This window comes from Rhizobium sp. SL86 (genome assembly GCF_026672545.1).
Classification (GTDB): Bacteria; Pseudomonadota; Alphaproteobacteria; order Rhizobiales; family Rhizobiaceae; genus Neorhizobium.
Genome location: NZ_JAPPRJ010000001.1, coordinates 112,561 through 335,445, shown reverse-complemented (window position 1 = coordinate 335,445; position 222,885 = coordinate 112,561). Strand labels below are relative to the sequence as shown.

At 62.8% G+C, this 222,885-nt stretch carries 230 protein-coding genes, 1 tRNA gene and 3 pseudogenes (1 of these 234 only partly in view); 118 read left to right on the top strand and 116 right to left on the bottom strand.

The features are described from left to right. Positions 1-109: 109 nt before the first annotated feature. Positions 110-568 (bottom strand): DUF5330 domain-containing protein, encoded by a 459-nt coding sequence (locus tag OU993_RS01735; RefSeq protein ID WP_268154389.1) that lies wholly within the window; start codon positions 566-568, stop codon positions 110-112. Positions 569-1,017: 449 nt separating this feature from the next. Here OU993_RS01735 and OU993_RS01730 point away from each other — a divergent pair, with 449 nt between their 5' ends. The 3 genes from OU993_RS01730 (at position 1,018) to OU993_RS01720 (ending at position 3,937) form a co-directional block, all read left to right on the top strand. Beyond that, complete coding sequence (locus tag OU993_RS01730) at positions 1,018-2,553, top strand: sensor histidine kinase (protein WP_268154388.1); 1,536 nt, start codon at positions 1,018-1,020, stop codon at positions 2,551-2,553. Next, positions 2,525-3,484 carry a peptidoglycan-binding domain-containing protein gene (locus OU993_RS01725; protein WP_268154387.1) on the top strand — a complete coding sequence of 320 codons (960 nt, stop codon included), beginning with the start codon at positions 2,525-2,527 and terminating at the stop codon, positions 3,482-3,484. The genes OU993_RS01730 and OU993_RS01725 overlap by 29 nt, the downstream gene beginning before the upstream one ends. A 78-nt stretch (positions 3,485-3,562) precedes the next feature. After that, positions 3,563-3,937 carry a type II toxin-antitoxin system RelE/ParE family toxin gene (locus OU993_RS01720; protein ID WP_268154385.1) on the top strand — a complete coding sequence of 125 codons (375 nt, stop codon included), beginning with the start codon at positions 3,563-3,565 and terminating at the stop codon, positions 3,935-3,937. 16 nt (positions 3,938-3,953) lie between these two features. On the opposite strand, the gene OU993_RS01715 is transcribed toward OU993_RS01720, so the two are convergent. Together OU993_RS01715 and OU993_RS01710 are read right to left on the bottom strand one after the other, a co-directional pair. Beyond that, on the bottom strand, positions 3,954-4,277 hold the full coding sequence (locus tag OU993_RS01715; protein WP_268154383.1) for a helix-turn-helix domain-containing protein: 324 nt from the start codon (positions 4,275-4,277) through the stop codon (positions 3,954-3,956). A gap of 84 nt (positions 4,278-4,361) precedes the next feature. After that, positions 4,362-4,595 (bottom strand): hypothetical protein, encoded by a 234-nt coding sequence (locus tag OU993_RS01710; RefSeq protein ID WP_165214338.1) that lies wholly within the window; start codon positions 4,593-4,595, stop codon positions 4,362-4,364. A gap of 199 nt (positions 4,596-4,794) precedes the next feature. Here OU993_RS01710 and OU993_RS01705 point away from each other — a divergent pair, with 199 nt between their 5' ends. Next, entirely contained in the window at positions 4,795-5,136 is a 342-nt protein-coding gene (locus tag OU993_RS01705; RefSeq protein ID WP_268154381.1) for a DUF1491 family protein, read from the top strand. A gap of 18 nt (positions 5,137-5,154) precedes the next feature. On the opposite strand, the gene OU993_RS01700 is transcribed toward OU993_RS01705, so the two are convergent. Next, positions 5,155-6,120: a DUF2336 domain-containing protein gene (locus tag OU993_RS01700; protein ID WP_268154379.1), complete on the bottom strand. Its 966-nt coding sequence runs from the start codon at positions 6,118-6,120 to the stop codon at positions 5,155-5,157. Positions 6,121-6,857: 737 nt separating this feature from the next. On the opposite strand from OU993_RS01700, the gene OU993_RS01695 reads away from it, so the two are divergent. Then, positions 6,858-7,037 (top strand): hypothetical protein, encoded by a 180-nt coding sequence (locus OU993_RS01695; protein WP_268154377.1) that lies wholly within the window; start codon positions 6,858-6,860, stop codon positions 7,035-7,037. A 62-nt stretch (positions 7,038-7,099) separates the two neighbouring features. Here OU993_RS01695 and OU993_RS01690 read toward each other — a convergent pair whose 3' ends face one another. The 3 genes from OU993_RS01690 to OU993_RS01680 all read right to left on the bottom strand — a co-directional run bounded on the left by OU993_RS01690 (position 7,100) and on the right by OU993_RS01680 (position 10,569). Further along, positions 7,100-7,648, bottom strand: coding sequence for a DUF1254 domain-containing protein (locus OU993_RS01690; protein WP_268154375.1), 549 nt, complete (start codon positions 7,646-7,648; stop codon positions 7,100-7,102). Beyond that, positions 7,641-8,225, bottom strand: a complete 585-nt coding sequence (locus tag OU993_RS01685; RefSeq protein ID WP_268154374.1) for a DUF1214 domain-containing protein — start codon at positions 8,223-8,225, stop codon at positions 7,641-7,643. The genes OU993_RS01690 and OU993_RS01685 overlap by 8 nt, the downstream gene beginning before the upstream one ends. A gap of 145 nt (positions 8,226-8,370) precedes the next feature. Continuing rightward, positions 8,371-10,569, bottom strand: coding sequence for a transglycosylase domain-containing protein (locus OU993_RS01680; protein ID WP_268154373.1), 2,199 nt, complete (start codon positions 10,567-10,569; stop codon positions 8,371-8,373). 180 nt (positions 10,570-10,749) lie between these two features. Here OU993_RS01680 and OU993_RS01675 point away from each other — a divergent pair, with 180 nt between their 5' ends. From OU993_RS01675 to OU993_RS01610, 14 genes and pseudogenes are all read left to right on the top strand, one after another. After that, positions 10,750-11,208, top strand: a complete 459-nt coding sequence (locus tag OU993_RS01675; protein ID WP_268154372.1) for a YcgN family cysteine cluster protein — start codon at positions 10,750-10,752, stop codon at positions 11,206-11,208. A 110-nt stretch (positions 11,209-11,318) separates the two neighbouring features. Then, on the top strand, positions 11,319-11,474 hold the full coding sequence (locus OU993_RS01670; protein WP_268154370.1) for a hypothetical protein: 156 nt from the start codon (positions 11,319-11,321) through the stop codon (positions 11,472-11,474). An 18-nt stretch (positions 11,475-11,492) separates the two neighbouring features. After that, positions 11,493-11,663: pseudogene (locus OU993_RS01665) on the top strand (hypothetical protein); the annotation flags it as partial. Next, complete coding sequence (locus tag OU993_RS01660) at positions 11,606-11,896, top strand: PIN domain-containing protein (RefSeq protein WP_326493816.1); 291 nt, start codon at positions 11,606-11,608, stop codon at positions 11,894-11,896. The pseudogene OU993_RS01665 and the gene OU993_RS01660, both read left to right, overlap by 58 nt. Positions 11,897-12,170: 274 nt before the next feature. Next, positions 12,171-12,452 carry a YrhK family protein gene (locus tag OU993_RS01655; RefSeq protein ID WP_268154367.1) on the top strand — a complete coding sequence of 94 codons (282 nt, stop codon included), beginning with the start codon at positions 12,171-12,173 and terminating at the stop codon, positions 12,450-12,452. Positions 12,453-12,542: 90 nt separating this feature from the next. Further along, positions 12,543-13,436 carry an NAD-dependent epimerase/dehydratase family protein gene (locus OU993_RS01650; protein ID WP_268154366.1) on the top strand — a complete coding sequence of 298 codons (894 nt, stop codon included), beginning with the start codon at positions 12,543-12,545 and terminating at the stop codon, positions 13,434-13,436. 266 nt (positions 13,437-13,702) lie between these two features. Then, positions 13,703-15,895: a methyl-accepting chemotaxis protein gene (locus OU993_RS01645; RefSeq protein WP_268154364.1), complete on the top strand. Its 2,193-nt coding sequence runs from the start codon at positions 13,703-13,705 to the stop codon at positions 15,893-15,895. A gap of 103 nt (positions 15,896-15,998) precedes the next feature. Continuing rightward, positions 15,999-16,301 carry a type II toxin-antitoxin system RelB/DinJ family antitoxin gene (locus tag OU993_RS01640; protein ID WP_268154363.1) on the top strand — a complete coding sequence of 101 codons (303 nt, stop codon included), beginning with the start codon at positions 15,999-16,001 and terminating at the stop codon, positions 16,299-16,301. Further along, entirely contained in the window at positions 16,298-16,576 is a 279-nt protein-coding gene (locus tag OU993_RS01635) for a type II toxin-antitoxin system RelE/ParE family toxin (protein WP_268154361.1), read from the top strand. Before OU993_RS01640 ends, OU993_RS01635 begins: the two co-directional genes overlap by 4 nt. A 94-nt stretch (positions 16,577-16,670) precedes the next feature. Continuing rightward, complete coding sequence (locus OU993_RS01630) at positions 16,671-19,238, top strand: heavy metal translocating P-type ATPase (RefSeq protein WP_268154360.1); 2,568 nt, start codon at positions 16,671-16,673, stop codon at positions 19,236-19,238. After that, positions 19,235-19,669 carry a Cu(I)-responsive transcriptional regulator gene (gene cueR, locus OU993_RS01625; protein ID WP_268154358.1) on the top strand — a complete coding sequence of 145 codons (435 nt, stop codon included), beginning with the start codon at positions 19,235-19,237 and terminating at the stop codon, positions 19,667-19,669. The genes OU993_RS01630 and cueR overlap by 4 nt, the downstream gene beginning before the upstream one ends. A gap of 11 nt (positions 19,670-19,680) precedes the next feature. Continuing rightward, the gene (locus OU993_RS01620) at positions 19,681-19,884 is read left to right on the top strand and encodes a heavy-metal-associated domain-containing protein (RefSeq protein ID WP_268154357.1); all 204 of its coding nucleotides are present in this window, start codon (positions 19,681-19,683) and stop codon (positions 19,882-19,884) included. Between the two features lie 73 nt (positions 19,885-19,957). Next, entirely contained in the window at positions 19,958-20,281 is a 324-nt protein-coding gene (locus OU993_RS01615) for a DUF4258 domain-containing protein (RefSeq protein ID WP_268154356.1), read from the top strand. Between the two features lie 111 nt (positions 20,282-20,392). Beyond that, entirely contained in the window at positions 20,393-20,860 is a 468-nt protein-coding gene (locus OU993_RS01610; protein ID WP_268154354.1) for a helix-turn-helix domain-containing protein, read from the top strand. Positions 20,861-21,095: 235 nt separating this feature from the next. Here OU993_RS01610 and OU993_RS01605 read toward each other — a convergent pair whose 3' ends face one another. After that, positions 21,096-21,737 carry an outer membrane protein gene (locus OU993_RS01605; RefSeq protein ID WP_268154352.1) on the bottom strand — a complete coding sequence of 214 codons (642 nt, stop codon included), beginning with the start codon at positions 21,735-21,737 and terminating at the stop codon, positions 21,096-21,098. A 235-nt stretch (positions 21,738-21,972) separates the two neighbouring features. Here OU993_RS01605 and OU993_RS01600 point away from each other — a divergent pair, with 235 nt between their 5' ends. Next, the gene (locus OU993_RS01600; RefSeq protein WP_268154351.1) at positions 21,973-23,466 is read left to right on the top strand and encodes a protein adenylyltransferase SelO; all 1,494 of its coding nucleotides are present in this window, start codon (positions 21,973-21,975) and stop codon (positions 23,464-23,466) included. Positions 23,467-23,476: 10 nt separating this feature from the next. Here OU993_RS01600 and OU993_RS01595 read toward each other — a convergent pair whose 3' ends face one another. Beyond that, positions 23,477-23,869, bottom strand: coding sequence for a GFA family protein (locus tag OU993_RS01595; RefSeq protein ID WP_268154350.1), 393 nt, complete (start codon positions 23,867-23,869; stop codon positions 23,477-23,479). A 354-nt stretch (positions 23,870-24,223) separates the two neighbouring features. On the opposite strand from OU993_RS01595, the gene OU993_RS01590 reads away from it, so the two are divergent. Beyond that, positions 24,224-25,165, top strand: a complete 942-nt coding sequence (locus tag OU993_RS01590; protein ID WP_268154349.1) for a hypothetical protein — start codon at positions 24,224-24,226, stop codon at positions 25,163-25,165. A 316-nt stretch (positions 25,166-25,481) separates the two neighbouring features. Continuing rightward, the gene (locus tag OU993_RS01585) at positions 25,482-26,759 is read left to right on the top strand and encodes a DNA-packaging protein (protein WP_442792917.1); all 1,278 of its coding nucleotides are present in this window, start codon (positions 25,482-25,484) and stop codon (positions 26,757-26,759) included. A gap of 367 nt (positions 26,760-27,126) precedes the next feature. On the opposite strand, the gene OU993_RS01580 is transcribed toward OU993_RS01585, so the two are convergent. Then, positions 27,127-27,267: a hypothetical protein gene (locus tag OU993_RS01580; RefSeq protein ID WP_268154348.1), complete on the bottom strand. Its 141-nt coding sequence runs from the start codon at positions 27,265-27,267 to the stop codon at positions 27,127-27,129. A 256-nt stretch (positions 27,268-27,523) separates the two neighbouring features. Between OU993_RS01580 and OU993_RS01575 the strand changes: the two genes are divergently transcribed. Then, complete coding sequence (locus tag OU993_RS01575) at positions 27,524-28,180, top strand: hypothetical protein (RefSeq protein ID WP_268154346.1); 657 nt, start codon at positions 27,524-27,526, stop codon at positions 28,178-28,180. Positions 28,181-28,259: 79 nt separating this feature from the next. Beyond that, positions 28,260-29,363, top strand: coding sequence for a phage portal protein (locus tag OU993_RS01570; RefSeq protein ID WP_442792916.1), 1,104 nt, complete (start codon positions 28,260-28,262; stop codon positions 29,361-29,363). Here OU993_RS01570 and OU993_RS01565 read toward each other — a convergent pair whose 3' ends face one another. Further along, the gene (locus tag OU993_RS01565; protein WP_268154344.1) at positions 29,364-29,849 is read right to left on the bottom strand and encodes a hypothetical protein; all 486 of its coding nucleotides are present in this window, start codon (positions 29,847-29,849) and stop codon (positions 29,364-29,366) included. After that, a complete protein-coding gene (locus tag OU993_RS01560; protein WP_268154343.1) occupies positions 29,836-30,156 on the bottom strand; it encodes a nucleotidyltransferase domain-containing protein in 321 nt (106 codons plus the stop codon). Before OU993_RS01560 ends, OU993_RS01565 begins: the two co-directional genes overlap by 14 nt. Positions 30,157-30,317: 161 nt before the next feature. Between OU993_RS01560 and OU993_RS01555 the strand changes: the two genes are divergently transcribed. The 8 genes and pseudogenes from OU993_RS01555 to OU993_RS01520 all read left to right on the top strand — a co-directional run bounded on the left by OU993_RS01555 (position 30,318) and on the right by OU993_RS01520 (position 33,714). Then, positions 30,318-30,599: a CopG family ribbon-helix-helix protein gene (locus tag OU993_RS01555; protein ID WP_268154342.1), complete on the top strand. Its 282-nt coding sequence runs from the start codon at positions 30,318-30,320 to the stop codon at positions 30,597-30,599. After that, positions 30,599-30,901 carry a type II toxin-antitoxin system RelE/ParE family toxin gene (locus tag OU993_RS01550; protein WP_268154341.1) on the top strand — a complete coding sequence of 101 codons (303 nt, stop codon included), beginning with the start codon at positions 30,599-30,601 and terminating at the stop codon, positions 30,899-30,901. The genes OU993_RS01555 and OU993_RS01550 overlap by 1 nt, the downstream gene beginning before the upstream one ends. 208 nt (positions 30,902-31,109) lie before the next feature. Then, positions 31,110-31,433, top strand: a complete 324-nt coding sequence (locus tag OU993_RS01545) for a DUF6107 family protein (RefSeq protein ID WP_268154340.1) — start codon at positions 31,110-31,112, stop codon at positions 31,431-31,433. Between the two features lie 85 nt (positions 31,434-31,518). Then, the gene (locus tag OU993_RS01540; protein ID WP_268154338.1) at positions 31,519-31,773 is read left to right on the top strand and encodes a hypothetical protein; all 255 of its coding nucleotides are present in this window, start codon (positions 31,519-31,521) and stop codon (positions 31,771-31,773) included. Continuing rightward, positions 31,770-32,195 (top strand): type II toxin-antitoxin system PemK/MazF family toxin, encoded by a 426-nt coding sequence (locus OU993_RS01535; RefSeq protein WP_268154336.1) that lies wholly within the window; start codon positions 31,770-31,772, stop codon positions 32,193-32,195. The genes OU993_RS01540 and OU993_RS01535 overlap by 4 nt, the downstream gene beginning before the upstream one ends. A 216-nt stretch (positions 32,196-32,411) precedes the next feature. Further along, a pseudogene (locus OU993_RS01530) lies at positions 32,412-32,980 on the top strand (head-tail connector protein). Next, positions 32,981-33,319 (top strand): phage head closure protein, encoded by a 339-nt coding sequence (locus OU993_RS01525; protein ID WP_268154335.1) that lies wholly within the window; start codon positions 32,981-32,983, stop codon positions 33,317-33,319. Further along, positions 33,316-33,714 (top strand): DUF3168 domain-containing protein, encoded by a 399-nt coding sequence (locus OU993_RS01520; protein WP_268154333.1) that lies wholly within the window; start codon positions 33,316-33,318, stop codon positions 33,712-33,714. The genes OU993_RS01525 and OU993_RS01520 overlap by 4 nt, the downstream gene beginning before the upstream one ends. Here OU993_RS01520 and OU993_RS01515 read toward each other — a convergent pair. Continuing rightward, complete coding sequence (locus tag OU993_RS01515; protein WP_268154332.1) at positions 33,695-34,918, bottom strand: MFS transporter; 1,224 nt, start codon at positions 34,916-34,918, stop codon at positions 33,695-33,697. The two genes, OU993_RS01520 and OU993_RS01515, sit on opposite strands and share 20 nt — an antisense overlap. A gap of 100 nt (positions 34,919-35,018) precedes the next feature. On the opposite strand from OU993_RS01515, the pseudogene OU993_RS01510 reads away from it, so the two are divergent. From OU993_RS01510 to OU993_RS01410, 21 genes and pseudogenes are all read left to right on the top strand, one after another. Beyond that, positions 35,019-35,423, top strand: a pseudogene (locus OU993_RS01510) (phage major tail protein, TP901-1 family); the annotation flags it as partial. Positions 35,424-35,426: 3 nt separating this feature from the next. Then, positions 35,427-35,783 (top strand): gene transfer agent family protein, encoded by a 357-nt coding sequence (locus OU993_RS01505; RefSeq protein ID WP_268157453.1) that lies wholly within the window; start codon positions 35,427-35,429, stop codon positions 35,781-35,783. After that, the gene (locus tag OU993_RS01500) at positions 35,780-36,016 is read left to right on the top strand and encodes a rcc01693 family protein (RefSeq protein WP_268154331.1); all 237 of its coding nucleotides are present in this window, start codon (positions 35,780-35,782) and stop codon (positions 36,014-36,016) included. The genes OU993_RS01505 and OU993_RS01500 overlap by 4 nt, the downstream gene beginning before the upstream one ends. A gap of 48 nt (positions 36,017-36,064) precedes the next feature. After that, a complete protein-coding gene (locus OU993_RS01495; protein ID WP_268154329.1) occupies positions 36,065-36,622 on the top strand; it encodes a phage tail tape measure protein in 558 nt (185 codons plus the stop codon). Between the two features lie 12 nt (positions 36,623-36,634). Then, positions 36,635-37,270 carry a DUF2460 domain-containing protein gene (locus tag OU993_RS01490; protein WP_268154328.1) on the top strand — a complete coding sequence of 212 codons (636 nt, stop codon included), beginning with the start codon at positions 36,635-36,637 and terminating at the stop codon, positions 37,268-37,270. Further along, positions 37,267-38,139 carry a DUF2163 domain-containing protein gene (locus OU993_RS01485; protein ID WP_268154327.1) on the top strand — a complete coding sequence of 291 codons (873 nt, stop codon included), beginning with the start codon at positions 37,267-37,269 and terminating at the stop codon, positions 38,137-38,139. Before OU993_RS01490 ends, OU993_RS01485 begins: the two co-directional genes overlap by 4 nt. Continuing rightward, on the top strand, positions 38,136-38,591 hold the full coding sequence (locus OU993_RS01480; RefSeq protein ID WP_268154326.1) for an NlpC/P60 family protein: 456 nt from the start codon (positions 38,136-38,138) through the stop codon (positions 38,589-38,591). Before OU993_RS01485 ends, OU993_RS01480 begins: the two co-directional genes overlap by 4 nt. Positions 38,592-38,905: 314 nt before the next feature. Then, positions 38,906-42,718: a baseplate multidomain protein megatron gene (locus tag OU993_RS01475; RefSeq protein WP_268154325.1), complete on the top strand. Its 3,813-nt coding sequence runs from the start codon at positions 38,906-38,908 to the stop codon at positions 42,716-42,718. Continuing rightward, positions 42,718-42,930 carry a hypothetical protein gene (locus tag OU993_RS01470; RefSeq protein WP_268154323.1) on the top strand — a complete coding sequence of 71 codons (213 nt, stop codon included), beginning with the start codon at positions 42,718-42,720 and terminating at the stop codon, positions 42,928-42,930. The genes OU993_RS01475 and OU993_RS01470 overlap by 1 nt, the downstream gene beginning before the upstream one ends. Positions 42,931-43,079: 149 nt before the next feature. After that, a complete protein-coding gene (locus OU993_RS01465) occupies positions 43,080-43,334 on the top strand; it encodes a hypothetical protein (RefSeq protein WP_268154322.1) in 255 nt (84 codons plus the stop codon). 57 nt (positions 43,335-43,391) lie between these two features. Further along, positions 43,392-44,063 carry a response regulator transcription factor gene (locus OU993_RS01460; RefSeq protein ID WP_268154321.1) on the top strand — a complete coding sequence of 224 codons (672 nt, stop codon included), beginning with the start codon at positions 43,392-43,394 and terminating at the stop codon, positions 44,061-44,063. Further along, positions 44,053-45,450 carry an ATP-binding protein gene (locus tag OU993_RS01455; RefSeq protein WP_268154320.1) on the top strand — a complete coding sequence of 466 codons (1,398 nt, stop codon included), beginning with the start codon at positions 44,053-44,055 and terminating at the stop codon, positions 45,448-45,450. Before OU993_RS01460 ends, OU993_RS01455 begins: the two co-directional genes overlap by 11 nt. A 218-nt stretch (positions 45,451-45,668) precedes the next feature. Beyond that, positions 45,669-46,100: a hypothetical protein gene (locus OU993_RS01450; RefSeq protein WP_268154319.1), complete on the top strand. Its 432-nt coding sequence runs from the start codon at positions 45,669-45,671 to the stop codon at positions 46,098-46,100. A gap of 149 nt (positions 46,101-46,249) precedes the next feature. Further along, positions 46,250-47,398, top strand: a complete 1,149-nt coding sequence (gene ccmI, locus OU993_RS01445) for a c-type cytochrome biogenesis protein CcmI (RefSeq protein WP_268154317.1) — start codon at positions 46,250-46,252, stop codon at positions 47,396-47,398. Further along, the gene (ccmE, locus tag OU993_RS01440; RefSeq protein ID WP_268154315.1) at positions 47,395-47,844 is read left to right on the top strand and encodes a cytochrome c maturation protein CcmE; all 450 of its coding nucleotides are present in this window, start codon (positions 47,395-47,397) and stop codon (positions 47,842-47,844) included. Before ccmI ends, ccmE begins: the two co-directional genes overlap by 4 nt. Beyond that, positions 47,841-49,829: a heme lyase CcmF/NrfE family subunit gene (locus OU993_RS01435; protein WP_268154313.1), complete on the top strand. Its 1,989-nt coding sequence runs from the start codon at positions 47,841-47,843 to the stop codon at positions 49,827-49,829. Before ccmE ends, OU993_RS01435 begins: the two co-directional genes overlap by 4 nt. Positions 49,830-49,990: 161 nt before the next feature. Then, complete coding sequence (locus tag OU993_RS01430; protein WP_268157452.1) at positions 49,991-50,443, top strand: cytochrome c-type biogenesis protein; 453 nt, start codon at positions 49,991-49,993, stop codon at positions 50,441-50,443. A gap of 158 nt (positions 50,444-50,601) precedes the next feature. After that, complete coding sequence (locus OU993_RS01425) at positions 50,602-52,164, top strand: Do family serine endopeptidase (RefSeq protein WP_268154311.1); 1,563 nt, start codon at positions 50,602-50,604, stop codon at positions 52,162-52,164. 84 nt (positions 52,165-52,248) lie between these two features. Continuing rightward, positions 52,249-53,007: a response regulator transcription factor gene (locus OU993_RS01420; RefSeq protein WP_326493815.1), complete on the top strand. Its 759-nt coding sequence runs from the start codon at positions 52,249-52,251 to the stop codon at positions 53,005-53,007. A gap of 8 nt (positions 53,008-53,015) precedes the next feature. Further along, complete coding sequence (locus OU993_RS01415) at positions 53,016-54,425, top strand: sensor histidine kinase (protein WP_268154309.1); 1,410 nt, start codon at positions 53,016-53,018, stop codon at positions 54,423-54,425. A 34-nt stretch (positions 54,426-54,459) separates the two neighbouring features. Further along, positions 54,460-57,435: a bifunctional [glutamine synthetase] adenylyltransferase/[glutamine synthetase]-adenylyl-L-tyrosine phosphorylase gene (locus OU993_RS01410; protein ID WP_268154307.1), complete on the top strand. Its 2,976-nt coding sequence runs from the start codon at positions 54,460-54,462 to the stop codon at positions 57,433-57,435. Here OU993_RS01410 and OU993_RS01405 read toward each other — a convergent pair. Further along, a complete protein-coding gene (locus OU993_RS01405) occupies positions 57,410-59,725 on the bottom strand; it encodes a PAS domain-containing sensor histidine kinase (protein ID WP_268154305.1) in 2,316 nt (771 codons plus the stop codon). The two genes, OU993_RS01410 and OU993_RS01405, sit on opposite strands and share 26 nt — an antisense overlap. A gap of 191 nt (positions 59,726-59,916) precedes the next feature. After that, the gene (gene pepN, locus OU993_RS01400) at positions 59,917-62,565 is read right to left on the bottom strand and encodes an aminopeptidase N (RefSeq protein WP_268154303.1); all 2,649 of its coding nucleotides are present in this window, start codon (positions 62,563-62,565) and stop codon (positions 59,917-59,919) included. A gap of 281 nt (positions 62,566-62,846) precedes the next feature. On the opposite strand from pepN, the gene OU993_RS01395 reads away from it, so the two are divergent. Next, a complete protein-coding gene (locus OU993_RS01395) occupies positions 62,847-63,785 on the top strand; it encodes a DMT family transporter (RefSeq protein ID WP_268154301.1) in 939 nt (312 codons plus the stop codon). Between the two features lie 20 nt (positions 63,786-63,805). Here the strand turns inward: OU993_RS01395 and OU993_RS01390 are convergent, their stop codons facing one another. The 8 genes from OU993_RS01390 to OU993_RS01355 form a co-directional block, all read right to left on the bottom strand. After that, positions 63,806-63,943 (bottom strand): hypothetical protein, encoded by a 138-nt coding sequence (locus OU993_RS01390; RefSeq protein ID WP_268154299.1) that lies wholly within the window; start codon positions 63,941-63,943, stop codon positions 63,806-63,808. Positions 63,944-63,953: 10 nt separating this feature from the next. Continuing rightward, positions 63,954-64,145 carry a hypothetical protein gene (locus tag OU993_RS01385; RefSeq protein WP_268154297.1) on the bottom strand — a complete coding sequence of 64 codons (192 nt, stop codon included), beginning with the start codon at positions 64,143-64,145 and terminating at the stop codon, positions 63,954-63,956. 137 nt (positions 64,146-64,282) lie between these two features. Continuing rightward, the gene (locus tag OU993_RS01380; RefSeq protein WP_268154295.1) at positions 64,283-65,155 is read right to left on the bottom strand and encodes a uracil-DNA glycosylase; all 873 of its coding nucleotides are present in this window, start codon (positions 65,153-65,155) and stop codon (positions 64,283-64,285) included. 41 nt (positions 65,156-65,196) lie between these two features. Further along, entirely contained in the window at positions 65,197-66,492 is a 1,296-nt protein-coding gene (locus tag OU993_RS01375) for an Hsp70 family protein (RefSeq protein ID WP_268154293.1), read from the bottom strand. 184 nt (positions 66,493-66,676) lie between these two features. Beyond that, positions 66,677-69,808, bottom strand: coding sequence for an efflux RND transporter permease subunit (locus tag OU993_RS01370; protein ID WP_268154291.1), 3,132 nt, complete (start codon positions 69,806-69,808; stop codon positions 66,677-66,679). Next, on the bottom strand, positions 69,805-71,133 hold the full coding sequence (locus OU993_RS01365) for an efflux RND transporter periplasmic adaptor subunit (RefSeq protein WP_268154289.1): 1,329 nt from the start codon (positions 71,131-71,133) through the stop codon (positions 69,805-69,807). The genes OU993_RS01370 and OU993_RS01365 overlap by 4 nt, the downstream gene beginning before the upstream one ends. Positions 71,134-71,293: 160 nt before the next feature. Continuing rightward, complete coding sequence (locus OU993_RS01360) at positions 71,294-71,494, bottom strand: hypothetical protein (RefSeq protein WP_268154287.1); 201 nt, start codon at positions 71,492-71,494, stop codon at positions 71,294-71,296. A gap of 104 nt (positions 71,495-71,598) precedes the next feature. Then, complete coding sequence (locus OU993_RS01355) at positions 71,599-72,387, bottom strand: SDR family oxidoreductase (RefSeq protein WP_268154285.1); 789 nt, start codon at positions 72,385-72,387, stop codon at positions 71,599-71,601. 281 nt (positions 72,388-72,668) lie between these two features. Here OU993_RS01355 and OU993_RS01350 point away from each other — a divergent pair, with 281 nt between their 5' ends. The 3 genes from OU993_RS01350 to OU993_RS01340 are packed head-to-tail and all read left to right on the top strand — an operon-like array spanning position 72,669 to position 74,934. After that, on the top strand, positions 72,669-73,979 hold the full coding sequence (locus OU993_RS01350) for an NAD(P)/FAD-dependent oxidoreductase (protein ID WP_268157447.1): 1,311 nt from the start codon (positions 72,669-72,671) through the stop codon (positions 73,977-73,979). Positions 73,980-73,993: 14 nt separating this feature from the next. Continuing rightward, on the top strand, positions 73,994-74,347 hold the full coding sequence (locus OU993_RS01345) for a DUF5368 domain-containing protein (RefSeq protein ID WP_268154283.1): 354 nt from the start codon (positions 73,994-73,996) through the stop codon (positions 74,345-74,347). A gap of 59 nt (positions 74,348-74,406) precedes the next feature. Continuing rightward, on the top strand, positions 74,407-74,934 hold the full coding sequence (locus tag OU993_RS01340; RefSeq protein ID WP_268154281.1) for a GXWXG domain-containing protein: 528 nt from the start codon (positions 74,407-74,409) through the stop codon (positions 74,932-74,934). Positions 74,935-74,945: 11 nt separating this feature from the next. Here OU993_RS01340 and OU993_RS01335 read toward each other — a convergent pair whose 3' ends face one another. After that, positions 74,946-76,484, bottom strand: a complete 1,539-nt coding sequence (locus OU993_RS01335) for a putative bifunctional diguanylate cyclase/phosphodiesterase (protein ID WP_268154279.1) — start codon at positions 76,482-76,484, stop codon at positions 74,946-74,948. Positions 76,485-76,859: 375 nt separating this feature from the next. On the opposite strand from OU993_RS01335, the gene OU993_RS01330 reads away from it, so the two are divergent. The 3 genes from OU993_RS01330 (at position 76,860) to OU993_RS01320 (ending at position 80,127) form a co-directional block, all read left to right on the top strand. Beyond that, positions 76,860-78,521, top strand: a complete 1,662-nt coding sequence (locus OU993_RS01330) for an electron transfer flavoprotein-ubiquinone oxidoreductase (protein ID WP_268154277.1) — start codon at positions 76,860-76,862, stop codon at positions 78,519-78,521. Between the two features lie 226 nt (positions 78,522-78,747). Beyond that, the gene (locus tag OU993_RS01325; RefSeq protein WP_442792915.1) at positions 78,748-79,386 is read left to right on the top strand and encodes a pentapeptide repeat-containing protein; all 639 of its coding nucleotides are present in this window, start codon (positions 78,748-78,750) and stop codon (positions 79,384-79,386) included. Positions 79,387-79,497: 111 nt separating this feature from the next. Next, positions 79,498-80,127 (top strand): L,D-transpeptidase, encoded by a 630-nt coding sequence (locus OU993_RS01320; protein WP_268154273.1) that lies wholly within the window; start codon positions 79,498-79,500, stop codon positions 80,125-80,127. 32 nt (positions 80,128-80,159) lie between these two features. On the opposite strand, the gene OU993_RS01315 is transcribed toward OU993_RS01320, so the two are convergent. After that, positions 80,160-80,573 (bottom strand): DoxX family protein, encoded by a 414-nt coding sequence (locus OU993_RS01315; RefSeq protein ID WP_268154271.1) that lies wholly within the window; start codon positions 80,571-80,573, stop codon positions 80,160-80,162. Between the two features lie 74 nt (positions 80,574-80,647). Continuing rightward, the gene (locus tag OU993_RS01310) at positions 80,648-81,883 is read right to left on the bottom strand and encodes an MFS transporter (protein WP_268154269.1); all 1,236 of its coding nucleotides are present in this window, start codon (positions 81,881-81,883) and stop codon (positions 80,648-80,650) included. A gap of 263 nt (positions 81,884-82,146) precedes the next feature. Between OU993_RS01310 and OU993_RS01305 the strand changes: the two genes are divergently transcribed. Next, complete coding sequence (locus tag OU993_RS01305; protein WP_268154267.1) at positions 82,147-83,106, top strand: diacylglycerol/lipid kinase family protein; 960 nt, start codon at positions 82,147-82,149, stop codon at positions 83,104-83,106. A 19-nt stretch (positions 83,107-83,125) separates the two neighbouring features. Here OU993_RS01305 and OU993_RS01300 read toward each other — a convergent pair whose 3' ends face one another. Both OU993_RS01300 and OU993_RS01295 read right to left on the bottom strand, forming a co-directional pair. After that, on the bottom strand, positions 83,126-83,329 hold the full coding sequence (locus OU993_RS01300; protein ID WP_268154265.1) for a hypothetical protein: 204 nt from the start codon (positions 83,327-83,329) through the stop codon (positions 83,126-83,128). A gap of 34 nt (positions 83,330-83,363) precedes the next feature. Then, entirely contained in the window at positions 83,364-84,722 is a 1,359-nt protein-coding gene (locus tag OU993_RS01295; RefSeq protein WP_268154263.1) for a glutamine synthetase family protein, read from the bottom strand. Between the two features lie 150 nt (positions 84,723-84,872). On the opposite strand from OU993_RS01295, the gene OU993_RS01290 reads away from it, so the two are divergent. Next, the gene (locus OU993_RS01290; protein ID WP_268154261.1) at positions 84,873-86,243 is read left to right on the top strand and encodes an aspartate aminotransferase family protein; all 1,371 of its coding nucleotides are present in this window, start codon (positions 84,873-84,875) and stop codon (positions 86,241-86,243) included. Here OU993_RS01290 and OU993_RS01285 read toward each other — a convergent pair whose 3' ends face one another. Both OU993_RS01285 and OU993_RS01280 read right to left on the bottom strand, forming a co-directional pair. Continuing rightward, the gene (locus OU993_RS01285) at positions 86,244-87,755 is read right to left on the bottom strand and encodes a glycosyltransferase family 39 protein (protein ID WP_268154259.1); all 1,512 of its coding nucleotides are present in this window, start codon (positions 87,753-87,755) and stop codon (positions 86,244-86,246) included. Further along, positions 87,736-88,755, bottom strand: coding sequence for a glycosyltransferase family 2 protein (locus tag OU993_RS01280; protein ID WP_268154257.1), 1,020 nt, complete (start codon positions 88,753-88,755; stop codon positions 87,736-87,738). The genes OU993_RS01285 and OU993_RS01280 overlap by 20 nt, the downstream gene beginning before the upstream one ends. A 90-nt stretch (positions 88,756-88,845) precedes the next feature. On the opposite strand from OU993_RS01280, the gene OU993_RS01275 reads away from it, so the two are divergent. Then, the gene (locus OU993_RS01275) at positions 88,846-89,811 is read left to right on the top strand and encodes a lysylphosphatidylglycerol synthase domain-containing protein (RefSeq protein ID WP_268154255.1); all 966 of its coding nucleotides are present in this window, start codon (positions 88,846-88,848) and stop codon (positions 89,809-89,811) included. Between the two features lie 86 nt (positions 89,812-89,897). Here OU993_RS01275 and OU993_RS01270 read toward each other — a convergent pair whose 3' ends face one another. The 4 genes from OU993_RS01270 to OU993_RS01255 form a co-directional block, all read right to left on the bottom strand. Next, entirely contained in the window at positions 89,898-90,176 is a 279-nt protein-coding gene (locus OU993_RS01270) for a hypothetical protein (protein ID WP_268154253.1), read from the bottom strand. 44 nt (positions 90,177-90,220) lie between these two features. Then, positions 90,221-91,720 carry an AMP nucleosidase gene (gene amn, locus OU993_RS01265; RefSeq protein ID WP_268154251.1) on the bottom strand — a complete coding sequence of 500 codons (1,500 nt, stop codon included), beginning with the start codon at positions 91,718-91,720 and terminating at the stop codon, positions 90,221-90,223. 84 nt (positions 91,721-91,804) lie between these two features. Further along, positions 91,805-91,972 carry a hypothetical protein gene (locus OU993_RS01260; RefSeq protein WP_268154249.1) on the bottom strand — a complete coding sequence of 56 codons (168 nt, stop codon included), beginning with the start codon at positions 91,970-91,972 and terminating at the stop codon, positions 91,805-91,807. Positions 91,973-92,132: 160 nt separating this feature from the next. Next, entirely contained in the window at positions 92,133-92,474 is a 342-nt protein-coding gene (locus OU993_RS01255; protein ID WP_268154247.1) for a DUF2147 domain-containing protein, read from the bottom strand. Between the two features lie 501 nt (positions 92,475-92,975). On the opposite strand from OU993_RS01255, the gene OU993_RS01250 reads away from it, so the two are divergent. Beyond that, entirely contained in the window at positions 92,976-93,242 is a 267-nt protein-coding gene (locus OU993_RS01250) for a sel1 repeat family protein (RefSeq protein ID WP_268154245.1), read from the top strand. A 120-nt stretch (positions 93,243-93,362) separates the two neighbouring features. Here the strand turns inward: OU993_RS01250 and OU993_RS01245 are convergent, their stop codons facing one another. Beyond that, the gene (locus OU993_RS01245; protein WP_268154243.1) at positions 93,363-94,475 is read right to left on the bottom strand and encodes a pyridoxal phosphate-dependent aminotransferase; all 1,113 of its coding nucleotides are present in this window, start codon (positions 94,473-94,475) and stop codon (positions 93,363-93,365) included. Between the two features lie 144 nt (positions 94,476-94,619). Beyond that, positions 94,620-94,973, bottom strand: coding sequence for a hypothetical protein (locus tag OU993_RS01240; protein ID WP_268154241.1), 354 nt, complete (start codon positions 94,971-94,973; stop codon positions 94,620-94,622). Between the two features lie 207 nt (positions 94,974-95,180). Between OU993_RS01240 and OU993_RS01235 the strand changes: the two genes are divergently transcribed. The 4 genes from OU993_RS01235 (at position 95,181) to OU993_RS01220 (ending at position 99,839) form a co-directional block, all read left to right on the top strand. Then, positions 95,181-96,398 (top strand): NAD(P)/FAD-dependent oxidoreductase, encoded by a 1,218-nt coding sequence (locus OU993_RS01235; RefSeq protein WP_268154239.1) that lies wholly within the window; start codon positions 95,181-95,183, stop codon positions 96,396-96,398. A 124-nt stretch (positions 96,399-96,522) separates the two neighbouring features. Then, a tRNA-Ser gene (locus OU993_RS01230) sits at positions 96,523-96,613 on the top strand. A gap of 831 nt (positions 96,614-97,444) precedes the next feature. Then, positions 97,445-98,449: a porin gene (locus OU993_RS01225; RefSeq protein WP_268154237.1), complete on the top strand. Its 1,005-nt coding sequence runs from the start codon at positions 97,445-97,447 to the stop codon at positions 98,447-98,449. A 379-nt stretch (positions 98,450-98,828) separates the two neighbouring features. Then, positions 98,829-99,839, top strand: a complete 1,011-nt coding sequence (locus tag OU993_RS01220; protein ID WP_268154235.1) for a porin — start codon at positions 98,829-98,831, stop codon at positions 99,837-99,839. 75 nt (positions 99,840-99,914) lie between these two features. Here OU993_RS01220 and OU993_RS01215 read toward each other — a convergent pair whose 3' ends face one another. After that, a complete protein-coding gene (locus tag OU993_RS01215; RefSeq protein ID WP_268154231.1) occupies positions 99,915-100,790 on the bottom strand; it encodes an alpha/beta fold hydrolase in 876 nt (291 codons plus the stop codon). Positions 100,791-100,895: 105 nt separating this feature from the next. Beyond that, on the bottom strand, positions 100,896-102,959 hold the full coding sequence (locus OU993_RS01210; RefSeq protein WP_268154229.1) for a lytic transglycosylase domain-containing protein: 2,064 nt from the start codon (positions 102,957-102,959) through the stop codon (positions 100,896-100,898). A gap of 218 nt (positions 102,960-103,177) precedes the next feature. Here OU993_RS01210 and dapA point away from each other — a divergent pair, with 218 nt between their 5' ends. Then, on the top strand, positions 103,178-104,062 hold the full coding sequence (gene dapA / locus OU993_RS01205; protein WP_268154227.1) for a 4-hydroxy-tetrahydrodipicolinate synthase: 885 nt from the start codon (positions 103,178-103,180) through the stop codon (positions 104,060-104,062). 150 nt (positions 104,063-104,212) lie between these two features. Continuing rightward, a complete protein-coding gene (gene smpB, locus OU993_RS01200; protein WP_268154225.1) occupies positions 104,213-104,689 on the top strand; it encodes an SsrA-binding protein SmpB in 477 nt (158 codons plus the stop codon). A 62-nt stretch (positions 104,690-104,751) separates the two neighbouring features. Here the strand turns inward: smpB and OU993_RS01195 are convergent, their stop codons facing one another. The 3 genes from OU993_RS01195 to OU993_RS01185 all read right to left on the bottom strand — a co-directional run bounded on the left by OU993_RS01195 (position 104,752) and on the right by OU993_RS01185 (position 106,983). Continuing rightward, positions 104,752-105,039: a hypothetical protein gene (locus OU993_RS01195; RefSeq protein WP_268154222.1), complete on the bottom strand. Its 288-nt coding sequence runs from the start codon at positions 105,037-105,039 to the stop codon at positions 104,752-104,754. 171 nt (positions 105,040-105,210) lie between these two features. Then, complete coding sequence (locus OU993_RS01190) at positions 105,211-106,290, bottom strand: bifunctional transcriptional activator/DNA repair enzyme AdaA (RefSeq protein ID WP_268154220.1); 1,080 nt, start codon at positions 106,288-106,290, stop codon at positions 105,211-105,213. Positions 106,291-106,404: 114 nt separating this feature from the next. Next, positions 106,405-106,983: a LabA-like NYN domain-containing protein gene (locus OU993_RS01185; protein WP_268154218.1), complete on the bottom strand. Its 579-nt coding sequence runs from the start codon at positions 106,981-106,983 to the stop codon at positions 106,405-106,407. Positions 106,984-107,268: 285 nt separating this feature from the next. On the opposite strand from OU993_RS01185, the gene rpoZ reads away from it, so the two are divergent. The 7 genes from rpoZ to era all read left to right on the top strand — a co-directional run bounded on the left by rpoZ (position 107,269) and on the right by era (position 113,549). Beyond that, a complete protein-coding gene (gene rpoZ / locus OU993_RS01180; protein ID WP_268154216.1) occupies positions 107,269-107,682 on the top strand; it encodes a DNA-directed RNA polymerase subunit omega in 414 nt (137 codons plus the stop codon). Positions 107,683-107,799: 117 nt separating this feature from the next. Continuing rightward, positions 107,800-110,037, top strand: coding sequence for a RelA/SpoT family protein (locus tag OU993_RS01175; protein WP_268154214.1), 2,238 nt, complete (start codon positions 107,800-107,802; stop codon positions 110,035-110,037). Between the two features lie 137 nt (positions 110,038-110,174). Then, on the top strand, positions 110,175-110,327 hold the full coding sequence (locus tag OU993_RS01170) for a DUF3563 family protein (RefSeq protein WP_268154212.1): 153 nt from the start codon (positions 110,175-110,177) through the stop codon (positions 110,325-110,327). A 318-nt stretch (positions 110,328-110,645) separates the two neighbouring features. Continuing rightward, on the top strand, positions 110,646-111,068 hold the full coding sequence (gene acpS / locus OU993_RS01165; protein WP_268154210.1) for a holo-ACP synthase: 423 nt from the start codon (positions 110,646-110,648) through the stop codon (positions 111,066-111,068). A 71-nt stretch (positions 111,069-111,139) separates the two neighbouring features. Then, complete coding sequence (gene lepB / locus OU993_RS01160; RefSeq protein WP_268154208.1) at positions 111,140-111,886, top strand: signal peptidase I; 747 nt, start codon at positions 111,140-111,142, stop codon at positions 111,884-111,886. Then, the gene (gene rnc / locus OU993_RS01155; RefSeq protein ID WP_268157445.1) at positions 111,883-112,602 is read left to right on the top strand and encodes a ribonuclease III; all 720 of its coding nucleotides are present in this window, start codon (positions 111,883-111,885) and stop codon (positions 112,600-112,602) included. Before lepB ends, rnc begins: the two co-directional genes overlap by 4 nt. An 8-nt stretch (positions 112,603-112,610) precedes the next feature. After that, entirely contained in the window at positions 112,611-113,549 is a 939-nt protein-coding gene (gene era / locus OU993_RS01150; protein ID WP_268154206.1) for a GTPase Era, read from the top strand. Between the two features lie 6 nt (positions 113,550-113,555). Here the strand turns inward: era and OU993_RS01145 are convergent, their stop codons facing one another. Then, a complete protein-coding gene (locus tag OU993_RS01145) occupies positions 113,556-113,951 on the bottom strand; it encodes a hypothetical protein (RefSeq protein ID WP_268154204.1) in 396 nt (131 codons plus the stop codon). A gap of 160 nt (positions 113,952-114,111) precedes the next feature. Here OU993_RS01145 and recO point away from each other — a divergent pair, with 160 nt between their 5' ends. Then, the gene (gene recO / locus OU993_RS01140) at positions 114,112-114,876 is read left to right on the top strand and encodes a DNA repair protein RecO (RefSeq protein WP_268154202.1); all 765 of its coding nucleotides are present in this window, start codon (positions 114,112-114,114) and stop codon (positions 114,874-114,876) included. Positions 114,877-114,882: 6 nt separating this feature from the next. Here the strand turns inward: recO and OU993_RS01135 are convergent, their stop codons facing one another. The 6 genes from OU993_RS01135 to OU993_RS01110 form a co-directional block, all read right to left on the bottom strand. Continuing rightward, a complete protein-coding gene (locus tag OU993_RS01135) occupies positions 114,883-116,115 on the bottom strand; it encodes an MFS transporter (RefSeq protein ID WP_268154200.1) in 1,233 nt (410 codons plus the stop codon). 142 nt (positions 116,116-116,257) lie between these two features. After that, positions 116,258-117,229, bottom strand: a complete 972-nt coding sequence (locus OU993_RS01130; protein WP_268154198.1) for a flagellin N-terminal helical domain-containing protein — start codon at positions 117,227-117,229, stop codon at positions 116,258-116,260. Positions 117,230-117,410: 181 nt separating this feature from the next. Continuing rightward, positions 117,411-118,283: a DMT family transporter gene (locus OU993_RS01125; RefSeq protein ID WP_268154196.1), complete on the bottom strand. Its 873-nt coding sequence runs from the start codon at positions 118,281-118,283 to the stop codon at positions 117,411-117,413. A 93-nt stretch (positions 118,284-118,376) separates the two neighbouring features. Further along, positions 118,377-119,219, bottom strand: a complete 843-nt coding sequence (locus OU993_RS01120; RefSeq protein WP_268154195.1) for an MOSC domain-containing protein — start codon at positions 119,217-119,219, stop codon at positions 118,377-118,379. A 9-nt stretch (positions 119,220-119,228) separates the two neighbouring features. Continuing rightward, entirely contained in the window at positions 119,229-119,882 is a 654-nt protein-coding gene (locus tag OU993_RS01115; protein WP_268154193.1) for an HD domain-containing protein, read from the bottom strand. A gap of 2 nt (positions 119,883-119,884) precedes the next feature. Further along, on the bottom strand, positions 119,885-122,596 hold the full coding sequence (locus OU993_RS01110; RefSeq protein WP_268154191.1) for a DUF2339 domain-containing protein: 2,712 nt from the start codon (positions 122,594-122,596) through the stop codon (positions 119,885-119,887). A 250-nt stretch (positions 122,597-122,846) separates the two neighbouring features. Between OU993_RS01110 and OU993_RS01105 the strand changes: the two genes are divergently transcribed. The 3 genes from OU993_RS01105 to OU993_RS01095 all read left to right on the top strand — a co-directional run bounded on the left by OU993_RS01105 (position 122,847) and on the right by OU993_RS01095 (position 125,663). Beyond that, positions 122,847-123,878: an ABC transporter substrate-binding protein gene (locus tag OU993_RS01105; RefSeq protein WP_215564071.1), complete on the top strand. Its 1,032-nt coding sequence runs from the start codon at positions 122,847-122,849 to the stop codon at positions 123,876-123,878. Positions 123,879-124,056: 178 nt separating this feature from the next. Continuing rightward, the gene (locus OU993_RS01100) at positions 124,057-124,845 is read left to right on the top strand and encodes an ABC transporter ATP-binding protein (protein ID WP_215564069.1); all 789 of its coding nucleotides are present in this window, start codon (positions 124,057-124,059) and stop codon (positions 124,843-124,845) included. A 5-nt stretch (positions 124,846-124,850) separates the two neighbouring features. Then, on the top strand, positions 124,851-125,663 hold the full coding sequence (locus OU993_RS01095; RefSeq protein WP_442792914.1) for an ABC transporter permease: 813 nt from the start codon (positions 124,851-124,853) through the stop codon (positions 125,661-125,663). A gap of 19 nt (positions 125,664-125,682) precedes the next feature. Here the strand turns inward: OU993_RS01095 and OU993_RS01090 are convergent, their stop codons facing one another. Continuing rightward, the gene (locus OU993_RS01090; protein WP_268154184.1) at positions 125,683-126,561 is read right to left on the bottom strand and encodes a mechanosensitive ion channel family protein; all 879 of its coding nucleotides are present in this window, start codon (positions 126,559-126,561) and stop codon (positions 125,683-125,685) included. A gap of 60 nt (positions 126,562-126,621) precedes the next feature. Next, the gene (locus OU993_RS01085) at positions 126,622-126,933 is read right to left on the bottom strand and encodes a helix-turn-helix domain-containing protein (protein WP_268154182.1); all 312 of its coding nucleotides are present in this window, start codon (positions 126,931-126,933) and stop codon (positions 126,622-126,624) included. A 404-nt stretch (positions 126,934-127,337) separates the two neighbouring features. Here OU993_RS01085 and OU993_RS01080 point away from each other — a divergent pair, with 404 nt between their 5' ends. Beyond that, a complete protein-coding gene (locus OU993_RS01080) occupies positions 127,338-128,183 on the top strand; it encodes an EF-hand domain-containing protein (RefSeq protein WP_268154180.1) in 846 nt (281 codons plus the stop codon). An 85-nt stretch (positions 128,184-128,268) separates the two neighbouring features. Here the strand turns inward: OU993_RS01080 and OU993_RS01075 are convergent, their stop codons facing one another. From OU993_RS01075 to OU993_RS01045, 7 genes are all read right to left on the bottom strand, one after another. Next, complete coding sequence (locus tag OU993_RS01075; protein WP_268154178.1) at positions 128,269-128,787, bottom strand: tyrosine phosphatase family protein; 519 nt, start codon at positions 128,785-128,787, stop codon at positions 128,269-128,271. Then, on the bottom strand, positions 128,784-129,365 hold the full coding sequence (locus OU993_RS01070; RefSeq protein ID WP_268157443.1) for an HD family hydrolase: 582 nt from the start codon (positions 129,363-129,365) through the stop codon (positions 128,784-128,786). The genes OU993_RS01075 and OU993_RS01070 overlap by 4 nt, the downstream gene beginning before the upstream one ends. A 32-nt stretch (positions 129,366-129,397) precedes the next feature. Further along, positions 129,398-130,243: a CAF17-like 4Fe-4S cluster assembly/insertion protein YgfZ gene (ygfZ, locus tag OU993_RS01065; RefSeq protein WP_268154176.1), complete on the bottom strand. Its 846-nt coding sequence runs from the start codon at positions 130,241-130,243 to the stop codon at positions 129,398-129,400. Between the two features lie 90 nt (positions 130,244-130,333). Beyond that, complete coding sequence (locus tag OU993_RS01060; RefSeq protein ID WP_268154175.1) at positions 130,334-131,053, bottom strand: hypothetical protein; 720 nt, start codon at positions 131,051-131,053, stop codon at positions 130,334-130,336. Positions 131,054-131,073: 20 nt separating this feature from the next. After that, positions 131,074-131,331 carry a hypothetical protein gene (locus OU993_RS01055; RefSeq protein ID WP_165220835.1) on the bottom strand — a complete coding sequence of 86 codons (258 nt, stop codon included), beginning with the start codon at positions 131,329-131,331 and terminating at the stop codon, positions 131,074-131,076. A 106-nt stretch (positions 131,332-131,437) separates the two neighbouring features. After that, positions 131,438-131,875: a TIGR02301 family protein gene (locus OU993_RS01050; protein ID WP_268154172.1), complete on the bottom strand. Its 438-nt coding sequence runs from the start codon at positions 131,873-131,875 to the stop codon at positions 131,438-131,440. A gap of 21 nt (positions 131,876-131,896) precedes the next feature. Next, on the bottom strand, positions 131,897-132,343 hold the full coding sequence (locus OU993_RS01045; protein WP_268154170.1) for an NUDIX hydrolase: 447 nt from the start codon (positions 132,341-132,343) through the stop codon (positions 131,897-131,899). Between the two features lie 128 nt (positions 132,344-132,471). On the opposite strand from OU993_RS01045, the gene OU993_RS01040 reads away from it, so the two are divergent. Beyond that, positions 132,472-133,242, top strand: a complete 771-nt coding sequence (locus OU993_RS01040; RefSeq protein WP_268154167.1) for an SOS response-associated peptidase — start codon at positions 132,472-132,474, stop codon at positions 133,240-133,242. Between the two features lie 33 nt (positions 133,243-133,275). On the opposite strand, the gene OU993_RS01035 is transcribed toward OU993_RS01040, so the two are convergent. The 3 genes from OU993_RS01035 to OU993_RS01025 all read right to left on the bottom strand — a co-directional run bounded on the left by OU993_RS01035 (position 133,276) and on the right by OU993_RS01025 (position 135,177). Then, positions 133,276-133,404, bottom strand: a complete 129-nt coding sequence (locus tag OU993_RS01035) for a hypothetical protein (protein ID WP_268154165.1) — start codon at positions 133,402-133,404, stop codon at positions 133,276-133,278. A 209-nt stretch (positions 133,405-133,613) separates the two neighbouring features. Continuing rightward, a complete protein-coding gene (pssA, locus tag OU993_RS01030; RefSeq protein ID WP_268154163.1) occupies positions 133,614-134,429 on the bottom strand; it encodes a CDP-diacylglycerol--serine O-phosphatidyltransferase in 816 nt (271 codons plus the stop codon). Between the two features lie 46 nt (positions 134,430-134,475). Then, positions 134,476-135,177: a phosphatidylserine decarboxylase gene (locus OU993_RS01025; protein ID WP_268154161.1), complete on the bottom strand. Its 702-nt coding sequence runs from the start codon at positions 135,175-135,177 to the stop codon at positions 134,476-134,478. A 205-nt stretch (positions 135,178-135,382) separates the two neighbouring features. On the opposite strand from OU993_RS01025, the gene OU993_RS01020 reads away from it, so the two are divergent. Next, positions 135,383-135,913 carry an AAA family ATPase gene (locus tag OU993_RS01020; RefSeq protein ID WP_268154159.1) on the top strand — a complete coding sequence of 177 codons (531 nt, stop codon included), beginning with the start codon at positions 135,383-135,385 and terminating at the stop codon, positions 135,911-135,913. Between the two features lie 24 nt (positions 135,914-135,937). Here OU993_RS01020 and OU993_RS01015 read toward each other — a convergent pair whose 3' ends face one another. Together OU993_RS01015 and OU993_RS01010 are read right to left on the bottom strand one after the other, a co-directional pair. Continuing rightward, a complete protein-coding gene (locus OU993_RS01015; protein WP_268154157.1) occupies positions 135,938-137,824 on the bottom strand; it encodes an ABCB family ABC transporter ATP-binding protein/permease in 1,887 nt (628 codons plus the stop codon). 116 nt (positions 137,825-137,940) lie between these two features. Continuing rightward, on the bottom strand, positions 137,941-139,722 hold the full coding sequence (locus OU993_RS01010; protein WP_268154155.1) for a LysM peptidoglycan-binding domain-containing protein: 1,782 nt from the start codon (positions 139,720-139,722) through the stop codon (positions 137,941-137,943). 169 nt (positions 139,723-139,891) lie between these two features. Here OU993_RS01010 and OU993_RS01005 point away from each other — a divergent pair, with 169 nt between their 5' ends. After that, entirely contained in the window at positions 139,892-140,497 is a 606-nt protein-coding gene (locus OU993_RS01005) for a TIGR00730 family Rossman fold protein (RefSeq protein WP_268154153.1), read from the top strand. Here the strand turns inward: OU993_RS01005 and OU993_RS01000 are convergent. Together OU993_RS01000 and rarD are read right to left on the bottom strand one after the other, a co-directional pair. After that, entirely contained in the window at positions 140,494-140,823 is a 330-nt protein-coding gene (locus OU993_RS01000; protein ID WP_268154151.1) for a DHCW motif cupin fold protein, read from the bottom strand. The two genes, OU993_RS01005 and OU993_RS01000, sit on opposite strands and share 4 nt — an antisense overlap. A 23-nt stretch (positions 140,824-140,846) precedes the next feature. Next, positions 140,847-141,758, bottom strand: coding sequence for an EamA family transporter RarD (rarD, locus tag OU993_RS00995; RefSeq protein ID WP_268154149.1), 912 nt, complete (start codon positions 141,756-141,758; stop codon positions 140,847-140,849). A gap of 136 nt (positions 141,759-141,894) precedes the next feature. Between rarD and OU993_RS00990 the strand changes: the two genes are divergently transcribed. Then, the gene (locus tag OU993_RS00990) at positions 141,895-142,773 is read left to right on the top strand and encodes a protein-L-isoaspartate O-methyltransferase family protein (RefSeq protein ID WP_268154147.1); all 879 of its coding nucleotides are present in this window, start codon (positions 141,895-141,897) and stop codon (positions 142,771-142,773) included. Here OU993_RS00990 and cimA read toward each other — a convergent pair whose 3' ends face one another. From cimA to alr, 14 genes are all read right to left on the bottom strand, one after another. Further along, positions 142,774-144,390 (bottom strand): citramalate synthase, encoded by a 1,617-nt coding sequence (gene cimA / locus OU993_RS00985; protein WP_268154145.1) that lies wholly within the window; start codon positions 144,388-144,390, stop codon positions 142,774-142,776. Positions 144,391-144,606: 216 nt separating this feature from the next. Then, entirely contained in the window at positions 144,607-145,563 is a 957-nt protein-coding gene (pip, locus tag OU993_RS00980; RefSeq protein WP_268154143.1) for a prolyl aminopeptidase, read from the bottom strand. A gap of 1 nt (position 145,564) precedes the next feature. After that, positions 145,565-146,029: a GFA family protein gene (locus OU993_RS00975; protein WP_268154140.1), complete on the bottom strand. Its 465-nt coding sequence runs from the start codon at positions 146,027-146,029 to the stop codon at positions 145,565-145,567. A gap of 125 nt (positions 146,030-146,154) precedes the next feature. After that, positions 146,155-146,634 carry a GFA family protein gene (locus tag OU993_RS00970; RefSeq protein ID WP_268154138.1) on the bottom strand — a complete coding sequence of 160 codons (480 nt, stop codon included), beginning with the start codon at positions 146,632-146,634 and terminating at the stop codon, positions 146,155-146,157. A gap of 280 nt (positions 146,635-146,914) precedes the next feature. Further along, entirely contained in the window at positions 146,915-147,280 is a 366-nt protein-coding gene (locus tag OU993_RS00965; RefSeq protein ID WP_268154136.1) for an endonuclease domain-containing protein, read from the bottom strand. Positions 147,281-147,683: 403 nt separating this feature from the next. Then, the gene (cysS, locus tag OU993_RS00960) at positions 147,684-149,069 is read right to left on the bottom strand and encodes a cysteine--tRNA ligase (RefSeq protein WP_268154134.1); all 1,386 of its coding nucleotides are present in this window, start codon (positions 149,067-149,069) and stop codon (positions 147,684-147,686) included. Between the two features lie 257 nt (positions 149,070-149,326). Beyond that, the gene (locus tag OU993_RS00955) at positions 149,327-150,214 is read right to left on the bottom strand and encodes a DMT family transporter (RefSeq protein WP_268154132.1); all 888 of its coding nucleotides are present in this window, start codon (positions 150,212-150,214) and stop codon (positions 149,327-149,329) included. Positions 150,215-150,239: 25 nt separating this feature from the next. Next, on the bottom strand, positions 150,240-150,980 hold the full coding sequence (locus OU993_RS00950) for an SDR family NAD(P)-dependent oxidoreductase (protein WP_268154130.1): 741 nt from the start codon (positions 150,978-150,980) through the stop codon (positions 150,240-150,242). 219 nt (positions 150,981-151,199) lie between these two features. Further along, positions 151,200-152,690, bottom strand: coding sequence for an amidophosphoribosyltransferase (gene purF, locus OU993_RS00945; RefSeq protein ID WP_268157441.1), 1,491 nt, complete (start codon positions 152,688-152,690; stop codon positions 151,200-151,202). A 130-nt stretch (positions 152,691-152,820) separates the two neighbouring features. Continuing rightward, entirely contained in the window at positions 152,821-153,411 is a 591-nt protein-coding gene (locus OU993_RS00940; protein ID WP_268154128.1) for a CvpA family protein, read from the bottom strand. Between the two features lie 128 nt (positions 153,412-153,539). Next, the gene (radA, locus tag OU993_RS00935) at positions 153,540-154,943 is read right to left on the bottom strand and encodes a DNA repair protein RadA (RefSeq protein ID WP_268154126.1); all 1,404 of its coding nucleotides are present in this window, start codon (positions 154,941-154,943) and stop codon (positions 153,540-153,542) included. A 9-nt stretch (positions 154,944-154,952) separates the two neighbouring features. Next, positions 154,953-155,204, bottom strand: coding sequence for a type II toxin-antitoxin system RelE/ParE family toxin (locus OU993_RS00930; RefSeq protein WP_268157438.1), 252 nt, complete (start codon positions 155,202-155,204; stop codon positions 154,953-154,955). Positions 155,205-155,251: 47 nt separating this feature from the next. After that, positions 155,252-155,509, bottom strand: a complete 258-nt coding sequence (locus OU993_RS00925) for a type II toxin-antitoxin system ParD family antitoxin (RefSeq protein WP_268154124.1) — start codon at positions 155,507-155,509, stop codon at positions 155,252-155,254. Between the two features lie 66 nt (positions 155,510-155,575). Continuing rightward, positions 155,576-156,745 carry an alanine racemase gene (gene alr, locus OU993_RS00920; protein WP_268154122.1) on the bottom strand — a complete coding sequence of 390 codons (1,170 nt, stop codon included), beginning with the start codon at positions 156,743-156,745 and terminating at the stop codon, positions 155,576-155,578. Between the two features lie 228 nt (positions 156,746-156,973). Here alr and OU993_RS00915 point away from each other — a divergent pair, with 228 nt between their 5' ends. The 3 genes from OU993_RS00915 to OU993_RS00905 all read left to right on the top strand — a co-directional run bounded on the left by OU993_RS00915 (position 156,974) and on the right by OU993_RS00905 (position 158,895). Continuing rightward, entirely contained in the window at positions 156,974-157,831 is an 858-nt protein-coding gene (locus OU993_RS00915) for an AraC family transcriptional regulator (protein WP_268154120.1), read from the top strand. Positions 157,832-157,894: 63 nt separating this feature from the next. Continuing rightward, positions 157,895-158,596 (top strand): AzlC family ABC transporter permease, encoded by a 702-nt coding sequence (locus OU993_RS00910; RefSeq protein WP_268154118.1) that lies wholly within the window; start codon positions 157,895-157,897, stop codon positions 158,594-158,596. Continuing rightward, positions 158,593-158,895 carry an AzlD family protein gene (locus OU993_RS00905; RefSeq protein ID WP_268154116.1) on the top strand — a complete coding sequence of 101 codons (303 nt, stop codon included), beginning with the start codon at positions 158,593-158,595 and terminating at the stop codon, positions 158,893-158,895. The genes OU993_RS00910 and OU993_RS00905 overlap by 4 nt, the downstream gene beginning before the upstream one ends. Here OU993_RS00905 and ftrA read toward each other — a convergent pair. After that, positions 158,861-159,874 carry a transcriptional regulator FtrA gene (gene ftrA, locus OU993_RS00900; protein ID WP_268154114.1) on the bottom strand — a complete coding sequence of 338 codons (1,014 nt, stop codon included), beginning with the start codon at positions 159,872-159,874 and terminating at the stop codon, positions 158,861-158,863. The two genes, OU993_RS00905 and ftrA, sit on opposite strands and share 35 nt — an antisense overlap. A gap of 100 nt (positions 159,875-159,974) precedes the next feature. Between ftrA and OU993_RS00895 the strand changes: the two genes are divergently transcribed. Continuing rightward, positions 159,975-160,376, top strand: coding sequence for a rhodanese-like domain-containing protein (locus tag OU993_RS00895; RefSeq protein WP_268154112.1), 402 nt, complete (start codon positions 159,975-159,977; stop codon positions 160,374-160,376). A 42-nt stretch (positions 160,377-160,418) separates the two neighbouring features. On the opposite strand, the gene OU993_RS00890 is transcribed toward OU993_RS00895, so the two are convergent. Continuing rightward, entirely contained in the window at positions 160,419-161,915 is a 1,497-nt protein-coding gene (locus tag OU993_RS00890) for a replicative DNA helicase (RefSeq protein WP_268154110.1), read from the bottom strand. A gap of 341 nt (positions 161,916-162,256) precedes the next feature. Here OU993_RS00890 and OU993_RS00885 point away from each other — a divergent pair, with 341 nt between their 5' ends. Genes OU993_RS00885 through OU993_RS00875 form a run of 3 tightly spaced genes read left to right on the top strand, consistent with a single transcriptional unit; the run spans position 162,257 to position 165,439 of the window. Then, positions 162,257-162,709, top strand: a complete 453-nt coding sequence (locus OU993_RS00885) for a MarR family winged helix-turn-helix transcriptional regulator (RefSeq protein ID WP_268154108.1) — start codon at positions 162,257-162,259, stop codon at positions 162,707-162,709. Beyond that, positions 162,706-164,379 (top strand): MFS transporter, encoded by a 1,674-nt coding sequence (locus tag OU993_RS00880; protein ID WP_268154106.1) that lies wholly within the window; start codon positions 162,706-162,708, stop codon positions 164,377-164,379. Before OU993_RS00885 ends, OU993_RS00880 begins: the two co-directional genes overlap by 4 nt. 4 nt (positions 164,380-164,383) lie before the next feature. Further along, positions 164,384-165,439 carry an HlyD family secretion protein gene (locus OU993_RS00875; protein ID WP_268154104.1) on the top strand — a complete coding sequence of 352 codons (1,056 nt, stop codon included), beginning with the start codon at positions 164,384-164,386 and terminating at the stop codon, positions 165,437-165,439. An 86-nt stretch (positions 165,440-165,525) separates the two neighbouring features. On the opposite strand, the gene rplI is transcribed toward OU993_RS00875, so the two are convergent. The 4 genes from rplI to rpsF all read right to left on the bottom strand — a co-directional run bounded on the left by rplI (position 165,526) and on the right by rpsF (position 167,992). Next, a complete protein-coding gene (gene rplI / locus OU993_RS00870; RefSeq protein WP_268154102.1) occupies positions 165,526-166,098 on the bottom strand; it encodes a 50S ribosomal protein L9 in 573 nt (190 codons plus the stop codon). Positions 166,099-166,116: 18 nt separating this feature from the next. Continuing rightward, positions 166,117-167,079, bottom strand: a complete 963-nt coding sequence (locus OU993_RS00865; protein ID WP_442792913.1) for a DUF2232 domain-containing protein — start codon at positions 167,077-167,079, stop codon at positions 166,117-166,119. Between the two features lie 165 nt (positions 167,080-167,244). Continuing rightward, on the bottom strand, positions 167,245-167,493 hold the full coding sequence (gene rpsR / locus OU993_RS00860; RefSeq protein ID WP_143125589.1) for a 30S ribosomal protein S18: 249 nt from the start codon (positions 167,491-167,493) through the stop codon (positions 167,245-167,247). 25 nt (positions 167,494-167,518) lie between these two features. After that, positions 167,519-167,992, bottom strand: a complete 474-nt coding sequence (gene rpsF / locus OU993_RS00855; protein ID WP_268154094.1) for a 30S ribosomal protein S6 — start codon at positions 167,990-167,992, stop codon at positions 167,519-167,521. Between the two features lie 345 nt (positions 167,993-168,337). Between rpsF and OU993_RS00850 the strand changes: the two genes are divergently transcribed. Next, a complete protein-coding gene (locus OU993_RS00850; protein ID WP_268154091.1) occupies positions 168,338-168,694 on the top strand; it encodes a hypothetical protein in 357 nt (118 codons plus the stop codon). A gap of 52 nt (positions 168,695-168,746) precedes the next feature. Here OU993_RS00850 and OU993_RS00845 read toward each other — a convergent pair whose 3' ends face one another. The 3 genes from OU993_RS00845 to OU993_RS00835 form a co-directional block, all read right to left on the bottom strand. After that, positions 168,747-169,640 carry a calcium-binding protein gene (locus tag OU993_RS00845; RefSeq protein ID WP_268154089.1) on the bottom strand — a complete coding sequence of 298 codons (894 nt, stop codon included), beginning with the start codon at positions 169,638-169,640 and terminating at the stop codon, positions 168,747-168,749. Positions 169,641-169,822: 182 nt separating this feature from the next. Beyond that, positions 169,823-170,761, bottom strand: a complete 939-nt coding sequence (locus tag OU993_RS00840) for a calcium/sodium antiporter (RefSeq protein WP_268154087.1) — start codon at positions 170,759-170,761, stop codon at positions 169,823-169,825. Between the two features lie 188 nt (positions 170,762-170,949). After that, positions 170,950-171,993, bottom strand: a complete 1,044-nt coding sequence (locus tag OU993_RS00835) for an aldo/keto reductase (RefSeq protein ID WP_268154085.1) — start codon at positions 171,991-171,993, stop codon at positions 170,950-170,952. A 267-nt stretch (positions 171,994-172,260) separates the two neighbouring features. On the opposite strand from OU993_RS00835, the gene fabD reads away from it, so the two are divergent. From fabD to gmk, 7 genes are all read left to right on the top strand, one after another. Next, positions 172,261-173,205 (top strand): ACP S-malonyltransferase, encoded by a 945-nt coding sequence (fabD, locus tag OU993_RS00830; protein ID WP_268154083.1) that lies wholly within the window; start codon positions 172,261-172,263, stop codon positions 173,203-173,205. Between the two features lie 18 nt (positions 173,206-173,223). Further along, positions 173,224-173,961 carry a 3-oxoacyl-[acyl-carrier-protein] reductase gene (gene fabG / locus OU993_RS00825; RefSeq protein ID WP_268154081.1) on the top strand — a complete coding sequence of 246 codons (738 nt, stop codon included), beginning with the start codon at positions 173,224-173,226 and terminating at the stop codon, positions 173,959-173,961. Positions 173,962-174,252: 291 nt separating this feature from the next. Next, positions 174,253-174,489, top strand: a complete 237-nt coding sequence (locus OU993_RS00820) for an acyl carrier protein (protein WP_003502080.1) — start codon at positions 174,253-174,255, stop codon at positions 174,487-174,489. Between the two features lie 114 nt (positions 174,490-174,603). After that, a complete protein-coding gene (gene fabF / locus OU993_RS00815; RefSeq protein ID WP_268154078.1) occupies positions 174,604-175,866 on the top strand; it encodes a beta-ketoacyl-ACP synthase II in 1,263 nt (420 codons plus the stop codon). Positions 175,867-175,976: 110 nt separating this feature from the next. Then, positions 175,977-177,191 (top strand): endolytic transglycosylase MltG, encoded by a 1,215-nt coding sequence (mltG, locus tag OU993_RS00810; RefSeq protein ID WP_268154076.1) that lies wholly within the window; start codon positions 175,977-175,979, stop codon positions 177,189-177,191. A gap of 53 nt (positions 177,192-177,244) precedes the next feature. After that, positions 177,245-178,132, top strand: coding sequence for a YicC/YloC family endoribonuclease (locus OU993_RS00805; protein WP_268154073.1), 888 nt, complete (start codon positions 177,245-177,247; stop codon positions 178,130-178,132). Between the two features lie 5 nt (positions 178,133-178,137). Further along, the gene (gene gmk, locus OU993_RS00800) at positions 178,138-178,806 is read left to right on the top strand and encodes a guanylate kinase (protein ID WP_268154071.1); all 669 of its coding nucleotides are present in this window, start codon (positions 178,138-178,140) and stop codon (positions 178,804-178,806) included. 22 nt (positions 178,807-178,828) lie between these two features. Here the strand turns inward: gmk and rsmA are convergent, their stop codons facing one another. From rsmA to OU993_RS00765, 7 genes are all read right to left on the bottom strand, one after another. Further along, on the bottom strand, positions 178,829-179,656 hold the full coding sequence (gene rsmA, locus OU993_RS00795) for a 16S rRNA (adenine(1518)-N(6)/adenine(1519)-N(6))-dimethyltransferase RsmA (protein WP_268154069.1): 828 nt from the start codon (positions 179,654-179,656) through the stop codon (positions 178,829-178,831). Further along, positions 179,656-180,657: a 4-hydroxythreonine-4-phosphate dehydrogenase PdxA gene (gene pdxA, locus OU993_RS00790; RefSeq protein ID WP_268154067.1), complete on the bottom strand. Its 1,002-nt coding sequence runs from the start codon at positions 180,655-180,657 to the stop codon at positions 179,656-179,658. The genes rsmA and pdxA overlap by 1 nt, the downstream gene beginning before the upstream one ends. 26 nt (positions 180,658-180,683) lie before the next feature. After that, on the bottom strand, positions 180,684-181,598 hold the full coding sequence (locus OU993_RS00785) for a SurA N-terminal domain-containing protein (protein WP_268157436.1): 915 nt from the start codon (positions 181,596-181,598) through the stop codon (positions 180,684-180,686). Positions 181,599-181,733: 135 nt separating this feature from the next. Then, the gene (locus OU993_RS00780) at positions 181,734-184,067 is read right to left on the bottom strand and encodes an LPS-assembly protein LptD (RefSeq protein ID WP_268154065.1); all 2,334 of its coding nucleotides are present in this window, start codon (positions 184,065-184,067) and stop codon (positions 181,734-181,736) included. Further along, positions 184,067-185,155: an LPS export ABC transporter permease LptG gene (lptG, locus tag OU993_RS00775; RefSeq protein ID WP_268154062.1), complete on the bottom strand. Its 1,089-nt coding sequence runs from the start codon at positions 185,153-185,155 to the stop codon at positions 184,067-184,069. The genes OU993_RS00780 and lptG overlap by 1 nt, the downstream gene beginning before the upstream one ends. After that, positions 185,152-186,333 (bottom strand): LPS export ABC transporter permease LptF, encoded by a 1,182-nt coding sequence (gene lptF / locus OU993_RS00770; RefSeq protein WP_268154060.1) that lies wholly within the window; start codon positions 186,331-186,333, stop codon positions 185,152-185,154. The genes lptG and lptF overlap by 4 nt, the downstream gene beginning before the upstream one ends. Before the next feature lie 84 nt (positions 186,334-186,417). Beyond that, positions 186,418-187,212 carry a phosphatase PAP2 family protein gene (locus tag OU993_RS00765; protein WP_268154058.1) on the bottom strand — a complete coding sequence of 265 codons (795 nt, stop codon included), beginning with the start codon at positions 187,210-187,212 and terminating at the stop codon, positions 186,418-186,420. A gap of 171 nt (positions 187,213-187,383) precedes the next feature. On the opposite strand from OU993_RS00765, the gene OU993_RS00760 reads away from it, so the two are divergent. The 3 genes from OU993_RS00760 to OU993_RS00750 all read left to right on the top strand — a co-directional run bounded on the left by OU993_RS00760 (position 187,384) and on the right by OU993_RS00750 (position 190,044). Beyond that, complete coding sequence (locus OU993_RS00760; protein WP_268154056.1) at positions 187,384-188,874, top strand: leucyl aminopeptidase; 1,491 nt, start codon at positions 187,384-187,386, stop codon at positions 188,872-188,874. Positions 188,875-188,881: 7 nt separating this feature from the next. Continuing rightward, positions 188,882-189,331, top strand: coding sequence for a DNA polymerase III subunit chi (locus OU993_RS00755; protein ID WP_268154054.1), 450 nt, complete (start codon positions 188,882-188,884; stop codon positions 189,329-189,331). Between the two features lie 110 nt (positions 189,332-189,441). Continuing rightward, positions 189,442-190,044, top strand: a complete 603-nt coding sequence (locus OU993_RS00750) for a nitroreductase family protein (protein ID WP_268154052.1) — start codon at positions 189,442-189,444, stop codon at positions 190,042-190,044. Between the two features lie 65 nt (positions 190,045-190,109). Here the strand turns inward: OU993_RS00750 and OU993_RS00745 are convergent, their stop codons facing one another. The 5 genes from OU993_RS00745 to OU993_RS00725 form a co-directional block, all read right to left on the bottom strand. Then, positions 190,110-190,955, bottom strand: coding sequence for a polysaccharide deacetylase family protein (locus tag OU993_RS00745; protein ID WP_268154050.1), 846 nt, complete (start codon positions 190,953-190,955; stop codon positions 190,110-190,112). A 111-nt stretch (positions 190,956-191,066) separates the two neighbouring features. After that, positions 191,067-193,109, bottom strand: coding sequence for a prolyl oligopeptidase family serine peptidase (locus tag OU993_RS00740; protein ID WP_268154048.1), 2,043 nt, complete (start codon positions 193,107-193,109; stop codon positions 191,067-191,069). A gap of 120 nt (positions 193,110-193,229) precedes the next feature. Further along, the gene (locus OU993_RS00735) at positions 193,230-195,212 is read right to left on the bottom strand and encodes a HAMP domain-containing methyl-accepting chemotaxis protein (protein ID WP_268154046.1); all 1,983 of its coding nucleotides are present in this window, start codon (positions 195,210-195,212) and stop codon (positions 193,230-193,232) included. A 462-nt stretch (positions 195,213-195,674) separates the two neighbouring features. Then, a complete protein-coding gene (locus OU993_RS00730) occupies positions 195,675-197,561 on the bottom strand; it encodes an ABC-F family ATP-binding cassette domain-containing protein (protein ID WP_268154044.1) in 1,887 nt (628 codons plus the stop codon). Between the two features lie 59 nt (positions 197,562-197,620). Further along, on the bottom strand, positions 197,621-198,130 hold the full coding sequence (locus tag OU993_RS00725; protein WP_268154042.1) for a DinB family protein: 510 nt from the start codon (positions 198,128-198,130) through the stop codon (positions 197,621-197,623). A 149-nt stretch (positions 198,131-198,279) separates the two neighbouring features. On the opposite strand from OU993_RS00725, the gene OU993_RS00720 reads away from it, so the two are divergent. The 3 genes from OU993_RS00720 (at position 198,280) to OU993_RS00710 (ending at position 200,270) form a co-directional block, all read left to right on the top strand. Continuing rightward, positions 198,280-198,963 carry a glutathione S-transferase family protein gene (locus tag OU993_RS00720; protein WP_268154040.1) on the top strand — a complete coding sequence of 228 codons (684 nt, stop codon included), beginning with the start codon at positions 198,280-198,282 and terminating at the stop codon, positions 198,961-198,963. A 109-nt stretch (positions 198,964-199,072) separates the two neighbouring features. Further along, positions 199,073-199,495: a nucleoside-diphosphate kinase gene (ndk, locus tag OU993_RS00715; RefSeq protein WP_268154038.1), complete on the top strand. Its 423-nt coding sequence runs from the start codon at positions 199,073-199,075 to the stop codon at positions 199,493-199,495. Between the two features lie 100 nt (positions 199,496-199,595). Next, complete coding sequence (locus tag OU993_RS00710; RefSeq protein WP_268154036.1) at positions 199,596-200,270, top strand: spermidine synthase; 675 nt, start codon at positions 199,596-199,598, stop codon at positions 200,268-200,270. Positions 200,271-200,272: 2 nt separating this feature from the next. Here OU993_RS00710 and OU993_RS00705 read toward each other — a convergent pair whose 3' ends face one another. Continuing rightward, on the bottom strand, positions 200,273-200,653 hold the full coding sequence (locus OU993_RS00705; RefSeq protein ID WP_215563941.1) for a winged helix-turn-helix transcriptional regulator: 381 nt from the start codon (positions 200,651-200,653) through the stop codon (positions 200,273-200,275). 104 nt (positions 200,654-200,757) lie between these two features. Here OU993_RS00705 and OU993_RS00700 point away from each other — a divergent pair, with 104 nt between their 5' ends. Next, the gene (locus OU993_RS00700) at positions 200,758-201,771 is read left to right on the top strand and encodes a zinc-binding alcohol dehydrogenase family protein (protein ID WP_268154028.1); all 1,014 of its coding nucleotides are present in this window, start codon (positions 200,758-200,760) and stop codon (positions 201,769-201,771) included. 305 nt (positions 201,772-202,076) lie between these two features. Here OU993_RS00700 and OU993_RS00695 read toward each other — a convergent pair whose 3' ends face one another. The 3 genes from OU993_RS00695 to OU993_RS00685 all read right to left on the bottom strand — a co-directional run bounded on the left by OU993_RS00695 (position 202,077) and on the right by OU993_RS00685 (position 204,091). Further along, the gene (locus OU993_RS00695; RefSeq protein WP_268154026.1) at positions 202,077-202,979 is read right to left on the bottom strand and encodes a dihydrodipicolinate synthase family protein; all 903 of its coding nucleotides are present in this window, start codon (positions 202,977-202,979) and stop codon (positions 202,077-202,079) included. 66 nt (positions 202,980-203,045) lie between these two features. Then, a complete protein-coding gene (locus OU993_RS00690; RefSeq protein ID WP_268154024.1) occupies positions 203,046-203,546 on the bottom strand; it encodes a hypothetical protein in 501 nt (166 codons plus the stop codon). Further along, entirely contained in the window at positions 203,543-204,091 is a 549-nt protein-coding gene (locus OU993_RS00685) for a CGNR zinc finger domain-containing protein (RefSeq protein ID WP_268157434.1), read from the bottom strand. The genes OU993_RS00690 and OU993_RS00685 overlap by 4 nt, the downstream gene beginning before the upstream one ends. Positions 204,092-204,151: 60 nt before the next feature. On the opposite strand from OU993_RS00685, the gene OU993_RS00680 reads away from it, so the two are divergent. Both OU993_RS00680 and OU993_RS00675 read left to right on the top strand, forming a co-directional pair. Continuing rightward, on the top strand, positions 204,152-205,042 hold the full coding sequence (locus OU993_RS00680; protein WP_268154022.1) for a branched-chain amino acid ABC transporter permease: 891 nt from the start codon (positions 204,152-204,154) through the stop codon (positions 205,040-205,042). A 178-nt stretch (positions 205,043-205,220) separates the two neighbouring features. After that, the gene (locus OU993_RS00675) at positions 205,221-205,964 is read left to right on the top strand and encodes a hypothetical protein (protein WP_268154020.1); all 744 of its coding nucleotides are present in this window, start codon (positions 205,221-205,223) and stop codon (positions 205,962-205,964) included. Positions 205,965-206,361: 397 nt separating this feature from the next. Here OU993_RS00675 and OU993_RS00670 read toward each other — a convergent pair whose 3' ends face one another. From OU993_RS00670 to OU993_RS00645, 6 genes are all read right to left on the bottom strand, one after another. Next, the gene (locus OU993_RS00670; protein ID WP_268154018.1) at positions 206,362-207,573 is read right to left on the bottom strand and encodes a class I SAM-dependent methyltransferase; all 1,212 of its coding nucleotides are present in this window, start codon (positions 207,571-207,573) and stop codon (positions 206,362-206,364) included. Positions 207,574-207,867: 294 nt separating this feature from the next. Next, a complete protein-coding gene (locus OU993_RS00665) occupies positions 207,868-208,341 on the bottom strand; it encodes a molybdenum cofactor biosynthesis protein MoaE (protein WP_268154016.1) in 474 nt (157 codons plus the stop codon). 227 nt (positions 208,342-208,568) lie between these two features. Further along, a complete protein-coding gene (gene moaD / locus OU993_RS00660) occupies positions 208,569-208,826 on the bottom strand; it encodes a molybdopterin converting factor subunit 1 (RefSeq protein WP_268154014.1) in 258 nt (85 codons plus the stop codon). After that, positions 208,823-209,410 carry a CDP-diacylglycerol--glycerol-3-phosphate 3-phosphatidyltransferase gene (pgsA, locus tag OU993_RS00655; RefSeq protein ID WP_268154012.1) on the bottom strand — a complete coding sequence of 196 codons (588 nt, stop codon included), beginning with the start codon at positions 209,408-209,410 and terminating at the stop codon, positions 208,823-208,825. The genes moaD and pgsA overlap by 4 nt, the downstream gene beginning before the upstream one ends. 91 nt (positions 209,411-209,501) lie before the next feature. After that, a complete protein-coding gene (gene uvrC, locus OU993_RS00650) occupies positions 209,502-211,550 on the bottom strand; it encodes an excinuclease ABC subunit UvrC (protein WP_268154009.1) in 2,049 nt (682 codons plus the stop codon). Next, entirely contained in the window at positions 211,547-212,308 is a 762-nt protein-coding gene (locus OU993_RS00645; RefSeq protein WP_268154007.1) for an SDR family oxidoreductase, read from the bottom strand. The genes uvrC and OU993_RS00645 overlap by 4 nt, the downstream gene beginning before the upstream one ends. A 43-nt stretch (positions 212,309-212,351) precedes the next feature. Here OU993_RS00645 and OU993_RS00640 point away from each other — a divergent pair, with 43 nt between their 5' ends. Next, positions 212,352-212,672: a hypothetical protein gene (locus OU993_RS00640; RefSeq protein ID WP_268154005.1), complete on the top strand. Its 321-nt coding sequence runs from the start codon at positions 212,352-212,354 to the stop codon at positions 212,670-212,672. 2 nt (positions 212,673-212,674) lie between these two features. Then, on the top strand, positions 212,675-213,313 hold the full coding sequence (locus tag OU993_RS00635) for an outer membrane protein (RefSeq protein ID WP_268154003.1): 639 nt from the start codon (positions 212,675-212,677) through the stop codon (positions 213,311-213,313). Positions 213,314-213,385: 72 nt separating this feature from the next. Here the strand turns inward: OU993_RS00635 and OU993_RS00630 are convergent, their stop codons facing one another. The 5 genes from OU993_RS00630 to OU993_RS00610 all read right to left on the bottom strand — a co-directional run bounded on the left by OU993_RS00630 (position 213,386) and on the right by OU993_RS00610 (position 216,268). Continuing rightward, the gene (locus OU993_RS00630; protein WP_268154001.1) at positions 213,386-213,676 is read right to left on the bottom strand and encodes an addiction module antidote protein; all 291 of its coding nucleotides are present in this window, start codon (positions 213,674-213,676) and stop codon (positions 213,386-213,388) included. Continuing rightward, positions 213,657-213,935 carry a type II toxin-antitoxin system RelE/ParE family toxin gene (locus OU993_RS00625; protein WP_326493833.1) on the bottom strand — a complete coding sequence of 93 codons (279 nt, stop codon included), beginning with the start codon at positions 213,933-213,935 and terminating at the stop codon, positions 213,657-213,659. The genes OU993_RS00630 and OU993_RS00625 overlap by 20 nt, the downstream gene beginning before the upstream one ends. Before the next feature lie 86 nt (positions 213,936-214,021). Continuing rightward, positions 214,022-214,618, bottom strand: coding sequence for a glutathione S-transferase (locus tag OU993_RS00620; RefSeq protein WP_268153999.1), 597 nt, complete (start codon positions 214,616-214,618; stop codon positions 214,022-214,024). 27 nt (positions 214,619-214,645) lie between these two features. Next, positions 214,646-215,251: a ribonuclease T2 family protein gene (locus OU993_RS00615; RefSeq protein ID WP_268157430.1), complete on the bottom strand. Its 606-nt coding sequence runs from the start codon at positions 215,249-215,251 to the stop codon at positions 214,646-214,648. Between the two features lie 150 nt (positions 215,252-215,401). After that, complete coding sequence (locus OU993_RS00610; protein ID WP_268153995.1) at positions 215,402-216,268, bottom strand: 23S rRNA (adenine(2030)-N(6))-methyltransferase RlmJ; 867 nt, start codon at positions 216,266-216,268, stop codon at positions 215,402-215,404. A gap of 86 nt (positions 216,269-216,354) precedes the next feature. Between OU993_RS00610 and OU993_RS00605 the strand changes: the two genes are divergently transcribed. From OU993_RS00605 to OU993_RS00585, 5 genes are all read left to right on the top strand, one after another. Then, on the top strand, positions 216,355-218,490 hold the full coding sequence (locus OU993_RS00605) for a molybdopterin-containing oxidoreductase family protein (protein ID WP_268153993.1): 2,136 nt from the start codon (positions 216,355-216,357) through the stop codon (positions 218,488-218,490). Next, entirely contained in the window at positions 218,487-219,080 is a 594-nt protein-coding gene (locus tag OU993_RS00600; RefSeq protein WP_268153991.1) for an NUDIX domain-containing protein, read from the top strand. The genes OU993_RS00605 and OU993_RS00600 overlap by 4 nt, the downstream gene beginning before the upstream one ends. 137 nt (positions 219,081-219,217) lie before the next feature. Continuing rightward, the gene (bigR, locus tag OU993_RS00595) at positions 219,218-219,535 is read left to right on the top strand and encodes a sulfite-sensing transcriptional repressor BigR (RefSeq protein WP_442792856.1); all 318 of its coding nucleotides are present in this window, start codon (positions 219,218-219,220) and stop codon (positions 219,533-219,535) included. Further along, positions 219,532-219,939: a YeeE/YedE family protein gene (locus OU993_RS00590; protein WP_268153986.1), complete on the top strand. Its 408-nt coding sequence runs from the start codon at positions 219,532-219,534 to the stop codon at positions 219,937-219,939. The genes bigR and OU993_RS00590 overlap by 4 nt, the downstream gene beginning before the upstream one ends. Beyond that, positions 219,939-220,367, top strand: coding sequence for a YeeE/YedE family protein (locus OU993_RS00585; protein ID WP_268153984.1), 429 nt, complete (start codon positions 219,939-219,941; stop codon positions 220,365-220,367). Before OU993_RS00590 ends, OU993_RS00585 begins: the two co-directional genes overlap by 1 nt. Positions 220,368-220,391: 24 nt before the next feature. On the opposite strand, the gene purN is transcribed toward OU993_RS00585, so the two are convergent. Both purN and purM read right to left on the bottom strand, forming a co-directional pair. Continuing rightward, positions 220,392-221,048: a phosphoribosylglycinamide formyltransferase gene (purN, locus tag OU993_RS00580; protein WP_268153981.1), complete on the bottom strand. Its 657-nt coding sequence runs from the start codon at positions 221,046-221,048 to the stop codon at positions 220,392-220,394. Then, the gene (gene purM / locus OU993_RS00575) at positions 221,045-222,118 is read right to left on the bottom strand and encodes a phosphoribosylformylglycinamidine cyclo-ligase (protein ID WP_268153979.1); all 1,074 of its coding nucleotides are present in this window, start codon (positions 222,116-222,118) and stop codon (positions 221,045-221,047) included. Before purM ends, purN begins: the two co-directional genes overlap by 4 nt. 204 nt (positions 222,119-222,322) lie before the next feature. Here purM and OU993_RS00570 point away from each other — a divergent pair, with 204 nt between their 5' ends. Further along, positions 222,323-222,885: the 5' portion of an AI-2E family transporter gene (locus OU993_RS00570; RefSeq protein ID WP_268153977.1), read on the top strand. It continues 589 nt past the right edge of the window; only the first 563 of its 1,152 coding nucleotides appear in the window; it begins with the start codon at positions 222,323-222,325; its stop codon lies off the right edge, out of view.

Sequence of the window (222,885 nt, the reverse complement as noted above, 5' to 3'; positions counted from 1 at the left end):
AAAAAAACGCCGCAAGACCGAGGTCTTGCGGCGTCAGCAAAAGCTGAAACAGGTGGGCTTGACAGGCGCCGAGGGATCTCGACGCAAGAGGGTAGGAAAAAGGTGCGCCTCAGCGGTCCGGGCGGCGCTGGGGAAGGGGAACAGTGCCGGTCACGACCGCATCGGCAACCGAGGCGGTGGCAAGAGCCTCCGGTTTCGGCGGAAGCGGCTGGTGCGGAGCGGCCGGGATGGTGGCGGGTGTCAGACGCGACGGCTCGGCAGAGGCGAGCGCCGGTTTGTCGTCGCTGTCCGAAAGCTGGCTGTCGAGGAGTTCATAAGCGACCTTCGCGCCTTCGCGGGCCCGGAAGGCGATTGCGGTAAAGGTCTCGGCACCCTTTTCGCAGACATCCGGCTTTTCGGTGCACAGGCCCTGCAGATAGGTATAGGCGCCGGTTGCGGCGGCAAAGGCATCGGTCAGCTGCAGCTGGGAGACCGGCTGCTCTGTCGAGGGGGTCGGTTGGCTGCCGAAATAGGACAGCGCAACGAGGACCGCGGTAAACCCCATGCTTGTCTTGATCAGGAACCACATTTTGCCTTCACCTGCTGCTTTCCGCCGCTGCCGGATCGTCTCCGGTCTTGGATGGCGTAACCCTAGCCGCTATCGAAAAACGTCCCCTTGCGGTAAAAGCTGCGATTTGACGCGAATTTGTATCGAATTTTACCGATCGGTCGCCGCATGTCGGATTGTGGCGGGATCCGAGGCATTTTAACGGTGCGTGTTAAGCATAATTGCGGCCGGGCCCCTGAAAGCTGTGGACTTTGCAGCCCCGCTTTGCCCCATTCCTTAACGTAATGCGGAAAATTGTGGGAAATCCGTCGCTTACGCCCTGTTAACCACAAGCGCAGATGCTTCGTTCCGGCACAGCGAAAGCGTCGTTTCAGGCCCTTTCGGCCCCCCTTCGATCCCTTCCTTTTATAGTTTCCTTAAGCCAGCGGCGCCTATGGTCTGGGCATCAAGATTCGCGATTAGGTATCAGCGTGCGCGTATTCAACGACATCGGCAGAAGGCTGGCCATCAGGCTGGACCGCCTGTCCCTCGGCTGGCTGAGGCAGCTCGGCAAGACCGATCTGCCGTCGGCGTCCGACGTCGTGGTCCTGCGCCTTCTGATCGCCGCCTGCCTGGTCTGCCTTGCGCTTCTTCCGGTACTCTCCGGCATGCTGCTCGGCCCGGCGCTGGCGCTGCCGGTTGCTGCCGCCCTCATCATCGCGACGCTTCTGTTCTTTTCGGCCGCCATGTTATGGCTCCTGCGCCCGCGGGAGATCGAAGCCGTCGGTACCGATGCGACCGACCTCGTGTTCGAGGCCTGCCCCGGCCTCCTTCTTGTCTGCGATGGTCATGGCATGATCCTGAAGAGCGGCGGCCGCGACCGCACGCTGCTGCCGGCCTGCCGGCGTGACCCGCGCGGCCTGTCGATTGCCGAACTCGTACATGTGTCCGATCGCATCGCGGTCGCCCAGGCGCTTGATGCCTTGCGCCAGGGCAAGGCCAGCGCCCGGGTAGAGGCGCGTGTCGAACATGGGCTCGATCCGGAAGGCGGGCGCCAGTTCATTGCCGTGCGCCTGGAACTTTCGGCCGCCACCGGTGGCGACGAGGCGCTGCAGAACGTGCTGGTGCAGATCGTTGACGTCTCGGACGAAATGCAGCTGCGCGAGGATATCGTCGAGCGCACCGCAGAAGCTCTCTCGGCCCACGAGGCGAAGTCGCGTTTCCTGGCGGCCGTCAGCCACGAGTTGCGCACGCCGCTGAACGCCATCCTCGGTTTTTCCGACGTGCTGGCCGGCGAATATTTCGGTGCCCTGCAGAATGACCGCCAGAAGGAATATGTGGCGCTGATCCGCCAGTCCGGCGCGCATCTGCTCTCGGTCGTCAACACCATGCTCGACATGAGCCGCATCGAGGCCGGTCGTTACGAGCTGATCACTGAACCTTTCCGCATCGCCGATGCGATCGAGACCTGCCGCGCCATGCTCGACCTGCAGGCCCGCAGCAAGGGTGTGACCCTCACCACCCGCGTGGCCCGTGGCCTCGGTGAAATCGTCGCCGATCGGCGCGCCGTGCAGCAGATCCTCATCAACCTGACCGGCAATGCGGTCAAGTTCACCGAAAGCGGCGGCGTCGTGTCGATCGATGCGGAGCAGCGCGGCCGCAATCTCGTCATCTGCGTCAGCGATACCGGCATCGGCATCGCCGCCGACAAGATGGACATGCTGGGCCAGCCGTTTGTGCAGGTCCAGGGCGATTACAATCGCGGTTATGAGGGCACCGGTCTCGGCCTGTCGCTGGTAAAGGGGCTCGTCTGCCTGCACGGTGGACAATTCGCGATCGAAAGTCGCCTGGGAGAAGGAACCGTGGTAACCGTCACCCTGCCGATGGAGGGGCCGGGAGACAGCATTGCCGTTCTTGATGACGGGGATGCCGTGGAATTTCCGCCGCGTCTGCGACTGGAGCAGGGCACGGCGGCAACGCGAGAACAGGGATTTGCGCATGACCGCGCGAAAGCGAAAAGCGCCTGACCGGCGGAAAAAACCGGTCAAGGAGCCTGGCCTTCTGGTAAGCCTGCTCTCTGCAGCGGGCCGTCAGGCGGCGCGCAATCCGCGCGGCGTGGGAACCAGCCTCGCCATGGCGATCGCCTTCAGCTTCGTTGTTGCCAATGCCCTCTGGTACCAGCCGGGCGGCCATCCGCACCCCTTCCTGCGCACCCGTGATCCCGAAGATCCGAATGCGATTGCCGGTTACAGGCCGGCATTGCGCGAACCATCGCGCGACGTGACCACCTTCCACATCGAGCGCCAGAGCGAGACACCGCTGGTGCCGCCGGAGGCTGCGCGACGCCCGCAGGCGCCGATCGAACTGCCGGAAAGCACGGCCGCAACCTCGGGCGGCGCACCCGCCTATGCCGATCCGCTGCTGATCAAGACACCGCAGCCGGCGGAGCAGGCCGCCGCCGTCGAACAGGCCCTCCCGATCGCCCCCGTTGTTCCGACCCAACGCCCGGCCGGCAATCTCGCCGCGGAAGATCCGGTCGCTGCCGCGATCCGCGCCGCCGAACGCAAGCCGGTTGCCCCGCAATCCGCCAGTGCGGCCCCGAAGCCGGCGCCGAAGACGGGCGCTGGGCTGAAGCCGCCGGCAGAAATCCCGCACAATGAGGCCGAGAACGCCGAAGCACAGCCCGCCCATGCAAGCCGCGCCGACCAGGCCGCCGCCCGCCCGACCAACGCCGCCGTCCAGCCGAATGCGACGCCCGATCTTGCCGACGTCAACCTCGTCATGCAGATCCAGCGCGGCCTTGCCAACATCGCCTATACGGATGTGAAGGTCGACGGCGTCGCCGGCGCCCAGACACGCGCCGCCATCCGCCATTTCCAGAAACACTACCGCCTGGCCGAAAACGGCGAACCCTCCGAAGCGGTGCTGAAGAAGCTGAAATCGATCGGCGCGCTGTAAGTCACTTTCAGCACTGGCGCATTGATAAGAACCGCGCCTATTGTTGCCTGAGAGCTGTGGTTGATGCAGCGAGGGGCAATGGCAACGAAGTCAATCGTCTACGTGAACAGCGCAGCGAAAAGGGCCGTGCGCGACCTGCCGGCAGACATTGCCACGGATTTCCTGAACGATCTCACTTTTGTTGCAGCCGGGAAAAATCCGAGATCGGACTTCAAGCCTCTGCCATCCGTCGGACCGGGCGTGATTGAACTGATCGAGAACGGTTCGCCGGCCTTCAGGCTGATGTACTGCGCGAAATATCTCGACACCGTCTACATCCTCCACGCCTTCACCAAGACGACCAACGGCGTCGACCGGGCGGCGATGGCGACAGTGGAAAAGCGCTACAAGGAGATGATGGCCCTCGTTCGAGAGGCGGAAAAGGCGGCCAGGAAAGGCACCAAACGGCCCTAAACCGGATTGCGATGTGTCAGGCCACGTCCCGCTTGACTTCAACCGCGCAGATCACGGTCTTATCGCCGGTCATGGAGGGACGCAGGCGATAACCCAGCTTGGCCAGATAGCCAATCAACCTGTCGGAGGAGAAGAGGCTGATCTTGCCGCGCAACAATTCGCTGACCCGCGGCTGGGGGATGTCGAGCGCCTGGGCGATCTCCGCCTGTTTCCAGCCCTTCGTTTCGAGAATGTCGATCAGCGTCATCAGCAGGTCCGACCGGAACTGCAGATCGGCGGCGACAGTAGGGTCCTCTGTGATCGACTCGAATATGTTGGTGTATTCGAGCTTTTCGGACATCGTGTGGGCTCTCGCAATATACAGATATCGGTATAATTGACGATTGTCCCTCGAGATGTCAATGGCGGTAACCGGCCCTCGGTGTCACTTCGGATGTTCCTGGGCAAACACCAGCAATTGCCAGACCACGGGGCCGAGCACCGCATGCTCGTGATGGGCCGTCGGGATCTGCTGGCGCCGGCCGACGACGATCTCGTCACCGCAGGTACGACAGCGATAGATCCCGGCATTCAGCGTGATCTGGCCAGGCAGCCAGTCCTTGTCGAAGGCCGTCACATCGCTCTGGATCATGTGGTGCGGATATTTGTACTTCGCCATGGGGTCTCCTGCCGCTTCAAGCTCGATGGTTGTCCACACGCCTTGGGAACCATCGGCGCTCTGGTTGCATGACTCGGGGGTCTCGTGGGTTCTTTCGGTACCCGCGCAAGCTTGCGCCGGGCGGAGTAAATCTTCGGTTGCGAAGCCTCGGAAAAGGTGAGGGGTTTCCATCCGCCCGCTTCGGGTCTATGCGAAGTGCATGCGCCTCAGATCCGATATCTTCGTTTCCGCCCTGACCCGCCGTGTGTTTTCCATGGGCGGTTTTGCCGCCGTCGAACGGCGTGGTGCCGATCAGGCCGGCGCGATCTTCATCCGGCTTCGTCATCGTGATGGAACCGAGGATCTGTTTGGCCCGGCGCCGCAGATGCTGGCGGCGGAGGAGGGCGGTCGCCGTTTCGAACGCCGTCTTCGAGCCGCGCAAACCGAGGCGGTGGAGGCGTTGATGGCCCGCGAACTGCGCTTCGACAGCGACCTCTGGCTGATCGAGCTGGACATCGAGGCGATCGGCGACCTGTTCGAGGTCACCGCCGAAGAGGGATGATGGCCAGCCCCGTCTGGATCAACGGGCGCGGCGGAACGACACGCGTTCGGCCGGCGTGGTCCCTTGCGCCGACTTGGTTTCCGCTGTGGGCTTGAGCGTCTCGCGGTCGGCATAGGTATAACGATCCGCGCGGCGCCAGGCCTCGACACGCCGCCCGCACTCGTTGTCGTCGAGCTGCTCCCACAGGATGGTGCTGCGGGTCGTGCCGCCGATTTCTTCGCTCAGATGGTTGTAGAGCCGTTCCAGCACGAACAGTGCCTCGCGCTCAGGCATGCCGATGCCCTTCAGCGTCGTGCCGAGCTGATGACCGGAAATGTCGAGCATGATGCGCTCGGCCAGCCAGCGGCTGGCAGACAGCGTGTCGGCAAGGGTCGTGGCAAAGGCATCCGCCTCGCGCGCCCGCGCAAACCGCACCAGCAGCGCCTCCTGAACCGGGCTGATCGTGCGAAGGCCAAGCCGGTCGTCCAGCGAGGGCGATTGCTGGCGTGCCAGATGTTTGATCGTGCTGCGCAGCGCCTCCTCGCGGGCCAGCCGTTCATCCGCGGGTGCCGCGGCTGGCGCCGTTTCCGGTGCCGGTGCGTCTGTCTGGCTCTGAAGCTTGGTGGCAGGGTCGCCGATCGACTTTGTCGAGGCGCGGCTGTGGCGAAGGCCGACCAGCGCATCCACCACGGCCGGCGAAATGTTGTCGCGGCGCACGATCGCGCGGGCATGCTCGACGCCTTGCGTGCGGGCGATCGCAATCAGGGTCTCGTCGTCCAGGCAGGGCGAGGCGCTGAGGAAGGGTGCGGCGATGGCAATGGGCTGGCAGGCAATGAAGAAGGCGACGGCGGAGGGAACGTTCTGCGAGCGGGAGAGTGCCGCCACCGCCTGCCGGCGGGCCTCCTCGCTGGAGGCCTCGAAGAGCGGCGCAAAAAGTTCGGCGAACTGGCGCAGTTCCGATTTTCCCGGGTGGTCGAGTTCCTCGAAGCTCGTCACCGTGGCCATCAGAACCACATCCTTTCTGCGCATTGCCTGCGGCCTTTCAAGTTCACGGTACCGGTCCACGGTTAAATCCACCAACGCATGACTAATGATAGACAGTCGAACCTCGCCCGAGGCGTGTCATACGCCTGGGTCCTGCGAAACAGGATGCTGAGAAGCCGGCCGCCAACAGGACATCCGGCGCCAGTGCCGCCTGGCATGGTTAAACAATCTATGCACGGTGAGGTTAACCGCTGGTGAAGAGGCGCTGGCGCGTCCGGCTTTTGCACGTCTCTGTGTCAAAGCGTTGCATCTGCGTTGCACCCCTCACGGCCGTGCCGTCTTTTTGCGGGAAAACCGGTGCCCAGCCAGTGGATTGCCTGTGAACTGCCGGTGGATGACGTGTGGGTTGGCTGTGGACGGGTTCGTGGGCGTCAAGCCTGGCGCAAGCCTGGCCATGGAGGAAATCTGTTCATTAGCATTAACGAATTGTTAGGGAGGTTGCGGTTCAATTCGAGATCGACGCGTGACACGTCAGGTTAACCGCCGGTTCGAACCCGGCCGGTTTTTCCACAGGGTGGGGAGAACCACCGGGCGGTTTCATGCGTTGAGAGTATCGCTGGACCCGATGGTTCCGCCGGAGCCGGGTCTGCCGAGAAAGGCGCAGATGCCTTGCAAAAGGGTGCGCCAGCCCGCTGGACGCGGGCAGGGTGAGATCGGTCCGTCCTTCATCCGTCTCGAATGTTCCTTGGGAGACGCGCATGGCAGAGATTGTGGTACTGAAAACGTGGCGTGACAGGCATCCCGAACGGGCGCTCATGCGGTTCGAGCGGCGGGATGGTGCCGATGTGGTTCTTTTCACCGGTGTGCGTTACGAACGCATCGAGGAAATGACCCACCGGACGATGGACGAAATGTCCTTCCGCGCCGACAAGCATTAAGATCGGGACCCGCGACCGCACCAGCCGCACGCGATGTCGTGCGACGAGGGGTGTCGTGCGGACTACTGCCAGGCCATCTGCCCGCAATCGGCTTCGGCAAGAAACTGTGTGGCCATCGGGCGGAAACTGCGCTGCGGCGAGAGCACGCGCAGCACGGCGTAACCCTGCGGCTCTGCCGTCTCCACGATGATCGACTGCATGAGGCTGGATGGCATCGCCTTGCGAAGTGCCGTCGCCTGCACCGGCGTTGCGACGATCACGTCCAGCATGCCGCCGGCCGAGGTGCGGTCATTGATGCTGAAGGTCTCGTTGGAGGCCGCATCGAAGGTGGCGAGCGACCAGAAGGGCACGCCGCTGCCGGCCGACAGGCGCACCGGTGCCTCCGTCAGGTCGAAGGCACAGACGGCCACCTCCAGAAACGGATCCTCCTTGGCAAGACCTGTCGCATCCTTGCGGCCGCCGAGTGCATGGAAACGGAACGGCTGTCCTTCGCCCAAAACTTTCGAATAGGCGTCGCGCTCGCTGAAGGAGGGCAGTGCCAGGATGATGATGAGGTGCAGCAGTGCTGCGCCGACCAGTCCCGTCACGATGGCGAGCAGAACCTTAAGCATTGCCACACCCGGTCCGCTCGAGTTTCGGCATGGTGAGGTCGATCAGCCCGGAGCTGCCGGCGGTCGGCGTGTCGAGCAGGGTCAGCACGAGCCGGAACGGCCTGCCACCCTCGACCGCCAGCCAGTTGCCCGGTTCGGCCGTTGCGGAAACGGAGATGGCAAAGGTTCCGTCCGCCCGGCGCAGCACGCTGCGTGAATTGATCGCCATCGGCCGCGGGCTGTCGACGCGCGGCGGAAGCCCGTTGATTTCGGCAAACAGCGTCCACAGCCGTGTCGGCGGCGTCTGGCCGGACACCGTATAGGTGCAGTTGCCGCTCAGCGGCTGTCCTTCGTCGTCCACCTTGGCATAAAACCTCAGGCCCTCGGCACTGCCGAGCAGCAGCCGCCCGCCATTGGCGCGGTGCGCCTTGGCATAAGGATCGGCATCGGCCGTCTGTGCCTGCGGAAAGGCTTCCCAGGCGCCGAGCCGGATCGCGCCAAACCCGATCGTTGCTTCCAGCGCCACGAGCGTCGACCAGATGCCGAGGCCGAAGGCAATCGCAAGGCTGAGCGCAACGAGGAGGGGGAGGCGAAACAAACGGTGAAACCCTATCTGCTGTTTGGTCGCAGCGTTAGCATTGTTTGCCTTGCGGGAAAATGGCGGCTGTCCGATTTTGGGGCAGGCGAAGGTGCCGCAGGCGCAACGTGCGGGACCAGCCTTGTCGACGCAGTCTCCGCAAAGCTCAGGGTTTTGCCTTGTCCGGGTCCAGGCTGCCGCGCACGCCGGCATCCGCCACCTTCTGGGTGGGGTTCTGGATCAACGCTCTCGCCTTGGCAAGGTCGGCACCGATCCGCCGCAGGATACGCGAGCTTTCCGCCGAGAGCGAACGCGGGCGAACGAAGGCGGGCGGGGTTGCTTCGCCGCCCTTGGCGGCAACCGTCGGGCCGGGGCCGTGATTGCCGTGCGGCAGCGGATTGTCGATGCCGGGAATGGGTTTCAGCTCGATGCCCTGATGGGCATAGTCCATCAGTTTTTTGAAGGTCATGGCCGGCAGCGAGCCACCCGTCATGTTCTTCGTCGAGGTGAAGTCGTCGTTTCCGAACCAGACGGCGGTGGTGTAATTGCCCGTATAACCGATGAACCAGGCATCGCGGTAGCTCTGCGAGGTGCCGGTCTTGCCGCCGGTGACGATGCCGCCGTCGAGTGCTGCGCGCCGGGCGGTGCCGATCACCGGGATCTGCGTCAGCATGCGGTTCATCGAGGACGTCGCCTGTTCGGAGACGATGCGTTTGGCCGGCGGTTCGTCACGGCCGAAATCATACAGCACGTCGCCGTCGTAATCGATGATCTGGGCGATGCCGTGCCGGTGGGTCTCGTAACCGCCGGCCGGCATCACCGCATAGGCGGTCGCCTGGTCGAGCACGGTCACTTCCGAGGTGCCGAGCGGGATCGTCTTGTCGGAGCGCAGCGGCGTTTCCACGCCCATCTTCTTGGCCGTCTCGACGATCACGTCGAGGCCGAGCTCATCCTTGGCGAGCCGGACCGGAACCGTGTTCAGCGATTGCGCCAGCGCCGACATCAGCGTCACGCGGCCCTTGTAGGAGCGCCCGTAATTCTGCGGCGACCAGCCGCGCCAGGTGATCGGCGCGTCCGAGATCACCGATTCCGGGGTAAAACCCTTCTCCATGGCGGCGGTGTAGGTGTAGAGCTTGAAGGAGGAACCCGGCTGGCGCAGCGCCTTGGTGGCGCGGTTGAACTGGCTTTCGCCATAATCGCGCCCGCCGACCATGGCACGCACCGCGCCGCCGTTCTCGATCATCACCAGCGCGCCCTGTTTGACATTGTAGCTCTCGCCGAACTCGCGCAGCGAGGATTCCATCGCCTCTTCGGCGGCCTGCTGCAGGCCGGTATCGATCGTCGTGCGCACGATGACGGAGTGTTTTTTCAACTTGCCGTCGTTCGCCAGCCGCTGCACCTCCTCAAAAGCCCAGTCGAGGAAATAATCGGGTGCTGCGGCATTGGCCCGGTCAATCACGGTGGCCGGATTGCGCCTTGCCGCCACCACCTGGCCCTCGGTCATCATGCCGCTCTGCACGAGGTTGGTGAGCACCTCGTTGGCGCGGGCGCGTGCGGCCGGCAGGTTGACATGCGGGGCATATTTCGCCGGCGCCTTGAAAAGACCGGCCAGCATCGCCGCTTCCGCAAGGTTTACCTCGGTGATGTTCTTGCCGAAATAGAACTGCGCCGCCGCCGCCGCGCCGAATGTGCCGGCACCCATATAGGCCCGGTCGAGATAAAGCCGGAGGATCTCCTTCTTCGACAGGTTCGCCTCCAGCCAGAGCGACAGGAAGGCTTCCTTGATCTTGCGCTCGAGCGAGCGTTCATTGGTGAGGAACAGGTTTTTGGCCAGCTGCTGGGTGATGGTCGAGCCGCCCTGCACGACGCCGCCGGCGCGCGCATTTTCGCTCATGGCGCGCACGAGGCCGAAGAAATCGATGCCGAAATGGTCGAAGAAACGCCGGTCCTCGGTCGCCAGCACCGCCTTGACCAGATGGTCGGGCAGTTCGTCGATCGGCACGGAATCCTCGTGGATGATGCCGCGATGGCCGATCGTGGTGCCGAACCGGTCGAGGAAGGTGACGGCGAAATCGCCGCGCGAGCGCCAGTCGTCCTTGGTTTCCTCGAAGGCGGGGATGGCAAGTGCCAGAAGCAGGACGAAACCGGCCGTGCCGAAGGTCAGGCCCTCATCGGCAATCTCGACGACGACGCGCTTCCAGCCGCGCACGCGGAATTTCCGCGAGAAGATGGTGATCTCCTCCCAGATTTCCGCCAGCCGGAAGCCGAGATTCCAGACGGTGGAATCGATCCAGCTGTCGAGACGCAGAAGAAGGTGGCGCCGTTTCGCCGTCGACTTCTCGGTCTGGTGGGGATCGTCCTGCACGATGGCTGTTCCTCGCCTCAAGCGCTTAAGATCATATGCTTGACGCCCGCACCACGAAAGACGAAAAGCCTCAACGATCCCTTATCCGCGCAATGGCTGACAAATCGTTGATGCACCGGCATCTCGCCCGCCGTCTGTGCGCATTTGGGAATATGTTCAGTCGGTGCTAAAAAAGACAAGATGGAAAATCCCTTCTGGAAGACCAAAAGCCTTGAAGAGTTAACGCCGGCGGAGTGGGAAAGCCTCTGCGACGGCTGCGGGCTCTGTTGTCTCAACAAGCTGGAGGACTGGGACAGCGGCGAGGTCGCCTTCACCTCGGTCGCCTGCCGTCTGCTCGACGGAGAAAGCTGTCGTTGCTCCGACTACGAAAACCGGCAGAAAACCGTGCCGGACTGTATCCAGCTGACACCGCAGGCCGTGCACGAGATAACCTGGCTGCCGCCCACCTGCGGTTATCGCCTGGTGCGCGACGGCGAAGACCTCTACTGGTGGCACCCGCTGATCTCCGGCGACCCCGACACCGTCCACCAGGCCGGCATCTCCGCCAAGGGCCGCACGGTCTCGGAGACGGAGGTGGATGTCGACGATTTCGAAGACTATCTCGTCGACTGGCCGCTGACGGTGGGAGAGCGGCGGTAGGGGCGCGGGTGGGGGAATGACAAACCCCAAAGAGTTGCATCCGCCTTGAATTCAGCGTGATATTGGCTCATCTTCCGGTGATGGGAGAGCTCAAGCCGAAACCTACAGACATGACCGTTCGCAATTCGCGAACCGGGCAGTTTGTGACCGTCAGAGGGGCCGGCGCTTTGAAGGGGCAGGCGCTTTCCTTGAAGCCCGGACTTGATCTCACCATGCCGATTGCCGCGCAGGTGCTCAAGGACAGCGATAAGCCAAAATCCAAATAATGGCGCGTCGTTCTCGACACGCAGGCTCTCCTGTGGCTGGTGACGCAGCCCGAAGCGCTGAACGAAGATACCTTGATTGCGATCGCCGCGGCACAGGAAGGCGGTAAGCTTTACGTATCGCCGATCACGGCGTGGGAACTGGCCATTGCCGTCAACAAGAAGGCAAACGCCCGGATATCCGAAATCTGACCGGCAGGGACTGGCTCAAGGCGGCGGTCGCCGTGACGTCTTCTAAGATCGTGCCGATTGGTCCCGCGATTGCCCTTGAAGCGGCAAACGTCATTGCCGTCACAGGGCACGAAGATCCCGGAGATTGCTACATCATGGCGACGGCTCGACACAAAAAGGTGCCGGTTGTCAGCCGGGACGGCATCATGCGTCGGATCGCAGCCACAGGTTACGTTGACGTGGTCGGCTGTTGAAAAGCTCACCCACCCCCAGGGCTATTGCATTCGAAACAAGCCCACCTGAAGCCAGCCGCATCCTCTGCTGTATGATGCATGCGCCTGCCCGTCGCGGTCTCCCCCCTGTGATGGAGATGGCGGCAGGGCGGTGAGACAATCCCCGGCACGAGGCGAGCGGTTGTCCGGAAAACGCCGAACCGCGGCTCAAAGCCTCCGTCGCCCCACCTTGATCCGCCACGCCCGTGCCCCAGATGCGCCCCCTTGACGGCTCTAGGAAACGGAGGAGCGTATCATGGCATTGTTTTACCCGGGCAGGGCGCTCGACAATGAACGCACGCGGCGGATCTATGCTGTTTACGAACTGGTCTACACGGCGATCGATGTGGCGGCGGCGGTTCTGTTTATCGCTGGCTCGCTGCTGTTCTTCCGCGAGGAAACCCAGACGGCCGGCACCTGGTGTTTTCTCTTCGGCTCCTTCTGTTTTGCTGCAAAGCCGCTGCTGCGCATCGCGCGCGAGGTTTCGTATTGGCGCAGCGGCGATTTCGAGGATCTTGCCCGCCGCGCCGATGGCTGAGGCCCATTCCCATTTGCCCTTGCGCACCCTATCTGTGGCCGACCAGGACAGGCGCCAGATCGTGCGCCAGAACATGCGGAGGAGTTTTTGATGGGCAAGCGGATCATCTTTACCGGCGGCAGCGGCAAGGCCGGGCGGCATGTCATTCCCTATCTGATCGGCAAGGGACATTCGGTGCTGAACCTCGACCGCAACCCGTTTCCGGGCGGCGCGGTGCCGACGCTGATCACCGATCTCACCGACTCAGGTGAGGTGTTCAACGCGCTGTCCCAGCACTTTGGCTTTGCGGGGCTGGAGACCGGCGACGGTCCGGCCAAGGTGGATGCCGTCGTGCATTTTGCCGCCGTGCCGCGCATCCTCATCCGCCCGGACAATGTCACCTTCGCCGAAAACGTCACCTCCACCTACAACGTTATCGAGGCGGCGATGAAGCTCGGCATCCGCAAGGTGGTGATTGCGTCCAGCGAAACCACCTATGGCGTCTGTTTTGCCGAAGGCGACAAGGATTACCACGAATTCCCGCTGACCGAGGACTATGACGTCGACCCGATGGACAGTTACGGCCTCTCCAAGGTGGCGAACGAAAAGACCGCGCGCGCCTTCGCCATGCGGTTTCAGGCGGATGTTTATGCGCTCAGGATCGGCAATGTCGTTTCGCCGGAGGATTATGCCAATGTGCCGGCCTGGCTTGCCAATCCGAAAAGCCGCAAGCGCAATGCCTGGAGTTATATCGATGCGCGCGACCTCGGCCAGATCGTCGATCTGTGTATCGCGAGGGACGGCCTCGGTTTCCAGGTCTTCAACGCCGTCAACGACACCATCACCGCGGAAGAGCCGACCCGCGACTTCCTCGCCAAATGGGCGCCGAAGACGCCGGTGACCGGCGAGATCGCGGAATACGGCGCGCCGATCAGCAACAGGAAGATCCGCGATGTGCTGGGTTTCCGCGAGGAGCATGACTGGCGCAACTATGTGAAGCGGTGAAGATCGCGCCGTTCATGGTCCTCCTCTCCCGGAGGCCGGGGGAGGCGATAGGCATTCGGCAATAGGCACTGGGGGGATGGGCCGCGCCCGTTGCGGCTCTCCTCGCCCGCAAGGGGCGATCGACAGCTTGGATAAACCGCAAGCTGCACGTCTTTTTGCGGAGAAAATTCGCTAATACAATCAAGAGTATATTAGAATATCATGTAATATTGACGGAAAATTTACATCGCCCTGCAACTTTTGCGTTGTCATATGGGGATGTTGCAATGCGCTTTTCGAACCTGTCGATCGCCACGCGCCTGTGCATTTGCGCGTTTGTTCCGCTCGCCGCCGTCGCGGCACTCGCCATCCATCTGGTGATGGATGAATATGCCTCCTATTCCAGATCCCAACGGATTGCCGATGCCAGCCATGATATCGAGGATATCAGCCATCTGGTGCAGCGGCTGCAGGTCGAGCGTGGCCAGACCGCCGGTTTCCTGGGGTCCAAGGGCAAGTCCAATGGTGCGGAGGTGCAGGAGGCGCGCAAACAGGTGGATCAGGATCTCGCCGGCCTGCCCACCGTGTTCGACAATGCCGCGGGGCTGGGCATCGCGCCCGATGCGCTGGCAAAGGTCACCACCCGGCTTGGCGATCTGGCTAGCCTGCGCGCCGGCATCGATCAGCTGACGACCGCACCGCCGCAATCCTTCGGTTTTTACACCGGCCTGATCGGCGATCTCATGGAGGTCACCCGCCTGCTCGCCCAGTCCGGTGGCGAGGATACGATCGCCGCCCGGTTGCAGGCCTATCGCAGCCTCAGCCTTGCCAAGGAACTCGCCGGCCAGGAACGGGGGCTCGGCAACGGTTTTATCACCGCCGGACGCATTCCCCCGGAAGCCTTTATGGGCTTTGCCCGTTATCTTGGCGCCGGCGACGTGTTACTGCAGGAATTTTCGAGGCTCGATCCGTCACTCTCGTCCGCCATTGTGAAGCCGTTCAACGAGGGGCCCGTGTCCGCCGAAATCCAGGCCTTCCGGCAGAAGATGTTGCAGGCGGGTGGCGAGACACCGCTTGCCGGTCTCAATGCCCGCGACTGGTTTTCCAAGACGACGGCACGTATCCAGGTGATCCACGAGGCGGAACTGGCAGAAATCCGGGCGATCCGTGCAGCGGCGGAACAGCTTGCCGCCGCCGATGCGCAGGAACTGGTGGTTGCCGGCAGCATTGCGCTGGGCTCCGTCGCGCTTACACTGGCGCTCGGCGGCGTGACGCTGCTTGGCGTGGTGCGGCCCTTGCGTGGCATGGTCCAGGTCGTGGAGGCGCATGCCCGGTCCGAAAGCGCGACGCGGCTGGAGGCGACCGACCGGCGCGACGAGATCGGTCGGCTTGGCCGCGCCTTCATCACCTGCATGGACAACCATGCCCGCCAGGCCCGCGAGGATGCCGAGGAACGTCAGCGCCAGGCCGAAAGCCGGTGGCAGGAAGACCAGAAGCGCCATGCCGCAGATGCCGAACGCGCCCAGGCGGTTGACCGTGCGGTGCGCGAGATCGGTGAAGGCCTGATGCAGCTTGCGAGCGGCAACCTGACCTATCAGATCGAAACCCGCTTCAGCCCGGAGCTGGAACCGCTGCGCGAGGCCTATAACCGCTCCATCACCGAACTGAAGGCCATCATGGCGGATGTCGGCGAAACCACCGTGACGCTGTCGAACGGCGTGCACGAACTGCGCGCCGGAGCCGAAGAATTGGCCGAGCGCACGCAAAGGCAGGCCGCATCGCTCGAAGAGGCCTCGGCGGCACTCACCGAGGTGACCGCCACGGTGGAGGAAACCGCCACCCGCATGCGCTCCGTCACCGGCATGACGACCGGTGCCCGCAAGAGCGCGGAAGCCTCGCAGGCGATCGTTGAGGACACGGTCATCGCCATGCAGAACATCGAGGCCGCCTCCGGCCAGATCGTGCAGATCATCACGGTGATCGACAACATCGCCTTCCAGACCAATCTTCTGGCACTGAATGCCGGTGTCGAGGCGGCGCGTGCCGGCGAGGCGGGCAAGGGGTTTGCCGTGGTGGCGCAGGAGGTGCGTGAACTTGCCCAGCGTTCGGCCACCGCCGCACGCGAAATCCGGTCGCTGATCGAAAATTCGGCCAAGGCCATCGAAAGCGGTGTCGGTCTGGTGCAGAATTCCGGACGGTTCATGGCGGAAATCCGCGAGCATATCCTGGCGATCGACCAGGAGATCGGCACGATCACCGAAGGGGCGCGCCAGCAGACGAACGCCATGGCCGAAATTTCCGCCGCCGTGCACGACATGGACCAGCTGACCCAGCGCAATGCCGCCATGGTGGAGGAAAGCAATGCCGCGACCCACCAGATCGAACAGGAAAGCCAGAACCTGAGCGCGGCGATCCGCCAGTTCAAGGTGGACGGCAGCCTCGCCGGACGCGCAACGACCGCACGCCGCGCCGCCGCGTGAGGTGGTCGCGCAGTTCCGGGAGCGGGACCGACCGCGCCGCGTGTGATCCTTGCCGATGTCATGCAATTGAATTACATTCAGGACCATGAACGGAGAAAAGACCATGCCGGCCAATGCCCTGGTGCAAACGAGGATTGATGCGGATATTCGCGATCGGGCGTCTGCGGTGCTGGAAGCGATGGGATTGACGCTGTCGGACGCCGTGCGGATTCTCTTGACGCGAACGGCCAATGAAGGGGCCGTGCCGATGGAATTGCTGATGGATCCGAAGGCGCATGATGCGTGGTTCCGGGCCAAGGTTCTGGAGGCCCTGGGGGAGACCGGGCCCGGCCGGACGCATGAGGAGGTCGAGGCGCACTTTGCCGAACGGCGACGGGTCCTCACGGCAAAGGGCGGACTGCGGTGAGGCTTGTCTGGTCTGATGCGGCAGTGTCAGATCGTGACACCATCTTCGACTATATTGCCTTGGAAAACCCGCAGGCTGCCATAGAAGTCGATCTCAAACTGTCTGCCGCCGTCAACCGGCTCCTCGTCTTTCCGCTTTCAGGCAGAACCGGGCGCGTGGAGCGGACGCGTGAACTGCCTCTGGTTGGCACCCCTTACATCGTTGTCTATCTGGTCGATGGTGAACGGGTCCGGGTACTTCGCGTGTTGCACGGCGCCCAGATGTGGCCGGACTGACATTTCCCCGACTGGCCCATTTTTCCCATACCGCCCCTTGACCTTCCCATGATGGGAAGCCCTATCTGGGCATGGAAGATAAGGATTCCATGCCATGACCGAAGCCATCCGCCACGCCGAACACGTCCATCCGCTGATCATTCCCGTCGAGGGCATGAGCTGCGCCTCCTGTGTGGCGCGGGTGGAAAAGGCCGCGGCCAAGGTGCCGGGCGTTGGCTCGAGTGCCGTGAATTTCGCCAGTGAAAGCCTGACGGTGGAGCCGCAGGCCGGTTTTTCCGCCAGGGATCTCGCGCAGGCCATCCGCAAGGCGGGCTATGAGGCGAAGGCGGATGCGGTGGTGGTGGCGCTGGCGAAACCTCTGACGTCCCGCGAGGGTGCACGCCTGCGGGCTGCGCTGGAGGCCATGCCCGGCCTGCTTTCGGCAACCGTCGAGGAGGGACGCAGCGAGGTTGCCGTCGAAGCCTTCGGCCGCGATCTGAGGCGCAGTGTCATCGCCATCGTCAAGGCCGAGGGGATAGCGCTTGCCGGACCGAAACCGGTTCGGGGTAAGGGCGCTTCGGCGCACCAGGAAACCCATCATGCCGGTCACGCGCATCCTGCCGCTGATCACGCCGCAGGCGAGGATGCTGCCGCCCACAGCCATCATGACGAGGATGTCGGGCTGCTGCGCCGCGATCTCGCGATTGCCGCCACGCTGACGCTGCCGCTCTTCGTGCTGGAAATGGGCAGCCACCTTTACGCCCCCTTCCACCACTGGCTGATGGGCGCGGTGGAAACGCAATGGCTGTATTATGGGTATTTCGCGCTGGCGACGGCGGTGATCTTCGGCCCCGGTTTCCGTTTCCTGAAGACCGGCCTTCCGGCGCTCTTGCGCGGCCATCCGGAAATGAATGCGCTGGTGGCGATCGGCGTTCTCGCGGCTTATGCCTATTCCACGGTGACGACCTTTGCGCCGCATCTGCTGCCGGAGGCCGCCCGCTTCGTTTATTTCGAGGCGGCCACCGTGATCGTTACGCTGATCCTGACCGGGCGCCTGCTGGAAGCGCGGGCGAGGGGCCGCACGGGGGCGGCGATCCGCCGGCTGGTGGGTCTGCAGGCAAAGACCGCGCAGGTGGAACGTGATGGCGAGACCTTTGATCTGCCGGCCGACGAGGTGGAGATCGGCGACATTCTGGTGGTGCGTCCCGGCGAACGGATCGCGGTCGATGGCGCAGTGATCGACGGGACTTCGAATGTCGATGAATCGATGATTTCCGGTGAACCGCTGCCGGTGGAAAAACAGGCTGGTGCAAACGTGATCGGCGGCACGATCAACGGCACCGGCAGCTTCCGTTTCAGGGCGGAGAAGGTCGGTGCCGAGACCATGCTGGCGCAGATCATCCGGCTGGTGGAACAGGCGCAAGGCGCAAAACTGCCGATCCAGGCGGTGGTGGACCGGGTGACTGCCTGGTTTGTGCCGGCGGTGATGGCGGTCGCGGCCTTGACCTTTGTCGTCTGGCTGCTGGTCGGCCCGGAACCGGTGCTGCCGCATGCGCTGGTGGCGGCGGTTGCGGTGCTGATCATCGCATGCCCCTGCGCCATGGGGCTTGCGACGCCGACTTCGATCATGGTTGGCACGGGTCGCGCCGCCGATCTCGGCGTGCTGTTTCGCAAGGGCGACGCGCTGCAGGAGCTGCAGGCCGTCCGCCTCGTCGTGCTGGACAAGACCGGTACGGTGACGAAGGGAAAGCCGGACCTCACCGATATCCGCCTGGCCGACGGTTTTGACGAGGCGCAGGTGCTGGCCGTCATCGCCGCTGTCGAGGCGCGTTCCGAACACCCGGTGGCCGAGGCGATGGTCGCCGCCGTTGCCGCACGCGGTCTGGTCATTGCGCAGGCGACCGAGGTGCAGGCCAGCGCCGGCTACGGCATCGAGGCGATGGTCGACGGTCAACGGGTTGCCGTCGGCGCCGATCGTTTCATGCAAAAGCTCGGGCTTTCGGTTGATCTGTTTGCCGCCGAGGCGGCAAGGCTCGGTGACGAGGGCAAGACGCCGCTTTATGCGGCGATCGACGGACGGCTGGCGGCGATCCTGGCCGTGGCCGATCCGCTGAAGCCGACGAGCCGGCAGGCGATCGCGCGGCTGAAGGCCATGGGCCTGTCGGTTGCCATGGTGACCGGCGACAATGCCCGCACGGCGCGGGCCATTGCCCGTCAGGTCGGCATCGATGATGTGGTGGCCGAGGTGCTGCCCGCCGGCAAGGTGGAGGCACTGCGCCGGCTGAAGGATGAAGCGGCAAAAGGTGGGAAGCTCGCTTTTGTCGGTGACGGTATCAATGATGCCCCCGCACTCGCCGAGGCCGATATCGGCATCGCGATCGGCACCGGCACGGATGTGGCGATCGAAAGCGCCGATGTGGTTCTCTCGAGCGGCGATCTGTCCGCGGCGGTGGATGCGATCGCGGTCAGCCGCGCGACGATGCAGAACATCCGCCAGAACCTGTTCTGGGCCTTCGGTTACAATGTCGCGCTGATCCCGCTCGCCGCCGGCGCCCTTTACCCGGCCTTCGGCCTCCAGCTTTCGCCGATGATCGGCGCCGGTGCCATGGCCTTTTCCAGCGTCTTCGTACTCGGCAATGCGCTGAGGCTGAGAACCATGGATCTTACGGGAGAACGGTCATGAACATTGGCGAGGCATCGCAGGCCTCCGGCGTTTCCGCCAAGATGATCCGGTATTACGAGCAGATCGGCCTCATCCGGCCCTCCGCCCGCACCGGCAACAATTACCGCGTCTATGGCGAGGACGACGTGCATGTGCTGCGCTTCATCAAACGGGCCCGGTCTCTCGGTTTTTCGCTGGAGGAGACCGAACGGCTTTTGGCGCTTTGGCAGGACCGGGAACGCGAAAGTGCCGCGGTCAAAGCGGTGGCGGTGGAACACATCGCCGACCTGGAGCGGCGTATCGCCGACATGCAGGGCATGGTGAAGACGCTGAAACACCTCGCCCATTGCTGCGGCGGCGACGGCCGGCCCGATTGCCCGATCCTGGAAGATCTTGCCGGCCATGCCGAACCGCCGAAAGCTTCCACCCCATCCTCGAAAAACCATTCATAAGGAGAAGAACCATGACCACATTCCTCGTGCAGGACATGACCTGCGGCCATTGCGAAAAAACCGTGAAACAGGCGCTCGACAAGGCCCTGCCTGGCGTGCCGGTGGCGATCGATCTCGCCAACCACCGCGTCACCCTCGACGGCGGCGATGCGGGAAAGGCCGAAGAGGCCATCCGCGACGCCGGTTATACGCCGGAACGGATTGGCATGGCGTGAGGTGAAGGCATCGCCTCCACCTTGACCTTCGCGAGAGAAGTTCCTATACATTGTATAGGTGACGGAGGCGAGCATGTCGAACGTCGTGGACTTGGACGAGCCCGCCGAGCAGCCGAAAAAGATGTCGCGCGCCGCGTTTCAGACGCTGGTGCGCGATTTCGCCAAAGCTGACAAGGTTCTCTACACCCGGCACGCGGTGCGCGATCATCCGGAACGGAAGATCACCACGACGATGATCCGCAACTGCCTGCTGAAGGGAACGGTCATCGTTGATCCGGTGATCGACATGCATGGCAATTGGAAGGCCGAGGTGTACCGGCATGGCGCGGGGCAGGAACTGACCGTTCCCGTCGCGATCCTGTGGCGGCAGCATGTGCTCGTCATCACGGCGTTCTAAGTCATTTCCAGCAAAAGTGCGAAATGCTTTGCGTCCGGAAATGCGGGAAGACAAGGAGTTGGAGCAAGGACGGTGAACCGGAAGAGCTCCAGGGCAGCAGGAAGACAAGCAATGTATCAATACGTGGAATGCGGCCTCAACAATGTCTATCTGACCTCCGGCTATAACGTCGAAGAGACCGAAGGCTACGGGGAAACCTTGTCCATCCACGACATAGTCGGCTTACACAGGACGATCGGCGACAGCATCGTCCGGCAGAAGCGAACGATGAACGGTGCGGAGTTCCGCTTCCTGCGCCTGGAACTGGACCTTTCTCAGCGAGCACTGGCCGAACGCCTGTCGACCAATGAACAGAGCATCGCGAAATGGGAGAAGGCGGCGGAAAAGCCGGTCGCCAACCGCTCGGCCGAACGGCTGCTTCGTATCATCTATGCCAATACGAACAAGGACGCGACGAACAAGGACGAGACGCTCGGCCGCCTCATCCAGTCCATCACCGAATCCGACCAGGCGCTGGACGCCGAACAGATCCAGTTGCGCCACGACCGCGAGGGCTGGCACGCTGCTCTCGCGGCTTGAAAGACGGCGGGTTATCCCACTCCCCGCAGGCGCCGAGAGGGCTGGGGTGAGGGGCTCAAGTCATGAAACGCGTCCTGGCGCGCCCCTCGTCCGGTCTGCCGGCCACCTTCTCCCCGTTCTCACGGGGAGAAGGAGAGATGTGGCGCTCGCCTGCCCCAGCAACACCGGACTTTGATCTGCCCACAAAAAAGCCGGCATCCGAAGATGCCGGCCTGTTGATCCACGGTTGGGAGGATCAGAACTTCACGCCGATGCCGACGTTCACGACGTGCTGGTCGAACTCGGCATTGATCGGGCCGATGTTCTTGTCGCCGTAATCGTTGTAGCGGTATTCCAGGCGGCCGAAGACGTTGTCGGTGAACGCCCAGTCGACGCCGCCGCCGACGGTCCAGCCGTGCATGGTTTCGCTGGAATCGATGCCCGGACCTTCGATCGAGGCATTGGTGGCCGTCCAGCCGCCGGCTGCAAACAGCAATGCGCGGTCCATGGCATAGCCGACGCGGCCGCGGACCGAACCGGAGAAGCCGGTATCGACATTGTAGCCACCGGCATAGTCGTTGTCGTTCCAGTCGTAGTTCACGTCACCTTCAAGACCGACGACGAAGCCCTGCGACATCTGCCAGTTATAACCGACGAAACCACCCATGCGGCCGCCGTCGAAATCGTCCGAGGCGGTGCCGCCCGGGCCGCTGAATTCGCCGTCCGCCCAGCCATGTCCGCCGTGCAGACCGATATAGGGGCCGGCCCAGGTGAAGGTCTGAACCGGGATGTCCTGGGCAACGGGCGCCTGCGGGGCCTCATAGATGGCATCGGCGGCATAAGCGGCCGTGGAGGTCAGCAGTGCGACGCTGGTCGTGAGGAGCAGGATTGTCTTCATGGTATCATTCCCTTTTCTGCGAGACTGTTCCGGATCTAGGGCGGGTGGTTCATAAGGCTGTAGCTAATATACAACACAGTATCAGGAATGCTGAATTTATTGTCTTATCGCCCTCTTGCCGGGCAGTGATGGCGGCTTTTTCAGCATCGCTTGCGGTTTTGGGGCCCAACCCCATATGCTGGAGAGAAAAGAGGCGGGCCGTGCCGCGCCGCACCGGCCCCCAAGGAGTAAGAGATTGTTCCCATTCGATAATTCCTACGCACGCCTGCCGGACCGTTTTTATGCCTCCGTGTATCCCGAGGCGGTGTCCGGCCCGGTATTGATCGCCTTCAACGGCCCGCTTGCAAAAAATCTCGGCCTTACCCTTGACGAAACCGACACCCAGCGCCTTGCGGCCATTTTTTCCGGAAATGTGCTGCCGCCGGGGGCGACGCCGCTCGCCATGGCCTATGCCGGCCACCAGTTCGGCAATTTCGTGCCGCAGCTTGGCGATGGGCGGGCGATCCTGCTCGGCGAGGTGGTGGATCAGGACGGTGTGCGTCGCGACATCCAGCTGAAGGGGGCGGGGCCGACGCCGTTTTCGAGGCGGGGCGACGGGCGGGCAGCCCTTGGCCCGGTTTTGCGCGAATATATCGTCTCGGAAGCCTTTGCAGCCCTCGGCATTCCGGCGACACGGGCGCTCGCCGCCGTCCTGACCGGTGATCCGGTGCAGCGCGAAACCATGTTGCCCGGGGCCGTTTTCACCCGGGTGGCGGCCAGCCATGTGCGGGTCGGCACCTTCCAGTATTTTGCCGCACGCGGCGACGAGGAGGCGATCCGGGCGCTCGCCGATTACGTCATCGACCGGCATGATCCGGATCTGAAGGGGGCAGACAATCCCTATCTGGCGCTGCTGACACGGGTGGCGGAGCGCCAGGCGGCGCTGATTGCCCGCTGGCTCGGCGTCGGTTTCATCCACGGCGTGATGAACACCGACAACATGACGATTTCCGGCGAGACGATCGATTTCGGCCCCTGCGCCTTTCTCGACGAATACGACCACATGAAGGTGTTTTCCTCGATCGACCAGCAGGGGCGTTATGCCTATCGCAACCAGCCGGGCATCGGCCAGTGGAACATGGCGCGGCTGGCCGAATGCCTGCTGCCGCTGATCGATGCCGATCAGGACCGGGCGGTGGAGGCGGCCAACGAGGTGCTGAAGCGGTTCGGCGAAGCCTTCCAGAAAGCCTGGATGGCGGTTTTTCGCCAGAAACTGGGGCTGACCGGTGAGGAGGCCGAGGATGGCGACCTGGCGCAAACGCTGCTTGCCGCCATGCAGGAGGGTCGCGCCGATTTCACGCTCACCTTCCGACGGCTTGCCGCAGTGGCCGAGGCCGATGTCGGGAATGACGATGCGGGAAAGCTCAAGGCCGAAGCCGCGTTTCTGGAAGGGTTTGCCCCCTGGCAGAAGGCCGAGGCCTGGCTGCCGCTATGGCGGGCCCGCCTGTCCCGTGAGGCATCGGACGGCGTGGACCGGGCAGCCAAGATGCGTGCCGTCAACCCGGTCGTCATTCCGCGCAACCACCGGATCGAGGAAGCGATTGTTGCCGCCGGCGAGGGCGATCTCACCCCCTTCCGTCGCCTGCTCGAAGCCGTCAGCGCGCCTTACGAGGACCGGCCGGAGTTTGTACCTTACGCCGAGCCGCCGAAGGACGAGGAACGGGTGCTGCGGACCTTTTGCGGGACGTGAGTGGGGCCGGTCAATCCTCGAAACGGCTGTCCGAGGGACGGTCGCGCTCGTAGCGTTTCATCTGCGGAAATTCCGGCAGAAAAGCCTCGCGCCGGATGGTCCAGAGTTCGTAGGTCGGGCGAAGCTGGTTCGGCTGGTCGAGCGAACCGAGATTGAGTTCCACCTCCTCGCCGGAGCGGGCAAAGACCGGTGACCCGCAGCGCGGGCAAAAGAAGCGTCCCCGGTATTCGGCGGGCTCGCCGTTGATCGTCACGGCCTCTTGCGGGAAGATCGCCGAGGCATGGAACAGCGCGCCGTGATGTTTGCGGCAATCGAGACAATGGCAAAGCCCGACACGATAAGGTTTGCCGGTGGCGCGGAAACGGATGGCGCCGCAGAGGCAGCCGCCTTCGAGATCGGACATGGGTGGTCTCCCGGTTGGGGCTCGTGGGAGTGGCTATAGTTGCGGGGAGCGGGGGGCGTTTCAAGGGGGCTGGCGTGCCGTGTGATTACCCCCTCTGGCTGCCGCCATCTCCCCCACAAGGGGGGAGATCGGCCAGACGAACCGGCCTGCCTCGCTCACACACCGGCATGCCACAGCGAAATCGACAGAGATGGGCGAGACAGCGCCACGGGTCGATCTCCCCCCTTGTGGGGGAGATGCCCGGCAGGGCAGAGGGGGTATTCTTGCAGACGCGGATCAGGATGGCCGGAGCAAAATATCTGAGATAGGAAAATAATCCTTGACGCCGTGACGGTCGTTTGATAGGGTTCTGCCATGGTCGAAGAATTGCATCCGGCGGCGGAACGTCGCGGGGTGGCAAGGCTTCCAGTCAGCGGCTTCGGGAGGGACTTGGGTCTCATCCGGAGCCGTTTTTTTATCTCAACATCGATGGGTGTTTTGCGGCTGCGGCGAGGTTTCCGGCGCGGCCGTTTTTGTTTTTGTCTTTCGGGACGGGAGAGCGGCATGGGCGTGGATGTGGCAGCGCGGGCGGGAATGGCTGAGGCCGATGATCCGTTTGTCGCGGTGGATCTGTCGCTGTTCGGGACGTTTGAGGTCTTGGGACCGCCGGGTGGTATTGCGCTGAGCGGGGGTGTCGTGGCCGAGGCGCAAACCGTGCTTTTGGAGCTGAAGAGCGCCGATAGTGCGGCGAGCGCGGACGAGCTGCGGCTGCTGTTGAACGAGATGACGCGCGAGATGCGTGCGCAGTTCATTGCATTTCGCGACCTGCGCAGCGCGGCGGACGTTTTGGCGGCGGGCGGTGACGAGGCGGCGCAGAAACAGGCGCGGGCCGACCTGAAGGCTGCGACCGATGCCATGTCGCTGATCGTGCGTACGCTGGAAAAGGTGGACAGCCTGCAGCGCCAGCTGGCGCGCGACCGGGCCGAAGAGGCGGAGAAGCGGGCCGAGGACACCGGGTTCGAGGAGGCGCTGTGTCATGTCCAGGAGCTTATCGAAGCGCGGGCGACGGAGCTCTTCCGCCGCTGGCAAGAGGCGGGCGGCGACGGTGATGGTGGGCCGGACGGCGGGGTACGCAGCGGACAGGTGGCCCGTGACGGACCCGGCAGCGCTCTGGGCGACCGTTCGGGAACGGATAGAGGCCCTGTGTCGGGCGCCCTCGCTCCCGCCGCTGACGGTTCGGACGGATGTCTCGATGGCGGCGCTCTCGACAGCGGAGGCGGTGCGGCTGGGGCCGGGCCTCCGTTCGGAGACGCTTGAGCCCATCGTGGCGGCGCTGGAGCAGGAGGTGATCGCCGAAATGAAAAGCATCCGTACGCTGCGGCAGGATTTCGGCGATGCGAAAAGCGCGGCTGAGGTGCTGTCTCAGGATCTGCGGGCGTCGGTGGGCGGAGCCGGAGCGAGGCCGACAGCAGGGGAACCGGACAGCGCACAGGGTTTGGCGCCGGACTTCTCCGATAGAACCGGCCAAACCGCAGGGCGTGATGCCGGACCGGTGCCTTCTGCTGGCGGGGATGTGGCGCGGGACCTGACGCAAGACGTGGTGGCCCGCCCGGCAGCGTCCCTGACGGACGAGATGCAGGCGGCGCTGCGGCGCAACGGCCTCGATTGGCCGGCTTCGGTGGTTCTGAATGCTGGCAGCCTCTGCCGGAGTTGGACGGTGGCGGGGCGCGATGAACAGAGGCCGCCGAAGGGCGACTGGCGCACATGGCTTCTGATGGGCGGGCGCGGTTCCGGCAAGACCCGTGCCGGGGCCGAATGGGTGCAGGCGCTGGCGAACGGCCCTTTCGCCAAGGGGCTGCGCATCGCGCTGGTGGCCGAAACGCTGGGCGATGCCCGCGAGGTGATGATCGACGGGGTCTCCGGCCTTTGCCGCATCGGCGGGCGTCTGGGACCGGAGGTGGAGATTTCCCGCCGCAGGCTGGTCTGGCGGAGCGGGGCGGTGGCGCAGATCTTTTCCTCCGAAGACCCGGAAAGCCTGCGCGGGCCGCAGTTTCATTATGCCTGGTGCGATGAACTCGCCAAATGGAAACATGCCGAAGAAACCTTCGACATGCTGCAGTTCGGGTTGAGGCTGGGTTTGGATCCGCGCCAGCTGGTGACGACGACGCCGCGCCCGGTGCCGCTTCTGAAACGGCTGATGGCCGATCCGGGAACACGGCTGGTGCGCATGGCGACCCGCAACAATGCCAAGAACATGGCGCCGGGGTTTATCGCGGCGCTGGAACAGAGATATGGCGGGACCCGGCTGGGGCGTCAGGAACTGGATGGCGAGCTGATCGAGGACCGCGCCGACGGTTTGTGGAAACGCGCCGAGCTGGAGGCGATCGTCATCCGCTTTGCCGGCGTTTTGCGCCGGATCGTCGTGGCGGTCGATCCGCCTTCGGGGCAGGGGGAAAATTCCTGCTGCGGCATCGTGGTGGCGGGGCTGGAAGCCTCCGGCCGCGCCGTGGTGCTGGCCGATTGTTCGGTCGAGGGGAAAAGCCCGGCTGGGTGGGCGAGCGAGGTGGTGAAGGCCTATCGCCGCTTTGCCGCCGACCGCGTGGTAGCCGAGGTGAACCAGGGCGGCGAGATGGTGGCGGCGATGTTGAAGAGTATCGACGAGACGCTGCCGATCACCACGGTCCGCGCGACGCGTGGAAAGTTCCTGCGCGCCGAACCGGTGGCGGCCCTCTACGAACAGGGGCGGGTGGCGCATGCCGGACGTTTTGCCGCGCTGGAAGACCAGATGTGCGATTTCGGCCCCGACGGGCTGTCCGCCGGACGCTCGCCGGACCGGTTGGACGCACTGGTCTGGGCGCTGACGGCGCTTTTGCTGGAGGGGTTTGGCGAGCCGCGGGTGCGGGGATTGTGAGGGCCCGGAAGGGTTTTGCCACGGGGTTGCCGAGGTTTTGCCGTGGGTTACCCCCCTCTGTCCTGCCGGACATCTCCCCCTCAAGGGGGGAGATCGGCAGAACTGCGACGTCCTGCCTCAAACAGGACAAGGAAACGGCGCTCGCTTACGGATATGCGACCGGTTTGCTGACGCCATACCGGTTGATTGGCTGCCGGCGTGTCTCCAGCCAATCTCCCCCCTTGTGGGGGAGATGCCCGGCAGGGCAGAGGGGGGCGACGCGGGCACGGTGCGGAGCCGGTCCATCATCCGCCCGTCGGGTCCCGTCTCCCCAGCGGGAGAAGGGACGGCGGCGTGTTTTCACCCCTTGAGGAGAGGGCAGGGTTGCTCAGCGGGCCTTGGTCGGGGCCGGCGCGCTCTCGCGCATCTGTTTCCATTCGGATTCCAGACGCTCGACCAGATGTTGCGGGATCTGCTGCTTGGGAGCGGTTGCGGTCTGGGACACGGGGGCTTCCTGCTGCATCGTCATGATCTCCTTCTGGTGGAATGCCGGGCGCTAGAACGGCTGTCTGATGCGGTTGGTTCCATAGCGTTAGCGAAAAGTAAAGTGGTCGCTAAACGGCTAAACCGATTAGTATTTTTCAAATCGATTGAAACTTTTGCATGGGTTAACGCGCAGCGCCCTTTGGACCAGGTGCGAGCCGGAAATACACGCGGAACGGGAAGATGACGGAAGGATGACACCGATCATGACACCGGCAATGACAAGGACGATGACAGGGACGATGACGGGAGCGCGCAGCCGGTTTTTCGCAACGGTGCGCAAGCGCCTGTATGCGGGAACGATTCTGCCCGGCGCGGTGGCCGGCCACGAGGCGATCCTGGATGGCTGGGAGCGCATGGTGCCCGGCGGCGACCGGCGCCAGCTGGCCTACGTTCTGGCGACCGCCTTTCACGAAACGGGCGGACGCCTGCAGCCGGTGGAGGAGAACCTGAACTACAGCGTCTCCGGGCTTCGCAGCACCTTTCCGCAACGCTTTAGCCTGGAGGATGCGGAGGAGTGTGCCCGGCGGCCGGAGGCGATTGCCAACCGCGCCTATGCCAACCGCATGGGCAATGGTGATGCCAAAAGCGGTGACGGTTTTCGCTTCCGCGGCCGGGGCCTGGTGCAGATCACCGGGCGCGCCAACTACCGCGCCTATGGCATCGAAGACCGGCCCGAGGCGGCGATGGAGCCGGAACGGGCGGTAAAAATCCTGATCGACGGCATGCGCAACGGACGGTTTACCGGAAGGCGCCTCGACGATTATTTCTGCGGCAGCCGCGCCGACTGGGTGGAGGCACGCCGCATCATCAACGGCACGGACCGGGCGGGCGAGATTGCCAGGAAGGCCAGACTTTACGTGCTGGCGCTTTCGGAGAGTGAAACGGGAGAGAGCTGATGGTGACGGGTTTTCGTTTTCCGTTTTTCCGTTTTTCCGCAAGGGCACGAAGGCGCCGCCGGAACGCAAGGCGGGCGGGATCGCGGCGGCCTTTTCGCTGATGACCGGCGAGGGCGGGGCACACTGGAGCGGGCGCTCCTATGGCAGTCTGGCGCAGGCGGGCTTCATGCAGAACCCGGTGGCGCACCGGGCGCTGCGCATGGTGGCGGAGGCGAGCGCCTCGGTGCCCTGGCTTGCCTATCAAGGCGAACGCGAGGTGGCCGGCCATCCGCTGCTCTCGTTGCTGGCACGTCCCAATCCGCGCCAGAGCGGGCCGGACTTTTTCGAGGCGCTGTATGGCCATCTGCTGCTCTCCGGCAATGCCTTCGTTGAGGGGTTGGCGATTTCCGGGCGCCTGCGCGAGCTGCATCTCTTGCGACCCGACCGGGTGAGCGTGGTGGCGGGTGCCGATGGCTGGCCGGTCGCTTATGACTACCGGGTGGGGGCTCGTCATCGACGGCTCGCCGCAACCGGCGAGGCGGACGGTTTTGGCCTTTTGCATCTGAAGCTGTTTCACCCGCTGGACGACCATTCCGGGTTTTCGCCGCTCGCCGCCGCAGGGTCAGCGCTCGACCTTGCCAATACGGCGGCACGCTGGAACAAGGCGCTGCTCGACAATTCGGCACGTCCCTCCGGCGCGCTTGTCTACCAGCCGAAGGAGGGTGGCAATCTCACGCCCGACCAGTATGAGCGGCTGCGGGCCGAGCTGGAACAGGGCTATGCCGGTGCCGTGAATGCCGGGCGGCCGCTGCTTCTGGAGGGCGGGCTGGACTGGAAGGCGATGGGGCTTTCGCCGAAGGATATGGATTTCATCGAGGCACGCCATGCAGCCCAGCGCGACATTGCGCTTGCCCTTGGCGTGCCGCCGATGCTGATCGGCATTCCGGGCGACAATACCTATGCCAATTACCAGGAGGCGAACCGCGCCTTCTACAGGCTCACCGTGGTGCCGCTTCTGACCCGCACGGCGGCGAGCCTGTCGGCCTGGTATGGCGAGGCGACCGGCGAGGCCTTGCGCCTGGAACCCGATCTCGACCGCCTGCCGGGCTTGAGCGCCGAGCGCGACGCGCTGTGGGAACGCATCGGGCGCGCCGATTTCTTGAGCGATGACGAGAAGCGCCAGGCGGTGGGCTATGGGGGGTGATCAGGGGGCAGGGGTGCTGAGAAGGCCGTGCAGCCAGACAACGGCCTTGATCACCTGCGGAAATGCGCCATCCAGCCGCAGGACATTCTCGACCACGCGGTCGGGATGAAGATCGAAGCCGTATTTGTGGCGCACGAGATGGCGAAAGCCTTTGAGTTCGGTCAGGGACTCGTAAAGAGACGCTTCGAGCAGAGGCGGTCGGATGCCCGAAATCTCCGCGGCCATCTGGTCCAGGATGTCTTGGTGCATGGTCGGACCGAGAGGGATCGCACCATCCACATCACGTGCCAAGCTCATCAGGATATCTTCGATGCCGTTATAGACATTGTGAACGCCGAGCGAAACGGCGGACAGCGCTCCCCAGTCTCCCCGTTCGACATCCTGGCGGTGGAGCCGAAAGTAAGCTTGCAACTGATGATGCTCCCGCTCGGCTCTGGCAATACGGGGTGACAGCCGGGAGAAGGCGGGAAGGCTAAACGAGGTCATGCAGCAGGTCCGCCAGACGGTCGGGAGATAGATCCGCCTCGAAGATGAGGTCGTAAGGCAGGCCGGTGTGCCTCAGATGTCGGGCGACGAGCCGTTCGGCAAGTGCCCGACGTGCGGGCGTGATGGTGCCGCGGACCAGCAGATCGACATCGGAATGCAGGCGGAAATCACCCTTGCCGAGCGAGCCGACGACGAGGAGATCGAGCCCGTGCCGGCGCGCGTCCTCGATGATCCGGGCGACACTCTCGTCAGCCTGTTCCTGGCGGGCGGCCCGTCGTGTGGCGAGCAGGGCATTCATGCGGTTCATCGAACTCTCCTTGGCGGGGAATCTACAGGATCGCAGCGCCTGAGGCAAAGCCCGACGACCGCAAGGAGAGGCAAGACGCAGCAATGGTGGACCTTCCGCCTGCAAGGGCGTATTCTCTCGTAATACGGTGTAATACATCCCTTGTTGCAGAGGAGCTCCGCATGGCAGACGCATCCGACAAGCCGGTTTTGTCCGATCCCATCACCTTGCGCATCCCTGAAGATATCCTGGCGGAGGTGGAAGAGATCGCCAAGGCGACCGAGCGCAGCCGCAGCTGGGTGATCGTGCGGGCGCTGAAATATTACCTGATGGCGGAAGGGGCTGAAATCCTCAGCATCCAGCGCGGTCTGGCCGATGAGGCCAATGGCGATATGGTGGATGCCGAGGATCTGTTTGCCGAACTGGCGCAAATGGACCGGGCTAGCCGCGAGGACGCGGCCTGATGAAGCTCCGAGTTTCCGACGAGGCTCGACAGCAGATTCTCAAGGAAAAGCACTATCTTGCCTCTCAGAGCCGATGGGCATCGGTGGACTTTACGGCAAAGATCGAACGGGCGCTGAAGCTGATCGCCGCGCATCCGGAGATCGGCACCATGGCCGGAACCGCGCCTGCGGTTCGCCGGTTCGTTCATGCACCTTACCATATCTACTATGTGCTCCGTCAAAGCGGCATCGTCATTCTGTCCGTCTGGCATGGCCGGCAGATTCGTCAGGAATTGGAATCCGACGAGGATTTCGGCAACTGACGTGAAGTGCCGCCTGCAGGGGAGGGCGCCGCGCATCATTCGGTGTCTCGGTTTAAGCAGAACGTGAACGCCCGGATGTTTTGCCTGAGGCAAGGCGTGCAAGCGATTCAGCGCATTGGCGAAATGACCATCGGCGAGCCGGTGGCGCGCGCCATGATGGCGGCCTCTACGGCCCCTTGATCCCGCAAAACCAGAAGAAGGTGAGAACATGGCGGAGCTTGGCCATGAGGGCGGCTTGTTGGTCGCAAAGGCGATCGGTTCGGTGGCGGGCGCCTGGGTATCGCTCGTTTATCTGATGCCGAAAAGCATGCGCGAGGCGGCGAGCCGGTTCATGACCGGTGTCTCCTGCGGTGTGATGTTCGGCGGACCGGCAGGCCTTTGGCTCACCGAGCGGCTCGGCCTTGCCGGCCAGCTCTCGCCGGTGGAGACGACGCTTTCGGGTGCCGCCGCCGCCAGCCTGTCGGCCTGGTGGGTGCTGGGCGCCCTGGTGCGGGTTGCCAACCGCTATGGGGCGAAAACGGATCCGCCGTGAGGGGCCGGGTCGGGCAGCCTCTCTTTTGCTGTCGGCTTTGACAAAATGTGTAAAATGTGTATTTTACACAGAACGGAGACGGGTCATGGCAGAGCCTTTGAAGGTACCGGCGACGGAGTTCGCCCGAAAGTTTACGACATTCCGGGAACAGGTCCAGTCGGCGGGCGTGATTGAGATCACTGCTCACAACCGAACGATCGGCGGGTTTCTGTCTGCCGCGGAACTCCAGCATTATCACGACATGAAAAAGCGGGAACGGGAGGTCATTCGGGTCCGCGACATGGATGACGAGACCATGGCTTTGATCCAGAACTCTGAATACGGCAAAGCCTCCGAGTGAGCTATCCCGATCCCGTTCCCGGTCTTGTGGTGCGCTACAATTATCTGTGGGACACGGAAAAGAGCGAGGGGCTTTCGCTTGGAAGCAAGGACAGGCCTTGTGCGATCGTGGTCTATCACGCGAGTACCGGCGATACGATCGTCGTGCCGATCACCCATTCGCCTCCCGCGTTGGGTGAGGAGGATCTGTCGATCGAGGTTCCGCCGGACCTTTCCCGTGAACTCGGCCTGGACGACCAGACCAACTGGATTCGCGTCAGCGAAGTGAACCGGTTCCAATGGCCGGGCGTGCATCTTCGACCCCTGCCGTCCGACCCGAACCGCTATCATTACGGCATGATCCCGAAAGATCTGTTCGAACGGATCAAAGCCAAACTTCATGAAACGATGAAAAAGGGCCGCGTGCCTCTGGCGAAGCGCTGAAGGCCCGCGCTGACGACCGTCACACAATAGACCGAGCGCGCGACTGCGCATTGCCCAACCTGTTTGTCGAACCCTCGCTGCAGAGGGAATGCCGCAGGGCGACCGCTGCTCACCGGCCCTGACCGGACCATCACATACCCATTTCGCACGGAGACTAACCTGCGGCACCCTGCGTGCCGTTCCCCGCACAATCATCGGACATCGAAAGGATCTTCCATGGCCTATGGCGTGATCGAGCAGCCGTCGGCGGAGCCGCTGACGCTGAGCCAAGTGAAGGCGCATCTGCGGGTGGAGCATGCGGACGAGGATGGGCTGCTGAGCGGTCTCATCACTATGGCCCGGCAGTTTCTGGAGGCGGAGACGGAGCTTTGCCTGATGCGCCAGAGGTTGAGGTTTTATCTCGACCGCTGGCCCAAAAACGGGGTGATTCAGCTCCTGAGAGGACCGGTGCAAAGCCTTGATGCGGTGACGGTTTACGGTGCGCAGGGTAGCCCTCCTCCGTCCCGATTGCCGATCATTTGCTGGATGGCGACAGCCGGCCGGCAAGGTTGTGGCTGCGGGATGCGCCCGAGCCCGGCCAGGCGATCAACGGCATCGAGATCGATGTGACCGTAGGCTTCGGCGAGGCGGGTGCCGATGTGCCCGGACCGCTGATCCGCGCCATGCTGATCCATGTCGCCCAGATGTATGCCGTGCGGGGCACCTTTTCGCTCGACCAGCAGCCGGCCGGTGTGCCGGATGGATATGAGCGGCTGATTGCCGGCTACCGGATGCGGAGGCTGTAGATGCAGACGGTGAATTTCGACGTCGGCGCCATGACTGCACGGTTGGTGCGCGAGGTGCCGGTGGATATGCCGGACGGTCAGGGCGGCGCCGCGCGCAACTGGGTGGAGGCGGGCCGGCTGTGGGCGCGCATCGAACCGGTGACGCAGCACAGGGACGAGGTTAAGGCGGGTGCCGAAGGGGTGACCGTGACGCACCGGATCTGGGTCTCTGGTTTTGTTACACCGGCGGCGGGCGAACGACTGGTCAAAGGCACGCGCCTGTTTGCCATCAAGGCCGTGCGCGATCCGGACGAGACGGGCCGGTTCCTGGTCTGTGACTGCGAGGAGGCGGCCCGATGAGCGCTCAGCAGGCCCTGTTGCGGGTGATCCATGCCAGGCTCGTGGGCGAACCATCGCTGGCGCCGCTTCTCACAGCCGGTGGCATCCGCGACCAGATCGTGCCGCGCCTGCGGCTACCGGCGCTGATCTATGGCGAGATCGACAGCCGCGATTATGCGACCGCCACCGAGCCGGGCGAGGAGCATTTTTTGACCCTCGGCCTCTGGTCGGAGGGCGAAGGGCGGGCGGAGGTGCAGGCGCTGGCGGCCGCGGTCCGGGCAAGCCTGCACCATGCGGCCCTGACGCTTTCCGGCGCGCATCTGGTGTCGATCGCCTGCCAAAACATCAAGAGCCGACGCGACGAGGAGACGGGGCTCAGCGTGATCGACCTGACCTTCAGGGCGGTGACGGAATAGGCGACATCCTTGCCCCCTGGCGGGCAAGGCGCCCGAGCGCCAGGATCGCGGCAAAGGCAATCGTGATGAGGGCGACCGCACCGGACAGCGCCATCTCCACGCCACCGGCATCAAGCAAAGCGGCAAACAGCATCGGGGCGAGCGCGATCGCGACATTTTGCGGCAAGGAAAGGCGCGCGGCCTGCAGGCCATAGTCCTGTGCCGAAAACACTGAAAGCGGCAGTACGGCACGCGCCACCGCCATGATGCCGGAGCCGAGGCTGTAGAGCACGGTGAAGGCGATCAGCACCGGCGGCGTACCGGCAAGACCCATCATCAGCACGAAGGAGACGAGCATCGAGCCGATGCCGATCAACGCGGTGACGATCGCGCTGCCGCGCCGGCCAACGGCAAAATCCACCGCCCGGGCGGAAATGGCGATCACGCCGCGCGCCGCCCCGAGTTGGAGTGCCAGTTCCGGCGTGGCGCCGGCATGGGCGAGCAATTGCAGGAAAGTCGGCGAAAAACCGAAGGAGACGAAGGCCGCAATGGTGGTGCCGCAGGCAACCAGCAGAAAGGCCAGGCGCTTTTGCGGCGGCGAGAGGGTGACGGGCGGGATTTCATCCGCCGCTTTTGCCTCCCCCGTGCGGTTCGGTTTCGGCAGGGCGAAAAGATGCAGCGGCAGGCAGAGGAAGAGGTGCAGCGCGGCAAACACCAGCAGCGTCTGGCGCCAGCCGAGCGTTGAGACGAGCCAGGTGCTGACCGGCCAGAAGACGGTGGCCGAGAGCCCGGTGAAGATCATCAGCAGTGCGATCACGCGCCTGCCATCGGCGCCCTCGCGTTCGACGACGGCGGCATAGGTCGGTGTGGAGAGCGACAGCGACCCGGCAAACCCCATCAGCAGCCAGATGCCGAAATAGGCAACCGGATGCTGGCAAAGGCTGAGGAGCAAAAGGGCGAGCGCAAACAGGCCTGAGCCTTGCGCAAGCGTTTTTGCCGCCCCCTGGCGTTGCAGCAGCCGGCCGACGGCAGGACCGGCCAGGCCGATCGTGATCATCATGACCGCAAGGCCGGCAAAGACGGCCGGGTTCGACAGGCCGATCTCCGGCCCCATCCTCGGCCCCAGAACGGCGAGCATATCGAAACCCGCGCCCCAGCCGATGATCTGGCAGAGGGCGAGGCAGGCGATGAGACGCAGGCGGGAGGGGTAAAATGAAACCGGCATGGGAACCTGTACTGCCGAAAGGTGAGTGGGTGTCCATAACACGCAGTGACGGCGGCCGGAAGCGCAACGCAGTTTCACGAGACAATCAGGAGACACGACGATGGTGGCGCAGGCGGGCAAGGATCTTTTGCTGAAGGTGGAAAGCGGTGGCAGCTGGACGACGGTGGCGGGGCTTCGCTCCAAGCGGCTGGCCTTTAATGCCGAGACGGTGGATGTGACGGATGCCGAAAGCGCCGGGCGCTGGCGCGAGCTTTTGGGCGGCGCCGGCGTGCAGCGTGCCTCGATCTCCGGTGGCGGGCTGTTCAAGGACCAGGCTTCCGACCAACTGGTGCGCTCCGCCTTTTTTGCCGGAACGATCCTTACCTGGCAGGTGCTGATCCCGGCCTTTGGCACGGTGAGCGGCGCCTTCCAGATCACCGCACTCGAATATTCCGGCGAGTATAATGGTGAGGTGCGCTTCGAGATCGCGCTCGAATCCGCCGGTCTCCTGACCTTCGGGGCGCTGTGGATGGCGGGGCGGGGCGAGCCGAACGGGAGAGCCAACCGTCGGCGTGGTGAGGTGGAGGCGATGATCGATGGCGAGCGGCGGATTCTCTGCCTGACGCTGGGGGCGCTAGCCGAGCTGGAAACCGCCTTTGGCGTGCCCGACCTTGGCGCGCTGGCGGCACGGTTTTCCGCCGGCCGGGTGACGGCCACCGACCTGACGCGGGTGATTGCCGCCGGTCTGCGCGGTGGCGGCAATCTGATGTCGGACGAGGAGGTGGCGGCCATGCATGTGGAGGGCGGGGTGACAGCCTGTGTTGCGATCGTCAGTGATCTGCTGGAGGCGGCCTTCGGCACAGCCGATAACTCCCACCGCCCTTGAGCGCCGCAGCGGGTGCGGCGGCCCCAGGAGAGGATCGCTTCTGGCCGGCGATCCAGCATCTGGGGCTCTGCCTGCTGCGGCTTCCGACTGAGACCTTCTGGGCGCTGACACCCGGCGAAATTCTGGCGATGGCGGGCGCCTGCCGTCCGCGTGGCACGGGGCTGCAGCGTGCCGACCTCAACGCACTGATGGCGGCCTTTCCCGACTGCCCGGCCACGGGGGCAAACGGATGACCCGCTGCCGACGTGGTCGATATCGATCTGAACACTGGAGGTCTTACCATGGCCGAAGACAGTTTTTCCGTGCCCTTTGCCGAAACGCTCTCGGACAGCGAAGCTCTGGCTCGCAGCCTGACCGAGCTTGAAGCGCGCTCCAGCCGGTTTGGCACGGCGCTCAGCGGCGCGCTGAAATCCGCCACGCTGAGCGGCAAGAGCCTGGAGGATGTGCTGCAGGGACTGGGCAACCGGCTGACCGATATCGCGCTGTCGGCGGCGTTGAAGCCGCTGGAAGGTGTCGTCTCCTCGGCGGCGAGTTCGCTTGTCGGTTCGCTGGGCTCGGTGACCGCTTTTGCCGATGGCGGGGTGGTGCAGAGCCCGAGTTTCTTTCCGATGGGCGGCAGTAGTCTTGGCCTGATGGGCGAGGCGGGGGCGGAGGCGATCCTGCCCTTGGCGCGCGGTGCCGATGGCGCGCTGGGCGTGGCGATGACGGGCGGCGAGGGGGCCTCCCCGCCGATCATCTTCAACGTGACGGCAACCGATGCGGCAAGCTTCCGCAAGAGCGAGGGGCAGATTTCCGCCATGCTGGCCCGCAGTGTTTCGCGCGGCCGGCGCGGGCTTTGAGGAGCAATAGCCATGAGTTTTCACGAGGTGCGTTTTCCGCTCCGGCTGGCGCTGGGGGTGACCGGCGGGCCGGTGCGGCGCACCGATATCGTCAGCCTGTCGAACGGCCGCGAAAACCGCAATGCCCGCTGGCGCCAGGCACGGCGCAGTTATGATGCCGGCTCCGGTATCAGGTCTGTCGCCGACCTCTACGAGGCGCTGGCCTTTTTCGAGGCGCGTCGCGGGCAGCTCTACGGTTTCCGCTTTCGCGACCCGATCGATTTTGCCTCTGCCGGACCGCTGCAACCGGTGCGTCCGACCGACCAGTTGATCGGCACGGGCGACGGGGCGACCCAGAGTTTTCAACTGGTGAAGACCTATGCCGATGGCGGCGGTGGTGTGGTGCGCAGCATTGCCAAACCCGTGTCCGGTACGGTGGTGCTTGCTTTGAACGGGGCTGCCGTGCCGAGCGACCGCTACAGTGTCAATACGGCGACGGGTGTCGTGACCTTTCAGGCCGGTCATATGCCGGGGCCGGGGGTGGAGATCCGCGCGGGATATGAATTCGATGTGCCGGTGCGCTTCGATACCGACCGGATCGAGGTCAATCTTTCTGCTTTTCAAGCAGGCCGCATTCCAGCCATTCCGATCACGGAGATCCTGCCATGAGGACGATTGCAGCGCCGCTTGCCGCGCATCTTGCCGGCGATGCGACGACCACCTGCCATGCCTGGCGGGTGCTGCGCCGCGACGGCGCGGTGCTTGGTTTTACCGATCACGACGCCGATCTCTGGGTGGCCGGCACGCTCTGCCGCGCCGCAAGCGGTTTTGCTGCCAGCGAAGACGAGACGGGACAGGGCTTTGCTGCGGCAAGCGGCGAGGTGGCCGGCGGCTTTTCCAGCGAGGCGATCAGACCGGAGGATTTGTCTGCCGGGCATTATGACGGCGCACGCGTGGAGCTTTATCTGGTCAACTGGGCGGAGCCTGCGCAGGCTGCACTGCTGGCCGTGCGCGAGATCGGCGAGGTGATGCGGGCCGGCGAGCGCTTTTCCGCCGAACTGCGCAGCATCGCCCATCGGCTCGACCAGCCGCAGGGCAGGCTTTACAACCGCCGCTGCGATGCGGAATTGGGTGACAGCCGCTGCCGTGTCGATCTTACCGGCTGGCGCGCGGCAGGCACGGTGATGGCCGTGGAGGATCGCAGCCATGTGCGGCTTTCGGGACTTGACGCTTTTGCCGAGGGTTTTTTCGACGGCGGCACGCTGGAGCTTGGCGGACGCCGGCATGTGATCGACCGGCACCGCCTGCCGGGCGACGGCACGGCACGGCTGACGCTGTGGCTGCCGCTGGAGGAGGTGCCGGCCAGTGGTACGGCTTGCACGGTTACCGCCGGCTGCGACAAACGTTTTGCCACCTGCAAGGTGCGTTTCGGCAATGGGCTGAACTTTCGCGGTTTCCCGCACGTGCCGGGCACGGATTTCAGTTATTCCTACGCGGATGGCGAGCGGCTGCATGACGGCGGACCGATTTTCGAATGACGGGCCTCGTGTTTCTCGACGGGGCGGAGGTCCTGGCGCGGGCAGAGACCTGGATCGGCACGCCCTATCGCCATCAGGGGGCGACCAAGGGTGTCGGCTGTGATTGCATCGGGCTTGTCCGGGGGATCTGGCGCGAGATCTACGGTGCGGAGCCGGAAGACGTGCCGCCTTACGCGCCGGATTGGGCGGAGCGGGCCGGCGAAGAACGGCTGCTTGAGGCCGCGTGCCGGCTGTTCGGTCCACCGCTGGCGCTTGCGGCGATGCAAGCCGGCGACCTTCTGCTCTTCCGCTGGCGCGGCGATTGCGCCGCCAAACATGCCGGCATTCTGTCTTCGCCCGACAGCTTCATCCATGCCTATGAACAGGCTTGCGTGATCCGCTCCGCGCTGGTGCCCTCCTGGCGGCGCAGGATTGCCGCGGTGCATCGGTTTCCGACTGCTCCGCTCCGTTGAAAGAAGCGCGTTTGCGGCGTATAGTCATGAAGTGGTGAGCGGAGTTTCTGCCTCCGCCCACCGTGGACTTATCTTGCGATATTGACCCGGACGGAGATAATCCAGCCCGTCCGGGTTTTCCGCACGATAAGCGCAATGCCAATCGGCTTGAGCCTCATAGCACCACCTCCATGTTTAACGACAAGGCCCTTGCCTGAGCCGGTGGGGCCCATCCTCACCGGCGCGCCGGCTGGTCGGCGCGTGCTGCTTCTGTCGTCAACCTCTCCACGATAACACACTTTTTGCGCGCATCCAGCCGAGCGCGGGGAACCCTCATGGCAACCATTCTGTTTCAGGCGGCGGGCGCAGCGCTCGGCTCCGTCTTCGGTCCGTTCGGTGCGATTCTGGGCCGGGCGGTGGGCGGATTGGCGGGGGCTGCAGTCGATCGTGCGCTGATCGGCGGCACGTCCACCGTGACCGGACCTCGGCTGTCGAATGCGCGCATTCCGGGTGCCGACGAAGGCACGGCCGTGACCCGCGTTTATGGCACGGCGCGGGTGGGCGGTACGCTGATCTGGGCGACGCGCTTCGAGGAGGAGGTGACGAGCGAGCGGCAGGGCGGCAAGGCGACCAGCAGCAAGCGGGTCGAGACCTTCAGTTATTATGCCAATCTGGCGGTCGGTATCTGCGAAGGCGAGATTGCCATGGTGCGCCGTGTGTGGGCCGATGGACGCGAACTCGACCTGACGGCGATCGAGATGCGCGTCTATCGTGGCACTGAAGACCAGTTGCCCGACCCGCTGATCGAGGCGAAGCAGGGGGGCGGTAATGCCCCCGCCTATCGTGGTCTTGCCTATGCGGTGTTCGAGCGGCTGCCGATCAATGATTTTGGCAATCGTATCCCGCTCCTGCACTTCGAGGTGGTGCGCCCGGTGGGGCGTCTGGAGCGGCAGCTGCAGGCGGTGACGCTGATCCCGGGCTCCAGCGAACACGGTTATGCCACGGTGCCGGTGACGGAGGAGACGGGCGAGGGCTCCGCGCGCATTCTCAACCGCAACACGCTGACGGCTGCGACCGACTGGACGGCTGCGCTGGACGAACTGCAGGTGGTCTGCCCGAATGTGCGCACGGTGGCGCTGGTGGTGAGCTGGTTCGGGACGGACCTGCGCGCCGGAGAATGCCGGATCCTGCCGGGCGTCGAGATCGAAAGCCGTGGCGGCGAAAGCCAGACCTGGCAGGTAGCCGGCCTGTTTCGCGAGGAGGCGCATCTGGTGAGCCGCAACGGCTCCGGCCCCGCCTATGGCGGAACGCCGAGCGACGAGAGCGTGCGCCAGGCGATTGCCGACCTGAAGGTGCGCGGCTTCCGGGTCTTCCTCTACCCCTTCATCATGATGGACGTGCCGGCCGGTAACGGCCTGCCGGATCCGCATGGCGGTGCTGAACAGGCCGTCTATCCCTGGCGCGGCCGGATCACCTGCCATCCGGCGCCGGGGCGCCCGGGTACGCCGGACCGGACAGCTGCGGCTGCGGCCGAGATCGATGCCTTCTGCAACCGTGAGGACGGTTACCGGCGGCTGATCCTGCATTATGCGGCTCTCGCCCGCGATGCCGGCGGCGTGGACGGTTTCATCATCGGCTCTGAATTTCGCGGGCTGACCTGGGTGCGGGGCCCTGGCGACACCTTTCCCTTCGTTGGCGAACTGGTGCGGCTGGCGGGCGAGGTGCGGGCGATCCTCGGTTCGGGCACAAAGCTGACCTATGGGGCCGACTGGACCGAATATTTCGGATATCAGCCGCCGGATGGATCGGGGGACGTCTATTATCATCTCGATCCGCTCTGGGCCTCGCCGGCGATCGATGCGGTGGGGATCGACAACTACATGCCGCTTGCCGATTGGCGCGATGGCGATCTGGGAGCGGCCAATCCGGATGGCATGCGCACGCCGGAAGACCGCGCGGCAATGACGGCGGCGATTGCGAGCGGCGAGGGTTTTGACTGGTATTATGCGAGTGAGGCGGACCGCAATGCGCGCCTCCGTACGCCGATCACCGATGGGGCGGCCGGAAAACCCTGGGTCTTCCGCATCAAGGATCTGTGGAACTGGTGGGCAAACCCGCATGTGGAACGGCGCGGCGGGGCGGAAGTTTCGGGCGCAAGCCTCTGGGTGCCAGGCTCGAAGCCGATCTGGTTCACCGAACTCGGCTGCCCGGCGATCGACAAGGGCGCCAACCAGCCGAATGTCTTCGTCGATCCGAAATCCTCCGAGAGTTTCGTGCCCTATTTTTCGAGCGGCGCGCGGTCCGACAGCATGCAGCGGCGTTTCCTCGAAGCCCATCACGACTGGTGGCAGGGCGGATCGGCGCCCGCCGGCATGGTCGATCCGGAGCATATCTTCGTCTGGACCTGGGATGCGCGGCCTTATCCCATCTTTCCCAATGCGCTTTCCGTCTGGTCGGATGGCGGCAACTGGCGCACCGGCCACTGGCTGAACGGGCGCATGGGCGCAACCACGCTGGCGGACACGATTGCGGCGATCCTCACCGATCACGGTTTCCAGGATTTCGACGTCTCGCAGGTCTGCGGCGACCTGATCGGTTACGTGCAGGCGGACGTGACATCGGCGCGCGCGCTGATCGAACCGCTGGCGGAGACATTTCTGCTGGATGTGATCGAGGAGGCGGGACGGCTGGTGTTTCGCTCGCGCATGCAGGCGAGCCTTGCTCCGCGCGTGGTCGAGGTGCTGGCCGAGCGCGAGGACGAGGAGGCCTGGCGCGAAAGCCGCGGACATGACAGCGATTTCGCCGCCGAAGTGGTGGCGAGTTTTGCCAATCCGGTGCTCGATTACGAACAGGCGAGTGTGCGCTCGCGGCGCATGGCCGAGACCGTGAGCAACCGTGTGTTGCGCGCCGATGTGGCGGGCGTGCTCTACGAGGATGCCGCACAGACGGCGGCGGATCAGATCCTGCGCGACAACCAACTGGCACGCCGGACGCTGAGTTTTCCACTGTCACCGGCGGACATCGCGCTGATGCCGGGCGATCCGATCCGCCTGGCGGAGGGGCCGGATGGTATCTACCTCGTCACCCGCGTCGAAGAGGGTGAGGTGAGGCGTATCGAGGCACGCCGTCACGAGCCGGCCGCACCGCTTGCGGCAAGGGCCTCAGAGGCGGAGCGGAGCGGCAGCGCGACGGTCTCCTCCGGCTTTTCTCCGGTCGTGCATCTGATGGATCTGCCGCGTTTCGACGGGTCGGATGCGGCAAGTTTTGCCCGCGTTGCATGTTTCTGCCGGCCCTTTCGGCGCATGCTGCTGTCGAGTTCGGTAACGACGGAAGGCTACCGGGCGCGGGCGGCGATCGAGCGGCCGGCCACTGTCGGCCGGCTGAGCCGGAACCTTGCGGCTGGCGCCTTTGGCCGGTTCGACCGGGTGGGAGCGGTGGAGGTCGAGCTTTTCTTCGGTGCGTTTTCTTCCGCTTCCGAAACGGCTGTCCTGTCCGGAGCCAACCGTCTTGCGGTATTGGCCGCGAACGGCGTCTGGGAGGTGCTGGCCTTTGCCGAGGCCGCGGAGATCGCGCCTGGCCGCTGGCGGCTTCAGACACTTCTACGCGGACTTGCCGGAACCGAGGACGCCATGACCGCCGGTGCCACATCTGGTGCGGCGGTGGTGCTTCTCGACGAGGGTGCGGTGCCGATGGGGATTTCGGCCGAGGAGCGCGGCCTGGTGTTCAACTGGCTGGTCGAATCGCTTGGCGCAGGTGGGGGACGAGCGGGGCCCATCGCCTTTGCCGGCGGACTGCGGGCCGAGACGCCGCTGGCGCCCGTGCACCCGCGGGCGAGACGGACCGCCGCCGGGATCCGGCTGACCTGGGTGAGGCGCAGCCGGACGGGCGCCGATGACTGGGAGGCGAGCGAGATTGCGCTGGACGAACCGGAGGAGCGTTACCGGCTGGAAATCCTCTCCGGCGAAACGGTGCTGCGCGCCGCCGACCTGTCTCAGCCGCTCTACGATTATGCGGGCGGCGACGAACTCAGCGATTTCGGCGAAGCGCAGACCCGCCTGCGATTCCGTCTGCGGCAGATCGGCCGGGCGGTGCCGCTGGGCATTGCGCTGACGGCGGATGTCATTGTTCAACAAGAAGGAGATGCATGATGGAAGGCACGAAAACCTGGTGGCAGTCGAAGACCGTCTGGGGCGGTCTGGTGGCGGTGGCGGCGGCGCTGGCAAAAGCGTCGGGCGCAGAAATTTCCTTTGCCGATCAGAACGCTATCACCGATGCGGTGATCAATCTGATGGGCGCGGTCGGCGGGCTTCTGGCGATCTACGGGCGGCTTTGCGCCAGGGCAAGCATCCGCAACGAATAGCGCTTGCGTGGGGTTCAGCGGTGCCGCGGGCCGGTGGTAGCGGGCAGTTGAACGGCGCATTCATTTGCCATTCAGCCGTCTTTGGTTACATATTGAACCATAGGAAACGGGTAAAAACCTGTTCATCACCGCGAGCGGAATGGGTAATTATGGCATCAATCAGGATGATCGCGATCGTCGCCGCGGCGTTAGTCAGCCTCACGAGCAGCCAGAGTTTCGCCTTCGACAACCTGATTTTCGTGGCGGGCGATTGCGGTGACGCGGCTTCCAAGGTGGTGCGGGAAACGGGCGGCCAGCTTCTCTCCGCACAACCCTCCAATGATGGCCGCAGTTGCATCGTCACGGTTCTCGTTCAGGGCAGTGGCGAACGCCCGCGGAAGGTGACTGTCCGCGTGCCGATGTAGTAGAAGCGGATGAACACCTTGTGAACACCATCCGGCCATCCGTTTCGAAGGACACCCATGCGCATTCTCGTCGTTGAAGATGATGAAAACCTCAACCGCCAGCTGGCCGATGCCTTGAAGGAATCCGGCTATGTGGTCGATCAGGCCTTCGACGGTGAGGAGGGGCATTATCTCGGTGAAACGGAGCCTTATGACGCCGTGATCCTCGATATCGGCCTGCCGGAAATGGACGGGATCACGGTTGTCGAGAAATGGCGCGCCGAGGGCAAGGTGATGCCGGTGCTGATGCTGACGGCGCGCGACCGCTGGAGCGACAAGGTGGCCGGCATCGATGCCGGCGCCGACGACTATGTGGCGAAACCCTTCCATGTCGAGGAAGTGCTGGCGCGCGTGCGGGCGCTCATCCGCCGCGCCGCCGGCCATGCCTCGTCCGAACTCACCTGCGGACCGGTGCGGCTCGACACCAAAGCCTCCAAGGCGACGGTGAACGGCACGGCGCTGAAGCTCACCTCGCACGAGTTCCGTCTTCTCTCCTATCTCATGCACCATATGGGCCAGGTGGTCTCCCGCACGGAGCTGATCGAACACATGTACGATCAGGATTTCGACCGCGATTCCAATACGATCGAGGTGTTTGTCGGGCGTTTGCGCAAAAAGATCGGGGTGGACCTGATCGAAACCGTGCGCGGCCTCGGCTACCGTATGCAAGCGCCGTCCGATGGTCATTAGATCGGTCACGGCCCGCGTTCTTCTGCTGGCGACGCTCTGGTCGGCGGTGGCGCTGGTGGTGATTGCCGTGGTGATTTCCGCGCTTTATGCGAAATCGGCCGAGCGGGCCTTTACCGATCTTCTGCGCGCGCAGCTCTACAACGTGATCAACTCGATCACCATTGGTGACGACAACAGCCTGCAGGGCAATCCGCAGCTCGGCGACCTGCGCTTCTCACAGCCGGAGACCGGCTGGTACTGGATCGTCGAGCCGCTCGGCACCTTTGCGGCAACCCCGCTCTCCTCCTCCTCGCTCGGCGTTTCGAACATCGCCGTTCCGTCGATCCTCAACGTTCCCTTCAACAATCGCTATGAGCGTTTTTATCCCGCCTATGATGCCTTCGGGAACCATGTGCTGGTGGCCGAGACCGAGGTGGTGCTGGACGGCGACGGGCGGGCGGCGAGATTTCGCGTGTCGGGCAATCTGAGCGTCGTCGACAGCGACATCCAGGGATTTACCCGCAACCTTTATATCGCGCTCGTTGTGTTCGGTGTGCTGAGCCTTGTCGTCAACGGTCTTGCAATCCTGTTTGGTCTGAGGCCGCTCGCGGACGCCCGCCGCGCGCTGGAAAGGGTGCGGCGCGGCGAGGTGGAGCGGCTGGAAGGCGAATTCCCGCGCGAAGTCCAGTCGCTGACCGTCGAGATGAATGCGCTGATCGACAGCAACCGGCGTATCGTCGAGCGGGCGCGCATGCAGGTGGGCAATCTCGCCCATTCGCTGAAGACGCCGATCGCGGTGCTGTTGAACGAGGCGCGCCTGCTCGACAAGCCGCAGGCCGAGGTGGTGAAGAGCCAGTCCGAGGCGATGCAGGCACAGGTGCAGTCCTATCTGAACCGGGCGCGCATTGCCGCCCAGCGCGAATCACTTCTGGCGCGCACGGAGGCGGAGCCGGTTCTGGAGCGCCTGATCCGCGTAATGCGTCGCCTGAACCCGGAAAAAACCTTTCATCTCGATATTGTGACCGCCGGTCTATGGCTGGCCATGGAGCAACAGGATGTGGAGGAGACGGTCGGCAACCTGCTGGAAAATGCCGCGCGCCATTCGCAGGAGACGGTCTGGGTGACGGTCGCGCCGGCACTGGCTCCGGAAGGCAATGACGGCACGCGGCGCAGCTGGGTCGAGATCGTTGTCGAGGATGACGGGCCGGGGTTGAACCCGGACGAGATCAAGGAAGCGTTGAAACGTGGCCGCAGACTGGACGAAAGCAAGCCCGGAACCGGGCTTGGGCTGTCGATCGTCGGCGAGGTGACGCGTGAATATCAGGGCCAGTTCGAGCTCACGCGCGGCACCACGGGCGGGCTGAAGGCGATTTTGACGCTTCCGGGCACGGCCAAGGAGGGTGTGTGAGCCATCCCCTGATGGATTTTTTGAGGGCGCGTGCGGATGCAATGCGCGCATGCAAGCCTGCCGAACTTTCGCTCCAAATCTGCGTGACAGGATTGTGCAACACGAGATGCATCTCGACCTTTTGCGATAAACCGCTAAAAGAAGAGATGACGCAGATCGGGAACTTAATCGGATTGCTGAATTTATTCAGGCTGATATCTCAGGACGGTTGGAGAAGAATGCGCTTTCGCCTTGCAACATACGTCGTGACGCCGATTGTCTCGGTGAGCCTTCTGGCCGGATGTACAACGACGAGCGGCGGCACCACCACAGCCGGCGGCCTGTTCTCGCGCGGACCCTCTCCTTCTGCCAAATATATCGCCGCCCTGCAGGGTGGCATGGTCGGGCGTGTGTCGCTGAACCTCAGCGACAGCGACCGCCAGCGGGCGCTGGAGGCGGAATACCGCGCGTTGGAAAGCGCCAGTGTCGGCCAGCCGGTCGTCTGGTCTGGCAGCAACGTGAAGGGTGAGGTCGTTGCGGCGGCACCTTATCAGGTCGGATCGCAGAACTGCCGCCAGTACACCCATACGCTGACGGTGGCGGGGCGCGAGAGCAAGATCCGCGGCGCCGGCTGTCGCAATGCCGACGGGTCCTGGACGCCGCTCACCTGAGCGCAGTCGACGCGTGCTTGACGCAAATCAAGGCCGGGGCCAGGGTCAGCGGCGATAGGTGACGCCAATGTTGCGGCGAAACGCCTCAAATTCGTGTCATCGCCCTCCTTCCGATTGGAAAGGGGGCTCGCTTGAAGTAATTGGCCTTCATGGTGTTATGGATCGTTCTTGCCGTTTTGACTGCCGTTGTCGCCGCGGTTCTGATCGCGCCGCTGATGAAGGCGCGCCAGCCCGTTCTCGCCGGACCTGAAGACGGGGCGGCCGTCTACCGCGATCAGTTGCGCGAGATCGACCGCGACCTTTCCGAGGGCCTGATCGGCGCGCAGGAGGCGGATTATGCCCGCGCCGAGATCGGCCGCCGACTGCTGGCCATTGCCGGCAAATCCGATGCGACCGATGCGTCCGTTGTCAAGGCCGGCCCGGGCGGGCGGCATCGGCTGGCGCTGTCTGCCATCCTCCTCTGTCTTCCCGCCGTCGGGCTCTGTCTCTACCTGATGCTCGGCAGTCCCGGATTGCCGGATCAGCCGCTGGAGGCGCGGCTTGCCAATCCCGGCAACAACATCGCGCTTCTGATTGCGAAAGCCGAACGGCATCTGGCGCAAAACCCGAATGATGGAGCGGGCTGGGATCTGCTGGCGCCGATCTATTTCCGCAGCCAAAGGCTGGCGGATGCCGAAAACGCCTATCGCAGGGCAATCGCGCTTCTCGGTGAAAGCCCGGAGCGGCTGGCGGGGCTTGGCGAGACGCTGGTGGCTGGCCGCGACGGCGTGGTGACGGCCGACGCGCTTGCCGCCTTCGAGCGGGCGGTTGCACTGAACCGCAACAACATGCGCGCCCGTTTCTACGTGGCTTTGGGACTGGAGCAGGCGGGGCGGACGCCGGAAGCGCTGAAGGCTTTCCAGGCGATCGCAGCCGATTCGCCGCCTGGTGCCGCCTGGACGCAGCTGGTGGCCGAGCACATTGCCAAGAATGGCGGCGCGCCGGCAGCCGCGACCAAGGCACCCGGGAATCCCGGCGCAGACGATATCGCAGCAGCGCAGCAGCTTTCGGCCACCGATCGCCAGCAGATGATCGCCGGCATGGTGGAGAGCCTTGCCGCCAGGCTGAAGGACGATCCGAACAATATCGAAGGCTGGCTGCGCCTGGTGCGCTCCTACAAGGTGCTGGGACGCGACGAGAGCGCCGGCGAGGCCCTAAAGACGGGGCTGAAGACCTTCCCGCCGACCGGAGAGGAGGGGCGGCGCCTGCTGGCGCTGGCCCGCGAGATGGGGCTTTCTCTCGAGGGGATCAGCCAATGACGCGCAAACAGAAACGGCTGGCGGTGATTGCCGGCGGCGTGAGCTTCATCCTGGCGGCGGTGCTGATCGTGATGTTCGCCTTCAGCCAGTCGATCGCCTATTTCTACATGCCGAGCGACCTTGCCAAGGCCGAGGTTTCTCCCGGCACCCGGATCCGGCTGGGCGGCCTGGTGGAGGAGGGCTCCGTCGTGCGCGGCGAGGGCTCCAAGGTCAGTTTTCGCGTGACCGATGGCGGCGAGAGCGTGCCGGTGAGCTATACCGGCATCCTGCCGGACCTGTTTCGCGAAGGGCAGGGGGTGGTGACGGAGGGAACGTTGACGCCCGCGCGCGCCTTCGTGGCCGATAGCGTGCTCGCCAAACATGACGAAAACTACATGCCGAAGGAAGTGGCCGACGGGCTGAAGCAAAAGGGGGTCTGGAAGGATCCGAAGGAGGCGACCCGATGATCATCGAGATCGGCCACTACGCGCTTGTTCTGTCGCTTGCGACATCGCTTCTTCTCTCCGTGCTGCCGCTGATCGGCGCACGTCGCCAGGACGCGGCGCTGATGGCGCTGGCGCCGATCGGCTCCGTGACGCTGTTCGGCCTTGTCGCCCTGTCCTTCGCGGCCTTGACATGGGCCTATGCCGTGTCCGACTTTTCCGTCGCCAATGTCTGGGAGAACTCCCATTCGCTGATGCCGTTGGTCTACAAGCTCTCCGGTGTCTGGGGCAATCACGAGGGGTCGATGCTGCTCTGGCTGCTGATCCTCGTGCTGTTCAGCGCGATGGTGGCGGTCTTCGGCCGCAACCTGCCGGACAGCCTGCGGGCGACGGTGCTATCGGTGCAGGCCTGGATCGGCACCGCCTTCCTGCTGTTCATCCTGCTGACTTCCAATCCCTTCGTGCGCCTCAATCCGGCGCCGGCGGAGGGCCAGGACTTGAACCCGGTGCTGCAGGATCCGGGGCTCGCGGTGCATCCGCCGCTGCTTTATCTCGGTTATGTCGGTTTCTCCGTCTGTTTTTCCTTTGCCATTGCCGCCCTGATCGAGGGGCGCATCGATGCGGCCTGGGCGCGCTGGGTGCGGCCCTGGACGCTCGCCGCCTGGACCTTTCTGACCGCCGGCATCGCCATGGGCTCCTACTGGGCCTATTACGAGCTCGGCTGGGGCGGCTGGTGGTTCTGGGACCCGGTGGAAAACGCCTCCTTCATGCCCTGGCTTGCCGGCACCGCGCTTTTGCATTCGGCGCTCGTGATGGAAAAACGCGAGGCACTGAAGGTGTGGACCGTGCTGCTGGCCATCCTCACCTTTTCGCTGTCGCTGCTCGGCACCTTCCTGGTGCGCTCCGGTGTGCTGACCTCCGTGCATGCCTTTGCGACAGACCCCACCCGCGGCACCTTCATCCTGGCGATCCTCAGCTTTTTCGTCGGTGGCGCCTTTGCGCTTTACGCCTGGCGGGCGCCGGAGCTGAAAAGCGGCGGCTTGTTCGCGCCGATCTCGCGCGAGGGCGCGCTGGTGCTGAACAACCTGATCCTGACGGTTTCGACCGCCACCGTGCTGATCGGCACGCTTTATCCGCTGGTGCTCGAGACGCTGACGGGCGAAAAGATTTCCGTCGGCGCGCCCTTCTTCAACCTTTCCTTCGGCCTTTTGATGATCCCGCTGCTGATTGCGGTGCCCTTCGGTCCGCTTCTCGCCTGGAAGCGCGGTGACCTGCTCGGTGCCCTGCAGCGGCTTTATCTGGTGGCGGGTCTGTCGCTGGTGGCGGGTTTTGTGCTGTTTTATCTTGAACATGGCGGGCCGGTGATGGCGGGGCTGGGGCTGGCGCTCGGTTTCTTCCTGATGCTCGGCGCGCTCGCCGATCTCTGGTTCCGTTCGGGCTTCGGCAAACTTGCCTTTTCGGTGGCCTTCGCCCGTTTCAAGGGCCTGCCGCGCTCGGCCTTCGGTACGGCGCTGGCGCATTTCGGTCTTGGCGTGACGGTGCTCGGCATCGTCGCGGTGACGACCTTCGAGACGGAAACCGTCGTCGAAATGAAGCAGGGCCAGACGGTGACGGTCGGCGGTTATAGCCTCGTCTTCGACGGTTTGCGCGAGGCGGTCGGCCCGAACTTTACCGAGGAGCGTGGCCATTTCACGGTCAGCCGCGCCGGTGTCGCGGTCGCCGATGTCTGGTCGTCGAAGCGCATCTATACCGCGCGTCGCATGCCGACGACCGAAGCCGGCATCCTGACCTTCGGGTTCAGCCAGCTCTATGTCTCGCTGGGTGACCCGATGGCCGATGGCGGCATCGTCGTGCGCATCTGGTGGAAACCCTGGATCCTCTGCATCTGGGGCGGTGCGCTGGTGATGATGGTCGGCGGTTTCGTGTCGCTCTCGGATCGCCGCCTGCGGGTGGGCGCCCCGAGCCGACGGGCCAAGCCGGTGAAGGCGCTGATGGAGCCGGCGGAATGAAGCGGAAGAATGTGCCCCTCACCCTAACCCTCTCCCCGCTTGCGGGGAGAGGGGACGTGCCCCTTGCGACGTCGCGACAGGTGGAAAGGCGCGCCGCTGGGTTCTTCTCCCCGTTTACGGGGAGAAGGTGGCGGCAGCCGGATGAGGGGCGTGGCGCATACCTGGCAAAAATCCTCCTCGCCCTCTGCCTTTTCCTCACGCCCCTTCCGGCGCTGGCGGTCAATCCGGACGAGGTGCTGAAGGACCCGGTGCTGGAGGAACGGGCGCGTAATCTCTCGGCGCAACTGCGCTGCATGGTGTGCCAGAACCAGTCGATCGACGATTCCAATGCGGAACTGGCCAAGGACCTGCGGCTTCTGGTGCGCGAACGCATTGTCGGCGGCGACAGCGATCAGCAGGTGATTGATTATGTCGTTTCCCGCTACGGTGAATTCGTGCTGCTGAAACCGCGGCTGAGCGCCAAGACGCTGGTGCTCTGGACCGCGCCGGCCCTGTTACTTGTCATTGGGGCGGGGGCCGTGTTTGCTCTCACACGCCGTCGCGCGACGCGGGCGCCGGAAAAACTGCTGACGCCGGAAGAACAGACGAAGCTGGACCAGATCCTCAAGCAGTGATCCGGACGGACACAGCAACATTACCAACTTTTCACCACGCAGACACGTGCAGTTAAGGTGGCGCTGCCTATATCTTGCGTCATCCACCGCCGCTGGCCGATCGCAGGAAAGGCCGGCACTCCAGTCTGAATGTGAAGATGAAAAGAAGGTATCAATCCATGAGCAAGATCGGACGCCCCTCCCTGAAAACCGTGCTGAAGGGAACGACCGTCGCAGGCCTCGCGGCTGTCATGCTCTCGACCGGCATTCCGGCTCAGGTCTACCAGTCTTTTGCTGAGCCGGTAACGGTCGCTGCGCCGCAGGTTCCGAGTTTCGCCGATGTCGTCAGCGCCGTTTCCCCGGCCGTTGTCTCCGTCCGCGTCAAGTCCGATGCAACGCCCGTCTCCGACGAGAGCGGCAACGGCTTTTCCTTCAACTTTGGCGGTCGCGGTTTTGACGACCTGCCGGACGACCATCCGCTGAAGCGTTTCTTCCGTGAGTTCGGCAACCAGATGCCGGGAGGCCCCGGCGGCCCGCGCGACCAGGATCGCGCCCAGCGCAATCCGAACCGTCCGCATTATCTGCGCCCGGTCGCCCAGGGTTCCGGCTTCTTCATCTCCGAAGACGGTTATGTCGTCACCAACAACCACGTCGTCTCCGACGGTTCGGCCTATACCGTCGTGATGAATGACGGCACGGAACTGGACGCCAAGCTGGTTGGCCGCGACAGCCGCACCGATCTCGCGCTCCTGAAGGTCGATGCCAAGCGCAAGTTCACCTATGTGAAGTTTGCCGATGACGCCAAGACCCGCGTCGGTGACTGGGTGGTTGCCGTGGGCAATCCCTTCGGCCTCGGCGGCACCGTGACCGCCGGCATCGTGTCTGCCCGTGGCCGCGACATCGGCTCCGGCCCCTATGACGATTTCATCCAGGTGGATGCGGCCGTCAACCGCGGTAACTCGGGTGGCCCGACCTTCAACCTCGAAGGCGAAGTGGTCGGCATCAACACTGCGATCTTCTCGCCGTCCGGCGGCAATGTCGGCATCGCGTTCGCCATTCCGGCCTCGACCGCCAAGGACGTGATCGCCGACCTGATGAAGGACGGCAAGGTGGAACGCGGCTGGCTTGGCGTGCAGATCCAGCCGGTGACGCAGGATATCGCCGAATCGCTGGGGCTCGCGGAAGCCAAGGGTGCGCTTGTCGTTGCCCCGCAGGACAATTCTCCGGGCGCCAAGGCCGGCATCAAGCAGGGTGACGTGATCACGGCCGTCAATGGCGAACCGATCAAGGATGCCCGCGATCTCGCCAAGAAGGTGGCCGCAATCGGCCCGAACCAGAAGGTCGAGGTATCGATCTGGCGCAATGGCAAGGCACAGTCCCTGCCGGTGACGCTGGGCAACCTCGCCAGCGACGAGGCGACCAAGGCCGAGAATTCGCAGGCTCAGCCGGATGCCCAGCCGTCAAGCGAAAAGGCGCTGGCCGATCTCGGCATCACGGTCGGCCCCGCCGACGATGGCAAGGGTGTTGCGGTGACCGATGTCGATCCGGGCTCCGAAGCTGCCGCCAAGGGCCTGCGCGAAGGTGAAAAGATCACCTCGGTCAACAATCAGCAGGTCAGCTCTGCCAGCGACATCACGAAGGCTCTCGAGGCTGCCCGCAAGGATGGCCGCACCCGGGCGCTCTTCCAGATCGAATCGCAGAGCGGCAGCCGCTTCATGGCGCTTCCGATCAACCAGGGCTGATTGGTCCGCCAAAACGCGCCCGCAAGGATGAAGGCGTCGGGCCGGGCTTGGTCCGGCGCCTTTTTTAGTCTTCAGGAGGTCCTCATGCAGACCAATACACCGCAAAACGATGAGTTGGCCGAATCCGCCTTCAATCGGGTTCATCAGGACGCTATTGTCCCGCACATGAAGATTCTGGTGATTGAAGACGATCTCGAGGCTGCGGCCTACATGACAAAGGCGTTTCGCGAGGCGGGCATCGTCGCCGACCACGCGAGCGATGGCGAAAGCGGGCTCTTCATGGGCTCGGAAAACGCCTATGACGTGATGGTCATCGACCGCATGCTGCCGCGCCGCGACGGTCTGTCGGTGATCAGCGAATTGCGCAAACGCGGCGTCAATACGCCGGTGCTGATCCTCTCGGCGCTCGGCCAGGTGGATGACCGCGTGACTGGCCTTCGCGCCGGCGGAGATGATTACCTGCCGAAACCCTATGCCTTCAGTGAGCTTCTGGCGCGTGTCGAGGTGCTGGGTCGCCGCAAGGGCACGCCGGAACAGGAGATGGTCTACCGGGTCGGTGACCTGGAACTCGACCGCCTGTCGCACGAGGTGCGCCGGGGCGGCAAGGAAGTGCTGTTGCAGCCGCGCGAATTCCGCCTGCTCGAATATCTGATGAAGAATGCCGGCCAGGTGGTGACCCGCACCATGCTTCTCGAAAACGTCTGGGACTATCATTTCGATCCGCAGACGAACGTCATCGACGTGCATGTGTCGCGCTTGCGCTCCAAGATCGAGAAGGACTTTGACAGGCCGCTGCTGAAGACCATTCGCGGCGCCGGCTACATGATCAAGGACGAGGCGTGAAACCGTCCATGAGCCGTATCCGTCTTGTGTTCCGTTCGACGACCGTGCGGTTGTCGGCGCTTTACATCGTGCTTTTTGCCCTCTGTGCGGCCTTTCTGGTTGTTTACGTCACGGCGATGTCCGAACGGTTGCTGGCGCAGCAGGTGCGCGAGGCGCTCTTGCAGGAGACGGCGGAGATTCGCGGCGCCTTCGAGCGCGGCGGCATCAACCAGCTGCTCCGGGTGATGGAACGGCGGGCCCGCCAGCCGGGTGCCAATCTCTACGTGATCGCGAGCCCGAGCGGCGAGATGCTGGCCGGCAATGTGGCAAGCGTCGAACCGGGCATTCTCGGCAAGGAGGGCTGGACGAACATGCCCTTCCGCTACGAGCCGTTTACCGAGCTTGGGCCGCGGCGGCCGCATGTGGCGACCGGCAATGTGTTTTTCCTCGACAATGGCCTGAGGGTGATGGTTGGCCGTGATCTCGGCGAGCCGGGACGTTTCCGTGGCATCGTGCGCCGTGCGTTGATGGTGGCGCTCGCCATCATGGGGCTTGGTGCCGTGATCATCTGGTTCGGCATCGGCCGCAACGCGCTGAAACGCATCGACCGGATGTCGGCGGCGAGCACCAAGATCATTGCCGGCGATCTGTCGCAGCGCCTGCCGGTCGGGGTCTCCGGCGACGAGTTCGATCGCCTGTCGGAATCGCTGAATTCCATGCTGGAGCGGATCGAGAAGCTGAACGAGGGACTGCGCCAGGTTTCCGACAACATCGCCCATGATCTCAAGACGCCGCTGACGCGCCTGCGCAACAAGGCCGCCGATGCGCTGGCCGAGGATCGCGACGACCTGCGCCGCAATGCGCTCGAAGGCATCATTGCCGAATCCGACCAGCTGATCCGCACCTTCAACGCGCTGCTGATGATCTCGCGTGTCGAGGCGGGATCGATCGCTGCCGAAATGTCGAGCATCGACCTTTCGGCGATTTCGGCGGACAGCGCCGAGCTTTACGAGCCGGTGGCGGAAGAGGCGGGGCTTTCGCTGACGACGGAGATCGAACCGGGCCTGACCGTCAACGGCAACCGCGAACTGATCGGCCAGGCGATCTTCAACCTCCTCGACAATGCCATCAAATATGCCGCCGAAAGCGGCAGCGAGGCGCCCGTGTGCCTGGTGCTGAAGAAGGCTGCGGACGGTCTGCGCCTGTCGATCTGCGACAGCGGACCGGGCATTCCGGCGGAAAAACGCACCGAAGTGGTCAAGCGTTTCGTGCGGCTTGATGAAAGCCGTTCCAAACCCGGCACCGGTCTCGGCCTGTCGCTGGTCGAGGCGGTGATGGACCTGCATGGCGGCCGGCTGGAGCTTTCCGCCACTCATGGCGAGGATGCTCCACAGCCCGGACTGACGGCAACGATGGTCTTCCCCGCCCAAAAGCCCTAAATGGGTTTGAGGAGCATGGGGAGGATATTCCACGATGACGCTGCGGCGCCTGACGGATCTGCATGAGACGCGGCTGAAGCCGTTCAACCAGACGGAAGCCAAGGCGGCGCTGTCGGCCTTGAAGGAGATTGCCGCAGGCGAACCGCGCGTGGCGGAGATGCTGACGTCCGGCGGTGTGTTGAAGGAATTCTTCACGGCGGCCTTTTCCCTCTCGCCCTATATCCGCGATATTGCCGTGCTGCGCCCGGAGCTTGTGGCAGAAAGCCTGGCCGAGCCGCTGGAGACCCTGCTGGAACAGGCGGTCGAGCGCGTGCGCCCGTGCTGGAAACCGTCCCCGGATGGTACGGCGCCCTCCGAGGCCGAGGTGATGGCGGAGCTTCGCCGGGCCAAGGCCAAGGTGAGCTTTCTTCTGGCCCTCGCCGATCTCGCCGGGCTTTTCCACGCGCGCGAGACGACGGCCTGGCTGACGCGACTGGCGGATGCGGCTGTGGCGAGCGCCATCGATCACCTGCTGCTCGCCCAGCATCACGCCGGCAAACTGAGACTTCACGACCTCGACGAGCCGGCAAAAGGCTCGGGGCTGATCGTGCTCGGCATGGGCAAGCTCGGCGCCTTCGAGCTGAACTACTCCTCCGATATCGACATCGTCATCTTTTTCGAGCCCGAGGCCGGCATTCTGCCCGATCCGCTGGAGGCCACCGAATTTTATGGCCGGATGATGCGCCGGTTGATCCGCATCCTGCAGGAGCGCACCGGCGACGGTTACGTGTTCCGCACGGATCTGAGGCTCCGGCCCGATCCGGGATCGACGCCGCTCGCCGTGCCCGTCGAGGCAGCGCTGATCTATTACGAGGGCCGCGGGCAGAACTGGGAGCGGGCCGCCTATATCAAGGCGCGTCCGATGGCCGGCGATCTCGCCGCCGGAGAAGCGTTCCTGCGCCAGCTGGTGCCCTTCGTCTATCGCAAATACCTCGATTACGCGGCGATTGCCGACATCCATTCGATCAAACGCCAGATCCATGCGCATAAAGGCCATGGCGCGATTGCGGTGAAGGGCCATGACGTGAAGCTCGGGCGCGGCGGCATTCGCGAGATCGAGTTTTTTGCCCAGACCCAGCAGCTGATCGCCGGCGGTCGTATGCCGGACCTGCGCGAGCGGCAGACGGAGAGGGCGCTTGCCGCCCTTGCCGCGGCGAGCTGGATCCGGCCGGAGATCGCCAAGGAGTTGACGGAGGCCTACTGGTTCCTGCGCGATGTGGAGCACCGTATCCAGATGGTGCGCGATGAACAGTTGCACCGCCTGCCGGAGACGGAGACCGAGCTGAAGCGCATCGCCTACATGCTCGGTTTCGCTGACACCGCAGCCTTTGCCGCAAAGCTGGAGGGTGTGCTGCGCACCGTCGAGCGGCGTTACGCCAAACTCTTCGAGCAGGAGGCGAAACTCTCCTCCGGCGAAGGCAATCTGGTCTTCACCGGCCAGAACGACGATCCGGAAACGCTGAAGACACTCTCCAAGCTCGGTTTCGAGCGGCCTGCCGACATGTCGCGGGTGATCCGCACCTGGCACAATGGCCGCTATCGGGCGACCCAATCGGTGGAGGCCCGCGAGCGGCTGACGGAACTGATGCCGGATCTTCTGACCGCCTTTGGCCGCAGCAAGCGGGCCGACGAGGCGCTGCTGCGTTTCGACGGGTTCCTGAAGGCGCTGCCGGCCGGCATCCAGCTGTTTTCGTTGCTCGGCAACAATCCCGGCCTTCTGTCGCTGCTCGTCACCATCATGTCGGCGGCGCCAAGGCTCGCCGATATTATCGCCGCCCGTCCGCATGTCTTCGACGGCATGCTCGACCCCGGCCTGATGGCAGAGATCCCGACCCGTGATTATCTCGCCGAACGGCTGATGACCTTTGTCGGCGGCGCACGCCATTACGAAGAAATTCTCGACCGCCTGCGCATCTTCACCGCCGAACAGCGCTTCCTGATCGGCATCCGGCTGCTGACCGGTTCGATCACCGGCATCCAGGCCGGCCGCGCCTTCACCGATCTTGCCGATCTCGTCATCGAACAGGCGCTCAAGGCCGTTCGGGACGAGATGCGGCAGGCGCATGGTGACTATCCCGGCGGGCGTGTGGCGGTGATGGGCATGGGAAAGCTCGGCAGTTTCGAGCTGACGGCCGGTTCGGATGTCGATCTGATTCTGTTGTACGATTACGACGATACGGCGATGGAATCCGATGGCACAAAGCCGCTCGATGCAGTGCGCTATTTCACCCGGCTGACGCAGCGGCTGATTGCGGCGCTTTCGGCGCCGACCGCGGAGGGTATCGTCTTCGAGGTGGATCTGAGGCTGCGCCCTTCCGGCAACAAGGGCCCCGTCGCGACCCGCATTAATGCTTTCCGGAAATATCAGCAGGAGGAAGCCTGGACTTGGGAGCATATGGCGCTGAGCCGTGCCCGGTTGATCTGCGGTGACGACAGTCTGATCGCCGAGGCGGATGCGGTGATTGCGGAAGTGATGGAGAGCCCGCGTGAGCGCCGCAAGATTGCCGCCGATGTTGCCGAGATGCGGGCGCTGATCGAAAAGGAGAAACCGCCGAAGGACGCCTGGGACTTCAAGCTGATGCCGGGCGGGCTGATCGACATCGAGTTCCTCGCGCAATATGCGCGCCTCGTTGCACCACGGGCGGACAAGATCGAGCCGGGTCAGGTGCTGGCGAGCGGAACGGCGCTCGCCCTGAAACGTCACGGCCAGGGGCTGATCGGTGTCGACGAGCTTGAGACCTGCGTTGCGGCGCTCGCTCTTTATACGGAACTGTCGCAGATCGTCCGGCTCTGCGTCGGCGATGAATTCGATCCGAAGGATGCGCCGGCGGGGCTGATCGAGCGTCTATGCGTCGCCGCCGACCAGCCGAACCTGAAGCTGGTCGAGACGGATATCAAGCGGATGGCGAAATCGGTTCGGGCGATCTTTACGGCGACGGTGTCGCTCAGGTCTCAGCCTTCCGAGGAATGACCAGCGCCACCACCGTGCCCTCGTTGACCCGCGAGCGGATGCGCATCGTGCCGCCATGCAGCGAGACCAGTGACCGGGAGATGGCAAGCCCGAGGCCCGAGCCGCCCTTGCTTTTCGCATACTGGCTCTGCACCTGCTCGAAGGGCTGGCCGATCTTGCCGAGTGCGGCCTTCGGAATGCCGATGCCGGTATCGGCGATGGTAAGCCAGAGGCCGCGGTCGGTGTGACGTGCGCGGACCTCCACGCGTCCGCCTTCATTGGTGAACTTCACCGCATTGGAGAGAAGGTTCAGCAGGATCTGTTTCATGGCGCGCCGGTCGCCCTGCATGCTGAGCCCGGATTCGACACGCTGGGTGACCGCAATGTGTTTCTCGTCGGCGGGAATGGAGGTGAGGCGCACGCTTTCTTCGATCAGCGGCGCGAGATCGATCGTCTCGCGGTTGATCCGCATATGCCCCGCCTCGATCTTCGACATGTCGAGAATGTCGTTGATGACGTTGAGCAGGTGTTTGCCGCTGTCATGAATGTCGCGGGCATATTCGCTGTATTTTGGCGAGCCGACCGGGCCGAACATGCCGTTCAGCAAGATTTCCGAAAAACCGAGGATGGCGTTGAGCGGCGTGCGCAGCTCGTGGCTCATATTGGCTAAAAATTCCGATTTTGCCTTGTTGGCGGCCTCGGCGCGTTCCTTCTCGGCCTGGTAATTGGCATTGGCGATGGAGAGTTCGGCCTTCTGGCGCTCGAGCTTGCGCTGCGAGGCGGACAGATCGTTGATCGTCGCCATCAGCCGTCGTTCGGATTCGCGCAGGCGTTCCTGGTTGCGCTTCAAAAGCGAGATGTCGGTGCCGACCGAGACCATGCCGCCGTCGCGCGTGCGCCGTTCATTGATCTGCAGCCAGCGTTCATCGGCAAGCTGCACTTCCGTGGTGCGCGAGAAGCCGCTGATGTCGGGATCGGCAATCCGCCGCTCGATGACCGGGCGAAGGGCCGCGGCCATAACGGTGCTGCGTTCGGTGCCGGGAACCAGCACGCTTTCCGGCAGGCCGTAAGCCTGCTGGTAATGCGCGTTGCACATCACCAGGCGGTCGTTCTTGTCCCACAGCACGAAGGCTTCCGAGGTACATTCGATGGCATCTGCCAGCCGCTGGTCGGCCTCCGCATAACGCTGGGCGAGCCGGTGCTGTTCGGTGACGTCCATGGCAATGCCGATGACATGCGCGCGTCCGGGGCCGGTATGCATGACCTGCGCGCGGGCGCGCATCCAGACATAATGGCCGGCCGCATGGCGCATGCGGAACACCTGGTCGATCTGCTTGTCATTGCCGCGACCGACGGAGCGCGCCAGCGTAAACAGGTTGCCGTCGCCCGGATGCATCATGCGGGCGGCTTCGCTGAACGACATGACATTGTTGCCGGGTGGCAGGCCGAGCATCTCGTACATCGACCGCGACCAGAACAGGCGGCGGTTGGAGAGATCGAAATCCCACAACCCGCAACGACCGCGGGCAAGCGCGGTTTCGACCCGCATGTTGGATTCGAGGAAGATTTCGTCGGCGTCGCGGGCTCGTTTCACCTGCAGGTAATAGGCATAAAGGATGACGAGCAGCACGGAGGAGATGCCGGTAAACAGCGTGACGTTCAACGACACCTGCTGCCGCCAGAAGGCCTCGATGCTGTCCAGCGAATAGGAGGCGACGATCAGGCCGCCGCCGATGCTGCGCATGGCCGCGTAGTGCGGCACGCCGTTGAAGCTCGTTTCGATGACGCCATCGGCGCCGCCGAAACTGCGCTTGGCCACCATTTCCGGCAAGAGAGAATCGAAACGCTCGCCGATCGCTGTCGACACGCCGGGCGATCCGCCGAAGATGCGGCCGCTTGAATCGACCAGCAGCACCATGGCCGAGGCATCGATCTGGGATTGGGGCAGGATACGGGCGAGGCGGGATTCTGCTGCCGCCCGGTCGCCCGTGCCGATGACTGCCTCCTGCTCCTCGAAGGCCGCCGCACTGGCGGAGACCATCAGCGCCACGGTCTGGCGCGCCGTTTCCTCCATGCGTGTGCGCTCGGACAGAAGCCCCATCAGCCGGGAGGCGGCCACAACGGCCAGAAAGGCGATGATGAGCACGGGGATCGAGCGCTTCAGCCAGAGCTCCATGCTGGGGAGTTCGGCGAGGCGGCGGCGCAGATGATCGACGACGCCCCGACCTGTCAGAGCGTCAAGTATCGATCGATCCGGAAATTTTGCGCGCAACCGCACTTCGGCTGCGGGTTCCCGCTGCACGTCCGCCATGGTCCTGGATGGTCCCTCGTGATTGATTCGCACTGCCGCTTGCGATGTAAGGACAGTGAATCATTGACGATTCGCCTTGTCCAGAGGGACTCATAAAATTTTAACGATTGTCGGTCACCGCGCAGCCGAAGACGCGGTGATCGAGAGCTGCGTGAAGAGGCGGCAGAGGTCCGCCGCCTGCCGGACCGGCATCAGCCGGTCAGCATGCGCTCGACGATGTCGCGTACGTCGGTGGAGAGCTTCGGCTTGCGCTGGATGTCGGCAAGTACCGAACGGGCCTGATCGGCCCGGACCGATTCCAGCGAACGCCAGGAGCGCATCGAGGTGAGGATACGGGCGGCCAGCTGCGGGTTGCGCGGATCGATCGCCAGGATCTGGTCGGCGAGAAAACGATATCCGTCACCATCGGGGCGGTTGAAGCCGGTGGGATTGGCAAAGGCAAATGACCCGACCAGCGACCGTACCCGGTTCGGATTGCTTGCCACGTAATGCGGATCCTCGAGCAGGGTCTTGACCCGTGCCAGCGCGGAATGCCCCGGAATGGTCGCCTGGATGGAGAACCACTTGTCGAGAACGAGCGGATTCTCCTCGAAGCGCTTGAGGAAGCCGCCGAGCGCATTGGCGGTCTCGGCCTGGCCCGGGAAACGATGCGCGAGAACGGTCAGCGCCTGCACCATGTCCGTCATGTTGTCGGCGCTGTCGTAGGCTTCTGCGGCGCGTCTGGCCGTGCCGTCGACGTTGGTCAGGTAGGCAAGCGCGCTGTTGCGCAAGGCCCGTTTGCCGGCGCTCGCGGCATCGGCGGTGAACGGTCCTTCGATGCGCATGCTGCTGAACAGGTCCTCGAACACCTCGGCGCCCGCCTTGGCGATCAGCGTGATGATGCCCTGGCGGCCGGCATGGATGGCATCCGGATCATTGTTGGAGCCGAGTTCGCGGGCAATGTCCGATTCGCTGGGAAGGGCGAGCACTTGGGCGCGGAAGGCTGGTTCCAGGCTGTCATCGGCGGCCGCTTCGAGAAGCGCGGCGGTGAGCGCCGGGTCGCAGGAGATTTCCCGGCCTTCGCGGGCATCGCGTGCCGCCTGCATCAGGTTCGGCAGGGCAAGATCGGTCAGGGCCTGCCAGCGCGAAAAGAGATCGCTGTCGTGGCGGGCGATATGGGCGAGATCGGCCGGTGCCTGTTTGAAGTCGAGGTTGATCGGCGCCGAGAAGCTGCGGTTGAGCGACAATACCGGTCGGGCGGAAATGCCGGAGAAGGTGAAGGTTTGCGACCGCTCGGTGAGGTGCAGCACATGCCCCGTCACCTCGCCGCCGGAAACGGCCGTCGGTTCTGCGATCGCGCCATTGTCGAGGATCAGCGCGAAGGAGAGCGGAATGTGCATCGGCTCCTTCACTGGCTGGCCGGGGGTTGCCGGCACCATCTGCTGCAGCGACAGCGTGAAGGTCTGGTTGCCGGCGTCGTAGACGCCTGACGCCGTCACCATCGGCGTGCCCGCCTGGTGGTACCAGCGGGAGAACTGGGAAAGATCGCGACCGCTCACCTCGGCAAAGCAGGCGACGAAATCCTCGACCGTGGCCGCCTCGCCATCGTGGCGTTCGAAATAGAGGTCCATGCCCTGGCGGAACAGGTCGCCACCCAGCAGGGTGGCGATCATCCGGGTGACTTCCGAGCCCTTTTCGTAGACGGTGGTCGTGTAGAAGTTGTTGATCTCGCGGTAGGTGGTCGGGCGCACCGGATGCGCAAGCGGACCGGAATCCTCCGGGAACTGCTCCGCCTTCAGGTGGCGCACTTCGGCAATCCGCTTGACCGGGCGCGAGCGCATGTCGGCGGAAAACTCGTGGTCACGATAGACGGTGAGGCCTTCCTTCAGGCAGAGCTGGAACCAGTCGCGGCAGGTGATGCGGTTGCCCGTCCAGTTGTGGAAATATTCGTGGGCGATGATCGCCTCGATATTGGCATAATCCTGGTCAGTCGCGGTTTCCGGATCGGCGAGAACATATTTGTCGTTGAAGACGTTGAGGCCCTTGTTCTCCATCGCCCCCATGTTGAAGTCGGAGACGGCGACGATCATGAAGATGTCGAGGTCGTATTCGCGGCCGAACCGCTCCTCGTCCCATTTCATCGAGCGCTTCAGCGCATCCATGGCATAGGCCGCGCGCGGTTCCTTGCCGTGTTCGACATAGATCTTCAACTTGACGTCGCGGCCCGACATCGTCGTGAAGACATCCTCGACGACACCGAGATCACCGGCGACGAGTGCAAAGAGATAGCTCGGTTTGGGGAAGGGATCGAACCAGGCGGCAAAATGCCGGCCTTCATCGTAATTGCCGCCGCCGAGGAAGTTGCCGTTCGACAAGAGGACAGGATTGGCCGCCTTGTCGGCGATGATGGTGATCGTGTAGGGCGCCAGCACGTCCGGGCGATCGGGGAAATAGGTGATGCGGCGGAAACCTTCGGCCTCGCACTGCGTGCAGTAGACGCCATTGGTGCGGTAAAGGCCCATCAGCTGCGTATTGGCTTCCGGATTGATCGTGGTGATCACCGTCACCTCGAACGGAGCGCTTTCGGGAAGGTCGCGGATCACGAGCCTGTCGGGGGTGACATCATATTGCGCCGCCGGCAGCTCGATCTGGTCGAGCCTCAGTTCGGTGAGCGACAGTTCGTCACCATCCAGTTCCAGCGGAAGCCCAGCATCCACACCCTCGCGCCGATGGAAAATGAGGCGTGCCTCGATCCGGGTGGCCGTTGGGTCCAGCTCGAAGGTCAGATCGACGCGTTCCAGGACGAAGTCAGTGGGGCGGTAGTCCGCCAGATGTACAATCTGGCCCGTGTCTGTTCGCATGATATTCCCTGGCTCTGGACTAGCAGGAGGCTTTTTCGTTCTTCGCTAAGGCAAAGTGATCCGCAATATTGCACCCAAAACTGAACGATTGCTAAAGCCGTTCCGAAAAAGGACAGGATACATTTCACGTATGCCGTGAGGTTGCTGGCACGATGAACAAAACGTTGATCGGTCCATCACAACACGTGATGAATGCAAGTTCCGCTTGCCTTGCCGGGACATTTCCCCGATCCTCGTCATGCCGGTGAAAGCGTTGCCGGTCCTGCCAAGAGCCTATCCGCATGAATTCCCAAGCGCAAAATCCCCTGCGGGGGATCGCGATGAAAGTTTTATCCGTTATCGTCTTTCTCGGAATGCAGACCTGCATCAAGTCGGCCGGCGACGGGATTCCGGCGGGTCAGATCACATTCTACCGATCGGCTTTTGCCTTGATGCCGATCCTCGCTTACCTGGCCCTGCGCCGCGAACTGTCAACCGCCTTTCGCACCGAAAGCCCGTTTGGCCATCTCAAACGTGGCCTGCTTGGGGTTTCCGCCATGGCCTGCGGTTTCTACGGTCTGATCCAGTTGCCGCTGCCCGATGCGATTGCGATCGGCTACGCCTCGCCGCTGATGGCCGTCATCTTTGCCGCGCTGATTCTCAAGGAGCGCGTGCGCGTCTATCGCTGGACGGCAGTGGCGCTCGGCATCTTCGGCGTGCTGATCATCACCTGGCCGAAACTTTCAATGTTCGAACAGGGTGGGCTCGGGGCCAGCCAGGCGACCGGGGCGCTGGCCGTTCTGCTTTCCGCCATCCTCGGCGGTCTGGCCATGGTGCAGACGCGCCAGCTGGTCCAGACGGAGAAGACGGCGACCATCGTCGTGTTCTTTTCGCTCACGGCCTCGGTGCTGTCGCTGATCAGCTATCCCTTCGGCTGGGCGCCGCTGTCGGTGGAAGAGACGCTGTTTCTGGTGGGCGCGGGCTTCTGTGGTGGACTTGGGCAGATCTTCCTGACCGAAAGCTATCGCCACGCCGATGTGTCGACGGTGGCCCCTTTCGATTATTCCTCGATCATCCTGGGGATCGTGATCGCCTATTTCCTGTTCGGCGATGTACCCACCTGGCAGATGCTGCTCGGCACCACCATCACGGTCTCGGCCGGCATCTTCATCATCTACCGTGAGCACCAGCTGGGACTTGAACGCAAGGCGGCGCGGAAGGCATCTTCGCCTCCCGCGTGAGCGTCAAACGGAGCTTGGTTTCAGAGCGGAATGTGGCAGGTGGCCGCGTCGGGCGTCTGCTTCGTACCCTTCACCGCCCGGCTGTATTCGGAACTGGCGCGGATTGCGGTGTGGATGGCGGCAAGGTTGCTGCGCAGGCTGCGGATCGTCTTGATCATCATCTTGTCCTCAACGTTCACGGAAATCGGCGAAAATGGCGGTCGGTCGAGCATGCATGCCGCGGCGCACATAACCGCGGGCGGAAAGCTGCTCGTTCGTGACGGAGCCGAAATTGTGATAACCCTGCGTGGAGCGGGGGGAGAGGCCGGCAAGACGCAAGGTCTCGAAGCCGGAATGAATGGGGCGAATGCGCGTGGTCATGGCCTTGGTTCCTAAGTTCGGGTTCCTCCCAAGACACGTTGCTAATATTGCAGCGCAACATAGATTCTGCAACAGCGGGCAATGCGCCGCTGCTATGCGTTTAATGCATGGCAGATTTCATAAAAGCTTAACTTTGATCAAAGTTTCGGCAGGCTGCGCCGAAAGAGCAGGAGATCCTGCCAGGCCAGCGCCTTGTTGGCGGGTGCCGTGATCAGGTCCTGCGGGTGAAGGCTGGCGAGCGCCTGCATGCGAAGGCCGGCGATGGCGACCTCACGCCAGGTGCCGCGCAGGTTGAAGATCGTCCCGTCGCCATCCAGGAAGAATCGCGCCGGGAAATTGCCGAGCAGCAGCAGATGCGTGGGTTCGGCCAGCGCAATCTGCCGTTCGATAAAGGGTCGGCAGATCTCGATTTCCGCCGGCGATGGCTGGCGGTTGCCGGGCGGCCGCCAGGGCACGACATTGGTCAACAGCACCGTCTCGCGCGAAAGCCCGATCGAGGACAACATCCGGTCAAGCATCTGTCCCTGGCGCCCGGCAAAGGGTTCGCCGTCGCGGTCGTCATCGGCAGAGGGCATCGGGCCGATGACCATGATGCCGGAGGAGGGGCTGCCGCTGGCAAACACGGTGGAGCGGGCGCCGTTTTTCAGATTGCAGCCGGAAAAGGCCTCCAGCGCCGTCTTCAGCTCCCCCAAAGTCCGCGCGGCCTCTGCAGCCGCCTTGGCGGCCGCCACGGCATCGGCATCCGGGACTGCGACGGAGGGGGCAGGGGCTGCGGCGCGGGCCGGCGCCACCTGGCCGGATCTTGCCTGCGGAGTGCCGGCGGCCCGGCTCTGCTCGCCGGCTGCCGGCGCCACGGCACGTTTCTGCGCGGCGCGCGCCGCCTTCTGTTCGGCAAACTGCGCGATACGATCGACGGGCTCATCCTCCAGCAGCCATTCGACGCCGGAATCCGCATAGAATTGCAGAAGGGCCGTCAGCTCGCCGGGGGAAAGGTCTTGCGCAGGGGTCATGGGCAGACCTTAGCGGAAGCGGCGGGCCGGATAAAGCCGCATCACGCCGCCCAGCGACCGACATCCCCGCTTTCGCCGATCAGCGCCAGCCCGTGAGCAATCGAGAGCAATTCGCCGCCGCTTTCGATACGGCCGTCATCGAAGCGCCGCCGGAAGATGTTGCGCACGGCGGGTACAAACGAGGTGCCGCCGGTGAGAAACACCTTGTCGACGTCCGCCGCCGGCGTGTTGGTCTTGGTCAAAACCTCGTCGAGGGCCTCTTCGATGCGCGCCAGGTCGTCGGCGATCCAGGTTTCGAAATCGCTGCGCTTCACTGTCTTGTGGCCGGCCTTGCCGAGGGGCGCGAAGTGGAACTCCGCTTCCTCCTCTCGCGACAGTGCCATCTTGGTGGCGGAGATCGCCTGGTAGAGCGGATAGCCTTCGTCATGCTCGATGAGTTCGATGAACAGTTCCAGCTTGTCCGGCTCGGTGGCGGATCGCACCAGCGACTGCAGGTCGGCGAATTCGCGCGTCGTCTTGAAGATCGACAGCTGGTTCCAGCGACCGAAGTTCGCGTAGTAGCCGGCCGGGACGTCCAAGAGCTTGCCGAAACTCTTGAAATGGCTGCCCTTACCGATCTCCGGCGAGACGAGATTGTCGACCAGCCGGTAGTCGAAATGATCGCCGGCAATGCCGACGCCGGAATGACCGACGGGGATTGCCTTGAGTTCGCCGGCATGGCGTTCGAAGCGGATCAGCGAATAGTCGGTCGTGCCGCCGCCGAAATCCGCCACCAGCACGTTGGCATCGCGGGTCAGCGACTGGGCGAAATAATAGGCGGCGGCGACCGGTTCGTAGACGTAGTGGATTTCCGGCAGTTCGAAGCGCGTGAGCGCCGCCTGGTAACGCTGCAGGGCGAGCGCTTCGTCCGGGTTGGCGCCGGCAAAGCGGACGGGCCGCCCGACCACCAGCCTTGAAACCTCGGTCGGCCATTCATCGCCTGCATAGGCCTTGAGACGGCGCAGGAAGATCTCCATCAGATCCTCAAACTGCTGGCGGCGGGCAAAGACGAGGGTTGCCTGGAAGGCGGCACTCGCGGCAAAGGTCTTGATCGACTGCAGGAAACGGCAATCGCCCGGATTGTCGATGAACATGCGGATCGCCGCCTGGCCGGCTTCGACCTTCAGCGCCTGCGCGCCAAGTTCCGGGTCCTTCATGAAGGAGAGCGCGGTGCGCATGCTGTCGCTCACACCGGCGCTGCTGGTGAAGGGAAGCGAATGGGTGGTGGTACCGCCGGCTTCGGCCAGCGCCAGAACGGTATTGGTCGTGCCGAAATCGAGCCCGAGCGCGCGTGCCATGCCGAACGTCCTTCCTGTCTTAGAATTTTCCTGAGACGGGATGCCTGCAGTCTGAGCTGGAGCATCCCGAACGAGACGAGGGCGACCAGCACCCTCTCACAACGAGGTGGCGCTGATCGCACAGTGCCGTGAAGATTTCAAGACAGGGAAGGGGCCAAGGCCGTACAGGCGGCCTTGGCGACGATCATTCGGCGGCGGCTGCCGGGGTTTGCGGGCCAAATTCCGAATTCGCGGGCGTGTGATCCGCCTTGCGGGCAAAAAGCCGCTTCAGGCCTTTGCCGAGGCGATCCATCTCCACGAAGATGACCGGCGTGATGAACAGCGTCAGCATCTGTGAGACGACGAGACCACCCACCACGGCAATGCCGAGCGGCTGGCGAAGTTCGGAGCTTGCGCCGGAGCCGAGCGCGATCGGCAGCGCCCCGAGCAGCGCGCAGAAGGTCGTCATCATGATCGGCCGGAAACGCCGCACGCAGGCCTCGTGGATCGCGGCCGTCGGCGCCTCGCCCTTGTCACGGATGAGTTCCACGGCCACGTCGATCATCATGATCGCGTTCTTCTTGACGATGCCGATCAGCATCAGGAGGCCGATCAACGCGATCACCGAAAGATCGAAGTTCATCACCTTCAGCGCGATCAGCGCGCCGAAGGCCGCCGCCGGCAGGCCCGACAGGATCGTCAGCGGATGGATGAAGCTCTCGTAGAGCACGCCGAGCACGACGTAGATGGTGATGACGGCGGCGAGAATCAGGATGCCGGTATTGCCCTGGCTTTGCTTGAAGATCGCTGCATTGCCGCCATAGGAGGTGAAGACGTCGCTCGGCATGTTGAGGTTTTGCTTGATCTCGTCGATGCGGGCGGTCGCCTGGCTCAGCGAGACCCCGTCAGGCAGGTTGAAGGAGACGGTCGTCGAGACGAGCTGACCCGTCTGGTTGATCGTCACCGGCGCTTGCTTGCGTTCCACCGAGGCAAAGTTGGAGAGCGGTACGAGCGTGTTCGACTTGGACGACAGGACATTGATGTCACGCAGGAACTCGTCGTCCCAAGGCTTTGACTTGTCGAGCTCGACGATCACGTCATAACTGTCGCCGGTCGACTGGATCTGGGCCGCGGTATAACCGCTGAAGGCCATTTCCAGCGTCTTGCGCAGTTGATCGTTGGTGATGCCGTAGGCGGCGGCCTTTTCCGTATCGACCTTGATGTCGGCGGCGATGGCGCCGTTCTGGGCATCGGAGGTCACATCGGTGAACAGGTGGTCCTGGCGCAGCGCCGTCTGGATCTTTCCGGCCCACTCGTTGGTGGTGGAGGCATTCAGCGCCTGGATCACCAGCTGATACTGGCTTGCCGTACTGCGGCCGCCGAAGCGCAGGCTCTGTTGCGGCGTGATGAAGGTCTTCAGCCCCGCCACCTTGGCGGTCGCCTTGCGCAGATCGTCGATGGTCTGCGAGAGCGGCGGGCGCTCCTCCTTCGGCTTCAGTTCCACAAACATCGTACCGTTGTTGAGCGGGCTGCGGGAATTGCCGCCGACGATCGACGTGACATGCTGAACCGCCGGATTCTTGCCGATGATCTCGGCCACCTGCGCCTGCAGGTCACGCATCGCCTCGTAGGAGATGTCCTCACGAGCCCGGGTGGAGACGGACAGGCGACCGATATCCTCCTGCGGGAAGAAGCTGGAGGGCAGCGTCAGGAACAGCCAGCCGGAGGCGGCGATCGAGGCGAGGAAACTCAGGAGCACCAGGCCGCGGTGCCGCAGACACCAGGAGACCGAACGGTCATAGGCGCGTAGCGTGTAACCGAAGCCAGCGTCGAACCAGCGGATGATCATCGGCGGGCGCGACGAATGGGACGACAGCCGTGAGCCGAGCATCGGCGTGACGGTGAGCGACACCAGCGCCGAGGTCATGATCGCGAGCGTCACCACCATGCCGAATTCGTTGAACAGGCGGCCGACGACCCCGCCCATCAACAGGATGGGAATGAAGACGGCGACCAGCGAAATCGACATCGAGAGGATGGTGTAACTGACCTCCGCCGCGCCCTTCAGCGCCGCCTCGCGCATCGGCAGCCCCTCTTCGTGGAGCCTCAGGATGTTTTCCAGCATGACGATCGCGTCGTCGACCACGAGGCCGACCGAGAGTGTCAGGCCAAGCAGCGAGATGTTGTCGATGCTGTAGCCCATCACATACATGGCGCCGAAGGTGCCGATCAGCGACAAAGGCACGGCAAGCCCCGGAATGACGGTCGCCATCAGGTGGCCGGTGAAGAGATAGATCACCAGCACCACCAGCCCGATCGTCAGGAGGAGCGTGAACTGCACGTCTTCGATCGCTTCCCGGATGGCGGTCGAGGCATCGTTCATCACGTTGAGATGCACCGAGGGCGGAAGCTGAGCCTCCAGCGCCGGAAGTTTTGCCCGGATCTCGTCCACCACATCGACGGTATTGGCATCCGGCTGGCGCTGGACGGCAAGGATGATCGACCGTTTGCCGTCATACCAGCTGCCGGCATCGAGATTGGCGACGCTGTCCTCCACGCGCGCCACATCGCCGAGGTGAATGGGGGCGCCGTTCTTCGTCGCGATCACCAGAGAGCGGAACTCGTCGGCATTGGTGCGCTGGGTCTTGGCGTCGATGGTGAGGCGCTGTTCCGCCGTCTGGAGCGTGCCGACCGGCGTCTGATTGTTGGCGCCGGCAATCGCCGAGGTCACGGTATCGACGCCGAGCCCGCGCGCCTGGAGCGCGGTCGGATCCAGCCCGACGCGCACGGCATAGGTCTGCGAGCCGTAGATGCTCACCTCCGCCACGCCCGGCAGGGTGGAGAGCAGCGGCGAGACGATGTTTTCGGCGATCTCATCGACCTTCGAGCGCGGCAACTCGTCGGAATTGATCGCCAGCAGCAGGATCGGCGCATCCGCCGGGTTGGTCTTGCGGTAGCTCGGCGAGGTCGTCATGTTGCTGGGCAACTGGCGGGTCGCCTGCGAAATGGCGGCCTGAACGTCTGCGGCGGCCGCATCGATGTTGCGGTTGAGATCGAACTGCAGGACGATCGACGTATTGCCGAGCGAGTTGGTGGCGGAGATTTCGCTGACGCCCGGGATCGTCTCGAATTTCTTGATGAGCGGCGTCGCGACCGAGGTCGCCATGGTTTCCGGTGAGGCGCCGGAGAGTGAGGCCGACACGTTGATCGTCGGGAAATCGACCTTGGGGAGGGCTGCGACCGGCAGCAGGCGATAACCGGCAAGCCCCGCCAGGATGAGCCCGATGGCGAGAAGCGTGGTGGCGACGGGGCGGTTGATACAGAAGGCGGGGATCATGGCTGGATCGCTCCCGTCACGGCGGCGGCATCGGCGACCGGCAAGGGTTTGTCACCGGCGAACTGCTCGACCACATGCTGGCCGTCCGCCAGCTGGACCTGGCCCTCGACGACGACATGGTCACCCTCCGAAAGACCGGAGGTGATCGCGGTCTGATCGCCATTGGCGCGGGCGACGGTCACCTTCGTTGCATGCACCTTGCCTGTCTCGTCCACCGTATAGACGAAGGAGCCTTCGGCCCCCGGCCGGACGGCGACGGTCGGCACGATGATCGAACGGTCGCTCGGCTGGAAATGGATGGTGACGTTGACGTTCTGGCCGGGCCAGAGCGTGCCTTTGTCGTTCTTGAACTCGGCCTTTGCCAGGACCGTGCCCGAACTCGAATCGACGCTGTTGTCGAAGAAGGACAGCACACCGCGATCGGCAACGCCGCCGGTCGCTTCCGGATCGGCGTCGACGGGCGCGGCATCGGTCAGGCCGCGATGCAGGTCCGGCAGGTAGCGCTGCGGCAGCCGGAAGCCGACCGAGATGGGGTCGTAGCGGGTGATCGTCACGATGCTGGCGCCGGCGCTCACATAGGCGCCGGGGCTGACGGCGATGTCCCCGAGGCGCCCGTCATAGGGAGCTCGGATCTCCATGTGTTCCAGCGTGACCTGGTCGGAGGCGAGCGTCGCCTTGTCGGCCTCCAGCTTGGCGGCCGCTGTGTCACGGGTCGCCTTGGCCTGCTCGAAACTCTGCTGGGACTGGGCATTCTGTTTCATCAGGCTTTCCGCCCGCTGAAAGGCGGCGATCGCTTCGGCGAGCGTGGCCTCGTCGCTGGCGATATTGGCCTTGTCCTTGTTGACGGCGGCGAGCGCCGTGCGGTCATCCAGCTTGGCGATCAGGTCGCCTGCCTTCACTTCCTGACCATCCTTGGCAACGATCGAGAGCACGAGGCCCTGCTGGAGGGCGGCGATCGTCGTGGTGTCGGCGGCCTCGGCAAAACCGTTGGCGGCGACGTCAAGCGGCAGGGTGCCGGTGGTAGCGGCCAGCGTCCGCACCGTGGTCGGCCCGCCATTGCGGCGGCCCTGACCCTGACCGGGTGTCTGACCCTGCGCATCGGCTTGGCGGTGTTGGCCTGTTGCCGGGGCGTTGCCCTCGGTCGCGGCCTGCTGTCGTTTTGCGCCGTCGTGGCCGGCGGAGGCCTTGTCGGAACCGAAACCGGCGGCGGCCGCCAGTTGCTGGACGCTCGGTACCTGCAGGGCGGGAGGAAGGGAATCGCGATAATACCAGGCGCCACCGGCGCCGATGGCAAGAATGCCGAGGAAGGTCCAGGTCTTGTTCATGAGCGGGCCCGCAAGCGTCGAGAGTGGGAGGATCGACTTTGCTGCGATGCAAAATGGCAGCGTCTTGAAGAAACGCCCATCACCGCGGAAAATCACCTTAAACTTCTGTAAGGTGAGCGGGATTCTGGTCTTGCAGGCCGGCCGGACACGGGGCGCGTGTTTACCGGCGACGACGCAGCAACCAAAGGGTGGCAAGGCCGGCAGATGCCAGCAGCGCTCCCCACAGGATCCAGGGTGACTGGTTGATCATGAAGCTGGAAGCTGGATAGGGAAAGATCCCGGTGCCCTGGCCGATCCAGACCAGCCCCATCAGGACGCAGAGGCCGGCGATGATCTTCAGGAGAATGCGGATGATGGGCATGGTGGATCACTCCTTGGGAAGGTTGTGTCCGCCCGTCTGGCCCCGGCGGGCGTGAGGCAGGAAACCCGTCCGGCAAGGCGCCGGACGGGGCAATCATGTGCGGGTCAGAGGGACTTGGCCGCCCCGCCATCGACGCGGATCATGCTGCCGGTGACATAGGCCGCAGGGCCTGAGCAGAGGAAGGCGCCGACCGCGCCGAATTCCTCCACCGTGCCGAGGCGTCCGGCCGGAATGGTCTTGATCGATGCGGCGCGCACCTCGTCGAGCGCCTTGCCCTGGCGTTTGGCATTGGCGCCGTCGAGTTCGTCGATGCGATCGGTATGGATGCGGCCGGGCAGGATCATGTTGGCGGTGATGCCGAACGCGGCGACTTCCGTTGCCAGCGTCTTGTTCCAGCCGACGAGCGCGCCGCGCAGCGTGTTGGACAGCGCAAGGTTCGGGATCGGCTCGATGACGCCGGAGGAGGCGACCGTCAGGATGCGGCCAAAACCCTGGTCCTTCATCGCCGGCAGGAAGGCGTTGGTCAGCGCAATGACGCGCAGCACCATGGTCTGGAAAAAGCTGTCCAGCTTTTCGACCGTCATCTCTTCGGACGTGCCAGGTGTCGGGCCGCCGGTATTGTTGACGAGGATATCGAGCCCGCCGAGCTTTTCCTGAACCGCCTTCTGCAGGCTCGCGACGGCATCGTCCTCGGCGAGGTCTGCCCAGACCCAGTCCGCCTTGCCCTTGCCTTCGGCGTTGATCGCCTTGCAGTTTTCCGCCAGCCTGTCACCGCTGCGCCCGCACAGGAGCACATGCGCGCCTTCCGCCGCAAGCGCCTTGGCGATGCCGAGACCAAGGCCGCGGGAGGAGGCGAGCACGAGCGCCCGTTTGCCGGAAATGCCGAAATCCATCGTAAGTCTTCCTTCCTGATGCAATCCATTTTGGAGCGGAACTTAACCTGACTGAACGGATGGCGAAAGGCCACATACGCCTCGTAAAGACTTGACCCATGTCAAGGAAAACCGCCGCTCCACACGCCTATAGTCAGGGTGAGGAGACGCATCGGCCGGGGGAGATGCTGCAGCCTGTATCACGAGACGATCACAAGGCGATCGCGATACGGCAAACCACGCGCCGCCCGCAGGTGTCTTCCCGATGGGAGGAGCTTCAATTGACAAACAATCAACACTGGATGGTGGGCAGGCGTGCCTTTCTGGCAGCGACCGCCACGGCGCTGGCGGGGGCGGGATGGGCCGGTTCGGTCCGCGCGAAGGCGGTTGAGACCAAGGCGCGTATCGTCATCATCGGCGCCGGTGCGGCCGGAACGGGGCTCGCCAACCGGCTGGCCCAAAGCCTGCAAGGCGCCGAGATCACCATCATCGACGGGCGGGCCGATCATTTCTACCAGCCCGGTTTTTCGCTGGTGGCCGCCGGCCTGAAGCCTGCCTCCTACACCGTCTCCCGGACAAGCGACTGGCTGCCGCGCTCCGTGACCCTCGTGCCGGAGGCCGCCGCCGCCATCGATCCGGTGGCGAAGACCGTCTCGACCGCCGGCAATCGCACGATCGCCTATGACTTTCTCGTGGTGGCGCCGGGCCTCGTGCTGGACCACGCGGCCATTGAGGGTTTTTCCCTCGATCTGGTTGGCACCAACGGCATCGGTTCACTCTATGCCGGCCCCGATTATGCCGCTCGCACCTGGCAGGCCGCTTCCACATTCGCGCAAGAGGGCGGGGTCGGCATCTTCACCCGTCCGGCAACCGAAATGAAATGCGCCGGCGCACCGCTGAAACACACTTTCCTGATCGAGGACATTGCCAGCCGCACCGTCGGCAAGGGCAAATACAAGATGCATTATGCCGCGCCGCAGACGGCCCTGTTCTCCGTGCCGATCGTGGCCGAAAAGGTCCGCATGCTGTTTGGCGAACGCGGCATCGCCACCCATTACGGCCATACGCTGAAGAGTATCGATCCCGGCAAACGGCGCGCGACCTTCGCCAAGGCCGAAACCGGTGGCGGCACGAGCCTGGTGGAGATGGAGTATGATTATCTCCACGTCATTCCGCCGCAGCGGGCGCCGGAGATCGTCCGGCAGTCGGGTCTGTCCTGGGCCGACAAATGGACCGACCAGGGCTGGGTCGAGGTGGATCAGAAGACGCTGCGCCATCGGCGTTATCCGGACATCTTTGCCGTGGGCGATGTGGCCGGCGTGCCGAAGGGCAAAACGGCCGCCAGCGTCAAATGGCAGATCCCGGTGGTCGAAGACCACCTTGTTGCCGCCATCGCCGGGCGGGAGGGGACGCTTGCGTATGACGGTTACACATCCTGCCCGCTGATCACCCGCGTCGGCCGCGCCATGCTGGTGGAATTCGACTACAACAACAATCTTGTCCCCTCCTTCCCGGGTTTGATCGCGCCGCTGGAGGAATTGTGGATCAGCTGGCTGATGAAGGAAGTGGCGCTGAAGGCGACCTATAACGCGATGTTGCGCGGCAAGGCGTAAGGGGGAGAGAGATCATGAAGGAACTGACGTTTGAAACCCTGCTTGCCGTGTTCGAGGAGATCTTTGGCCGCGGCCTGTTCTGGGGCATGGCCGCCGCGGCGCTTTTCATCACCCTTCTGTATTGTTTCGTGCTGATCCGCGACCGGGCGATTTCCTGGCGCAAGTTCCTGGCCGCCCAGCTCGCCATGCCCTTCGGTGCGGTGGGGGCGGTGCTCTTCGTGCAGGCGATGACCCATTCCGGCTTCGAACACATCGGCGGGCCGGTGGATGTGATCGTGCTCGCCGGTGTCGCGATCCTGGGCGCAGTCGGTACGGCGATCCTGGTCTATACGGGCCAGTCGCTGCTGCGTCCGCCGCAGCGTCGGTAAACGCAACCGCGGACTGCCTGCCTCTTCCTGAAGCTGCCCGCCGACCCTATATCACGGGCATGAGCGCATCCTTGTCCTTCGCCGGTGAAGCCGAAGCCTTTGCCCTGTTCGATACCTTGCCGCCGGTGTTGCCGGCGGAACTCATCGGGCTGTGGCGGGGGCATGGCCTGCCGACCGGCCATCCGCTGGATGGTGTCCTGGAAAATCTCGGCTGGTACGGCAAACGCTTTCACGGGGACCGCCGGGCGGATGCCCTGCTGTTTCGTTGGGGCGAACGGCGGCTGGTGCCGATCGATCCGGCCAAGATCCCCGTTGGTCTCGCGCTGCATCTCTCCGGGTTCGGCAGAAGCCGCGCGGGCCACAACCTGTTTTCCCATCTGATGCGCGGCCTGAGGGCCCATGGTCCGGTGGCAAGCGTTCGTCAGCTGACTTTTCGCGGTGTCGAGAGTGCCGCCATGACCTATGACCGCAAGCCGATCATCGACCACTTCCGCCGGCTGGACGAGGATCGTGTCATGGCCGTGATGGAGATCGCCGGCGACGAGCGGCATTACGTCTTCCTGCTGGAGCGGGTGCCCGAAAGCTGAGGCGAGCGCCTTCAGGCCGAAAGCGAACGATCAGGCAGCGCCGTCGTTTTCTTCAGCGGGGCGGGGCGCCCATGCAGCCAGCCCTGGAACCGCTGCGCACCGGCAAGCCGCGCGCAGGCCTGCTGCGCCTCGGTTTCGATGCCTTCCGCCACGACGATCATGTCGAGCGCCTTGGCGATTTCGCAGACGGCGGAAACGAAGACCTGGGCGATCTTGTCGTCCTCGATGCGCTGCGTATAGCTCTTGTCGATCTTGATGATGTCGACCGGCATGTTGCGCAGAAGCGAAAACGAATTGTTGCCGGTGCCGAAGTCGTCAAGCGCGATGAGAAAGCCCATTTCGCGCACTTCGCGCAGAATGCCCATCACGTTGTGGGTCGCCTTCAGCACCACGGTCTCGGTGATCTCGAGGGTAAAATTGCGGGCATCGCTGCCGGTCTCCCGCAAAACGCGGCGTAGCATCGGAACGAGGCGGTCATGTTTCAGTTGCGCGCCGGAAATGTTGACCGAGATGCGCGGATAACCGCTGTCCTTCAGGTCACGGCATGCGCGGCGGAAGACCCATTCTCCCAGGCGGTCGATCAGATCCGACTGTTCGGCGACCGGAATGAACTTGTCGGGCGCCATGCTGCCGCCCATGCCGTTGCGCCAGCGGATCAGCGCTTCGGCGGCTGCCGGCTCGCCATTCGTGCCGACGATCGGCTGGTAATGCAGTTCCATCTGGTCGAGCAGCAGGGCGGCGTGCAGTTCGCGGGCGATATGCCGCTGTTCCGCGTGAGCGCGCTCCATGTCGCCATGGTAGAAAGTCACCTGGCCGCGGCCATTGCGTTTGCCGACGTAAAGCGCGATGTCGGCCTTTTGCAGCAGGTCACGCGCGTGATCGGCGTGAAGGGGGGCGCAGGCGATGCCGATCGAGACGCCGTGAAAGGCGCGGGTTGCCTCCTGCTGCCGCATCTCCTCGCCAAGCCGTTCCGCGAACCGTCTCGCCTGTTCGGCAATCTGACGATGGTCGCTGCCGGAGACCAGGATTGCAAATTCATCGCCGCCGATACGGCCGGTGATCCAGCCGCGTTCGGCGCGGGCGCAGCGACCCAGGGTCTGAAGAACCGCATCGCCGCAGGGATGGCCGAATCCGTCATTCAGCATCTTGAAGTGATCGACGTCGATCAGCATCAGCGTCAGGTCTTCGCTGCTGCGGCGGCGCATATTGGCCGCGCGAATGCCGGTCAACCGTTCGTCAAGTGTCTCGAGAAAGTGGCGGCGGGTCAGGCAGCCGGTCAGATCGTCGTGGCTTGCCCGTTCGACCAGCGTCTTCTGGTCGGTCTTCACCGCTTGCTGCAGCAGGAACAGCCGCTGCACCTGGCTCAGCAGCGACACCAGCGTGACGCCGGTGGCAAGCGCGACGATCGCGAGAATGGTCGGTGCGGATTCTTGGAAACCGAAGGCACCGCTGCAGGCGAGCAGGACCAGCAGAAAGGACACGGCGGATGTCAGAGCTGCGGCCTTGTTGGCCAGGCGGACATCCTTGAGCAGCCCAGAAACTCCAGTCATACACACACTCGTCGTAGCGGATCCGGCAAAGCTCGGCCCGGAATGGGTCCACGGCGTCGCCCGGCAATGGCAAAGCGGCTGCAGGCTATCCAGATTGAATTGCAGACGGGTTAACTCAGCGCGTCAATTTGCGGGTGTCCACCGACCCTTCCGGTTTTCACCAGAGGGGGGCGCGGTCGTCGTTGCGGTGTCCCGTTCTTCGCCAGACCACAACCATCCACGCATTGACGCTTACGTACACGTAATATATTCTTGCACCTCAATGGGCGATCCCAAAATTTCACGCCACGGCGTGTCGCATCGCGGCTCGACAAGGCCCATGGCTTTTGTCAAGGAGGAAGCCATCAGGGGAAGCGCCCGAGCGGGAGAGATAACATGAGCGAACACATGGAACTGCCGGAACGCGAAAGCATGGAATTCGACGTGGTGATCGTCGGAGCGGGGCCGGCCGGCCTGTCGGCTGCAATCCGGCTGAAACAGGTCAATCCGGAGCTTTCCGTCGTGGTTCTGGAAAAGGGCGCGGAAGTCGGCGCCCATATCCTCTCCGGCGCCGTCGTCGATCCGATCGGCATCGACCGGCTTTTGCCGGACTGGCGCGAAGAGGAGGGGCATCCCTTCACGACGCCGGTCACCGATGACCAGTTCCTGTTCTTAGGCCCGGCCGGCTCTGTGCGCCTGCCGAACGCCTTCATGCCGCCGCTGATGAACAATCACGGCAACTATATCGTTTCGCTCGGCCTCGTCTGTCGCTGGCTCGCCACCAAGGCGGAAGAGCTCGGCGTCGAGATTTATCCGGGTTTTGCCGCTACCGAAGTTCTCTATGACGACGAAGGTCGCGTGATCGGCGTGGCAACCGGCGACATGGGCATCGAGAAGAATGGCGAGCCAGGTCCCAATTATACCCGCGGCATGGCGCTTCTCGGCAAATATGTGCTGATCGGCGAGGGCGTGCGCGGTTCGCTCGCCAAGCAGCTGATCGCCAAGTTCAAACTGGACGAGGGCCGCGAGCCGCAAAAATTCGGCATCGGTTTCAAGGAGCTGTGGGAAGTCAAGCCGGAGCGCCATAAGGCGGGCCTCGTGCAGCATTCCTTCGGCTGGCCGCTGGACATGAAGACGGGCGGCGGCTCCTTCCTCTACCATCTGCACGACAATCTGGTCGCCGTCGGTTTTGTCGTTCACCTGAACTACAAGAACCCGTATCTTTTTCCCTTCGAGGAGTTCCAGCGCTTCAAGACGCATCCGGCGATCCGCGACACCTTCGAGGGCGCCAAGCGGATTTCCTATGGCGCGCGTGCGATCACTGAAGGCGGCTGGCAGTCGGTGCCGAAACTCTCTTTCCCCGGCGGTGCGCTGATCGGCTGTTCGGCCGGCTTCGTCAACGTGCCGCGCATCAAGGGCAGTCACAATGCCGTACTCTCCGGCATGATGGCGGCGGAGAAGATCGCCGAGGCGATTGCCGCCGGTCGGGCCAATGACGAGCCGGTCGAGATCGAAAACGCCTGGCGCGACAGCGATATCGGCAAGGACCTGAAGCGCGTGCGCAACGTCAAGCCGCTCTGGTCGAAGTTCGGCACGGCGATCGGCGTGGCGCTTGGCGGCATCGACATGTGGATCAACCAGATCTTTGGGTCCTCGCCCTTCACCCTCAAGCACGGCAAGACGGATGCGGCCTCGCTGGAGCCTGCCGCACAGCACAAGAAGATCGATTATCCGAAACCGGACGGCGTGCTGACGTTTGATCGCCTGTCCTCCGTCTTCCTGTCCAACACCAATCACGAGGAAGACCAGCCGGTCCATCTTAAGGTGAAGGACATGGACCTGCAGAAGCGCTCCGAACTCGGCGTCTACGCCGGACCCTCTGCCCGTTACTGTCCCGCCGGTGTCTACGAATGGGTGGAGAAGGATGGCGAGGAGGTCTACGTGATCAACGCGCAGAACTGCGTGCACTGCAAGACCTGTGACATCAAGGATCCGAACCAGAACATCAACTGGGTGCCGCCGCAGGGTGGCGAGGGGCCGGTCTATCCAAGCATGTGAGTGTCCGCGCCCGGACCGGCTGCCGCCAAGGCTTCCAGTCCGGCCGGAAAGGGAGTAGAGAAGGATGGCGAGGCATCTGCAGGACAAGCCGACGATGAAATACGCCGGACAGCGCAAAGACAGCGACCTTCTGAGCGCCACCTGGCGGCGCGTGAGGACGAGCCGCAGCCGTTTGCTGATTCCGGTCATCGCAATTGCGGGCGGGCTTGTGCTTCTCGTCACGCACATGGCGCCGGAAATCGGCGGCAAGTGCCGCGCCGATGCCGGTCCGAACATCGACTGGAGCGAGTGCCGCAAGCGTATGCTGATGCTGGAGCACAGCGAACTCGACGGCGGGCGCTTCGCCGGTGCCGATCTGAGCCGAACCGATCTCAGCCACAGCAGTGTGAAGAACGGCGATTTCACCAAGGCCATCCTGTTGCGCGCCTCGCTGACCAAGGCCGACGCGGAAGGCGCCAATTTCAGCAAGATCGAAGGCTATCGTGCCGAATTTCCCGGGCTGAAGGCCAAGGGAGCGAGTTTCCAGGGCGCGGAAATGCAGCGCGCGAACTTTGCCGGCGCCGAACTTCAGAATGCCGATTTCACCAAGGCGGAACTTGGCCGTGCCAATTTCCACAAAGCGCATTTTGCCAACACGGCCTTTGCGACGGCCAACCTGTCGCGCGCGACCTTCCAGGGCGCGCATGTGGAAGGGCCGATCGATTTCGCCAATGCCTTCCTGTTCCTCACCCGCATCGAAGGGGTGGATCTGTCTCAGGCAACCGGCCTGAAACAGGAGCAGGTCGATCTCGCCTGCGGCAATGACAAGACGGTGCTGCCGGCAGGACTGACGCATCCGCTGGACTGGCCCTGCGACAGCGAATGATGGTCCGCGCCGCACGGTGTTAACCGAAGCGTCCGGCCCATTAGCCCTTCATTAACCATAAATTCCTTAAGTTGCGGATCATCACGAAACGACCGCAATAAGGACACAATCATGTCGATCTCGCGCCGCGGGCTGATCTTCGGGCTGCCGCTCTTCCTGGCCGGATGCTCCACCACCGCGATGAACTCCCAGGCCGATTACGCCGCGCGTCCGAGCGAGCCTTTCCCGCTGAAGGAAGTGCCGATCGACAAGATCAAGCCGGAACTGCGCCGCACGGAAGTGGCTTATGTCAGTGACCACAAGCCCGGCACGATCGTTGTCGATACGCCGGCGCGACGGCTGTATTACGTGCTGGGGAACGGTCGGGCGATGCGCTACGGCGTCGGGGTCGGCCGGGCCGGGCTGGCGCTCTCCGGCAGCGCCTATATCGGTCGCAAGGCGGAATGGCCGAGCTGGACCCCGACGGCCAACATGATCCGCCGCGATCCGAAAAAGAACCTCAAATATGCGGGCGGCATGCCGGGCGGCCCGAACAACCCGCTCGGCGCACGCGCCATGTATCTCTATCGTGGCGGCAACGATACGCATTTCCGCATCCACGGCACCAACCAGCCGGACTCGATTGGTCACGCCATGTCGAGCGGCTGCGTGCGCATGATGAACCACGACGTCATCGACCTCTACGCGCGGGTGAAGGTGGGCGACCGCGTCGTGGTGATCCAGGAAACGGCGCGCGCCTAAACGGAGGCATAGGAAAGGTCGGTGCCGTTGTTTCAGCGGCACTTCCAGGCAACGAGCATCAGGGCCCCGACAATGCTCAGATGTTCTCCGGCGACGTGGAATTCAAAGGTCCGCATTGGCTCTTCGAGAGCCCAGAAATTGTGCGCGATCGGAATGGTGAGGAGAGTAAAGACGGCGAGGGCACCAGCGCCGAGCCAGGCGTGACGATTGAGGATGATCAGGGCCGAGCCACCGAGCTGGGTGATGATGACGGCGATATTGAAGGCGACGGCCGGCTCCAGGCCGAAATGCGCCATTTCCGCCACCCCGCCTGGAAAGTCCAGCAGCTTGGAAAGACCGCTTCCCCAAAACATGAAGGTCAGAACGGTTCGGGCGAGATAACCGAACCAATTGGTTGCAAAGATGTCCAGTGCGGAGGGCAGGCGCCCGCTGTCTGTTGTGGTCATGAGTGGATCCCTCATAGGTTGCATTTCGGCCACCGTATCAAGTCCACAGACATTTGGAAGCGCCGAGGCGTCGACTATCCCCGGCTTTCACGCCTTTCCAAAATCACCGAAACGGCAAAGACGGCAAGCCCCAGCGCGGAGAGAACCGCGCCGACATAACCGGTGGCGCCGTAGCCGTAGCCCGCGGCAATCACCAGCCCGCCCAGCCAGGCGCCGAGCGCATTGGCGATGTTGAAGGCGGAGTGGTTGGTGGCGGCGGCGAGCGTCTGCGCATCGGCGGCCACGTCCATCAGCCGGGTCTGGACCGCGGGGCAGGCGGCAAAACCGCAGCCGGTGAGAAAGACGCAGACGCACAACATGACCGGAGTGTGGGCGGTCAGCGAAAAGACGCTCATCATCACGATGTTGAAGGCCAGCATGCCGCCGATCGTGCCTTTCAGCGAATAATCCGCCATGCGCGAGCCGAGCACATTGCCGACATTCATGCCGATGCCGAAAAGGGTCAGCACGATCGCCACCATGCCGGTGGGCAGGCCGGCGGTATCCGTCGTGGTCTTGGCAATATAACTGAAGATCGAGAACATGCCGCCGAAGCCGACCGCGGCCACGGCAAAGCACAGCCAGACCTGCAGCCGCGTGAAGGCGCTGAGTTCGCGGCGGATGCTGGCGCCTTCCGCCACTTTGTCCTTCGGCAGGTAGATGGCGATCAGTGCCACGGTTATTGCGCCGATGCCGGCCACCAGCAGGAAGGCGGCCCGCCAGCTCATCATCTGGCCGAGGAAGGTGGCGAGCGGCGTGCCGATCAGCGTTGCGATGGTCAGCCCCAGCATCACGCGGCCGACGGCGCGCGCGCGGCGATGCGGCTCTGCCATCGATGCGGCCACCAGCGCCGCAACGCCGAAATAGGCGCCATGCGGCAGGCCGGTGATGAAGCGCATGAGGGTGAAACTGCCAAAAGCCGGCGCCAGCGCGCTCAGTGCATTGCCAAGCGCAAACAACGACATCAGCAGCAGAAGCAGTGTCTTGCGTGGCAGTTTGGCGGCCAGCGCCGCAATGATCGGCGCGCCGATGACGACGCCGAGCGCATAGGCGCTGATCACATGACCGGCTTGCGGAATGCTGACGCCATAGGTCGACGCGACGTTCGGCAAAAGGCCCATGATGGCGAATTCGCCCGTTCCGATCCCGAAGCCGCCAACGGCAAGCGCCAGTTCGATCAAGGCGACGGACAGCGGGGAAAGGCGCGTCTGTTCATCGGGCTGGCTGGCGGTGGAGGACGCGGACGGATAGACGGCGGGGGCATCGGTCATGATATTGGTCACGGCATTCGCGCAAAAGAAGGGCCTTTGCCGGAAGGGCATTGGCCGTGAATTTTCGGGAGGAGGTCTTTGATGTGGATCAATACTAAGGCTACCATATCATTTTGCGGTGCGGGAGAGGGGAAATGCAGCGCCGCGAAATAATCACGATCCTCTGGGATGAATGAGGGTGGTGCTTGCGGTCTGGCCTGCAAGCAACCATTTGCAAGTTTGTCCGTTTCCTTGCGCAGCCATTTTGTGGAATTCCCGCCCAGATGAACCTCATTGCCATCCTCAACCGCGACGGCGGCACCTTCAAGACGACGGACATGGACGCCTATAGCCGTCGGGTCGCCGAAGTGTTCAAGTCCGAAGGACACTCGATCGAATGCCGTGTTGTGGCAGGTCCGGACGTGGTGGAGGCCATGGAGACGGTGGCGGCGACAAGCGGCGTCGAGGGGCTGATTGCCGGCGGCGGTGACGGCACGATTTCCGCGGCCGCCTCGATTGCCTGGCAGAGCGGTCTTGCGCTCGGCATCGTTCCGGCGGGAACGATGAACCTCTTTGCCCGCACCCTGAAGCTGCCGCTCGACATCTGGCAGGTGCTCGACGTGCTGGCCAAGGGCGAGGTACAGCAGGCCGATATCGCCAGCGCCAATGGCAGAAGTTTCGTGCACCAGTTTTCCGCCGGGCTGCATGCCCGCATGGTGCGTTATCGCAATCAGATGAGTTATGCCTCGCGGCTTGGCAAGATCCGCGCCAGCACGCGGGCAGCGTTTGGCGTGATGTTCAATCCGCCTGTCTTCGAAGTGGAATTTACCGTCGAGGGGCGCAAGGAACTGCGCAAGGTCTCGGCCATCTCGGTCTCCAACAACGAATTTGGCAGCGACGGTCTTCTGTATGCCGACAGCGCCACCGGCGGCCATCTCGGTTTTTATGTCGCCGATGCGCTGACCCCGCCGGGGGTCGCCACACTCGCCATCGACATCCTGCGCGGCCGGCTGAAGGAGAACGAGGCCGTCAGCGCCATGACCGCAACCGAGGTGGAACTGCATTTCCCGCGTGAGCGCAAGGATATCCGCTGCGTCATCGATGGCGAACTTCTGCCGATGGACCGCGACGTGACGCTGAAGATCCATGCCGGCGAACTGAAGGTGCTCGTCCGCCAGCCGCAGGCGCCGATCGCCCAGGTCCAGGCGCAGCAGGGTGTGGCTTCGGAGGCGGCGGGGCTATGATCCCGGCCGCGGCAGGCGTCTAAAATGCGCCATCCTTCTCCGAGGGGGACGGCGCGATGCCGGAATCCCCTAACCCTATCGACTTCTGCGCGTGATCGCGGACAGCCTGCGACGACTGAACTGCGTCGAATTCCTCGCTCAGTTGCCGTGCACGGGCATTTGAGGCTTCCAGCATCTCCAGAGACATGGTTTCCGCAAAGACGTCGTCCGCCGGTCTTGGCATCATATTCCTCCTTCGAGACGCAGCTCTTCCTTCCTTAAATCCGCGGCAGATAGGTCTGGTAGTCGAAGCTTGAGACGGTGCGCAGATAGGTGATCGCTTCCTTGTGTTTGGTCTCGCCATAGATGCGCTGGTATTCGGCTCCGAACGTGTCGCGGATGAAGGTTGAGGCGCGGAAACGGTCAACCGCCGTCAGGAAATCGTGGGTGAGGATCTGCGGGTTGTCCGGCGCGCTGTCGGGGGTGGTCACCGGGCCGGGGTCCAGTGTCTCGTCGAGGCCGAGCAGCATGCCGCCGAGGATCGCCGCGAGCAGCAGGTGCGGATTGGCGTCGGCGCCCGCCACACGATGTTCGATGCGGGCGGCCGGGCCGTTGCTGTCGGGAATGCGCACCGCCGTGCCGCGATGGCCAAACCCCCAGTCGATCTTGTCGGGCGCAAAGGATCCCGGCTGGAAGCGGCGGTAGGAATTGGCAAAGGGCGCAAAGATCAGCTGCGCCTCCTGCATGGTCTTCAGCATGCCGGCGGTGACCGATTTCAGCCGCACCGGATCGCCGCCCTTGGCGTCGAGAATGTTGTTGCCGTCGCGGTCGAGGATGCTGGCATGCACATGCAGGCCGGAACCAGCCTGGTCGCCATAGGGTTTGGCCATGCAGGTGGCTTTGAGGCCATGCCGGCGGGCGGCAAAATCCACGACCCGTTTCAGGTAGATGCAGTCATCGGCGGCGGCCATGGCATCCGGTTTGTGCAGGAGGTTCACCTCGAACTGGCCGGGGCCGAATTCGGCCGTCGTCGCGTCGGCCGGCAGGCCCATGTGATCGCAGTAGCGGCGAACGGTATCGAGATAATCTTCGAGCGCGGCTGTTGCCCGCATGTCGTAGAGCTGGAACCCCTCCACCTCGCCATTCATCACCAACGCCATCGGCGGGGTGGGTTTGCCCGTTTTTCGGAAATCCGGCTCCACCACGTAGAATTCAAGCTCGGTTGCCACCACCGGCGTCAGGCCGCGCTCTGCATATTTTTTGAGGACCCCGGCCAGAATCGCTCGTGGGCAGATGAAATGCGGTTCGCCCGACAGCGTGTGCATCGTCGCCATCACCTGTTTCGAGCCCGCCGGCCCCCAGGGCAGGGTGGTGAGCGAGTTTTTGTCCGGCATGCAGATACCGTCCGGATCGCCGAGCGTCAGCGAAATGCCGGTGATATCGTCATTGTCGTCGCCCCAGATGTCGAGCGACTGGGTGGAGGAGGGCAGGCGTACGGTGTTTTTCCACACCTTCTCCTCGGCGCTCAGCGGTATCATCTTGCCGCGCAGGTCACCGTTCATGCCGACCAGAAGGACCTCGATGCGCGGCGCCGTCTGTGTGTCGCCACCTGCCTGTTTGCCCGTCTCGTCCGTCATATAAACCCGTCCTGCTTAAGGTCGGACCCGCGCCGTCTGCGGCTGCTTGCCAAACCTGTTCCCGTTGGTCCATGTTCGTAGCCGATCAGAATCCGCCTTACAATCAGCCATGGCGAAGCCCGCCTTTTGTGCTTCGGATCCATGCGAGGGATGACCGTGAACCAGCCGATGCCTCTTTCCAATCTCGGTGCCATTGATGCCGCCCATCACCTGCACCCTTTCTCCGATATGAAGCAGCTGAACGAGAAGGGCACCCGCATCATCGCGCGTGGCGAAGGCGTCTACATCTTCGATGCGCAGGGCAAGAAATATCTCGACGGTTTCGCCGGTCTCTGGTGCGTCAACATCGGCTATGGCCGGCGGGAAATTGCCGAGGCCGTGCAGCGGCAGATGAACGAGCTGCCCTATTACAACACCTTTTTCGGCACCACGACGCCGCCCACCACGCTGCTCTCGCAGAAGATCACCGCCCATACCGGTGGTCTGCTCAATCATGTCTTCTTCACCAATTCCGGCTCGGAGGCGACCGATACCTGGTTCCGCATGGTCCGCGTCTACTGGAAGGCGCTCGGCCATCCGACGAAGACGCATGTGATCGCACGCCGCAACGGTTATCACGGCTCGACGGTCGCCGGCGCCTCGCTTGGCGGCATGAAGCACATGCACGAGCAGGGTAACCTGCCGATCGAGGGTATCTCGCATATCGGCCAGCCCTACTGGTATGCCGAGGGCGGCGATCTGACGCCGGACGAATTCGGCCTGAAGATGGCCCGCGAACTGGAGGCGAAGATCGACGAACTGGGCGAGGAGAATGTCGCCGCTTTCGTTGCCGAACCGATCCAGGGCGCGGGCGGCGTCATTGTTCCGCCGGACACCTATTGGCCGGAGATCGAGCGCATCTGCAAGGCGCGCAACATCCTGCTCGTTGCCGACGAGGTGATCTGCGGTTTCGGCCGGCTCGGCACCTGGTTCGGCCATCAGCATTTTGGTTTCAAGCCGGATCTCGCCCCCGTCGCCAAGGGCCTGTCCTCCGGTTACCTGCCGATCGGCGCCGTGCTGGTGAGTGATCGTGTGGCCAAGGTGATGATCGAGGAGGCCGGCGATTTCAACCACGGCTATACCTATTCCGGCCATCCGGTCTGTGCGGCCGCCGCGCTGGAAAACCTGCGTATCATCGAGGAGGAGGGGCTGGTCGACCGCGTGCGCGCCGATATCGGCCCCTATTTCGCCGCCGCCCTGAAGACGCTTGAGGATCACGAGATCGTCGGCCAGGTGGATGCGGTGGGGCTGATCGCCGGTGTCCAGATCGCCGCCGACAAGGTGACCCGCCGCCGGTTTGCCAAACCGGACGATGCCGGCATGACGGTGCGCAACCACTGCCTGGAAAACGGTCTGGTCATGCGCGCAACCGGCGACCGCATGCTGGCCTCGCCAGCGCTCGTCATCAGCCGGTCGGAGGTGGATCAGATGGTCGAGACGCTGCGCAAGGGGCTGGACCACCTGCGCGACACGCAGCGCTAATCAGCGCTGCGCTTCCGGCACCTGTTCGAGCCAGATATAGTCGAAACGCATGGCATCGCCGTCCTGGGCAAAATTGTAGGGAACGACTTCGGTCTGAACCTGAAGGCTCTGGGGTGCGATACCATGCGCCTCCAGAAGGCTGGCGATCGAGTCGGGGATTCCTGAACCGGCAGGCCAGATCAGCAGGCCGGGTCCCCGTTTCAGCGCGGAGGTCAGCGGCACGGGTTCGACGAATTCCGGCATCAGCACGGGCACGGTCGGATAATGCAGGCGGGTATTGCCGGCGGTCATCAGCTCGCTGCTGATGATATAGGCGGGACGTTCGCCGCGTTTCGTGATGATCTCTTCGAGCACCGCGCGATAGGGCACGTGTTCCTTGCCATATTTGCCGAAATAGGGCGCCACGATATTGCTGATCGCCAGATAGATGGCAAAACCGGTGATGATGCCGATGACGGGCGGGGCAATGCGCGCAACGCTCTGCCGGCTGTCGATCTCGGCGGCGGCAAGTTTCAGCGTCAGGTAGAGCGGCAAAAGCAGCAGGAATGGCGAAAGCCATTTCTCGCGGATGCTGGAGGCGCCGAAGCCGATGCCGATCAGCGCCACGATCACCAGGCAGGCGACGATCATCCGGCCGATCACCCGCGTCCACACGCTTTCGGCCCGCCAGGCGGCGCCGATCTGGCGGAAGAAGACGATCCCGAAGAGAAGGATAACCGGCACGCCGGCCTTCAGCGTCGAGATGAGGATGGAAATCTGCCCTCGGATCGTGTCGCGCAGGGCATCACCGGACGAACCGGCGCGCATCGCCTCGACGGTGCCGCTGGTGGCAGCATCCAGATGTATCAGCGCCCAGATGAAGTGCGGAAGCGCAACGGCGGCCGCGACGAGACCTGCGACCAGGATGCGCCAATCGAACAGACGTCGGCGCAGGTCAGCCTCCGGCAGTACGGCGAGCGCTGCGGCGATCGGGAGGATCACGAAGTTATATTTGGTGAGGGCACCGATGCCGACCGTGACGCCGAGCAGGATATAGCTGGCAAGGCTCGGGCTCTTGATCGTGCGGATGAAGACGCACAGGAAGATCGAGACCAGACAGAGCGTTGCGACCGCATGGGTCAGGTCGCGCTGGGCGAGCACGGTGACGGAAGGCACGGCCAGAACGCCGACCATGGCAACCAGCGGCAGGCGCCGGTCGTCCATCAGCATGCGCGCCGCCAGCCAGTAGAACAGCGTACAAAGAAACAGCAGCGCATTCTTCAGAAGCGAGACGCTGGCGATCGACAGGCCGAAGAGATCGATCGTACCGATCTGCAGCCAGTTGTAGAAGGGCGGCTGCCGGCCATAACCCAGAAGCAGGAACTGCGCCTGGAACAGCTGTTCTGCCTCGTCATTCTGCATGCTGTCGGAGCGCAGCACGCGCAAGATGACGCAGAGCGCGAAATAGCCGAAGACCAGCCAGAAGACGGTTCCTGGACGGCGAACGAGAAGGTTATGAAGTCTGTTGCTCACCGCTGTAGACGTCTCTCACGATATAGCTGACGGAACTGTCGTCCCGGTAATAGGTGCGGGCAATCATCTCGGCCAGGATGCCGGTTGTGATCAGCTGGACGGCCGACAGGAACAGCATGACGCCGATCATGAACAGCGGCCGGGTGCCGATATCATTGCCGAGGATGAACTTGTCGATAAAAAGATAGGCGAGGATCAAGCCCGAGAGCGCACCAAGCCCAAGGCCGAGCGAGCCGAAGAAGTGCCCCGGCCGCGCCTTGAAGCGCATGAAGAACATCACCGACAGCAGGTCGAGGATCACGCGGAAGGTGCGCGAGATGCCGTATTTCGACACGCCGTGCTGGCGGGCATGGTGGGTGACCGGCATTTCACCGATGCGTGAGCTCGGTACGACGCCCGCAACCCAGGCCGGGATGAAACGGTGCATCTCGCCCATCAGCTTGACCTGCTTGATGACCGAGCCACGGTAGATCTTCAGGCTGCAGCCGTAATCGTGAAGGCGCACGCCGGTGATGCGGCCGATCAGCCGGTTGGCGATCCAAGAGGGAACCTTGCGCAGGAGAAGCCCGTCCTGGCGGTTCTTGCGCCAGCCGACGAGGAGGTCGAGCTCGCGCCGCTCCAGCTCGCGCACCATCTCGGGAATATCCTTCGGATCGTTCTGCAGATCGCCGTCGAGCGTTGCGATCAGCCGTCCGCGTGCCTGGGTGATGCCGGCCTGCATGGCGGCGGTCTGGCCGAAATTGCGCTGCAGGGCAACGACGTAGAGGTCGAGCCCCGCGCGACCGATCGCGGCGCGGGCGTTCGCAAGCGTGGCGTCCGTGCTGCCGTCATCGACGAGGATCAGCTCCCAGGGCTCGCTGTAACCGGCCATGGCCTCCTGAATGCGGGCAATCAGCGGGCCGACGCTTTCTTCTTCGTTGAAAACGGGCACGACAAGCGAAAGCTCGATGGCTGCAACGGGTGCCGGTGCGATCTCGATCGACTCTGCTGTTGTCCGCACGGGATCTTTCTCCTAAAGCTCTGGGCCGGTCGCAGTGGCAAGACGCAATGTGTCGTCTGTCTCTGTAGGCCCTTCGATCGCGTCCTCTATATGAAGATTGACATGCTTGCCAGTCGAAAACCGTGGCTGATTCGCAACGCAACGAGCCTGGTGACGCTGGCCTCGGTTGCTGCCTATATTCTCTTCATCCAGTGGTTCTGGGGCTGGGGGGATATCCTGGCGCGATGGCAGGAGGCCGGCTGGCAGACGCTGCTCATCGCCATGCTGTTGCTGCTGTCGACCTATGTGCTGAGGACCTGGCGCATCCACGACTATTTCCCGCGCGAAACGGCGGGGCATTTCCGCCGTCTGCTGCGGCTGGTGCAGGTGCACAATCTGCTCAACGTGATGATGCCGTTCCGCAGCGGCGAGGTCAGTTTTCCGCTGCTGATGAAGAAGGAGTTTTCCGTCTCGCTGCCGCGGGCAAGCGCTGCCCTTCTCGTCATGCGGCTGCTCGACCTGCATGCGCTTCTGGCCGCTGCCGGCTTCGGTCTTGCGCTGGAGAAGGGGCATGCGCTGGCCTGGCTGCTGTGGCTCGTCTTCGCGGCGGCGCCGGCGCTTGGATTTGGCGTCCGCCGTCCGCTGTTTCGCCTGCTGCACGGGGTGCTGCCTGTGCGGTTGGAAAAAATCCTGACCGAGGTGGAGGCCGGCCTGCCGGTGGACGGGCTGGCGTTTTTCCGCGCCTGGGGCGTGACGCTGATCAACTGGGCGGTGAAGGTGGCGGTGCTGGCCTGGGTATTGGTCCTGCTGGGCGATCTGACACTCGGCCCGGCCTTCGGCGGGGCGCTCGGCGGCGAACTCTCCTCCGTTCTGCCGGTGCATGCTCCGGGCGGCGTCGGCACCTATCCGGCCGGCATCACCGCTGGCGCTCTCGGCTTCGGTGCCGATCATGCGGAAGGCGCGCTCGCAGTCCTCGGCAAGGCGGCGGTCAACGCGCATCTGCTGATCATCGTCAGTTCCGTGGTGGGAACCCTGTTGTCGATGCTGGTGGCGCGGGGCGGGGCGGGGGAGCGTTAGGCGAGCTCCGACAGAGAGACAACAAGGCCCTTGAAACGCTTATCGGGACCCTGTCGCAACTTTCGCAACAACCGGTCATCCGCCGCTCACCTATCATCGCGTCCCTCGCGCACCAGATCCTCGGCCGGAGTATGTTTGCGACCGGCAATCAGGGCGCGGAATTTCCGTGCGAGATCCTTGAAATACGCCGCAGAACCATCTGGCTCTTCCCACCCGATGCCTTCGAGCGCGGAGACAGCTCTTAGCTGCCGCTCGATTGTCACGAAGTGACGCAGTATGTCATTCGCGGTTGACGTTTCCGGCAAACCGGCAATCTGCCTCGCTTCATTCAACAAATCGGCGTCGATGGGGCATGACATCTGCATAGGAGCCTCCTATGCAGACATCCTACTCGCAATCATGCTGCATGTCACTGGAACGCCGTCTCGTAGAAGCTGCGCAGCTTGCGCGAATGCAATGTTTCCGTGGGCATTTCGGCGAGTTTCTGCACGGCGCGGATGCCGATCTTCAGGTGCTGGCGCACCTGTGTGCGGTAGAATTCGGTCGCCATGCCCGGCAGCTTCAATTCGCCATGCAGCGGCTTGTCCGACACGCAGAGCAGCGTGCCATAGGGCACGCGGAAACGGAAACCGTTCGCCGCGATGGTCGCCGATTCCATGTCGAGCGCGATGGCGCGCGCCTGGGAAAGCCGTTTCACCGGCCCACGCTGGTCGCGCAGTTCCCAGTTACGGTTGTCGATGGTCGCGACGGTGCCTGTGCGCATGATGCGTTTCAGCTCGAAACCTTCGAGGCCGGTGATTTCCTCCACCGCATCCTCCAGCGCCTTCTGCACTTCGGCCAGCGCCGGGATCGGCACCCAGACCGGCAGGTCGTCATCCAACACATGGTCTTCGCGCATATAGGCATGCGCCAGAACGTAGTCGCCCAGCCGCTGGCTGTTGCGCAGGCCGGCGCAATGGCCGACCATCAGCCAGGCATGCGGACGCAGCACGGCGATATGATCGGTGATCGTCTTGGCGTTCGACGGGCCGACGCCGATATTAACGAGCGTGATGCCTGCATGGCCGTCCTTTTTCAGGTGATAGGCCGGCATCTGCGGCAGTCGCACCGCCGTCTCGGCCGCCCGGACGGTACCCGCCGGCGTGACGATGTTGCCGGGCTCGACAAAGGCCGTATAGCCTTCACCACCATTCGCCATCAGTTCGCGCGCCCAGGCGGCAAACTCGTCGATGTAGAACTGGTAGTTGGTGAACAGCACGAAATTCTGGAAATGCTCGGCGCCCGTCGCGGTGTAATGGCTGAGGCGGGCGAGCGAATAATCGATACGCTGCGCGGTAAACGGTGCCAGCGGCGCCGGTTCACCCGGCACCTGATCATATTCGCCATTGGCGATCAGGTCGTCGGTGATGTTCAGGTCCGGCGTGTCGAAGAGATCGCGCAGCGGCATGTCCGCGAGCACGGTCGAGGACGACGCCTCCACATGCGCGCCTTCGCCGAAGGCGAAATGCAGCGGGATCGGCGTTTCCGACTCGGAGACCGTGACCGGCACATGGTGATTGCGCATCAGCAGCCCAAGCTGCTCCACCAGGTACTGGCGAAACAGTTTTGGTCGGGTGATCGTGGTCGTGTAGACGCCAGGCGCCGAGACGTGGCCGTAGGAAAGGCGCGAATCGACATGACCGAAGCTGGTCGTCTCGATGCTGACCTGCGGATAACAGGCCCGCAGCCGGCCGGCGACCGGAGCACCCTTGGCAAGATGGGCGAACGCGTCGATGAGAAACGAGGTGTTGCGCTCGTAAAGCTCGATGAGCGCATCAACCGCCGTGGTCGGATCGCTGAAGACCTGCGGTTCGAACGGCTCGGGTTTGATGAAGTTCGGAGAGGAGAGTGTGTAGATTCGTTTTGTCATGGCGCATTATAATGCGCTCTTCTTAACAAGCCAATTACGCTCCCGCGACACCTCGGTAAATTTCGGAGGGTGGTTTACGTAGGCTCAGAGCGTTCCGCCGCAGCCGTTGCCCGTGAGCGGCTGGCAGATCGACGCGCGACCCGCCTGGAGATCCGGCACGCGGCGCTGCGTCTCGACAAAGGTTGAAAGCGAAACGGCAAACAGCGCCATGGTGAGGGTGATGATTGTCAGGCGTCTTGCAATCTTCGGCATTGTCCGTCTCCCGCTTGGAACGAGAGGTAATATGCGCGTGGACTCATGAACTGACGCTGAGATGGCGGTTCATCCGACGTTCAAAGTGATGAACGGATCGGGCGGCCAAAAGAGGCGGCGTTAACCGCCTCCGCTGATCGTCAAGGCTTATCGGCTGAGGTTATAGACGCGTCCAGGTCTGCGTCTTGCAGAACACCGACATCACGCAGCCCTTCATCTTCAGCGCATTGCCGCTGACGGAACCGGAACCGCTATAGGTCTTGTCGGCGGCGGGGTCGGTGATCTCGCCCTTGTATTCGGCGCCGGTGCCGCTCATCTTGCCGATCTGCTTTCCGGCATATTTGCCCGTCTTCAGCGTCACGCAATAGGCGGAGCCGCACTGGGCAATGACGGCGGTCTCACCGCTCGCCGTCTTCCAGCTGCCAACAATCGGTTCGGCAGCCACGGCCGGCGCCAGGCTTGCGACCAAGAGTGCGCCTGTCAGTATCATCGTTCGGATCATCTCGTTTCTCCTCCTGTCGAGAACCCATCATTGCTGCGCGGTTATCATCTCCTCAGTGATCCTGCGCGTCGATGCCTCAAATTATCTTACGCACACGTAAAGGTAAACTGGCTTCTTTCACGCCATTTTTCCCCGATCGCGGCCGGAATTTTTAGGAGATCACGTTCGGCCTGCTGATGGCGTGGTCAACAAAGGGTGAAATCGCCATGGTTTATGGAAGCTTTCGAAATGCGCGAAACCCCGCCTTCTCAGGGCTTGCGATGTTTAACGAAAACCCAATTTTACCAAGCGTTTGGACTTTGTTTTCATCAAATTAATCATGCATTTTAGGCGAATTTTGAAGGCCCATCGGCATACTGAACCCATCAAACGAGCAGGCCAAACCTGCCGGCCGGACGGATCACAAAAAGCCACTGCAAGATGGCGATCCGCACGGCGCCCCGCGAGGGCAAAGGTAAGACAGGGACTTTGAACAACAGGCTCGAAACAGGGATCAGACCGATGGCACGCTTTGACATGACACATTCCGAAATGGCCCCGATGGGTGGCGAAGCCCGCGCCGAAACCTTCTGCGACATGGGGCTGATGTATGCGACCGGCCGTGGTTGCGACGTCGATCTGGTGGCCGCGCACAAGTGGCTGAACATTGCCGCGATCAAGGGCTCAGACCGCGCTGCCGAACTGCGCGCCGATCTCGCCCACACGATGACGAAGATGCAGCTCGCCGAGGCGCTGCGCGCCGCCCGCGAATGGATGACCATGCACTGACACTGGATGCGCCGGTGAATGCTGACGCCGGCGAAGGGGGAGGGACGCCATGTATGGCAGACCCTCGGAAGGTCGCGATCGGTCCACCGGACTTGCGCGACCTTCTGGCGTTTGGAGCGTTTAGCCGATCGACGCCAGCACCTTGGGCAGCGCCTCTTCGAGAAGCGCCATGTCGGCCTCGACGCCGGCACTGATGCGAATGCAGCGGTTGAGCGGAGCAACCCCCGGCATGCGGATGAACACCCCGTGCTCCATCAAGCCATCCACGATCGCCCGCGCATAGGTTCCGTCACGGCCACAGTCGACCGCCACGAAATTGGTGGCTGAAGCAAGCGGCGTCAGGCCGTTCTGCCGGGCGATCGCCGCGATGCGCTCGCGCGACTGCCGGATGGCATCGATCGCCTGGGCAAGATAGGTCTGGTCCTTCAGAGCGGCCAGCGCCGCCGCGACGCTGATGCGTGGCATGCCGAAATGGTGGCGGATCTTGTCGAAGCCTTGCGCATTCTCAGGTGTCGTCACGACATAACCGACACGGGCACCAGCCAGACCATAGGCCTTCGAGAAGGTGCGCGTGCGCATCACATTCGGCCGGTCGAGGAAGGCGTCGATCGCGGGAGCCGTACCCTCCGGCGCCGTTTCGCAATAGGCCTCGTCAAGGATCAGCAGACAGGTTTCCGGCACGGCGCGCACGAATTCCGAGACGCGCTCGGCATTCCACCAGCTGCCCATCGGATTGTCGGGATTGGCGAAGTAGAGAAGCGAGGCCTTTTCCCGCGACACGAGGGCGAGCAGCCCGTCGAGATCCTCCCGGTCGTCGACATAAGGTGTCGTTACCAGCCGTCCGCCATAACCGGCCACATGGAAGTTGAAGGTGGGATAGGCGCCGAGCGAGGTGGCAACCGTCATGCCGGGCTCGATGACCATGCGCACGATGTGCCCGAGCAGCGAATCGATCCCTTCGCCGATGGCGAGGTTCTGGGCGCCGCAGCCGAGATGCGCAGCAAGCGCCTGTTTCAGGGCAAAGTTTTCCGGATCGGCATATTTCCAGGTTTCGCCGGCGGCAGCCGTGATCGCCTCCAGAACGGAGGGTGCCGGACCGAAGCCGCTTTCATTGGCGCCGATGCGGGCTTTGACCTGAAGCCCCCGGTTTCGCTCGATCGCCTCCGGCCCGACGAACGGAACGGTTGCCGGCAGGCTCTGGAGAAGGGGTGTGAAGCGGGCGAACGCGGTCATGCGGCAGGTTCCGGTGTGGCTGAAGTGGGGCCACACCATAGGGCTGTTTGATCAGCTTGCAAGCTCAGCAGGACGCGACCCGGTACGCACGGCGGAGGCCGCACGGCAACCACCAGCAACATCCGATGACGCGTTCTGCCTTGCTCAGTGCAGGGTCTGGAAACAGACGCGCAGAACGTGATGCAGGAAATTCGGGTCGAGCAGCATATTGAAGGAGATCTTGACCTTCTCCTCCTCCCGGGTGGTCAGCGTGGCGCCGATTTCGCCGCGAATGCCGAGGATTTCGAGGAAGAAATTGTTGGGAACGGTGAGGCTTGGGCTGATATCGAGTTCCGCCCCGGACCGTGAAATCCGACGGATGATGCAGCGCACCTGGGTTTTCGTGCTCAGGTGACGTTCGACGAAAATGATCTTGCCCGGACGGTCGATCTGGAACTTTTCGTAGCCGTCGTCCTGCACAATGGTCTTCACGGTGTCTCTTCGAATATCCAAGGGCATCCCAATCCCCCAACCTCTTGTCTTGGAATGCCATGATAGGGGAACTCCGCTGATACACCATAAAGGCGAATCATAAAATCCGATCCATCTGTCCTTTTAACCGCCGGAATCGCATCGTCAGATGATCATCTTGCGCGTTGACGCTCACCCTCAGGCGGGGCTACCCCTGCAGCAGCTACGCGGATCGGACATGGAATGGAGACTGACGTGACGGACAGGCTGGTGATTGTGGGCGGCGGTCAGGCGGCATTTGCGCTGGCGGCGAAACTGCGGGCGCTGAAAGACAAACGTCCGGTGACCATTCTGAGCCTTGAATCCGTCGCCCCTTACCAAAGGCCGCCGCTTTCGAAGAAATATCTCCTCGGCGAGATGGAGTTCTCTCGCCTGCTGTTTCGCCCGGACACCTGGTATGCCGAGAATCAGGTCGAACTCCGGCTGTCGGCCTTTGTCGAACACGTCGACCGGAAGAACCGTCGCGTGCGCCTGCAGGATGGCTCCTTCGTGGATTACGGCACGCTGGTGCTGGCGACCGGTGCCACCCCGCGAAAGCTGCCGGCACCACTCGGTGGCGATCTGCAGGGCGTCTATGTGATGCGCGACAAACAGGATGCCGACCGGCTGGCCGGCGAGATGCAGGCGGGGCGCCGCGCGTTGATCATCGGCGGCGGTTATATCGGCCTGGAGGCCGCCGCCGTTGCCCGCCACAAGGGGCTGGAGGTGACGGTGATCGAGATGGCCGACCGTATCCTCAAGCGCGTGGCCTCGGCCGAGACTGCCGGCATGATCCGCAATATCCATATCGGCCATGGCGTCACCATCCGCGAATCGACCGGCCTTACCCGGCTGAACGGCGAGGGCGGCCGCGTCGTCTCCGCCGATCTTGCCGACGGAACGACGCTTCCGGTCGATCTGGTGATCGTCGGGATCGGCGTGACCGCGAATACGGATCTGGCCGAACTGGCAGGGCTCGAGGTCGGCAACGGCATCGTGGTGGACGAATTTGCCCGCACCAGCGATCCCGATATCTTTGCGGTCGGCGATTGCGCCGAACTGCCCTGGCAGGGGCACCGCGTGCGGCTCGAATCGGTGCAGAACGCCGTGGACCAGGCCGAATCGGTGGCGGCCACGCTTGCCGGTGAACCGGCGCCTTACGATGCAAAACCCTGGTTCTGGTCCGACCAGTATGATGTGAAGCTGCAGATCGCCGGTTTTAATCTGGGATATGACGACACGCTCGTGCGGCCCGGCGTCCGCGAAGGCAGCGCCTCCGTCTGGTATTTCCAGCAGGGCCGATTCGTCGCCGTCGATGCGATCAACGACGCCAAGGCCTATGTGACCGGCAAGAAGCTTCTGGAAACAGGTCGCGCACCGGATCGTGCCATCATCGCCGATCCGGCGCAGGACCTGAAACTGCTGCTTTCCTAAGGCAAGACGGTGCCGGAGCCTGGCGCCGGCGCAAAAAATGTCCCCGGAAAAGCCAGGGAAATGAAATGGGCACGTGCAAAATGCCTTGCAATCGCCAGCCGACCGCAATAAGCACGTCCCCACCGGAGAGGTGGCCGAGTGGTCGAAGGCGCTCCCCTGCTAAGGGAGTATACGTCAAAAGCGTATCGAGGGTTCGAATCCCTTCCTCTCCGCCACTTTCGACATTGGTCTGGCGCACGACATTGAAGCGCTTCTTTCCAATCCGTCAGGCAAGCCCTCACCTTTAGATTTGTGATCCGAGCGTTCTGTTGCGGTTGCGGCGAAATTCCTTCGCGAGAAGGCAGTCCTTTGTCGTGCTCTCTTCAACGGGTAAGACGAGGCACGAACCACGGCGGGCGCACACCTCACGTTTGCGCGCTTTTCGGCCTTCTGCCGAACATGAATACATAATGCGTGCGGACGCACTGAACTGAGCGTTGGTCGGGAGGGGAGATCTGGCGCCTGCTGGTTTTTTCCCTCCGAGGTTTTAAAGGCAGCCTTTCCCGATTTCCCCTCTCGTCATCGGTTCGTCCCCGACCTTTCCGCATGATTCTCGCCATCCGGTGCGGGCAACGGTGATTCCCATGCGGAAAACTGATCCGGTCGATTCCGGGTGGTGCGCCCGGTTCCCGGCGGGTCGTGCCGGCGCTGCGGGACTGGCCGCCGAATCCAGCATTGCGCCATCCACATGCGGTATGGAGGAAGCGGGTCCGCAGCTGCGGCTTCCTGTAAATGCCTGTCACACAAAGCCTTTCTTAAGCATTGGTAAAAATTGAAGGGTCCCGCAACCGTCTTTGTGTCCTTTCGGCAACAGGGTGTGGCGAAGCGGGTGGACAGCCATGCATGGCACGCACTTCACGATTGCGCGATGGCATTCCTCTTGTATGTTCACCCTCAGAAGCGAGGCGGTGGATCGTCTGTCTTCTAAAACCGACGGGGATGGGGCAGGGAATGCTGTCCTTCAGCCAAAGAACCCAGACCCATATGAAACTTGACTGGAGGTCATTATGAACATCAAGAGCCTTCTTCTCGGCTCCGCTGCTGCTCTCGCAGCAGTATCCGGCGCTCAGGCTGCCGACGCCATCGTTGCCGCTGAGCCGGAGCCGATGGAATACGTTCGCGTGTGCGATGCTTTCGGCACGGGCTACTTCTACATCCCGGGCACCGAAACCTGCCTCAAGATCAGCGGTTACGTCCGCTTCCAGGTTGACTTCGACGAGCGCGACTCGGTTGCTAACTGGAACGCCCGTACGCGTGGCCAGGTAACCTTCGATGCGAAGTCCGACACCGAATACGGTCCGCTCGGCGGCACCATCACGGTTCGTGCATGGGGTGATGACTCGTCCAACTCGACCAATGCTAACGACGGCATGATCGAACTCGACGAAGCCTTCCTGACCCTCGGCGGCTTCCGCGCTGGTTACGGCTACAACTACTGGGACGCTGGTATCGTCGGTGAAACCGACAGCCTCGGTTCCAACCGCATCAACCAGATCGGTTACGAAGGCACGTTCGGCAACATCAAGGCCGGCATCTTCCTCGACGAGCTGACCAACGCAACCTTCACCAACAACGACACGCTCGGCATCGAAGCCCAGATCTCTGGCGCATTCGGTCCGGTCAAGGCTGCCCTTCTCGGCGGTTACGACATCGACAAGGAAGAAGGCGCTGTTCGTGGTATCCTGAGCGCTGCTATCGGCCCGGGCAAGCTCGAAGGTGCAGTTGTTTACTCGTCCGGCACCAACGCTTACTACTCGGAATCCGAGTGGGCATACGCCATCGCTTACGAAGCCAAGGTGACCGACAAGTTCAAGATCACCCCCGGCTTCCAGTACTGGGATAACTACGCGTTCAGCAGCACCCGCGACGGCTGGAAGGCCGGTGTGGCTCTCGATTACGCTATCACCAAGGGCTTTGCTGCCAAGGTTTCCGTTCAGTACACCGAAATCGACGGCGTGAACGGCGGCAACGGTTACACCTCTGGTTACTTCCGTCTGCAGCGTTCGTTCTAATCCTTTTAGGATTGACGGAGAAAGCCCGGCTTTGCCGGGCTTTTTTCGTTTCTGCTTTGTGTCTTGATGGCCTCGACGACGGTCGAGCCAATGTAACAACCGAGAAACGCGGTGGCCGGACGCTTGGGGCCGACACGTGAATGCTCGGTGTGCCGTTCTGTGCCACGGGTGGCAAAGACGTCGCTTCCTTAATCCGAGGTTAATGCAAACCATCTGATATGTCTCCCGCCCGCAACACAGTCTCAAATGCTGCAGCTGCGAGGCGGCGAATCCGTCTTTTCGATTTTACCCGCCGGAAACATGGTGATTAACTTACTTGCATTCAGGCCGACGGAGTCGTCGACCTGATGTATTGTTTCTCACTCCCGAGGGAAAATTCATGACTATCAGAGCTCTCATCCTCAGCTCGGCTGCTGCCCTGTCGTTTGGTACAGTTGCACATTCTGCCGACGCCATCGTCGCCGCAGAGCCGGAGCCGATGGAATATGTTCGCGTGTGCGATGCTTTCGGCACGGGTTACTTCTACATTCCGGGCACCGAAACCTGCCTCAAGATCACCGGTTACATCCGTTTCCAGGTCGAATTTGACGAGCGCGATTCGCAGGCAAACTGGAACGCCCGTACGCGTGGTCTGGTCACCTTCGATTCGAAGTCCGACACCGAATACGGCCCGCTCGGCGGCACCATCACGCTTCGTGCATGGGCAAACGACTCCAGCAACACGACCAACGCCAACGACGGCCAGGTCGAAATCGACGAAGCTTTCCTGACGCTCGGTGGCTTCCGCGCTGGTTACGGCTACAACTACTGGGATAACGACATCGCTGGTGAAACCGACAGCCTCGGTTCGAACCGCATCAACCAGATCGGTTACGAAGGTTCGTTCGGCGCATTCAAGGCCGGCATCTTCCTCGACGAGCTGAACAACGCAACCTTCACCAACAACGACACCTACGGCATCGAAGGTCAGGTCTCCGGCGAATTCAGCGCCGTGACCTTCGCCCTGCTCGGCGGCTACGACGTCGACAAGGAAAACGGTGCTGTTCGTCTGATCGCAACCGCGCCGATCGGCCCGGGCACGCTGAGCCTTGCTGGCATCTACTCCAGCGGCGACAACGCCTACTACAACGAAGCTGAGTGGACGGTTGCAGCCTCCTACGAGCTGAAGGTCAACAACAAGTTCAAGGTTACCCCGGGCTTCCAGTACTGGGATACGATCGACATCGTTGGCGGCGACTTCACCGGCGACCGCAACAAGTGGCAGGCTGGCGTGACGCTCGACTACGCGATCACCAAGGGTCTGGCTGCCAAGGTTTCGGCTCAGTACATCGACGAAGACAACGCAGACGAATACTGGAGCGGTTTCTTCCGCCTGCAGCGTTCGTTCTAAGAACGGCTCTCTTCGAGATACCGGAAACCCGCCGAAAGGCGGGTTTCTCTTTTTCGGGCGCTCCTTTTATGCCGGTCAGGTGACGTCTGAGCTGCCGACAAATTCGGAAATCTGGCCGGCAAGGGGAGGGCGATGCAGCAATGGCGCATGGCCCTGGCCGTCTGCGACCACGGCCCTGAGGGTCGGTCGCCGTGCCTGCATCTCACGCACCGTGGCAGTGCTGAGAAGCGTCGAATTCTCGCCCCGGATCACCATCATCGGCACATCCGCAAACTGATCGAACTGCGTCCACAGATCCGGCAGAGGCCCGTCGAGGGGCATGGCTGCGAAGGCTCGGCCGATCGCCGGATCGCAATCGCCGGTGATCCTGCCGTCCCTGTCGGTATAGACGGACTGTGCGAGATCCTGCCAATCCTCGTCCCGAAGGGCAGGGAAGCTTACGCCATGGATCGATTTCAGGTGCCGGACCGCCTCGGTCCAATCTGTCAGATCGGGCGCCTGTGTCAGATAGGACTGGATATCCCGCAGCCCCTCAATCTCGAGCACTGGTCCAATATCGTTGAAGATGACGCCGCCGATCCGTTCTGGCGCAAAACTCGTCAGGATATGCAGGATGAGCCCGCCGCGTGACGTGCCGATAAACGAGGCCTTGCGGATCTGCAGGTGGTCGAGCAGCAGGACGAGGTCCTGCGCCTCCATGCCGACAGTGTAGGTCGCCGGATCTGTCGCCCGCTCCGATGTGCCGCGACCGCGGTAATCGACCGCGATGATCGTGGGAAAGGTCGCACCGGTCGAGGACAGTGTGATCGCCAGACGGTGAAAATCACGGGCATTGCGGGTCAGCCCGGGCAGGCAGACGAGGGGCATGCGATCCGGGCTGCCGGGGTAAACGCGGTATCCAAGCGAAAGCCCGTCTGTGCTCTGGATAAAATGTTGTGTGAAGTCTGCCATGCTGATGCCTCCGCTCTGCCGAGCCCGGCGACGGTGGCCGGGTTGCGAACGCAGCATAACCGGTGTGGAGGCGGGATACAGCCCACCCGGACAGGGAGGGATGGATCAGCGGCGCCCGTAGCGGAGATCGTTTTCGATATCCGCCTGCTGGCCGAGCCGCACCTTGTAGACCTGGTAGTTCTCCATCACCCGCTGCACGTAATTGCGGGTTTCGGGGAAGGGAATACGTTCGATCCAGTCGATCACCTCATCGAGCGATTTGCCGCGCGGATCGCCATAACGGTTGATCCAGTCGGGAACACGGCGCGGGCCGGCATTGTAGGCGATGAAGGTGAGAATATAGGAGCCGCCAAAGGCATCGATCTGTTCGCCGAGATAATGGGCGCCGAGCGTTGCGTTGTAACCGGCGTCACTGGTCAGTCGAGCCGGAACATAGGGAAGCCCATGCCGTCCAGCCACGCCCTTGGCGGTTCCCGGCAGGATCTGCAGCAGCCCGCGGGCATCGGCCGGCGAGATGGCCGACGGATTAAACGCGCTTTCCTGCCGCGCGATCGCATAGGCGAGGGCCTTGCCGGACCCGGCGATATTGGCATTGGCCGGAATGACGCCGACGGGGAAGGCAAGTGCGGCAACATCGATGCCGCGGTTGAATGCGGTCTTGCCGATGGCGAGCGACAGCGCGTGGTTGCGGTTTCGTTCGGCGCGTGCGGCAAGGATCGCCAGCTCGCCGGGGCTTGTCAGTTCGTCCGCCAGGGCACGATAAAGCGCATCCGCCCGCTGGCCATGGCCAACGGCCTCAAGCCTGTCGATGGCGCGCACCGATTCGCGCGCCTCGAAGCTGCGCCTGTCGGAGGGGGATGGTGACGGATAGGAGACGTCCAGCCGCTTCGACTGGAGTTTTGCCGCCGCCAACTGGCCGTAGAAGGTCGCCGAAAAACGTGCGGCCCGCTGGTAGAAATCCTGCGCCTTGCCGGGGCCGCCGGCCTCTGCTGCGCGGCCCAGCCAATAGAGCGCCCGCGAGGCGGATAGCGGTCGGGTCGAGGCCTGCAGGATCTTTTCGAAATGGTGCGAGGCGGTCCGCGGATCTCCCAGAGCACGCAAGGCATACCAGCCGGCATGGAATTCGGCGTCGACGATATCGGTGGTGTTGCGGGCGGAATGGCCGGCGACAATCGTATAGGCGGCGCGGAAATCGCCCTGGTCGGCAAGCCCGCGGGCAATGATGCGGCGCTCGTTCCACCATTCCGTCGTATTGATCTTTTCGGCGGCGTCGCGCGGCGACTGGGCCAGCAGTCTTGCCGCTTCTTCATACCGGTCCTGCTGGCGCAGAAACTCGATGCGCGCAAACAGATAGGCCGGGTCGTTCGCCCACTGGCGGTCGACCGCCTTCAACAGGGTTTCGGCGTTCTTTGCCTTGCCGGCAACGGCCGCCCAGGCATTGTAGATCGATTGGGCCTTGCCGAGATCGGCGAACCGTTTGGCCTGGCCTGTGCGGCCGCGATACATCAGATAGTCCATCCGCGCCTTGTGGTCGGCGGGCTGCAGCAGGCCGCCGAACTCGGCCAGGATGCGATCTTCGATATCCTTGTCCAGCGCGTAACCGATCCAGAACGGCCGAAGGGCTGCGGCAGCACGCGCCGTTTCTCCCGATGCGGTGAGCGCCCGGGCCAGGATCATGGCGCCCTGCACCGTTTCCGGTTGCGTGCGCCCGAAGGCGGCCAGCACCTGCGCCGGCGGCGGGTTTTCCTGGAACAGGGACCGCTCGGAGCTGGCGCGCAGGCGCGAAAGGCCCGGCCAGCCCTTCAGTTCGTTCTGGGCGGCGGCGATTTCGTGGGAGGGCACATCGCGCAGGCCGGAAGTGACGATCGCCCAGGTGAGGAGATGCCGGTCAAGACTGCCGTCCGGCAGACTGTTGCGCACGGCAAGCGCCGTGGCCACGTCCTTTGCCGACAGGGCGTCGAGCGCCGTCTTCAGTTGGGCAAGGGATGCGTCCGGCGCACTGGGCCGCGGAATGGCGCCGGTGATCTCCGGTGTCGGAAATGCCGTCTCCACCGGATTGTCCGGCCGCGCAAAGGGCAGTGGCACCGGCCCCTCCGGAAGCGGAGACGCCAATGCCCCTGGAAACCCGCTCGCCAAGGCCAGAAGGACAGTCAGGACAGGTCGTTTCATCCGCTCACTCATGGTGGAAATTACATCATGTCCATTAGCTGCCGGGGTGCTTAATGCTTCCTTACCAGTTTGCCTGCTACTCCCCGTTTTTGCCATCACGATCTGTTGCAAAACCGTCAGATGCACGCTTGTCGGGGCTGAAACGCCGCTCTATGGTGCGCGCCTCATACTGCAATATTGAGGCCGAAGCGTGAAGTCGGCCGTTCGGGAGTGTTCGCATGTTCAAGGGTTCCATGCCCGCGCTGGTTACACCGTTTACGGATGCGGGTGCGGTCGATGAGGCGGCGTTTGCCGCTCATGTGGAGTGGCAGATCGCAGAGGGTTCCACCGGTCTCGTTCCGGTCGGCACCACCGGGGAATCGCCGACACTGTCCCATGCGGAACACAAACGGGTCATCGAACTGTGCATCGAAGTGGCGGCCAAGCGTGTGCCGGTCATTGCCGGTGCCGGCTCCAACAACACGCGGGAAGCCATCGAGCTCGCCCAGCATGCCGAACAGGCGGGAGCCGATGGCATTCTCGTCGTGACCCCCTATTACAACAAGCCGACGCAGAAGGGCCTGATTGCCCATTTCAGCGCGATTGCCGAGGCCGTCAGCCTGCCGATCATCATCTACAACATCCCGCCGCGCTCGGTCATCGATATGCTGCCGGAAACGATGGGCGCGCTCGTCAAGGCGCACAAGAACATCGTCGGCGTGAAGGATGCCACCGGCAAGCTGGAACGCGTTTCCGAACAGCGTATCGCTTGCGGCAAGGACTTCGTCCAGTTGTCCGGTGAAGATGGCACCGCGCTTGGCTTCAACGCCCATGGCGGCGTCGGCTGCATTTCGGTCACCGCCAATGTCGCGCCGCGTCTTTGCGCCGAATTCCAGCAGGCGACGCTTGCCGGTGATTACGCCAAGGCGCTCGACTATCAGGATCGGCTGATGCCGCTGCACAAGGCGATCTTCATGGAGCCCGGCGTCTGCGGCGCGAAATACGGCCTGTCGCGCGTGCGCGGCACCAGCCGTTTTGCCCGTTCGCCGCTTCTCTCCACGCTCGAGCCGGCCACCGAAGCCGCCATCGATGCGGCGCTGCGCCACGCCGGTCTCCTCAACTGAGAACCCGCCAACCGGACTGCCGGCGCGTCGCGTGAGTCGGTCCGGCTTTCCTTCCGGGCCGCGACACACTACATTGTGTCCTTGAAGGCTGCATGACCTGCGGTCAGAAGATCAACAAGAACCCTTCAAGGGCGGAGAGAACCACTCGTCATGGCACCCAAAGGCAGCCAGCGCATCGTCAACAAGGTTGTTGCGGAAAACCGCAAGGCGCGCTTCAACTACGAGATCATCGATACCTATGAGGCCGGCCTCGTCCTGACGGGGACGGAGGTGAAGTCGTTGCGCGACGGCAAGGCGAATATCGCTGAATCCTATGCCTCCGACGAAGGTGACGAGATCTGGCTGATCAATTCGCATCTGCCGGAATATCTGCAGGCCAACCGCTTCAATCACGAGCCGCGCCGCCGTCGCAAGCTTCTGCTCAACAAGCGGGAGATCAACCGCCTGCGCGCCGGTATCAACCGTGAGGGCATGACGCTCGTGCCGTTGAAGATCTACTTCAACGAAAAGGGCAGGGCGAAACTCGAACTGGCGCTCGCCAAGGGCAAGAAGCTGCACGACAAGCGCGAGACCGAGAAGGAACGCGACTGGAACCGGCAGAAGAGCCGCCTGCTGAAAACCGGCTGACCGGTCGTCAGGACAGGACGCCGTGACCGCGGCGCCTTTGCCCCGCGGTCATCTCTCGGCGGTCAACGGCCGCCGATATTCCTCGACAAAAGCAGAGCCTTCGCATGGGCTTCGCGCAGCAGCGCATCCTGACGGCTGGCCCTGTCGATGCCCCGGGTGGGAGCGCCGCCTGCGTCCAATCCAATGTCGCGCAACTGCTGCTCGCTGAGATCGGCCGTCAGATTCCTCCTTCGGGTGAACAGGCGATACGTGATCGATGCGAGGCGTCGCAGCAGGGTCTCCGGGCGCGCATGCGACGGTGCCGCAAGGCTGGCGGAAACGGGGTCGGAAGCTCGGTCGATCGTGCGCATGATCCTGTCCTTTCGAAGAGGCACGAAGAAGGGTTGCTCCGCAGCCGGTCTGGCGCGAAGGAACGGTGAGGGCTGGAGGTTGGATTCGGGGTGAAGCGCAGTCTTTGGCTGCGGGCGGCAAACTGTCGCAGACGCGTTCATTCGTCCAGTGAATGTTTCGAATGATTTCGATCAGACGAATTGATGAAACGAGGCTGGGGACGCGAAACGCGCCTCGTGGCGGAGCAGCCATTGTTTGCGCCACAGACCGCCGCCATATCCCGTCAGGTTTCCGTCCGCGCCGATGACGCGGTGGCAGGGAATGAGGATGGCGATCTGGTTGGCGCCGTTCGCCCGGGCAACTGCGCGCGTGGCGGACGGGCGCTCGATATGTCTGGCGATGTCGGAATAACTGCGTGTCGTGCCGGGGGCGATCGCACGCAGGGCATCCCAGACCGTCCGCTCGAACGGCGTGCCGTGCCCGCCGATCCGCACCGAAAACGCGCTGGATTGACCGGAAAAATAACGGTCGAGTTCGGCTTCCACCTGTCCGGTGATCTCCGTTCGTCCGAAGATGATCGCAGAACCTGACCGTTCCTGCAGCCGGCGAAGTTCGGCCGGAAGCGCCGGCCTGTCGGCAAATTCCAGGAGATGCAGCGCGTGGTCGCAGGTCACCGACAGCATCGAACCGATCGGCGTCTCGATCCAGCAGGCTTTCAGGATACCGGCGCGCGCCTTCAGCTTTTGCGGCGCTTCTCCCAGGAGCTGGTTGATGGCGCTACGAAAGCCGCTGCCAGACTCGAAGCCGGCATCCAGCTGGGCCTCTATCACCGAGGCACCCTCGAGAAGCGTCGTTGCGGCTTCGCTGAGGCGGCGCCGGCGCGCAAGCTCGAGGAAACTCATGCCGAACCGTTTTTTGAACAGCCGGCGGATGGTCGAGGGGTCGTGCCCCATCTCGATCAGGTCGTGTTCGCTCCAGCGCCGGTCCGGCTGGGTGTCCAGTGCCTGCAGCAGAACACCGACTGCGGGCTCCGTGTCGCCGTAACGCAACATCGGCGTGCAGCGCTTGCAGGGGCGGAAACCCGCCTCCATGCAGTCGGCAATCGTGCTTTCGAAGCGGCAGTTCTCCCGGCGTGGTTTGCGCGCCGGGCAGGTGAAGCGGCAGAAGATGCGTGTCGAGGTGACACAGACATAGGCAAAACCTTCATAAGCCGCGTCGCGGCTGAGAAGAGCCTGATAAAGGGTGTCGTCGTCAGGGCGTGTGATCAGCATGGAACAACCATAACAGCCACGCATCCGCATTGGCGCCGAAAATCGGGCACGTATTTTGACGGCAGTCGGGTAATGGCTGTCCGGCGAAATCGAAACGTCGAACAGCCTCCGGCCTCAGTCTTCGTTCGATTCCGTCACGGGTTCGGCAACCCGTTGCACGCGCTCGGACGGATCGCGACCGATTTCTGCCTTCAGCGACACGAGATCGATGAAATGGTCTGCCTGGCGGCGAAGATCGTCGGCGATCATCGGCGGTTGGGTTGCCATGGTGGAGACGACCGATACCTTGCGGCCCTTGCGCTGCAGCGCCTCGACGAGTGTCGTGAAATCCCCATCGCCCGAAAAAAGAACCAGGTGATCGACGGTTGCCGACTGCTCCATGGCATCGATCGCAAGCTCGATGTCCATATTGCCTTTCACTTTGCGCCGCCCCATGGAATCAGTGAATTCCTTGGCGGGTTTGGTGATGACTTTGTAGCCGTTGTAGTCCAGCCAGTCGATCAGGGGCCGGATTGAAGAGTATTCCTGGTCTTCAATAAGCGCCGTGTAATAGTATGCTCTCAGCAGATAACCACGCTTCTGGAAGGCTTTCAGCAGCTTGCGGTAGTCAATGTCAAAGCCTAGGCTTTTAGACGCTGCGTACAGATTTGCACCATCGATGAAAAGTGCTATTTTTTCCCTGGGGTCGAACATAGATCCTGCTTCCTCCTTAAAATATATTTATATCGCGTTTCAATACTGAAACCCAAAAAACTTCACCTTTCCGGGCAAGAATACGCGGATATATTATGTTGTTTTCATAAGACTTACTTTTACGATACGATTCGCAATTATCCAAGTAATTTCTAATTGAATATGGGGCGGTGGCTCACGCAGGGATGCCGCCGGGCGATTGCCTGGAGGAAAAACTTGAATTCCGTTGCCATTCCCTGTATCGGCATGCCAATCCCTGAAATACCGCATCGCAAAGGACAGGCAATGGCCCGTGTCACAGTAGAAGATTGCATCGACAAAGTCGATAACCGTTTCGAGCTGGTACTGCTTGCCAGCCACCGTGCCCGCCAGATCTCGCAGGGCGCATCGATCACCGTGGATCGCGACAACGACAAGAACCCGGTCGTTGCCCTGCGCGAAATCGCCGACGAAACGCTGTCGCCGGACGACCTGAAGGAAGATCTGATCCACTCGCTGCAGAAGCATGTGGAAGTGGATGAGCCCGAGCCCGATCCGTCCAGCCTGATTGCTGCCAATGCCGGCGCCGCAGCCTCTGCCGACAAGGGTCTCGATGAGGACGACCTGCCGGAAACCCTTACTTTCGACCAGATGTCGGAAGAAGAACTGCTGGCAGGCATCGAAGGTCTCGTCCCGCCGGAGAAGAGCGACGACTACTGACGATTACCAATCGTCAACTGTCTCGCCTTAAAGGCTTTGTCTACTGGATGTCGGTAGCGTCAATCTCCGGATTGGCGCTCCTTTTCGTTTCTGGATGTTTGAAGGATCTTCACAAGCATGATGAGGCAGTACGAGCTCGTCGAGCGGGTTCAAAAATACAAACCCGACGCCAACGAAGCTCTCCTCAACAAGGCTTATGTCTATGCCATGCAGAAACATGGCAAGCAGAAGCGCGCCAGTGGCGATCCCTATATTTCGCATCCGCTGGAAGTCGCCGCCATCCTGACCGACATGCATCTGGACGAGTCGACGATTGCGGTCGCTTTGCTGCATGATACGATCGAGGACACGACGGCCACGCGTGCCGAGATCGACGAACTGTTCGGCGAGGACATCGGCCGCCTGGTCGAGGGACTGACCAAGCTCAAGCGGCTGGATCTGGTCTCGAAAAAGGCCAAGCAGGCGGAAAACCTGCGCAAGCTGCTGCTTGCCATTTCCGACGATGTCCGTGTCCTGCTCGTCAAGCTCGCCGACCGCCTGCACAACATGCGCACGCTCGAGCACATGTCGCAGGAAAAACGCGCCCGCATTTCCGAAGAGACGATGGACATCTATGCGCCGCTTGCCGGCCGCATGGGTATGCAGGACATGCGCGAGGAGCTGGAGGACCTGTCCTTCCGCTACATGAACCCGGAAGCCTATGAGACCGTCACCAACCGGCTTGCCGAACTGTCTGCCCGCAACGAGAACCTGATCACCAAGATCGAGGACGAGTTGCGTGATCTTCTTGTTGCCAACGGGCTGCTGAACGCCGCGGTGAAGGGGCGCCAGAAAAAACCCTATTCCGTCTTCCGCAAGATGCAGTCGAAGTCTTTGTCCTTCGAGCAGCTGTCGGATGTCTATGGCTTCCGTATCATCGTGGACGATATCCCGGCCTGTTACCGGGCGCTCGGTATCGTCCACACGCGCTGGCGTGTCGTGCCCGGCCGCTTCAAGGACTATATCTCGACGCCGAAGCAGAACGACTACCGGTCGATCCACACGACGATCGTCGGTCCGTCCCGCCAGCGTATCGAACTGCAGATCCGCACAAGGCGTATGCACGAGATCGCCGAATACGGTATTGCCGCGCACAGCCTCTATAAGGACGGCGAGAACGGCGAGGGCAGCGAACTGCTGTCCAAGGAAAGCAATGCCTATTCCTGGCTGCGCCATACCATCGAAGCCCTGGCTGAAGGCGACAGCCCGGAAGAATTCCTCGAGCACACGAAGCTCGAACTGTTCCAGGACCAGGTGTTCTGCTTCACGCCGAAGGGCAAGCTGATCGCGCTGCCGCGCGGGGCGACCCCGATCGATTTCGCCTATGCGGTGCACACCAATATCGGCGACACGACGGTCGGCGCCAAAATCAACGGCCGCATCATGCCGCTCGTAACGCGTCTCAACAATGGCGACGAAGTCGAGATCATCCGTTCCGGCGTGCAGGTGCCGCCGGCGGCCTGGGAAGAGATCGTTGTCACCGGCAAGGCGCGCGCCGCCATCCGCCGCGCCACGCGCATGGCGATCCGCAAGCAGTATGCCGGCCTCGGCCACCGCATTCTGGAGCGTACCTTCGAGCGCGCCGGCAAGACGTTTTCCCGCGATATCCTGAAGCCCGCGCTGTTCCGTCTCGGTCAGAAGGATGTCGAGGATGCGATCGCCTCCGTCGGCCGCGGCGAAATGTCGTCGCTCGATGTTCTGAAGGCTGTTTTCCCGGACTACAAGGACGAGCGCACCACCATCAAGCCGGCGGCCGACCAGGGCTGGTTCAACATGCAGAGCGCCACCGGCATGATCTTCCGTCTGCCGGGACAGGAGCGCACCGCCAAGGAAGCGACCGAAGCCGCAAAAACCTCGGAGGGCATGGACCCGCTGCCGATCCGCGGGCTTGCCGGCAATGTCGAGGTGCGTTTTTCACCCGCCGGCGCCGTGCCGGGTGACCGCATCGTCGGCATCATGGAGGAGGGGCATGGGATCACCATCTACCCGATCCAGGCTTCCGCGCTGCAGAAGTTCGATGACCAGCCCGAGCGCTGGATCGATGTGCGTTGGGATCTCGACGAGGCGAACAAGTCGCGATTCGGGGCGAGGATCACCATCAATGCGCTGAACGAGCCGGGTACGCTCGCGACCGTTGCGCAGGTGATCGCCCGCCTCGACATCAACATCCGCATGATGACGATGGGACGTGTCGCGACGGATTTCTCGGAGCTCTCCTTCGAGCTTGAGGTCTGGGATCTGCGCCAGCTGAACCAGCTTCTGTCGCAGCTGAAGGATCTCGACTGCGTCTCGACGGTGAAGCGCGTCTACGACTGATCTGCTTCCAGATTAAGCATCCGTCAAATTGTTGTGGTGAAGCCATGCGTCATGCGCATGGCTGCCGCAGCAAGCGGGCGTTGGTGGTTTTCGGCAACCCTCCCTATATTGTGCACAGCAACATAAGGAAGAAGATCATGTTCAAGCCACTCAAGAAAATCGCCCGCGCCCTTCGCGCTCCGACCGTTCAGGAACGTGAAATGGCCTATCTCAATGACTCGAGCGACGCCATCGAACTGGAATACCGTATGCGCCAGATCGATCGCGGCATGTTCCGCAAGAGCTTCTGATCGGCCGACGCACCTCAGCATTCATTGACTGACATACCCTCTGTCGCACTCTGTGCGGCATGTCCGGGGGAGGCGGAGCCGCCATGCTTGTGATGCATGGCAGCCATGAACACCTCTCGCTGAAGACGATCGACAGCGCCCGAGACACAGAAACTTCGATCCGATCCGTTGAACTCGCCTGCCTGCTACGATATCGCCACGTTTGTCGGCATCTGGAATTCGGGGCATCAAGACCCGATCTAGGCATGATCCGCGTTGACCGTCGACAAGAACGGTCCGGTCTGACAAGGATTGGCAAGGGCAGGCGAAAGGATCCGCATGATCATCGGCATGGGCAGCGACCTGATCGACATTCGACGGGTTGAGAAATCCATCGAGCGTTTCGGCGAGCGCTTCACACATCGCTGTTTCACCGACATCGAGAGACGCAAGTCCGACGGGCGCAAGATGCGCGCCGCCTCCTATGCCAAGCGTTTTGCCGCCAAGGAGGCTTGCTCGAAGGCGCTCGGCACGGGGCTCGCCCAGGGCGTGTTCTGGAAGGACATGGGCGTCGTGAACCTGCCGAGCGGCAAACCGACGATGGCACTCACCAATGGCGCCGCCGAGCGTCTTTCGGCGCTTTTGCCGGCCGGTCATGAAGCCGTCATCCACCTCACCATCACCGACGAATTTCCCTATGCCCAGGCCTTCGTGGTCATCGAGGCGCGCCCTCTTGCCGCGCCGGTGACGGCGCCTGCCTGACGGATGCCATTGCCCCCTTGTGACGAAGGGGTTAGAGAAGCGAAAAACCGCTGGAAACGAAAGACGTGCACGTGTCTCAAAAAGCCGAACCGAAGCAGAATGCCCTCTGGGAGAACATCAAGGTCATCATCCAGGCGCTTCTGCTTGCCATGATCATCCGGACGGTCCTGTTTCAGCCCTTCACCATTCCATCGGGCTCGATGATGCCGACGCTCCTGGTCGGGGACTACATCTTCGTTAACAAGTTCGCCTACGGTTATTCCCGCTATTCGCTGCCTTTTTCGCCGAACCTGTTTTCGGGCCGCGTGCTGGAATTTGCCGAGCCGAAGCGCGGTGACGTGATCGTTTTCCGCCTGCCGACGGATCCGGACGTGGACTACATCAAGCGCCTGATCGGCCTGCCGGGCGACCGTGTGCAGATGATCGACGGCATCCTGCATGTGAACGGCCAGCCGGTGCCGAAGCAGCCGGACGGCACCTTCACCTCCGATTATCGCCTCGATCCGGGTTCGGACGTACCGGTCTTCCGCGAGACGCTCGACAACGGCAAGAGCTTCGACACGCTGGACCAGATCCCCAACTCGCGCGGTGACAACACCCGTGAATTCGTGGTGCCGGAAGGCCATTATTTCTTCATGGGCGACAATCGCGACAATTCGCTCGATAGCCGCTTCGATGTCGGTTATGTTCCTGCGGAGAACCTGGTGGGCCGCGCCAGTGTCATCTTCTTCTCGCTCGGCAACGACACGTCCTTCCGCGAGATCTGGAAGTGGCCGACCAATATGCGCTGGGACCGTCTGTTCAAGGTGGTTGACTGATGAAGACGCCGCAGTTGTCTGCCGATCAGCGCGCGACCCTTGAAAAGGTCATCGGGCACGCGTTCTCAGACAAGCAGTGGCTGGACCGCGCGCTGACGCATGCGAGCACCGGCACGGCCAAGAGCGGCAATTACGAGCGCCTGGAGTTTCTGGGCGATCGGGTTCTTGGTCTGTGTGTGGCCGAACTGCTGTTCAGCACCTTCCACGCCGCGACCGAAGGCGAGCTTTCGGTGCGGCTCAACCAGTTGGTGAGCGCGGAAAGCTGCGCCGGTGTTGCCGACGAACTTGGTCTGCACCAGTTCATCCGCACCGGCTCCGACGTGAAGAAGCTGACCGGCAAGCGCATGATGAATGTCCGCGCCGATGTGGTGGAAAGCCTGATCGCCGCACTGTACCTTGATGGCGGCCTGGAGACGGCGCGCGCCTTCATCCTGCGCCACTGGCAGAAACGGGCGACCGCGGAAAAGGCGGCCCGGCGCGATGCCAAGACGGAACTGCAGGAATGGTCGCATGCAAGGTTCGGCCTGACCCCCGTCTATCGGGTCGACGATCGCTCCGGGCCCGACCATGACCCAAGCTTCACCGTGACGGTGGAAGTGACCGGCGTTGCCCCGGAAACCGGTGTCGAACGCTCCAAGCGGGCGGCCGAACAGGTGGCGGCAACCAAGATGCTCGAACGTGAAGGCGTGTGGCAGAAGCCCGCCGACCAGAACTGAAGGATGCAATGACCGAAGAAAACACCATGGCTGGCCCAGAAGAGGCGGCTTCCCCCACCAGATCCGGTTTCGTGGCGCTGATCGGTGCGACCAATGCCGGCAAGTCGACGCTGGTGAACCGTCTCGTTGGCGCCAAGGTGTCGATCGTCAGCCACAAGGTGCAGACGACGCGCGCCATCGTGCGCGGCATCGCGATCCATGAGCAGACCCAGATCGTTTTCATGGATACGCCCGGCATCTTCAAGCCGCGCCGCAGGCTCGACCGCGCCATGGTGACGTCTGCGTGGGGCGGCGCCAAGGATGCCGATGTGATCATGCTTTTGATCGACAGCGAGCGCGGCCTGCGTGGTGATGCGGAGACCATTCTGGAGGGGCTCAAGGAGGTCCACCAGCCGAAGATCCTCGTCCTCAACAAGATCGACCAGGTGAAGCGCGAGGATCTGCTGAAGCTTGCCGCCGCCGCCAACGAGGTGGTCAAGTTCGAAGACACGTTCATGATCTCGGCCACCAACGGTTCCGGCTGCGACGATCTTCTGAGCCATCTTGCCAAGCGCCTGCCGGAGGGTCCCTGGTATTATCCGGAGGACCAGATCTCCGACCTGCCGATGCGTCAGCTGGCCGCCGAGATCACCCGCGAAAAGCTTTTCCTGCGCCTGCACCAGGAGCTTCCCTATTCCTCGCATGTCGAGACGGAGAAGTGGGAAGAGCGCAAGGACGGCTCGGTCAGGATCGAGCAGGTCATCTATGTCGAGCGCGACAGCCAGAAGAAGATCGCGCTGGGCAAGGGCGGCGAGGCGATCAAGGCGATTTCGACCGCCTCGCGCAAGGAACTGTCGGAAATCCTCGAACAGCCCGTGCACCTCTTCCTCTTCGTCAAGGTGCGCGAGAACTGGGGCGATGACCCGGAACGTTTCCGCGAGATGGGCCTGGAATTCCCGAAGGGCTGAGGTCGCCTATTTCTGGCGGTCCATCAGCGCCTTCACCTCCTGGAACCGGCGCTGCCGCTCCGGTTCGTCTTCCGTCGGCGAATAACAGGTGTCGGACACACAGAAGCGCACCAGCCCGAACGGTGGCTGGGCCTTGCCGAACTCGCATTCGATGACATTGTTGAAATCGGTCGGTTGCGGGTTCTCGCGTGTCGAATAGGTGAGCCGCGCACCGGGCGGATCGAGCTCCGGGAAGGACTGCACGATGCCCGTCTTCAGGACCGGCGCCAGCAAAAAGTGTTTGGCGACGGCCATGCAGGCCTGTTCGATCCCCGGCGACTGGGCAGCGGCCGAACTGGCGTTGGCAGCCGCGATGAGGGCCGCCGGAATGGCAAGGCTTGCGGCAAACAGAAGATGGCGCATGATGACTCCCCGGTGTGTTTTTCCGCGCTGGGAACACGCCGGCGACGGTTTTGGTTCCCCCGGACGCATCCTTTTCGGTACGCCGTAGCAAGAGAAAGCGATTCTGCCGCAAGCGGTTATCGGATAGACTTGATTCTCAGGCAGAAGATGAGCAGGCGCCATGCAGTGGCAGGATGAAGGCATCGTGATCGGCGTTCGCCGCCATGGCGAAACCAGCGTCGTGGCGGAACTGATGACGCGGGAACGTGGCCGCCATCTGGGACTGGTGCGCGGTGGCCGTTCGCGCAGCATGCAGCCGGTGCTGCAGCCGGGCAATCGCGTCGAGGCTGTCTGGCGCGCGCGTCTCGACGAACATCTCGGCGATTACAAGCTGGAACCGCTGGAACTGCGCGCCGCACGCCTGATGGAGCATGCGACCTCGGTCTACGGCGTACAGGCCATGGGCGCGCTGCTGCGGCTTCTGCCGGAGCGCGATCCGCATCCGCATCTCTTCGAGGCGCTGGATGTCATTCTCGACCACATGGACGATCCGGCCGGCGCCGGCGAACTTTTCGTGCGTTTCGAACTCGCCGTTCTGAACGATCTCGGTTTCGGGCTGGATCTCACCGAATGCGCCGCGACGGGGCGGCGTGATGACCTGATCTACGTCTCGCCGAAAAGCGGCCGGGCTGTCTGCCGCGAGGCAGGCGCGCCTTATGCCGACCGGCTGCTGGCACTGCCGGGATTTCTCGCCCCGGAAACGTCGATCGGAGCCAGCCGCGAGAGCCTGATGGCGGCCTTCCGGTTGAGCGGTTTCTTTTTGCATCGGCATGTCTACGAGCCGCGCGGCCTCACCGAAAACGCCGCCCGTGACGGTTTTGTCCAGGCGGCGCTGAAGGCCATGCTGCGGCTGGAGGGCCAGCCGGACGATCGCAGGATCGGTTGAGCTTTTTTAAGCCGCGGCCGGCACCAGCGGTCGCTGCACCGGCTTTTCGACGATCGGCCAATGCACGATGGCGGCAAAGATGCCGAGCGCCACGCCCAGCCACCAGACCGGATCGTAGGAGCCGAAATGGTCGTAGAGGTAACCACCCATCCACACGCCGAGGAAGGAGCCGATCTGGTGGGTGAGGAAGACCATGCCGCCCAGCAGGCCGAGGTGGCGCGTGCCGAACATGATGGCGACCAGCGCATTGGTCGGCGGCACGGTGGAAAGCCACAATAGCCCCATCAGAACGGCAAAGATGATCACAGTGGCCGGTGTCTGCGGCAGGAGCAGGAAGGCGGTGACGACCACCGAACGGGCGATGTAGATCAGCGCCAGGAAATAGGGTTTCGAATACCGCTGGCCAATGACGCCGGCTGCCAGCGAACCGATGATGTTGAAGAAACCGATGCAGGCCATGGCGATCACCGCATAACGCGCATCGATGCCGATATCGCCGAGATAGGCCGGAAAATGCGCGGTGATGAAGGCGACCTGATAACCGCAGACGAAGAAGCCGGTCACCAGCAGCACATAACTCTTGTGGCCGAAGGCCTCACGCAGCGCTTCGCCGGCACTCTGCTGGAAGGCCGCCGCATTCTGGCTGCCGGAGCGCGAATTGCCACGCAAGGGGAAGGCAAGCAGCGGAACCGCCAGCATCATGGCGCCCATGATGACCAGGCTGTCGGACCAGCCGTAGAGGCTGATCAGCGCCTGGCTGACGGGGGCAAACAGGAACATGCCGGCAGAGCCCGCAGCCGTGCCAATGCCAAAGGCCATCGAGCGCTGTTCGGGCGTGACATGCCTTGCAAAGGCGGAGAGGACGACGCTGAAGGAGCCGGCACCGATGCCCATGCCGACGAGGATGCCGCCGCCCACATGCAGCCACAGAGGCGCTGCCGCAAAGGCCATCACCGCAAGGCCTGCCGCATAAAGAAGCCCCGACATTACCAGCACCCGACCGGTGCCGTATTTGTCGGCCATGGCGCCGAAGATTGGCTGGCTCATGCCCCAGAACAGGTTCTGGAAGGCCATGGCCAGCCCGAAGGTCGAGCGGTCCCAGCCCGTTTCCGAGAGCATCGGCAGCTGGAAGAAGCCCATGGCCGAACGCGGGCCGAAGACCAGAAGAACGATCAGCGAGCCGCAGGTGATGATCGTCCAGGGCATCGGGCGGGTGGCGGTGGCGGGAGCGGGATTCATGGCAGCGATCTCCGGGTGATGGCGCAGAATAACCGCCCCCTGCCGGAAACCAAACGTGTTTATGTGAGCAAAGGATCAGAGAGATTGATGGATCATGGGGCGGCCTGCCGGCCGCCCCTGTGGTCGATCCGTCGGCCTCTCGTCAGTTGAACAGCGAGAGGATCGACTGCGGCTGGTTGTTGGCGATCGACAGCGCCTGGATCGCCAGTTGTTCCTGCACGTCGAGTGCCTTGATGCGGGTGGCCTCTTCGTCCATGTCCGCATCGACCAGCGTGCCGATGCCGTCCGCCATCCAGTCGCGCAATTTGCCCATGAACTCCGTCTGCAGCGAAATGCGGGATTGGATCGAGCCGAAGGTGGCGCCGGAATCGGCCATCATCTGCAGCATGCCATCCACTGTCGCGATCATGTCGTCGAGCTGTTCATCGGTGGTGGTCTCGTCGAGAATGATCTCGGTTGCCCCGTCATTGCTGTCGTTGAGCACCAGAACATAGGCCGTGGTCGATCCGGCTTCGGTGGCAAAACGGGTGCTGGTCAGAATGCCGGCTTCGCCATTGGTGGCGTTGGCCCGGGTGTCGATCAGCGGGCTGATCGAGCCGCCGGCGCTGGACCAGAGATCCGTCTCGATGGTCTCCATATAAACGCCGCCGTTGAGGTCTCGATAGAAGGAGGCGGCGACCTGCGCCGTCGTGTCGGAGCCTTCGCTGATCTGCAGCCAGTTGACGCCGTTGAAGCTTGCCGAGCTGGCAATCGACTCCAGTTGTCCCTTCAGCTGTTCGATTTCCTTGTTGACCTTGTCCCGGTCGACGCCCGGTTCGCTGGCGGCCACCAGTTTCGCCTTGATTTCGTCCACGACATCGATGGCGGAAGACAGGCCCTGATAGGCCACTTCCACGGTGGCAGACCCAAGATTGAGGGCATCCTGAACGGCAGAGAGAGCCTTGTCGTCGGATCGCATGGTTGCGGCGATCGACCAATATGCCGCGTTCTGGGAAGCCTGCCCCACGCGCTGACCCGTCGACATCCGTCCCTCGGCAATCTCGCGGGCCTCACTGATGTCACGCAGCGTCGATAACGCCGCCAAGGCGCCGACGTTCGTCATAATACTCGTCATGATACGCACTACCCGGAATACACGAAACACACACGCCGGAACGAACGCGACGCTTAAAAAACATGGTTAGCGCCAACCATTCCCTCCTGGACGGCATTTAAACCCTGCTAACCTTAATGCTCACTTAAACGGAGGCGTTTGCGCGCGAATTTTGCTGACGGGAGGCCGCAAACCGGGCGATTCAACTGCGGGCGCGGGCCTTTCTGCTTTCGCGCCAGATGGTAAAGAGGCCGGCGGAGATCACCAGGAAGGCGCCGGTGATCATGTTGAGGGTCACGACTTCCCCATAGACCAGCACGCCCAGAATGCAGACGAGGACGATCTGGACATAGGTGATCTGCTGGACGGTCACCGCATCGACGAGGTCATAGGCGCGGATGAGCAGGTAATGACCGCTGATGCCGGTGCAGCAGAGGGCTGCCATCCAGATCCAGTCCATCGGCGCCAGAGGTGTCCAGAAAAAGGGGCCGACAAAGGTGATGGCGGCGGCGCCGGCGACCCCGGTGTAAAAGAAGCTGGTCATCGCGCTGTCGCTGCGGCTCGCGAGCCGGGTGGTGATGGCGTAAAGGGCAAAAATCACCGAGCCGGCGATCGGCAGCAGCAAGGCGAGGTCCAGCCTGTCGGTGGAGGGGTTGATGATCATCAGCACGCCGAACAGGCCGATGGCGATCGCCGTCCAGCGCCGCCAGCCCACCCGCTCGCCAAGCAGCGGTACCGACAGGGCGGCAACAAAGAGCGGCGTCGCGGCAAAGATCGACTGGGTCTGGGAAAGGCCGACGAGTGCGAAGGAATGAACGGCGATGACGATCTGCACGACGAGGATCACCCCGCGGGCGATTTGCAGCACCGGGCGCGAGGTCCGTGCCGCACCGGCAAGCCCGCCTTGCGACCGCGCGGCAAGCAAGAGCACGAAGGCGGCAAAGGCCCAGTAGCGCAGCATCACGATGAAGATCGGCGGATAATGAATGCCGAGATGTTTCGAGATAACGTCCTGCCCGGCAAAAATCGTCACGGCTGACAGGGCAAAGGCAAGGCCGCGGGTTTTTCCGGTCATCAAGGCATCTCTGAACTGTTGGGCCGGCTGGCGGAAGGCCAGCCGCAAAGGTCTGTGCGCCGCAGGAGCCGTCCTGCGGAGCACGCTCTCGCGTCAGCGACGTTTGATCGCCCAGGGCTCTCTTTCGCCGATCACCTGCGCCGCATCGCCGACCCGCAACAGGCCAGCACCACGCGGCACCGCATTCCAGCCGAAGAGGGGACCCGGCACCCGGCGATCCGCCGACATGCGGATGCGGCCCATGGCCGGCATCGGGTTTGCGCCCTCGCGCGACCCGGTCTCCTGATCCTGCGTCGTCATGATGCAGCGGGCACAGGGTTTGACGAGATCGAGCACGACGTCCCCGATCGCGATGGAAGTCCAGCCGTCCTCGGCAAAAGCCTCGTCGTGGTCGAGAACGATGTTGGCACGAAAACGATCCATGCCGACCGGCGCCTCGCCATGGGCTGCCATGTCGGCATTGAGCGCGGCGAGCGATCCGGTGGTGGTGACGAGCACCTGGTAACCGTCGCCGAAGGCAACGGGTGAGTCGCTGCCGGCCCATTCGGCGCTCGCCGTGCGGCGTGCCTGCACATCGAAGAAGACAAGCCGCACGTCCCGCTCCAGCCATTTCGACAGCGTCGCATTGACCGCATCATCGGCAAGCGCCGCATCGACCGAGGACTTCCACACCACCACCTGCTGGCGGCGGTCGGGTGCCGGAAAGGCGGCGGTCAGACCCTCACCGTTCATCGAAAGCGAAAGTCCCGTATCCGTCGGGTTGACCAGGAGGCGGGCCAGTGCCGGCATCTCCCGCTGGGTGATGAAATAGCCGTCCGGATTGGTCAGCATCCAGCGCCGGTCGCCGGAAAGCCCCATCGCGTCGATCGGGCTTTCGTCGAGCGCAATGCCGCGCGCACTTTTCAAGGGAAAGATGTTGAGGCCGGCGATGCGCATAAAAATCCCTCAGAGCTCATCGAAAAACAGGTCGCGAAACTCTGCCAGCCGGCGGTGCCGTTCGCCGGCAAGTTGCCTGCCGGTCGCGGTCTGGAAGCCGTCCGCCAGTTTCAGTAGCTTCGCCTCAAAGTGATCGATGGCATAGGTCCGGTCGTCAAGGTCACGCGAGGCGGCTTGCGGATCCGTCGCATGATAAAGTTTCGATCCCATACGTCCCGCCGTGTAGAAGGTACGGGCAATGCCGATTGCGCCGAGCGAATCCAGCCGGTCGGCATCCTGCAGGATTTTCGCCTCCAGGGTCTCCGGCAGAAGCCCGGCGGAAAAGCTGTGGCTGAGAATGGCATGGGCAACCGCTTCGACCGTCTCCGCCGTCCAGCCGAGCCCGGTGAGGATCCCCGAGGCCTTTTCCGCCGCAAGCCTGGAGGATTGCGCCCGCTGCGGATGGTTCTTCGGCAGCGAGACGCAGTCATGCAGCAACACGGCGGCGGCAATCACCTGGCCGTCGCCACCTTCCGCCGCCTGGATGCGCTGGGCATTGTGGAAGACGCGCAGCAGGTGGGCCACGTCATGCGCCCCGTCATCACCCTCCACGGCATGCGGCAGAAGTGTTTCGGCCAGCGCCTCGAAAGGGTGAAAGCCGGCGGCGATGTCGTTGTCAGTCACGGTCAGTCTCCGGCGGGCGGTGCCGCCTCGTTGGAACGCGCCAGAATGCGCTGGTAAAACAATCCGATGCCGATCAGCACGCCGCCAAGTCCGATGAAGGAGAGGGCGCGCAGAATGCCTTCCAGGTTCGCCATGTCGATCAGGAAGACCTTGCAGACGGAGATCAGCACCAGTCCCGCGGATGCGAGACGCAGACTGCGTGCATCGAGTCGGGAGCCGAGCGCAAGCAGGCCGACGCCGATCAGCAGCCAGACGACCGAATAGGTATAGGTTTCGGCCGGCAGGAAACCCTTCCAGTCGCCGATATGCGGGCCCTGCCAGAACCAGCGGACAGACAATGTGGCCCAGACGAAGGCCAGCACGGCACCGGTCAGCGCCAGCAGGATGACATAGGGTTTCGGCCGCCGGTCGCGGGCGTACAGGGCAAGGCCGGCATAACCGAGCGCCGGCAACAGGTAACCGGGCAAAAGCAGGTTGAGGATGGGCCAGGTGCCGACATTCTCATTGGAGAAAAACGGGTTCAGCACGAGGAGATGCGCCGAGAGGATGTTGAGGGTCGCGAAGATCCCGGCGATCATCGATCCGTACCGGAAGGTGAGGCTCGGGGCCTTCGTATCGAGCGTCATCAGGATGCCGGAGAGGCCGATCAGAAGCAGCGTGTAGGTCGATTGTTCGCCAAGCGTCGGCACGCTGTCATCCAGCACGCCGCCATTCATCGCATGGCGGATGAGGATCGACACGGCGAGCAGGCCCGCCAGCGCCGCAAGGCCCTGTAGCGCATCGAGCAGCCGCCGACCCGGCCAGTTGCGCAGCAGCCACGCGGAGGCGATCAGCAGGGCGGCTGGAATGCCGTAACCGGCCAACAGCGCGTTGAACACCGGCGTTTTGCCCAGCACGTCCGGCCCGACGATGGTCGGTTCCCAGGCGATCCGTGCGCCGATGACGATCGCCGCGAGAACCATGACCCAGGGCAGGCCGCGCCAGGGTCGCAGGCGGGTGGCGAGCACGAAGGCGAAACCGAGAACGGCAACGCAGAGCGTCGTAGCGAGCCCGTGCGTCAGGGCATGCAGACCGAAGGTAAAGGCGGCAAAGGCGCCGAGCAACAGCAGGTCTGCTGCGAGCGCCGGCATCCGGCCCCGGCGCTCCAGCCGTTCGACCGTCGCGAGAAGGGCGGCGCCGATCAAAAGCCCGTAGAGGCCATGCAGCCAGTCGCGGCCGAGTGTGCCTTCGTTGAGGAAGGTGATGGTGGCAAGGCTGACCGGCACGGCGGAGGCAAGCAGCGCCCAGAGCGCACCGAAATCCGGATCCTCTGCAGCCTTGTGGTGAAGAAAGGCGAGTCCGCAGAGCGTGAAGATCGCTCCGAGGGTCAACGCGCCGAGGACGAAGGGGCCGATACCGGAAAGAAGGCCGGCAGCCTCTGGCGTCGTCACCTGGGAGACGACGGTCATCTGCGACAGGGCAATCAGGCCGGTGCTGAGCACAGCCGTCAATGCGGCGAGGAGGGCCGGAATGGCGCCGGCACGGCGCCCGGCGCCAAGTCCTGCCAGCGCGCCGGCCACCGCCGTCAGCATCAAGGCAGGGTGGGTGACGGCGGGTGTTTCTACGACGCTCAGGCAGAGCATGCCGAAGAAGACCGAGAGGGAGGCCGACCAGAGGATGGCGCGGGGGCGGCGTCCGAGAAGCGCCCGCAGACGGCGCCAGCCGTCGCGTGTCTCGTCTTCGACCCCGTCCACCGTTTCGAAGCCACGGCCCGGCCAAAGGAAGGCGGTGCCGGCAATCAGCACCAGGAGCGCGACACCGGGCGGCACGGGGTCGAGGAGATCGGTGCTGACGGCATAGGCGATCACCCAGAGGGTGAGTCCGAGATTGGACAGCACTGGCAGCACATGCCAGCGGCGGATGCGGGCGGCACCGGCAGCGGCCAGCCAGACGAGCGACAGAAAACCGAACAGGAAGGTGATGTTGGGCGCATCGGAGGCAACGAGCGCCGGCGTGACAAGCGAGGCCGCAAGCCCAAGCCCCGCCAAGGCCTGCCCGTGCAGCAGCGAAAGCGCCAGTGTTGCAAGCGATACGAGCGCGAGAAGGAGGAAGGCCGGTGTCGCGCCGATGAAACCGTAGACGCCGTAGGCGGTATAGGTGGTGGCGATCAGCGTGATGCTGGCGGCGGCCGTCAGCACGCCCGGGATCATCGCGCCCGTATAAGCTTTCGGCAGGCGGGGAAGCGCACCGCGCCGCAGCACTTCGCCGGCGCCTGCAAGCAGCAGGCCGAACAGGGTGGCAAGCACCAGCCGCGCCGCGGGGCCCAGAAGTCCGGCATCGATCGAATAGCGCACGAGGAAGATGCCGCCGAGCGCCAGCGCCAGGCCGCCGACCCAGACACTCCAGCGCGCCCCGAACCGGCTTTCGAAACTTTCCTGCGGTTTCGGCTGGGCTGCCGCCGTCTCATCGGTGGCGGTCGGTGCCGGATCGTGCACCATGTCCCGCGTCGCCTCCTGTATCGCGGCCAGGTCCGCGTCCTGCGGCGTGCCTGCCGCCGCCTCGACCTCAGCCTCTGCGGTCGCGGTTTCCGTTGCCGAAAGGGTCGGCGGCGCACCCGTCTCGATCTGTTGGCGGAGCGATTGGACGGTGCTTTCCAGCGACCGGACCCGATCGGAGAGTTTTCTGTGCCAGAGGAAGAGGGCGAAGACGGATATCAGGAGAAGGAGTTCGAGCATGGCGGACCCCGCGGGTGACAGACGGCCCCGTTATATCGGCTGTTCCTCACAAATGGAAAGATCACCTGTGCCTGATCATCTTGACCAATTGGTCAAACTTCGTGCAGCCGGTGACATTCTGTCAGGCAATCGCCTAATCTGTAGGCTTTCAATCATGTTTGACTATATTCTGTGCAGAAACACCTTGCATCCCCCCGGAAGATTGGTTTTGATGCGGTGTCTCAAGAATATCCAGGGGGAAACAGAAGACATGTTGACACGTCGCCTCTTCGCCAAGCTTCCGGCTGTTGCCGCGCTTGCGCTTGCCACCGGTTTTTCCGCGCCGGCCTTTGCCGATACGGCCGTGAAATTCACGCTCGACTGGAAATTCGAGGGTCCGGCCGCCGGTTTCCTGCTGGCGCTCGACAAGGGTTACTTCAAGGCCGAGGGCCTGGATGTGACGATCGACACCGGCAATGGCTCCGTCGAGGCCATTCCGCGGGTCGCGACCGGCGCCTACCAGATGGGCTTCGGTGACATCAATTCGGTGATCAAGTTCCTCGACGAGGATCCGAGCCAGAAGATCAAGGCCGTGATGATGGTCTATGAGCGCCCGACCTTTGCGGTCGTCGGCCGCAAGTCGCTCGGCATCACCACCGATCCGAAGTCGCTGGAAGGCAAGAAACTCGGCGCCCCGCCGCCGGATGGCGCCTTTGCCCAGTGGAAGGCCTTCAAGCAGGTCGCGAAGATCGACGACAGCAAGATCAAGATCGAGTCGATCGGTTTTCCGGTGCGTGAACCCATGCTCGCCAAGGGTGATGTGGATGCCGTCTTCGGTTTCGCCTTCTCGGTCATCCTGAACCTCAAGAAGCAGGGCATCAAGGACGAGGACATCGCCACCATCCTGATGGCCGAGCATGGCTTGAACCTCTATGGCAATGCCGTTCTGGTGAACAAGGATTTCGCCGAGAAGAACCCGGCTGCGGTGAAGGGTTTCGTCAAGGCGCTGGCCAAGGGCTTTGCCGATGCCGTCGCCAAGCCGGAAGAGGGCGTCGCCGCCGTTCTGAAGCGCAACGAGACGCTGGACAGCGCCATCGAACTCGAGCGCCTGAAGATGGCGAACGCCATGAACATCAAGACGCCCTACGTGGTCGAAAACGGCTTCGGCGGCGTCGACATGACCCGTCTCGGCGCCTCCATCGATACGCTGAAGATCTCCATGGGCCTGAAGGGCGCGGTGAAGGCCGATCAGGTGTTCGACGCCAGCTACCTGCCGCCGAAGGCGGAGCGCATGCTGCCGTAATTGGCTCTGCCCCTCACCCTAACCCTCTCCCCGCCAGCGGGGAGAGGGGACGTGCCTCGCGATTGGTCGAGAGGTGCGCAGAGGGCGCGGCATACCCTTCTCCCCGCCTGCGGGGAGAAGGTGGCGGCAGCCGGATGAGGGGCGAAAGCCCCCTCGCGTGATCACGGACGGAGAACCGATGTCCCACCTCGTTTCCATCGATAATGTCGACATGCGTTATGGCGGTGCCGCGGGCACGCTTGCCGTCTCCGGCCTCACTATGCGGGTCGACAAGGGCGAGTTTGCCGCCGTCGTCGGGCCGTCCGGCTGCGGCAAGTCCACGCTCATGAAGCTGGTCACCGGCCTGCACATTCCGCAGACGGGTGTGGTGATCGTTGCCGGCGAACAGGTGACGAAACCGGTCTCCATCGTCGGCATGGCCTTCCAGAACCCCACTATGCTCCCCTGGCGCACCACGCTCGAAAACATCCTCCTGCCGCTCGAAATCGTCGAAAAACACCGGCATCGGCTGCGTGCCAACAAAAAGGAATATGTCGAGAAGGCGGAAAATCTGCTGGAGATCGTGGGCCTCAAGGGGTTTGGTTCGAAATTCCCCTGGCAGTTGTCCGGCGGCATGCAGCAGCGCGCCAATCTCTGTCGTGCGCTGATCCACGAACCGGATCTTCTGATGCTCGACGAGCCGTTCGGCGCGCTCGATGCCTTTACCCGTGAAGAATTGTGGTGCGTCATTCGCGACCTGCACGCAGCCCAAGGCGTGACGATCATCCTCGTGACGCATGATCTGCGCGAGGCGGTTTTCCTCGCCGACAAGATTTTTGTCATGAGCGCGCGTCCCGGCCGCATCCTGAAGGAGCACCGGGTGCCGTTCGAGCGGCCGCGCGATCTGGAAGTCATGTATCAATCGACATTCAACGACATGGTGCACGAACTGCACGGGGAAATCGCCAAGGCGAGGGTGGTGGCATGAGCGCGATGACCGAGACTGCGACATCGGCGGCCGCACCCGCCAAACCGCTGATGGCCCGTATCAACTGGGTGAAGGCTGCTCCCTGGCTTTACACGATCGCGCTGTTCGCCCTCTGGGAACTGCTGGTGATCGCGCTCGACATGCCGCCGACCATCCTGCCGGCGCCGACGGATGTGTTCGCGGCGATTGCCAAATACTGGTCGCCGATCTGGAAGAACTCGCTGCAGACGCTCTACACCACCACCATGGGCTTTGCGATTGCCGTGGTGGCGGGGCTGGCGATCGGTCTCTTCATCGGCTGGTCGAAGACCATCTATGCCGGGCTTTATCCGCTGATGATCGGCTTCAATGCCATCCCCAAGGTGGCGCTGGTGCCGATCCTCGTCATCTGGTTCGGTATCGGCACGGTGCCGGCGGTGCTCACCGCCTTCCTGATTTCCTTCTTCCCGATCGTCGTGAACGTGGCGACGGGGCTTGCCACCATCGAGCCGGAAACCGAGGATGTTTTGCGCGCGCTCGGTGCCAAGAAGATGGACATCATGCTGAAGGTCGGCATTCCGCGCTCCATGCCGTATTTCTTCGGTTCGCTGAAGGTGGCGATCACGCTCGCCTTCGTCGGCTCGGTCGTCTCGGAAACGGTCGCCTCCAATTACGGCCTCGGCAATATGATGAGCTCGGCGCAGAGCCAGTTCAACGTGCCGCTGGTCTTTGCCGGCCTGCTGATGCTGGCGATCGAGGGTATTGCCATGTACGCCCTGATGGCCTGGCTCGAAAAGCGCATGACCGGCTGGGCGCATCGCTCGACCATGGCGCAGTAGACACCGTTCCGGCCGCCGCTCACACCAGTTTGAGCGGCGGGTCTTTGCTCTCATCCTCCTTCGGCGCGGCATGATAGGTGACCTGCGGGAAGGGGATGGAAATGCCCGCCGCATCAAAGGCTTCCTTGGTGCGTTTCGTCATGTCGCGCGAGGTCATCCACCAGACACTGCTGTTCGCCCAGTAGCGCAGCGCGAGGATCACCGCATTGTCGCCAAGATCCATGACGAAGGCGGAAGGGGCGGGGTCCTGCAGCACGCGCTCATCCTTGTTCGCAAGCTCGAGCAGGATCGCGATCGCCTTCTCGATATCGTCCTCATAGGCAATGCCCACCTTGAAATCATGCATGCGGGTGGAGAGGCGGCTGTAATTGGTGACCGGCACGTTCCAAAGAAGCGAATTCGGCGCCAGGCGATAAAGCCCGTCATAGGTTTTCAGTTCGGTGGCAAACAGGCCGATATCCTGCACGATGCCGTTGACGCTGCCGGTATCGATATATTCGCCGACCCGGAAGGGCCGCAGCACGAGCAGCATGATGCCGGCGGCGATATTCTGCAGCGTGCCCTGCAGCGCCAGACCGATCGCCAGACCGATCGCGCCAAGCGCTGCGAGGATCGAGGCCGTCTGCACGCCGAACTGGCCGAGCACCATGACCAGCACGATGACGAGAACCGCATAACGAATGGCATTGGAGAAAAATTGCGCCAGCGTCGCATCGATGCCGTGAATGCGCGACAGGCCCCGTTTCGCCCAACGGCTGAGCAGTCCCGAGGCGAACCAGCCGATGGCGAGCAGCACGATCGCCCCGAGGATCGAGAACGAATATTGCACGGCCAGCGCCGTCAACTGGGCAAGGGCTGCCTGGGTCGCAATAACAAAGTCCGATGCCTGATCTTCCATGCCGCAGGTCTCTCCTTCTTGTTCTTCAGGAGGTCCTAACTGGCGCGGGGAGAAATGCGGTCAAGAGACTGGCGATTCGCTCTGCCGAACTTTCTGGCGCGCGCCGGAAAAGTGGCCGGGGGTGATGCCGAATGCCTTGCGGAAATGGCAGGTGAAATGCCCCTGTTCGGCAAAGCCCGCGAGCGCTGCGGCATCTGCCAGTCCGCTGCCGGAGAGGATGGCGCGCTTGGCCCGTTCGAGCTTGCGCATCACCAGATGACGGTGGGGGCTCGTTCCCATCAGTGTGCGGAACTGCTGCGAGAACTCGTAGCGATCGAACTCGCTCACCTTTTCCAGGTCCTCCAGGCGCAGCGCCTCGCTGCACGCCGACATGACGATGATCCTGAAGCGCCCCCACGAGCAGGACGTGGTGACCTCCGACTATCTCGGAGACATGTTTGCCACCGGCCGACGACGCCGCGACTCGCTCCGGCTGTCCGTTCGCTGACATCGATCAGGCCGCTCAAGTGAGTCGCGTGAGAGGGGCGCAGATCTCCCGTCGGATTCCGTCTGAGTGGTGACGTGTAAAGGAAACTCTCTCAGATTGTGCCGAAGCTTGCGCGAAGCATGTGCATTGAACACCAAAGGCCATTTGGAATGTAAAATCTTAGCATATGTCGGAATTGCGGTCTTCTGGCCGGTGAGGACTCACGATATTGTGTAGTCGTTCGCTTATTTTGCGTGGCGCGAACATGTTCCCCCCAAAAATATTCCGAAGCTCCGGCAGGGAGAGCACGATGACAAGTATTTCATCAATTAATAATCTACGATATGACCTGAAGACATCTTCGGGTCTTCAGTCCAGCAGCCTGAACGGCACCGCCGGTGCGTCTACCGTATCGACGGTCAGGCAGGGCAGTAGCGCCCTGTCCGGCGGTTCGGACAGTGCCGACAGCAACAGCGCCCTCAGCCAACTGATGTCGGCGCTGATGTCGATGTCGCTCAACATGACCCAGACCTCCGACAGTGGTGCGACCTCCACAGGCACCGGTGAAGGGTCTGGCCAGGATCGCCTGGCCGAGCTTGATGCGGATGGCGACGGTGTCTTGTCGGAGACGGAGTTCCTGGCCGGCAAGCCGGATGATGTGACCGACGACATGGCGAGCAACCTGTTCGGCGAACTGGATGCCGATGGTGACGGTGCGATCAGTGCCGAGGAACTCGCGCAGAGTGAACCGTCGGCCAAACGCGCGGGAGGTCCGCCTCCGCCGCCGCAGGACGTGGCGGAAGACGAGACGGACGAAGAGACGGTTGACCCTCTGGACACCGATGGGGACGGCCAGGTCTCGGAAGCGGAATTCCTGGCAGGACGCCCGGATGATGTAACCGAAGAAATGGCGACGAACCTGTTCAGCAACCTGGATACGGACGGGGACGGCATCATCAGCGCCGACGAACTCGCGGCCATGAAGGAACAGCAACCGCCTGCGCCGATGTCTGTCGAGGCGGCGGAGCAGTCGGATGATGCCGAGCAATCCGTCACCGACCTCACCACCGTCATTTCCGAGCTGGAAGACATCCTGGCGGCCTACACCTCGCTGAACGAAGACGAAACGACGTCGACGACCTCGACGACGGTCTGAGCAGCAGTCCCGAGCGGCGTGGCATCCGCCGGGCCGCAACCGGACCTTTGGTCGGCGACCGGCCCGGTTGGCGACCATAGCGATGTTATGGCGAAAGCGGCAGCATGAAGCTCGCCCGGCCATCCGTCTCCGCACCACGGCCGATCGCCTTGATCGCGGCGATCAGCCGGCCCTCCCGGTGAAGTGCGTGATCGCCGAATTCGATGAGGCGCGTATTGGGCGTGGCATGCGGGGCGACCTGTCGTAACCGATTTGCAAGCACGATCTCGTCCTGATCGGGATGAAGCGCAAGGGCCGCGATGATGGCGGCCGCCGGCGAGCGCGACACCCCCATCCAGCAATGGATGATCAGAGGTGCCGACTGATCCCAGGTTTTGACAAAATCGATGAGCTCGCCGACATGATCCTCGCTCGGCGCCACCAGATCGCCGGTCCCGGCAAAGGCGATATCGTTCATCGCAAGCTTCAGATGCCGGTCCGCGCGGATCACGCCCGGGCGGTGAAAATCCTGGCCCTTGGCAACCAGGCTCACCATTTCGGTCGCGCGATGGCGCACGGCCATTTCCGCGATACTGTCGAGCGGACAGACGATGATCGCACTCATGGTTTGCTCAGCGCATGGCGCGCGCCGTCCAGCGCGTAAAAGCGGTCGAGAAACAGCCGCTGCGCCTCAATTGCCGCCATCGGCTCCAGGGTCAGCATGTCACGGGTAATGCCGCGCGGCGTGCCGAAGAATTTTCGCGCTTCTTCCTGCGAAAAACCGGCAAGTTCGGTCGCCTCGAAATAGGCGGCAACCGTGTCGGCCTTCTTGATGCGGGCCTTCAACTCACGCGGCGCATGCGCCGGCAGGCCGAAGCGCAGGTGGACGGCCGCTTCCAGCCGGTGTTCGACGGTCTTGTAACCGCCGCCGACCACCGCCTTGAACGGCGAGATCATGTCGCCGATCACATATTCCGGTGCGTCATGCAGAAGCGTCAGGCAGAGTTCTGTCGCGGTTGCTTCCGGATAGGTGAGGCGGAAAACCTCTTCCACCACGAGACTGTGCTGGGCAACCGAAAAGGCGTGGTCGCCGCGCGTCTGGCCGTTCCAGCGGGCAACGCGCGCCAAGCCATGCGCGATGTCGGAAATCTCCACATCGAGCGGCGAGGGGTCGAGAAGGTCGAGCCGGCGGCCGGACAGCATGCGCTGCCAGGCCCGTGCCGAAATCGCGGAACTCACGTTTCCGCCTCGCTGGTCTCGCTCGGAAAGGACAATCCGGTCCAGGCGGGCAAAACAAGGCTCACCGCCATATCGCCGGCAAGAACCGGGATGCCGTGGGCCATGGCGTCGCCGACCCGGTCGATGCGCACGATGGCAAGTGCGCGGTTGCCGCTGACGGTGCCGAGGGAACCGACGGGCTTGCCGCCGGCCAGAAGTTCGGTGCCGGATGCCGGCAGCGGAGCCTCCGCCGTGACCTGCGCCACGCGCCGGCGGGCCGTGCCGCGATGCTGCATGCGCGAGACGACCTCCTGGCCGATATAGCAGCCCTTGCGGAAGGACAGCCCGCCATCGAGATCCAGCAGCACATCATGCGGAAAGGCATCCTGCAGCGCATAATCACGACCGGACACGGCAAGCCCCGCCTCGACGCGCAGCGCGTCGTAAGCCTCGCCATCGTGACCTTCCGCAGCGTGCACCGGCTGGCGTTTCAGCAGAATGCCGGCCTTGCGGAAGGCCCCATCGACAATTCCCGACGTCGAGTCAGCGGCCTCGCCCCAGGTGAGCGTCACGCCGGTTTCGCCGGCACTGAGCGTCACCGCCGCGCGCAGCTTGTACATGGTGAGCCGTCGGATCAGCGCCTCGCGCTGGCTTGTGTCGCATTCGATGACGAAGCCATCCGCGGTTCGCCAGATCAGGAAGTCGAAGAGGATCTTTCCCTGGGGGGTCAAAAGCGCGCCCGGCCGCGCCTCGTTGTCCGGCAGGCCTTCGACATCGGTGGTGATGATGCCGTGCAGGAAATCCCCTGCATCGGCGCCGCCGATATCAATCAGGCTTCGGTCGGGAAGATGGGCTGAGGGCATGAGAGTGAGGTCCGCGTCGTTTCACGCCAGAGATAGGCCGGTCCCGATCCGGGTGCAAGGCGTGATGCCCACCGGCCAGCGGCAGGCCGCTCAGTCGCCGCCGGCAAACAGGCGCCACTTGCCGTCGACGGTGATGCCGATGCGGTAGAAATTGTAGTTGTTGGTTTCCGCCATCGCCTCGAGATCGCCGGCGGTGATGATCCGCAGGAGTTCCACGCGCTCCGGCGCGCTCAGCTGGTTGATCGGCTTGCCGACGAAATAGGGCCAGACATACATCTCATCCGGTGTGCCGATGCCGACATGCGCGGCACCCGTCTGCAGGATGTCGAGCATGATGGCGAGAATTTCGAGGCCCTGCGGATCACCGGACAGGCTCTTGAACGAGGCGACGGGATCGCCGCCATCGGCCTTCAGCTGCTCCATCACGTCATCATCGAAGGCCATCAGCGGGCGAAGGCGCTCGACGTCACCGGAGGCTGCCGCCTCCGTCAGGGCCTGGCGCATGGCCTTGACCGGTTCCGGAAGCTTGGAAAGGTCATGCAGGATTTCGACCTTCGGCTGCGCCGCATCGCCGGTCGAGGGGGTGGTGTTTTCCTCTGGGCCGGCCGCAACAGACGGAGCGCCCGGGCGCGGGAGTTGCGACGCGGGGCCGCTCTGCGGAATGTCGCTGCGTTCCGGCGGGGGAGACACGTTGCCGGACAGTGCAAGAGCGGGCTCAGGCAGGCAAAGGCTGCCGGCAAATATTGCGCCGACAAGGGCGCCCGAAAACATCAAGGTCCGGAAGGTGGCGCTGAATGCAGATCCGGGCATGGAAAACGAGCCTTGCAAACTTACTGAACGGTCCGCTCCGGCGAAAATTCGCCGGCCAGCATACGGGCACGAAGCGAATCCAGCATGGCCTCGGCGCCTTCCTCCCCATGCAGGCGAATGGTTTCGCGCATGGCAAGGGCAATGGCGGCATCGGCAATGATCTCGGGTTCGATGCCATCGGCGCGCCCGTCAGCCCAGGCTTCGTTCTGGTATTCGAGCGCTGCCTGCATCTTTTCATGCACGATCATGTCGTCGATGTCGTTGCGCGCTGTTTGCATATTCATTCCTCTTGCAACGGAGGCCGGTTGTTACCGGCACGTTAACAACACTAGCAGCCTTTTATCAAAACGACACGCCCGCGGCAGAAAAGAGGTAAACAAACACCTAATTTCCGTAGCGTGCGGCAATTTCTGCTGCCAGTGTTGCACCTTCGTTACGGTAGCGTTCTTCCGCCTGCCGGGCAGCCGATGTGCAGGTGGTATGCACGCCGGCAAAGGCCCGGTAGCCGCGGTTGAACGACGCCGTCAGTTTCTCGCGCCGTTTCGGTTCGTTCGGTGTCTCGGCATCCAGCAGGGTCTGCATGGAAGTGCGCCAATCCGCCGAATCGGCTCCGCAAAGCGTGCGCAGGTAGTGGACGGAGCCGAGGATTTCCGCAAGCCGCAACAACTGCCCATCATAGGGGGCAGGCTTCTCTTCTGAAGGTATGGTTACCGCCGGCGCGGATGATGCGGATGGGCTCTGTTTTTGTGCGGCGGCAGGACACGCTGTAAGGGCGATCAGCAGAATACAAAAGACGCGGGCAATCAGCGGCATGGGCACCATCCTTTGAGGCGGCGATGAGATTTACCGGTCTTCATCACGCGCCGCCAGCCTTTCCACGCAGTCGAGCACGCTTGGCGGCACGGGAAGGGCGCGGATCTCCTGAAGCGTGAACCAGCCGGCATCCGCCGCATCATCGGCCGCAATGGCTTGCGTTGCCACATCGGCTTGCACCCGAAAGACGGAGAGGAAGAAATGGCTCACCAGCACGCCCGCCTCGTTGCGGGTTTCCAGATCATAGGTGGCAAACAGGTCTGGCGAATGGGCGGCAATACCGGTCTCTTCGAGAAATTCCCGCAGCGCCGTCTCGGCCGGCGTCTCCCCCGGCTCCGCCCGGCCGCCCGGGAAGGCGTAAAGATCGGCCGAGGGCGGGTTTCGCCGCCGGATCAGCAGATAACGCCCCTCCCGCTCCAGAATGGCGGAGGAGGCGGCATGCGGAAAGGCGGGGTTTGCGGCTGTCGTCTGTGTCATGCGCGCCAGCATAGGCAAGCGGGTCTTTGGCGCAAGAGCGTACCCGGAGTTGCCGCGCATCGATGAGACGATGACACGGGCTCCGCCGCCCGCTTGACCGTCCCGGCCCGCGATGCCATCTCAGTCTCATGTGTGGACGTTACGCCCTGACCGCGACGCCGGAAGAGATCCTCGAATTCCTCAGTGTGATTTCGATCGACGACTTCCCGAAGCGCTACAACATCGCCCCGACGCAGCCGATCCTGCTGGTGACGGCGAGCGAACGGCCGGCACCCGGCAGCAATCTGCCGGCACGCCAGGCCGTGCTGGCGCGCTGGGGTTTCCTTCCCGGCTGGGTGAAGGACCCGAAGGAGTTTCCGCTGCTGATCAATGCGCGGGCGGAAACGGCGGCAGAGAAGGCCTCGTTCCGCGCCGCCATGCGTCATCGGCGCATCCTGGTGCCCGCCTCCGGCTTCTACGAATGGCACCGGCCCTCGAAGGAGGAGGGCGGCAAGGCCCAGGCCTACTGGATCCGCCCGAAACGCGGTGGCATCGTTGCCTTTGCCGGCCTCATGGAGACCTGGTCCTCGGCCGACGGGTCCGAACTGGACACGGCAGCAATCCTGACGACCGGCGCCAATGCCGCGATTGCACCGATCCATGACCGTATGCCGGTGGTGATTTCACCGGAGGATTTCGAGCGCTGGCTGGACTGCAAGACACAGGAGCCGCGCGACGTGGCAGACCTGATGCGGCCAGCCCAGGAAGATCTGTTCGAAGCGATCCCCGTTTCGGACCTCGTCAACAAGGTCGCAAACATGGGGCCGGAGCTGCAGGCGCCGGTGACCCCGGCAAGGGCGCTGCCGGAGACGAAAAAGGCCGCGTCGTCCAACAACGGCGGCCAGCTTTCGCTGTTTTGAACCCGGGCCCGGACAGGCCGGCACGAGGGCCCATCAGGCGGATTTCAGCGTCTTGCGCTTCAGCATCAGCGCGGCAGCCACGACGGCCTTGATGGCGAGCGGGCGCAGCGGTGCATGCAGTTCGGGCTTCAGGGTGGTGATGGTTTTCTTTTCGGTTGCCATGGGCGTTTCCTCTGGAGTGCGGCGCGAATCTCGTTCTTGATCGCGTTCGGGCGCGCCACATCATCAGAAAACCGGGCGGAATTTTGACGCAAACGAATTCGCGCAAAATTGCCTTCAATTTAAGCAATCATTTGTTAAGCTGTTGTTAAGAAAGCACAAAAATTCCGCAGTGCGGGAGAAAACAGCAGAAGATCTTGCGCTGCGGCAGATCAGACGTTGGCGTGATCATCCTCGATCGTCAGCGTGCCGTAACGGCGTTGCCAGGCACGGGCGCTGAAGGGCAGGACCAGCAGATAGGCAAGTGTCGTGACCACCAGCACTTCCCAGGTATAGCTCATCAGCAGTGCGACATAGAGCACGACACCCAGCAGCACGGGCAGCATCAGGTCGCGGCGCACGCGCGTTTCCGATTTGCCGGACCAGACGGGCAGGCGGCTGACCAGAAGATAACCGATCAGCACCGTATAGGCGGTCGCGGCATAAGCGATGGGGCGGCTGCCTTCCAGCCCGAGAAAACCGAGATAGACGGGCAAAAGCACAAGCAGGGCGCCCATCGGCGCCGGAACGCCGACAAAAAATTCGCTCTGCCATTTCGCCTTGTATTCGCGCTCCGCCATCACGTTGAAACGGGCAAGCCTGAGGCCCGCGGCAATGGCGTAGATGAGCGCGGCAATCCAGCCGATCGAGCCCACTTTGTCGAGAATGAAAACGTAAAGCACGAGCGCCGGCGCGACGCCGAAGTTGATGATGTCCGCCAGCGAATCCATCTGCACGCCGAACTTGGACGTGGCCTTCAGCGCGCGGGCGACGCGCCCATCGATCCCGTCCAGGAAAGCGGCAAGCAGCACCATGGCGACCGCCAGCTCGAACCGGTTCTCGAAGGCGAGCCGAATGCCGGTCAGACCGGCACAGATGGCCAGAACCGTGATCAGGTTCGGCACCATCAGCCGAAGCGGGATCTCCCGAAGCCGCGGGCCGCGAGCGGCGTCGTCGTTCTTTGCGTCCGGGTTCATCTTCGGCGGCATGGCATTCTCCGGGGTTCATCTTCGGCGGCATGGCATTCTCCGGGGTTTAGCTGCGGCGGCTGAGCATCGGGCCCTTGGCCGAGCCGAATTCGGCAATCACGGTTTCGCCACCGACGCAACGCTGGCCGAGCGAGACGCGCGGCTCACCGCCCGCCGGCACATAGATGTCGAGGCGCGAACCGAAGCGGATCAGGCCAAAACGCTCGCCGGCATCCACCGGTTCGTTTTCGTGCACGAAGCAGAGGATACGGCGGGCGACAAGCCCGGCGATCTGTACCACGCCGAGGCGGCCATGTTTGGTTTCGATGACGAGGCCGTTGCGTTCGTTGTCAGTGCTTGCCTTGTCGAGTTCGGCATTCACGAACTGGCCGGGGCGGTAGACGATTTTCGAGATGCGGCCGCGGGCGGGCGCGCGGTTTACGTGGCAATCGAAGACGTTCATGAAGACGGAGATGCGCAGCAGCGGTTCGGAGCCAAGCTCCAGTTCCGCCGGCGGCACGACCATCTGCACCGAAGAGACGCGTCCATCGGCCGGCGAAATGATCAGATCGTCATCCTGCGGCACGACCCGTTCCGGATCGCGGAAGAAATAGGCGCACCACAGTGTCAGGATAAGCCCGATCCAGAACAGCGGCTTGGCAATCAGCCCCAGCACCAGCGAGGCCACGAAAAAGGCGATGACAAAGATATAGCCTTCCTTGTGGATCGGAACGAGCGTGTTGCGGATGGTGTCGAACAGGTTGGACAACAGGGGTCTCCAGAAAGCCGAGCGTTGGGTTTCAAACCTAGCTGACTACAGGCAAACGGATTTGGGAGCAATGCGGTTCCGGCGAGGGAGGGGATGCGGAGATGCCGGCTTGTGGACGCAGCCCCGCATCACGACGTCGAAAATCTGACAAGTGCTTCTGCCATAGACCTCAGCGATCTGCGGCTCGATCGGTAGGGAATTCGAGATGGGAATCAGCAATTACCTGATCGAAGGCGTGTCCGGCACGGGCAAGACTTCGGTTGCGACAGAGCTTCAGCGGCGCGGTTATCATGTCATCCACGGCGATCGGGAACTGGCCTCCAAAGGCGATCCGCAGACCGGAGAGCCATTGGATGAGGAGGCCATCTCAAGGGGCAGGGCAGACTTCACCTTCGGGCACAGGCATCATGTATGGCCCGTGGAGAAGGTCCGCGCGCTGATGGCGGACAAGAGCCATGCAGCCACCTTTTTCTGCGGTGGATCCCGCAATTCTCACCAGTTCATCGAGCTGTTCGATGCGGTGTTCGTTCTCGATGTGGATCGGCAGACGCTTCGCAAGCGGTTGGAGAACCGGCCTGACGATGAGTTCGGCGGAAGGCCCGAAGAGCGGGACTTCGTATTGCGCCTGCATGAAAGCGGGCAGGATCTTCCCCGGAACGGCACAGTCATTGACGCCACTCTGCCGCTGGCAGAACTGGTTGATGATATTCTGACCCGGTGCGGCGCGGCCGGCTGAGACTGCCGTCCCCGTGCAAGGCACTCACACGGCCGGTTCCTTCCGGACCACCACGCCCAGATCATCGTTTTCGCGCACTTTACGCAGATTTTCTTCTGCCTGGGTGGCTTCGCGTTGGCGGTTCCACATCGAGGCGTAGAGGCCGTTCTGTTCGAGAAGGGCGGCATGCGTGCCGCGTTCGGCGATCTCGCCGGCGCGCAGCACGATGATCTCGTCGGCATTGATGACGGTCGAGAGACGGTGGGCGATGACGAGCGTCGTACGGTTTTTCGACACCACGTCGAGGGCGGCCTGGATCTCCTGTTCGGTCGTCGTGTCGAGCGCAGAAGTCGCTTCGTCGAGGATGAGGATCGGCGGCGCCTTCAGGATCGTACGGGCAATCGCCACGCGCTGCTTTTCGCCGCCGGAGAGTTTCAAGCCCCGCTCGCCGACCATGGTCTTGAAACCATCCGGCAGGCTGGTGATGAAATGGCCGATCTGCGCCACATCGGCCGCCGCCAGCAGTTCGTCATCCGTGGCAGTCAGACGACCGTAGCGGATGTTATAGGCGATCGTGTCGTTGAACAGCACGGTATCCTGCGGCACCATGCCGATGACGGCGCGCAGGCTCTTCTGCGTCACGTTGCGCACATCCTGCCCGTCGATCTCGATGGCGCCGGACTGGATGTCGTAGAACCGGTAGAGGAGGCGGGAAATGGTGGATTTACCGGCACCCGAGGGGCCGACGATCGCCACCGTCTTGCCGGCCGGCACTTCGAAGGAGACGCCCTTCAGGATCGGCCGTTCTGGGTCATAGGCGAAATGCACGTCGCGGAAGGTGATGCGGCCGTTTTCGATGGCAAGCGGTTTGGCGTCCGGCCTGTCCACCACTTCGGCCTCCACCTCGAGAAGCTCGAACATCTGCTCGATGTCGGTCAGGCCCTGGCGGATTTCGCGGTAGACGAAACCGATGAAGTTGAGCGGCACGGAGAGCTGGATCAAAAGCGCGTTGACGAAAACGAAATCGCCGATCGTCTGCTCGCCGCGCTGCACGGCAAGCGCCGACATCACCATCATCACGGTGGTGCCCAGCCCGAAGATCACGCCCTGGCCGAAGTTCAGCCAGCCAAGCGAGGTCCAGACCTGGGTTGCGGATTTTTCGTAGCGCGCCATCGAGGCATCGAAGCGCTTGGCTTCCATCTCCTCGTTGCCGAAATATTTGACCGTCTCGAAATTGAGGAGCGAATCGATCGCCTTGGTATTGGCCTCGGTGTCGCTGGCATTCATCGAGCGGCGGATGGCGATGCGCCAGTCCGACGCCCTCACCGTGAACCAGATATAGGCCCAGACGGTGACGGCGGTCACCAGCACATAAGACAGGCCGTAGGAATACCAGAAGATGATGGCGGTCAGCAGGAACTCGACCAGCGTCGGCACGGAATTGAGGATCGTGAAGCGGACGATCGTTTCGATGCCCTTCGTGCCGCGCTCGATGATGCGCGACAGACCGCCCGTCTTGCGTTCGAGGTGGAAGCGCAACGACAGCTGGTGCATGTGCACGAAGGTCTTGTAGGCAAGCTGGCGCACCGCATGCTGACCGACGCTGGCAAACAGCGAATCACGCAGCTGGTTGAGCCCGAGCTGGATGAGGCGGGTGAGGTTATAGGCAATCACCAGTGCCACGGCGCCGAGCAACAGAGCGGGGAGGATGCCCGCCATGTCCATCTTGCCATTCAGCGCGTCCGTTGCCCATTTGAAGAAATAGGGAACGGCCAGCAGCACGAATTTGGCGACAAACAGAAAAACGGTGGCCCAGATGACACGGGCCTTCAGGTCCGGCCTGCCGCTTGGCCACATATAGGGCCAAAGGTTCACGAGCGTGCCGAGCGGATTGCCCGAGTCCGCCGAAACGGTCTTCTTTTTCTGTGCCATGGATGCCTCCGGAAGGAGGCTTTCACATAAGGCTGGCGCCGTCGCAATGCAACGATCACCGGCAGCTTAGATTGAGAAGATGGCGTCGTGTTGCCACGACGCCGTCCCGAACCAGTTCAGCCCTTGGTGAAACGGCGATGGATCTTTTCCGCCTCGTCGTCCGGCAGCGAATCCTTCGGCACGCCAAAAATCTGGCCGGGTTCGATCAGGTTCGGATTGGCGATCTGTTGCTGGTTGGCAAGGTAGATGGTCGTGTAGCGCACGCCCTGGCCATAGATGCGTCGCGAGATCTGCCACAGCGTATCGCCGCGGCGGATGATGACGGAGGCGGCCTCGCTCTGCGTCAGCGGCGCCTGGGCAATCGTCTTTGCGGAGGCGGCCTGCTGTGCCTCAGCCATCGCCTGCGGCAGCGGGGAGGCCGGTGCGGACGGAAGGGCGGGGCCGATCACCTTCGCGATCATCTCGGCAATCGCCGGCAGCCCCTTGGCAAGGCTTGCCACATCGCGCGGCAAGGCATCGAGCGCCTTCAGCGCGGCGGCGGCCTCGTTGATCACATTGGTGGCAATCGCCAGCGTATTGGCATCCGCATTGGCCGGCAGGCGATATTCGGTGAGAGCCCGCAGGGCGATGGACGTGGCGGAGCGCGCCGCGGCAACCCGTTCGTTGTCGGGTGTCGCACCATTGGCAAACAGCGTCTGCAGCAGCTGGAAGGCGCGTGCCACGTCGCCGCGCAGCTTGTCGAAGGCGCCGGCATCGATCGGGTTCAGCGAACCGGCGCCTTGCGGCGTTGCAACCGCGGCCACCTGTTCGCCGGCCGGGCGGTTGAACGGAACCTCGACGCGCAGCGCCACCTTGCCGTTTCCGTCAAGCTGGTCGACCGCGATACGATGTTCTCCGATCGGCAGCGCAATCGTGCCGTCGATGACGAAATGGCCGTCGCCGCCGGCTCTGGCCTCGCCGACCAGCGTTCCATTGGCATAACCCTTGAGGTTTGCGCCCGAGCGGCTGAGCCCGGCGATGAACAGTCGGTCGCCTTCGATTTCGACGGCGGTCACCTGCAGAGCCGGCTTTTCGTCCTGAACGGCCGGTGCTGCAGGAACCGGTGCCGTTGCCGCAGCCGCCGGGGCGGAGGCCGTCTCGACCGGCGTTGCGGGTTTCGGCGTTTCGACCGGAATGGTCGCCTCGACCTTCGGTGTTTCGGTCTGGGCAGGCACGGCTGCCGCATCGGCAGCGTTGACGGCAACCCGTTCCGTTTTTGTCGTCTCGTTGATCTTCGGCATGGCGAGGATGCGGCTCGGCTGGCCCGGCTTGCTGACCATGGCCAGAAGCTCGCCATCCTTGGACTTCGGAACAGAGACGGTGGCGATTTCTTCGGAGATGACGGTGCGGCCATCCTCGGCCGTTGCCTTCAGGACGAGCTGATGGTCACCGGGCGGCAGCGGCTGTTCCGGAATGGCGACGAATTCGCCGGCGCGGTCGACACTCGTCATGGCAATCGTCTGGACCTGGTCGGCCACTTCAAGCTTGGCTTTCGGTTCGGCGCGGCCGGCAATCACGGTCGAGCCATCGGGTTCGACGCGCAACACGTCGAAGGTCGGGATCACCAGCGCGCGCGGCGCCTGCGGCACCACAGCCGTCTGCACCGGTGCGGCCGGCGCTGGCGCGGCATCGGTCTTGGCAGCGCTGGCCGGTGCCTTTTCCGGCGTCGGATCGACCAGCTGCTTGGCCGCATTGCCGCCCTGTGTCACCGCGTCCTTGATCTGGCGTCCCGCCGCATTGATCGCATCGCCGACCGGTTGCGTTTCCGGCGAAAGGCGGGGCATGATGAAGAACACCATGAGAACGGTCGCTATGGCGAGGGCGGACAGGGCGAGCCAACCGGCGCGATTCTTGAACATCAGATCTCTCCAGACGGAATACCGTCGATAGAACAGGAATTACAGGTTTCACGCTGCGTTAACAAGGTTTCCCGGGGCTTTTGCGCTTGCCCGATGCTTGATTTCCCGTCACTTTTACACGTCCGGCGACTCTTTTGGAGACCGGACATGATGCAATACGGAGAATCCTGTGCCAATTCGATCCATCTGTGTTTACTGCGGTTCCCAGCCGGGCCGTGACGCTGCCTATGTTGCTGCTGGTCGTGCGCTGGGCCGGTCCATCGCCACCCATGGCCTGCGACTCGTCTATGGTGGCGGTACGAAAGGCATCATGGGCGCGGTCGCGTCCGGTGTGCTGTCGAACGGCGGTCAGGTGACGGGAATCATTCCAGACTTTCTTGTCGACATGGAGGCAACCCGCCATTCTCTCGGCCAGTTGAACGAACTGATCATCACGAAGGACATGCACGAGCGCAAACACGCGATGTTCGAGCGCGCCGACGCCTTCGTCACCCTGCCGGGCGGTATCGGCACGCTGGAGGAGATCGTCGAGATCATGACCTGGGCGCAGCTCGGTCGGCATGGCAAGCCGATGGTGTTTGCCAATATCGGCGGCTTCTGGAACCCGATGCTGGAACTGGTCGATCACATGAAGGCGCAAGGCTTCATCCACCACGCCAACCTCGTTCAGCCGTTGATCATCGACGACATCGACGCGGTGGTGCCCGCCATCATGGATGCCTGGGGCGACGAGGCTGTCGATGACGGCAACGAGGCGGTGATCGCCAAGCTTTAATCGACGATGAACAGTTTTGCGCCGGTCTTTGTCGAAGACCGGTGCGGTTCGGCGCCATCGGCCACCTGGTAACTCATGCCCGGTGTCAGCAGAAAAGTGCGGCCATCGGCCAGCTCCGTCAGCAGTTCTCCCTCAAGGCAGAGCAGGATATGGCCTTTTTCGCACCAGTGGTCGGCGAGATAGCCGGGCGTATAGTCGACCATGCGAACACGGATGTCGCCGAAACGCTGCGTGCGCCAGGTGGCACTGCCGGTCTCGCCGCTATGTTCGGTCCGCTCGATCGCCTCCCAGTCGGTGGTGCCGAAGGGAATATCTGACATGCGCATGGGAACGTCCTTTGGGTGCGGCTTCAACGGGACCGGTAGGTCTTCAGCATGGACAGGGTGTAGAGCGCCAGCGCCGACCAGATCAACACGAAGGCGAAGAGTTTCACCGGGTTCATCGGCTCGTGGAACACGAACACGGCGATCAGGAAGATGATGGTTGGCGTGATGTATTGCATGATGCCGATGGTGGAGAGGCGCAACCGTTTCGCCGCATTGGCATAGATCATCAGCGGCACGGCGGTCGCAAGACCCGCGGCGGCGAGAAGCCAGGTGTCGGTGGTCGTGCCATGGGTAAAATGGCCGCTGCCGTTTGCCTCCAGCCACAGGATGTAGGGCAGGGCGGCGATGCTGAGGATCGCGACCTCCAGGAAGAAACCCTGGTTGGCTCCGACCGGCAGCGTCTTGCGCAGGAGCGCGTAGATACCCCAGCTGAAGGTCAGCGTCAGCGAGATCCACGGCAGGCGACCGGCATCCCAGGTGAGAATGCCGACGGCAACGAAGGCAAGCGCAATTGCCGCCATCTGAACCGGCGCCAGCCGTTCTTTCAAGAGGATCGAGCCGAGCAGGATGCTGAACAGCGGATTGATGAAATAACCGAGCGCGCCCTCGATCGCGTGGCCCGAGCCGACCGCATAGACATAGGTGACCCAGTTGATGGTGATCAGCGTGGCGGTGACCGCTGCCATCACCATGGTGCGCGGCGAGCGCAGGGCGTCTTTGATGTCACCGAACCGGCGTGTCACCAGCAGGATCAGTGCAGCAAACGGCAACGACCAGACGACGCGGTGGGCCAGAACCTCGACGGGCGAAAGATGGCCGAGTGCCTTCAGATAAAGCGGCAGGATCCCCCAGATTCCATAGGCGGCCAGCGCATAGGCAAAACCCTGCGGCGTGTCGCCGGTCTGTGGCATGGAAGGTGCATTGTTTGTCGCCATCGGTTCATGACCCTTTGCTGATGCGGCTCTCCTTAGGCCGGAATGGTCGTGGCTGCCAATTCATTCGTTTGGTGCTTGCATCAATGCCGTTCATCCGACACGTTCTCAGCATTGGTGTCCAAGACGGGAAGCGTACATGAGCGACAGCCCCATCCATCGCCGCCTTTATGCCCAGCAGATGCTGGCACGCGCGTTTGTCGAACGGGACGAGCGGCTGATGAGCGCCTTTGCCCGCGTGCCGCGCGAGGACTTTGCCGGACCGCCGCCCTGGTACATCCGTGATCAGGAAGGGTACCGCGCAATGCCCTCCAACGATCCGCTGGTGCTTTACCAGGATGTGCTGGTCGGGCTCGACATGGCGCGCGCCGTCAACAATGGCAGCCCGGCCCTGCATGTCGGTCTCCTGCACAAGGCGGGCGTTCAGGAGGGTGAGCATGTTGTGCATCTGGGGGCCGGCAGCGGTTATTATTCGGCGATCCTGGCTGAACTCGTCGGCCCGTCCGGCCAGGTGACGGCGGTGGAATATGACGCGAAACTGGCCGAGATGGCGCGGGCGGCGCTCAAACCCTACGACCAGGTGCAGGTGGTGCATGGCAGCGCCTTCGACTGGCCGCCGGTGAAGTCTGCGGCGAAGGCGGACGTCATCTACGTCAACTTCGCGCTCGATCATCCGCCGGCGCGCTGGGTGGAAAACCTCTATCTCAACGGTCGGCTGATCTTTCCCTTCGGTGTCCCGGCTCAGGATGCCGCCGGCGGCCGCACCGGCGTGACGGCCCGCGCCGGCATGCTGATGATCGAACGCCGGACGGCGGGTTTCGAAGCGCGTTTCCTGCAAGGCGTCAGCTTCGTCTGGGCCGAGGGGCTGGACGAGGTGCCGGGCCGCCACGAAGGCCTGATGCGCGCCTTCCGCAGCGGAGGGCACGCAAAAATCCGCAGCCTGCGCTGGGGCGGCAGCCCGGGAACGCAGGAATGGTATGGCGAGGAGGGCTGGGGCCTCTCCTTCGACATGCTCTGATCATTCCGCCGCAAGACGCCCCGCCATGTGGCGGTTCTTCATCAGCTTGTAGACGATCGAATCGATCAGCGCCTGGAATGAGGCGTCGATGATGTTTTCCGACACGCCGACCGTCCACCAGCGGGTGCCGTCGCCATCCATGGATTCGATCAGGACGCGGGTCACGGCCTCGGTGCCGCCGTTCAGGATCCGCACCTTGAAGTCGGCCAGTTCGAGGTCCTCGATCTCCCGGTTGAACTTACCGAGATCCTTGCGCAGCGCCAGATCGAGCGCGTTGACCGGGCCGTCACCTTCGGCGACCGACATCACCCGCTCGCCATCGATGACGAGCCGCACCACCGCCTCCGAGACGGTCTTCAGCATGCCGTTCGCATCGAAACGGCGTTCCACCATGACGCGGAAACCGTCGATCTCGAAAAAAGTCGGGATGGTGCCGAGCGTGCGGCGGGCGAGCAGTTCGAAACTCGCATCGGCGCCCTCATAGGCATAACCTTCCGCCTCACGCTCCTTGACGATGGTGATCAGCTTGTCGAGGCGCGGATCATCCTTGCCAACCTCGATGCCGCGGCGCTTCAATTCGTTGAGGAAGTTCGACTTGCCGCCCTGGTCCGAGACCATGACCTTGCGCAGGTTGCCAACACTTTCCGGCACCACATGTTCATAGGTGCGCGGGTCCTTGAGCAGGGCAGACGCATGGATGCCGGCCTTGGTGGCGAAGGCGGACGCCCCGACGTAAGGGCTCTGATGGTTGGGCGAGCGGTTGAGCAATTCATCGAAGGCATGCGAGAGGCCTGTCAGCCCGGTCAGGCGCTCGCGATCGATGCTCGTTTCGAAACGCTCGTTATAGGCGGGCTTCAGTGAAAGCGTCGGGATCAGCGTCACGAGATTGGCATTGCCGCAGCGTTCGCCGATGCCGTTCAGCGTGCCCTGGATCTGCCGCACGCCGGCTTCCACGGCGGCCAGCGAATTGGCAATCGCCTGGCCGGTATCGTCATGCGCGTGGATGCCGAGATGATCGCCCGGAATGCCGGCGGCGATGACGGCGGAGACGATCTCGCGCACCTCGGCGGGCTGGCTGCCGCCATTGGTGTCGCACAAAACCACCCAGCGGGCGCCGGCCTCGTAAGCCGCTTTGGCGCAGGCCAGCGCATAATCCGGATTGGCTTTGTAGCCGTCGAAGAAATGCTCGCAATCGATCATTGCCTCGCGGCCGGAGGCGATCACCGCCTCGACGCTGTCGCGGATCGACTCAAGGTTTTCTTCGTTGGAACAGCCGAGCGCGACGCGCACATGGTAATCCCAGCTTTTCGCCACAAGACAGATCACGTCGCTTTTCGACTGCAAAAGTGCTGCAAGCCCTGGATCGTTGGCAGCCGAGACGCCGGCGCGCTTCGTCATGCCGAAGGCCACGAATTTTGCGGCCCGCGTGCGCTTCTGGCCGAAGAAGGCGGTGTCGGTCGGATTGGCGCCCGGATAACCACCCTCAATGTAATCGATGCCGAAGTCGTCGAGCAGTTTGGTGATGGCAATCTTGTCTTCGACGGAAAAATCCACGCCGGGCGTCTGCTGCCCGTCGCGCAACGTGGTGTCGAAGAGGGTGATCTTTTCGCGTGTCATGTCCGTGCCGCTCCCTGGCCGCCGTCTGCCGTATAGCTTCCCCCTCTGGCCTACCGGCCATCTCCCCCACAAGGGGGGAGACCCATTGCGGCGCCGTCCTGCCCAGTTTGAAGGGGCCACGTCCGGGAGACGTGGCTGGGTGAGGCAGCAGCCGTTCTGCCGGTCTCCCCCCCTTGTGGGGGAGATGGCCGGCAGGCCAGAGGGGGTATTCAGTCCTCAGTTCTTTCCCGCAAACCTGTCCGTCGCCCGGATCAGCTGGTCGAGAATGCCGGGATCGGTCAGCGCGTGGCCGGCGCCCTCGACGATCTTCAGCTCCGCATCCGTCCAGCGCTTGGACAACTCCCAGGCATATTTGAGCGGGCAGGGCATGTCGTAGCGACCATGCACGATGACGCCCGGAATGCCTTGAAGTTTGTGCGCATCGCGCAGCAATTGCCCGTCCTCCAGCCAGCCGGCATGCATGAAATAGTGGTTTTCGATGCGGGCAAAGGCGATGGCGTAATGATCCTCGCCGAAACTGTCGATCTGCGAAAGATTGGGGATCAGCGAAATGGTGGCGCCCTCCCACTGGCTCCAGGCCTTGGCAAACCTCAGCTTCTCGGCCTCGTCGCTGCCGGTCAGGCGGCGGTGGTAGGCGGCCATCATGTCGTGCCGTTCGGCTTCCGGCACGGGTTCGATGAACTTTTCCCAGCGGTCCGGATACATTTGCGAGACGCCGAACTGGTAATACCAGTCGAGTTCCGCTTTTGTCAGCGTATAGATGCCGCGCACGACGAGTTCGGTGACGCGCTCAGGATGGTTTTCCGAATAGGCAAGCGCCAGCGTCGATCCCCAGGAGCCGCCGAACACCATCCAGCGTTCGACGCCGATCATCTGCCGCAGCCGCTCGATGTCATCGACCAGATGCCAGGTGGTGTTGGCCTCGAGCGAGGCGTGTGGCGTCGAGCGGCCGCAGCCGCGCTGGTCGAACAGCAGCACATCATAGAGGGCCGGATCGAAGACGCGGCGCTGGTTCGGATTACACCCGCCGCCGGGGCCGCCATGCAGGAAAACGACGGGTTTCGCGCCCTTCGTGCCGACCCGCTCCCAGTAGATGCTATGGCCGTCGCCGACATCCAGCATGCCCGTTTCATAGGGCTCGATCTCGGGATAATAGCTGCGCAGTTCGCTCATGTCAGTCGTCCTTCGGCGGCCATTCCGCCGTATCGTGATCGGGATGCTGGTAGCTCTCGACGGAGGCGAAGAAGACCTCCATCTCGGGGTTGGTGACGGCGGGTTTTTGAAACAGCGTGTCGATCCAGGGCAGGCGCTGGTGATTGTTCACCTGCACCTGCGGCTCCAGCTGCTCGGGGTGATCGAAGGCGCCGATCGCCAGTTCCACGCCGCCCGGATGATGATAGGTCAGCGGCGTGCCGCATTTGTTGCAGAAGCCGCGTTTTACCTTGGCCGACGAGCGGAACAGGCTCGGCTGGCCGCGCGTCCAGGTCAGATGTGCCTGATCGGCAGAGACGAGCGCGCCGAAGAAGCTGCCGAACGCCTTCTGGCACATGCGGCAATGGCAGATCGACGGCCGCCCGAGCTTTTCCGCCCGAAACCGCACCGCGCCGCACTGGCATCCGCCGGTCATGATGCTGTCCATGCCGCTCTCCTATCTCAGGCTGACGTAAAGAACGATGCCGATGGTGATGGCGGCCACCAGAACGCCCTTGGCGATCAGGCCATAAAGCAGCCATTTCGGCATCTTCATATCGGGTTTGGGCTCCGTCATGACCGTCCCTCCGTTGGCCAGTCGGCGGTGTCGTGATCCGGATGCTGGTAGGACACGACATCCGGCAGGAAGGGCGCGTCGTCGAGATCATCCAGCGTGGCGCGTGCCGGCAGCGAAGGGATCTGATCGGCAAAGGCGAGCCGGCATTCGATGCCGAACTGCAGGGTCGGCGGCAGGCGGGCAGGATCATCAAAGGCGCCGGCCGCAAGCGACAGCCCATCCGGCGCCTCATAGGTCAGTGGCGTGCCGCAATTCTCGCAGAAACCGCGCAGGACGAAATTCGAGGAGGCAAAGCGTTTCGGTTGGCCGCGCGTCCACGTCACCTTCGCGGTGCCGACCGCCACCAGCGGCGCATAATAGGCGCCGAACGCCTTCTGGCACATGCGACAGTGGCAGACCGACACATCCTTCGGCATGCCCTCCATCCGAAAACGGATCGCGCCGCACTGGCAGCCGCCGGTGTGGATCTCGCTCATGCGGCCCTCCTGTTGGTGGGTGGGATACCCCCCTCTGGCCTGCCGGACATCTCCCCCTCAAGGGGGGAGATTGGCAGAACGGCAGACGCACTGCCCCGAACCCCGCTATCAGCGGCCGAGGAATGCAACGATGGATGGAGGACACCATGCGTGTTGGCGGCGGCCCCCTTTCTTCGAAGCATCATTGGAGGCAAAGCGCGCGCGGCATCCCGATCTCCCCCCTTGAGGGGGAGATGCCCGGCAGGGCAGAGGGGGGTACCAAGCCCGCCGTAGACTCCCATCAGCGCACCCTCCCGATGACGGTCAGGATGTGGAGGCAAACTGCGTCGAGATCCTTCAGAACGTCATCATTCCAGAAGCGCAGCACCGTCCATCCATCGGCTTCCAGCCGTGCCGTTCTGGCGGCGTCATAACGGATGGCTTGGTCGTCAGAATGCTGGCTGCCATCCAGCTCAACAATCAGCCGTTCATCCGGACAGGCAAAGTCAACGATATAGTCAGCAATGGGAACCTGTCGTCTGAAGCCAAGGCCTTCGAGCCGATGGGCGCGCACCGCATTCCAGAGCTTCAGCTCCGCTTCGGTCATCGCCTTGCGCATGCGTTTGGCATTGGCACGACGCTGAGGCGGAATCGGCGTATGGGACATAGCGCGTGACGGTAACAGGGTGGACGTTGCGGCAGACTGCTCCTTGCAGCGAAAAGTTGCAAGCGAAGCTGTCTCGACGTTGTGCCGCGGGGTACCCCCCTCTGTCCTGCCGGACATCTCCCCCACACGGGGGGAGATTGGCAGAACGGCATCCGCTCTTCCCCAATTTGCGCGGTGAGATGCGGGGGATCTGTTCGATGGCCGATGTCGAAGCCCGTTGAACACAGACTGTCCCGCAAAGGGCAAAGCGCTGGCTAACGGGCGGTGCAAGCCTGTTGCTGCAGTCCAGCCCATCAGACGCCGCATCAATTGAGGCAGAGCGCGCGCGGCATCCCGATCTCCCCCCGTGTGGGGGAGATGCCCGGCAGGGCAGAGGGGGGTATGGCGCGGCGGGACAGCCATGTTACCGCTTCACTTCCCAGCTCGTGACCCGCTCGCCTGTTACGGGATCCTTGCCGTCCTTCAACTGGATGCCCTTTTCCGCCAGTTCGTTGCGGATGCGGTCGGCCTCGGCGAAGTTTTTGGCTTTGAGCAGTTCAAGCCGCATCTCGACCAGCGCATCGATGCCGGCGGCAATGGCTTCATCCACCTCCACGGGCTTCGGCAAGAGGCCAAGCAGATCGGCCGAGGCGGCGAAGCGGGCCCTGGCGTCCGGATCGCTGTGCGAGGCCTGGGCCAGGGCATGCAGCGCCTGGATGGCGGGGACCGTGTTGAGGTCGTCCGAAAGCGCGTCGAGCACGCTCTCGTCCGGTTCAGCGCCGCCAGCCTCGGCCACAGGCCATTTCGCCAGCAGGTTCTCCGCCTCCTCCAACCGCTTCACCGAAAAATCGATCGGCTCGCGATAATGCGTCATCAGCATGGCGAGCCGCAGCACTTCGCCCGGCCATTTGCGCCCGCCAAAGGTCTCGGTCTCCAGAAGCTCGTTGATGGTGACGAAATTGCCGTCCGACTTCGACATCTTTCGGCCTTCCACCTGCACGAAGCCGTTGTGCATCCACACATTTGCCATCACATGCGTGCCGTGCGCGCAGCGCGATTGCGCGATCTCGTTTTCGTGGTGCGGGAAGATCAGGTCGAGCCCGCCGCCATGGATGTCGAAGACTTCTCCGAGATAGCGCGCGCTCATCGCCGAGCATTCGATATGCCAGCCGGGGCGGCCGCGGCCCCAGGGGCTTTCCCAGCCGGGTTCGTTGTGGCCGGACGCCTTCCACAGCACGAAATCGCCGGGGTTCTTCTTGTGCGCGTCAACCGCGATACGCGCGCCCGCCTGCTGCTCGTCGAGCGGGCGTTTGGAAAGCTGGCCGTAATCGCTCATCGAGCGGGTGTCGAACAACACTTCGCCTTCCGCCGCATAGGCATGGCCACGGGCGATCAGCTTTTCGATGATGGCGATCATCTGGGCAATATTGTCGGTCGCGCGCGGCTGCACCGTCGGCTCCAGGCAGCCGAGCGCCTTCACATCCGCCTGGAATTGCTGCTCCGTGCGTTCGGTGACGGCGCGGATCGCATCGTTCAGGGGAAGGCCTGGATGGTCCCGCAGCGCCCGCGCATTGATCTTGTCGTCCACGTCGGTGATGTTGCGGGCATAGGTGACATGGGCCTCGCCATAGATGTGTCGCAGCAGGCGGAACAACACGTCGAAAACGATGACGGGCCGGGCATTGCCGATATGGGCATAGTCATAGACGGTCGGGCCGCAGACATACATGCGCACATTGTTCGGGTCGAGCGGCTGGAACACCGCCTCGTCGCGGGTCAGCGTGTTGTAGAGCTTGAGCGTCTGGCTCATCGATATCGTCTCCCGAAACGGACTGGAACCGGCCGGACCGGTTCTGTGTCTTCTTGTGGTTTTCGAGAGACGAGAACGGCCGGCCAGCAAAATGCTAGCGAATAATGATCCCGCAGATGGTGCAGAGGGCCGTGTTCATGGGCCAAAGCTTATGGCCCCGAACCGGCATGTGGTCAAGGGGAGGGCAAGGCCGAAATGTTCGCTCATCCGGTGCCGGACGAAATATTCGTGCTGCCTCGGGCGGGCGGTAACCAGGTCTATGGCTGCAGCGGGATTTTTGCCTTGGCCGGCATCAGCCCCAGCACCAGCGCGCAGCCGGCGATGATCACCGCACCCCCGGCGATCTGCATCAGCGTCAGCGGTTCATCGAGCAAAAGCGCGCCGACCAGCACCGCCACCACGGTGACGGCAAATTCGACGCTGATCGCCCGTGTCGCGCCGATCGACGAGACGAGGCCGAAATAGAGCACATAGGTGAGTGAACTCATCAGGCCTGCCAGCGCCACGAGATAGAGGTAATCGACAGCCTCCGGCATGCCGGGCACCGGCACCACGGCAATCAGCGGGAGCGCAATCACGCCGCCGGAGAGAAAGGCGCCGATGGTGACTTCCCAGGGCCCGGTTCCGGCGAGGTGCCGGCTCGCATAATTGCTGCCGAAGGCGGCGGAGAAGGTGGAAAACAGCATGGCGGCACAGCCGAGCAGGAAAGCGGGCGTCACTGGAACGGCGGGGAAACCGACGAGCATCAGGAGCCCGATCGTGCCGAGCGCCAGCCCCAGCACCCGCGTCGGGGTGATGTGTTCCAGCCCCCAAAGCCTCGAAATCACCATGGAAAACAGCGGGATGGAGGCAACGAAGATCGCCGCCATGGCCGTGCCGATGCGCGGCGTCGCATAGGAAAGCCCGATCAGCTGGCCGGCAACCGTGGTGGCACCGACCACGGCAAGCGGCATGAACCGGGCGGGGAAGACCAGCCTGCGCCGCATCAGCCGCGCCATCAGGATCAGGATGGCGGCAGCGATGAAACAACGGAAGGTGACCGCACCCACCCAGCCGAAGGCGGCGACCACCTTCAGGAGAAGCAGGAAGGAAAAGCCCCAGGCAATGGCAAGGAACAGATAGGCGGCAAGATCACGAAGGCGCATGGGGCTGCTCTGAAAGGGCCGAAGGCTATTCCGGCAGGCGGTAATCGACGAATTTGTTCTGCCGGACGAGGAACAGCCGGCCGGTTTCCGTCATCTGCGGCGAACAGAGCGGCAAAAGCTTTTCGGCAACCTCGGATGGATGGGGCAGGGTGGCCGGATCTTCGCCCGGCATGGCCTGCGCCCGCATCGCGGTGCGGGTAGCGCCCGGATTGACGTTGATGACCCGCAGTTTCGTCTGCTCGGTTTCCGCGGCCCAGGTACGGCCGAGCATCTCCACGGCTGCCTTCGAGGCCGCATAGGCGCCCCAGAAGGCGCGGGCATCGGTGGCAACGCCCGAGGAGAGCAGCAGCGCACGCCCGGCTTCGGATTTGAGCAGCAGCGGCTCGACCGAGCGGATCAGTCGCCAGGTGGCCGTCACATTGGTTAGCATCACCTTGTCGAACACTTTTGCCTCGATATGGCCGACCGGCGATATGACGCCCAGAATACCGGCATTGGCGACGAGAATGTCGAGTTTGCCCCAGCGCTCAAAGATCGAGGCGCCCAGCCGGTCGATGGCGGCCATGTCGGTGAGGTCGAAGGGAACGAGCGTCGCCGTTCCCCCGGCCGCCTGGATCTGGTCGTCGAGCTCCTCGAGGCCGCCGACTGTGCGGGCGCAGGCAATCACATGCGCGCCGGCTTTTGCGAGTGCCAGCGCCGTGAAATAACCGATGCCGCGCGAGGCGCCGGTCACCAGTGCGATTTTGCCCGTCAGGTCGATGCTCATCTACTCTCCACCCTCATCTCTGTTGGGCAGATCTGCCTCTGCCGCTGTCCCGGACAGGTTATTACCCCTTCCGCGTGTCCAGCGTGCTTGTCACAGGGCATGGTCCTGCGCAAGAGGTTGCGCCGGGATGAGGCAGGGGCGTCAGAGGGCGACCATAAAAAAGCCCCTCCACCGGGATTGGTTCATCCTGGCAGAGGGGCTTTTGTCCGTCAAAAGGTCTCAGCCGTTGCTGGCCATCACCGAAATCTTGCGGCCCATCGCTTCGCCGTCCTTGTCGAGCAGGCGGGTCGGGTAATCGCCGGTGAAATAATGGTCGGTGAACTGCGGACGGGCCGGATTGCGATCCTCGCCGCCAACCGCGCGGTAAAGCCCGTTGATCGACAGGAAGGCCAGCGAATCCGCGCCGATATACCGGCACATGGCCTCCACGCCGTCATACTGGTTGGCGAGCAGCTTTTCCGCGTCGGGCGTATCGATGCCGTAGAAATCGGGGAAGAAGATCATCGGGGAGGCGACGCGCAGATGCACTTCCTTGGCGCCGGCATCACGGATCATCTGGACGATCTTCAGCGAGGTCGTGCCACGCACGATCGAATCATCCACCAGGATGACGCGCTTGCCTTCGATCATCGCCCGGTTGGCCGAATGTTTCAGCTTCACGCCAAAGGCGCGGATCTGCTGGGTCGGCTCGATGAAGGTGCGGCCGACATAATGGTTGCGGATGATGCCGTATTCGAAGGGAATGCCGCTTTCCTGCGCGTAACCAAGGGCCGCCGGCGTGCCGCCGTCCGGCACGGGCACCACGACATCGCCTTCGACCGGCGATTCCTTGGCCAGATTGACACCCATGTTTTTGCGCGCGACGTAAACCGAGCGGCCGCCGACGACCGAATCCGGCCGGGCGAAATAGACATATTCGAACAGGCAGAGCCGCTCCGGCTGCACGTTCGGCGCCTTGCGTTCCTCGATCGAGATCGAGCCGTCCGGCTGGATCTCGCAGATGATCACTTCGCCGTTTTCCACGTCGCGGATGTATTTCGCGCCGATGATGTCGAGCGCACAGGTTTCCGAGCAGAAGATCGGCTTGCCGTCGAGTTCGCCCATCACCAGCGGACGGATGCCGGTGGGATCGCGCGCGGCGATCAGCTTGGTGCGGGTGATGCCGAGCATCGAATAACCGCCTTCCATCTGGCGGATGGCATCGATGAAACGGTCGCTGGTATTGGTGTAGCGCGAACGGGCGATCAGGTGCAGCACCACTTCCGTATCGGAGGTGGACTGACAGATGGCGCCCCCGGCGATCAGCTGGCGGCGCAGCGTCAGACCGTTGGTGAAATTGCCGTTATGGGCAACGGCGATGCCGCCGACTTCCAGTTCGGCAAACAGAGGCTGCACGTTGCGCAGCGCCACTTCGCCGGTGGTGGAATAACGGGTATGGCCAATCGCCATGGCGCCCGGCAGCTTCGCGATCGTCGTCGGGTTGGTGTAGTGGTCGCCGACGAGGCCCATGTGCTTTTCCGTGTGGAACTGCTTGCCGTCGAAGGAGACGATGCCGGCCGCTTCCTGGCCGCGATGCTGGAGGGCGTGGAGGCCGAGCGCTGTCAGCGTTGCCGCATCGGGGTGGCCCAGAATGCCGAACACGCCACACTCTTCGTGCAGCGTGTCGCCATCCAGATCGTCGGAAAGATGTTGCGAAACCAGCTCAATCATCATCGCGGGTCCTTGGGTCTGTCAGAAAAACGTAAAGAGGCCGGAGGGAAAATCCCCGATCCGGCCTGTTCTTGCGCGCTCTATACCACGAACGCTGTTGCTTGGCTTCCCTTAGAATCGCAACAAAGCGTCAATTATTTGTCACACCTGGCGCCGGTGCGTCATCGGACGGCGCCTGTTCTGTGCCAGGCGTGGACGCGCCGTCGGGCTTGCCGAGAATGCGGGCGCGGATCTGCGGTTCGATGTCGGTGGGCAGCACCGCTTCCAGGCGGCCGACGAGCGTATCGAGGAAAGGTTTCGATTTCGACTGGGTGATCCATTCCGGCTGCTGGCGGATATCGACCAGCCAGTTCCAGAAGGCGACCGCCACGACCAGCAGCAGGATGCCGCGTGCCGCGCCGAACAGGAAACCGAGCGTACGGTCCAGCGCACCGATGCTGCTGTCGATGATGAAGTCGGCAATGCGGGTGGTGATGAAGGTGATCACGATGAGCGCAATGAGGAAGATCACGCCGGCCGAACCGGCGATCGCGATCCGGTGATCGGCGGTGTATTTTTCGGCAAAGGGCAGAAGCAGCGGGTAGAGATAATAGGCCGCGGCAATCGAACCCACCCAGCTTGCGATCGAAAGCACCTCGCGGGAAAAGCCGCGAACCATGGCGAGCACCGCCGAAAACAGGGTGACGCCGAGGACAATGCCGTCGAAGATCGTGATGGGCATGAAAGAACGAACTCCAAGATGACCCGGAATGAACCGGGAGGACCTGTGGTGGATGGCGGCAAGCATTCGTTAACGCTCAAAACCGCCCGTGGCGCTCCTCTTACAACAGGGAAACGGCGGGGGAAAGATCAATCCTCCTCTTGGCCTTTCCCCAGTTTCCTCGCCGATCCGGCAATCTCCACCACCAGATCCGGCAGGCCCTCGATCTCGCTCAAGCCCTTTTTGCCGCCCTTGGGGATTTCCGCAGACGAAGCGGGCAGCATGGCGGAGGAGAAACCGAGCTTTTCGGCTTCCTTCAGACGCTGCGCCGTCTGCGAGACGGGACGCACGGCGCCGGAGAGGCTGACTTCGCCGAAATAGACCCTCTCGGAGGGGAGGGCCACGCTGGCAAGCGACGAGACAAGCGCTGCGGCGACCGCCACATCCGCCGCCGGCTCGGTGATGCGATAACCGCCCGCCACGTTGAGATAGACATCATGCTGGCCGAGCTTGACACCGCAATGGGCCTCCAGCACCGCAAGAATCATCGAGAGTCTTGCCGAATCCCAGCCGACGACGGCCCGGCGCGGCGTACCGAGCGAGGTGGGGGCGACGAGCGCCTGCACTTCCACCAGCACGGGCCGCGTGCCCTCCATGCCGGCAAAGACGGCGGCCCCCGGCGCCTTGGCATTGCGTTCGCCGAGAAAAAGTTCGGACGGGTTCGACACTTCGCGCAGCCCCTTGTCCGACATTTCGAAGACGCCGATCTCATCGGTTGGGCCGAAACGGTTCTTGACGGTGCGCAGGATACGATAGTGGTGGCCGCGGTCGCCCTCGAAATAAAGCACCGCATCGACCATGTGTTCGACGACGCGCGGGCCGGCGATCTGGCCTTCCTTCGTCACGTGGCCGACGAGCACCATGGCGGCCCCGGTCTGCTTGGCAAAACGGATCATCGCCTGCACGCCGGTGCGCACCTGGGTGACGGTGCCGGGCGCCGAATCGGCAGTATCGCTCCACAGCGTCTGGATCGAATCGATGATCACGAGGTCCGGCCGCTTGCCTTCGGCGAGCGTTGCCAGAATGTCCTCGACATTGGTTTCGGCGGCGAGCAGCACATCGGTATTGGCGGCGCCCAGGCGCTGGGCCCGCAGCCGCACCTGCGCCACGGCCTCTTCGCCGGACACATAGATGATGCGGTGGCCGCCGCGCGACAGAGCCGCCGCCGCCTGCATGAGCAGCGTCGATTTGCCGATGCCCGGATCACCGCCGACCAAAACCGCCGATCCGCGCACGAAGCCGCCGCCGGTCACCCGGTCGAGTTCGCTGATGCCGGTCTGCACGCGCGGCGCTTCCTCGGTCTCGCCGGAGAGCGTCGTGAGGGCCACGGCGCGGCCTTTCTTCGGCATTTTGCCGGGACCGCCGCCGATGCCGCCCATCGGATCGTCTTCGATGATCGTGTTCCACTCGCCGCAGCCATCGCACTTGCCGGCCCAGCGGGTATGCACCGTGCCGCAGTTCTGGCACACGAATTGGGTCTTTGTTTTTGCCATCAGGAAAAATCAGTCTTCTTGTTGTTCTTCGTCGAAAAGGTCGGCCGAGAGGTTCTGGTGGCCGTGCAGGACGCGCAGGATGACGACGTCGTCGGGCGTGGTGCGGAAATAGATACAGCGTCTGCGGAAGGGCAGGGCCTTCAGTCCGAGGCGCAGATCATCACGCGGCACACCCGGAAAGCCGCTGGCTGCAATCCACTCAATCTTGCTTGTCAACTGCCGTATGAAACGACTTGCGGCGACAATGTCTTTCTCCGCGATATAGACAAATATATCGACGAGGTCCTGATCCGCGAGAAGGGTGTAGATCAGCTTTTTCGGTTTAATCGCCGCATCCCCCGCTCGATAACCGAATCGGCTACGGCATCCGCGCTTTCGAAAGGAAGGGTCTCGCCGGCGGCAACCTGGGCGTCGGCGGCATCAATCATTCGCCGCACCTGTTCCTCATGCAGGTCGAGCAGTGCCAACCCCGCCCGCACCACATCCTCGGCGCTTTGGTAGGCGCCGCTGCGCAGCTTGGTGTCGATGAAGGCCTGTTCTTCTTCGGTGAGGTGGATCTCGGGCATTTCGATCTCCTTTTGTTCTCTTATAGCGCACTCAAGTTGCGCTGAACAGAGGGCAATGAAACGGCGTCAGATCTCGTCTTCGCCGAGGCAGCGCCGCTCATAGCGAAGCCCGAGGCTGGTGAGCAGCTCGTAGCCGATCGTGCCGGCCGCGGCGGCAACCTCGTCCAAGGCGATGTTGTGCCCGAAAAGTTCGATATAATCGCCGGAGCGGATGGCATTCTTCGGCAGGTCGGTGACGTCGAAGATGGTGAGGTCCATGGTGATGCGGCCGACGACCGGCACCTGGCGGCCGGCGATGAAACCGAAGGCACCGGTCGGCACGGCGGAACGTAAGGGGACTCCGCTGCCCGAAAGATTGCGCAGGTAACCGTCGGCATAACCGACCGCGGCAATCGCCAGCCGGCTGTCCCTGGCAAGGCGGTGCGTGCCGCCATAACTGACGGTTTCGCCGGCCTTGGCCTCGCGGATCTGCACGATGCGCGCCTCAGCGGTCACGACCGGCCGCATCGCGTTCTCCATGCCGGAGGTCGCCTGTCCACCGTAAAGGGCAATGCCCGGGCGGGTGAGATCGAAATGATATTGCGGCCCGAGGAAGATGCCGGCCGAGGCGGAGAGGCTCGCCTCCACACCCTCATAGGCCGCACTCACCTTTCGGAAAAGGTCGAGCTGCTGGCGGTTGCTTTCGGCCTCTTGTGTGTCGCCGCTATGGAGATGCGAGAGCACCAGCACTGGCTCAAAGCTCGTCGGGCGCGAGACATCCTCGGCGAGCGCCAGCGCTTCTTCGACAGAAAGGCCGAGCCGGTTGAAGCCGGTATCCACCTGAAGCGCGCAAGGGTAGGGGCCGCGTTCGGAAAGAACGGACATCCAGAAGGCCAGCTGTTCCTCAGAGGCCAGAACCGGCACCAGATCGTTCTCGAAGAAGGTTTCCTCCTGGCCCGGCCAGATGCCGGAGAGCACGAAGATGCGGGCCTCCGGCGCATAGGCGCGCAGCGTCTCGCCTTCGCTGGCGGCGGCCACGAAGAAATCGCGAGCGCCCGCCTCATAGAGCGTCAGCCCGCAATCCTCGATGCCGAGCCCATAGGCATCCGCCTTGACGACGGCGGCGGTGCGTGCCCGGCCCGAGCGGCGGGCGAGATCCTGCCAGTTGTCGGCGAGGGCCGCGAGATCGACGGTCAGACGCAGCGGGGCGCAATCGAAGGGATCGGTCTGCAGCAGGTCGTCACGTCCGTCGGTCATCACACTTTCCTTCGTCATTGATGTGCGGGAGCGGAATCAGCACCAGGCGCCGATGGTCCCGCCGGGCGGACCCTATCGATTTTTGTCCGGCGCGAAAATGATGATCCAGTGAATTCTTCCGCCAGGCGGCCCGCATCCCGTGCCCGCGGGCAGCAGAGGCGCGGGCGTCCGACAGTCGCGGTCACTTTTGTTCAAGACGCGAGCGACGGGGCATATTAAGTTAGACCCATGCACAATGTTTCGCAGCAACAGGCCGCCGAGGCGACACCGGTATCGCGGGTGGAAAAGACCCGGTTCTGGCGCGACCGGCGGTTCCGGCAGATGGAGTGCCTGACCGCCTCCTTCATCACGCACGAATTTTCCCCGCATTCGCACGACACGTTCTCGATCGGCGCGATCGAGAAGGGCTGCCAGGTGGCGATGATCCGCGGAGAGCGCGAACATACCGGCCCCGGCGCCCTCTACCTCATCAATCCGGGCGAGATCCATGACGGCCAGCCGGGTGCTCCGGAAGGGTATCGCTACCGGATGATCTATCCCGACATGGCGGTGCTGACCGATATCATCGAGGACATGACGGGGCGGGCTTTTCATGGAACACCGAGTTTTGCCCGGCAGTTGCTGACTGACCGGCCACTCGCCGCCGCCTTCAACCGGGCCCATCGGTCGATCGAGGAGGGCACGGCGCTGGAGGGCGAGGAGGGCATGTACGGCGTGCTCGCCACCATGTTTGCCCGCCACGGCAGCGCCATCATCCACGCGCCCGATTACCAGGAGCCGCTCGCCATGCGCCGGGTGAAGGACTATATCGCCGGCCATTTCGACGAGGAGATCGGGCTTGAGGCATTGGCGAAGGTGGCGGGTCTCAGCCGCGCCCACATGATCCGCGCGTTCCGGAAACACTATTTCATCACACCGCATGCCTATCAGACGGATCTGCGCATCCGCCATGCCCGGCGCCTGTTGCGCGCGGGGGCAACCCCTTCCGATACGGCTGCCGCCTGCGGTTTTGCCGATCAGGCGCATCTGACGCGGCATTTCAAGGCGCGCACAGGGCTGACGCCCGCCGTCTTCCGCGCCGGCTGATCACTTTCCTTCAAGACCGGAAGGCACGGGCAGGGATAGAGCCTCCGGCAACAGGAGGTTTTCATGAGATCAGACACTGTGCGGCGCGAACTGCTTGATGGGACGCGCACAATTATTCCCCTTGTGCTGGCAGCTTTGCCGATCGGCTTTGTCTTCGGCACGGTGGCGGCCGGCAACGGACTGTCGCCGCTCGAAACCGTGTTGATGAGCGCGCTGGTCTTTGCCGGTGGTTCGCAATTCGTCGCCATGGACCTGTGGACCCATCCCGCTTCCTGGAGCGCGCTCGGGCTGGCCGCCTTGCTCGTCAACCTGCGGCATATCCTGATGGGCGCCTCGCTGGAGCGCAGCCTCGGCCTGTTTCGGCCCTGGCAGAAACTGCCGACGCTTCTGGTGATGGCGGATGAGAACTGGGCGCTGGCCGAAGCGCGTGCCCGTCAAAAGCCGCTGACGCCGGCCTTTTATCTCGGTTTGGCGCTGCCCTTTTATTGCGGCTGGGTGCTGGCGAGCCTCGGCGGCGCGCTGTTCGGCACACTGCTCGGAGATGTTGCGGTGTACGGGCTCGATTTTGCCTTTCCCGCCGTCTTCATCGTGCTCCTGATGGGCTTCTGGAAGGGGCGGGAAACCGGCCTTATCCTGATTGCAAGTGCGGTCGCCTCGCTGACGGTGCACAGCCTGGTGCCCGGCGCCTGGTATATCGCCGCCGGTGCGTTGGCGGGGCTTGTCGTGGCTGTCGCCGCACCGGGCTTGAGGGAGATCCGCGCATGACGCTCGATCCCGCAACTTTTGCCGCCATTCTCGCGATGATGGCAGCGACTGTCTTCACCCGCCTGTTCGGTGCTTTGCTCGTCAACCGGTTCGATCTGTCGCCACGGGTGGAAAAGGCGCTGACGGCGGTGCCGCCGGCCGTGCTGATGGCCGTCGTCACCCCCACCGCCATCGCCACCGATCTCGCCGAGACGGTCGCCTGTGCCGTGACCGCTCTTGCCGCCCTGCGCCTACCGCTGTTACCGGCGGCTACCGCAGGCGTCGTCACCGTGGCCCTATTGCGCGCGGCAGGTCTTTGACGGCGTCTGCCGGCATGAAGCGTGTGCGATAGGCGCTGGGGCTCAGACCGAGCCGCTTGCGGAAATGATGGCGCAGCGTATGGGCCGAACCGAAGCCGACCGCACAGGCAATCTCCTCCATCGGCGTGTCACTGTCACAGAGCAGTTGTTTGGCCCTCTCCATACGTTCGGCGGCAAGCCAGTCGCCAGGAGAGAGCCCCGTGGCCTCGACAAAACGGCGGATGAAGGTGCGGTCGCTCATCCGGCAGGCCCGTGCCATCCGGGCGATCGTCCAGTTTCCGGCGAGGTCTTCCCGGATCTGGTCGAGAAGGGGTGCCACGTCGCTGCCGGGACGCAGTGCCACCGGCCGTTCGAGGAATTGAGCCTGTCCGCCGTTGCGATGGGCAGGCATGACGATGCGGCGGGCGACCGAATTGGCCGCCGCAGCACCGAAATCCTGCCGGACGATCTCGATCAGAAGGTCGATGCCAGCCGCACTGCCGGCTGCGGTGAAAATGCGGTCGTGGCTGCGATAAAGCGATGTCTCGTCCACCGTCATCTGCGGGCGCCGTGCCCTGAGTTTGTCCGCGTACCGCCAGTGCGTAGTGGCAACAGCCCCGTCCAGCAGTCCCGTTTCGGCCAGAACGACGGCGCCGGAGCAGAGCGAAACGAGCCTCGCGCCTCGGGAATGGGCGAAACGCAGGCGTTCGCACAGCGCCTCCGGCACTGGCTGGTCGATGCCGCGCCAGCCGGGCACCACGATCATGTCTGCCTGATCGAGAAGGTCGATGTCGCCGTCGGCGGTCACTGTCAGGCCGCCCGCGGCGCGCAAGGGACCGCCCTCGATCGCAGCACTGGCGAAACGGTACCAGCCCGGCCCCATTTCCGGCCGGCTGAGCCCGAAGACTTCGCAGGTAATGCCGAATTCGAAGGTGCAGAGCCCGTCATAGACGAGTGCGACGACCAGGGGACCTGTAAGGGGAGTGTGCGTGTTTGGCATGATCTCTACGCATATTGTCAAATCTGCCAATTGGCAAGCGCACCCGATTTGCCGATGTTTGCGGCATCCGAAAGCCGTTGTGATCCCAGGAGATTGATCGATGACCAGTGCCGTGACCGCCATTCCCGCCGCCCCGAGTGCGGATGCCCGCGCCCATTTTGCCGCGAGCTTCACCTTCGAAACCGATTGTTGGGACGTGCACGATTCGGTCATGAAGGGCGCGGATTTCGTGCTGCTCGATGTGCGCAGCCCGGCGCTCTACGCCGCCGGTCATGTGCCGGGTGCCATCAGCCTGCCGCATGGCAAGATCACCGCGCACCGCATGTCGGCTTGGCCCGAAGGCACGCTGTTTGTCACCTATTGCGCCGGCCCCCATTGCAACGGGGCGGCACGCGGTGCTCTTCGTCTTGCGGAACTCGGACTTCCGGTCAAGCTGATGGCCGGTGGCATCACCGGCTGGCTGGACGAGGGGTTTGCGCTTGCAAAGCGCGAACAGCCCTGACAAGAAAACGCCCCGCTCTTGGGCGGGGCGTTTGTCTGAGGATCAATGTTCCTCGTATTGCGCAAAGCTCGGATCGGCGAGATCGGCAAAGCGGGTATATTCCGACTGGAAGGCGAGTTTCACGGTGCCGGTCGGTCCGTGACGCTGCTTTGCGATGATCACGTCGGCCGTGCCCTTCACCTTGTCCATCTGCGCTTCCCATTCCGCGTATTTCGGATCGTTCGGATCGCGCGGTTCGAGGTTCTTCACGTAGTATTCCTCGCGGAACACGAAGAGCACCACGTCGGCGTCCTGTTCGATCGAGCCGGATTCGCGAAGGTCGGAGAGCTGCGGGCGTTTGTCTTCGCGGCTTTCCACCTGACGGGAGAGCTGGGAGAGCGCGATGATCGGAACATTCAGTTCCTTGCCGAGCGCCTTCAGGCCCGTGGTGATCTGGGTCACTTCCTGCACGCGGTTTTCGCCGGATTTGCCGGAGCCGGTCATGAGCTGGATATAGTCCACCACCAGCACATCAAGCCCCCGCTGGCGTTTCAGGCGCCGGGCGCGTGCCGATAGCTGCGCAATCGAGATACCACCGGTCTGGTCGATGAACAGTGGCACCTTCTGCATCATCTGGCTGCACGCGACGAGCTTTTCGAAATCGGCCTCGGTGATGTCGCCGCGGCGGATTTTCGAGGATGAGACTTCCGTCTGCTCGGAGATGATACGGGTCGCCAGCTGTTCGGACGACATTTCGAGCGAGTAAAAGCCGACGACGCCGCCATTTTTTGCCTTGAAGGAACCGTCGGGCAGCACTTCCGGCTCGTAGGCCGCGGCAATGTTGTAGGCGATGTTGGTGGCGAGCGAGGTTTTACCCATACCCGGGCGTCCGGCAAGCACGATCAAGTCGGACCGCTGCAGGCCGCCCATCTTTGCATCGAGCGACATGATGCCGGTCGAAATACCCGAAAGATGCCCGTCGCGCTCGAAGGCGGCCCCGGCCATGTCGATCGCCTGCGCCACCGCATCTGCAAACGACTGGAAACCGCCGTCGTAACGGCCGGTTTCCGCGAGTTCGAAGAGACGCCGTTCGGTATCCTCGATCTGCGTCTGCGGCGGCATGTCGAGCGGCGCGTCATAGGCGATGTTGACCATGTCCTCGCCGATGGTGATCAGCGCGCGGCGCAGCGCCAGATCGTAGATCGCCCGGCCATAATCTTCCGCATTGATGATGGTCACGGCTTCGGCGGCAAGGCGTCCCAGATATTGCGGAATGCTGAGTTCGCCGACCTTCGTATCCGTCGGCAGAAAGTTCTTGATCGTCACCGGGTTGGCGATCTTGCCCATGCGGATGATGTCGCCCGCCACCTCGAAGATCTTCCGGTGCAGCGGTTCGTGGAAATGCGTCGGCTTCAGAAAGTCCGAAACGCGGTAATAGGCATCGTTGTTGACCAGGATCGCACCCAGAAGAGCCTGTTCGGCCTCGAGGTTGTTAGGGGCCTCGCGGTAATGCGGCTCTGCCGGAGCGGCTCCGCCCAGATTGCGCGCTGCTTCATTCATCGTATCGATCCAATCATGCTCTTCATTTGGGTCGCCCACTCTAGCGAAGCGGCAGGCGAAGGCTAGACGTGCCGCGTGAACTCACACCGATTCACAGGCATTTGGCCCGCTGGCCAAAAAACGCGAGGGAATCCGAAATTTTCGTTGACTGCGGCTCCGGACGAATCGGTCGGCACGCCTGTTGCATTATAACGACGCAGGACCGCGCCTGCGAGGTTTTGTTGTGCTGAGGAGTGCGTCAGATGCATGGCTGATCGCCCGGTTGTGCGGTTGAAGAAAAGCTTCAATCGGCCTAGATAGCGTCCAAACAATTAGGTTGCTAATTATCAGTGGATGTTATCATGTCGCGCCAGTCTGTCGATGAGCGGCTGTTTGACGAAATCTCGTCCTTCACCCGACGCCTGAGATCCGTTTTTGGAGTCTATGCCAGCGCAACGGGCCTGACGCTCACGCGGGCGAGGGCGCTGTTCGCGCTCACCCGCCGCGGCAGTCTTTCGCAAAAGGACCTCGCCCAGGAACTGGAGATCGAGACGCCGACGCTGGTGCGCATCCTCGACGGCATGGAGCAGCAGGGACTGATCGAACGCAGAGGCGCCGCAGACCGTCGGGTCAAGGAAATCCACATGACGGCGGAAGGTCAGGTGGTGGGTGCCGAGGTGCAGGCGCTCGCCGTCGGTCTGCGCGGCCAGATCGTCGAGGGCATCGCGCAGGAGGATCTCGATGTGGCCCTGCGCGTTCTGCTGCAACTGAACCGCAACTTGGCGGTTGCAGCCGGAAAGGGTGAGCATTCATGAGCACGGCAGAAGAGACAGGCCAGGTGTCCGGGCCATCGGGGGCCCTGCAGAAGACACCGCCGCAGCCCATTCCGGTGGAAGAACGGCCCCTCTGGCTGACGCTTGCCTATATCGCCTCCGGCCTTTTGATGTTCCTGACGCAGGGGCTCGGCATGAACATCGTGTCGGCGAATATCTACCAGCTGCAGGGCACCTTCTCCGCGACGATTGCCGAGGTTGCCGCGCTCTCGGCCGCCTATATGGCGCCTTATGCCAGCCTGTCGCTCGCCCTCTTCAAGATCCGCGTCCAGTACGGCCTGCGTCCTTTTGCGGAACTCAGCATCGCCGCCTTCGTGCTCGCCTCCTGCCTCAATCTGTTTGTCACCGACTTCCATTCCGCGCTTGTCGTGCGCTTCGTCAGCGGCATGGCGGCAGCACCGCTTTCTTCGCTCGGCTTCCTCTACATTCTGGAGGCCTTTCCCGTTCAGAGGAAACTGACGATCGGCCTCAGCATCGCGCTCACCGGAACGCTGCTTGCCGCTCCCGTCGCCCGCATCATCTCGCCCGGCCTGATGGATCTCAATGGATATCAGGCGCTTTACACGATGGAGCTGGGCCTCGCACTTCTGGCGCTTCCACTGATCTACATCCTGCCGCTCACCGCCCCGCCGCGGGTGAAGGTGATCGAGCGGACGGACGTCTTCACCTATCTGCTGCTGGCCGGCGGCCTCGGCTGTTTTGCCGTCTTCTTCACGCTCGGCCGCTTCTACTGGTGGTTCGAAACGGAATGGCTCGGCCTGCTTCTGGCGACCTCCATCGTGCTCCTGACGCTGTTCGTCATGATCGAACTGCGCCGCAGCAATCCACTGCTCGACCTGCGCTGGATCTTTTCCTGGCCGAACCTGCATCTGGCGGCGGTCCTGATTCTCTTTCGCGCGGTGACCGCCGAGCAATCCAGCACCATGGTGGGTTTCCTGCAGCAGATGGGCATCCAGAACGATCAGATGGGCGTGCTCTTCGGCCTCATCCTGCTCGCTTCGATGGCCGGTGGTGCCGTCTGTGCCGTGCTGATGGTCAACCAGCGTCCGGGCACCGCGCATGTGATCGCACTGGCCCTGATCGCGACCGGCGCGTTTCTCGACAGCCAGTCCACCAATCTCAGCCGGCCGGAACAGTTCTATCTCAGCCAGTCGCTGATCGCCTTTGGGGCGGCACTTTTCCTGCCGCCGGTGATGGCGCGGGGTTTTGGCGCCGCCTTGCAGAAGGGGCCGCCCTATCTTGTCAATTTCATTGCGATCTTCCTCTTCACCCAGATCAGCGGCTCGGTGATCGCGACCGGCCTGCTCGGCTCGTTTGTCACGATCCGCGAGAAGTTCCATTCGAGCGTCCTGGTGGAAAACATCCTGCTGACGGATCCGGATGTCGTGGCACGGGTCGCCCAGCTTTCGGGGGGCTATGCGAAGACCATCATCGACAAGGTACTGCTGAATGCCGAGGGGTTGGCGCTCCTCTCCCAGCAGGTCTCCCGCGAAGCCTATGTGCTGGCCTACAACGACACCTTCCTGCTGATCGGCATTGCCTCGCTGCTCGCGCTCGCAGGCCTTCTCCTTCACCTCTCCTTTGACCGCCTTCGCGCATTTTTTGCCGAACGCGCCGCCGCTGACGCGGCGACCAACCACAATCAGGTTTGACATCATGTTCCGAAAGTTCTTTTCCCCTGCCACCCTTATCGTGCTTCTGGTCGGTCTGCTCGGCCTCGGGTTGGTTCTTTACGCCTGGCGCCTGCCGCCGTTCACCAGCAGCGTCGAGATGACCGACAATGCCTATGTGCGCGGTTATGTGACGACGCTCAGCCCGCAGGTCAGCGGTTATGTGGTCGATGTGCCGGTCAAGGATTACCAGCAGGTCAAGGCAGGCGATGTGGTGGTGCGGATCGATGACCGTATCTATCGCCAGAAGCTGGCACAGGCCGAGGCAACACTCGACAGCCAGCAGGCGGCGCTTGCCAATTCGCACCAGCAGGAGGTCTCCGCGAAAGCCAATATCACCTCCAGCGAGGCCTCTGTCAGCAGTGCCGAGGCGGCTCTCACCCAGGCGCAGCTTGCCAATGAACGCCAGTTGAACCTTGCCCGCAGCGGCGTCGGCACCACCAGCGTTCAGGAACAGGCCGAAGCGCAGCTGGAAAAGGCCCGCGCAGCGCTGCGCCAGGCGGAGGCCGCGCTGGAAGTGTCGCGCCAGCAGCTGCAGACCATCATCGTCAACCGCGGTTCGCTCGAAGCCGCGGTCGCGAGCGCCGAAGCATCCGTCGAACTCGCCCGCATCGATCTCGCCAATACCGAGATCCACGCGCCGCGCAACGGCCGGGTGGGAGAGGTGGGCGCCCGTCTTGGCCAGTATGTCACGGCCGGAACCCAATTGATGGCGGTGGTGCCGGATGAGGTCTGGGTGATCGCCAACTTCAAGGAAACCCAGCTGCAGGGCATGCGGGTCGGCCAGCCCGTGACGGTCCGCGTGGATGCGCTCGGAGGCCGCGAGATCACCGGGTATATCGAACGTTTCTCTCCCGCGGCGGCCTCCGAATTCGCCGTCATCCGCTCGGACAATGCGACCGGCAATTTCGTCAAGATTGCCCAGAGGGTCGGGGTCCGCATCCGGCTTGTCGTTCCGAAAGACGCCGCCGACCTGTTGCAGCCGGGGCTCTCGGTGGAGGTGCGCGTCGACAAGGACGCGGCGACCAGACAGCCGACCTGACCAGAGCTGCCGGTCCAACCCCATAAAAAACCCCGGATCGACATGGTCGATCCGGGGTTTTTTGATGCCGTATGGCGATCGCAGTCTTATGCGTCGTCGCCGTCTTCGTCGTCCGGGTTGAAGAAGTCTTCCGGACGCAGGGCGTCTTCGTCCACGCCGTAGATGGCGTCGACGGAGTTGAGGCTTTCGCCCTTGGCCTGACGTTCGGCTTCTTCAGCGGAACGGGCAACGTTCAGCGCGATTTCGATTTCGACTTCGGCATGCAGATGCAGCGTGACGCTGTGCAGGCCGATCGACTTGATCGGGTTGTTCAGGTCAACCTGGTTGCGGCTGATGTTGAAGCCGTCGGCAGCCAGAACTTCCATGATGTCGCGGGCAGCAACCGAACCGTAGAGCTGGCCGGTTTCGCCAGCGGCGCGAACCACGATGAAGGACTTGCCTTCGAGGGCTTCGGCAACCTTCTGGGCTTCCGACTTGCGCTCGAGGTTGCGGGCTTCGAGCGTGGCGCGTTCGGCTTCGAAACGGGTCTTGTTGGCAGCGTTGGCGCGCAGCGCCTTGCCCTGCGGCAGCAGGAAGTTACGGGCGTAACCGTCGCGAACCTTGACGACTTCGCCCATCTGGCCAAGCTTGGCGATGCGCTCGAGAAGAATGACGTCCATTGTCTTTATCCTTTCAGATCAATTCGGAGTGTCGTTGGAATTCGGGTTGCGTGCGGGCGTCAGGGCGATCGTCCGGCGCGTGTCGGTGAGGCCGATGACGATGATGGCAAGCATCGGCAGGAAGAGCAGGCTGGAGAGATAGACCAGCACGAGGGCCGGAAAACGCCAGTCCTTGCCCTTCAGATTAAAATGCAGCGAGGCATAACCCGCCATCAGGAAGCCGGCGCCGAACGTGCCGCAAAGCGTCGCGCCGATCATCGCCGGAACGCCGCCCGCAAAGGTCAGCAGAATACCGGCGAGGAAAATGAAGATCGCGTTGCGGTTCATGCGCAGCGCCGAGGGCATGTCCTCGCGCGGACGCAGCGCCCGGCCGCTGCGCGAGACGATGCGCACCGCGAAATAGAAGGCGGAAAACAGCAGCAGAACCCAGAGGCCGCCCTGGATCAGCGGCAGCATCAGCACGATCATTGCCTTGGTCTGGGCAAGCGAGGCGGCATCCGGCACCATCGACGGGTTCTGGACGTTCAGGTTCTCGACCATCGCATCGACGAGCGCATTGGTGAGATCCGGGCCGTAACCGATGATGGCGCCCAGAATGATGACGGCGACCGTCACCAGCCCGCACAGATGCAGAAGGATGTCCGAGATCGGGTACCAAGCCATCAGATCGGCAGGGCCGCCGAGTTCGGAGGCCGGACGGGCAAGGTTGGCGAGATGCGACAGCCAGCCGGCCGGGATCAGCGTGAAGATCGCCATGGCAAGCGCAAACATCGGCGAGCCGAGGATGGCGCCCAGCAGGGCGGCGGTCAGGATCGACACGATCGCGGCACGATTGCCCCAGCCAAGGCCGGCGACGAGAACGGGAAGGGCGGAGGAAGCATAAAGGACGAAGGCGAACGACGGCTGTGCGTTCGCGCCCAGCACAAGCAGGGTCGCGGCAATGCCGGCAAGGATGCCGGTGATCAGCACTGTCTGGTTCAATCCGTACACGTCTCGCTGTCCTGCCGGTTCAAGCAGTTAGGGGAGAAGCCCGACGTAAAGTCTCAGGCATTGGTCCCCAACATGGGTTTTCAAGGGTTCCGATCCGCGCCCACCGCGGAAGGGGAGATGCCGCCGGTGAAAGGATCACCGGCGGCAAACAGTCGATTAGGATACGACGTAGGGCAAAAGGCCGAGGAAGCGGGCGCGCTTGATGGCCTGGGCCAGTTCGCGCTGCTTCTTCTGGGAAACGGCCGTGATGCGGGACGGAACGATCTTGCCGCGCTCGGAAATGTAGCGCTGCAGGAGGCGAACGTCCTTGTAGTCGATCTTCGGTGCGTTTGCGCCCGAGAAGGGGCAGGTCTTGCGACGACGGTGGAACGGACGGCGTGCCGGAGCAGAGGATGCGTCAGCCATGGGTAATTCTCCTTAAGCTCTCGAATTATGCACGATCTTCGCGCGGACGACGCTCGAAGCCGCCTTCACGCGGGCCGCGGTCTTCGCGGGGGCCACGGTCCGGACGCGGACCACGATCGCCGAAGTCACGGCGCGGGCCACGGTCGTCGCCGTCACGACGCGGACGGTCGTCACGGTCGCGCTTCTGCATCATGGCAGACGGACCTTCTTCGTGCTTCTCGACGGCGATCGTCATGTAGCGAAGAACGTCTTCGTTGATGCGCATCTGGCGCTCCATCTCGTGCACGGCAGCAGCCGGTGCGTCGATGTCCATGAGCGCGTAGTGAGCCTTGCGGTTCTTCTTGATGCGGTACGTCAGGGACTTGAGGCCCCAGTTTTCGATGCGCCCGACCTTGCCGCCATTTGCTTCGAGGACACCCTTGTACTGTTCGACGAGGGCATCAACCTGCTGAGCGGACATATCCTGCCGGGCAAGGAATACATGTTCATAAAGAGCCATTACAGCTTGCCTTTCTTGCGGTTGTCTTGGCCCGGTAATCGGCGGCTAAGCCTCAACGACTGGTCTTGGAAGGGGTTTTCACCCCGGCAAGAAAAGCGTTACGATCGAGACGGTCGAGAGCGGAGACACGGGAGGCCGGAACACTTCTTGTTCCTGCGGCTCCGCATGCGGAACCGGCCCTCCGTTCAGCCACCAGCCAGAAGACCGGGCATTTCGAACAGCGCGCTTATACGCAGAATTCGCGCGAATGCAAGGGCGCGCCGGCATTTTCTCGGGGACGTGCCACCTGTCCCGCAATCCGATGGGCAGGGCAAGGCGTAGTCCGTGACAGAACATGGAGCGGTCATGCACTACATATCCATCACGGGGTTCGCACCCCATTCCTTCTGGCGCCTGCCCGGTTTTTTCTGGCATGCGGGTGCCTCGATGCGGCAGGCGCAGGCGGCGGACGGAAATCTCATGGCCGGCGCGCGCAGGATAAACGGCATCTTTCACACTGTGTCCCTCTGGCGGAGCCGGGATGCCATGCTCGATTATCTGACGAGCGGCGCGCATCGAAAAGCCATGGCCGCATTCCCGTCAATCGGCAGCGGCTATGGCTTCGGGTTCGAGGGTGATGAGGTTCCCGACTGGGCGGATGTCCACAGGCTCTGGCAGGACGAGGGCAGCCGGCGGCAGATCAACCGGCAGGCAGCGGCCTAAGCTTGGACCGGCGACGTCTGCGGGTGAGGGGGATGCCGGTTGGCCGAATACCTCAGCCGATCGTCAGCATGGTCTGGCCGTCCTTGACGGTGAAGCTGTAGGTCAGCGACGAGGCCTCGTCGATGGTGACGGAGATCGTGTCGTCTGAGCCGCTGACGGCAGCAGTCAGCGTGTTGCCCGTGATCGTGACGGCAAGATCCGTCTCGCTCAATCCGCCAAGCGCCAGCGACAGCGGGCCGTTGGAGGTCACCGTATCCTTGCCGCCGCCCGTGGTAAATCCATACTCTGCAACAGCATCCTGGCCTGTCGTTTCGATGCTGACGGTATCGTCGCCGGCACCACCGGTCGCGAAGATGCGGTTGCCTTCCAGCGTCAGGCTGTCATTGCCGTCGCCGCCGTCCAGCCCGACGATCGCATCGGCGGACACTTTCAGGGTATCGTCACCTGCGCCGCCCAGCACATCGAGTGCCAGCGACGCCTTCAACTGGATGTCGTCGTTTCCGTCACCGCCATCGACGGAGCCGATGAAGCTGCCGGCGGCCTTCACCGTGTCGTCGCCGTTTCCGGTCGTCACACCAGAAATCAGAGCACTCTTCAGGGTGAGCGTGTCGTTTCCTTCGCCGGTGTCGAGATTGTAGATGCCGCGGCCCGTCACCGTCAGCGTGTCGTCGCCCTCTGTGCCGGTCCCGCCGGTCACATAACCGATCTGTTCGTCGATATCGGCCGCGTTGGATGCGTCCTCGCCGCCGAGCGTCAGGATGTCGATGATGCGGGACAAGGCGCGTTGACCTGCCGTCTGGCCATTTTCATCGACACCGTATGGCATGCGATTCCCGGATGCGGCGGATGAAGACGATGTGCTGGTGGAAGACTTTGCGGCAGAAAACAGCGTGTCGACGTAAAGCGATGCGTTCGCACTCGTGAAGAAGCTGTTGATCGCGCTCATGAACCGCTGCCCCGGGTGACCCGGCGGATCATCCCACCGGCATCACCATATCTTATGCTCGCGAACCCGAAAAAACTCTTAAGGCTCGAAAGAGCAAAGGGCCAGTTCAATCCGGCAAGACAGTTAGCGATCGATGAAGGAGGTACGTCGCAGCAGACGCGACCCACCGTCCTCGGCGCCGGTCAGACCTGAACGAGCATCACCGTATAGGCCGCATAGGCGATCAGCATGAGGCTGGCGACGATCCGCCGGACGCCCAGATTGCCGAGCAGGAGGGCCGCGAAGGCAATGGTCACCGCCAGCATGATCGGTACATCGAAGGCGCCGAAACGCGGATCGACATTGATCGGCTGCAGCATCGACGTCGTGCCCAGGATGAACAGGATGTTGAAGATGTTGGAGCCGATGATGTTGCCGATCATGATGTCCGAATGGCGTTTCATCGCCGACATGATGCCGGTTGCCAGTTCCGGCAGGGAGGTGCCGACGGCAACGACGGTCAGGCCGATCACCGCTTCGGAGACGCCGAAATCACGGGCAAGGCTGGTCGAACCCCGCACCAGCAGTTCCGCTCCGACAAACAGCGTCGCCAGCCCGCCAAGGATCAGGAGGGTGGTGAAGCCCGGCGTCAGGCTCTCATGTTTGATCTCGCTCTCGTCGAGATCCTGCGTGCTCTGCTTTCCCTCTCGGTAGGTAAAGGCGAGGTAGGCGAACAGCAGGACGACCATCAGAATTCCGACCAGCCGACCGATCATGCCGAACTGAACGAGCACAAGCAAAAGAACGGCGGCGAGGACCATCATCCAGGCATCACGTTTTACGCTTTGGTCCCAATGGGTGATCGGAGAAATCAGCGCACAGACGCCGATGATCAAGAGGATGTTTGCGGTGTTGGATCCGACGACATTGCCGAGCGCGATATCCGAGGAGCCGGAGAGGGCTGCGCGAACGGACACGAGCAGTTCCGGCATGGATGTGCCAAAGCCGACGATCACAAGGGACACGATCAAGGTGGGGATCGCCAGGCGCCAGGCCAGCGCGACGGCGCCCCTTAAGAGCCACTCGGCGCCGAAATAAAGCCCCACAAGCCCGCAGGCAACGAGCACGATGTCCAGCAGCAAAAGATCCCCCTATTGTTGAAAGCACGAAGAAGCCTGCCGCAGATGGGAAGCGGATCTTCTTCTTTAAAGGCCACGGGCCATCAAAGATCGTGCGGTTTTCAACTTTTGAAGGGGTCTGCCGGCGTGCAGGAAAAAGTCTATGCGCCGCCGGACCGTGTATAAGGGCGGGCGGCGCATCGAATCCTGGCTCAGATCGGCATCGGATACCGGCGGTGGATGCCGGCAATCCCCTGCATCACCTCGTCCGACAGCGTCACATCGGCGGCGCCGATATTGGTCTTCAACTGTTCCATCGAGGTGGCGCCGATGATGGCAGACGCCATGAAGGGGCGCGTCAGGCAGAAGGCGAGTGCCATCTGCGAGGGGTCGAGGCCGTGGGCTGCGGCAAGCTCCACATAGGCGCGCGTCGCCGGTTCCTGATGCGGGACGAGGCGTCCGCCGATGTCGCCATTGATCGAACCGCGCGAGCCGGCCGGTTTGTCGCCCGACAGATATTTACCCGACAGAATGCCGCCGGCGAGCGGCGAATAGGCGAGCAGGCCGACATCCTCGTGATGGGAGAGTTCGGCGAAATCGAGATCGAAGGTGCGATAGAGCAGGTTGTATTCGTTCTGCACGGTCGCGACGCGCGGCAGGCCCTTTTCGGCAGCGATCCTCAGGAATGTCTGGGTTCCCCAGACCGTCTCGTTCGACAGGCCGATCGCCCGGATCTTGCCGGCCTTCACGCACTCGCCGAGCACCTCGAGCTTTTCGGTGATTTCCTCGATCGTGCGGGCCTTGTCCTGTTTGAACGGATTGTAGTGCCAGGCGCCGCGGAAATGGTAGTGGCCACGGTTCGGCCAGTGGATCTGGTAGAGATCGATGTAGTCGGTCTTCAGCCGCGCAAGGCTTGCATCGACGGCGTCGCGGATGGTCGCGGCATTGATCGGCGCGCCGCCACGGATATAGGAGCGGCCGGCGCCGGCAACCTTGGTGGCCAGCACCACCTTGTCGCGTTTGCCCGAGGTGGCAAACCAGTTACCGATCATCTTTTCGGTGTCGGTATAGGTTTCGGCCGAAAGCGGTGTGGTCGGATAGAGCTCTGCCGTATCGAAGAAGTTCACGCCCTGGTCGAGCGCGTAATCCATCTGCGCGAAGGCTTCGGCTTCGCTGTTCTGCGAACCCCAGGTCATCGTGCCGAGGCAGATCTCGGACACGCTGATGTCGGTGCGGCCCAGTGTCTTGTACTTCATGAGGGTGTCCGGTCGTGTAAGGCTGCGGGGAGGACGGAATAGGTGGCCTTGGCGGCGCTGGCAATGTAGGCCCCTTTTGCTGCAACGCAAGAGAGGTGACCGGCCAAAAGCGTGGCGGCACCACCTGCGGCAAACCCTTGCGCGAAACTGCATTCTTCTGTTCAAGACGCCGCCTGTGCGGTCTTTCTCGGGCCAGTGCGGAGCCCGCGGCCTTGACTTGCCGGGATAGAATGTGAATGGAGAGGCAAAAAAGGGAAGGATGATCCCATGAGCATTGCATTCACGTTTCCCGGTCAGGGTAGCCAGACCGTCGGCATGGGTAAGGAACTTGCCGAGGCATTCCCGGAAGCCCGCGCGGTTTTCGACGAGGTCGACGAGGCACTTGGCCAGAAACTCTCCGACATCATGTGGAATGGTCCGGAAGCCGACCTGACGCTGACGGCCAATGCGCAACCGGCGCTGATGGCGGTCTCCATGGCCGTCATGCGTGTCCTTGAAGCCGGTGGCCTCAAGCTCGCCGACAAGGTTTCCTATGTCGCCGGCCATTCGCTCGGCGAATATTCGGCGTTGTGTGCCGCCGGCACCTTCACCATTGCCGATACGGCGCGCCTGCTGCGCATCCGCGGAGACGCCATGCAGTCGGCGGTTCCGGTCGGCGAGGGCGCCATGGCCGCGATCATCGGCCTTGAGCATGCCGATGTCGAGGCCGTCTGTGCCGAGGCAAAATCGGCCGGCATCTGCCAGATCGCCAATGACAATGGCGGCGGCCAGCTGGTGATTTCCGGGTCGAAGGGCGCGGTCGAAAAGGCTGCGGCTCTCGCCACCGAAAAGGGCGCCAAGCGCGCCATCATGCTGCCGGTCTCGGCGCCCTTCCATTCCGACCTGATGGCGCCGGCGGCCAATGCCATGCGCCATGCTCTCGACAAGGTTTCCAAGCAGAACCCGGTTGTGCCGGTTGTGGCCAATGTCCGCGCCGCGCCGGTGGTCGATGCCGAAGAGATCGCAACGCTTCTGGTCACCCAGGTGACCGGCCAGGTGCGCTGGCGCGAGACGGTGGAATGGTTCGGCGCCAATGGCGTGACGACCCTTTATGAGATCGGCTCGGGCAAGGTTCTGACCGGCCTTGCGCGTCGTATCGACAAGAATGTGACCGGCATTGCGGTCAATACGCCGGCGGATATCGAAACCGCCCTCAAGACTCTTCTCGGCTGAGAACGAAGGGATTAGACCATGTTTGACTTGACCGGCCGCAAGGCGCTGGTAACCGGTGCCACGGGTGGCATTGGTGAGGAAATCGCCCGCATGCTGCATGCACAGGGCGCAACGGTGGGCCTGCACGGCACGCGCGCTGAAAAGCTGGAGGCTCTCGCCGCCGAACTTGGCGAGCGCGCCCATGTGTTCCCGGCCAACCTTTCCGATCGTGACCAGGTCAAGGCGCTCGGCGAAAAGGCCGAAGCCGATCTCGGCGGCGTCGACATCCTCGTCAACAATGCCGGCATCACCAAGGACGGTCTCTTCGTGCGCATGAGCGATGCGGACTGGGATGCGGTGCTCGAAGTAAACCTGACGGCCACGTTCCGCCTGACGCGCGAACTCACCCACCCGATGATGCGCCGCCGCTTCGGCCGCATCATCAACATCACCTCCGTCGTTGGCGTGACCGGCAATCCGGGACAGGCGAACTACTGCGCCTCGAAGGCCGGTATGATCGGCTTCTCGAAGTCGCTCGCCCAGGAAATCGCCACCCGCAACGTGACGGTCAACTGCATCGCGCCGGGCTTCATCGAAAGCGCCATGACCGGTAAGCTGAACGACAAGCAGAAGGAAGGCATCCTCGGTGTCATTCCGATGAAGCGTATGGGCGCCGGCGCAGACATTGCCAGCGCGGTCGTCTATCTTGCCTCCAACGAAGCCGGCTACGTCACGGGGCAGACGCTCCATGTCAACGGTGGCATGGCCATGATCTGATGAGATTGCACCCGCTTATCGCGCCGTCAAAATTGCTTGTTGGCGGTAGATTAGCGTGTGATTTTCTGGCTTTGCGGCGCGGTGAAACCGTGTTAAGCGGGCCATGACTGTGAACAGTCACCCCGAAGGCTGACCTTCTGGCTGCGGTTTTTCTGCAGCAATCATGTCGGCGGCTTGTCTCGGGTGAGCGAGTTTGCCCTCGCATCGGCCTGAAAAAGGCGATAGGGGGTTCCAACAGGGTGCGGATGGCAATTCGTCCATCCGATCAAGATAAAGGTCGAGGAAACCGACATGAGCGATATCGCAGAGCGCGTTAAGAAAATTGTCATTGATCATCTCGGCGTTGACGCCGACAAAGTCGTCGAAGGCGCAAGCTTCATCGATGACCTGGGCGCCGACTCGCTCGACACCGTCGAACTCGTCATGGCCTTCGAAGAGGAATTCGGCGTTGAAATCCCGGACGACGCTGCCGACTCGATCCTGACCGTCGGCGATGCCGTGAAGTTCATCGAGAAGGCCCAGGCCTGATTTCGATCGATTTTGGAAGGGTCGCCCGTCAGGGCAGGCTCATCAGCGGCCCGGCATGTTCGGGCCGTTTCAGTAATGTGATGGTACATTAGACGTGCGGGGTGGGACGCTGGCATGAGGCGTGTCGTTATCACCGGTACCGGTATGGTATCTCCTCTCGGCTGTGGCACGGAGGTCACCTGGTCGCGCTTGCTCGCCGGTCAGAACGCGGCGCGCCGCGTCACCGATTTTGAAGTTGAAGATATTCCCGCCAAGATCGCCTGTCGAATTCCCTTCGGCGACGGTTCGGACGGCACCTTCAACGCCGATGACTGGATGGAGCCGAAGGAACAGCGCAAGGTTGATCCCTTCATCGTGTATGGCATGGCGGCCGCCGACATGGCGCTGGCCGATGCCGGCTGGGCTCCGAAGACGGACGAGGACCAGTGCGCCACCGGCGTGCTGATCGGTTCCGGCATCGGCGGTCTCGATGGTATTGTCGAGGCCGGTTATACGCTGCGCGACAAGGGGCCACGCCGCATCTCTCCCTTTTTCATTCCGGGCCGTCTGATCAACCTCGTCTCCGGACATGTGTCGATCAAGCACAAGCTGCGCGGCCCCAACCACTCCGTCGTGACGGCCTGCTCGACAGGCGCCCACGCGATCGGTGACGCAAGCCGCCTGATCGCGCTCGGCGATGCCGATGTGATGGTGGCCGGCGGCGCCGAATCGCCGATCTGCCGCATGTCGCTTGCCGGCTTCTCCGCCTGCAAGGCGCTGTCGACCCAGAACAACGACAATCCGCAAAAGGCCTCGCGCCCCTATGACCGCGACCGTGACGGGTTCGTGATGGGCGAGGGCGCCGGCATCGTCGTCCTCGAGGAACTGGAGCACGCCAAGGCACGCGGCGCCAAGATCTATGCCGAAGTGGTCGGTTACGGTCTGTCCGGCGACGCTTACCATATCACCGCCCCGTCGGAAGATGGCGATGGTGCGTTCCGCTGCATGAGCGCTGCCCTGAAGCGGGCCGGCCTCAGCGCCTCGGATATCGACTACATCAACGCGCACGGAACCTCGACGATGGCCGATACCATCGAATTGGGTGCCGTCGAGCGCCTCGTCGGCAATGCTGCCTCGAAGATCTCCATGTCGTCGACCAAGTCGGCGATCGGCCACCTGCTGGGCGCAGCCGGTGCGGTCGAGGCCATCTTCACGGCCCTTGCAATCCGCGATAATGTCGCTCCGCCGACGCTCAACCTCGACAATCCCGATGTCGAGACGGCGATCGATCTGGTGCCGCATGTGGCGCGCAAGCGAGAGATCAACGTCGCTTTGTCCAATTCCTTCGGTTTTGGCGGAACGAACGCCTCCCTCGTTCTGCGTCGTTACGAAGGCTGATCGCGAGACGGGTCTGCCGGGCTGTTGGCCGGGCTGTCGTCTTCTGAACCCTGTTTTCGCCGCATTGGTTGGCCAAGAACGGCAGTGTTAGAGTATCAGAAGGAGTGCCGGTGACCGATACGAACAGCAGCAGCGATGCGGGCAATGGCCGGGCCGCGATTGGCGGCGGGCCGCTGATCCCGAAATCGCCGAACGAGGCTCTGAAACCCGAAAGAGTTCCGGAGCCCCCACGCCGTTCCAAGAAGGCGCGCAGCCAGATCGTCATCTTTTTGAACTTCGTGATGACGATGGTGGTGTTCGCCTGCGTGATCGCCGTCGCAGGTTTCTATTATGTCATCCGGGAATACCAGAACCCGGGTCCGCTTGAGGTCAACACCCATTTCGTCGTGCCGAACGGCGCCGGTGTCGCGCAGATCGCGCAGAGCCTGGAGCGTAGCGGCATCGTCTCGGATGCGCGGATCTTCCGTTATGTGACCGCGAGCTACATGCGCGACGGTGAGACGCTGAAGGCCGGTGAATACGAGATCAAGGCCGGCACCTCGATGAAGGATATCGCCAGCCTGCTGGAATCGGGAAAATCCATCCTTTACTCCGTCTCGATGCCGGAAGGCTTGACGGTGCAGCAGATGATGGCGCGGCTCGCAGCCGATCCCGTGTTGGAAGGCGATCTGCCAAACGAACTGCCGCCGGAAGGCAGCCTGCGTCCGGATACCTACAAGTTCTCCCGTGGCACCAAGCGCGAGGAAATCCTGACCCAGATGCGGGTTGCCCAGGAGCGCCTGATCGACCAGATCTGGGAGCGCCGCGATGCCGATCTACCAGTCAAAACGAAGCAGGAATTCGTGACGCTTGCCTCGATCGTCGAGAAGGAAACTGGCAAGGATGACGAGCGTGCGCATGTCGCGTCCGTCTTCATCAATCGCCTGAACAAGGGCATGCGCCTGCAGTCGGATCCGACCGTCATCTACGGCATCTTCGGCGGAGCCGGAAAACCGGCCGATCGTCCGATCTATCAGTCCGATCTCGACAAGGCGACGCCCTACAACACCTACCAGATCAAGGGCCTGCCACCGGCACCGATCGCCAATCCCGGCCGGGCGGCACTGGAAGCCGTTGCCAATCCCTGGCGGACGAAAGACCTCTATTTCGTTGCCGATGGCACCGGCGGCCACGTCTTTGCCGCAACGCTCGACGAGCACAATGCCAATGTCCGTCGCTGGCGCAAGATGGAGGCCGAGCGCGCCAAGGCGACTGGCGCGGCCGAGGAGGCGCAGGACGGCCTGCCGGGCGGCAATCAGGCAGAGAAACCGCCGCAAGGCAATTGAGCATCATTGGCCGCCGTTCTGGCGGCCTTTCTTCATCAGGAAGGGTTTGCCGAATGAACGTTCAATCCATGACGGGGTTTGCCCGGCGTGAGGGAACGACGGGCCGCCATCGCTGGGTCTGGGAACTGCGCTCTGTCAATGGCAAGGGCCTGGACTTGAGGCTGCGTCTGCCCTCGGGTTTCGAAGGGCTGGAGGTCGAAGTGCGCAGGCTGCTGTCGTCGCGTCTCAACCGCGGCAACCTGCAGATCTCGCTCACCGTCTCCGTTACCGAAGCCAAGGTCGAGGCTGTGCTGAACCGGGAGGCGCTTGCCGCCGTGCAGGCACTGAGGGCCGAACTGGGAGACCTGGTCGACCCTGCGCCGCTGAAACTGGACAGCCTGCTTGCCATCCGCGGGCTCGTCGATTTTCGTGAGGCGGAAGAAAATGAGGCCGCGGCGGAGGCGCGCGACCGCGCGATCCTGGAGGGGCTCGAACAGGCGCTGGATGATCTGATCGCCATGCGCCTGTCGGAAGGCGAGGCGCTGGCCGCGATCCTGTCTGCGCATGTGCGAACAATTGCCGAGCTGACACAGCGGGTCGAAAGCGACCCGTCGCGCAGCACGGAGGAAATCGCCCGGCGGCTCGGCCAGCAGATAGCGCTGTTGACGGAGGCCGCGACAGGGCTCGACCGGGACCGTCTTTATGCGGAGGCGGCTCTGCTCGCCACGAAGGCGGATCTTCGCGAAGAGATCGACCGGCTGAAGGCACATGTGGCGGCGGCCGACGATCTGCTTGCCAAAGGCGGGCCGATCGGGCGCAAGCTCGATTTTCTTGCACAGGAATTTAACCGGGAGTCGAATACCATCTGTTCCAAATCGAACGCGGCTGCGGTAACCGCGGCAGGGTTGGAACTGAAGGTCGTGATCGACCAGTTCCGTGAGCAGGTCCAGAACTTGGAGTGATCCGTATGAAACCGGCGCCGTCCTCGCACGTCAAGATTGCCCGCCGCGGGCTGATGCTGGTGCTCTCCTCGCCATCGGGCGCCGGAAAGTCGACGATTGCCGGCAACCTGCTGCGCGACGATCACAGCCTGGAAATCTCGGTCAGCGTAACGACCCGCGCCAAGCGACCGAGCGAGATCGCCGGCAAACATTATCACTTCATCACCATTCCCCAGTTCGAGCGCATGCGCGACAATGGCGAACTGCTGGAATGGGCCGAGGTGCACGGCAATTTCTACGGCACGCCGCGTGAGCCGGTGGAACTGGCCATGGCCGAGGGCCGCGACATGCTGTTCGACATCGACTGGCAGGGCGCCCTGCAATTGCAGGAAAAGATGAAGGCGGACATCGTCTCCATCTTCGTTCTGCCGCCGAGCATGACGGAACTGCAGTCGCGCCTGCATCGCCGTGCCGAAGACACTGAAGAGGTGATCCGCACCCGCCTCTTGAACTCCCGCGCGGAAATCGAACACTGGCGGGAATATGACTACGTCATCGTCAATGACGATCTCGACGAAGCCTTCGGCCACGTGAGTTGCATCGTCAACGCCGAGCGCATTCGACGGGACCGCCGTCACGGCCTGTTCGATTTCGTCCGCAATCTTCTGGAAGAAGAACCGGTCCTGCCGGGCTGATCGTTTCGTCGGCCAATGCGCTTCAGAGCGCATTGGCGAGTGCGACGAACTCGACGACAGAGAGCGTTTCCGCCCGCCGTGACGGATCGATGCCAGCGCGTACCAGAAGCGCTTCACCGCCGACGGATTTGAGGCTCTGGCGCAACATCTTGCGGCGCTGGCCGAAGGCTGCCTGGGTGACACGCTCGAGTTTTGCCACATCGCAGGGCAGGGGCGTTTCGCGCGGTGTGAGGTGGACGACGGTGGAGGTCACCTTCGGCGGCGGCGAGAAGGCCTGCGGCGGAACGTCGAAGGCCATGCGGGCGTCCGTCCGCCAGCCGCAGAGCACGCCCAGTCGGCCGTAATGGTCGTCCTCCTCGTCGGCGACGATACGCTGGCCGACTTCCTTCTGGAACATCAGCGTCATCGACTGCCAGAAGGGCGGCCATGTTTTGGGCAGCAGCCAGTTGATCAGCAGTTGCGTGCCGACATTATAAGGCAGGTTGGCGATGATCCTGACCGGACCCTCAGGTGCAAGCGCCTCGAAATCCGTCTTCAGCGCGTCGCCCTCGATCACTTCGAGCCGGCCCGGATAATGCCGTTCGATATCGGCAAGCACCGGCAGGCACCGGCTGTCGCGTTCGACGGCGATTACCTTCTTGGCGCCGAGCGACAGGATGGCGCGCGTCAGGCCGCCCGGACCCGGTCCCACTTCGAACACCGTCACATCTTCGAGCGGTCCCGCCGTGCGGGCGATCTTCTGGGTCAGGTTGAGGTCGAAGAGAAAATTCTGGCCGAGCGCCTTCCTGGCATCCAGTCCATGTTCCGCGATCACTTCGCGAAGCGGCGGCAGACCGTCGAGCGTTGCCATCAGCCGACCCTGCCGGCGTGGTGTGCAAGTTCCGCCGCAAGCTTCAGCGCCGCAATCAGGCTGGTCTCCCGGGCAAGGCCGGTCCCCGCCAGGCTGAAGGCGGTGCCATGGTCCGGCGAGGTGCGGATGAAGGGGAGGCCGAGCGTGACATTGACGGAATCGTCGAAACCGAGCGCCTTGGCCGGGATCAGCGCCTGGTCGTGATACATGCAGACGGCCACATCATAGCGGTTGCGGGCTTCGTCATGAAACATCGTATCGGCCGGGAGAGGGCCGATAGCGTTGATGCCCTCGGCGCGCAAGGCTTCGATCGCCGGTTCGATGATGTCGATGTCCTCGCGGCCAATGCTGCCCTCTTCCCCCGCATGCGGATTGAGACCGGAAACGGCAAGGCGAGGGTGGTCGAAGCCGAACCGCGTCCTGAGGTCATGCGCCGCAATGCGGCAGGTGTCGACGATGAGGTCCTGCGACAGGGCGGATGGAACGTCCTTCAACGGTATGTGGATGGTGACCGGAATGGCGCGCAGCTTCGGTCCGGCCAGCATCATCACCGGCCGGCATGGCAAGCCAGTTGCCTTCTCGGCGAGGTCGGCCAGGAATTCGGTATGACCCGGAAAGCCGAAGCCGGCCTCATACAGCACCGATTTGGCAATGGGATTGGTCACGACCGCGGCAACGCGCTCGTCCATCGCAAGCGCAACGGCCGTCTCGATGGCGGCAATCGTGCTCTTGGCGGTTGCCACATGCGGGCGGCCCACCTCGATCTCGCTGCCGATCTCGACCGGAAGAACGGGAAGCGCTGCCCCGAATGCGGCAGCGGCATCTTCCGGATCGCATTCCTGAATCGGCACATCGAGGCCGAGCAGGCGAGCGCGGATGGAGAGCGTCGAGGGATCGCCGATATAGAGGAACGGCTGAAGGCCGAGTTCGCGGCGCTTCAGCCAAGCGGCAAGAGCAATGTCCGGACCGATGCCGGCGGGATCACCCTGGGTCAGCGCCAACAGGTGATCCAGTCGTGTTATGCTGTTCAAGGATATACGATCTGCGCCTTCTTGCGCAGTTCCTCCAGATACTTGGCCTCGTTCGGGTTCTCGCCTTCCTTCTTGGCCTTGCCAAGATCTTCGGCACGGAACACCACTTCAGCTGCCGTATCGTCCGATACCTGGCGCTGGTTGCAGATGGCGAGAAACTCGACGCCGCGTTCGGTGACGCGCGTGCCCGTCGTACCGTTGGCGGAGGCCTTTTCGATCAGCGGCTTCCAGTCTTCCGGAAGCTCGGGCTGCATCACGCGGCCGAGATTGCGCACGGAGACGTCGAGCATGGTTTTGGCGAATTCCTTCGACTGATCGCAGCCTGGGAAACGCGAGCGGGATTTCTCCGCCTCGGCCTTGCGCTTGGCGAGAATGGCATTCCGCCGTGATTCCGGCACGACGAAGATGATCTGCTGCAGGAAATACTCGGTCGTGACCGGCTTTTCCTTGTTCTCCATCATCCGCTTGACGAGTTCCTCGGATGACATCTTTCCGCTGCCGTAACGGGCGTTGATCAGCCGGGGCCAGCTCATCTGTACGGCAATGAAAGCCTTGAAGTGATCGACGCCAACGCCGGCCTGATTGAGGATCGATGACATCTGTGCGACCGACAATTTGTTGCTGGCCGCAAAACGCTCGAACGAACGATCAACATCATCGGTGCTGACCGACATGCGCACGCGCGCGATCTCCTCGCGCTTCAATGCTTCATCGATCAGTTCTTCTCGCGCCAGTTTCTGCAGGTTGCCGGTGCGGCGCTGCAGTTTCAGGAAGGCAACGCGCTTGGCGACGTCCGAACTGGTGATCGGGGTCTTGTTGACCACCGCCACCACTTCGCTTGCGGCAAATGCCGGCGGCTGAAGTGGTTCAACCACGAAGGAGATCGCGATTGCCGTTGCGGCGATAGCCATGCGACGACATGTTGCGCGTGCAAACATCTTTCGTTCCTTCCACTTCTTCAGCAAACGGGAGCGCTTTCACTGTCCCGTTTGCTCCTTTGCATAGTCCATGCGGCGAAACAATGACCTTTAGAGCTTTCTCGCCTATCAGTCGTCGCTATCCAGATCCTCTGATCCGAGCGCGATCTCGCCGAGTGTCCGGAAGCTGAGGCGTGCCGTGACCGTCCAGTCGTTCGGGTCGGTGTTGGCCGGCTTATCCGAGTAGGCAACGGTAAAGATGGTGCACTCATCGGCGTAGGTAAAGCCGACGCCACGCCGGATGACCTGCTCCTTGTTGATGTCCCACGTCGCCGTACCACTCAAGGACCAGTTTTCATTGATCTTCACCGAGGAGGCGGACTTCAGGAATTCACCCTTTTCCGAAATGCCGTACTCAGGCTGCGGCTGGATGTTCGTATAGATCAGCGAGCCGCTCACGCGGGCAAGATTGTAGCTGATCGATGCATCGGCGCGACGCAGATCAAAGGTCTTTTCATCGAAACGACCCTGACCCTGCAGGCTGAAGCCATTGGGAAGATCGAGCGCGGCAAGTGTCACGAAGTCCGAAACATCCGTTTCCAGGCCGGAATTGGCACCGACATTGACCAGATCCGTCTGAGCGAAGGAGTTCTGGCCGGCAATCTGGTAGGATTGGCCGAAGATGCCGCGAACACCGATATTGTTGCCGAACGAACCGGTGTAACGCAGGCCGACATTGGCGCGCGTACCGCCTTCGATGCGGTCGTAGCCGGAGAACTTGTCTCGTTCAAACAGCGAGGTGGCGTCGAAGACGAAACTCTGCGCGTCCTCGTTCGGGAAACCGCCGGCCATCTGCTCGTCGGGCCGGGCATAGATCTGCGCGATGGGTTCCAGCACATGGCTGCTGTTCGCCGTCGTCATCAGGATCGGATAACGGGCTTCCAGGCCGGCGGTCAGCATATATCGGGTGTCGCCGCCGGAGCCCTCGAAGTCACCGGTGTAGCTCACACCGTTATAGCTCGGAGCGGAGGAGCCCGTGCTGCGCAGAGCATCGCCGCGTGCCGCCAGAAGCGGGGTCAGCAGAAGACCCTGATCGGTCGTGAAGGTGCGTTCCCACTCCGCTTCCGTCGTGAAGCGGCTATAACTGCCTTCGAGACCGCGGAAGCGCGTGGAGCTGCCCCATGTGTAGAAGTCGTCTTCACGCCGGGACAGATTGGTGAAGTTGGTGGTGATCTTCAACTCGCCGCCCGCCACCGGTTCCGGCGAATAATAGGTGTAGTCGAGCGAGGGATAGACGATCGCCTGCTGCTTTTCCGCCGTGCGCGAATAATCCGTGTCCTGCACGTTGAAATAGTAGCTGTGCAGGTCGAAATAATTGCGGTTGCCGATACCCGTCAGGTAGACGTCATTGGTGAAGGGCGTGTTGCTGTAGCCGGCGAGCTTGTAGGTCTTGGAAAAGTTGTTGTCCGACTGGACCATGACGTTCCAGCCAAAGGTCCAACGCGGATTGATCTCGAACTTGCCCTTGGACGCGATCATGCCGCGCTGTGTCGCCCGCTGGTCGCTCGTGCCGCTGTCGAAGGCGTCACGATCCTTCTGGCTGATACCGGCAAAATGAAGCGAGTGTTCGCCCGATTCGAACCGGTTGCGGATCTCGCCCGCCAGCAACAGGCCCTGACGCGTGTAATAGGTCGGGCTGATCGTGGCATCCATACTCGGCGAGAAGACATGGTAATACGGAACCGTCATGCCGAAACCGAGCTTGTCGGTCAGCGTCATGCGCGGAAACAAGAAGCCGGATTTGCGCTCGACCGTTTCGTCCGGAACCGTCACGAAGGGGAGATAGCCGATCGGAAGGCCGAACAGTTCGAAACGGGCATGCTCCAGCCGGATCGTGTGATTCTTGCCGTCGCGAATGACCCGCTGAGCCTTGACCTGCCAGAGCGGTGCCTTGTCGGGCCGCTGGGCGCAAGGCAGACAGGCGGTGTAGACGCCGTTGTTCAGCACCATCTCGTCTTTGGAGACCTGCTCGGCACTTTCGGCGGCAAGACGCGTATTGTCCGTCGTCTCGACACGCAGCGAATTGACGAAACCCTGGGCAAAATCGTCCGTCACGTCCAGCGAATCGGCATAGATGCGATTGCCGTCCGGTTCGACGAGTTCGATATTGCCGGTCGCCATCACGCGTCCGGTTTTCTGGTCGTATTCGACACGCTGCGCCACCATACGGTGACGATTGTAATACATCTGGACGCCGCCGATCGCGGTGACGCGCTCGCTGTCCTGATTGTAAACCAGTTCATTCGCACGCAGGAGCATCTTTGCTCCATCCGCGACTTCCGGCGCCAGGGACGAATCCTGCGCCAGAACCGTTGACGGGTTGACGGCAACAACACACACAGCCGTGCTGGTCAGCAGGGCTGCAAAAAGCCGTCTGATATTCCCGCGGTCACTTACCGCCACTAGCCATCCTCCTGATGAAGCAGAATAGTTGCCCCGAGTGCCATGGCGACCGTGACTGGTATCCAGACTGCCACCATGGGTGGGACCACCCCGCTGCTCCCGAATGCTCTGACGAGCACCGTAACGACATAAAGCACGAAGCCGCTGACGATTCCACCCAGAATCACGGACCGGGATTGGGCCATCCGACTGAATCTGAGGGAAACTGTTGCGGCGATGAGTGTCATGGCCACCAGAAGCAGCGGCAAGGACAGAAGCGAATGAAACTGGGTCTCGAGCGCCTTGGTGGAGATGCCAAACGAACGCGCGGCCTCAACTTTTCTTAAAATGTCAAAGAAAGCAACACTTTCCGGCTTTGTGATCGACTCCTGCAGAAACTCGCGTTTCAAGTTGGTGCGCACCTGTGCCGAGGCCTTTCGGGCAGGGGGGGCGTCGGTGCGCGTTTCGAGAACATTGTTAAGCTGCCAGTAACCATCTTCCAAGGTCGCGGAAGCTGCATCCTGTCTCAAAAAGATGCGGCCATTCGCGTCGAAGTGGAACAGCGCGACGTCAAAGAGTTCGGTCCCGCCGTTTTCATAACTCTTGGCGCCGATGACGGTGTCGTTGTCACCGCTGATCTGACGGATCCACGGCAGGAAATTCGACGGTTTGGCGGCGTTGCTGGCCTTGCGCCACGTCGTCTCCATGTTGGTCGCCTGGCTCTGTCCCCAAGCGCCCACCGGATTGATCACGAAGGTCGAAAAGACACCGATGAGAAAGGCGCCGAACACAAATGGCGTGATGAATTGCCAGACGGAAAGACCAGCTGCACGCGCCACCACCAGTTCCGACCGGCGGTTCAGTGCGATCAGCGTCGTCATGCCGATGAAGAGCGTCAGGGTCGGGATGGTCTGTTGCAGGATCTGCGGAAGGCGCAGCAGGCTCATCAGCAGCCCGCCCGTCACCGTGTAGCCGACGAAACCCGACATGCGCCGGCTCGTTTCGCTGAAGTCAGCGAGGAAAATGATGCCCGATACACCGATCAGGAACCAGACGGCGGTGATCAGGTAACGTCTGAAGAAATAGCGGCTGAGCGTCTTCGGAATCATGCCGCCCCTCCACTGCCTTCCGCGCCACGGGCGCGGATCAGCCTGCGGTGCACGCCGTCCCAACAGCGGGCCATGAAAGCGGAAACGAATCCGGGCAGCGACAGCTGACGATTGGTGGCCAGCATCAGGATTGCCAGCGCTGCAAATGCGATCGGCACACCATAGACCAGCGGAACGACCGCTGCATTATTCTTGCTGAGATTGGTGACGTAGAAGGTCAGCCACTTCAGCCCGAACGAGATGCTGAGGGCGGCGACCATCGGATGAAGCCTTGCCCGCCGGCTGGAACGCGCGCCGCCGATGACCACCAGAGAGATCAGCGTGAAGACCACAGGCAACATCCAGTCGGACAGCCGACGGTGCAGCTCGGACCGGAAGCTCCCGGGGGAAGCCAGGAATGTCTTGTCGGTCGGGTCAGGGTTCACCAGAAAATCAAGGTTGCGATCGCTGGCATAGACCGGTGCCTCGCCCGTCGATTCGGCCATTGACGACAGGTCGAACGCATAGGACAGAAATTTGACGATCGAAATGCGCCCATCCTTCGCCTTGCGGTGCACTTCGCCGTCGCGCATCGTCAGCGTCTTGCCGTCCTCGGCAATCGAGCCTTCGCGGGCGTAATAGATCAGGTCCCAGTTCGGGTCGCGGTAATCGACCATGAAGATGCCGGTGAGGACGCGCCCCGAATGCCGCTCCGAGATCTGCACATACAGTCCATCCTCAATGCTGCGGAACGTCTTTTCTTCGATCACGGAGGACAAGAGATCGGCATAGGCTTCGGCAACCATTTCGCGGGCTTTGACGCGCGAGACCGGCTCGACGAAGTTCGTCACCAGGAACGAAAACGCCGCCATCGCGATCGCGAGAATCATCATCGGTCGGTAGATGGTGAGGCGTGAGGCGCCTGCCGCATCGATGACCGCAAGTTCGCTGTCGTTGTTCATCGCGTTCAACGTCTGCGTCACGCCGATCACCACCGCAAACGGCAGAACCACCGGTATGATCGTTGGCAGGATAAAGGTCGCCAGCGTCGCGAACGAGCCGATCGACTGTCCGGTATCGGTTACCAGGTTGATACGGCCGAGCACCTGAATCGTCCAGATGATGGTCAGCACCGGAAGCAGTGTGACCAGGAACATCTGGAAGGCGCGCCGCAATATGTAGATTTCGAGTATCTTCATCCTGGTCCGTTCGACCGTCTCATGGGGAATGCGGCCGTAACCGGCTTCTATGCAATTTGTGAGGCGAAGGCGACCTCGGAGAAGTCACAAAGCCGTATTCGACACACGTTTTTTCACGGACTGTGTCATTTGGAAATAGGTGGCGACTGCCGCATAGACAACGCAGGATGACAGGAAGCCCAACAGAACGTCGGAGATGTAATGTCCACCGAAGGCGACCCGCAGGATCGGTGAGACCAGACAGATCGCGATGATCGGCGGCGCGACCACCAGCCTAAGACGCGGCGGCAGAAGCACGATGAGGCAGGCGATCCAGCCTGCGCCGGCCGCTTCGCCGGAGATGAACGAACAGTTCTTCAGGCAGCTGCCGTCCAGCGTGCCGGCCGCCGTGAACGACTGCAGGCCGCCGAACAGATCCGTTTCGTAAGGACGCGGGCGGCCGGAGATCGTCTTCAGGATCAGGTTGACGAGAACGTAAGGGCCCAGCGCAAACGCGGTGAGTGCGATCGCATAGCGACGAGTCCTTGCCGCGTCATAGGTCGCGCCGTGGTGCTGAAGGTTCTGAATCAGTCGTGCGAGAATGCAAATCGCAACGATGCCAGGCAGATAGAAGAGAAACTTGCGCAAGAGCACGAGCTCGCTGTCGCCCGCATAAGGAAACAGTCCGCAGATCTTGGAGGCGGGAGAACCGTCGGCACAAGCAACCTGCTGGAAGAAGGCGCGGGCCACAAAGACGTCGAGTTGCGGGTTGAAATAGAAGAGCGCCAGCAGCAGCCACCACGCCGCCGTCAGCGTCACGAGCCATGCCTGCGGCTTGCTGAACAGCGTCCGCAGACGTCGGGGTGAAATGGGACGGTACGACTGGAAGATCTCGGCCAAAACGGATATGCCTCGTAGGTCAGCAGCGGTAAGTTAGCGGTGTTGGTGCCTGCATGGCAAGATGGCGCCCTGTGTGAAACGCAGAACAGACCGCGGTCTTGTCACGGACGGTAAAGCGTCCCAGATCTGTTCGACCTTCAACCGTCTTTTCTTTGTGCATCCGGAGACGAAATGTCCACGAAGTTCGATATCAGCTTTGCCCCATCCGCCCCCGAAAAGGGCAATCTCGCTATCCTTTTGAAGGCAAAGGGTGCGGGTTCCGCAGCAGGTCTGTCTGTCGCCGACCCGGCCGGCGTTGTGGCACGCGCAGCCGAGATAGCCGGCTTTTCCGACAAGCAGATGACGGTGCTTGATATCGTTGCGCCGGAGCGGTCGCCGTTTGACCGCCTCGTGGTGCTTGGCCTCGGCAAGCCTGGAAAATTGACGGCCTATGACTGGTTGCGGGCCGGCGGCAAGGCAGCGAGCATGGTCAAGCGCGCCCGCACCGTCACCGTATTCCTGGATGCCGAAGGCGTCGATGTCAGCGCCGAAAAGGCTGCCGATTTCGCGCTCGGCATGATCCTGCAGGCCTACACTTTCGACAGCTTCAAGACAAAAAAGAAGGATGACGAGGAAAAGCCCACCGAGAGCGTCGGTGTCACCATCGTCACCGCGTCCCATGCCGAGGCGAACGCGGCGTTTGCGACGGCACAGGCGGTGGCCGGTGGCGTCAACCTGGCCCGTGAACTCGTCAACCTGCCGCCGAACGTGCTTGGCCCGGTCGAGTTCGCAGCGCGCGCCAAGGAACTGGAGGCGCTTGGCGCCGAAGTGGAAATCCTCACCGAAACCGAAATGCGCGATCTTGGCATGAACGCGCTTCTCGGCGTGGCGCAGGGGTCGGCACGGCCGCCGCGTCTCGCCGTCATCCAGTGGAAGGGCGGCAAGGCGGACGAGACGCCGCTCTCCTTCGTCGGCAAGGGCGTCGTTTTTGATACCGGCGGTATCTCCATCAAACCGGCGGCCAATATGGAAGACATGAAGGGCGACATGGGCGGAGCCGCAGCCGTGATCGGCCTCATGCACACCCTTGCCGCGCGCAAGGCGAAGGTGAATGCTGTCGGCATTCTCGGCCTTGTGGAAAACATGCCGGACGGCAATGCCCAGCGCCCCGGCGACATCGTCACCTCGATGTCCGGCCAGACGATCGAGATCATCAATACGGATGCCGAAGGCCGCCTCGTGCTGGCCGATGCGCTTTGGTACTGCAAGGAGCGATTCAAGCCGCAGATCATGATCAATCTCGCAACGCTCACCGGCGCGATCATGGTCGCGCTCGGCACGCACCATGCCGGCCTCTTCTGCAATGATGATCCCCTGGCGGACGACCTGCTGAAGGCGGGGCTCGAAACCGGCGAGAAGCTGTGGCGCATGCCGCTCGGCAAGGAATACGACAAGATCATCGATTCGAAGTTTGCCGATATGAAGAACAGCGGCGGGCGCAATGGCGGTGCCATCACCGCCGCGCAGTTCCTCAAGCGCTTCGTCGGAGACACGGCCTGGGCGCATCTCGATGTCGCAGGCACCGCGATGAACTCGCCCACCACCGAGATCAGCCAGAGCTGGGCTTCCGGTTATGGCGTGCGTCTGCTCGATCAGCTCGTCCGCAACCGCTACGAAGCCTGATTCTCCGATGACCGAGGTGCTGTTCTACCATCTGACGGAATCGAAGCTCGAGGATGCGCTGCCGGCGCTCCTCGAAAAGAGCGTCGAGCGGGGATGGCGCGTGGCGCTCCAGACCGTAGGCGAGGAGCGCCGTGACTTTCTGGATCAGCACCTCTGGACCTTTCGTGAGGAAAGCTTTCTTCCGCACGGCATCGAAACCTCGGATTTCGCCGAGGAACAGCCCGTCCTCCTGACGATCTCCGGCGAAAACCACAACGGCGCCACTGTCCGTTTTATCGTGGACGGCGCCGAACCGCCGGACCTTGCCGCTTACGACCGGGTCGTCTTTATGTTCGACGGGTTCGACGCCGCACAACTGGACGGCGCACGGGCACAGTGGAAACGGCTGAAGGGGGAAGGGCATCAGCTGACCTACTGGCAGCAGTCCCCCGAAGGTCGCTGGATCAAGAAGGCGTGAAAATCCGTCCGGCATCCAGGGTGCAGACGTCCTACACGGGACGGTAGCTTGTGCAGCGCAGCACGGCTTGCTAGCTCTTGAGCGCAGTTGCTCAATGGAGTCCAGTGATCATGAACGCCAATACCCCGGTCCACACCCGCGTGGCAGACCATCCTGTCAACGAAGCCTTTCTCGGCCGCTGGTCGCCGCGCGCCTTCAGTGATGCGACGATCACCGAACAGGAACTGCAGTCTCTGTTGGAAGCCGCACGTTGGGCACCGTCCGCCTTCAACGCACAGCCCTGGCGCTTCGTTTACGCGCTGCGTGGCGATGAAGCCTGGGACGGCATCCTCGGTGCGCTGATGCCCTTCAACCAGACCTGGGCACAGAAGGCATCCGCCCTGGTGATCGTCGCCTCCGAGACCAAGTTCATCGCACCCGGCAAGACGGAAGCAAACGACAACGGCAGCCATGCCTTTGATGCAGGTGCCGCCTGGGCCTATCTGGCGCTGCAGGCGCATATGGCCGGCTGGGCAGCCCATGCCATGGCCGGCTTCGACAAGGCCGCGATGGCTGCTGCCATTGCCCTGCCGGAAAACCACGTGCTGCATGCCGCCGTTGCGATCGGCAAGCAGGGAAACCTTGCCGACCTGCCGGAGGCGCTGCAGGCCCGTGAAGTGCCGAGCCCGCGCCATCCGGTGACGGCAACGGCCTTCCATGGCGGCTTCAAATAGGTTTTAGCGTCTCCAAGCGTCACAAAACGGCCTTCCTCGCGGAAGGCCGTTTTCGTTTGTGCCGCTCAATCGATGAGCGAGGCCACCATCAGGCTTTCCCGCCTGTGGCGCAGGTTGACCACCTTGTAACCCTCGGCCTTCAACTGGGTGAGCAGTGCCGGCAGCATGGCGGCGGTCCGGTTGTGGATGTCGTGCAGCAGGATGATGCCCTTGCGATGGGCGCGAAGCGCCGTCATCGTGCGGGTGGCGACGGCGGCCGGCGAGGCGGTGAAATAGTCCTTCGAATCGATCTGAACGTCGAGGACCACCATGCCGTCCTGCGCCACCCAATGCCGCAGCTTGCCGGTGTCGGCCAGATAGGGGAACCGGAAGAAACCGACGTCCTGATGGGTGGCGGAAGCGACCGCCAACCGTCCTTTTTCGATATCTTCGATGGCGGCTTCGAAGGAGAGCGCGCGCAGGTTCGGGTGGCGGTAGGTATGGCTGCCGATCGTGTGGCCGCGTGCCGCGACATCCTGCGCAATTTTGGGATAGGCCTTTGCCATCTGGCCGACCATCAGGAAGGTCGCCTTGACGCCGAATTCGTCCAGCGTTGCCAGGATGCGTTCCGTCTTTTTGGGCATCGGACCATCGTCGAAGGTCAGCACCACTTCCTTGTCGCGCAGCTTGATATCCGAGATCGAGGCGACCTCGATCGTGCGACCGGCAAGTCCGGCGGGATTGCGCAGCCGGCCCCAGGCGGCGGGTGTCAGCGCCACCGGATCATCGGCGTCAAGTGGTGTATGCGGCTTTGCGGCCGGTGCGGCGGCAAAGGCGGACATGAGTGTGCCGCCTTCCGCGATGGGACGGCCAGCACAGGAGGCGAGCAGGCAGGCGAGGGCGGCAGCGACGCAGGCGACGCGAAACGACATGGGGCGGGGACTCGGGCAAAAGAGAATCAACGAAGGATGGTTGATTTACTCTTGCCGATCACGGTTAACGCCCGGTTTAAGCGTGGTTCCACTTGGCACGCGTCGTTTATATTATGGCCGCATAATATTCTTGCGCAGGAAGCTGTAACCCATTGCTGCCCGTTCGGCGATTTCCGCAGAGTTTCCTGCGCCACCGTGTCCTCCCGAGCCGAATTCGTGGAAGAAGGGAGCGTGTCCCGCATCTTCCAGCGCCTTGGTAAAGCGGCGTGCATGCGAGGGATGCACACGGTCGTCATTCGACGAGCTTTCGATGTAGAGTGCAGGATAGGCGCAATCAGCGGCAGGCTTGACGGCATGCAGCGGCGAATACCCGAGAAGATAGGCGCGGTCCTCGGCATCGTCCGGATCGCCATATTCGTCCATCCACGCCTTGCCGGCCGGAAACAGGTGGAAACGTGTCATGTCGAGCACCGGCACCCGACACCAGACGGCGCCGAAATCCTGCGGATAACGCGTCAGCATGACGCCGGTCAGAAGGCCGCCATTGCTGCCGCCGGTACAGGCGATACGCTCCGGCTTTGTGAAGCCGCGCTTGACGAGGTCGCGCGCGATCGCCACGAAATCCTGGAAGGCGCGGTGGCGGCCATGGCGTTTGGCCACCGTGTGCCAGTCCGGCCCGAGTTCGGATCCGCCGCGGATATAGGCCTGCACATAAGCGCCACCCTGTTCCAGGAAACGTCCGGTCGGGCCGGAATAGGCGGGACCGAGCGCAACGGAGAAACCGCCATAACCGTAGAGCAGAACCGGCAATTCGCCCTTCACCCAGGTTTTCGGCAGGACAAGCCGATAGGGAACGAGAGTGCCGTCTTCCGATATTGCCTCCAAAAGCATGCTCTGCATGCCCTCGGCATCAAAAAACGCGGGCGAGGACTGCAGCGGGATGAGCGCGGGTGAGAGGTTGCGATCCTGTAGCCGCAATTCGTAGCGGGTCGGTGGCTTGAGAAAACCCTGGCCGATGACGCTCAGCGTGTCGTCTCCCAGCATGAGATCGGAGTAGAGCGGCGTGAAGGAGAGCGATTCGATCCCCTCTGGAAGGGTAATCGAGACCGGCTCCGCACCGGCCTTGGTCAGGTCGAGCGCATAGAGGCTCGGCTGCAGCCTGTCCTCCACCGTGTAGACGGCCCATTCCCTGAGAAGCGCGAACTGGCGGATCGAGCGGCCGGGCGCGGGCGAGACGAGAATGCGCCTCTCGCTGTCGAGCGGCTCGGCGTCAAACGGCGCGAAGCGTTGCAGAACAAGGCTTCCCGTCGGCACGACAGCGTCCGACTTCGCGTGCCAGAGAACATGCCCGGACCCGATGTCGAAACCGATATCGGCCGGCAGGTCCAGGCGGCGAAGCCTGCCACTGCCCTCGTCGAGGCTGAGCACCGTCTTGCCGATGGCGGGCACAGTGACAAAGACGTGCACGGGCCGCGACGGCCCACCTTCCAGAAGGCCGACATCCTCCGTCACCAATAAACCCGTCACGTCGGTGGCCTCTGCCTCATAGAGGATCTCGGCCTCTTCGGGTCGCTCGCCCCGTCGAAGACGCCGTCCGACCCTTGGCCAGCCGGACTGCGTGGCGGAGGCTGCGTCGATCGAGCCGAAATAGCAGATTTCGTCGCGGCTGAGCCAGCTCGCATGGGCCCGCACCGCCGGCGTGTCGAAGCCGCCGGGAACGACCTGTTTCACCTCGGCGTCGAATTCCAGCAGCCGGACGAGGTCCGAGCCGCCATCGGACAGCATCAGAAGCACCCGCGTCGGTTCCCAGGGGCAGGTTTTTGCGCCGTTGAAGATCCAGCGTTTGCCTTCGGCGGCGCAAAACGCGTCTACATCAAAGACGGTTTCCCAGGCGGCGTCCGGGGTGGCCGCCTGATCGGCCGGCAGGCGTCGCCAGAGGCCGAGCGGATTGTCGCGCGTGCGGTGGAAGTCGAACAGCCAGTTGCCCCGCCGCGAGGGTACGATCAGGCGATCCTCACGCTCCAGCATGGCGCGGATCGCATCGCGGTCGGCCACGAATTCCGCCGACTCGAACTCCGCGCGCGAGATGGTGTTGCGGGCTGCCACGAAGGCAAGTGTTGCCGGATCCGTGTCCGTTTCGAGAAAGAGATCCATGCCTGCCTCCGTTTCCATGCGGGGGCAAGCTAGGCACGGGAACCCGATATGACAACCCGTCAAACGGAAAGCGGCGGATCACGATTGCGATCCGCCGCTCTTTCCTGGAATGGACGTTTTCTAAAACTCCTGCCAACTGTCGCGGGAGCCGCCACCGGCAACTTTCAGGGCCGGTCGGTGCGTGACGCGGCTGTTTGCCGCCTGGATCGGCGGTGCCTCGCGACGGATGCCGGCCGGGTCCAGCTTGAAGCGGGAGATCAGCCGGGCGAGGTTGTGGGCGTCTTCTGCCAGACGGTTGGTGCTGGCGGTGGTCTCCTCCACCATGGCGGCGTTGCGCTGGGTCACCTGGTCCATCTGGCCGACCGTTGCATTGACCTCCTGCAGGCGGGTCGACTGTTCCTTCGAGGTGGATGCAATTTCATGGACCTCGCGGTTGATGCCTTCGACATGCCCGCGAATGCCGGCCAGTGCCTCGCCGGTGGCCGTCACCAGCTTCACGCCGGCATCCACCTCCTCGCCGGATTTGGTGATGAGGGCCTTGATGTCCTTCGCGGCCCCTGCGGAACGCTGGGCAAGTTCCCGGACTTCCTGGGCAACAACGGCAAAACCCTTGCCGGCTTCCCCGGCGCGGGCCGCCTCGACGCCGGCATTCAGCGCGAGCAGGTTCGTCTGGAAGGCAATCTCGTCGATCACGTTGATGATCTGGCTGATCTGGCCGGATGCCTGTTCGATGCGCTGCATGGCGGCGATCGCATCGCCCACCACGACGCTCGAGATTTCCGTGCTTTGCCGTGCCTCATCCACCTTGAGCGTCGCAGCCGTCGCGCGATCGGTCGATTGGCGCACTGCAGTCGTGATTTCCTCGAGAGCCGACGAGGTTTCCTCCAGCGCCGCGGCCTGCTGCTCGGTGCGTTTGGCGAGATCGTCGGAGGCGAAGCGGAGTTCGCCGGACCCGCCATTGATCTGGTCGATCGACTGGCGGACCTCGGTGACGATCGAGCGCAACGTGTTCATCGTTGCGTTGACATTGTTCTGCAGTTCCGCGAAGGCACCGGTGAACTGGCCGCGCATGCTGTCGGTCAGGTCGCCATCCGCCAGCGCCTGCATCACGCGCCGGGTTTCCCTCAGGCCGGAATCGATTGTCTCGACCAGTTCGTTCATCGAGGCGGCGAAGGCATTCAGGTCGGCGAATTCGAAGTCGCGTGTCATGCGCTGGCTGAAGTCGCCTTCCACGGCGGCCGCCACCACCTGGCCGATGGCGTCGCGCAACTCGTCGCATTTCTGGCCGAAATGCTGTTCTTCGGCGTTCAGCTTTTCGACGCGCAGACCGTTCTCCTGAAAGACCGCGACGGCCTTTGCCATGTCGCCAATCTCGTTGCTGCGGCCAAGATAGGGAACCTTGACCGTCAGATCACCTTTCGCCAGCCTGCGCATGATATCGGTGATCCGCTCGATGGGGCGCGAGACATCGCGCGAGACGAAAACCATCGCCGCAATTCCGGCAAGCGCGCCGATGGTGACGAGCACGATGTTCTTGATCAGGGAAAGCGTGAATTCCGATGCGCTCTCCGCATACATCATCTCTGCCGCCTTCACGTTGGCGTCGCGGAAACTATCGGCAAAACCGTCCATTTCCTCATAGCTCCTGACCATCTCGCCGGACAGGAGCGCTGCGGCCTCCTGTTTCTTTCCAGCGCGTGACAGGGCGACCAGTCGCTCGTGCAGCACCAGATAATCAGCGGCGGCGCGCTTGAAGCCATCGAAGGCGGTCCGCTCCTCGTCAAGCGAGATCATCGGCTCGTAGGTCGCCATCCGGTCCTGCAGCTTCTTCACCTCCTTGGCGAGAACCGCATCGGCCTCTTCGAGGGCTGCGGGTTCGACGGTCAGGATGTGGCGGGTCTGGAGACCGCGCAGATTGGCGATCGAGATGTTGAGGCGATTGGTGATGTCGACGGCGGGAACCGCGTCATTGGCCAGCCCATCGACATTGGTGAAGATGCCGCGCATCGAAGACAGCGCGAAGCCGCCTTGCAGAAGCAACAACACAAGAAGAAGCGCGAAGGCGGAGGTCAAAGACGTTTTCAGCGACATGGTGGAAAGCATTTTGGGGTGATCCAGAGCAGGGGGCGGACCGGTCGTCATGACGGTCGGGCCCGAAACCCGATGAAAGGCGACAAACATCTGCCGCCCTCATGCCAATGCATCTCCGATCCTGCCGTCAGATCGGAGTATCGTGTCCGATGGCGCGACTGCGCTCCATGCCTCCACCGTCCGGTGGAGGAAAGGGTGCAGGCTGATCATGTCGCGCGGCCCGAGGGGACGGGTGGTCGGACGAGATTCTACGAAAACACGCAGTACGCGTGGTTCCTCAAAAAACTCCACGTCACGATGCAAAAGAGGTGACTAATAATTTGCTAAAATACAAACAGTTCCGGCCAGTACTGAATTTTTTCTTCGAATAGGGAAGAAGGTCCCGGCAATTTCAGGGGTGTAAAACAAGATATCCCGGTCTGAGCGAGATGTTTCGCAGCAACAGAGATCGGCTCTATGTAGATCGGATCTGATTTAGGCGCTCATTGCCTCTTCATACTCGGCCGAAAGCTCCAGCCAGAGTTCTTCGCATTCACCAAGTTTCTGGGCCGCATCACTGCGCTGTTTTGCTTTTTCGGCGGCCTTGGCCGGTGATTTCTCGTAAAGTGCAGGATCCGCCAATTCCTTGTCGAGCGCCTGGATCAGCTTTTCCAGTTTCGCCGTCATGGCCTCGGTTTCGGTGATCTTCTTTTTCAGAGGTGCAAGCGAGGCGCGCTTTTCCGCATTGGCCTTACGCTGGTCGGATTTAGACGCCTGTTCTTCTGCACCGGCCTGCGACTTGTCGTCTTTCTTTTTCGACGAGGCGACGATGATCGAGCGATACTCTTCCAGGTCCCCGTCAAAGGGTGCGACGGTGCCGTTGTTGACGAGCCACAACCTGTCGACGGTCGCCTCGATCAGGTGGCGATCGTGGCTGATCAGGATGACGGCGCCATTATAGTCGTTCAGCGCCTCGATCAACGCCCGGCGGCTGTCGATATCGAGGTGGTTCGTCGGCTCGTCGAGGATCAAAAGGTTCGGCGCGTGGAAGGCGGCAAGGCCCATCAGAAGTCGCGCCTTTTCACCACCGGACAGATCCTTGGCGGGCGTATCCATCTTTTCCGTCGCAAGCCCCATCTGTGCGACGCGGGCACGCACCTTGGCTTCCGGTTGCTCTGGCATCAGGCGGCGCACATGGTCGACCGCCGATTGCGTCGGGATCAGATCGTCCAGCTGGTGCTGGGCAAAAAAGCCGATCTTGAGATTCGGCGCCACCTTCAGATTGCCGCTCTGGGCCTCCAGTCGCCCGGAGATGAACTTGGCGAAGGTGGATTTACCGTTGCCGTTCGATCCGAGCAGCGCGATGCGGTCGTCATTGTCGATCCGGAGCGAGATGTTCTTCAGGATCGGTTTGCCCGGTTCGTAACCGACCGCACCCTTGTCGATCGCGACGATCGGGGAGGAGGGCTGCTTGTCCGGTTCAGGAAAAGTGATCGGCGCCACATGATCCTCGATCACGGCGGCAACCGTCCCCATGCGCTCCAGCGCTTTGATGCGGCTCTGCGCCTGGCGGGCCTTGGTGGCCTTGGCGCGGAAGCGGTCGATGAAGCTCTGCAGGTGTTTGCGCGCGGCGTCGTTCTTCGCCTTCGCCTTCATCTGCAATTCGTCGGCTTCCGCCTTCTGCCGCTCGAAGCTGTCGTAACCGCCGCGATAGAAAGTGAGCTTCTTCTGGTCGAGATGCACGATGGCATTGACGGCATTGTTCAGAAGATCACGGTCGTGGCTGATGATGACGACGGTATGCGGATAACGCCGGATATAGTCTTCCAGCCACAGCGTGCCTTCGAGGTCGAGATAGTTGGTCGGCTCGTCGAGCAGAAGCAGGTCCGGCTCGGAGAAGAGCACGGCCGCAAGCGCGACGCGCATGCGCCAGCCACCGGAAAACGACGAGGCGGGGCGGCGCTGCGCCTCCGCATCAAAACCGAGACCGGCGAGAATGCTGGCCGCGCGGGCTTCCGCCGAATGGGCGTCGATGTCGACGAGCCGCATCTGGATTTCGGCGATACGGTTGGGGTCGCTCGCCGTTTCGGCTTCGGCAAGAAGCGCCGTGCGCTCCTTGTCGGCGGCCAGCACGATCTCGATCAGCGCATCCTCGGTGCCGGGCGCTTCCTGCGCCACCTGGCCGATCCGGGCGTTCTTCGGCAACGACACCGAGCCGCTTTCGGAAGCCATGTCGCCGGTGATGACGCGAAACAGCGTCGATTTGCCCGCGCCATTGCGCCCCACCAGGCCAGCCTTCGTGCCGGTTGGCAGGCTGACGCTCGCATGGTCGAGAAGAAGGCGGCCCGCGATGCGCGCGGAAAGGTCGGTAATCGTGATCATGCGGCGGGTTTTGGCTGAAGTTTTTCAGCGATGCAAGAGAGCGGGCCGCCGCAAGGCCGCTATTGCCAGCGTTCCCCTTCGCCGCGCAGGAAATAGATGAGGTCGAGCATCAGCGATGGCTTGCCGAGACTGGTCAGGATCGTGTGCACCTGGCCGCGGTGGTGGGTCTGGTGGTTGAAGACGTGCGACAGGATCGGTCCCAGCGGCTGCTCGATCTTCGTCGGCATCGTCAGCGGCGAATAGGAGATCGTGGCGGCAAGATCGTCTTCGGTCAGGCTGTCCACCCAGCCGATGATGCGCTGGTCTTCGGCCTCTCGGGCGGCGCGCAGGGCGGCAAAATCCTCGAACAGAACCGCATCGAGTGCGGTCGGCGCGTCTCCGTTTCCGGTGAAGCGTTTCAGCCAGATGCGGTCGGCGGCCAGCAGATGGTTCAGCGTGCCTTGCGCCGAACCGAAGAAGGCGCCCATGTTGGCGCGGAAATCTTCGCCGCTCAGCGTGGCGCAGGCGTCATAAACGCGCTCGTTGGCCCAGCGATTGTAATCGGCAAACATCTGGAAGTGGCGAAGCATGCGAGGTCTCCTGACACACGGGATGCCAGACTAGACGCAAAACACTGCACTGCGTGTGATGCGATCGATGAAATTTCCTGATTTGATCACAGGTGCGAATTGTCGGCATTGTGGCCCACACGTATTCCCCTGCCACGGAGCCGGACACCATGACACGCATTCTCTACACGCTGTGTGGACGCGACGAGCGCCGCCCCTTTTCGCCCCATGCCTGGAAAACGGTGATGGCGCTTGCGCATAAAGGGCTGGATTTCGAAGAGCGTCCGACGGCGTTCACGGAGATCCCGAAGCTGGAAAACGGCTTCTCCAAGACGGTGCCGATCCTGAAGGATGGCGACCATCTGGTGCGCGACAGTTTTGACATCGCGCTTTACCTGGAAGAGGCCTATCCGGATCGCCCGACCCTGTTTGGCGGCGAAGGCGGCAAGGCATTGTCCCGGTTCGTGGAAGGTGTGTCGCAGACGCTTGTGCATCCGGTTCTGAGCAGGCTTGCGGTGAAGGATATTCACGACATGCTGGCCGAACCCGACCAGATTTATTTCCGCAAGACGCGAGAGGCTTTCCTCGGTCGCAAGCTTGAGGACTTTGCCGAGATGCGGGAGGCGGAAATCGCCAATCTGACGGAGCGCCTGCAGCCGATCCGCCATACGCTGAAGTATCAGGCCTTCCTGGGTGGCGCTTCACCGCTGTTTGCCGATTACATCGTCTTTGGCGCGCTGCAATGGCTGCGGCTGACCACGGGTCCTCTGCCGCTGCCTGCCGATGACCCCGTGATGGACTGGTTCGAGCGCTGCCTCGACCTTCACGGCGCAAAGGGGCGAACCTTCGGCTGACGAATTGCGATTATGAAGGCTGCGTGAAATTCGCCTTTCCCCCTTGTCTTCGTGATTCGGGGCGGCTAAACACCGCCCACTTATCCCTGAAGAACAAGGACTTTCCGCTATGGCGATCGAACGCACCTTCTCCATGATCAAGCCCGATGCAACGAAGCGCAACCTGACCGGTGCCATCACCAAGGTCTTCGAAGACAATGGCCTGCGCATCATCGCCTCCAAGCGCGTCTGGATGAGCAAGCGCGAAGCCGAAGGCTTCTACGCCGTGCACAAGGACCGTCCGTTCTTCGGCGAACTGGTTGAAGGCATGACCTCCGGCCCGACCGTCGTTCAGGTTCTCGAAGGCGAAAACGCCATCCTGAAGAACCGCGAGATCATGGGCGCCACCAACCCGGCCAATGCCGACGAAGGCACCATCCGCAAGATGTTCGCCCTCTCCATCGGCGAAAACTCGGTTCACGGTTCGGATGCTCCGGAAACCGCTGCCCAGGAAATCGCCTACTGGTTCGCTGAAACCGAAATCGTCGGCTGATCTCAGGGCCGCCTCTGCCTCTGGCAGAGCAGATCATTTCAGCCGCCCGCGGGACCAGCCTGCGGGCGGCTTTCGTTTTTTCCGTGACGGAGGGTTTTCGATGCTGCCCTGGATCCAGCTGGACAGTGCCAAGGTACCTGGCGATACGGCCGAACTGCGCCTGAAGCAGCGTGGGAGCGAATTTTCCATCATGCTCGGCGCCAACGAGTTGATGAACAGCCGGCTGAGCGGTTCGGAAGAGGCGTTGGCAACGCTTGCGGCAGAACGCCTGGCCCATCAAAAGAGGCCCGTCGTGCTGATCGGCGGTCTCGGCATGGGCTTTACCTTGCGCGCGGCGCTTGCGGTGCTGCCGGTCGAGGCAGAGATCATCGTGGCGGAACTGGTACCCGAAGTGGTGGCCTGGGCGAGGGGACCGATGGCCGACGTCTTCAAGGGCTCTCTGGATGATCCGCGTGTGACAGTGCATGTCGGCGATGTCGGCGCGCTGATCAAAGCATCAAAGACACGCTTCGACGCCATTCTTCTCGATGTCGACAACGGTCCGGATGGGCTGACCCGCACCAGCAATGACAGCCTGTATGATCATGGCGGCCTTCGTGCGGCTTTGCTGGCACTTCGGCCAAAAGGCGTGCTGGGGGTCTGGTCATCGGGACCGGACGACCGTTTTACCCGGCGGTTGAGGGAGTGCGGTTTCAGCGCCGAGGCGCTGTCCGTCCGCGCCAGCACCAAACGCAGCGGCGCGCGTCACGTCATCTGGATGGCCGTGAAACCATAAGATCACGCGGCCTCGGAGCTTTCTTCCGAGACCATAACCGGCTTGCCATAGAGGCCGATATGGGTGTCGCCCCAGGCCTTCAGCGCCATCAGCACCGGTTGCATGCTGCGCCCCAGATCCGACAGGCTGTATTCCACCTTTGGCGGCACCTGCGCATAGACTTCTCGATTGATCAGCCCATCCTCTTCCAGCTCCCGCAACTGGTTCGTCAGCATGCGCTGCGTGACATTGGGGATCTGCCGGCGGATCTCGTTGAAGCGCATCGTGCGCTCCATCAGGTGAAACAGGATCACCGATTTCCATTTGCCATCGATCAGACCGATGGCCGCCTCCACCGAACAGCCGGGGCTGCAATCGAAGCGGGAATGGCGTGCCTTGCCCATGACGGTATCCTTTTTGACACTATGACCGTTTTTTGTGCGTATTCCACAAATGCGATAATAGGCACATATACGGCTCAGTACAACAAACCGCATGGAGTTGATCAATGAAAGCCGTGGCCTATCAAACAGCCGGATCTCTGGACCGGACCGATGCACTGGTGGATGTCGACCTGGACAAGCCGGTGGCCGCAGGACGCGATCTTCTGGTGAAGGTGGAAGCGATTTCCGTGAACCCGGTTGATACCAAGGTGCGCGCCAATGCCTCCGCCGAACCGGGAGACTGGAAAGTGCTGGGCTGGGATGTATCCGGCGAGGTGGTTGCGGTCGGCGCCGACGTTCGGAATTTTTCGGTCGGTGATACGGTCTTTTATGCCGGCGCCCTGAACCGGCCGGGTGCCAACAGTGAGTATCATCTGGTGGACGAACGCATCGTCGGGCGCAAGCCGGCCGCGCTCACGCATCCGGAGGCCGCAGCCCTGCCGCTGACGGCGATCACCGCCTGGGAAATGCTCTTCGACCGCCTGCAGGTGTCAAAGCCCGTTGCGGGCGCAGCGCCCGCCGTGCTGATCATCGGCGGTGCAGGCGGTGTCGGCTCGATCGCGATCCAACTGTTGCGCGCGCTGACCGACCTGACGGTGATTGCCACCGCCTCGCGGCCGCAGACGCAGGATTGGGTGCGCGCGCTTGGCGCCCATCATGTGGTCGATCACAGCAAGCCGTTGGCGCCGCAGGTGGCGGAACTTGGCAATGGCCAGCCCGCTTTCGTCTTTTCCACCACCGAGACCGGTCTGCATCTGGCCGATATCGCGGATCTGATCGCCCCGCAGGGCCGTTTCGGTCTGATCGATGACCCGGCGGTGCTCGACATCAATCCCTTCAAGCGCAAGTCCGTGTCCGTGCACTGGGAGTTCATGTTCACCCGCTCGATGTTCCAGACGGCCGATATCGACGAGCAGGGCAAGCTCCTCAACGAGATCGCGGCACTTGTCGAGGCTGGAAAGATCCGCACCACTCTGACCGAGGTGATGCGCCCGATCAACGCGCAAAACCTCAAGGCCGCGCATGCGGTGCTGGAAAGCGGCAAGGCGCGCGGCAAGCTGGTGCTGGAAGGGTTTTGACGGCGCCGCGCCGGTGGGGGAATGAGCCACGGTTCAGTACGAGCCCGGCCCGCCCCCGCTGTCCTGCCGGCCATCTCCCCACAAGGGGGGAGTGTTCGTCTGTTGACATAAGACCCCTCCCCACAAGGGGGAGGGACTTGCCGTGTCACACCGCCGATGGATGGAAGCACAAGGCTGCCACGTCCGGTCTTCCCCCCTTGTGGGGGAGATGGCGGCAGCCAGAGGGGGATATTTTGGGCGAAAGCCCTGAGTTGGCGAAGAGATGCCCGGTTGGGCAAGGGGGGGCTTTGCCGCTCGACCGGACGTTAACCTTCAAGCGCCTCAAGCGCCTCAAGCGCCTCAAGTGCCGCAGCGACGCGCGGCAGCGCTTGCGCCGGGATCGGCAGAACCGGCCGGGGCGGGGCGGCGTGGAAGAGGTCGAGTTCCGCGGCAATGGCATACATCACGCGGAAACTGCCGAATTGCTTGAACAACTCCCAGAGCGGATCGAAAGCGGCATTGAGGCGAAGGGTGGCCTCGGCATCCCCCGCGATCGCCGCACGCGTCAGCGCCAGAGCCGGTTTGGGCAAAAGTCCGGCCACCACGCTGTAGAAGGCATCGGCTCCGGCGAGCAGCGCGTGTGCCGCGCCCCAGTCACCGCTATAACCGATGGAGAAACCTGGCGGCGTACGCTGGCGCAGATCGGCGATCTCGCCAGCAAAATCGTCCCCGGCGGGAAGCGGCATCTTGACCGCCGCAACCGTCGGCAATTGCGACAATCGGCCGATCAGGTCGGGGCTGAAGGTGAATTTCGTCGTGCCCGGATTGTTGTAGATGACGATCGGCAGATCGGTCGCTTCCGCCACCGCGAGAAAATGCTGATAGACCTCCTCGTCGTTGAGCGGCGTGTAGGAGACCGGCGCCAGAAGCAGGCCGTCCGCTCCCGCCTGTTTGGCATCGCGGGCGAGCGCCTCGGCCGCATCCGTGCGCAGCGCGCCGACGCCGACGATCAGCGGTGTGCGACCATCCACGGCTTCCCGCGCAATCTCCACCGCCCGCCGGCGTTCCTCGCGCGACAGAAAGGCATAACCGCCGGTGCTGCCGAGCAGGCCGATGGAATCGACGGCCGTGGTGGCGAGGCGGTCGATCAGGCGCGACAGTGCCTCGGCCTGGACGGTTCCCTCGGCATCGGTGGGTGTGGGCGGAAAGGCGGATAATCCTTCAAGCATGATGATGGTGTCCGGATGAGTGATCGATCCCAGTGATGTATCATCCAGTCCCGTGCCTGCAAAGTGTCAGGCCGGGCAATCCTGCACCGGCGTCAGATCGATCTGCCCACCGGCCTTGAACACCTTCGGATTCATGTCATAGGCGGGGCCGACAACGATGGAATTGGCCGGCAGGATGCTCTGGTCGATGGTGGCCAGCACCTTGGTATCGAGCTGCTGCAACACCGTGCCCTTGGCGTCCGCCAGGTCGATCTTCACCGCATAGGAGCGGCCCTCGCGCACGCATTGCAGGTTGGGGCTTTCCAGCACGATCTTTTCCATCTTCGGATAAAGTTTTGCTTGCGTGACAAGCGGTTCGCCGCCGCGCGGGTTTTCAAACCGGGCAATCGCCACACCGCCCTCCGGCAGCGGCGCGGTCGGCCTCAGCGTCACCACGTAGTTCGCCTTGGACAGGCGATAGTTGAACACGAAGATATGGCCGGAAAACTCTGCCAGTTTTTCCGCCTCGCGCTGGCAGGCGGTGAGGGTGAGCAGGCACAGCGCCGCGACGGTGATATTCGTTTTCATTCCGGTTCCCCTTTCTTGCGTCGGTAATGACGGGCCGCCTTGGCGCGATTGCCGCACACGGCCATGTCGCACCAGAAGCGGCTTTTGTTCTTGCTGCGGTCGAGAAACAACCATCCGCAATGGCCGCAGATCTTCAGCCGCTCCGGCTCCGGCAAGGCGATCAGCCGCAGTGCCGAGTGCACTGTCTGGGCCTCGAGCGAGTGTGGATCCGGGGACTGCCGCAAGAGCAAGGCGGCCGCTTGCAGAAGATCGGCGAGCAGAGGGTCGGACGGCATCCCCTCGGCCGCGGCGCGAAAATGCCGGTCTATCGCCTCGCGCAGCCCAAGAAAAGCCGCGTGATTCTGTGGCTTAACGGGTGTCAAAGCTCCGAACAGGGCGCGTTCGGCGGAAAATGCCGCAGCCGCTTGCGGAAAGGCGGACAGCTGGGCTGGGTCGGCAAAACGATCGATGCTGCGGGCAGCGTCGAAGCGCAGGATCACGCTGTTGGCGACATCGAGCGCCAGCGCGCCGCCGGCAAAACGGTGAGGGGTCCAGGAAAAGCTCATGGCCGGAATATAACTGGTAAAAGCCATTTTACCAGTTATAAATGCGGGAGGAGAAATGCCATGGCCTATCTTGTCCAACTCCTGCTGAACGCATTACCGCTCGCCTCGCTCTATGCGGCGCTTGCCTTTGGTTATGCCTTGGCCTTCGCCATCACCAAGCGGGCCGACATCACCTATGGCGCTTTGTTTGCCTGTGCCGGCCATGTCTTCCTCCTGGTCTCTCATTGGGGCTGGAACCGGCTGTTCCTGACCTTTCCCGCAGCCCTTGGCCTCGGTGCCGCATCGGCGGTCTGCCTCGTCTGCGGTCTCGGTATCCTGATCGGACGCCAGGTCGTGGCACCGCTGGCGCGGATTTCGCCCAACGCGCTGACGGTGGCTTCGCTCGGCCTGCTGCTGGTGCTGATGGAGGGGGCTCGGCTGATCTCGGGAACACGCGAACTCTGGCTGCCGCCGTTTCTGAATGCCGCCGTTCCCGTGGTGCCGGGCGGGGCGGGCGCCCTGACCGTCCTGCAACTGATCAACACGGTCGTGCTGATCCTGATGGTGGGGCTCGGCGCGCTGTTTCTGCGCGCAAGCCGTTGGGGAAGGCACTGGCGTGCGGTCTGCGAGGATCCGCTGGCGGCGGAACTCTGCGGCGTCGATGCGGCACGTCTCGCCGCTTCGGCCTATGGGCTGGCGGCATCGTTCGCTGCCCTGTCGGGCGTTCTCGCCACGGCCTATTACGGCACCATGGATTTCGGCGCAGGCCTCGTCTTCGGTTTGAAGGTGATCCTGATTGCCGCTGTCGGCGGTCACCACCATCCGCTGAAGGCCGCCCTCGGGGCTGCTGCCGTGGGTGTGGCGGAAACCCTCTGGAGCGGTTTCGGCCCGGTGTTCTGGCGCGACGCCGTTTTGCTGGGCGGCCTCGTTTTGCTGCTCGTCATCCGGCGTCGCGAACGGGTGATGATCTGAGAGGGGTAGGCGGCGCGGACGGCGTGTAATTTTCGGAGGAACGACCCGTGCGTATCCGAGGCACGTCGCCCGAGGACGATCGTCCGGTAGCATGGCGTGTCCTTGTTCGACGCTAGGTTTGGGAAAGGTTGAAGGTCGATACTGGTGACAGACGTCGCAAACTGCAGAAGGCAAGCCGATGAGTTTTTCCCCGATCGTGTGCAATGGTACTCCGAAGTCAGGAACGCATGCTCTGCTGCAGGCCGTGGAAGCCCTTGGCTTCCAGAAACGCGCCTTTGTGAAGGCCTTGGGGAAGGACGAGTGCTACAGCCGCCCGATCTCCTACGGTGACGAATCCATATTTCTGTCGCATGACGCGAAACGCCATTTTGATGATTATCTGAAGAACGCCCATACCTATCGAGGCAAGAGCGAGGTGCGCGGCTTCCTGATGTCGCCGCAGCCGAGCCGGACGCTGGTCCACGCGCATGTCGCATGGCGTCGCCGGGATCTGCTGGACGGGATGAAGGTCGTGACAGTGATCCGCAGCCCGCGAAACAACTTCCTGAGCTGGATCCGATGGTTCGGCCCCGCCGCATCGGCGAATTTCTTCCCGGTCTATGCGAGTTTCGTGTCCTGGAGGAAGGACAGCATGTTCGTCTACGAGGACTTGTGGACGGTTGCCAGCATGCGGGCCCTGGCCGAAACCCTGGATGTCACGATTTCCGTGGCCGATGCGGAACGGGTCATCGAGAGCGCGAAGGGCCGTTCCTTGACCTGGACGAACAAACCGAGCAATCACGCCGCCGTTTGGAATGCCTCACTCGACGCACTTTGGAAGGCAAAGGGCGGCGCAAGGCTGGATGCGCTTTATCAATCCGTGCGCGAGGGCAATGTCGCTGACCATGCGGATGAGATGTCCGCGATGGCAAAGCGCGCCTGAGTGGCGATGCCTCTCTTCGAACAGCAGCCCGCCCTAAAAACGCGGGCGGCGCTGGCCCGAAGGACGCGGTCGATCTTCGCCGGGTTCTTCTCGATTGAGTAGATGGGGCGGCACGCTGGCCTTGATGATCGGCCGCTGTTGTCCTGGATAAAAACAACACATTGCAATGAAACGAACAAGCACGGGCTGGCCGGAAAATTCCGGACCGGCCTTCTGGTCTTGGGACAATTGCGTGCCGTCAGAACGCAAGTTCTGTTGACGGAAGGGGTTTTGAGGAAAAGAGAGGGGGACCAAAAGCAAATACGGCACGTCCGCCCATCCCCCGAAGGATCCAGGCGGAAATGCCGGTTTCACAGGCCTCAGCGGGCCGAGATGGGCGACGGGCGGTTCTCGCCCGTCAATTGACCTTGCGGACGTTGAACACGGCGCCTTTGCTGTTCTGAACCGTCATCTGCGAGCCGTCGTGATTGAGTGCCAGGAGATCGATCACGTTGTTCTCATTCCATTTCATGGCCGCGGTCCCATTTGCCATCGGGAACCAGCTCGCAACGACGGTGCCGCCGATGTCGACCTTGAAATTGTTGAGGATCCGCAGCGTCTTTCCGTCGGCCGTCGCCCATGTCCCCACGATCGGGCCAAGTTTCGGGAAGAAACGCTCCGCATTCGGCACATTGGTGATGACGCATGCGATACGGTCCGGCCGGCCCGGGCGCGTGATCGTGCCAACGAGACGGTAATCCGGCGACACCTGCTGGAACAGTCCGGCCCACTGTCCCGGGTGAAAGACGGAGCAATGGCTGTGCCCGTCGTCATAGCAGGCGATGACATGGTAATTGTAGCGCGCAGCGGCATGCATCTTGCGAATGAGACCGGGCAGGACGGGCGGTTCGAAATGCTCCAGAACGTCAGCCGATACGCAGATATCGCCTGTGGCAATGTCGTCCTTCAAGACATCCGTCGTTCTGAACTCGACGTTTGCGGGCAATTCGCGAAGGTGCGGCGAACGGGCCCAGTCGAGGCCGATCACCTGTGGGACCTGAGCCGAAATCTTGCGCAGGAACCGCCCATTCCCGCAGCCGACCTCGACAACGGTCCGAGGCTGGATCGACTGGATCGCATCACAATGATCCACGAGCCAGTTGTTGTCCTGGTAGCCTTTGTCGAAATTGTGCAGTTTCTGATAGTCATCCGCCGTGCGATGGCGTTGTGCCACCAGGGGATCAGTTCCGGAGGCATAGGCTGACTTCAGCAATCGCTCATCGATGATTGCTTGAAGTTCGCTCGAGCGGCGGGCGATCGAAACGACCTCGGCATATTGGACATAGGCATCGCGGATCGCGACGCTGAGAACGGTTTCACCGACGCTGGACGCCAGGCCGCCGTGGTGAAGCGTCGCTGCAATCTTCGTCATGGTTCCATCGGTGGAAGCACCGGCGGAGGGCATGCCATTCGGATGGCCAGCGGCACTCTGTGCGCGCCGTGCCACGTCCAACGCCTCGGATGCGACCTTGCGCAGCTGCGCAACTTCGCTCTGCGAATCGGCGAGCATGCGCCGCATCTGCTCAAGTTCGTCGACAGCGTTGCCCGAATATTGGTTCACGTCATTCATACAGTCTAACTCCACCTCGTTCCGCGCGCATGGCGCTCCTTGTGGCAAGGATCAATGATTCGATGTTGATCCCATCTGAGGGGAAGCGGCTTATCCGAGGCTGGACTCTCGTCCCGATTGCTTCGCTTGCATGCATTTCCCCCTGGATCCGGCATCGCGAACACTGCAGCCATGCCAAACAAAGCGGATTTCGCGCGGGGCAGCGGCGAGTTCGATATCGTCACTTCCGTGACGCTGCCGGCGCTTGATCTCTATGGTTATGCCGGCGATCGGCACCTTGCGCTTCTCGGAGGTTTATTCGGTTCGCGGCGTCAGCCACCGGTCGCGGGCGCTGTCATCGGCGTCCTTCGCCGGAACCCAGTCACCGGAGGTTCCGTCCTTCGGATGTTCCTTTTTCCAGAAGGGCGCGGCGGTCTTCAAAAAATCCATGACAAAATTGGCACCGTCGAAAGCCGCCTGGCGGTGCGGGGAGGCGGCAATGACAAGCACGATGTTCTCGCCGGGGGCAATCTTGCCGTAGCGGTGAATGGCGGTGAGGCCCTGCAGCGCGAATCGCTCGACCGCAAGCTCGGCGATCCGCCGCATTTCCGCTTCCGCCATGCCAGGATAATGTTCGAGTTCGAGCGCGTTCAGGCTGCCGCCTTCGTCGCGGCACAGCCCGCTGAAGGTGACGACGGCGCCGATATCCGTCCGGCCCGCCACCAGCCGGTCGATCTCCGTCTGGAGGTCGAAATCCTCGCTCTGGACGCGGATGGTTGGTGTTGTCATGCCGAATGCCTCACTTTATCCGGCACCTATGCCGTTGAGTGCTATTCCCCCTCTGGCCTGCCGGCCATCTCCCCCACAAGGGGGGAGACCATATGCGGCGCGACCTTCCCACGCAAATGGTGTTCGGCAGGTGAGGTCCGTGTGGTGTGGCGAAACGAATGATCCCAGCCAGTCTCCCCCCTTGGGGGGGAGATGCCCGGCAAGGCAGAGGGGGTCTTTATCCGACCTCATCCGCCCGTCATCGGGGGAAAGATGCCGATCTCGCGGGCACCGGCAATCGGTTCGTCCTGGTCGACATGTTCCTGGTTCACCGCCACCCGGATCACCTCCGGATATTGGAGTGCTGCCTCGTAACCGTCGCCCAGCGTCTTCAAGTGATTGAGCAGGTCGCGGGCCGTCACCACATGCGCCGGAAGCTCGATTTCTTCCTCCGGCTTGTCGATCCTCTCGCGCACCCAGGCGAAATAGACGAGTTTTACCTTCATTCTTCGTCCACCACATGTTTGAGGCCGGCCTTGAAGTAGTCGTAACCGGTGTAGATCGTCAGGATGGCGGCGAGCCACAGGAGGATGATCCCGAGCGTCGTCGTGTGGAGGCCGAACTTGTCGCCCGCCGGTCCCGCCAGCAGGAAGGCGATCGACACCATCTGGATCGTCGTTTTCCACTTAGCAATGCGGGTCACCGGCACCGCCACCTTCAGCGCCGCCAGGTATTCGCGCAGGCCGGAGACGAGGATTTCGCGGCAGAGAATGGTGATGGCGGCCCAGAGCGACCAGCCGGCAATCGTGCCATCGGCGGCCATCAACAGCAGCACGGAGGCGACCAGCAGCTTGTCGGCGATCGGATCGAGCATCCGGCCGATATTGGAGGTCTGGTTCCAGATGCGGGCGAGGTAACCGTCGAGGTAGTCGGTGATCGAGGCGACGACAAAGATGCCGAGTGCGGTCCAGCGGGCCAGATCCGAACTCTGCAGCCTGCCTTCGACGAAAAAGCAGGCGACCACGATCGGAACGGCCACGATTCGCGCGTAGGTCAGAAGGTTGGGAATGTTGTATGCGCGCGACGCCATGGGATACCTGCTACCTGATCCGAAACCTTAGTTGATGTGTCGAGGTCGAAGCGTCAACTCCAATTGTGACCGAATTTGTCTGGAGCTGTGATCATCCGGCCCGGCTTTCGTGAAAATGATTGTAGATCTGTTTGGCGACGGCTTCCGAAATGCCCTCCACCGCCATCAGATCGGAGATGCCGGCGCGCGACACCGCCTTGGCGGTGCCGAAATGCTGCAGCAGCGCCCGCTTGCGGCTGGGACCGATTCCCGAAATCTCGTCGAGCGGGTTTTTCACCATTTCCTTCTTGCGTCGTGCCCGGTGCGAGCCGATGGCAAAACGGTGCGCCTCGTCACGCAGGCGCTGGATAAAATAGAGCACGGGGTCGCGCGGCGGCAGCGAGAAATCGCTGCGGCCATCGGCAAAGAACCGCTCGCGCCCCGCATCGCGGTCAACGCCCTTGGCAACACCGATGGCGGTCACCACATCGCGGATGCCGAGTTCGTCGAGAATGGCGCGCACCGCCGTCATCTGCCCCTGGCCTCCATCGATCAGGATGACGTCCGGCCAGGCGGGGAAGGCCTGATCGGCGGCATCCTCCGGACTTGCCTCGGGATTGGCCTGAGCCGCACGGTCCGGCAGGCCTTCTTCCTTCAGCAGGCGCGAGAAACGGCGGGTCATCACCTCCCGCATCATGCCAAAGTCGTCGCCGGGGGTGATGTCGGTCGATTTGATGTTGAACTTGCGATACTGGCCCTTCACGAAACCTTCCGGCCCCGCCACCACCATGCCGCCCACGGCATTGGTGCCCATGATGTGCGAATTGTCGTAGATCTCGATGCGGCGCGGCACATAAGCGAGGCCAAAAGTCTCGGCAAAACCCTTCAGCAGCCGTTCCTGTGAGGCGGTCTCGGCCAGCTTGCGGCCATGCGCCTCACGGGCATTGGCGAGAACATGGTCGACCAGATCGCGTTTTTCGCCGCGCTGCGGCACCTGGATCGCCACCTTGTGCCCGGCCTTTTCGGAGAGCGCCTGGGCCAACAGCTCCTGTTCCTCGACGGTTTCCGACAAGAGGATCTGCCGCGGCACCGGCTTGTCGTCATAAAACTGCGCCAGGAAGGCATTCAGCACTTCCGAACCCGTCAACTGCGGATCGGCCTTCGGGAAATAGGCCTGATTGCCCCAGTTCTGCCCGGCACGGAAAAAGAAGACCTGGATACAGGTCAGCCCGCCCTCGTGATGGATGGCGAACACATCCGCTTCCTCGACGCCGGCCGGATTGATGCCCTGGTGGCTCTGCACATGAGAGAGGGCGGACAGGCGGTCGCGATAGACGGCGGCGCGCTCGAAATCGAGATCTTCGGAGGCTTCCGCCATCTGTCTTGCGATCGATTCCTTGACGTTCTGGCTGCGGCCGGACAGGAAATCCTTCGCTTCGTTGACCAGCCCTGCATAATCCGCATCGGAAATCTCGTGCGTGCAGGGCCCGGAACAGCGTTTGATCTGGTAGAGCAGGCAGGGCCGCGTGCGCGCCTCGAACACGCTGTCGGTGCAGGTGCGCAACAAAAAGGCGCGCTGCAGCGAGTTGATCGTGCGTCCAACGGCGCCGGCAGAGGCAAAGGGGCCGAAATAGTCGCCCTTGCGGGCGCGGGCGCCGCGATGTTTGTAGATGGCCGGCGCGCGATGATCGCCCGTCACCATGATATAAGGAAAGCTCTTGTCGTCGCGCAGCAGAACGTTGAAGCGCGGGCGCAGCCGCTTGATGAGATTGGCTTCGAGCAGCAGCGCCTCGGTTTCCGTCCGCGTCGTGACGAATTCCATCTGCGCCGTCTCGCGCACCATCTTCGACAGGCGGTTGGAGTGGACGCGGCCCTGGGCATAGTTCGAGACGCGTTTTTTCAGGCTGCGGGCCTTGCCGACATAAAGCACGTCGCCCGCCTCGTTGAACATCCGGTAGACGCCGGGCGCATTCGGCAGATGTTTGACGAATTCGGCGATGAGATCGGCGCCCTTCAGGCCGTTCTCGTTGGTCAGCCCGTGATTCCATTCGATACCGGCAACCGCGCGGGCGACATCACTCTCCACCGGGAGGATGTCGTCGTCATCGTCGTCCGATTCGTCATAAAGAACGCCGCCGTCAGGCAGTTTCGTTCCATTCATTCAATAATCTCCGCCACATCCGGCGTTTCCCAGGCCAGGTGCTGGCCTCCATCCAGGGCAATCATTTGGCCCGTGATGGATGGAGTGTCAAAAAGAAATCGGATCGTACCTCCGAATTCGCAAGGGGCGGGGCCGCGTTTCAGGGGCACGCCGGCCACCTGCCGGTCGAAATCCACCTGCGCCTGCCGTTCGCTCTTGAAGGAAGGGCCGGGGCCGATCGCATTGACCCGCACACGCGGGGCATAGGCCTGCGCCAGCGTCTGCGTTGCCGTCCAAAGTGCTGCCTTCGACAGCGTATAGGAATAGAAGTGTGGCGTCAGTTTCCAGACGCGCTGGTCGATGATGTTGACGATCAGCCCCTCGCGGTTTTCCGGCAACTGGTTGAGGAGCGCCGCCGAGAGAATGGACGGTGCACGGACATGGATGCCGAAATGCCGGTCGAAGATGTCCGGCTGGAAGGCCTCCGCCGTGTCCTTTTCGAAGATCGAGGCATTGTTGACCAGCCCGATCACCGGGCCGAGCTTTTCTGCCGCCCGCGCCACCAGGCCGCCCACCTGTTCCGGATCGAGAAGATCGGCTTTGACGGCCGCGGCCGTGAAGCCTTCCCGCGTCAGCGACTCGGCCAGTGCCTCCGCCTCTTCGATGGAGCGGTCCGCGTGGATGGCAACGGCATAGCCATGACGTGCGAGATCTTCCGTGATGGCGCGGCCCATGCGGCGCGCGCCGCCCGTGACCAGTACGGTGGGGAGAAAAGACACGGTTTTCTGAATCCTTTGAAGGGGATAAACATCCGGCAACTACATGATCATCCTCTACGGTCTGATCAAGCCCGTGGATTGGGTGACTGTCATCTTCTTCGTTCACGGCGAAGTATTGAGTTTTCACGGAATGTTGAGTAATATTACTGGAGATATACAGAATATACGATTTGGTAAGGTTAATAAAAATCCTGTTGCCGCGAAGCAACATCAAAATTTAGCCGTCGGCCTGCCACAATCAATTCACAATTCGGTACTTTCAATTCCTCAATTGCCCACCAGATTTCCTCTCAACGCGCAGGGAGACAAGGCCGACGACGTTGTCTGGCACAATACCTCCCGCACGGCATTGAAAGGAGATTAAGTATGCGTACTCTCATTGCGAGCCTGCTGGTTTCGACCGCTTCCCTCGTCGCCGTCTCGGCACAGGCTGCAGACGCCGTCACCCAGATCCCGGAAGCTCCGGCTGCCGTTGAAACGGCCGCTCCGGTCGGCAACTGGTCCGGCTTCTACCTCGGCGGTTACGGCTCCCACGACTGGGGCCAGGTCACCAAGGGCCCGTCCAAGCCGAGCGCTGACGGTTGGGGCGGTGGCGTTTATGGCGGTTACAACTTCCAGAGCGGCCAGATCGTTTACGGTGGTGAAGCTGACCTCGGTTACAACGACCAGAAGGGCACTGCCAACGGCATCACCGGCGAGCAGAAGCTCAACGGCTCTATCCGTGGCCGCGTCGGTTACGACCTGAACCCCTTCATGGTGTACGGCACGGCCGGTCTGGCGATTGCTGACCAGGAACTGTCCAGCGCTGCCGGTTCGGACAGCAAGACCGCACTCGGTTACACGGTCGGTGCTGGTGTCGAAACCTTCGTCACCAACAACATCACCGCCCGCGTTGAATATCGCTACAGCGATTACCAGGACAAGGACTTCAACCTCGGCGGTACCAACGTATCGCGCGGTTTCGACGACCACTCGGTCAAGGTCGGTATCGGCGTCAAGTTCTGATCCGCGTATTCTGGATCACGAAAGGGCCGGGGGGAAACCTCCGGCCCTTTCTGTTTGGGAGGTACGAGACGGTCAGGCGGCAGTCTGTTTTGCAGTCAGCTGAAAACCCAGTGATTTCAGCACCGCAAGGGTCGTCTCCAGTGTCGGGTTGCCGGTCTCGCTCAACGAGCGGTAAAGTTGTTCGCGTGCAAGGCCCGTCTCCTTCGAGATCTTCGTCATGCCCTTCGCGCGCGCAACCGTACCAATCGCATTGGCGATGTGAGCGGAATTGCCGCTCTCGAAAGCGTCGGCGAGAAAGACTTCGATCGCTGCATCTGTCTTTAAAAGATCGGCTGGATCGAAATCACTGAACCGTTCGGTCATCTTGCGTTCTCCAATCGGCGGCAATGCGTTTCGCCGTCTCAATGTCGCGCTGCTGAGATCCCTTGTCGCCGACGCAAAGCAGGATGATGTAAACATCACCCTGCTGCTTGAAATAGATCCTGTAGCCGGGACCATAGTGAATACGCAGTTCACTGATACCGTGACCAACAGGAGCAACGTCTCCTGCCAGCCCTGACACCAACCGTTGCAGTCGGGCGGCAATGATTGCCTTTGCCCGCTCGTCTTCGAGCTTGCGGATCCACGTCTCGAACGTGGCTGACTGCTTCAGATATAGTATCAGCCAAAATGTGATTTAAAAATCACAAATCGTCAAGGCCGAGTCTATCACGCGCTCGATTTCATCGCCTCAAACTCGGGAAAAAGGCGGGAGAATTTCTCCGGCCAGGCGGCAAGCTTCGGGCGACCGTCGGCCCACTGGCCGGCAAAGCGCAGGTCGAGATAGCCGATCAGTGCGGCAAGTGCGAAATGGCCGCCGTTCAGCTTCTTGTCGGTCTTCGGCAGGTTGTTCTCGAGATAATCGAGACCGCGCACGACCTTCGACCACTGTTTGTCGATCCACGGCTGGTGGACGATTTCCGCCGGGCGGAAACGGCGCTCGTACATGATGGCGAGCAGGCAGTCGGTAATGCCGTCGCAGAGCGCTTCCATGACTTCCGCCTCGGTGCGCTTTTCATCTTTCTTCGGATAGAGCTTGCCGCCGGATTCCCGGTCGAGGAAATGCATGATCGCCACGCTGTCATAAATCGGCGGCGCGTCGTCGCGGATCAAAACCGGGATCTTGCCCAGCGGATTGTTGTCGACGAGTTCCGCCGGTTCGGCATTGGTGTCGGTCTTCACCTCGTCCACCTTAATGCCGAGATGGCGGGCGGCCATGCGGCACTTCGCGGAATAGGGCGAGGCGGGGGAGTAGAGCAGTTTCATGGGAGATGTCCTGTGGTCTCGAAAAGGTCAGCGCGGCGGCGGCACCGTCACGCGGTTGATCGTGCAGCCCTTGCGGTCCACCTCGGCGCAGGGGCGGAAGCCAAGGTCCTTCGTCAGGCAGATTCGCACCTCTTCCAGCCGGCTGCCTTCGCAACTGACGGCAATCGCCGTCTGCGGCATGCCGGGATTGGCGCGCATAAAACTCTGTTCGATCGCCTCGGCGGACAGCGTCTGCGGGGCTGCGACATTGGAAAAGCCCGGCGGCAGGGTGATCTTAGCGAAAGCCTCGCGGGTCTTGGCCAGGTATTCGCCCTGGGTCAGGCCGGAGCAACTGCCGTGTTTGCGCCACTGGTGGCCGATCAGGCCCATGGAGGGCATGATGTCGAAATAGCTCCGACCGAGCGCGTCCGGCACGCGGCGCGGCTCCTTCGTCGTGCAGAATTCCGGATACCCCTTGTCGTTCTGCGGCCAGAGGCCATGCACAATGAAGGAGTATTTCCTGTCGGTGCCGCACTGGTCGGGGCTGTCCTTGCCGCGGCTGCTGGCGCAGAAGGTCGGCGACCAGGAGAGTGAGAGCACGTAGAAATCGAACCGACCGGGCGTTTTGTCCTGAGCGAAAGCGACCTGCGGCATCAGGGACGCGACGAACAAGGCCAGGGCAAGGCCGGCGCGAAGCGCACGCAGGGTCATGACAGGGGTCTCCTCAAGATCGGAAGAGACCATGGCGCAGGTGCTTGAACCGGTCAAGCGGGGGGCTCCAGTCGGGACGACCGGGCGGGTCGTTCAGAGATCGCTGCCGGCCACTTCGCCGCGCAGCCAGAAGGTACGGGTCGAGGCAAACCGGTCCTGCGCCAGCACGTCCTTCAGCACCGGCAGCAGGCGGTGCAGCTCGTCCTTCAGCGTAAAGGGCGGGTTGACGATGATGAGCCCGGAGCCCGAGAGGCCGGTCGCATCCCGGTCGCTTTTGACGGAAAGCTCCGTGCACAGCATCTTCGGGATGTCCGCGTCCTGCAGCGCCTCGTGGAATTCCTTGATCGGCGCGCCCTTCTTGATCGGATACCACAGGCAGTAGGTGCCGCCCGGAAAACGGCGCCAGGCGGTGACGAGCCCCTTCACCAGCCGCTCATATTCCCCCTCGATCTCGAAGGGCGGATCGACGAGCACGATGCCGCGCTTTTCCTTCGGCGGCAGATGCGCGCCGAGCGACAGCCAGCCGTCAAGTTCGGTGACGCGCACCTGGAAATCGCCCTCGAACAGGCGGGCAAGCCTCAGATAATCCTCCGGATGCAGCTCCATCGCCGCCAGCCGGTCCTGCGGGCGAAACAGCATGCGCGCGAGCTTTGGCGAGCCCGGATAACGGGTGATCTCGCCCTTCGGGTTCAACTCCCTGACCACGTCGAGATAGGGCGCCAGAATGGCGGCCGATTGCGGGTCGAGCTCGGCGGTGAGAAGACGCCCGATGCCATCGCGCCACTCGCCGGTCTTCTGCGCTTCCTCGGAGGACAGGTCGTAGAGCCCGATGCCCGCATGGGTGTCGAGAACCCGGAACGCCTTGTCCTTCTTCTGCATGTAGCGGATCAGCAGGCAGAGGACGGCGTGTTTCAGGACATCGGCGAAATTGCCGGCATGGTAGATGTGCCGATAGTTCATGAACGGGACTTCTGGCTCGCTTGAATTGATGTGATGCATCGCAAAAGCGACTTTCTGCGACGTCTCGCATGTCCTATAGGAAAGGCATGAACCTTGCGACCCCGATCTCCCTGAAAAACGCCTCTGGCGTCACCACCGGCCACACGGTCTGTCCGCACGACTGTCCCTCCGCCTGCGCGCTGGATGTGGACCTGACCGCGGACGGCAAGATCGGCCGGGTGCGCGGCGCCAATGCCAACACCTATACCGCCGGCGTCATCTGCGCCAAGGTGGCGCGTTATGCCGAACGCCTCTACCATCCCGATCGCCTGCTGACGCCGAAGCGCCGCAAGGGGGCAAAGGGCGAGGGCGCCTGGCAGGAGATCTCCTGGGACGCCGCCCTCGACGAAATTGCCGAGGCCTTCGTGAAAGCGGAAGCCGCACATGGCGCCGAGGCGATCTGGCCGTATTTCTATGCCGGCACCATGGGCCAGGTGCAACGCGATTCGATCGAGCGCCTGCGCCACGCCAAACGTTATTCCGGTTTCTTCGGTTCGATCTGCACCAACATGGCCTGGACCGGTTATGTGCTGGGCACCGGCGCGCTGCGTGGTCCGGATCCGCGCGAGATGGCGAAATCCGATTGTGTGGTGATCTGGGGCACGAACCCGGTCGCCACCCAGGTCAACGTGATGACCCATGCGGTGAAGGCGCGCAAGGAGAGGGGCGCGAAGATCGTTGTCGTCGATATCTACGACAGCCCGACGATGAAGCAGGCCGATATCAAAGTCATCCTGAAGCCCGGCACCGATGCGGCACTTGCCTGCGCGATCATGCACGTCGCCTTCCGCGACGGTTATGCCGACCGCGCCTACATGGCGAAATTCGCCGACGATCCGGCGGGGCTCGAGGCGCATCTGAAAACGAGGACGCCGGAATGGGCCTCCGCCATCACCGGCCTCTCCGTCGAAGAGATCGAGACGCTCGCACGCCTCGTCGGCACGACGAAAAAGACCTTCTTCCGTCTGGGCTACGGTTTTACTCGCCAGCGCAACGGCACGGTCTCCATGCATGCGGCGCTCTCCATCGCCACCGTGCTCGGCTCCTGGCAGTATGAAGGCGGCGGCGCCTTCCACAACAATGGCGAACTCTTCCGGCTCGACAAGCGCGAACTGATGGGCACCGCCTATATGGACCCGGACGTGCGCATGCTCGACCAGTCGCAGATCGGTCGCGTGCTGACCGGCGATCCCGTTGCACTGCGCCAGCGCGGCCCGGTGACCGCACTTCTGATCCAGAACACCAATCCGATGAACATCGCGCCCGAACAGCGGCTGGTGCGAAAGGGTTTTCTGCGCGATGACCTGTTCGTCGCGGTGCACGAGCATTTCATGACCGATACGGCGAAAGTGGCCGATATCGTGCTGCCGGCCACCATGTTCGTTGAACATGACGATCTCTATCGTGCCGGCGGGCAGAACCACATCCTGCTCGGGCCGAAACTGGTCGAGCCGCCGGAAACCGTGCGCACCAATCTCTTTGTCATCGAGGAACTGGCTAAACGTCTGGGTGTCGATCATTATCCGGGCTTCGGCCTCTCCGAGCGTGAGCATATCGACCGCATGCTGCTGCCGAACGGTTACCCCGGTTACGAGCAGTTGCTGGTCGATAAATGGATCGACTGCCAGCCCGGTTTCGAGGAGTCCCATTACCTCAACGGCTTCGGTTACCCGGACGGCAAATTCCGCTTCAAGCCGGATTGGGCGAACGGTCCGTCCCCCAACAAGACGCCCGCCAGCATTGGCCCACTTGGGCCGCATGCAGAACTTCCGACTTTCCCGGATCAGGTGGATGTCATCGAACTGGCGGACGAGGAACACCCATTCCGGTTGGCGACCTCGCCGGCGCGCAATTTTCTGAACTCGACCTTTGCCGAGACAAAGACCTCGCGCGAAAAGGAGGGGCGGCCCGAGGTGATGGTGCATCCCGACGATGCCGCGGCCTACGGCCTGGAGGATGGCGCGGTCGTGCAGATCGGCAACCGCCGCGGCGACCTTCGCATTCACGTCAAGATCGCGGCCACCGCGCGGCGCGGCGTGCTGATTGCCGAAGGGCTGTGGCCGAACGGGGCGCATCTGGATGGCGAGGGCATCAATGTTTTGACCGGTGCCGATCCGGTGGCGCCTTACGGCGGGGCCGCCGTGCATGACAACCGGGTCTGGCTGAAGAAAGCGGAAGCATGAGTGCGGATAAGCGCGGAACAATCGCTGTCGTCGAGGAGAAGCTTCTTTCCGACAACTGGTACCATCTGCACCGGGTGACCTTTGATTATACCGACAGCAAGGGCCATACCGAGCGCATGAACCGCGAGGTGTATGACCGCGGCAATGGTGCGACCATCCTGCTCCTTGATCCGAAGCGGGATGTCGTGGTGCTGGTGCGCCAGTTCCGCATGCCGGCCTACAAAAACGGCCATCACGGTTATCTTATCGAGACGCCGGCGGGCCTGCTCGACGGCAACCAGCCGGAGGAGGCGATCCGCCGCGAGGCGATCGAGGAAACCGGCTATCAGGTGCGCGACGTGCGCTTCCTGTTCAAGTGTTTTATGTCGCCCGGTGCCGTCACCGAGATCATCCACTTCTTTGCCGCCATCATCGATACCTCCGACCGTGTTGCCGAAGGCGGCGGGCTCGACGAGGAGCACGAGGATATCGAGGTTCTCGAAGTCCCCTTCAGCGACGCGCTTGCCATGATCGAGACCGGTGAGATTTGTGACGGCAAGACGATCATGCTGTTGCAATGGGCAGCGCTGAACCGCGACACGCTCGCCTGATCCTCCTTCCCAATGTCTGATCGCGTCCGACGTTAATCTCGCGCTCCGATCTTGAAGATGCATTCAATATACACTATCATATAATGTATATTGATTACGGAGGCGAATTGCCCATGCAGATGGCGGAGATGAAGGCAATGCCTGGCATGAGCCCCAAGGCCATGGAGGAGCGTGCCACGGAAGTGGCCGGTCACTTGAAGGTTCTGGCCCATCCGGTGCGTCTGATGCTCGCCTGCACGCTGATCGAAGGCGAGTTTTCGGTCGGGCAACTCGAGGAGAAACTCGACGTGCACCAGCCGACGCTCTCGCAGCAGCTCACGGTGCTGCGCGAGGCGGGCATCGTCGAAACCCGCCGCGAGGGCAAACAGATCTTTTACGCGCTGACCGAAGCGAAGACTGCAAAACTGATCGGTGCGCTGTTCACCATCTTCTGTTCCGAGGACCAACCTGCATGACCACCTACCTGCCATCCTTTGCCGGAGGGCTGATGATCGGCCTGTCCGCCATTCTCTACCTGATCCTGACGGGACGCATTGCCGGTATCAGCGGCATCGTCGGGCGTCTCGCCGAAGGCGCCTTGCCGTGGCTGAACGGCGCCTTCGTGCTGGGTCTCGTTCTCGGACCGCTCGTTTATCTGGCGGTGACCGGCGCCTGGCCGGAGGTGACGATCACCGCCAGCCTGCCGCTCGCCGTGCTGGCCGGTCTGCTCGTCGGCATCGGCTCGCGCATGGGCTCCGGCTGCACGAGTGGCCACGGTGTTCTGGGTCTGGCGCGCTTGTCGCCACGCTCAATGGTCGCCGTCGTCACTTTCCTCGCCGCTGGCATCGTCACCGTCACCATCCTGAGAGGGAGCCTCTGATGAACCGTCTTGCGCAACCGCTCGCAGCACTTGTCTGCGGCACCCTGTTCGGCTTTGGCCTCGCTTTGTCCGGCATGCTGAACCCGGCCCGTGTCCAGGGTTTCCTCGATCTTTTCGGTGCCTGGGATCCGAGCCTGATCTTCGTGCTTGGCGGCGCCGTAATCGTCGCCATGGCCGGCATGCTGCTGGTGAAGCGGATGAAACAGCCCGTTTTTGGCGATGTATTTCACATCCCGACCAACCGTCGCATCGATATGCCGCTGGTGCTGGGCTCGGCGATTTTCGGTATCGGCTGGGGGCTCGGCGGTTTCTGCCCCGGCCCGGCGCTGTCAGCACTGTCGATGGGATATCTCACCCCAGTCGTTTTCGTCATCGCCATGGTCGCCGGCATGGTTTTTCACGACCGGGTTCTGGCCGGCCGCATCTGATCTCGAAGACATGGGATGAAAAGGTCAGGCGCTGATGAGCATCTCGTCGGCGCCGACCACCGCTGTCTCCCGCTCGACCCTGCCGTCGGCGCCCATGCGCACACGGCCTTCGGCCACCAGCTTGAGGGCCACCGGGTAACTTTTATGCTCCACCGTCAGCACCCGCGCGGCAAGGCTGTCGGCGGTATCGCCCGGCAGGACCGGAACGACGGACTGGGCGATCGACGGGCCTTCATCCATGCCTTCGGTGACGAAATGCACCGTGCAGCCGGCCACCCGCACCCCGGCATCCAGCGCACGCTGATGCGTGTGCAGGCCGGGAAACAGCGGCAGCAGCGAGGGATGGATGTTGAGGATGCGACCCTCGTAAGGTCGGATGAAATCGGCTGTGAGAAGCCGCATGTAGCCGGCAAGGCAGATGATGTCCGGCTTCAGTTCGGCCAGTGCCGCAAGAACCGCCGCTTCATGGTCCGCCTTGCTGGCAAACGCCTTGCGCTCCAGCGCAGCCGTGGGAATGCCGCGTGCTTCAGCCTTCGCAAGGCCGCCGGCGGTTGCCTTGTCGGAAATCACGCCGACGATTTCGGCCGGAAACTCCGGTGCCGCGCAGGCATCCGCCAGCGCCACCATGTTGGAGCCGCTGCCGGAAATCAGGACAACGACGCGCTTCTTGGCCGTGGTCATAGAGCAAGCGTGCCCTTGTAGACAGTGCCGGCTCCGCCTTCCGCACGGGTGACGATCTGGCCGAGCGGTACAACGACTTCGCCTTCAGCCGAGAGGATTTCCGTCACCGCCGCGACATTGGCAGCCGAGACGACGGCAATCATGCCGACGCCGCAGTTGAAGGTGCGCAGCATTTCGTGTGCCGCCACGCCGCCGGTCTTGGCCAGCCAGGAGAAAACGGGCGGAACGGGAATGCTGTCGAGATCGATCTCGGCGGCCAGAGTGTCCGGCAGCACGCGCGGAATATTGTCTGGGAAACCGCCGCCGGTGATATGCGCCAGCGCCTTGATGCCGCCGGTGGCGCGGATCGCCTTCAAAAGCGGCTTCACATAGATGCGGGTCGGGGTAAGCAGGGCTTCGCCCAGCGTCTTGCCGTCGGCAAACGGGGCGGGGGCGTCCCAGGCGAGACCGGAAAGTGCCACGATCTTGCGCACCAGCGAAAAACCGTTGGAATGCACGCCGGAGGAGGTGAGGCCGAGGATGACGTCGCCGTCCATCAGGTCGCCGGTCGGCAGCAGCTGGCCGCGTTCGGCGGCACCCACGGCAAAACCGGCGAGGTCGTAGTCGCCATCGGAATACATGCCGGGCATTTCGGCGGTCTCGCCGCCGATCAGCGCGCAGCCGGCCTGGCGGCAGCCATCGGCGATGCCGAGAACGATCGCCGCACCCTGTTCGGGATCGAGCTTGCCGGTCGCGAAATAGTCGAGGAAGAACAGCGGCTCGGCGCCCTGCACCACGAGGTCGTTGACGCACATGGCAACAAGGTCGATGCCGACGGTGTCGTGCCGGTTGGCATCAATGGCGATCTTCAGCTTCGTGCCGACGCCGTCATTGGCGGCGACCAGCACCGGATCGGTGAAACCGGCCGCCTTGAGGTCGAACAGGCCGCCGAAACCGCCGATTTCGCCATCGGCACCGGGGCGGCGGGTGGAACGCACGGCAGGCTTGATCTTTTCCACCATCAGGTTCCCGGCGTCGATATCGACGCCTGCATCGCTGTAGGTGAGACCGTTCTTGCCCGTATCGCTCATTGCCCGTCTCCGCATGTGCTGGAAGCATGTCCTGGAAGAAGCGTCGCCATTGCACGGAGTTTCGCCGGATGCAAGCGTCGAGCGTCATGCGCCCCGGTTTTCCAAGCTGTTCAGGCCAAATTCGGCAAAATGCGGCTCTGCCTTGACCTTGTCGTGAAGCTACGCCATCCCTGTTTGCACTGCCACATTCAACGGGGAAGCCGAATGGCCTATCACATCAGCGGTGCGCGGCTCAGGCGTTACGTGCTCTTCTGGCTCGGCGCGCTCGTCCTGTTTATTGCCTTTCTTCTGGCCTTCCGCACCATTCTTCTGCCTTTCGTGGCCGGCATGGCGCTTGCCTATTTCCTCGATCCGGTGGCCGACTGGCTGGAGCGGCGCGGCCTCTCGCGGCTGATGGCGACCGTCGTCATCCTGATCGGCTTCGTGCTGATGTTCGCCATCGCGCTGATGATCGTCATCCCGCTGATCATCAGCCAGTTTGCCGAATTCGCGCAGATCCTGCCCCAGTACATCACCCAGCTGCAGCAATTGATCGCGAGCCCGGAAAACTCCTTCCTGCCGCACTGGATCGTCACGCAGATCCAGACGGCCAAGGAAAACTTCTCCAGCCTGATGAGCGAAGGCGCCGGTTTTCTGGGCGGGCTTCTCAATCAGCTGTGGAACTCGGGCAAGACAATCGTCGACGTGATCTCGCTCCTGATCATCACGCCGGTCGTCGCCTTTTATATCCTGCTCGACTGGGACCGCATGGTCGCCAAGGTCGACAG

Bases quoted from the DNA above. Each gene is read 5' to 3' on its own strand.
- OU993_RS01325 (WP_442792915.1), top strand. From the start codon at position 78,748: ATGGCGCCGGAAATCGGCGGCAAGTGCCGCGCCGATGCCGGTCCGAAC.
- ygfZ (WP_268154176.1), bottom strand. From the start codon at position 130,243: ATGCCCTCAGCCCATCTTCCCGACCGAAGCCTGATTGATATCGGCGGC.
- OU993_RS01095 (WP_442792914.1), top strand. From the start codon at position 124,851: ATGACCGAGACTGCGACATCGGCGGCCGCACCCGCCAAACCGCTGATG.
- OU993_RS00665 (WP_268154016.1), bottom strand. From the start codon at position 208,341: ATGACAACACCAACCATCCGCGTCCAGAGCGAGGATTTCGACCTCCAG.
- OU993_RS00585 (WP_268153984.1), top strand. From the start codon at position 219,939: ATGAACCGTCTTGCGCAACCGCTCGCAGCACTTGTCTGCGGCACCCTG.
- uvrC (WP_268154009.1), bottom strand. From the start codon at position 211,550: ATGAATGGAACGAAACTGCCTGACGGCGGCGTTCTTTATGACGAATCG.
- OU993_RS00875 (WP_268154104.1), top strand. From the start codon at position 164,384: ATGTTCCGAAAGTTCTTTTCCCCTGCCACCCTTATCGTGCTTCTGGTC.
- OU993_RS01725 (WP_268154387.1), top strand. From the start codon at position 2,525: ATGACCGCGCGAAAGCGAAAAGCGCCTGACCGGCGGAAAAAACCGGTC.
- OU993_RS00845 (WP_268154089.1), bottom strand. From the start codon at position 169,640: ATGAGCGCGATCAACAGCTTCTTCACGAGTGCGAACGCATCGCTTTAC.
- OU993_RS00785 (WP_268157436.1), bottom strand. From the start codon at position 181,598: ATGGCTATCGCCGCAACGGCAATCGCGATCTCCTTCGTGGTTGAACCA.
- OU993_RS01035 (WP_268154165.1), bottom strand. From the start codon at position 133,404: ATGGCAACCGAAAAGAAAACCATCACCACCCTGAAGCCCGAACTGCAT.
- pepN (WP_268154303.1), bottom strand. From the start codon at position 62,565: ATGCGAACAGACACGGGCCAGATTGTACATCTGGCGGACTACCGCCCC.
- OU993_RS00925 (WP_268154124.1), bottom strand. From the start codon at position 155,509: ATGCCCGAGATCCACCTCACCGAAGAAGAACAGGCCTTCATCGACACC.
- fabD (WP_268154083.1), top strand. From the start codon at position 172,261: ATGAGCATTGCATTCACGTTTCCCGGTCAGGGTAGCCAGACCGTCGGC.
- OU993_RS01100 (WP_215564069.1), top strand. From the start codon at position 124,057: ATGTCCCACCTCGTTTCCATCGATAATGTCGACATGCGTTATGGCGGT.
- fabG (WP_268154081.1), top strand. From the start codon at position 173,224: ATGTTTGACTTGACCGGCCGCAAGGCGCTGGTAACCGGTGCCACGGGT.
- rplI (WP_268154102.1), bottom strand. From the start codon at position 166,098: ATGGACGTCATTCTTCTCGAGCGCATCGCCAAGCTTGGCCAGATGGGC.
- OU993_RS00635 (WP_268154003.1), top strand. From the start codon at position 212,675: ATGCGTACTCTCATTGCGAGCCTGCTGGTTTCGACCGCTTCCCTCGTC.
- OU993_RS00895 (WP_268154112.1), top strand. From the start codon at position 159,975: ATGACCAGTGCCGTGACCGCCATTCCCGCCGCCCCGAGTGCGGATGCC.
- OU993_RS00740 (WP_268154048.1), bottom strand. From the start codon at position 193,109: ATGGATCTCTTTCTCGAAACGGACACGGATCCGGCAACACTTGCCTTC.
- OU993_RS01690 (WP_268154375.1), bottom strand. From the start codon at position 7,648: ATGCTTAAGGTTCTGCTCGCCATCGTGACGGGACTGGTCGGCGCAGCA.
- OU993_RS00725 (WP_268154042.1), bottom strand. From the start codon at position 198,130: ATGCTTCGCCACTTCCAGATGTTTGCCGATTACAATCGCTGGGCCAAC.
- OU993_RS01255 (WP_268154247.1), bottom strand. From the start codon at position 92,474: ATGATCCGAACGATGATACTGACAGGCGCACTCTTGGTCGCAAGCCTG.
- OU993_RS01560 (WP_268154343.1), bottom strand. From the start codon at position 30,156: ATGAACCGCATGAATGCCCTGCTCGCCACACGACGGGCCGCCCGCCAG.
- OU993_RS01610 (WP_268154354.1), top strand. From the start codon at position 20,393: ATGTATCAATACGTGGAATGCGGCCTCAACAATGTCTATCTGACCTCC.
- OU993_RS01585 (WP_442792917.1), top strand. From the start codon at position 25,482: ATGCAGGCGGCGCTGCGGCGCAACGGCCTCGATTGGCCGGCTTCGGTG.
- OU993_RS01580 (WP_268154348.1), bottom strand. From the start codon at position 27,267: ATGACGATGCAGCAGGAAGCCCCCGTGTCCCAGACCGCAACCGCTCCC.
- OU993_RS01300 (WP_268154265.1), bottom strand. From the start codon at position 83,329: ATGCCAAGACCGGCGGACGACGTCTTTGCGGAAACCATGTCTCTGGAG.
- OU993_RS00755 (WP_268154054.1), top strand. From the start codon at position 188,882: ATGACCGAGGTGCTGTTCTACCATCTGACGGAATCGAAGCTCGAGGAT.
- OU993_RS01670 (WP_268154370.1), top strand. From the start codon at position 11,319: ATGACCGTTCGCAATTCGCGAACCGGGCAGTTTGTGACCGTCAGAGGG.
- OU993_RS01495 (WP_268154329.1), top strand. From the start codon at position 36,065: ATGGCCGAAGACAGTTTTTCCGTGCCCTTTGCCGAAACGCTCTCGGAC.
- OU993_RS00730 (WP_268154044.1), bottom strand. From the start codon at position 197,561: ATGATCACGATTACCGACCTTTCCGCGCGCATCGCGGGCCGCCTTCTT.
- dapA (WP_268154227.1), top strand. From the start codon at position 103,178: ATGTTCAAGGGTTCCATGCCCGCGCTGGTTACACCGTTTACGGATGCG.
- amn (WP_268154251.1), bottom strand. From the start codon at position 91,720: ATGACAAAACGAATCTACACACTCTCCTCTCCGAACTTCATCAAACCC.
- OU993_RS00745 (WP_268154050.1), bottom strand. From the start codon at position 190,955: ATGTCGTTTCGCGTCGCCTGCGTCGCTGCCGCCCTCGCCTGCCTGCTC.
- OU993_RS01675 (WP_268154372.1), top strand. From the start codon at position 10,750: ATGGAAAATCCCTTCTGGAAGACCAAAAGCCTTGAAGAGTTAACGCCG.
- OU993_RS00760 (WP_268154056.1), top strand. From the start codon at position 187,384: ATGTCCACGAAGTTCGATATCAGCTTTGCCCCATCCGCCCCCGAAAAG.
- OU993_RS00600 (WP_268153991.1), top strand. From the start codon at position 218,487: ATGAGTGCGGATAAGCGCGGAACAATCGCTGTCGTCGAGGAGAAGCTT.
- OU993_RS01315 (WP_268154271.1), bottom strand. From the start codon at position 80,573: ATGACCACAACAGACAGCGGGCGCCTGCCCTCCGCACTGGACATCTTT.
- OU993_RS01465 (WP_268154322.1), top strand. From the start codon at position 43,080: ATGGCATCAATCAGGATGATCGCGATCGTCGCCGCGGCGTTAGTCAGC.
- OU993_RS00615 (WP_268157430.1), bottom strand. From the start codon at position 215,251: ATGCCGCAGGTCGCTTTCGCTCAGGACAAAACGCCCGGTCGGTTCGAT.
- OU993_RS01215 (WP_268154231.1), bottom strand. From the start codon at position 100,790: ATGGCAGACTTCACACAACATTTTATCCAGAGCACAGACGGGCTTTCG.
- OU993_RS01590 (WP_268154349.1), top strand. From the start codon at position 24,224: ATGGTCGAAGAATTGCATCCGGCGGCGGAACGTCGCGGGGTGGCAAGG.
- OU993_RS01710 (WP_165214338.1), bottom strand. From the start codon at position 4,595: ATGGCGAAGTACAAATATCCGCACCACATGATCCAGAGCGATGTGACG.
- cysS (WP_268154134.1), bottom strand. From the start codon at position 149,069: ATGAGCCAGACGCTCAAGCTCTACAACACGCTGACCCGCGACGAGGCG.
- OU993_RS01250 (WP_268154245.1), top strand. From the start codon at position 92,976: ATGGCACGCTTTGACATGACACATTCCGAAATGGCCCCGATGGGTGGC.
- OU993_RS00965 (WP_268154136.1), bottom strand. From the start codon at position 147,280: ATGTCCCATACGCCGATTCCGCCTCAGCGTCGTGCCAATGCCAAACGC.
- ndk (WP_268154038.1), top strand. From the start codon at position 199,073: ATGGCGATCGAACGCACCTTCTCCATGATCAAGCCCGATGCAACGAAG.
- OU993_RS01455 (WP_268154320.1), top strand. From the start codon at position 44,053: ATGGTCATTAGATCGGTCACGGCCCGCGTTCTTCTGCTGGCGACGCTC.
- OU993_RS01385 (WP_268154297.1), bottom strand. From the start codon at position 64,145: ATGACCACGCGCATTCGCCCCATTCATTCCGGCTTCGAGACCTTGCGT.
- OU993_RS01450 (WP_268154319.1), top strand. From the start codon at position 45,669: ATGCGCTTTCGCCTTGCAACATACGTCGTGACGCCGATTGTCTCGGTG.
- OU993_RS00955 (WP_268154132.1), bottom strand. From the start codon at position 150,214: ATGCGCCTTCGTGATCTTGCCGCCTATCTGTTCCTTGCCATTGCCTGG.
- OU993_RS00640 (WP_268154005.1), top strand. From the start codon at position 212,352: ATGATCATCCTCTACGGTCTGATCAAGCCCGTGGATTGGGTGACTGTC.
- OU993_RS00890 (WP_268154110.1), bottom strand. From the start codon at position 161,915: ATGAATGAAGCAGCGCGCAATCTGGGCGGAGCCGCTCCGGCAGAGCCG.
- OU993_RS01270 (WP_268154253.1), bottom strand. From the start codon at position 90,176: ATGCAGATGTCATGCCCCATCGACGCCGATTTGTTGAATGAAGCGAGG.
- OU993_RS01480 (WP_268154326.1), top strand. From the start codon at position 38,136: ATGACGGGCCTCGTGTTTCTCGACGGGGCGGAGGTCCTGGCGCGGGCA.
- OU993_RS01105 (WP_215564071.1), top strand. From the start codon at position 122,847: ATGTTGACACGTCGCCTCTTCGCCAAGCTTCCGGCTGTTGCCGCGCTT.
- OU993_RS01020 (WP_268154159.1), top strand. From the start codon at position 135,383: ATGGGAATCAGCAATTACCTGATCGAAGGCGTGTCCGGCACGGGCAAG.
- OU993_RS01405 (WP_268154305.1), bottom strand. From the start codon at position 59,725: ATGGCGGACGTGCAGCGGGAACCCGCAGCCGAAGTGCGGTTGCGCGCA.
- OU993_RS01620 (WP_268154357.1), top strand. From the start codon at position 19,681: ATGACCACATTCCTCGTGCAGGACATGACCTGCGGCCATTGCGAAAAA.
- pip (WP_268154143.1), bottom strand. From the start codon at position 145,563: ATGAGCGAACTGCGCAGCTATTATCCCGAGATCGAGCCCTATGAAACG.
- fabF (WP_268154078.1), top strand. From the start codon at position 174,604: ATGAGGCGTGTCGTTATCACCGGTACCGGTATGGTATCTCCTCTCGGC.
- OU993_RS01175 (WP_268154214.1), top strand. From the start codon at position 107,800: ATGATGAGGCAGTACGAGCTCGTCGAGCGGGTTCAAAAATACAAACCC.
- OU993_RS00605 (WP_268153993.1), top strand. From the start codon at position 216,355: ATGAACCTTGCGACCCCGATCTCCCTGAAAAACGCCTCTGGCGTCACC.
- OU993_RS01490 (WP_268154328.1), top strand. From the start codon at position 36,635: ATGAGTTTTCACGAGGTGCGTTTTCCGCTCCGGCTGGCGCTGGGGGTG.
- lptF (WP_268154060.1), bottom strand. From the start codon at position 186,333: ATGAAGATACTCGAAATCTACATATTGCGGCGCGCCTTCCAGATGTTC.
- era (WP_268154206.1), top strand. From the start codon at position 112,611: ATGACCGAAGAAAACACCATGGCTGGCCCAGAAGAGGCGGCTTCCCCC.
- pgsA (WP_268154012.1), bottom strand. From the start codon at position 209,410: ATGGCGTCGCGCGCATACAACATTCCCAACCTTCTGACCTACGCGCGA.
- OU993_RS00690 (WP_268154024.1), bottom strand. From the start codon at position 203,546: ATGAAAACGAATATCACCGTCGCGGCGCTGTGCCTGCTCACCCTCACC.
- purF (WP_268157441.1), bottom strand. From the start codon at position 152,690: ATGATTGAGCTGGTTTCGCAACATCTTTCCGACGATCTGGATGGCGAC.
- OU993_RS01350 (WP_268157447.1), top strand. From the start codon at position 72,669: ATGGTGGGCAGGCGTGCCTTTCTGGCAGCGACCGCCACGGCGCTGGCG.
- OU993_RS00620 (WP_268153999.1), bottom strand. From the start codon at position 214,618: ATGAAACTGCTCTACTCCCCCGCCTCGCCCTATTCCGCGAAGTGCCGC.
- purN (WP_268153981.1), bottom strand. From the start codon at position 221,048: ATGACCACGGCCAAGAAGCGCGTCGTTGTCCTGATTTCCGGCAGCGGC.
- OU993_RS01540 (WP_268154338.1), top strand. From the start codon at position 31,519: ATGGCAGAGCCTTTGAAGGTACCGGCGACGGAGTTCGCCCGAAAGTTT.
- purM (WP_268153979.1), bottom strand. From the start codon at position 222,118: ATGAGCGATACGGGCAAGAACGGTCTCACCTACAGCGATGCAGGCGTC.
- OU993_RS01630 (WP_268154360.1), top strand. From the start codon at position 16,671: ATGACCGAAGCCATCCGCCACGCCGAACACGTCCATCCGCTGATCATT.
- OU993_RS01210 (WP_268154229.1), bottom strand. From the start codon at position 102,959: ATGAAACGACCTGTCCTGACTGTCCTTCTGGCCTTGGCGAGCGGGTTT.
- OU993_RS01735 (WP_268154389.1), bottom strand. From the start codon at position 568: ATGTGGTTCCTGATCAAGACAAGCATGGGGTTTACCGCGGTCCTCGTT.
- OU993_RS01460 (WP_268154321.1), top strand. From the start codon at position 43,392: ATGCGCATTCTCGTCGTTGAAGATGATGAAAACCTCAACCGCCAGCTG.
- OU993_RS01015 (WP_268154157.1), bottom strand. From the start codon at position 137,824: ATGGCACAGAAAAAGAAGACCGTTTCGGCGGACTCGGGCAATCCGCTC.
- OU993_RS01075 (WP_268154178.1), bottom strand. From the start codon at position 128,787: ATGAGTGCGATCATCGTCTGTCCGCTCGACAGTATCGCGGAAATGGCC.
- OU993_RS01370 (WP_268154291.1), bottom strand. From the start codon at position 69,808: ATGATCCCCGCCTTCTGTATCAACCGCCCCGTCGCCACCACGCTTCTC.
- OU993_RS01290 (WP_268154261.1), top strand. From the start codon at position 84,873: ATGACCGTGAACCAGCCGATGCCTCTTTCCAATCTCGGTGCCATTGAT.
- OU993_RS00685 (WP_268157434.1), bottom strand. From the start codon at position 204,091: ATGAGCTTTTCCTGGACCCCTCACCGTTTTGCCGGCGGCGCGCTGGCG.
- OU993_RS00850 (WP_268154091.1), top strand. From the start codon at position 168,338: ATGCACTACATATCCATCACGGGGTTCGCACCCCATTCCTTCTGGCGC.
- OU993_RS01000 (WP_268154151.1), bottom strand. From the start codon at position 140,823: ATGCGCATGTCAGATATTCCCTTCGGCACCACCGACTGGGAGGCGATC.
- OU993_RS01420 (WP_326493815.1), top strand. From the start codon at position 52,249: ATGCAGACCAATACACCGCAAAACGATGAGTTGGCCGAATCCGCCTTC.
- ftrA (WP_268154114.1), bottom strand. From the start codon at position 159,874: ATGCCAAACACGCACACTCCCCTTACAGGTCCCCTGGTCGTCGCACTC.
- OU993_RS01225 (WP_268154237.1), top strand. From the start codon at position 97,445: ATGAACATCAAGAGCCTTCTTCTCGGCTCCGCTGCTGCTCTCGCAGCA.
- OU993_RS00735 (WP_268154046.1), bottom strand. From the start codon at position 195,212: ATGCTTTCCACCATGTCGCTGAAAACGTCTTTGACCTCCGCCTTCGCG.
- OU993_RS00910 (WP_268154118.1), top strand. From the start codon at position 157,895: ATGAGATCAGACACTGTGCGGCGCGAACTGCTTGATGGGACGCGCACA.
- OU993_RS01130 (WP_268154198.1), bottom strand. From the start codon at position 117,229: ATGACGAGTATTATGACGAACGTCGGCGCCTTGGCGGCGTTATCGACG.
- OU993_RS01605 (WP_268154352.1), bottom strand. From the start codon at position 21,737: ATGAAGACAATCCTGCTCCTCACGACCAGCGTCGCACTGCTGACCTCC.
- OU993_RS01330 (WP_268154277.1), top strand. From the start codon at position 76,860: ATGAGCGAACACATGGAACTGCCGGAACGCGAAAGCATGGAATTCGAC.
- OU993_RS01555 (WP_268154342.1), top strand. From the start codon at position 30,318: ATGGCAGACGCATCCGACAAGCCGGTTTTGTCCGATCCCATCACCTTG.
- OU993_RS01275 (WP_268154255.1), top strand. From the start codon at position 88,846: ATGAAGATTGACATGCTTGCCAGTCGAAAACCGTGGCTGATTCGCAAC.
- OU993_RS01060 (WP_268154175.1), bottom strand. From the start codon at position 131,053: ATGCCCGGATCTGCATTCAGCGCCACCTTCCGGACCTTGATGTTTTCG.
- OU993_RS01615 (WP_268154356.1), top strand. From the start codon at position 19,958: ATGTCGAACGTCGTGGACTTGGACGAGCCCGCCGAGCAGCCGAAAAAG.
- OU993_RS00885 (WP_268154108.1), top strand. From the start codon at position 162,257: ATGTCGCGCCAGTCTGTCGATGAGCGGCTGTTTGACGAAATCTCGTCC.
- OU993_RS01375 (WP_268154293.1), bottom strand. From the start codon at position 66,492: ATGGCACGCGCGCTCGGGCTCGATTTCGGCACGACCAATACCGTTCTG.
- acpS (WP_268154210.1), top strand. From the start codon at position 110,646: ATGATCATCGGCATGGGCAGCGACCTGATCGACATTCGACGGGTTGAG.
- OU993_RS01010 (WP_268154155.1), bottom strand. From the start codon at position 139,722: ATGTTCAAGAATCGCGCCGGTTGGCTCGCCCTGTCCGCCCTCGCCATA.
- OU993_RS01120 (WP_268154195.1), bottom strand. From the start codon at position 119,219: ATGCGCATCGCCGGCCTCAACATCTTTCCCTTGAAAAGTGCGCGCGGC.
- OU993_RS01520 (WP_268154333.1), top strand. From the start codon at position 33,316: ATGAGCGCTCAGCAGGCCCTGTTGCGGGTGATCCATGCCAGGCTCGTG.
- rpsF (WP_268154094.1), bottom strand. From the start codon at position 167,992: ATGGCTCTTTATGAACATGTATTCCTTGCCCGGCAGGATATGTCCGCT.
- OU993_RS00710 (WP_268154036.1), top strand. From the start codon at position 199,596: ATGCTGCCCTGGATCCAGCTGGACAGTGCCAAGGTACCTGGCGATACG.
- smpB (WP_268154225.1), top strand. From the start codon at position 104,213: ATGGCACCCAAAGGCAGCCAGCGCATCGTCAACAAGGTTGTTGCGGAA.
- OU993_RS00940 (WP_268154128.1), bottom strand. From the start codon at position 153,411: ATGCCCATCACGATCTTCGACGGCATTGTCCTCGGCGTCACCCTGTTT.
- OU993_RS00970 (WP_268154138.1), bottom strand. From the start codon at position 146,634: ATGAGCGAGATCCACACCGGCGGCTGCCAGTGCGGCGCGATCCGTTTT.
- OU993_RS00670 (WP_268154018.1), bottom strand. From the start codon at position 207,573: ATGAATGACGTGAACCAATATTCGGGCAACGCTGTCGACGAACTTGAG.
- OU993_RS01515 (WP_268154332.1), bottom strand. From the start codon at position 34,918: ATGCCGGTTTCATTTTACCCCTCCCGCCTGCGTCTCATCGCCTGCCTC.
- OU993_RS01185 (WP_268154218.1), bottom strand. From the start codon at position 106,983: ATGTTCGACCCCAGGGAAAAAATAGCACTTTTCATCGATGGTGCAAAT.
- OU993_RS01110 (WP_268154191.1), bottom strand. From the start codon at position 122,596: ATGCTCGAACTCCTTCTCCTGATATCCGTCTTCGCCCTCTTCCTCTGG.
- OU993_RS01720 (WP_268154385.1), top strand. From the start codon at position 3,563: ATGGCAACGAAGTCAATCGTCTACGTGAACAGCGCAGCGAAAAGGGCC.
- OU993_RS01295 (WP_268154263.1), bottom strand. From the start codon at position 84,722: ATGACGGACGAGACGGGCAAACAGGCAGGTGGCGACACACAGACGGCG.
- OU993_RS01310 (WP_268154269.1), bottom strand. From the start codon at position 81,883: ATGACCGATGCCCCCGCCGTCTATCCGTCCGCGTCCTCCACCGCCAGC.
- OU993_RS01260 (WP_268154249.1), bottom strand. From the start codon at position 91,972: ATGCCGAAGATTGCAAGACGCCTGACAATCATCACCCTCACCATGGCG.
- OU993_RS00805 (WP_268154073.1), top strand. From the start codon at position 177,245: ATGAACGTTCAATCCATGACGGGGTTTGCCCGGCGTGAGGGAACGACG.
- OU993_RS00975 (WP_268154140.1), bottom strand. From the start codon at position 146,029: ATGGACAGCATCATGACCGGCGGATGCCAGTGCGGCGCGGTGCGGTTT.
- OU993_RS01470 (WP_268154323.1), top strand. From the start codon at position 42,718: ATGGAAGGCACGAAAACCTGGTGGCAGTCGAAGACCGTCTGGGGCGGT.
- OU993_RS00675 (WP_268154020.1), top strand. From the start codon at position 205,221: ATGAGTTTTTCCCCGATCGTGTGCAATGGTACTCCGAAGTCAGGAACG.
- OU993_RS01070 (WP_268157443.1), bottom strand. From the start codon at position 129,365: ATGCTGTCCGGCCGCCGGCTCGACCTTCTCGACCCCTCGCCGCTCGAT.
- OU993_RS00610 (WP_268153995.1), bottom strand. From the start codon at position 216,268: ATGAACTATCGGCACATCTACCATGCCGGCAATTTCGCCGATGTCCTG.
- OU993_RS01145 (WP_268154204.1), bottom strand. From the start codon at position 113,951: ATGCGCCATCTTCTGTTTGCCGCAAGCCTTGCCATTCCGGCGGCCCTC.
- OU993_RS01715 (WP_268154383.1), bottom strand. From the start codon at position 4,277: ATGTCCGAAAAGCTCGAATACACCAACATATTCGAGTCGATCACAGAG.
- OU993_RS00750 (WP_268154052.1), top strand. From the start codon at position 189,442: ATGAACGCCAATACCCCGGTCCACACCCGCGTGGCAGACCATCCTGTC.
- OU993_RS01125 (WP_268154196.1), bottom strand. From the start codon at position 118,283: ATGACCGGAAAAACCCGCGGCCTTGCCTTTGCCCTGTCAGCCGTGACG.
- OU993_RS01435 (WP_268154313.1), top strand. From the start codon at position 47,841: ATGATCATCGAGATCGGCCACTACGCGCTTGTTCTGTCGCTTGCGACA.
- moaD (WP_268154014.1), bottom strand. From the start codon at position 208,826: ATGAAGGTAAAACTCGTCTATTTCGCCTGGGTGCGCGAGAGGATCGAC.
- OU993_RS01655 (WP_268154367.1), top strand. From the start codon at position 12,171: ATGGCATTGTTTTACCCGGGCAGGGCGCTCGACAATGAACGCACGCGG.
- OU993_RS00990 (WP_268154147.1), top strand. From the start codon at position 141,895: ATGAGCGACAGCCCCATCCATCGCCGCCTTTATGCCCAGCAGATGCTG.
- OU993_RS01505 (WP_268157453.1), top strand. From the start codon at position 35,427: ATGGCGGGGCGGGGCGAGCCGAACGGGAGAGCCAACCGTCGGCGTGGT.
- OU993_RS01345 (WP_268154283.1), top strand. From the start codon at position 73,994: ATGAAGGAACTGACGTTTGAAACCCTGCTTGCCGTGTTCGAGGAGATC.
- cimA (WP_268154145.1), bottom strand. From the start codon at position 144,390: ATGACACGCGAAAAGATCACCCTCTTCGACACCACGTTGCGCGACGGG.
- OU993_RS01045 (WP_268154170.1), bottom strand. From the start codon at position 132,343: ATGACACAGACGACAGCCGCAAACCCCGCCTTTCCGCATGCCGCCTCC.
- OU993_RS01340 (WP_268154281.1), top strand. From the start codon at position 74,407: ATGAGCGCATCCTTGTCCTTCGCCGGTGAAGCCGAAGCCTTTGCCCTG.
- OU993_RS01525 (WP_268154335.1), top strand. From the start codon at position 32,981: ATGCAGACGGTGAATTTCGACGTCGGCGCCATGACTGCACGGTTGGTG.
- OU993_RS01355 (WP_268154285.1), bottom strand. From the start codon at position 72,387: ATGGATTTCGGCATTTCCGGCAAACGGGCGCTCGTGCTCGCCTCCTCC.
- OU993_RS01335 (WP_268154279.1), bottom strand. From the start codon at position 76,484: ATGACTGGAGTTTCTGGGCTGCTCAAGGATGTCCGCCTGGCCAACAAG.
- rpsR (WP_143125589.1), bottom strand. From the start codon at position 167,493: ATGGCTGACGCATCCTCTGCTCCGGCACGCCGTCCGTTCCACCGTCGT.
- OU993_RS01240 (WP_268154241.1), bottom strand. From the start codon at position 94,973: ATGCCCTTGGATATTCGAAGAGACACCGTGAAGACCATTGTGCAGGAC.
- gmk (WP_268154071.1), top strand. From the start codon at position 178,138: ATGAAACCGGCGCCGTCCTCGCACGTCAAGATTGCCCGCCGCGGGCTG.
- OU993_RS00700 (WP_268154028.1), top strand. From the start codon at position 200,758: ATGAAAGCCGTGGCCTATCAAACAGCCGGATCTCTGGACCGGACCGAT.
- OU993_RS01395 (WP_268154301.1), top strand. From the start codon at position 62,847: ATGAATTCCCAAGCGCAAAATCCCCTGCGGGGGATCGCGATGAAAGTT.
- OU993_RS00630 (WP_268154001.1), bottom strand. From the start codon at position 213,676: ATGACCGAACGGTTCAGTGATTTCGATCCAGCCGATCTTTTAAAGACA.
- OU993_RS00880 (WP_268154106.1), top strand. From the start codon at position 162,706: ATGAGCACGGCAGAAGAGACAGGCCAGGTGTCCGGGCCATCGGGGGCC.
- OU993_RS01085 (WP_268154182.1), bottom strand. From the start codon at position 126,933: ATGTCGGCGTGCAGCGAGGCGCTGCGCCTGGAGGACCTGGAAAAGGTG.
- OU993_RS01475 (WP_268154325.1), top strand. From the start codon at position 38,906: ATGGCAACCATTCTGTTTCAGGCGGCGGGCGCAGCGCTCGGCTCCGTC.
- OU993_RS01195 (WP_268154222.1), bottom strand. From the start codon at position 105,039: ATGCGCACGATCGACCGAGCTTCCGACCCCGTTTCCGCCAGCCTTGCG.
- OU993_RS01565 (WP_268154344.1), bottom strand. From the start codon at position 29,849: ATGACCTCGTTTAGCCTTCCCGCCTTCTCCCGGCTGTCACCCCGTATT.
- OU993_RS01050 (WP_268154172.1), bottom strand. From the start codon at position 131,875: ATGGTGCCCATGCCGCTGATTGCCCGCGTCTTTTGTATTCTGCTGATC.
- OU993_RS01575 (WP_268154346.1), top strand. From the start codon at position 27,524: ATGACGGGAGCGCGCAGCCGGTTTTTCGCAACGGTGCGCAAGCGCCTG.
- OU993_RS00820 (WP_003502080.1), top strand. From the start codon at position 174,253: ATGAGCGATATCGCAGAGCGCGTTAAGAAAATTGTCATTGATCATCTC.
- OU993_RS01305 (WP_268154267.1), top strand. From the start codon at position 82,147: ATGAACCTCATTGCCATCCTCAACCGCGACGGCGGCACCTTCAAGACG.
- rarD (WP_268154149.1), bottom strand. From the start codon at position 141,758: ATGGCGACAAACAATGCACCTTCCATGCCACAGACCGGCGACACGCCG.
- OU993_RS01390 (WP_268154299.1), bottom strand. From the start codon at position 63,943: ATGATCAAGACGATCCGCAGCCTGCGCAGCAACCTTGCCGCCATCCAC.
- OU993_RS01695 (WP_268154377.1), top strand. From the start codon at position 6,858: ATGGCAGAGATTGTGGTACTGAAAACGTGGCGTGACAGGCATCCCGAA.
- OU993_RS01090 (WP_268154184.1), bottom strand. From the start codon at position 126,561: ATGGAAGATCAGGCATCGGACTTTGTTATTGCGACCCAGGCAGCCCTT.
- lptG (WP_268154062.1), bottom strand. From the start codon at position 185,155: ATGATTCCGAAGACGCTCAGCCGCTATTTCTTCAGACGTTACCTGATC.
- OU993_RS00695 (WP_268154026.1), bottom strand. From the start codon at position 202,979: ATGCTTGAAGGATTATCCGCCTTTCCGCCCACACCCACCGATGCCGAG.
- OU993_RS00590 (WP_268153986.1), top strand. From the start codon at position 219,532: ATGACCACCTACCTGCCATCCTTTGCCGGAGGGCTGATGATCGGCCTG.
- OU993_RS01190 (WP_268154220.1), bottom strand. From the start codon at position 106,290: ATGCTGATCACACGCCCTGACGACGACACCCTTTATCAGGCTCTTCTC.
- OU993_RS01595 (WP_268154350.1), bottom strand. From the start codon at position 23,869: ATGTCCGATCTCGAAGGCGGCTGCCTCTGCGGCGCCATCCGTTTCCGC.
- rpoZ (WP_268154216.1), top strand. From the start codon at position 107,269: ATGGCCCGTGTCACAGTAGAAGATTGCATCGACAAAGTCGATAACCGT.
- OU993_RS01700 (WP_268154379.1), bottom strand. From the start codon at position 6,120: ATGGCCACGGTGACGAGCTTCGAGGAACTCGACCACCCGGGAAAATCG.
- OU993_RS01040 (WP_268154167.1), top strand. From the start codon at position 132,472: ATGTGTGGACGTTACGCCCTGACCGCGACGCCGGAAGAGATCCTCGAA.
- OU993_RS01320 (WP_268154273.1), top strand. From the start codon at position 79,498: ATGTCGATCTCGCGCCGCGGGCTGATCTTCGGGCTGCCGCTCTTCCTG.
- OU993_RS01055 (WP_165220835.1), bottom strand. From the start codon at position 131,331: ATGCAAACAGCGCGCAACGACATCGACGACATGATCGTGCATGAAAAG.
- OU993_RS00680 (WP_268154022.1), top strand. From the start codon at position 204,152: ATGGCCTATCTTGTCCAACTCCTGCTGAACGCATTACCGCTCGCCTCG.
- OU993_RS01410 (WP_268154307.1), top strand. From the start codon at position 54,460: ATGACGCTGCGGCGCCTGACGGATCTGCATGAGACGCGGCTGAAGCCG.
- OU993_RS01135 (WP_268154200.1), bottom strand. From the start codon at position 116,115: ATGAATCCCGCTCCCGCCACCGCCACCCGCCCGATGCCCTGGACGATC.
- OU993_RS00705 (WP_215563941.1), bottom strand. From the start codon at position 200,653: ATGGGCAAGGCACGCCATTCCCGCTTCGATTGCAGCCCCGGCTGTTCG.
- OU993_RS01245 (WP_268154243.1), bottom strand. From the start codon at position 94,475: ATGACCGCGTTCGCCCGCTTCACACCCCTTCTCCAGAGCCTGCCGGCA.
- cueR (WP_268154358.1), top strand. From the start codon at position 19,235: ATGAACATTGGCGAGGCATCGCAGGCCTCCGGCGTTTCCGCCAAGATG.
- OU993_RS01415 (WP_268154309.1), top strand. From the start codon at position 53,016: ATGAGCCGTATCCGTCTTGTGTTCCGTTCGACGACCGTGCGGTTGTCG.
- OU993_RS00835 (WP_268154085.1), bottom strand. From the start codon at position 171,993: ATGAAGTACAAGACACTGGGCCGCACCGACATCAGCGTGTCCGAGATC.
- OU993_RS00905 (WP_268154116.1), top strand. From the start codon at position 158,593: ATGACGCTCGATCCCGCAACTTTTGCCGCCATTCTCGCGATGATGGCA.
- pssA (WP_268154163.1), bottom strand. From the start codon at position 134,429: ATGCCGCCGAAGATGAACCCGGACGCAAAGAACGACGACGCCGCTCGC.
- bigR (WP_442792856.1), top strand. From the start codon at position 219,218: ATGCCTGGCATGAGCCCCAAGGCCATGGAGGAGCGTGCCACGGAAGTG.
- OU993_RS00950 (WP_268154130.1), bottom strand. From the start codon at position 150,980: ATGAGCATCGACCTGACGGGCAAAATCGCACTGGTGACCGGCGCCTCG.
- OU993_RS01380 (WP_268154295.1), bottom strand. From the start codon at position 65,155: ATGACCCCTGCGCAAGACCTTTCCCCCGGCGAGCTGACGGCCCTTCTG.
- OU993_RS01485 (WP_268154327.1), top strand. From the start codon at position 37,267: ATGAGGACGATTGCAGCGCCGCTTGCCGCGCATCTTGCCGGCGATGCG.
- OU993_RS01080 (WP_268154180.1), top strand. From the start codon at position 127,338: ATGACAAGTATTTCATCAATTAATAATCTACGATATGACCTGAAGACA.
- OU993_RS00720 (WP_268154040.1), top strand. From the start codon at position 198,280: ATGACACGCATTCTCTACACGCTGTGTGGACGCGACGAGCGCCGCCCC.
- OU993_RS01640 (WP_268154363.1), top strand. From the start codon at position 15,999: ATGCCGGCCAATGCCCTGGTGCAAACGAGGATTGATGCGGATATTCGC.
- ccmE (WP_268154315.1), top strand. From the start codon at position 47,395: ATGACGCGCAAACAGAAACGGCTGGCGGTGATTGCCGGCGGCGTGAGC.
- ccmI (WP_268154317.1), top strand. From the start codon at position 46,250: ATGGTGTTATGGATCGTTCTTGCCGTTTTGACTGCCGTTGTCGCCGCG.
- OU993_RS01360 (WP_268154287.1), bottom strand. From the start codon at position 71,494: ATGCCCATCATCCGCATTCTCCTGAAGATCATCGCCGGCCTCTGCGTC.
- OU993_RS00915 (WP_268154120.1), top strand. From the start codon at position 156,974: ATGCACAATGTTTCGCAGCAACAGGCCGCCGAGGCGACACCGGTATCG.
- OU993_RS01365 (WP_268154289.1), bottom strand. From the start codon at position 71,133: ATGAACAAGACCTGGACCTTCCTCGGCATTCTTGCCATCGGCGCCGGT.
- alr (WP_268154122.1), bottom strand. From the start codon at position 156,745: ATGACCGACGGACGTGACGACCTGCTGCAGACCGATCCCTTCGATTGC.
- rsmA (WP_268154069.1), bottom strand. From the start codon at position 179,656: ATGGCAACGCTCGACGGTCTGCCGCCGCTTCGCGAAGTGATCGCGGAA.
- radA (WP_268154126.1), bottom strand. From the start codon at position 154,943: ATGGCAAAAACAAAGACCCAATTCGTGTGCCAGAACTGCGGCACGGTG.
- OU993_RS01545 (WP_268154340.1), top strand. From the start codon at position 31,110: ATGGCGGAGCTTGGCCATGAGGGCGGCTTGTTGGTCGCAAAGGCGATC.
- OU993_RS01220 (WP_268154235.1), top strand. From the start codon at position 98,829: ATGACTATCAGAGCTCTCATCCTCAGCTCGGCTGCTGCCCTGTCGTTT.
- OU993_RS01645 (WP_268154364.1), top strand. From the start codon at position 13,703: ATGCGCTTTTCGAACCTGTCGATCGCCACGCGCCTGTGCATTTGCGCG.
- OU993_RS01425 (WP_268154311.1), top strand. From the start codon at position 50,602: ATGAGCAAGATCGGACGCCCCTCCCTGAAAACCGTGCTGAAGGGAACG.
- OU993_RS01650 (WP_268154366.1), top strand. From the start codon at position 12,543: ATGGGCAAGCGGATCATCTTTACCGGCGGCAGCGGCAAGGCCGGGCGG.
- OU993_RS01550 (WP_268154341.1), top strand. From the start codon at position 30,599: ATGAAGCTCCGAGTTTCCGACGAGGCTCGACAGCAGATTCTCAAGGAA.
- OU993_RS01705 (WP_268154381.1), top strand. From the start codon at position 4,795: ATGCGCCTCAGATCCGATATCTTCGTTTCCGCCCTGACCCGCCGTGTG.
- recO (WP_268154202.1), top strand. From the start codon at position 114,112: ATGCAGTGGCAGGATGAAGGCATCGTGATCGGCGTTCGCCGCCATGGC.
- OU993_RS01170 (WP_268154212.1), top strand. From the start codon at position 110,175: ATGTTCAAGCCACTCAAGAAAATCGCCCGCGCCCTTCGCGCTCCGACC.